The organism is Flavobacterium sp. ABG, assembly GCF_001027725.1.
In the GTDB taxonomy this organism is placed as follows: Bacteria; Bacteroidota; Bacteroidia; order Flavobacteriales; family Flavobacteriaceae; genus Flavobacterium; species Flavobacterium cupriresistens.
Window position 1 is genome coordinate 173,014 of record NZ_LEKS01000002.1, and the last position, 230,686, is coordinate 403,699.

The following is a 230,686-nucleotide window of genomic DNA, read 5'->3' on the forward strand; positions in this document are numbered from 1 at the left end:
CGGGTTGAACGTCGGACAATTGTTTTTCATTATAAAAAACATCCAAAAAAGCAGTGTCTATAACTACTTTGCCCGCAACATCATCTATAATATCTTTAATTCTGTTCTCGGGATAATTCTTGTCTATAGGCACATAAGCGGCCCCTGTTTTTAGTATGGCCAATAAGGAAACCACCAAATGTTCGTTTCTTTCTAATAAAACTGCCACCAGATCATGCGGAACAATTCGATAGTTCTCAATCAGGTAATTCGCCAATTTATTCGATCTTTTATCCAGTTCGGCATAACTCAAAGACTGATTTTCTGATCGGACAGCGATATGGTGTGGCGTTTTTTCTACTTGCTCTAAAAACAAATCGATTATGGTTTTCTCCGTATCAAAAGCGGCATCAGTATCGTTGAATACCTGTAGCAAAGTTTCTTTTTCATTTTCGGAAACCAAATCTATTTCTCCCACTACCATTTCGGGGCTCTTTATCACTTGAACAAACAAATTCTCCAAATGTTGGGACAATCCTTTGATGAAATTCTCTGTATAAAGGTCTGTATTGTATAGTATTTCTAAAGTAAGCTCCTCTTTTTCTGTAAAAGTAAATACGATATCAAAAGGGGCAATTGCTCTGTTAATTTTGAACTCTTCGATCGTTACTGTAGATGAATCGGAGTGTTTAAAGTTGGCTAATTGTTGTTGATTTTGCAGCACGACCATCACATCAAACAAAGGGGATCTTGTAGTGTCTCTTGCTATTTTTAATTCTTCTACCAAGGCATCAAATGGAAAATTCTGATGCTCATAAGCTTCCAAAAGTAGTTTTCCTTCTCTTTGAAGTAAAGTCGAAAATCCTTCGTTCTGATTTACTGAATTTCGTATGGCCAGCGTATTGGTAAACAACCCAATTTGATCTTCTAAATCAGGATGCTCCCGCCCTGCTATTGGCGTTCCGATGATAATGTCGTCTTGATTGCTATATCGGGATAATACTGCTTTTATACCCGTCATTAACACTGTAAATAGCGTTACCTGATAGTTCTTGGAAAGGTTTTTTAGCTCTGTAAGTACTTCTGCTGTTAAAACATGATACAACTGACTTCCTCCATACGTTTTTACTGCGGGACGGTTCGCATAAACAGGTAATTGAAGTACCGGAACGGTGTCTTCAAATTGTTTAAGCCAATACAATCGGGCGGTCTGATAGTTCTCTTTTTTCTGTTCCTCCAACAACCATACGGCATAATCTTTAAATTGAACAGCTTCCTGAGACCACTTGATTGCCTCTCCGGTATGCAAAGCATCATAACAGGCTAAAACCTGTGCGGTCAATACTTCCAATGACCAGCCATCGCTTATCAGGTGATGCATTGATAAATAAAACACAAAATTATCCGGTGTAGTTTTCAATAACGAAGCGCTGAATAAAGGAGTTTTCGTCAGATCATAGGAGTTTTTACTTTTTCCTTCAATATAATGCTTAACCTCATCGTAAGGCGATTGCTGATGAGAAAAATCTTTAGTGTCTATGGCAAAATGAAATTCTTCTTTGGGCAGAATGTATTGATTTACCGCTCCGTTTTGATCTTTCTTAAAAAAAGTCCTCAGAATTTCGTGATGTGCTACAACTTGATTAAAGGCTTCAATAAATTTAGCTTGGTTGACAGCTCCTTTTAACACCACCGCTCCTGAAATCTCATAGGCATCATTCCCACCGTCGAGTTGACTTAACAACCACAATCGGTTTTGTGAATGCGTCAATGGATAGGATTCTGAAAAAGCAGCCAAAGGAATTGGCAAATATTCTTTATTTTTTAATACTTTTTTTAACTCGGAGAGGGTTGGGTTGGTATAAAACATTTTATACGGAACACTCTTCTCCAGTTTTTTGTAGATGGCATTAATAATTTGCGAAATCATTAAACTATGGCCTCCCATTTCAAAAAAATGATCGTTCATACCGATAGGCGCTACTCCTAAGGCTTGTTCCCAAATCTCAACTAGTGTTTTTTCAAGAACATCAGCTGCAGCTACATATTCTCTTTTTACGATTGCCGTTTCCGTAATTTCTGAAAGCGCTTTTTTATCTACTTTACCATTTGGAGTCAACGGAATTGTCTCTAGTTTAATAAAATAAGCAGGAATCATATAACCTGGGAGGAGTTTTTCTAAATGTCCCCTTAAAACTGTTTTATCGATAAACTCGTTTTCTACATAATAGCCTACTAAAACATCTTCTCCTTTACGCTCTTTGACCGCCACAACGGCTTGCAGTATGTTTTCTGAAAACGAAGAAATGGCGTTCTCAATTTCTCCGAGTTCAATACGATACCCTCTGAGTTTTATTTGATGGTCTTTTCTTCCCAAGAAAATCAGATTCCCGTCAGGAGCCCATTTTGCCAAATCACCGGTATCGTACATTTTATTTCCTTCCTCAAAAGGATTTTCTATAAATTTGGCCGAAGTTAGTTCGGGCTGATTGAGATATCCTTTTGTCACACCGTCTCCCGAAAGATATAATTTTCCAACAATACCAGCCGGTACCAGTTGTAAAGCGTCATCTAGAATATAAGCCTGTGTATTGCTAATGGGTTTACCAATAGGAATGGTCGTATAGTTTTTTTCTGAAGATAATTTGTAACAAGTGCTATAAGTAGTATCTTCCGAAGGGCCGTACAAGTTTCTTATTTCGGCATTCGTCAGCAACAACTTTTTTGCAATATCTACCGGAAAAGGTTCTCCTGCAAGATTAATTACACTCACATTTTTAAGGCTAAAACCTTCCTCTAAAACCTTTCGAATACTTGAAGGTACTGTATTTAATAAAATCTTCTGATCTTTGGCCAATTCGGCGCCAATCTCTAAAGCATTATTTAGTATTTTGATTTTTTTTCCAACAGAAAGTGTGTAAAACATCTCATAAACGGAAAGATCAAAACAATGCGATGTGGCGGCATACACTACATCAAAACTATCTGTGTCAAACTCTCTTTGTGCCCAATCAATTAAGGCTACAGCATTTTGATGTGTGATCATCACGCCTTTAGGGTTTCCGGTAGTTCCCGAAGTGTATATAATGTACGCCAGCTCAGCTGATTTTCGGTTCGCAGACTGATTTTCTTTGGAGTAGTTGTTCTGTTTCTTCTCAAAATCATTATAAAGAACAGCATCAACAACGAGCTTGCAATTACTGTCTTTTTCAATGAAGGCAATTCTTTCCTCCGGATAATTGACATCTACGGGTACGTAGGTAGCCCCCGCCTTTAAAACCGCTAATAGAGTTATAAGCAGTTTTTCGCTTCTCTCCATTTTAACCCCGACAAAATCGCCTGCTGCAATAGCATACTCTTTAATCAGCCAATCCGAAACCTGATTGGCCTGCTCGTTAAGCGACTGATAGGTAAGTACTGTTTCTTTACAAACAACGGCAACATGCTGCGGTGTTTTCTGTACTTGCTTTTCTACTATTTCGGCTAATGAAAGAGTCGTATCATAGTTCGTTTTTGTCGCATTGAAAGTGTGTAACAGCAATTCTTTTTCTTCATTCAAAACTAAAGGCAGTTTAGAAATTGAAGTAGTAATATTGTCTTCTAATCCTGCTAATAGGTTTTTAAAATTTGCTGAAAAATGTCCGGCGAGAGCACTTTCCACAAATTTATCCGAATGATGTAATGCCATTCTAAAATCTTTATTTTCCAGTTTTTCGATTTGAAAGGACCAGCCGCAGCACAATACTTGCTGTTCTTTTTCTGCTCCGTAATTAAACTGAAAAGGAATAGCATTTACATTTGATGCTGTGGAAATACTATGCTCTTCGTAATAGTTTGTATGCTTATAAACGTCTTGAACTTCTTCTTTTGCTTCCTGTATAAATTCTTTTACCGTCTTTTGAGTTATAGCTTGAAATACATAAAATGACACTGCATTTTCAGCATTCAAAAACATGTTAGAGGACACAAAATTAGACTCTTCAAAATACCTTTGAAGCAACATATTATAAAGGGCGATCAACACCGTAAATTCTACAATAGTATTTTCAGCCGTTAATTTATAGAAGTAAGAAAGTTCAGAAGCCGAAACGGTACTAAAATCTGTTGAAGAGTTTTCCGAAAAATTTTCTTTAGAATAAGTAAGTTTACTGATTTTTTTATTCCAATAGTCTTTACCAATTTTGTGGTTAATGTGATCCATTTTAGTGTAATTCTTTTATACCATTAGTTTATTTAACAAGGAGTTAACTAGGCTTATCACTGTTGTCTTTTGTTACCAAGAAGCTATATAACAAATGATCTGAAGCCTGTAATCTACTTTTATGTTCTTGCAATTCAGGTCACAACGCAGATCGCATAATTGACCCTAAGCGAAAATAAAAGCAACACTCCACTAAAAATTACGGACTTTCGGTATAAAAATTACGGGCAGCTATTCGCAACAGAAAAACAACTAACAAAGGGATTCACAAACACCTAAACTTTGATCTGTTTTGCCAAGCGAAGCTTTCAAGTCTGCACACATTCTTTGCGGTCAAACGATTTTTAAGCTGAATATCCTTTTTCATAAACTCCAAAAATAAAAAAAGGTACAGTCAAATATTTTGCTGTACCTTTTACTTATCCTTACGATTATTCTTATTTTTTTTTATTTTCAGTACTCGTTCCTACTGAAAATCATATTGACAAAACACGGGAGATTTTTTAATAATCCCAATTGTATTCACTAACCATTAATTCCGGTTCTTTATTGGAATATTTTATGGCTATTGAATCTCCTTCTTCTTTATTTAATTTTTTTCCCATTCCATCAGATTCCTCATATACTTTTCCATTGACAACGTATTTAATCCTCACTGCTTTTCCTTTATATAAAGACATTTTAGTAATTATTCCTTTCGAAGTGGTATAATCCTCTTTAACATATTGAATTTCATCCGTTTTTTCATCAATAAGATAGATACAAAGCCATACAAAAAAAGCTATAATACCAAGCAATACACCTACTAATTTAAAGTACTCTTTGGTGGTTGGCTTGGTTGGTGTTTTTTTATCATTAGTATAAGTATTCATTTTATCTTTTATTTTCATCCTAATAATTTAATAAAACAAAGGATTCCCAATAAAGAAATACCCAAAGACCTTAATTAAAAAACTTTTTCTCTTATTCTTTTATTTGTTTGGGTCTGTTAATACTTGGAAAAGATTCCAAATACTCTACCTCAATTTTATTACCGATTTTATAGCCTCTCTTTTTGGAATCTCCGTTATATAATTTCCCATTCGCAGAAAACGCATATGAATAGGTAAACATCTGAGTTATGACTCCCTTACCTTGAATGTTTTTTTCATTAATAATTGTTGCCTCTTTTACGACAGCATACTTATCCAATAAAGAATTATAAACGGGCCATTTAAATATACTAAAGCACAAGTAAAGAATTGGACTTAATGCAAGTAGTAAATACATCCTCTTTTTTAGTTTTACTAAAAAACTGTTCTTTTTCTTATTATTCATTTGTTTTGTCTTTTGCATCATTAACAGTTTTTAATGTAGCGGCCTTTGCCGTATTTTCTAAAGTTTTTGCTGTTTGTTCTATTAGTTTTGTTGAAAACTTCTTAACCTTATTATTTACATCACGAGTTACTCGTCCGCCGCTTGCTCTAATAACTTTTTTAATTGTTTTAGCGATTGTACCTTTATTGATATCAGCTTTTGAAAGCAATTTAACTCCTTTCGTTCCTACCCCTTTAGCAAGACCATTTACAGTGGCATCAATAGCTATATTTTTAATAATATTTCTAGGGTTCTTATCCACTTTTGCTTCAAAGCCTCCTTTATCATTTGTTTTAATTTCGACAACATTATTAACCACTAAAACAGCACTTTTAACCGCTATTTTCTTTATTACACTTCCACCTGACGTAAGTCCACCCTCAACGGCAGAAAGCGCTATGGAGGATAAATTTATGTTTTTAGTAAATGCATCCATCCCTCTTTTACCCTGAGCATAATTTGAAGCAACTTGAATACCATAGTCAACAGCAGCTCCTAAAACGGCTCCTAATATAGGGTTTTCCCCATCAGGATCATTAAATTTTACTGGCGATTGATAACAATAAACATAAGAAGAAAGATTTTGAGGATTAAAAACGGTAGACGATTGATTCTCTTCATCTGCTTCAAAAAAGTCTTCTCTTAAAGTCAAGGGATCCACAGACAACCACATACTGGTTTTCATGTCCAGGTATCTGGCTCCGTAATAAGATAAGTTTGTTTCTCTGTCTAATTCCTTTCCATTAAATAAATAAGGAGAAGAAAATGACGAATTATGCTCCTCAAACAGTATTTCACCAAAAGCAACATATTCGACATGTTGACTTACACTACCGTTTTTAACAGTAATGTATGACGTACTTCCTAAATGATCGGGATGAAAATAAAAAATATCATTTTCAGGCAAACCAATTCCGGTAAAACCTTGACCTGCTTTAACTGTTGTTGGTTCAATTGGCGGACCAAACTGTACGGGTGGTCCCGGTACATCACCCGGTGCGTTGAAAATTGGATTTCTCGGCCAGCCTTCCGGTGGTTCCTGATTTTCCTCTACTGGTTTAAGAACTTCACTTGGATATGGGTCACCGGTAAATTCAGGTGTTCCATAAATCCCATGTTGTGTTGGTGGCCCGGGAGGCACGCCTAAACTTTTTACATAAGCATCCAAAGCTTTTTGCTGTTCAGCAGTTCGCTTCGTATAGTTTATACCTCCGGCTGTTATACCTAATGGTTGTGCAAACGCACCATTACCCAGCTTACTTACTATACGTCGCATACTCTCATAATAATGCTTCGTAAATTTCCCTTTGCTGATTACGAAATAAGGGCTTACATAACCCGTGTAATCATCCGAATGAACTATCGTTGCAGCAGTTTGACCATTAATGGCTATGTTTTGACTGTCACCACTACTCTTTATTACACGCTCTCCATTTGAATCATAAGTATATTGATGTATTCGTCCGTTATCATTAATTCCCATCAAATGATTTTCTTCATCCCATGTCATTTTTCTGAAACTCTGAGATTCAGAATAACTCGTTGGGTTTCCGTTACCATCATAAACATATTCTCTTGGTTCAGTCTTTCCTGCTTCTACAATTTTATTAGGAGCGTTAGGATGAAGTTCATTATCATAATTATAATCTAAAACATAACCTTTTTGCTCATTGTTCACGATATGTACCAAATCTTTTTTGGTAATATTATGCATTTTATTATAGCTCATATTCAGCTCATACTGTGCTTTAACAAATTCTCCCTGATAGGTTGCTTTCGCTGATTTTAGCCTGTAAAATCCATCATATTGATATTCGTGCAAAGCTGTACCTCCAAGAGTATTGTTTACAATAGGCGCAACATTTTTTATGCTTAATACATTACCCTCTAAATCATAACTATACGAATTGTCAAACACTTGTCGCGAACCACTTTTGACCTGTAACTGCTGTAATCTGCGCATGGACGAATCGTAAGTATAGTTCGTTTCTGTATTATTTCCATATTTTAAGTACTTACGCTGTTCAAATTCATCGTACGACAATTGTTTTATATAATCATATACATGACTTTCTTTTTTACCTTGCATACTTTGCAGGTTTCCAGCACGATTATAGGTGTAATCAACTACTTCTCCATCCGGGTAAGTCATTTTTTGCATACGATTCCAAGTATCATATTCAAACTGCGAAATATAGGTTTGTACATCTGTAGGAGTAATACGAAGTGTACGAATTTCTTTTTCGATTTCACCTAGTTTTCCGTAAAAAAACTCTTGTCCCCCACTTGCATCCTGAACAAACCATAACCTTCCTCTGCGGGATGCAGTTCCGTCAGCTTTACCGAAATTATACTGTACATTATTCTGTGGATTTTTAGGGTATTTTATACTTTCAAGTCGGTTAAAATTGTATTCATATTGTATCGCACCACCATTTGGAACTGTATTTTTAATATCCTGTGTAATTCGGGAAGTCATGTTTCCTGCCAAATCGTATTTTGTCGTTGTTGTTCCAGCGTCCGGATTTATATACTCAACGCGTCTCCCCAACCAATCATAGCTACTTTTAGTAACATGATCCATTGCATCAGTTACTTTTACAGTTTCACCCAACGCATTTGTCTCAAACTTAGTCAGCAAATCATTGTGCTGACTAGCAATATTTTCTCCCTTAGCATCGGTAAAGGTTTGAATAGTGTTATTTAAGGCATCCGTCTGTGTGGCACGTAAAACTGGCAAACCATCAATGTTATCTAAAGCAAAACTCGTTGTATTATAACTTCCATCCGGTAAGGTTTCTTTAACGGGACGTCCCATTTCATCATAGTCCGTTTTAGTCGGCATTATATTTGAAACCCCTGTACTAAAATTGTTATCTATTACACTCGTCGTTGTTGGATAAAAACTCGCTGTCGGACGTCCTAAACCATCGTAAATAATTTTACCTGATATAATTTGTGCTTCTTGATCAGGACTGCCGGATTGTGTAAATAAACTTGCTGTTTTTTTAACTTGCAAAGCCCGTCCTAACCCGTCTGTATAACTGTAAGTTTCAATATCTTTATCCAATTCAGGATCATAATTTCTTGTTTTAGAATATGGTACCTTTGCCTCCGGAAAATATTCGTAAAAAATCGTATACGGTTTTCCACTGGCAATTTCATAAGAGCCACGAACCAATTCCGTACGACCTTTGGCGTCAAGCTTATATTCTGTACTCTGATCATTACGATCAGTCGTTTTTAATAGATCTCCAAAACGATAATCATATTCCATTGTATTATGATATCCAAAAGCATCTTTTATTTCGGTTAGAAAACTATGATTTTCAGCATCATATGTATAATCGAGTGTCATACGTTGCCCTTTGTGGTTTTCTGGCCCCGTTATTTTCTGAAGATTCCCATATGCATCGTAGATAAAATCAGTAATTGCGATCTTATCCGCTGCGCTGTAATTTCTAATTTGGGTAACGTCAGCTGTTGTCGCTTTTATTTCTGTTACTCTTTTACGACGTAATCCTTCAATAGTATATACTTCTAATTGTTTTGCAATTCCACTGTAATAAGGTGTCGTACTCTCATGATAAGTAATTTTAGCGGTAACCTTATCATCTGCACTACCATTCCCTAAATCTTCATATTGCGTAATGTTTCCTTTAGCATCATAAGTATTAAAAAGGTTAGTTTCCAGATACTCACTTCCTCCTTCATACGATTTTTGATTGGTATGTATCAATCCAACAAAAATACGTTTGGCATCGCACACCGGTAAATTCAAGTCAGAAACCGAAACACTTGCCTGTGTAGCCACATCTATAAAACTATATTCGTTTTCTGATTCCTGACGTGTTTTATTATTTTTGTCAATCTTAGCACTATATCTTAGAAGATTCTTTCTGAAATAATCCTGATTGTAAAATTCTTCAATAAAAGTTGAAAAAACTGAATTATCGGCTGCATCAATTTGCTCCTGAATTATTTTTCCGAAACCATAAAATTCTCTTTCACGACGATCAAAATAACCATTTTCATATCTGAACTTAGTAATCGAATGATCAATACCATCACCAATATGTCCATCAAAAATATCAACGGATTGCAAAACCCATTTAGACGCAGGATTTTCATATGTTGGCTTTAATAACTCATATTCGACCACATAGCTGTTTCCGGCCGCGTTGGTAACGCTTTTTAATTTGTTGGTTCTTTTTATGTTTGAAAGACGTACAATTAAATTATTCTGATCTTTTGACACAATGTAATCTATGTTGCCATCCCCATCGACATCAGAAAATGAAGCTTCGGAACGAGATGTACTGGCTCCAAAACTACCACCGATACTTGGTGTTAATTTCATAACAATAATTGGTGGAACCAACGGAATGTCATAAGAAACACCAATACTGGCTCCGTAACTAACGGATTTATTTCTTGACATCGCCGAATATTTTGGATAAGTAATAGGGGCACCAAAATAATTACCCATATTCAATTCAACCAAAACATCATTGTCGCGATAGGTAATTTTGTCTGCTAATCCGTCTGAGTTTACATCCATAAAGGTATTTGTCCCGTCAGAAACAGAACTTCCGTAATTCAAACCACCGGAGAAAGAACCATTATAGATGCTATATCCTAAATTGGCACTAAAATCCTTTGACTTTCCTTTATTGATAAAATTAAGATTCGTCCAGTTTTCTTCGGGTAAAAAGCCATATCCGGTGTTTAAAGACACTCTTCCGTCAGCTATAATTTTATCTGCCAGTCCATCACCGTTTACGTCTGAAAATACCTGCTCGGAATGGTCTTCTCCTTTTCCTATGTTACCACCTAAGGAAACGGATTTTCCTCCTTTTTCGGCATCTCCGGAGGCTCCTGTTTGCATGTAATTTTTTGTAACAGCCGCTTTACTGACACTTAACTGTAGTGAATTTGCAGGTGAACCATGACTATAACTACCGGACAAACTGCCTCCCTGAGCTGTATTTTCGGAGTGGCTAAAATCACCTATCGCAGCTTTATTTCCTGTAAGTCCTCCTGTAGGCGAGGTAAACTGCACCTGACCGTCCCTGATATAATCGGGGAAACCATCACCGTTAAAATCACTCATAGTCTGCACCACATACGAGTCTCCTTTAGAAGTACTCAAACCTCCTCCAACAGGGCCTGCACTGGCACCGGCAGCAAAACTTTTACTTTTGCTTTCGGTAATCATATCAAATGCTGCGGTCGCCCCTCCTGCTAAATTGTTTGGAGGCAACGAAAAATCGACATACTCCGCTATATCGTCTTCTCCTAAACGGGAACTTCCAATAAATTCATTTTGAATAAAAGATGCTTTTTCTGCACCAAATACTATATTTTCGGAATAAATCTGGGTAGACTGCGTGAAATAATCTTTGAAACTTTCAAAGCCCGGAGGCATCGCATCTGGGTTCAGATTGTTTAAATCCGGAAAATTGTTTGGGTCTACACTATTGGTCTGCGGTTTTAATCTCGTCTGGTCAATTGTAGTACCGGCAAGATTTCCATTTACAATAAAACTTCCCCAATTTCGGTACAATAACCCTAAAGTAATGGCTTCCGATGGCAGGTTACTGTAAATTGAAAACTCAGTTGTAGTGTCATTCCAAACCACAGGTAGTAATGGATCTGTGACCGCATCAACCATATTATAAGCAATTTGTAGCGCATTATTTTTAGGATAAGCTCTGACAATATCTGTTAAAGTTGGATCGCTTACATAGAGTTCCAATTCAATTGGGAGGTCTTTTTTAGCCTCTGCATAGACGTACGTCCCATCAAAAACGGAAGTCGTTTCTACCAATGTTCCATTGACAACATTAAACGTTTTTCTAGCCACTAAATTAGTGCCCTGTTTGGCAGAAATTACTAGTCTACCATTGTATCTTGAAGCGGCAGGACCTGCAATTAACTGGTAAGCTGCCGGATTTACAGATAGATTTAATCTACCGTTAATAGTAGGTTTCTTTCCTGTTATAATATAGTTTCCATCAATTTTATTATAAAACGAATGCGAGATCTCTACCTTTTTAATATTGTCTTCGGGTCTTGTTCCTGCTACTCCGGGAATCGTAACGGTTGGATTAACCACCAATGCTTTCAAATCAATATTCGTAACCGTCTCAATCCTCATTCGCACAAAAGCATTGTCTTCAGCAATAGCAAAACTAAGTGTCGCTAAATCTAAAGTAACAATTTCTGAAGCTAAAAATCTCTTTTCGTACAACACCGTTTCGTTTACCGAACCCACTACCGTTTTAACCACTTTTAAAGTAACGTGATCTGATGTCAGCGGTTTTTTAAATTGCCCTGAAAAACGAATCAATCCGGCTTTTGGAACTATTATCGGATTGGATGAACTTACAAAAAAGTCTTTCGAAGCCTGATAGGTTTTTAAAGACAATAAATTTGCATCTGTAACAGTAGTAACATCAATCAATTTATTTCTTACAATCCCGCTCTCGTTATAATAATCGATTGCTTTGGTATATTCTATTTTTGGATCCCAAACCACTTTATCATAGTTACCATCCTTTATAGAACTTACTCTAAAATACAAACGTTCTCCTTTTTGAACGGACAAAGTTGTAGCCGGTTTTATTTTTAATGTATAATCATCAGCTCCAATAACCTGATCCCATATCAAATTGTTGTTTTTTTGAAAATACAAATGCACACCATCTGCTTTCCCCTGTCCGTCACGCGTTTTATACTGTTGACGTTCTACGGAAAGATCTTCTAGTAAGGCAAAACTTTGGGTCACAGTAATTTCTCCCGTTGCCGGAGCCTGCCATACTCTTACCACATCATGCAAAGGATTTTTATCTAATAATTCCTGTAATTCCTGAGTACGATCCGGAGTCGTTATAATTAGATTTCCATCACCCGAAACAGGCGAAGGAGTTCCTGAACTGTTGGGTAGAAAATGAGGTACACCATTGATAATACGGTTGTAATATACTTTCCCGCCATCTGCAAAATCTACCAGTCCATCCCCGTTAAAGTCCATAAAGTAACTTTGGGTTTTATTGGTCGAGCGCTGTTCGTCATAACCGACATTTACAGAAGCCGATCCAAAACCTACGGTCGCGTCAACTCCCCAACTGAATGTTTTTGATTTCGTAAAACCTAAATTCCCCAGGTTCTCAATACGAATCGCTTCTCCAAAGGCATTCTGCCCTGAACCGTATAAGTTTTTTCGATAATAAACATCATTACCAATCTTAAAAATTTTATCTGGAAATGAATCTCCGTCTAAGTCTTGTAAAACGACAGAAACGTCTGATGATCCCCAGCTATTTCCTCCGTGTGGTCCTATCGTGTTCGATTTAAAAGTCCCTAAAGTAGGAAGTCCTATACCTATTCTGTAATTGATTCCGGTTGAAGTTCCATTGGTACTTCCGGCTAAAGTATGATTGCTTTCAAAGTCTTTAATTCCTGTGAATCCCTGTTTGATATTATCACTTGGAACACTCCATACCTGCTCGGGTCCAAAAGGATTGTATTTACCTGAAGTCTCTCGTACATCATCAAAATAATCCAGCGTATTCGTGTAGAATAATTTCGATTCTGAATCGTATTCTGCAACCGATTTCAGTAAGGTTTTCTTAAAAGCCCCTTCTTTATAATTCAGTTCATATCTGCGAATCATTTGGTTTTTATAGCGAACTTCTATCTTTCGCAACAACTGATTGTTTGTTTGTTTAAAACCAAGTCTGGCCGAAACCTGAACATCGGGTCTGTTTACTTCTCCTAAATCGCTATTTTTAATGAAAGAGACACTGTAATTTCCTTTTTCTGATCCAAAACCGGTGTAATAGACATTTTTAAGATACAGCTCTCCGTCTTTTTTATCGTACTCATAGCTTACCGAGTTTCCTTTTAAATCGACTTGGAAACAAAGTGCCCAATGACCAATATTTCCCGAAGCGTCCTGCAATACTGCATTTGTTGCCAGACCGGATGCATTTCCACCGTAATAACTGGCGACACCGCTTTTGTCTCTTACCACCCAATAATAATCTTTAGTCGAAGATCCTTTTCTGATAATCTGCTGGAAAGCGCCTTCTCTTCTTGGATAAAACTGTTTGTCTGCTGTTCTGCCTACCCAGGTCGCTCTATGTGAATTAGGGATTAACTGTTCGCCCGCAATCGCATAACTTTCTGTTTCGTTTTGAGCATCATAACGTGGTGCCCCCCAACGAGTTTCTATACTTACTGCAGGAGCCGAAACATCCCAACCCGTTCCTGCCCAACTGTGCCCGCCATCACTATCATACTGCAAATTAAACGAAGGCTGCATACCCCCTCTTCCACTTGGTAAAACAATACTAAAACCAGTACTCATCGTTCCTCTTCCGTTTGCTGAAGGTGGTGCGATCGATTGAATTCCAACTAGCGGACTTGCTGCTTTTAAATCTTTTATACTTGTTGGTGTATACCCTGAAGTTTCAGGAGATTCGGGCATTTTTATAATTCCGGCAATAAAATCCGTGAAATGTGTTGTTTTCGCAGTGATAATTCCTCTTTTAATGTCTAACGAATCTTTGCTTACTTCTTGCCAAAGACGTTTGTTTTCATCAAAATAAAAGACATTGATATCTTTCTCCGTATAACCTTCCGGAATTGCTTTTTTATCAAATGGAAGTGATAAACGTACCGCTTTTTCGAAAAGAGTTCCGTGCGGCAATAATCTAAATCCGGCATTTGCTCCCGTAACGTTAACCATTGCGGAGTTTAAAGGTGCAATATCAATTTTACGCAAGCCTCTTACCGACACCTGAACATCTGATTTTAATGCTCCTAATGGGAAAACTGCAAAAAAATCTTTATACGAAAGGGTATTAGCCGTTTTAAAATCAATGGTCTTAGAAAAACTTTCTTTAGCATTTTCAAGCGGTCTGAAACTAGCTACTTTTAAGAAATCATTGATTTTTAATTTTTCAGTGCTACCAACTCCTGTTGTGGTTTCTTTATAAACCGTAACATATTGATCCGAATTTAAATCATTACGATCCAAAATCAATTCAAACTCCGGCTGATTGACATTAACAGCAATACCATCAATACTCAATTTGCTAATATGCGAAGGAAAATTAGTTCCTTTGATATACAATTTATCATCCGATTTCAATAAAGTATACGTACTCGAAAGTTTCAAAGGACGATATACAATTTGTACGTTTTTAACTTTATAATTATTCGAAGTTCCTTCGGGAGCGGTGAACAATATTACGTTATCTCCTTGTCTCAAAGACTTTTCTGAAAGCAATTCTGATTGTAAACTCCAACTCGTATTCTTAGACAAAAATTGTCCCCCGATACTTGCCTGATTATTTAAACTTCTCGAGATCGAAGCTGACTGATCGTAACCGTATAATTCATACTCCAAATAAGCATTTTCATAAACAGTAGGCATCTCGTTTATCGCAAGATGAAAAACATTATCGTAGGCATCATCCGTATCCGATTCGTCTTTTACCCCAATAAAACCTTCTTTGATATCGGCATCAAATACTTTTATTTTATTAGCTGCTTTTGGAGCTGTATCAATTGAATCTGTTACTGGAACTTTACTTTCGTTTTCATTTTCAAAAAGATCTTGTGCAAACGAAGAAACTACAGGATAGTTCTTAAAATTCACTGCAAACAAAAAGGAGCTTACTAAAAGGACAAGAATTATAATTTTATTTTTCATATAGTAATCGACTGGGAGCAATCGTTTATTTTATTTATTCGTATAAAATATTTAAATTTTAAGCGGTCAGATTATCGCACAATAACTTTAAAAGTCTTTGTTCCGAAATCTGAATTAACGGTAACGAGATACATTCCTGATGAAGCTTTAATCACATCATCGTAAATGTAATTTTCAATCTGAGAAAACTGCTTTTGTTGTACCAAAGTACCCGTTGGGCTATAAATACTAACCGTGGCATTTGTTTTTGTGGCAAACTGCATGGCAATAGTAAAATGACCGTCAACAGTAGGATTAGGATATAAAATCAATACACTTGAGTCTGTATTTTCCTTTCCATCTGTCGCAATTGCAATTTTACTTGACGTTTTACATTCCTGCTCATTAGATAATCTTAACTCATAATTACCCGGCTGATCTACGAGAATTTTAGGATTATTATCGATAAAATTACCCTCGTAATACCATTCATATTCATAATTCCCGGTTGGCAAACCAAGACTTGCGTCCAGCGTTAAAGCGTTTCCGTTTGTTAATTGATATTCTGGTTTTAAGTTGGGTACTGTACCTTGTTTGTCTGCCACAAAAACAGTTTCCGAATATAAATTTCCTTTGGCATCTCTTACGATATAATCATAATTCCCCGAAGAAAGTTTCACTCCGTTGCTGCTTTTTGCTGTTTGGCTCCATTGTTTTAAAATGGTTTCAGTTCCTTGTTTTTTAACGGTTACTGTGAAGGGGCCTTCTCCACCTTCAATCGTATAATTTAATTCTCCTGAAGCATTTACACCACAATTTGCCTGCGTAATCCAAACACGACTGAACATTTGAGGCGCTATTTTCAAAGTAAATTTAACACTGCCTGATTTTTGCTGATCCCAGTTAAAATCTTTTAGTACCAATTTTTCTTTACTCGATGTGCTTCCTAATTTAATGTACTCGGAATTATTCTCCTCATAAGTTCCTTTTCCCGAATGATCTACCAACAACCAGTAATAAGTGTCTTTAGGTAAAGTACCTTTGATAAATTTTGGATCAAAAGTCCAATCCAGGCTTAGATCTGAAGTACCTGTGAAATCCAGTTGCCATTGTCTGTCAACACCCACTGGCTCTCCTTGTTCTTGCTTTTTTACGAGAAGATTTTTTGCATTATCACTCCAAAAAACAAAATAATCATTTGGGATTTTGTTCGTTTTACTTTTAAGTTCCATGGTCAATAAACCTTCTTCGGCCATATTACTGCTTTTTAGCTGCAGCAATCCACTGACATCGTCTCGCCCTACTGCCGTAATCGAAGACTGAAATCCTTTGTGTTTATCATTGTCCCAAATAGTCATCCCCGAACTGTTGAGATAGTTTTTGATTTCAAACTGTGACAGTGAAATACCGTATTTAACCGCGAGATAACTCGCTACTTTCTGAGTTTCAACACCTGATAAAACACGGTTATAAACCAAAATTTCGCTTATGTTTCCGTTGAATTCTTCGGGTGGTAATTTTTCAAATTTAGATTTTAAACCAATAGTCAGCGAAGAAGGTTTCGCAACAGTGTCGGTTATGTTTTGCTGGAAAAAATGAATATTCGCCTTTTGAAGTTTGACTTTTTCATTGTACGACCTGTAACTGTATTTTTTCAAATCAACAAGGCGTTTATTTGTTGCAACAGAAACCGTTTTTTTAGTATCATTTATCGTCCATAAAAGTTGTTCTTTCAAACTGTCTTTTACTTTATAAACCATAAATACGGTTTGCTTTTTTTTGCTGTTAACGCCCAAAGGCAGGACTAAAGAATCCTGAGCGGTATCAAAAATAATACTGGGGTTAAAATTAAAAGCCGTTCCTTTCTGCGTATTTGTTGGAACTTTTGCTTCTGTTTTAGTAAGGCTTTCCCAATAATAAGCGTCGTTATTGGCTCTTGATTTTATCCAAAAAAAAGGTTCCTGAACATTGCCGGGTACGCTTTTTTGTTGTGCAAAAACCAAACTACCTGCTGTTGTGCACAGCAGCATTAGCAGTAAAAAAATCTTCTTATTCATATCTCCTGATTTTCAAGATGATCGTTTATTAAAAATTACCCAGGTCATCAAAATCAAATGAATATCCAATAATCAATGAAATACTGTTCATTTTATTTTTGTTTTCACTGTAACGATGGCCATTTTCTTCGGTAGTTAAAGCATCCGTAAGTCCTAAAGTATAACGGGCACCAACAGACAAATTCGAACTGAATTCGTATCCTGCAGACAACATTCCGTAAAAATAATTCTTACCGGTAAGGGACTCTTTCAGTACTTTCTGTACATTGGCGTCCGGCTCAAAATAAACACCTGAATTACCAAATACTTGCTGAGCGTTAGAAGTATATTTAATATTATTGCTGTCCAGATTAAAACCTATATAAGGCCCGACACCAACATAAAAACCTTCAATCGGATAATATTTAAAAGACGCTCCAACGTTTATATAACTGTATCCAAAAGTCATTTTGTATTGAAGTCCTTTATTATCTCTATAATTTAAATCTGTCCCCTGCATGGAATAAGAAACTTCGGTCTGAATAGCCACATTGGCATACGGGTATTTCCAATTAATTACAAATCCCGTTGTTGCACCAAACTTTCCTTCTTCCTCCAGCGAATATCCCTGATAAATTCCTTTGGGTACTATCACATCAGGAAGATTAGACATTTTAGAATAAATTCCACCTGCAAAAAAGCCATACGTAATCTCTCTGTCGCCTTGCGCAAACAAAGATTTTGTGCTTACTAAAAGAAGAAGCAAAATAAATTTTTTCATTTTTTTAATTGAAATTACCATTGATGAAAACTATAACCTAAAGAGAAACAAAAGACACTGCTCTTGTTTTGATTTTCGATAAACTGAAAAGAGGAAGCATTACTGTTTACTACATCTTTTACACCTAAATAATAGCGCATATCAAAATGTATACTTTTATGCAATTCATACCCAACCGCAAAACACAGCGAAAAGTCATCCGCTCCGTTAAGACCGTCCTGGTAAAACTGTCTTGTCGCAACATCGTACATTCCTCCGGCTTCATTCGAAGTATAAGTAACATTATTAGGAGATAAACTAATGCCATAAAAAGCACCAAAACCCAGATTTAATCCTTCGTAAGGATAAACTTTATACAAAGCACCAATTTCTAAATAAGAGTAATTGAGTCCTAATTCAAATTCTTTTCCTACTGCATCGCGATAAGAAACTTTCTCACCGGATTGTCTGAACAGAATCTCCGGTTGTATGGCAACGCGGGTATCATGAAGTTTGAAATTTAAGAAAAAGCCACCTTCTAAACCGTAAGTGCCTTTACTTTGCATAACGCTGTTGTCAAATGTATTGTCTCTGCCTTTTATGCTTTCCGGCAGATTACTGATTTTAGAATGTAGTGCGCCAAATTTTAAACCGTAGGTTATATTGGACTCATTTTGACTGTAAAGGGCTGTAGTAAAAAAACAAAAAAAAATTGATACGTATTGTATTACTTTCATGCAAAAAATTTTTGCGAATATATGTATTAATAATAGAATACCCGATCAAAATAATCGACAAACAACAAATTAATCTGTCAAAAGGAGTCTTTTTCCCGTCAAACAACCAAAAACTGGTACAATAGAGATCCGTAAATAAAAGGCTAGAAAAGATAACGTAATAAAAAACTTTCAAAAAAAATACCGTAGAAAATTTTTACATTTAACAGTATTATGAGCGTACAAATTTTCAATTCAGCAGACCCGTAAAATAGTTTCCTTAAATATACTCATTTTAGAAGATTGTACATTATTAGACGCATTCAATCAGAACACTTAGACCTGCAAAACATTATTAGCGTTGATGATCCAAAATAATCAGAATTAAATAAGTAACTTAGTTATTTAGTAACTTTTTAAAATCAAATAATAACTTAACTCAGAGCGATGGTATATGATGGAAAAAATGGAGAGTACTTTGAACTACAAAAAATCGATAGTCACAATAGCAATTTTTTAAAAAACACAAAAACACAAACCCTGCTTCTTATTTGGTTTACATCTGATCAAAACAAACTTACAATAGATGGAATACCTTATACTTTTGAAAAAAATGAAATCGTCTTTCTAACGGAATTTCACAGACTTGAGTATGACAATGTCAAGACCATTAATTTACTGAGATTCAACAAATCATTCTACTGCGTTTTAGATCATGACAGCGAAATTGGATGCAAAGGAATCTTATATTATGGAGCAGCGGCAAAATTACCCATCATAAAAATTAATGAAATACCATTAGATATAATGCAAACGGCGTGGAAAATGGCTACTTTGGAATTTGAAATGAAAGACAGTCTTCAGCTCGAGATGTTGCAAATGATGCTTAAACGAATATTGATTACCTGCACCAGAGTTTACAAAATGCAATCCCTGAGCAGCATTACGGGTACAGAACAAAATGATTTGATACGGAATTTCAATTTCCTGGTAGAGACTAATTTCAGAAGCAAACATACTGTTGCGGATTATGCTTCCCTTATTTACAAATCCCCGAAAACAATCTCCAATACGTTTAAGAAACTGGGAACAAAATCGCCCCTCAAATTCATTCAGGAACGCATCATGCTCGAAGCACGCCGTTTAATTTCTTATACCGATAAAGACATTTCTGAAATTGCTTATGAATTAGGTTTTAATGACATTCAGACCTTTAGTCGTTTTTTCAAAAAGAACGAAAAAATAGCCCCCATACAATATCGCAAAAAAAATACGCTTTGAATTTGTTTAAAAGTAATAAAACTATGATCGGACTAGGAATGGCAGCCATTGGCAGGCCTCACTATATCAATATTAAAAACAATTCCATTTCAGATAGGAATTTTGATTTGGCAGTTTTTAAAACGCAAGGAAAACATTTTTTAACCGAAGCTTACCAAGCCGGAATCAGACATTTTGATACCGCACCCAGTTATGGCGTTGCAGAAGAAATACTATCAGAATGGATTGCTGAATTCCAGCCAAAAGACATCATCATTTCAAGTAAATGGGGATACACTTATGTTGCCAATTTTGACAAAAATGCAATAGTACACGAAGTAAAAAATCATACACTTGAAACGCTGGAAAGACAATCGAAAACTACTTTCGGAAGATTAAAAAACATTCAAATTTACCAAATTCACTCAGCCACATTAGAAAGCGGTGTTTTGGAAAACCAAGAAGTATTAGAAAAATTACACCAAATTAAAAAAGAACGAAACATCGAAATTGGCCTTTCTACAAGTGGTGCAAATCAAAATGAAATCATTAAAAAAGCCCTTCAAATAAAATGCAATAACGAAGCACTATTTGATGTTTTTCAGGTTACTTACAACCTCTTAGAGCAAAATCTTTTAAAATTAAAAGAAGAACTAAAGTTCAAAAAGGTAATTATAAAAGAAGCAATGGCTAATGGCCGTATCTTTTTAGACAAAAATGACGGCCTCCAAATTTACCAAAACCTAGCAACTAAGTATAATGTAGGTATTGATGCGATCGCCCTTCAATTTGTAATCGCTACACTCAATCCATACTCTGTACTTAGCGGTGTAACACAACCGGATCAATTGAACGAAAATCTTAAAGCAAACTCTTTTTCTTTAGAAGATCATGAAATCGAACTTCTAAAAACCGTAAAACAAACGCCTGAAGACTATTGGGAAGATCGAAAAAAACTGAGTTGGCAATAAAGTTTGCTTTCCACAAAAACAAAGAGGGAAAAATTGCCAATTGATAAGGACAACCAGTCTACTAATTAGGTCTTGTTTTGAACGAACTTTGCACTCTAAAAAACAAATAGATATGAGCAATACAGAAAAAACAAGCCCAAAAGCAGCTGAATTACGAGTAAACTATTGGATTGACGGAGACGGAAATAAAACAGCTCCGATTCGGTTAAAGGATCACAAAGGAAAATTTAAAATAATCTACGGATTCCAAAACTGGTGTCCGGGTTGTCATTCTATTGGATTGCCTTCTTTAAAAAAAATGGTTGATGCTTTGCAAGAAGATAAAAATGTTGTCTTTTTTGCCGTCCAGACTGTTTTTGAAGGTTTTGATGAAAACACAGCCGACAAACTTCGTGAAAACCAACTAAAATACGATCTAAATATCCCGTTTGGACACGATGACGGCTCTGATTATGGGGAAAAAAGAGCGACAGTTATGACGGATTTTCAAACCGGAGGAACACCTTGGTTTTTATTGATTGATGAAGAAGATACAGTTGTTTTTTCAGATTTTCACATCAACGTAGAAGGCGCAATTGCTTTTCTAAAATCAAGAAAAAAATAGTAAAGTCAGAACAGCTAACTAAAAACGATATTAAAAGAAACGAATACCAACAGATTAAATTAACGCGTAATGAAACTTAAAATAGGATTTGGAGGCGGATGTCATTGGTGTACGGAAGCTGTTTTTCAAACTTTAATTGGTGTAGAATTGGTCGAGCAAGGCTGGATTGAATCTGTCGAGCCTCAGGATTATTGGTCAGAAGCCGTGATCGTTCATTTTGACACTGATTTAATTTCACTTAAAACATTAATCGAGATCCATCTTCTTACACATGCCAGCACTTCAAATCACAGTATGCGAAGCAAATACAGAAGTGCTATTTACCATTTTAATGAGCAACAAAAAGAGGAAAGTTTAAACTTCGTTTCTGAATTACAAATCGAAAACACAGAAAAGTACATTACACAAATTTTGCCTTTTGCACAATTTAAAATAAACAAAGACGAATTTTTGAACTACTATAAAACTCGAAAAGAAGCGCCATTTTGTGAAACTTACATTCGTCCGAAACTAAATTTATTGTTCCAAAAATACAGCAAATACACCCTTAAAGACTAAAAAGGAAAAATAAACAAATTTGCAGGAAATCGGGTCTACAAGTAACGCTTTCTTTCGTCCTAACTTTGTACTCTAAATCATAGATATGAGCCATTTAGTAAAAATAGACAAAGAACAATTCGTCAAGGACCAATCACGGTATTCTTTAGTAAAAGGTACCACTGAGGGAGCACCTATATGTCCGTACGGCAATCACTACAAATGGGTTGGTTACGATCACGAAACCAAAACTTTTGTTCGATTTACAAAATCAGTATTCTTGAATTTCGTAAATGAAGTTAAAAACGAATATTAAATTATACTACAAAAAACAGTAAAAAAGAACCATTAGAAAGGAGTAGTTCATTACAATTTTAATTTTTTAAATAAAACCTATAACAACTCAAAGTGTACAATTTATTAACACACCTTAAATAAAGCATCACTTTCAAAACTATGTTTCTATGTGTTAAAACGAATTACATCCAACAAGTTATAACTTTAAAAAAAACATCATGCTAAACTGGAACGATATTATAAAATACGCCAATCACGGAAATCCAACTCCTCCAAAAAGAGTAGAAAAAACGCCTGAGGAATGGAGTAAATTACTAACCGAAGAAGAATTCCGCATTACACGACTAAAAGGTACAGAAAGAGCCCACAGCTCTGACATGTGCAGTTTTTTTGAACCTGGGAAATACGCTTGCAAATGTTGCAACACTCCTCTTTTTGATTCGAGTGAAAAATTCGAAAGCGGAACAGGTTGGCCCTCTTTTACACAACCTGTTGCTATAGAAAACGTTGCTTATATCAAAGACGTAACATTTGGAATGGTACGTGTAGAAATTACCTGCAACATTTGCGATTCTCATTTGGGTCATGTTTTCCCCGATGGTCCAGCACCTAGTGGACTTAGATATTGCACGAATGCAGTTTCACTAGTAAAAACAGAAAACATTTAATACTACTCAGGAAAATCTTGAGTACTTATCAATTTAAAAAAAACAGCTATGAGTGATATAAAAAAATAGTATTTGGTGGAGGATGTTTTTGGTGTACAGAAGCCATTTTCTCTGAGGTTGAAGGAGTCATTGCCGTTAAAAGCGGCTATAGCGGAGGAGCAACAATAAATCCTACCTACCGTGAAGTATGCGATGGTAGAACTGGACACGCAGAAGTTGTTGAAATTACTTATGATGCCCAAAAAGTTCCATTAGCTCTATTATTGGTTATTCACCTAACAACACATAACCCAACCACGCTAAACAAACAAGGTGCTGATCACGGAACACAATACCGCAGTATTATTTTTTACAAAAATGATGCTGAAAAACAAATCGCCGAAAATGCCATAAAAGAAGTACAGGAAGCTTTTGATGACCTGATTGTTACAGAAGTAAAACCAATCGAAGAGTTTTATATTGCAGAAGTTTCACATCAGGAATATTACAAAAACAATCCCAATGCCGGTTATTGTCAGGCGGTAATTGCACCCAAACTTGCCAAGTTTAGAATGTTATACCAACAGATTAAAAAAGTTAATTAATCAAAAAAAGCGAATTTCCTTAAAAAGAAGTTCGCTTTTTTTATTCATTTCTATGAGTAAAGTTCTTATTTCACTTTTAATTGATTATAAAAAAATAAGACAAATATACAATTAAAGCAATTATATTGCTCATTATTACCAGCACGAGATCGGGAAACTTCACCTACACTCACGCATTTTTAAGAAACAGTTCAACGGACTAAAGCATAATATATATTCCCCTTACCTCTATTCAAGATAGCTAAATAATATAAAATTAAATGAGGAGCAATAATTTTCAAAATCTGCTATCTTACTACTCAAATTTAAACCTGAATTATAACAAATAAGTAATGCAAAATAAAGTTGGAAAACCAAATCCTAAGTTCTATTTTAATCTACCCAGCACTTTTATTTATTAGAACATTCTATATATCCTTCTCTTTGAATTGAATTTTGACACCAAGTATACATTGGGACAATATAGGAGTCAGGACGCCTTTTAATAGCCTTAACTCTTATATCATTGGCAATATCCCTATCCTCAGTAATCGCAATAGTTCGATAAACTCCTTGCCTGTAGTAAATAACCGTATTTTTAATAGAATAATTCCGCCCAAAAATCTTACATTCCTCTTGCGCCTGTGCAAGTGTAGTATCAGCCCCAAGTATTACTCCCCAAGAATTACTACTATTAACTGCTTTTTGGGCATTTTCCACAAGAATAGCATTAGCCGAAATAGTTTTTTTTAAAGATTTCTGAATCAAATTCGATTCTTTTTCAATCTCACCGTTTTTCATTTGAACTTTTTCAATCTTTTTCTTCAAATCAATATTGTCCGTTAATTTTTTTGCTTCGTTTAATACTTTCGATACACTGTCCAATTGTTTACGCATCACACCTATCGATCCTTGAGCTTCTTTCAATGCAATGTCGGACTTAGTAATACCTTTTTTCCATTTCATTCCAATAATACTTCCTTCTTCAAAGCCTGCTCTAATTATTATATCATTAACCGTTTCAGGGCATAATACTAAGGCAAGAAAAACTATTAGAAGAACAAAATCCCTTAATAATGCAGCTAAATCTTTTCCTATTATAACAAAACGCGAAAAGAATAATGACTTACTTTCAGTTTTTACATTTTCCATAATTATTGTTTTTTAGTTTAAAGTCTGAATTAGTATTCTAACAAACCTTAGTCAAGAGAAAAGAACATTTCTTATAAAATTAGTCATTAAATCACTTCTACCATCAAGTACAAATACCTGTTTACCAATTTATTACAAATAAAATAAAAACAGATCAAATCTAAAAATTACAAGAAAGTCAAAAATTAAATACCCAAAAAAACCAAAGCTGACAGGTTTCAAAAACCTGTCAGCTTTAATTCAATACGAAACTTTTTGTGTGATTTACTTCATCTATTCGCTTTCAATCAGATCTCCTCCGTTAAAAGAACAAACGGAGCAACTACCCTTTTTAATCTTTGCGGCTTCGCGACTTTGCGAGATTTTTGTTTTTCCACAACTTTTGATCCTTTAATTCAATACGGAAATTCCAGTTCTACCGAAACGTATAAAAACAAAAAAGCCACTCGATGGAGTGGCTTTTGGTGAACGCAGAAGGATTCGAACCTTCGACCGCCTGCTTAGAAGGCAGGTGCTCTATCCAGCTGAGCTATGCGTCCATAATTTCAATTTTCTAACCTTCTGTTTAGAAGGAAGTTGCTTGATCTGCAACGATATTAACAAAAAAACCACTCTGTCGAGTGGTTTTGAATGTGAACGCAGAAGGATTCGAACCTTCGACCGCCTGCTTAGAAGGCAGGTGCTCTATCCAGCTGAGCTATGCGTCCATTATCTAATTGTAGTCGGGGTGGCAGGATTCGAACCTGCGGCCTCCTGCTCCCAAAGCAGGCGCGATAACCGGGCTACGCTACACCCCGAGGCAAAATTTAAGCGGAGAGACAGGGACTCGAACCCTGGCGACGGTTACCCGTCGACAGATTAGCAATCTGCTCCATTACCGCTCTGGCACCTCTCCAAGCTCAAGGAAACGTGTCCTGTTTTGCGGTGGCAAAGGTATGACAACATTAGATATCTCACAAGTATTTTGACGCTTTTTTTTGTTTTTTTTTGATCTTTTTTTCAAAACACTTAACAATCAAATGAATAGAATTAACAAAAATTTCATCTTAAATTTAAAATTCAATCCAATTCACTCAAAATTTGAATTTGTATAAATAAAGATTAAATTTGCTTGATTAACTAATATCACACAGAAAATGAACAAAAGAGTTGTTATCGTTTCTGCCGTTAGAACACCTATCGGAAGTTTCATGGGAGGTTTATCGACCGTACCCGCACCAAAACTAGGGGCTGCCGCTATAAAAGGAGCTCTTCAAAAAATTAACCTGGACCCAAAATTAGTTGATGAAGTTTTCATGGGCAATGTAGTACAAGCCGGAGTTGGACAAGCGCCAGCACGTCAAGCTGCACTTTTTGCCGGTTTATCTGAAAACGTTGCTTGTACAACTATAAACAAAGTTTGTGCTTCGGGAATGAAGGCCGTTATGTTCGCTGCTCAGGCAATTGCTTGTGGTGATGCCGAAATCGTAGTTGCCGGAGGAATGGAAAACATGAGTTTGATTCCACATTACGTGCAAATGCGTAACGGAAACAAATTTGGTACTGCCACAATGCTGGACGGAATGCAAAAAGATGGTTTGACTGATGCTTACGATAACAACGCAATGGGAGTTTGCGCTGACTTATGTGCATCAGAATACAAAATCACACGTGAAGATCAGGACAATTATGCCATTCAATCTTACGAAAGAAGTGCAAAAGCCTGGGATGCCGGAAAATTTGATGCTGAAATTGTACCCGTAGAAGTACCACAAAGACGTGGAGAACCGGTTATCGTTTCTAAAGATGAAGAATATACCAATGTAAAATTGGACAAAATACCTTCTCTAAGCGCTGTTTTTACTAAAGACGGAACTGTTACTGCTGCCAATGCTTCAACGATCAATGACGGAGCTGCTGCATTAGTTTTAATGTCGGAAGAAAAAGCAATCGCACTTGGATTAAAACCACTTGCTTTCATCAAAGGGTATGCAGATGCGGCTCAGGAGCCAAAATGGTTTACTACAAGCCCTGCAAAAGCATTACCGAAAGCATTAGACAAAGCTGGAATTGCAATTGGCGATGTTGATTATTTCGAATTCAACGAGGCTTTTGCTGTTGTTGGTCTAGCCAACTCACAAATCCTTGGACTTGATAACGATAAAGTAAACGTAAATGGTGGTGCTGTTTCATTAGGACATCCACTAGGTTGTTCGGGAGCCCGAATTATTGTAACTTTATTGAATGTCTTAGAACAAAATAACGCTAAAACCGGAGCTGCAGCAATTTGCAACGGTGGTGGTGGTGCTTCGGCTATTGTTATCGAAAGAGCTTAAAAACATATTACATTAGGAGTTATTTGCAACCAAAATAACTCCTAATTTTCAACTTATAAAAGACCTTAAATGTTCGGAATTTGCAATCTAGCTATAGTACCCGTTCGATCTGAACCAAGTGACAGAAGTGAAATCGTCACACAACTTTTATTTGGTGAGCACCTCGAAATATTAGAACGTCAAAATCAATGGGCCCGAATAAGAATTCAATTTGATGACTACGAAGGCTGGGTCGATTCAAAACAGTATCAGGTTATTTCTGAAGCTAATTTCAATCAATTAAGTAATGAAGCCATTATTCTAAATGCCGATCTGATTGATTATATTACTACTCCTGATACCAATTTATTGCTACCAATTCCGCTTGGAGCTTCTTTGTCTTTTCTGAATAACAGTGAAATCAACACGAGTAATTTTGATTTTGAAGGCACCAAAACAAGTGGCATAAAACCCAAAAGCGCTTTAATAAGTACTGCTTTTATGTACCTCAACGCTCCTTATCTTTGGGGTGGAAAAACTCCGTTTGGCATTGATTGCTCGGGATTTACACAAATGGTATACAAACTTAATGGCTACAAAATACATCGCGATGCTTCACAACAGGCTCTTGATGGCGAACCTTTGAGTTTTATTGAAGAAAGTGAAGTCGGTGATCTGGCCTTTTTCGATAATGACGAAGGAAATATCACTCATGTAGGCATCATTATGGAGAACAATTACATAATTCACGCCAGTGGAAAAGTACGTATTGATCGCTTAGACCATTTAGGGATTTACAATCCGGAAACCAACAAACACACGCATAAACTTAGGGTTATTAAGAAGATTATATAATTTTTTCTTTTGCCACGAATTTCACCAATTACCACATTTTTTTTTGCCACTGATTAAAAGGATTTCCAGAGATTATTTAATTATTTTAATCCTTTTGTTTTTTACGCAGATTCACTTAGCCTGTTTGCTATACTCAAACTGCTTTTTTTATTGTCTTCCGCGAAAATCCGCAAAATCCGTAAAATCTGCGTGCTATTTTATTTTACTAACATCCCGCAAAAGTTAGCAACTCTTTGTCAAAGTCACAAACGTACTTTCTTGAAATCTGTGGTAAAAAGACCTCTGTTTTATTTAAAAATTAGCCCCATACTCCATCCTTTACACGAGTAAAAATTAAGAAATATTCAAGTAAACTATAGGCCTATCAAAAAATAATTTACTCTTTTCACTATTGACAAACAACATTTTACAACAATCATAATCGCAAGAACAACAAAATTGTTGTATATTTACAGCAAATTAGTTGCGTCATGAAAAATGTAAAGCAAAAAACAGAACCTTTCGATACTAAAAGAAGTATTCAAAATGCCTCGGGGAAAGTAATATCAATAAAAAGATCTACTTTAAACTCTGACGGTAAAGAATACAGCTGGAGCAATAAACTTGAGCGCGTTGCTGTTATAAGATCCGGCATTCCGTATGATTCAATTGAAGTCATCAGCAGAAGATTAAACAATCCTGTAAAATCGGTTTTGACGATTGTGGGAATTCCTCAAACTACTTACAATAAGAAGAAAAGCGAACACCTTCTTCTGGACAGCAGAGATAGCGAATTAGTCATTCTGATAAACGAATTAATAGATTACGGCCTGGAGGTTTTCAACAACGAAGAAGAGAAATTTCAACGTTGGCTAAAAAAACCCAACCTGTCCATTGGCGGAAATGTTCCTGAAAACATGCTCGATACCGTAACTGGAATTAACGAGGTGAAATTCAGCCTAAACCGATTAGAATTTGGAAATTTAGCCTGATGGTAGTATTCAGAATTGAACGGGAAAAATACCTGGACGCAACTTTAAAAGGAATCGGAGCCTCAATGTGCGAAGGGTATCGCTGGAACAGTCTAAATACAAAAATGGTTTATACTGCCGAAAGCAGGGCTTTAGCAACACTTGAAGTCTCTGTTCATTTGGATTTAAGCGAGGACTTACCTACTGATCGTTTTTATGTAGAAATCGAAATACCGGACGAAATTACAATTCAAGAAGTACACATAGAAGACTTACCTGTGAACTGGGACTCTAAACCACCAATTTCGGTAACTCAAATCATAGGGGATGATTTTATAAATTATGATGAGGCTGCAGTTTTAAAAGTACCTAGCAGCATTGTGCCTATGGAGTATAACTACTTAATAAACCCAAATCATAGCGACACACTAAAAATCAAAGTTTTAAGCACTACCAGAATGGCTTTTGATTCCCGATTTAAAAGCAAGTAGTTTTTTTTGCCACAGATTATGATTTAGTTTATTCAATAGCAATACAAAGAAAAGACAAACACGAATTACACTAATTTTCACGAATTAATCTTTAAAATTCTTGGTATCGATTTTTTGCCACTGATTAAAGGATTAAAATGATTTAGCTTAACTTATTCAACGGCAATACAAAGAAAAGATAAACACGAATTACACTAATTTTCACGAATTAATCTTTAAAATTCTTGTGGCGATTTTTTGCCGCTGATTAAAGGATTAAAATGATTTCTCTTAACTTACTCAACGACAATACAAAGAAAAGTTAGCCACGAATTACACGGATTCTTACGAATTAATCTTTAAAATTCTTGGTGCAATTTTTTGCCACTGATTAAAGGATTAAAATGATTTAGCCAATTTCAAGAACACACAAAAATTAGTGTAAATTCGTGTAATTCGTGTCAAAAAAAACTCCCTAATTCTTATGTTTCTAAGCTACCAACTCTTTCTTAAATCTGAGATCAAAAACTTTTTCAAGCACTGATACGAATCGTTTTTCTGTATTCTGAAGGGCTATTTCCTCTATGTTTTTTGAAGAATTTATTGAAATGGCTTTCATCTGTAAAACCAAATTCATAGGCGATTTCATTGATTCGTTTTTCACTGAACTGTAAACGGTGTTCAATCAATTTCGTTTTATAATTGCTGATGTATTGCTGCATCGTTTCGTTAGCATGTTTTTTGAAATAACGGCCTAAATAGGTATTTGAGATTCCGAAATGCGCACTGATTGACTCGGCTTTTATTTTCTCCGGATAATAAATGTTATTCTGAATATATTGCAGGATATCCATTGCCTTGGCTTCACAACCAATATTAACCTGCTCGGGAAGATATTTGGCAATATTTCTCGCTACAATAATAATCAGCGTATTTATCAATTGCTGAATCAACTCCTGATTGTAAACGTCTTTATCCTGATGTTCTCTGCAAATCGCTTCTATCATTACTTTTACCAAACACGCATCTGACTCGTTTTTTAAAATACAACCCGGTTGATGATTGGCGTTTTGAAGAATATATTCCAATCGCTGAATGTTCTCGCTCTGTAAACTCGAATTCTTTAAATAAATATCGTTGAATCTCAAAAAGAAAAACTTTGTTGTCGTCTTAATCGTAAAATTATGACAGTCCTCAGGTGTCAACAGAAACAAATGTCCACCATCATATTCAAAAATAGTTTTGTTAATGCATTGCGAGCCGGTTCCATCTAAAACATACACCAATTCAAAAAAATTATGACGGTCCCCAACATCCGGATATTCGTCCAGCGTTTCAAATGAAACGGTAAATGGTTCGTATAAATTTTCTTTTTTCATTGTACAGCAAATTTAATTCAGTTTGCAAATATACCTAAAAAACACAAATATGTACAAATTATAAGTCATAAAAACAGTATAATTTTGCTTAATAATTTTTAAAGCACAAAATACCACGATTATGGAATATAGAAAACTAGGCAATACTGAACTCGAATTATCAGCAATAACTTATGGTGCATTTGCCATTGGAGGCAACATGTGGGGCGGAAATGAAAAGAAAGATTCAATAGATTCTATCCATGCTTCCATCGACAATGGAGTGACCACAATAGACACTGCTCCTTTCTACGGATTTGGTTTAAGCGAAGAAATGATTGGTGAAGCACTACAATCCCAAAACCGATCAAAAGTGCAATTGTTAACCAAATTTGGACTGGTATGGGACGGAAGCAATAAAGGCAAAGGAGATTTTTTCTTTGATGCAGACGACAATGGAAAAAAACTACCGATTTACAAATTCGCCTCCAAAGAAAATATAATCAAAGAAGTCGAAGAAAGTCTAAAAAGACTAAAAACCGATTATATTGATTTACTGCAAATCCATTGGCCGGACTCCACTACTCCAATTCAGGAAACTATGGAAACCATGGACTTGTTAATCAAACAAGGAAAAATAAGAGCTGCCGGAGTTTGCAATTACGATGTTTCACAACTGAAAGAAGCTCAAAAAACAATTTCATTAGCTTCAAATCAGGTTTCGTACAGCATGCTAAATCGCAAAATAGAAACCGATTTAATTCCACTTACCGTTGCAGAAAATATCGGAATCATTGCCTACAGTCCAATGGAAAGAGGTTTATTGACCGGAAAATATTTTACCGACACCAAACTAAAAGAAAACGATCACAGAAATGGTTATTTTGGTCAGTTTGATCTTCAGCAGGTCAAAACCTTAATCGAAGAATTGAGTTCATTAGCACACGCAAAAGAAGTCAATTTAGCGCAATTGGTTTTACGCTGGACGACTTTACAAAAAGGAATTAGCATTGTGCTGGCCGGCGCAAGAAATGCAGAACAGGCGATTTCAAACGCAAAAGCAATGGATTTCGATCTTACTGCTTTGGAGTTGGATTTTATCAATCAGGCTATTTCAAAAATAAAATAACAACAAACAAAAAATTACACCATACGTAGAAACACAGGATTATTTTTACATAAAAAACAAGCCTGTATTAAAAACTACACCACAGATTCACTAAGAACATTCACACTATGAAAAAAATATTTATAATAAACGGCGGGCAAAAATTTGCACATTCAGGCGGAAAATTCAATCAAACTGTTCAGGATTGGACCATTGAATACCTTTCCCAAAACAATAATTACGAAATAAAAACAACTCATATAGAAGATGAAATTAACCTGCAGCATGAAGTAGAAAAATTCGTTTGGGCAGATTTAATTATCTATCACACCCCAATCTGGTGGTTTCAATTACCTAATCTTTTTAAAAAATACATTGACGATGTTTTTACTCAGGGTCATAACAACGGAATCTATAAAAGTGACGGAAGAAGTCGTGTAAATCCGGACATTAATTATGGAACGGGCGGGCTTTTGCACGGTCGCAAATACATGTTGACCACGAGCTGGAATGCTCCAAAAACAGCTTTTACTTTACCGGGAGAATTCTTCGAAGAAACTTCTGTTGATGATGGTGTAATGTTTGGTTTTCATAAAATGAATACGTTTGCCGGAATAGAAAAAGTAGACAGTTTTCATTTTCACGATGTTGAAAAAGGTGCCACACCGGAAAATATTACTATCTTTAAACAAGACTATACCAACCATTTAGAAGAAACTTTCAAAACTTTATAACCATGATCTCGATTACAGCTATCATAAAGAGTAAAAAAGAGCACCTAACAGAAATTCAAAGTAGAATTATCCATCTGGTCGCCGAAACCAGAAAAGAAGCGGCTTGTATTCGTTATGACCTGCATACCGCTGAAAATGTGTTTATCATTTGGGAAGAATGGAAGGACCAAGCCGGACTTGATTTACACAACAATCAATCTTATCTGTTGGATTTTATTGCCAAAAGCGAATCCTTATTAGCCGCTCCGGTTCAGGTTTACAAGACAACCCAACTTTTATAAAACCATAAAATTCAATACTCCTGCAAGGTTTTCAAAACCTTGTAGGTTTATCTTACAGATCAATAAGTAGCCATAAAATCAATAGTCCAACCTATTAGACAAACATAAAAAAGGCCGTCCTGAGACAGCCTTCTTCTATAAAATTCAAATCTATTGTTTAATGATCTTCTGTGTATATCCTTTTTTTGTTGAAGAAGTTACATTAAGAAAATATACCCCTTTTGTTTTTCCCGACAAATTAATGGCTTTATCAGTAGTATTCTCTCCGGAGAAGGTTTCTTTGTAAATCATTCTTCCGCCAATATCATGAACTGTCACCGTATAATTATCTGCTGAAACCGGTGTGATCACATGAAACACATTGCTGGATGGATTCGGATATACCTGAACTCCTGACAAATTGTTCGCTCCTTTTGGTTTTGTTACTGCTAAATTAGATCCGTTATTTATTTTTAAATTATCAAACCAAATTCTGGTTCCATAACCTGAAGTGTTTTTGATTTTTACCAACACACTCTTTTGATTTTTCACTATACTTAAATCAATTTTTTCTGTTCTCCAATCCGAATCTTTGGTTGGAATCCAATCGTTGGTTTCATTTGCAGCCGTTGTTGCAGGGTCGTCCTGAATTGGTGGTGAAACGGTTTGCAACTGCAATTGATTTTTAGCATATACATTTGTCCAGGTTACTCCACAATCCGAAGATACTTCGATATCTATTTTATCCGGTGCAGGTGTAGGATCAAAAGCATTTAAGTACTGTGTATAAGCCAGATCAAAGGATAAAAACGGAGTAGCAGAAGAGGAAAAATCCATTGCTTTAAGAATCAACTCGTCTATTAAACCCGTTGGATTATCAGCATTGTTGATCACCAGACAAGACAAATCTCCTTTACCGGCATCCGAACGTTTTTCCCATGTAATAACGTCTTTGTCGGGATTAATGATTTCCCAATCCTGAATCGGAAAACTTGCTTCGAAATTTTCTGAAAAAGGAAGACTGTTTTTGCCATTAATAACGACCACATCCGTTTTTGCCATAACCGATCCTGCTCCGTAAGAATTAGAAGCAGTCAAAGTTACCGTATAAGTTCCCGGACTATCATAAACTACAGCAGGCGTTTTACTTGTAGAAGTCGCCGGCGTACCACCCGGAAACGACCAGGACCATGAAGTAGGCTCTCCTGTTGAATTGTCTCTAAAGGCTATTGGTAAATCGCTACACTGTTTTTGACTCTCCACTACAAATTCCGAAAAGGGTGTTTCTTTACTATCAAAAGTGAATTTCACATTATCAATCCATATTCTTGAACCGTATCCCGAAGTATTTTTAAACTTGAACAAAACGTTCGCTACCCCTTTAAAATTTGACAATAATACTCTTTCTGTTCTCCAATCCGAATCTGAAACCGGAACCCAATTATTGGGATCTGCGCTGACAAAGGTTTCCAGTTCAGTATGTGTTTTTACATAAATACTTTCCCATGTAAGACCGCAATCTTTTGAAGCCAGAATTTCAAGAACATCGGGACTTGCTGCATCAAATTTAGCATAGGCAACATCAAAGGAGAAATCAGTTATGCCAACAGATAAATCAGCGGGTTTCAGGATAATCTCATCGATCTCACCTACTTTCGCATTGTCCGCATTGTTCATTACCATACAAGACGAAGAATTATGTCCAACATTGGCTCGTTTTTCCCAAGTCAATTTATGATCGGGATTACTAATTTCCCATTCTGCGGGTGGAAAAGAATTTTCAAAACCTTCGGTAAAAGAAATTCTGTCAGGATCTACAACTGTTATAAAATTATTTTTAGTTACTGTTGTCCCTGTACCGTTTCCATTTTTGGTTGAAAGTGTCACTCCATACGAACCCGGTGAATTGTAAGTCACAATCGGATTTTTTTCGATAGAAGTAGCAGGCGTACCCCCCGGAAAAGACCATTCCCATGACGTTGGATTTCCGGTTGAAACATCTAAAAAAGGAGCTGTAACACTAGTACAACGCGTCCCTCTGACATTGGAAGCAAAATCAGAAACTGGAGTAGCCGTCTGAATAATAGCAACATTTACATTGTCTATCCAAATCCTTGTGCCGTAACCCGACACATTTACAAAACGAATAGAAACATTACTATTCCCCTGATAGGCACTAAGATCTACAATTTCTTTTCGCCAATTAGCATCTGAAACCGGCACCCAATTATTAGCCAAAGCAGTAGGAACCTGCGTGGTTTCTAAAAGCGTATGTGTTTTCGAATACACCACATTCCAAGTAAGTCCGCAATCTGTTGAAACTTCTACTTTTAAAACGTCAGGACTCGCATCATCAAATTTGGTATAAGCCAAATCAAAAAACAACTGACTGTTTTGTCCGGCTGCAAAATTAAGATAAGGCAATCTGATATAGTCTAAAGCTCCTACTACTGCATTATCTGCATTGTTCATAATCATACACGAACTATCATTATGCCCTACATCTTTTCGTTTTTCCCAAGCTAAACCATTGTCCGGATTTGTAATTTCCCAACCTAAAGGAGGAAAAACACCAGTGAAATTTTCGACTAAATTCGCACCCGATTTTTGATCTACCTCAATATAATTCAGCACTTGTTTGGTATTCATTCCAAGAGCATTCGTTACCTGCAAGGTCACTTCGAATTTTCCTGCTGTATGGTATTGAACAACCGGATTTAAATCTGTAGAGGTTGCAGGGATACCGCCTTCAAAAGTCCATACTCTCGAAGTTGGTAATCCCAAAGAACGATCTTTAAACGCGATTGTTTTTCCTGAACAAATTGCCGTTGTATTGCTGTTAAAATTAGCGATTGGTGCCGTTTCAATAACCCCAACCGAGCTAAGATTACTTTCCTGCCACAACAAACCACGTGGATATTTAGCCACAGTCTTGTCATCTAACCAATACGTCATGGCATTGGTCTGGTCTCTGGTATACATATTCTGGCAATCTGTATTGTAATCCATATGGTTTTCGGCATTGGGGTAAACGCCACAGCTATTTAATACATTTCGGGCACAACCTTCGGCCACTTTTGTTGGCGGCGTGTCGGCCATTCCATCATTAACGGCATCACAATCATCCTGAAAAGTATGTTTTAAACCAAAATAATGACCAAACTCGTGCGTCATTACCTTTGCAAAAGTCGCACTCGCATTTGAGCCACATGTACTCCCAATATATCTGTGATTGTAAGCAACACGCGGGATCGCATCCTGAATAGGCAAAAAGGCGTGTCCCGAACCAACAGATCCCTGTCCGGTATTGGGCTCATCAACAACCAAAACATCCAAATAATACTTACTGTTTTTACCGTACCAGATGTAATCATAAATTTTAGCATCATAACCATCTACTACATGTGCTTCTGGATGCCAGTCCAGACCGGGAATTTCCAAAGGATTTCCTTCCGGATCAACGGTAGCCAGAACAAACTGAATATTTAATTTGCTTTTAATTGCATCAAAACGAGGATCGGTCGTGGCGTATTCCGGAAACTGACCATTAAAATCTTTGTTTACCGTAAGCAATGCATCATCAATTCTGCACTTCATTTGCTCTTTGGTAAAAGCATTATTGATGTTAGTTCCGTCTGCAAGAATATGAAACACCACTGGAATAATATAAGGTGTAGCAACGGTTTTCCGGGTGTTCGATTTTTTCCACGTTTTAATTTTTGATAAAGATTTTAGAAAAGCAGCTTCTTCCTGTTGGGATAATTTGGTTCCACAACCGATTGGATTCTGCCCAAAGGAAATAAGGAACTGACACAGAAAAACTGCAGCAAAAAAGTAGTTTTTTTTCAAAATAATAGTTTTTTTTTAGGTTAGTTGTACTTTCACATACAGTACTATCATAAAATCGATTAAAAAATTAAGCTTCAAAATGACTTCGTATTTTAATCTCTTTTACTTGATATTTTTTTTTCATAAAAATATTTAATTGAAATGCATTTAATAGATATTATGTTATTGCAAAACAATTGTATATTACCTAGTTTTAACTTATTTATTAAATTTTAAAAACTAAAAATCATAAAAAAAGCTACATTTTACAGTATCTTATCATAAAAAACCAACATATTACTTAATTCCTCCAAAAGCACCGAAACACATATTCTTGTGCAAAATTTCTACTTTGCTAAAGCCAACTTCTTTCATCAAATCCAATTGATAATTCATTGATCTTGGAGAATCTTCTTTTTCTACATAATCTAAGACCTTCTGACGGTATTCGGCTCCTCCGATTCCTTCCAGATAATCGCCGTAACGTTCCCAGGTATATTCGTTTAATAAAGCGGTATCTTGTGTAATCAGATCCGAGATCATCAAACAACCACCCGGTTTCAATAGTCTGAATAATTTCGAAAATGTTGTTTCCCAGTCCTGATCATCACGCAAATGATGCAAAACTGCTCCGGCCAGAATAATATCAAATTGCTCTTCCGGTAAAGCCACTTCACGGATATCTCCATGCAAAATTTCAACTTTACCGTTTGTTTCTTTTGATACTCTTTCTAAAGCTTTATCCAGCATCGGCTGACTTAAATCGACTAAAGTTGCATTCAGATTTGGGATTTTAGAGAGCATCATTAAGGTATAATTTCCTGCTCCGCAACCAATATCCAAAACATTTTTGGCGTTGGGAACAATTCGTTTTGAAGCTTCCGTAATTAATTCTAAAGAGATTGTAGCATCGATTGTAGCGACTTGTCCCGTGTCTAAATTAGAAAATCGTTCGACATCATTATCAAAACGTTCTCTAATTTCTGCTGTGGTTGATTTATTCATCATCGTTTTTTAGTATTCAGGTTTATATGGCTTTTTTTCTCGCAGATTAAGCGGATGTATTCTTTATTCTTTATTCTTTATTCTTTATTCTTTATTCTTTATTCTTTATTCTTTATTCTTTATTCTTTATTACTTCTCACATCTTACTTCTCACATCTTACTTCTCACTTAAAACAAAACTAACACTTTGGTACTTGCTTTAAAAGAAGATACTTTAGAAATTACGAAACCCAACAGTTGTTTTTTCTGAACTTTAAAAAAAAGTTGCCACGAATTTCTCGAATTTTCTCGAATTAAAATTTACGTCAGGCGGATCGTCAATTAAAATAAGATTTCACCCGAAACTCTATTTTTCTCTTTATAAAATTTGTGCAAATTCGATAAATTCGTGGCAAAAAAGCCTTAACTTTTAAATACCTTAGCAGAAAATTACATTACCTCAATAAAATCAATAAAAATGGCCGAGCAATCTTCAATTCAGTGTCCAAACTGCGGAACAACTATCGATGTCAATGACATTCTAAAACACCAGTTAGAAGACAGCATTCGCAAAGAATATCAGCAAAAAGCCACTGCTCAAACCAAAGAATTGGAGCTTAAAAACGAGCAATTCGAAAAAGCCAAACTAGAATTTGAGGCTAAAAAGAAGCAGGAAAATGAACTTTTCGCAGAACGTCTGGAACGCGAGAAAAAAACGGCCGAAAAAGAAATCACTGAAAAGCTGAAAACCAAACTCGACGAGGAAAACAAAGATCGTTTGCTTGCCATGGAAAAAGAGCTTTCCGAGAAATCAGAAAAACTCCGTGAACTTAATAAAATGGAAGGTGAAATTGCCAAACTTCAACGGGAAAAACTCGAAATGAAAGAAGCAATCGAAGCCGAAGCACAGAAACAGCTTAACGCCACTTTGATTTTAGAAAGAGATAAAATCAGAAAACAGGAAGAAGAAAAAAACGAATTAAAAATAAAAGAATATCAAAAACAATCCGACGATCAAAAAAAGCTGATCGAAGAAATGAAACGCAAGCAGGAACAAGGTTCTATGCAATTGCAAGGCGAGGTAATGGAACTGGCAATCGAAGAATGGCTGGCTAATAATTTCCCGTTAGACACTATCGACGAAGTAAAAAAAGGCGCTAACGGAGCCGATTGTTTGCAGATTGTAAACACACGCGAATTGCAAAATTGTGGCTCTATTTATTACGAAAGCAAAAGAACCAAAGCTTTTCAGCCCGCCTGGATTGAGAAGTTTAAAAACGACATTAGAACCAAAAAAGCCAATATCGGGGTTTTGGTTACAGAAGTTATGCCTTCAGGAATGGATAGAATGGGCATGCGTGATGGAATCTGGATTTGCACCTACGAGGAATTTAAAGGTTTAAGTGCCGTTTTACGCCAATCTTTAATACAAGTTAGTCAAGCTGTTCAGGCACAGGAAAACAAAGGAGACAAAATGTCGATGTTGTATGATTTTCTAACTAGCAATGAATTTCGCTTACAAGTAGAAGGAATTGTGGAAGGCTTTACCCAAATGCAAAGTGATCTGGATTCAGAGAAAAGAGCGATGCAACGTATTTGGAAACAACGCGAAAAGCAGATCGAAAAAGTGGTTCACAATACTTTAGGCATGTACGGTTCAATTCGTGGTATTGCCGGAAATGCGGTACAAACGGTACGAGCTTTAGAGCTTGATTTTATCGAAGACGATGAAGAAGAAAAAACAAAAGAACTAGAATAAGTAATTCAAATTACTAGTAAATAATTAGTTGCCCCTATTTGACGAAAGCACAAAAGGGTTGATTTGCCTCCTGCTTCAGCTGGAGGTATATGATTGAGAGCTGAATCATTGGCTTTAGCCGAAAGAACCAGGGCATAATTCGGCTAAAGCCATTAAATCTTGAACTACTTGTAATCCTCCAGCTGAAGCAGGAGGCTATTCAAAATGATACTTTTGAAAAAATTTTATTTTTTACTGGAAATTTACATTATTATAATTCAGAAATGAGGTATAGGCCGTCTAATTTCAAACCTAAAACAACTAGCAACTTAAATTAATTATGGGTCAAGAGATATTGTTGTGGAGGGACAAATATCTTGTAGTTCCGTAATTTCGGATCAAGTTAAAAAGTTGTGGAATAATTTTTAGAAATTTCTTTTGTTAGAAGTAGCACATCTTATACTTTTTCGCCACAGCTTTATAAGGACCTAATTTTCCAACTTCTCGCTTTGACGATCTCGCAAAGACGCCAAGCCGCAAAGTTTTTTTCTGTTTTTTCATTAAAACTTTGCGATTTTGCGACTCTGCTAGATTTTTACTTCCCTATAACTTTCGGACTTGATCCTTAATTATACAGTCTGCATACTATTTACCCACTTCCTTTTATATCCAAAACGAATTTTGCCATTCTAACCCGAAAATCAGAATGGCAAAATTTATATTTATTTAAAAAGACCGTATTTAATCTACTTTTCTGAAAACCAACAAGGTTCCGTCAGGATTAGAAAGTCTCAGTCTAAGATCTCCAATCGAATAGGTGTTAGTGCTTTGTAATGCTTTCACAAATTCAGCCTCTTTATTTCCCGGCGCGCAAGCCATCAAAGTCGAAGCGACGTTAGAAAATCTCAATAATCCTTTTTCAAAAAAGATAGTTCCTCCTATCGAATTACAACCTCCAAAACCCATAAATTTATTCTCAGTTGAATTAATCTCAATTCTTGGCAGTTCTTTTTGGAAGTCTGAAAGCGTCACTTTTTTACCGTTTAACTCTTCTAACACCCAGATATCGTACAAACGGTAATCGGTAATGTATTTACCACAACCGTTTAAGGTTTTACCGTTAATTTCAATCTTAACGGTGTAAGGTGAAACCTCTCCTGACATTGAATCCTGGCAATCAAATTGTTGTGTAGTAATTGTTGCCGTAATTTTTCCATTTTTTACTTTATACATCTTCACATTAGCATCCATAGCTCTAATTGGCTCTACAGCGTCAAAACTGATGGTTTCCATTCCTTCAATCAGCGACGTAAAGACAATTTTCTCCTTTCCTATTTTCAATCCCCAAAATGGTTCATTTCCAGTCGCTTTAAAATAAACAGAACCCTCTTCTTCTTCGGAACTTGTTGCAGAAGTTGTTTCTTTTGTGTTTGAATTTTTAACCGCCACCGACTTACAACTTAACATCACGGACATTAATACACATAGTAAAAGTACTTTTTTCATATCATTTAATTTTTATTATGACCTCACACTAGAAAAAATCGAGCCAAAAATCGGTCGCATCCTTTTTTTAAGATTTTTTTAGGTCTAATTTGGTTAAATTTAAGAAAAACGGGATAAATACAGAAGCAAAATTAAAATAAGAAAAAGAATAAAAACAACAATCCGTGCCATTAAAAAGCTTTTCCCAAGAACGACACTTGGAGTAATTTTAAGCTAAATTAATTCTTCCAAATAAGGTTTTGCAACTGCTTAGAATAAATCTTTACTATTTACGAATCGGATAATTTTAATTGACTTTATTCTACACATGTAACCGAACCGTTTCTTAAGTTTGTAGCTCAACAGCTAAGTTTTTGGTATGGGTAAGAATATTAAAATTATTTCATCAGAAGAATTCCCAAGACAATTTATGTCTGATGCTTCTCAGGACTTTGATTTCTTAAAAACTCCTTTGCAGATCTATGATTTAAATACTACAACAGAGTACCTCCAGATTCCAACCCCACTTTTCAGACCCGATTATAACTTTATTGTTCATGTTACCAAAGGCAATGCAAAACAGCAAGTAGATAATGAGGTGATAACAATAACTGAAAATGATGTTTTGTTTGTCAAACAAGGACATATTACCGCAATGAAAGAAATTGACCAGATTATAACGGGGCATTTTATTTTATTTGAAGAGAGTGTCCTCAATCATATTTTATCGAAACAGGAGTTGATACAGATTTTTGCCACTAATTCAGTTCTTAAATTACCTGAAGAAACAAGTGTATGGCTTAATTCTTTGTTCTGTTTGTTAAGTCAGGAATTTCGCAATGAAAATTCCAATATCGAAATTTGTTATTCACTCATGCAGGCAGCTTTCCAGAAAATTATTTTTTCAAATAAAGAACTCAATAAAACGGTGCATCGTGGTAATGAAATCACTTTTTCCTTTAAAGAGCTGGTTTATAAATATCATACGGAGAATAAATCGGTAACCTTTTATGCCGATAAATTAAAAATCTCTGTAAATTATCTCAATAGGTGCATTAAGCAAACCACCGGAATAGCTCCAAAGGAATGGATTAACAATGTTAGTATCCTGCAAAGCCAGATCCTCCTACAAGATTTGACTAAAGATATTTCAGAAATTGCTTTTGCGTTGAATTACGAGGATCCTTCTTACTTTGGACGACTTTTCAAAAAAATAACCGGTACAACTCCTTCTCAGTACCGAAATTCGCTTACGCACGATTTGTCCGAGTAACGGCAAACTAAATCCTAGTAACAATTATTGTTTTAACTGCACCTTTGCTTTAAGAAAATCTTAGAGAGCTGATACAGCTTGTGTGTTTAAATTTAATAAATGTTATTTTGAAAAAAGTACTGTCATTGGTTTTACTGACCTTGTTTATTTGCCTTCCAAATAAATTTTATTCTCAATTAATAACAGATGGAGCCGGGGTTGGCATCACTGTAAATGGAAAAAGTAGCTTTAAGAATTTGTCGGCTGTAGATCCGTACTATGGGAATAAATTCAACTATACTACTTATGATTTTTGGTTGCCCATCCCCTCTTTCAGACTTGGAAAAACGCGAATTCTTGGGATAATCAACTATCGTATTTTAGACTTTACATTTGATAGAGACATTGAAATTAGTCCGAATTACATCACGAAAATACAAGAAATCAAACCTACCCTAGTTGTACGACATCCTTTTGGAGAAAGATGGGCTGCTTTTGGCGTTTTTATCCCCACAATTGCTTCTGATTTTAAAAACTCGTTTTCGATGAATGATATGGTATTCGATGGCATTTTTGGAGTTTCAAGAAAGTTTGGAGAAAAATCAAATCTTGAAATCGGGATTGGCCCCCATGTCATGTATGCTTTTGGCAAGTTTTTAATAACGCCTGCTCTATCTCTGGATTATAAGAGCAATAATGGTAAGTGGTTTGCTCAAATATACTGGCCAAGAGTCAATATTTTCAGAAATCTGGGCGATAATACGCAAGTTGGTCTGGCAGGATCGATTGACTGGACACTTCACAATTTACAAAACTACAAGAATTATCAAGGAGAAGAGATCGATTATGCTCAGTTTTCGGCTATTCATGGCGGTCTGCAAATTAATCAGCGTCTTTTTGATGGTTTTTGGTTGCAATTGCAAGGAGGTTTAGGTTTTGCCAACAAATACACACTGTTTAATGCTCAGAATGACACCATTAGTAATTATAAAGCAAAAGAAATGCCCTATGTAAAAATGATGCTGAGCTATCGTTTTGGGAAATAATTACGCAAATAGAATCACACTAAAAACTATAAAATTAAAAGAGAAAATGAAAAAATCTATTCTAAGTATCCTGTTATTGGGAGTATCGTATTTTACAAATGCACAACAGGTAAAAACGAATGTTGATGTATACAATGTTCAAAAAGGAAAAGGGACTGTTGTACTGAATGTCTACGATAAAAAGGAAAATTTTCTTAAAAGAGCCTGCTTTACCAAAGTCCAAAAAGTGAATCAGGAGACTATGAAATTTCAAATCGATTTACCAAGAGGAACTTATGCTATTACTGTTTTTCAGGATTTGGATACTAATGGAAAACTAAACAGTAACTGGTTGGGAATGCCCAAAGAGCCTGTCGGAAACAGTACTAATTTTCTACCGGACGGTGGGGCACCAACATTTCGAGATTGCGCTGTTTATATTTTAAATAATGACGCTACAATTAAAATAAATCTTTATTAGGAATTTGAAATCTTAGCTTAAAAAAAGCCTGTCTTTTATGAAATGACAGACATTTCCAACAGTACAATTATCATAAGCAAACTTAAATCATGACATAAAATTATGGAAGAGATCACTTCTAAAAAAAAGGTTATTGCAGAGGTAAAGGGTGCTTGCAAGGAGTATCAAACCGGTGACACCTTGATTACAGCTTTAAAAGCAACAACGATTCAATTTAGAACCCGGGAACTTACCTTAATAATCGGTCCCTCCGGTTCAGGAAAAACTACACTATTATCGCTATTAGGCTGTGTTATTTACCCAACAAAAGGAGATGTTTTTATAGATGGTCAACACATAAATACACTTTCGGCTAAGGAATTATCGGCTTTGAGGTTGAATAAAATTGGATTCGTGTTTCAAAGTTTTAATCTCTTAGCGCCACTTAACTCTTTAGAAAACGTAATGATGCCGTTGCAACTTATGAATATGAGTGAGACTGAGGCCAGAAAAAAAGCAGAAAAAGCGCTTGAATTAGTAGGCATGAAAGATCGAATGAAAAACCTACCCAAAATGCTAAGCGGAGGCCAGCAACAAAGAGTTTCTATTGCACGAGCATTGGTAACCAATCCGCCAATTGTGCTTTGCGATGAACCAACGGCTGCATTAGATGTTAAAAGTGTCGGTCTGGTAATGAATGAATTAAAAGCACTTGCTCAAAACGGAAAAAGTGTAATTGTAGTTACACACGATATGCGACTTAGGGAGTTTGCAGACAGAATTATTTATGTAGATAACGGAATTGCAACTGAGACCGAAAATACAACATTTATAAAGAATCATTAATCAAATTATAAAGAATGAAATATACTTTAATTTATCTAATAGCCATACTATTTTGTAATTGCAATAAAAAAGAAGAAGCAAAACCCGATCAGAAAGCTTTTGCCCATGAAATTACTTCATCAGCTATTGTAGGACTCGGACGCATTGAACCGGATGAGAAATTATCTTCATTGGCAACAGAAGTTGGTGGTGTTGTTGTGGCTATCCATAAAAAAGAAAATGATGTCATTGTCAAAGATGATTTAATTATCGAATTAGAGCATTCTGTTCAGGATGCAAAAAAAGCGCAGATTAAAAGTCGTATGGAGACACAAAGAGTTGAGATAAACATGGCACAATTGAATTTAAAAGAGCACAAAATAAATGTTGCTAACAAACAAATTGAATTAGAACGTTTGAAAAACCTACAAGAAAAGGGTGCTGAAACAAGACAAAACGTCGATAATCTTGAAACAGAAACTAAAATTTTCCAAACCAATTTAGAACAACTGCAAAGCAAGATTCTAATTGCAAACTCAAGACTTCAAGAAATTAAACAAGAACTGGAAGTATCAAACAAGGAGTTGCAACGGTATTTGATAAAAGCATTGGACGATGGACAAATTATGACAATGAATGCAACGATAGGAGCTGCATTATCACCAAATCAGTCTTTTGCAGATTTTATTCCGAAAAGTAAATTGGTTGCTACGTGTGAAATTGATGAGTTGTTTGCTGACAAGGTTAAAAAAGGTCAAAAAGCCATTATTCGTCAAATCGGTTCCAATAAAATGATTGGCTCGGGTATTGTAATTTTTGCTTCTTCGGCACTTAAACGTAAATCTATTTTTTCTGAAAAAGCAGGAGATCAGGAAGACAGGAGAGTCCGGGAAATAAAAATCCTATTGAAAAACCAAACGAAGTACCTAATTAATTCCCGAATTGAATGTGTTATTCAAACATCCAATTAATTACGAATCACAAACAAGTATGGCAAGAGTACCACTTCTGTCTGGCCGTAAATGCCAATATAGATACACGAGTTCCATATTTCAATAGAAACAAATAATAAGCTAAGTATGAAATCTAGTATCAAAACAGCCTGGAAGTTTATCCGTTTCGATAAGACAAAAAGCATAGGAGTAGTAGTTGGAATAGTAATCAGTACTTTCCTCATCGGACAACAAATTGGAACATTTAATTTTTTGACAGGATTAATGAGCGTGTTGGTAAAAAATACAACCGCAGATATTTGGGTTGTTGATAATAAGACGACAGATGCCAATCAGCTTAGTTTGATTGATATCCGAAAAGAAAAAGAGATCAAGAGTTTGGCTGGTGTAAAAGAAGCATTTCCAATCGTTGTAACAAACGGTAAGGCAAAATTTCCTGATGGAACCAGTGCTGTTGTAAATATTATAGGGAGTGAATTCCCTTATTTTAAGGCAGGTCCGGACAGTACCAAGATCATACAAGGAAAACTTCCGGATTTATTGCAGGAAGCGGGTGTGTCTGCAGATTATTTTGACCGAAGTAATTTCGGGGGATCGTCAAATGTTGGAACCTATTTTGAAATCAATGGAAAAAGAGCCGTTATCACTTTACAAACAAAAGGAATAAGAGGTTGGGGCGGTTATTTGATGTACACCACAATAGACAGGGCAAGGTTTTATAGCGGTATTTCTTCGACTGATATAAGTGCTTTAATGGTCAATGTAAAAAAAGGGGAAGATGTAGATCAGATCGTAGATCAAATTAATCGTTCTATTTACGGAGTAAGAGCATGGCGCACGTCGTCCTTGAGTTCATCAACAATAAAGAGTGTTTTGGCTTCTACAGGTTTAGGTGCCAGTACAGGATCTTTGGTGGGATTTGCCATTATAGCAGGTTTTTTTATCATTGGCTTAACGATGTATTCATCGGCACTTGACAGAATTAAGGATTATGGAACTTTAAAAGCAATTGGTGCTACTGATTCATACATTAGAAAATTGATCCTTACACAAGCCACTTTATTTGCTGTTGTTGGATTTATGGTTGCCCTTGTTTTCTTACTGGGTTTTAAAAACGGAATGTACCAAACGGGAATATTGATAGATTTTAGTCCAATAATACTTTTCTCCATTCTCACCATCACTTTCTCTATTTCGCTCTTCGGGGCCGTGTTTGCTATTAGAAGAATAAAAAATGTAGAACCTGCCTCTGTATTTAGGGGTTAAAAAATTGTTATAATGAAAAATAATTCAATGCCTATCTGTTTTATAAGATGTCTTCTGTTCTTATGCTTTTTTAAAATGAATGCACAAAACCCGACATGGACCTTGGATAAAGCAATTGAAGCGGCACAAAAGAACAGAAAGTTATTGGCTTCGTTGGAAACAGAACATAAAATCAATCAATTAAAGACAAAAGAATTAAATGCAAAATATTTGCCCAGAGTAGCCTTGAATTATAATTATCAATACAATCCAATTATTGCTACAAGTGTTTTACCGGCCGAAGCTTTTAATTCCCGTGTATCATCAGATGCTATGATTCCAATAAAATTAGGGGCTAATTATTCTCAAAACGCAGGTGTTTTGCTACAACAACCACTGTTGGATATCTCAATTTCAAAATTAATAATTGAATCTAAACTGCAGGAGAAACTAGCCGCTTTAAATGAAAAAGAAGCAAAGCTGGAACTGACTTATGAAGTCTCAAAAGTATATTTAAACATATTGGTAGCTGAAGAACAAGAAAATGAAGCTGTTGGTGATACTGCCCGGACAGCATTGAGTTTGGAGACTATTAACCAAAAATACAAAAACAAAAGAGTTTTAAAAGTTGCCGTAAACGACGCTAAAGTAACGCACAATAATGCCGTTCAAAAATATCGCAATGCAGCAAATAACATATTGGTTTTAAAACAGTATTTCTTGTATGTTATCGGAAACGAATCTTCTATTGCTTCTTCTGTAACATTAGAAAAATACAGCATGGATGAAAGTAGTACTAATCTGGATGAAAGTCTAATTGAAGCATTACCTCCAATTGAAATTTTAAAAACGCAAAATCAAGTATTGGAGAATAAAAAAAAACTGGAAAGAACGAAATATAGTCCATTGATTACGATTAACGGTTATTTAGGAGCCGATCAATTTACAGAAAACATGAATCCTTTTCAGCAAAATAGCTGGTATGGAAATAGCTATATCGGCATGTCACTGAAGTTACCTGTTTTATTTGGAGAGAACACGGCAAAAAGAATAGATCAGCTAAAGTTTCAGCAAAAACAGAATAATGATAAAATTACAGAAAATCTGAATAAAAGTAAATACAATGCCTTAAATGCTGTTACTGTATACACTAATATCCTGGAACAGCTAAAAACAGTGCGCGAAAATAGTAAGCTCACTTCTGAGATTGTGATGATCTACCAAGAACGGTATAAGTTTGATCAAATATCGTTTTATGAACTAAATGACAAAGAGATTCAATTGCAAAATCTGGAACTGTTTCATAATCAACTTAAAAAGCAATTGATCGTATCCTGGCTTGATTGGAAAAAAGCAGCAGGAAAATTAGTCCTGTAAGATTGAAGAGAATTAATAACAAATTTCATAAAGAAAAACATTGTTTTTTAAGCACCTATCTATTTGACTGTTTCTATAATTCCGCCGTGAGTCCGGTTCTGTTTAATTGCAAAAAAACAGATATTCAGAAACAGATTAGAAAACTGCTATTTCTCTGTTTGTATTTCACCCGGGTTTGTTTTTTTATAGATATCAATTTCTGTAGCTGTATTTTTCAGCTTGATACTATTGATTTTAGAAAGTAGTGGCGAAGTAATGGTATTTTACCCGCCACAACTCTACAAGCAAAAAATAGCATTTTCGCCTTTTTTGACTTCCATATTTAGTTCCTCATTTTTGATGCTTCCTTTTATATTTTTCTAACCAGCAACTTGAATTAATTACTGTTTTATTAATTTAACTTTTCTCACATTCTTACCTTGACTTATTTCTGCAAGATATACGCCTGGAAGCAGATTAGCACCTATTACTATTGTTTGTATATTGTTAGACTTTATCGTGTTTAGCTTTCTTCCTAAAATATCATATACATTTACAAAAACGGGCTCTGTAGAATCTCCTGTTAGATGTACTTTAAATTCTGTTTTTGAAGGGTTGGGCGTAACAGTCACTTTAAATTCATTGGATGTTTCCTTATTTGGAGTATTAATTCCCAATGTGGTTTGTACTAATTCCGTTTGAATGGTTAATCCGTTGATTGTACTAAAGGTAACATTGGTATTAACGCCATTTTCCGCGATAGTAACCTTACTTGAAGGGGATGCTAAATCCCAGTTACCGACTAATGTGAGTGTAACCAAATCAGCTTGCGGAACGCTGTTAAGAATTGAATTCTGGCTGCTAATCTGGCTCAAATTATAGGTTTCATTTGCAGCTAATAAACCTAAATTTGGATTGGTAAGACTTACTTTTAACTTCTTTCCGTTGTCAATTGTTTGAGTCATTACAACTGCCGGCTTGTTTACACTAACTACTACATCATAATTCAATATACTGGCAGGATCAAAAATAACATAACCAAATATAGCATCCGGTTTGTATTCGGCAATATGTGCCTGATTGTTCTGCTGGTAAATCGTAAAATAAGACGAAAAATTATCCGCAAGTTGTTTTGTTTTAATTGGACCGCCCTGCATCACAATGGCATATTGAAATTTTCCATCGACAGGCGCAATACCATGATTGATAAATGCCGTGGTAAAATTTCCATTGGTATCCAAAGTGTTGCTATTATTTCGTGAATTTTGTGTGGTTCTGTTAATCGTTATCTCAGCAGTATTGTTTGAATTTTCAGGTAGTACGTATCCATTTCCCACAGCGTCAGTAGCCCATAGAGAACCGGCTGTTTGTGTATGTGTGAAATTTATACCTGTAGTTGCTATATTGTTTACATAAGTCGTAGTGTTGGTATCTGCAAGTGCTGTTTGAAATAAAGTGGTATGAATGGGATAAGTTCCATTTGTGTCTTTGATATCAGATCCCAGACAAAGTATTATGTCTTTAAAAAAGAAATTAGATTTTAAAGCTGTCATGCCTCCAGCAGAGTTTATATCTTTATAATCCATTCCAAAAACACCATTATCATCCAAAGAGGCATGCGTTAAAAACGACTTGCCGTTCATTTCTCTCGAAATCCCGTTTCCAAGTACACTTAATGGAAGATAAGCAACTGAAGTTCCCGGTACATGTGACCAGTCCCAACCGTTTTCTACATAACCATTTGAACTGCGACTTACCGGATTTCCCGAGGTTAATAACTCCAAAGCTCCGGCAGAAGTATACCTCCCGAAAACATTTTCGGTTGCTGAATTTTCGAAATGCCAAATGTGCTTACTTGTTCCTTTTACACTTGCCTGATAGCCGTTATATTTATGCACACTCAAACCTGCGTATGGAAAATTAAATTGTCCTTCCGTTATTTCTGAAGAAGGGGTAATTCCTGAATTTAAAGTTTGTAAAATATCCCCCACTCCGCCAAGCGTATTAACCAATGTGATCGACAATTCGCTTTGTCTGAGCAAGGCAGTATTGGCGGTAGCAGAAAGATTCCACAATCGAACAAACTCCTTTCCGGCATCCAAATTAGTTGTTGGATCTGTTACATATAAAAAGGCCATCGCCGCTCTCAAATCATTAACTGCAGTCGTGTTGGTTGGGAATCTTCCGGCAAGCCCCGAAGGAACTTCAAAATCCTTACTAAATTTACTATAGTTTAGAATGGCATTTTTTAAATTACTTTGCGCTTCTGTATTTAATTCATAGGCCGTATTCTTCAGCATCATATTCAGAATAGAAGACTGTTGTAAAGCATTTGATCCATAGGCATTAGAGTAGGCTCCTCTGTGATGGTAGGTGATAAAATCAGGTTTAATGCAATCGTTCCATCCATTGCTGATTTTTAGTGCATTGTCAATAAACCTTTTTAGAAAATCCATATTAGCAAGCTTTGTTATATCAGAATCGTCTTGTGCAAGTACATAACAAAGCCGCTGTTGAAAAGAAGAACGAATGACATCTGTATTGAATCCGGGATTGGTAAACTTAAAATCCAAATAGTCGGGAGCTATAAAAGCGGTAAGAGCGTTAAGTGCTCCCATGTGATGAGCAAACTCACCGGCGGCAACTAACTCTTCTTTCATCAGAAAAATGGCAGTAGCATATGCCGATGAGCGTAAACAGATACTACTATTAATAAGTACTTCTTCAGTTGCAGGAGCTTTCCGATAATTAAAATCAGTAGTACTGTTAATACCTTTTACTTTCATATAGCTAAAAAGAGATAAGATCTTATCTTTAAGTGCAGTACTGTGGTAATCCGGATTAGGAATATTTACTGCCCCTTTTAGCTGGTAAAGAAATACCAAACGGATTAGTTTTTGCTCAACCAATACCTGATAAGCACTTTGGTCTTTACTTTTGGTAAAATCCCATACCGGGCCGGGATTGGCAAAATCATAAGAGGATAAATTTTTGGCGGCGATTCCGTTTTTCAAAAACCGATTGTACCTTTCATTTACCTCTGTTTTGGTATAATCGACATTTTCGTCCGTCAGCCAATCCTGATATTTTTTTCTAATTTTATTTACCTCACTGGTTTGTGCATAAGACAAATTGAACACTAAGGCAACTAGCCATGCCACTACAGTAGATTTTTTACACATGTTTGATTATTATTTGAATGATTAAACATTACATTTTATTCTTTATTACGAACCGAAATCGAAACTCCGTTACTACCTGAGAATAAAAAAAACAAAAAAAAGACAAAACTTAGTTGCCTACATAAAGTGTTTAACCACTAAATAGGTAACTAAATTTTGTCTTTGGAATTATTTTGGAAAAATACAACTATTTTTTCTGTCAGTGATTCGTTATGCGATTTTTTTTACAAAAGAGCCGTTTTTTCTTTTTGAAGAACTTTACCGGCATGTTTCGATCGTATCAAAAGCGAAAGTGATTGGCATTTAGCTGCTTTTGTTTTTTTTGAATTGTTTTTAAATGCTATCAAGTTCACCAAAATCTCCTGGCGGTAACTTTCAAGCATTCCTTTACTTTAGAGATTAATTGCCTATATTTGAAGTCTATTTCTATGACTAAAATGAATACACCTTTCCAAAAAGCCAGCGAGTGGATCGATGCTGAAAACGCACAAGATCCCAATATTGAAACCGATCAGAACATCGAATATCCGAAAGAATTATTATACTCGGATCGCATGTACAAAAGGCTGATGCAGTTTTGTCCGGAAGCTTCAGAAGAGGTACAAATTGCCTCAAAAGCACAACATATCTGCCGATGGAAGGTTGCCCGTGAATCGTATCCTATGGATCGTGTTGGTTATTTAAGATGGAGAGAAGAACTGAAAAAATTCCATGCTGTAACTACGGCAGCAATCTTAGAAAAAGCAGGTTACGAAAGTACCTTTATTGACCGTGTGTCTTTTTTAATTGAAAAAAAACTACTTAAAAAAGATCTTGAAACACAATTATTGGAAGATGTCATTTGCCTTGTATTTTTAGAATTCTACCTTGATCCTTTTGTGCACAAACACGATGAGGAAAAACTCAAAAATATCATCAAAAAAACTTGGGATAAAATGTCTGACAAAGGACATCAGGAAGCTTTAAAAATAAACTATACCGCAGCTAATCTGGAACTTATAAAAGCTTCGCTCGGGTTGTAATCACAGCCTACTTTTTAGCATTTTTTTTCTTAATGAAGCCTTTAAACAACGCTTCCCAAAGGATGTACAATAAATTTAGTATTTACAGTCATAAGACTACCATGGATCAAGTTCAAAAGTTGTGGAGAAGTTAAATCTCGCAAAGTCGCAAAGCCGCAAAGTTTAAAAAGAAATCAAGAGCTCGTAAAAAGGGATCAAGTGCAAAAGTTGGGGAGTGGGCAAAAAGAAGTAATAAATAAAAGCACTCCGTCTTAATCGGTCCTATTGCTTTCTCAGTATAAAAAATCCGTTTTTGACAGCGTTTTTCTATTGCAAATCCGGATAATCCGTGTCCAATTCTACAGAATGGTTATACACACATATTACAATTTAAATTCAGACACGGATTGAACAGATTCGTTATCACGAAGACACGGATTAAAACGGATTCAAAATTCTTTCTAATGAAATTTAAACAGGGACTTAACGAAATTTTTGTTTTTCCCACAACTTTTTAATTTGCTCTTTTTTCGGCAAGTAGCGTAAAATGAACTTACATCACTTATATGGTTTAAGTACACTTTTACTTAATCCTCAACTTTTGCACCTGATCCGTAAAAGTTGGAATTTAAAAATATTGGAATTTTTCTTTTCTTTACAAAAGCACTTCTATCATTTCTATTACCGGCACTTTGAGTGTTAAAATAATCCTATTTTTCTTTCATTACAATAAAACTTAACATTAGCGTATATTTTTATTGCTTATATTTACTTAACTAAGAATTAACGATTTAGAAACATTGTTAATTTTTTATCGGTCGTAATTTCACAAGATTCAACTTTAAAGTAAATACCATATGGAAAAAGAAACAGACGAAACTATCGCACAAAGTACTGATTTACCTAAAACAGATAGTGCTCCAACAGTTACAGAGGTAAAGAAAGCAGAAACTCCTTCTGCGACAACAGCTGCAAAAAAACCGGTAGCTAAGAAACCCGCTACCACTACTCCACCACCGGCTAAAACTACTGTACCAAGAGCTCTGGCAAAAAAAACTGCTACTACATCACCGACTAAAACTACTACTCCAAGAGCTTTGGTAAAAAAAGCGGCAACGACATCACCGACCAAAACCACTACTCCAAGAGCATTGGCAAAAAAAGCGGCGACTACATCACCGACCAAAACTACTACACCAAGAGCTTTGGCAGAAAAAATTATCAATCCTAAAGTGGTTGTGAAGGCTACAGTTTTGGCAAGTGCAGAAGACGATAATAAATCCAAGAAGACTGTCGCTGTAAAGAATGAAGAAACAGTTAAAAAGGATAAATCAAAAGATAAAAAGAAAAAGATGAAAGACAAGGAAAAAGAGAAAGCCAAAAAGAAACTAGCCAAGAAAAAAGAAAAAGCTAAAAACGACAAAAAGAAAGAAAAGGCTAAAAAGGCAAAACAAAAAGCTAAAGCGAAAAAGAAAGAAAAAGCTAAAAAAGCGAAACTAAAAGCTAAAGCCAAAAAAATTGCTAAAAAGAAAGCAAAAAAATCAAAATCTAAAAAGAAATAATACTACGAATGGGTTTGACTTTTAATAGTTGAACCCTTTTTTATGATTTTTAAAATTAAGCTTAGTTTTCTTTGTGTTTACTTTTTTTAACCACAAGGACCGCAAAGTTTAATTATAACAGTATGGCTTATTTTTAATTTTATACCTTTTTTTTTCACCCAGATTTAGCAGATTTTTTTAAGAAGTAAATAGATCAGCCCAATCTGCTAAATCTGCGTGAAAAAGAAAATCTTTGTGAACCTATACTTTATTTTAATCGCAAAGTAAAGGCAAGCTTCACTAAGATTTGCACAAAGTAAATAGAGGGTTTATCGAATATGCACTAAACTTATTCTGAAGTAATTTTAAAGATTCAGATTGCCGAAAGCTTTTATCTCTTAGCAAACCTCGCGTAAATCTTAGCGAACCTTGCGGTTAAAAACCAAATTAACAAGATTCCCTACTCCAAATCCAAGTTCTGTAATATAAACTCATCATCAAAATGTTCTTTAAAATAAGAAATCAGTTTGGAGTTGTTTTTAACCACTTCTCCAATAACAATAATTGCCGGTGCTGCAATTTCGTGCGCAGCAACCAATTGTGTTATTGAACTTACGGTTCCTATTACTTTTCGTTCTGTAGCTTTCGTTCCGTTTTGGATAATGGCGATGGGTAAATCATCTGTTCTGTTTTCTTTATAAATAGCAATGATTTCTTCTAATTTATGCATTCCCATTAAAATCACTACTGTCGCTGCCGATTTTGATGCCAGATGAATGTCTTTAGAGAGTTCATGATTCGAAGTCGTTCCGGTAATCACCCAAAAACTATCTGCTATCCTACGTTGTGTCAAACTGATTCCAGCAGAAGCAGGAACTCCCAAAGCAGATGAAATTCCGGGAACAATATCGGTTTCTAAGCCCCATTTTTCTACATATTCAATTTCTTCACTTCCTCTTCCGAAAATGAAGGGATCACCCCCTTTTAGACGTACCACATGTCCATGACGGTTGGCCATTACAACAATCAATTCATTAATCTGATCTTGTGTATAGGCATGACAACCGGAGCGTTTGCCAACAAAAATAATTTCCGCATTTTTTGCATACTGCAACAATTCTTCGTTGACCAGAGCATCGTAGAGAACCACATCAGCACTTTCTAAAACTTTTATTGCTTTCAATGTAATCAATTCAACATCACCGGGACCTGCTCCTACAACCGTTAATTTTGGCGTTTTTACTTTTTGCATTTCAGTTAACTTATGTTGATATTAAAGTCGTTTAATTCGTCAGCCGAACTACTATTGGTGAGATGAAAGTTTTCACTTTCTTCAATCGTAATCACCTGATGCGGAATTTTTGCTAATAAATCCGTCACTTTCAATTGGTCTGAATCGATTGCTTCTTTTATAATTGGCAGCATTTTTTTAGAATAAATTCCGATTAGCGAATGAATTTTACTGGCAGATGCAAAAACAGTAACTCCAGCTTCATCGGTATGTTTTGAAATTAACTCCGATAATAATTCAGTAGAAATCAATGGAATGTCACAACTCAGGATCAGGTTAAATTCGGTTTTAGAATGCATCAATGCGGTGTAAATACCTCCTAATGGTCCTTTGTCGGTAATAATGTCCGGTATTTTTTTATAGGCTAAATAATCGTATTCGCTCGTAGTGGTAACCAATTTTATTTTTTGTGTAAGAGGTAAAACCGCCTGAATGATATGCTCAATAAAAGGTTTTCCCTGAAATAAAACCAATCCCTTATCAGATTGCAGGTCAGAGCTTTTTCCTCCACAAAGAATAAATACCGTTAACGCTTTCATAACAAAAAATTTATAGATTAGACGTTACTCAAAAACACTTATTTTTTACTTTTGATGAACATTGATCTCCGTAATTCCTAACGAAATCAAAAAACCAATTACCTCCTGTGTAATCAAAATCTCCGATTCAAAAACAAGATCCCCTTTGGCGATCGGTTGCAACTTAGAAGAAACACCTGCAAATTGTTCCGGCATTATGGTAATCAAAATCGATTTATCATTGACCATAACATACTCTTCCGTAACAATTGTATCTGCGTTGTTTGGTATAAAAGTGCCTAAAGCAACAAATACGGCTTCATTATTTTTTACATTTAAACTAAGACGATCCGCAATCGGCACATCGCAAATCAGATCGTATTGGTGTTTCTCACTGCGAATAAAAGCATAGCCTTCTACTGTTGACAATCTAAATGATGGTATTGCAATCGGTGCATATAGGGCTTCTCCCAAAACACAATCAAATGCTTTAGCTACAGAAATTTTTTGCAAGGGTGATTTTGAACTGGTCGCGTTCCCATCGGTTAAAGCTTTATTAACTTTTATCATTATTATAAATATATACTATGCTAAATACAGCTAAAAAAAGAGAGGTGCCTTTGCAATAGATCGTGTAAAAAAATCAGTCGTATTTTAATGTCTATAAAATTAGTCTAATTTATTCAAAATCACCATTTAAATTGAATGTAGTTTAGAAGTAAAGTTACTTTTTTAAGCTATACTTCCGTCCTGCCTCCCGTTTTTTGTCTTTTTTTAAGATCATTTAAAGAATTAAAAAATGAAAAACAAAGTACAAAATACTACATTTTAAGCTGTCATTAAAAAATAATATCACGCATTAAAAACATAAAAAAACAAACATCATTCCTATAAAAACCAACACTTTAAACACCTTCAACAAACTAAAAAACCACCCTCATTTTAACATTCAAAAAAAATAATTAAACTTTTTTTTGGATATTATTATATTAAAATTAACTTTGTCTATAGAATTAGTAGAGTTTAAAATCATATTTAAAACCAAAAGCACTATATTTTGAAAACAACTGAAAGCATTTCGTATTCCATTTTACTTAAAAAATATACATCTAACATTTTTTGTTATATGTGCTTCTGTTGCTAAACTTCGCCATTAATTCGTTCGCGCTGATTATTCTTTAATCACAAAAATCAATCTGATTTAAAAAACGAATCTTTTAAAAAATCATCACAAAAATATTTACTGAAATTACAAAAATCTGTTTGCTGCATTGCTTTGCACTAAACTGATTATTGAAACGATACCTACAATCCAAAAAAAAATTAATAACTAAAAAAACTAAAATGAAAAAAATGCAAGGCTGTTGCTGTAACTAAAAAAAAAGCCATTTCTGCGGCAACAGAAATGGCGAGGCTTAAGAACAACATTATCGTGAAATAAAGGAAACAAACAGAAAGTTGAAAAATCAACTTTCAAGGCTCCTTGTTAATTACTTAAAACCAATACAAAGAAATGAAAAAAATATTAAAGATATACTCATTGCTTTCTATCTTGCTGTTATCGGCAGGAATTAATGCCCAAAACACCACACCACTCATACAATCAAAGTTAGACGGAACTGTCGTAGATGACATTACTAATCAACCTATTATCGGCGCTTCTGTAACTATTAAGGGAACGACACACGGAGTTGTAACGGATACAGAAGGAAAATTCTTTTTTCAAACCGGTCAAAAATTTCCATATACTTTAATCGTAAGTTACATCGGATATAAAAAAACAGAAATAGTAGTCGAAGGAAATCCGGTAATTATAAATCTTAAAGAAGAGCGCCAGGAATTAGACGAATTAATAGTTGTCGGATATGGTTCTCAGAAAAGAAAAGACATTACAGGTGCAGTAGCCTCAATTCCAAAAGCCAATCTTGCTCAGGTCACCTCATCAGCAGACAATTTATTACGAGGAGCTGTTCCGGGTGTAGTGGTAACACAAAGCTCGGGGCGTCCGGGCGCTTCTTCCAGCGTACGCATCAGGGGTGGAAATTCTATCACTGCCGGTAACGAACCGCTATACGTCATCGATGGCATCCTGGTTTACAATGACAATAGCAACGGTACAGCCGGAGTCGCTCTGGCCGGAGCAGGAGTTAACGTATTATCGACAATCAATCCGGGTGATATCGAATCTATTGAAGTCCTAAAAGACGCTTCTGCAACCGCTATTTACGGCTCTAGAGGGGCTAACGGAGTAATACTTATTACAACAAAAAAGGGTACGAAAGGAGTGGATAGAATCTCTTATCAAGGTTATTTTGGAGTACAATCCGTATCTAAAAAACTGAATCTGATGAACGCTTCCCAATGGGCCAGTTTGCGTAATGATGTTCAGGCCAGTATCGGACAGGCACCTTCTTTTACAGCCGCTCAAATTGAAGATTTTAGAACTTCCGGAAATTACGACTGGCAATCTGCCGCTTTTAGAACCGCAGCTCCAATTCAAAACCATCAATTGACTTTTTCAGGGGGTGATGACCGCTCGAGATATGCTATTTCAGCAAGTTTTTTTGATCAGCAAGGTGTTGTAATCGGGACAGATTTTAAAAGAATTTCCTTAAGAGCCAATTACGAAAGAAACTATTCTCAAGTTTTTAAGTTTGGAGTAAACATCAATTATACCAACTCCTCCTCAAATGGAATTGGCTCCTCCAATTCAGGAAGAGAGCCAAGTCCGCTGGTTAGCGCATTGTTAATTGCTCCCGTAGTTCCGATCAAAAATCCTGACGGAAGTTACAATGTTACCAAAAACCCCTACGCAACCTCAACAAACGGATATATTTCCAATCCGATCAATGATTTGGAAAATACGGTTAATGAAACCAAAATCAATAGAATCCTGAGCAGTTTGTTTGGGGAATATAAAATTACCAAAGAATTAATTGCTAAAGTTTCGGTAAGTGGCGATGTTATCAATACCAAACAAAATTATTACGCTCCTTCTTACACCACAACCGGAGCTTCTACCAAAGGATTGGCTTCAGTTGGTAACCGACTGGTAAGTTCTGTATTAAATGAAAACACACTGAATTACAATACCCGTTTCGGAGAGAACCACAAATTTTCAGCTTTGGCCGGATACACACTGCAATATACCAAAGGTGAAGTGGTTACTGCCGGTGCCAACACTTTCGTGAATGATCATAATCTCTATAATGCCCTGCAAGATGGTGTTCCGACAAAACCGTATAGTGATGCTTTTGAAAGTGTTTTGAAATCATGGTTAACAAGGGTCAATTATTCTTATAAAGACCGTTATAATTTTACTTTGTCTGCTCGTGCCGACGGATCATCCAGATTTGGTTCGGAGTCACTTTGGGGGTATTTTCCGTCAGCAGGATTCTCGTGGAATATTACAGAAGAAGATTTCGCTAAAAACTTAAAAGGAGTTACAGAAGCAAAACTTAGACTTAGCGCCGGAACAACAGGAAATCAGGAAATTGGAAATTATCTTTCTCTGGCTTCTATGGGTTCTGTTAACTATTCTTTTGGAGGCACCATCAACACCGGACTAGCCCCTACCCGATTGGCCAATCCGGATTTGAAATGGGAAAAAACAAATCAGTATAACATTGGTTTAGACCTGTCCTTATTAGACCGAAAAATAAATTTTGTTTTTGATGTTTACTACAAAAAAACCAATGATTTACTGATCAATGTACCTGTGCCGCTTACTTCAGGATATGCCACTGTACTTCAAAACATTGGAGGGGTTGAAAATAAAGGTATCGAGATTGGTTTGATTACCGAGAACTTAAAAACCGAAAACTTTTCCTGGAACTCCAATTTTGTGTTTTCAGCCAATAAAAACAAAGTCGTTGCAATAGGAAACGGAGTTACTCAATTTTTCCCGATCGTTCCAAATGGCTCATTATTACAGCAACAACCTGTAATTGTGAAAGTCGGAAAACCTCTAGGGACTTTCTGGGGATACAGAACCAACGGTATTTTTCAGACTCAGGACGAAATCAATACACAACCTAAAATAAACAGTCTGGCCAATACCAAAGTTGGAGACCGCAAATATGTAGATACTAACGGAGACGGAATAATCTCAGCCGCCGATAAAGGAGATCTTGGAAGCTCACAACCCAAATTTGTGGGAAGTATCAGTAACACCCTATCGTATAAGGATTTTGATTTGCAAGTTAATTTTCAGGGTTCTTATGGCGGAAAAGTTTTTAATGCCCTAAACCAACAACTGGAAATCTCTACACTTGGAACGAATGCGTCAACAGTCCTAAATGATCGTTGGACACCAGCAAATCCGAGTAATGAGATCCCAAGAGCATCAAGTTCTCCTCTGGCAATAGTTTCAGAACGTTATGTTGAAGATGCTTCTTTTTTAAGATTAAAACTAATCACTTTAGGTTACACCTTACCTAAAAGCGTTGCTAAAAAATTAAGAGCCAACAGTGTGAAATTTTATGTTTCCGCAGAAAACCTGATAACCTGGACCAAATACAAAGGCTATGACCCTGAAGTAAGCTCCTACGAACAAAACAATTTATATCCCGGTATTGACTTTGGCGCCTATCCAAATTCCAAAACATTCATTTCCGGTCTGAACGTAACTTTCTAAGTAAAAAAATAAAACGATGAAAAAAATACTATTCACAATTCTATTAGGTGCAAGTCTGCTGGTATCGTGCACCGATCTCGAACTAACACCAATCTCATTTGTTACGGAAGATAAATACTTTGTAACACAAGATGATGCAGTGGCAAGCGTAACAGCCGTTTATGCTTCCTTAAATAATGATCCCGGTGAACAAAGTTTATTTGGCAGAAATCTATATTTTCTAACCGACATGGCTTCTGATTATGCTGCTGCAGGAGTTTCTGCAACGAATCCGCAAGTAAGAGCACTGAGCAGTTTGACACACGATGCTACTACAGATCGTGTTCAAGTGGCGTGGCGTCAGATTTATGCCGGAATCAACAGAGCCAATGTAGCGATTGACAATATTCCAAAAGTTTCTGGCTCGGAAGTAATCAAAACCCGATTGATTAATGAAGCAAAATTCATAAGAGCGTTATTGTATTTTCAAGCGGTTCGTCTTTGGGGAGGCGTTCCAATTGTTTTACATGAACCAACTTCTATTAATGTTGAAAGTTTAAAATCAAAAAGAGCAACAGTAGAGGAAGTTTACGCTCAAATTATCTCTGATTTAACAGCTGCTGAAAGTTTACCTGCAGTTTATCCCGCAAATGATGCCGGTCGCGCTACATCAGGAGCTGCAAAATCATTGTTAGTAAAAGTATACATCACCCGAAAAGACTGGGATAAAACCATTTCAAAATCTCAGGAAGTAATTAACGGGGGGTACGGATATGCTCTTTTTGAAAATTTTGCAGACGTATTCAACAAAGCCAAAAAGAATGGAAAAGAACATATTTTCTCTGTTCAATTCGAACCAAATCAAGCAGGAAACGGTTCTAGCGGCAGTACCTTTCAAGGAACTTCTTTTACCGGATTTACCGCAACAGAGCCTGCAGATATTATTTCAGATGTCGCCTTATTTTATGACATCTATGCTCCTCAGGATACCCGAAGAGATGTGAGTTATGCCAAACAATTGTTCAATCCGGCGACAGGATCGTTATATACTTTTCCGAAACCGATTTTCAAAAAGTATCTGGACCTTACCAATCTGGCTTCTCCCGGTAATGTTGCCATTAATTTCCCGCTGATTCGCTATGCTGACATCCTATTGTCTTATGCCGAAGCGATCAATGAAAAAAGTGGTCCCACAGCAGAAGCCTACGAATATTTAAATCAGGTAAAAAGAAGAGCTTACGGAAAACCAATATTCACTCCTGATGCTACGATCGATTATTCCGGATTAACACAAGCTACTTTCAGAGCGGCTCTTCAGGAAGAACGCAAAAAAGAATTCGTTCAGGAAGGCCAAAGATGGTACGATTTAGTACGCTGGGAAACTCTGGTTACCGAAGTAAAAAAAGTTACTGCCAAAAACTCGGTTTCTGAGAGAAACAATTTATACCCAATTCCACAAAGCGAAAGAAGTATCGACCCAGTTGGATTACCACAAAACACAGGATATTAATTAACCTAAATAAACAACACCAATGAAAAAAGTTAAAAACAACAGTACAATCAAAAGTCCGCAAAAAGGACTTTTGATTACGGCGTTACTAGCCGCACAATTCGGATTTGCACAATTAAATCCTGACACCGAATTTAAAGGAACTATCGGAAAAACTTTAGCCGACTCCAAAGAATACTGGCCGGAACCTGTAACGGCACCAAAAGGAGCACCAAACGTGGTATGGATCTTACTTGATGACGTTGGATTTGGAGCTGCAAGTGCTTTTGGAGGTCTAATACAAACGCCAACTTTTGATAATCTGGCCAACAATGGTCTGCGATACACCAATTTTCACACCACCGCAATTTGTGCTCCGACACGTGCCGCTTTATTAACCGGAAGAAATTCAGGAAGAGTACATGTTAGCGGATTTTCACACACCGTTTTGTCTGCCGGTTTCCCTGGTTGGGACGGAAGAATTCCTGCTGACAAAGGAACAATTGCCGAAATTTTACACGATAACGGCTACAATACTTTTGCCGTTGGTAAATATGGTGTTACTCCTGACGAAGAGGCTACAGATGCCGGTCCGTTTGACAGATGGCCAACCGGTAAAGGATTTGATCACTTTTTTGGTTTCTTAGGTTCCCAAACCGATCAATATAAACCGGATTTGGTAGAAGATCAGGCACACGTAACTCCGGACGGAAGACATTTAACAGATCAGATCACAGACAAAGCGATCAGCTATATTACCAAACAACAAAAAGCAGCTCCGGGAAAACCATTTTTCTTGTACTATGCGCCCGGAGCCGTTCACGCACCTCATCAGGTTGCAGAATCTTGGACCGATCAATACAAAGGTAAATTTGATGAAGGCTGGGATGCTTATCGCGAAAAAGTATTAGCCAATCAGAAGAAATTAGGAGTAGTTCCTGCCAATGCTGTACTTCCGGAACGCAATCCGCTTATTACAGATTGGAAAAAACTAAATCCAAACGAAAAGAAAGTATACGCCCGATTCATGGAAGTTTATGCCGGATATCTTACGTACACCGATCACGAAATCGGAAGAGTTGTAAATCACCTGAAAGAAACCAATCAATTGGACAACACGTTGATTATTGTTTCCATTGGAGATAACGGAGCCAGTAAAGAAGGGACTTTACAAGGAACCATCAATCAAAATCTATTTTCTCAGGGTGTTTCTGACGAAAAAAATCTTCAGGCCAACTTAGATCATATCGGGGAAATTGGTACGGCAAAAGGGCTCAATACCAACTATCCGTTAGGCTGGGCACAGGCAACAAACGTGCCTTTTAAAAACTGGAAACAAGATGCACAATCCGAAGGAGGAACCCGTAATCCGTTGATTATCTTCTATCCAAAAGGAATTAAAGACAAAGGCGGAATCAGAAATCAATACAGCCATGTAACCGATATACTTCCGACTACATTAGATATTGTTGGTATTAAAGCTCCGGAATATATCAAAGAAATCAAGCAGGATAAAATACAAGGTTCTTCTTTATACGCTTCTTTAAATGATCCGAAAGCAGAATCCTTACACAAAGTACAGTACTACTATATTTTTGGAAACAGAGCCATTTACAAAGACGGTTGGAAAGCTGCCGCTGCTCATCTTCCTGATTCTTTTGCCTTAAAAAATAGCTTAGGCAAAAATGAACCTCCTGTAAAAAGCAATTTTGATACCGATGTTTGGGAATTGTACAACTTAAACGAAGATTTTAATGAGCGTGTCAATCTTGCTAAAAAATACCCTGAAAAATTAGCCGAACTTAAAAAACTGTTTGATGAGCAGGCAAAAGAAAATAATGTCTATCCGCTAATTGACTGGCAGGATGTTTTCAGCAGAAGAATCCACAATTCAGGACCGGATAAAGACAAAAATATTCAAGAACTTATTAAGAAAGCCACCCAACCCGCAGGAGGATCACATTAATTCATTACAACTAAAATTCAGGTCTTTTTGGCAAACCTAAAAGACCTGATTCTATTTGAATCATTTAAAATTAAATCAGTATGAAAAGAGTAGACTATGAAATTATTGGAAAAAAGATTGTCGTTGGGGCGATTGTATTTTTAGTACCACTAGTCATTTTGGCTGGAGGTTTAGCATTAGTAAATCAACTTTTAAAATAAAAAATCATGGGAGTAATTCACAATCCACAAAAAAACTTAGCAAGAGACTTTGGAATCAGTCTTTTTATATACAGCTTGCCCGTATTGGCCATTTATTTATATTTCAAATTCAATAATGGGCTGATAGCGGAGTCACATCTTACGCTTCCCTCATTTTTAGAATTTGCAAAGCCGGTCTTTGCCAACATCCGCAGTTGGGGTTTAATCGTTTTCATGCTTATTCTGGGCGTTATCGAATTCGCTGCGGGTCTTTATGACGATCAATGGACAGGACAAGAACGCAAAGTAGACATCATTTGTTTTTTAGCTCCAAAACTGCTATTACCTCCTGTAATTGCGTTTTTCAGTTTAACCGCTTTGCCTTTTCTAATTCCCAATTTAGCAAACACGCTTTCCTGGGTTCCGTTTTGGGGTGGCTTTTTCCTGATTGCCGTAGCCGATGATTTAACGCAATACTGGTACCATCGTTTACATCATCAAGTACCGTTTTTATGGCGTTTTCACAGAACACACCATTCAGCTCCCTACATGGGAATGGCGATGGCATCAAGACAGAATTTTATTTATACCGTTTTCTTTTCACAGATCTATCTAACCGCGACCTTAACGTTTTTAGGTTTAGGATTGCCGGCTTTGTTTGTTACGGTTATAAAAAGTTTTATCACATTGGGTGCCCATTCCAGTATTGCCTGGGATAAACCTTTTTACAAATACAGAATATTGCATCCGATTGCCTGGGTTTTAGAACGTTTTATTTCGACTCCCGCCACACATCATGCGCATCATGCTGACACAAGTGGCGATGGTGTTGGTCATTTTAAAGGCAACTTTGGCAATATGTTTTTTCTTTGGGACATCATCTTCGGAACAGGTTTGATTACCCGAAAATTTCCGAAGTCTTACGGAATGAAATCGTACAAACAAGAAGAATGGTACGCCCAGTTTCTTTGGCCGATTTTCAAATCTAAAAAAGAAGGAAGTGCTTTGGCCGATGGCGTTTTTGCTGCTCCCCTTGCACAAAAAGTGAATAACTACAGTAATGTCAATATTCCTTCTAATGTCCCAGCACCAGCCGGTCCTGCTTATTATGAGCATGTTGAATCTTAAAAAAAGACCATGAAAAATAAAACAATAAAACGCCGTATAACAGCAATTGTATTTCTAATTACAATTGCTGGTTTTTCTCAGAATCGGAGTCAGACAATCGTTCCGTTAGCCTCTTTTTATTCTAAAATTAAAAGTCAAAAAAATCCACAGCTAATCGATGCGAGAGGCCCGGAAGAATTTGCTTTAAATCATATCGAAGGTGCCGTCAACTTGAACCTTCAATCCGAAAATTACGCCAAATATGTGGCCCACCTAGATCCATCAAAACCGGTATTCATTTATTCCATCGGAGCCGGAAGAAGTGTGGCTCTTGCAGACGAATTACTAAAAAATGGTTTTAAGGAAGTCTATAGTTTAGAAGGTGGAATTGCCAGTTGGATTGGTACCGGAAAACCTTTTTATACTAGTTCAAAAAGCAAATTATCTCTAGCCGAATACAAAAAAATCATCGCAGAAAACACGACCGTTTTAGTTGATATCGGATCCAAATATTGCGGTGCCTGCAAAAAAGTCAAACCGGTTCTGGAAACTCTGAAAGCCCAATATGGCGAAAATTTAAAAATTGTAGAAATTGAACTCGAAGACAGCCCGAAGGTAATTGCTGATTTAAAAACAATACAAGTTTTCCCTACTCTGATCTTATACAAAAACGGGAAAATAACCTTTAAAAAAGAAGGCTCTGCTGATTTAAAAAAGGAAGTTGATTTGGCTTTGGCAAACAATTTAAACTAACCCAATTTCAATTAGAACAGCCGTTTAAACCGTATTCAATGAAAACCATTATAGCGACCTCATCTCCTATTATTGGTTTTCATTTTTCAAATAAAATCTTTACATGTCAGTTAAAACAAAACAATTCACAATTCACGAAGACTGGACCGTCGTCATTTTAGGATTTTTAATAATTGGGATCTCTCTATTTATTTTCCTTCCTTCGGTGCCCGTTTTCAAATGGTCAAATCTAACCGATTTACAAAACGATGTTTTTGATTTCGGCAATCTTCAAATTCTTCTATTACAGTTTTTATATTTCATTTCTATAGGGACCATAGGTGTTTTTCTCGTTGGGAAATCGGTCAAAAACTTCTTAATTGTTTTTCCTTTAGTGTATTTACTGACCTTTATTGCTTTAATTATTGCCGGAAATTCTGTTTTGAAAGGATTCAATTTAGAAGCCGTTATTTTTAGTCTGATTCTCGGTTTGTCTATTGGTAATTTCTTCAAACTTCCGGACTGGTTTCGTGCCGCACTTTCGACAGAAGTCTTTGTGAAAATAGGTTTGGTTTTATTGGGTACCAGTGTTATTTTTTCCGATATTCTTAAAGCGGGATCATTAGGATTATTTCAGGCATTACTGGTGGTATTGTCGGTTTGGTACTTTGCTTTTTGGCTTTGCAAAAAACTAAAAATAGATGACGAACTTGCCCTGATGATTTCGAGTGCGGTTTCTATTTGTGGCGTTTCTGCTGCCATTGCGACTTCGGGTGCTATAAAAGGAGATGCCAAAAAACTGTCCTATGTCATCTCGATTGTACTGGTAACGGCCGTACCAATGATGATTTTTATGCCGATTATTGCCAAATATTTCGACTTTCCGGAAGAAGTAACCGGAGCTTGGTTAGGCGGAAGCATTGATACTTCGGGAGCTGTTGCCGCTTCCGGTACATTGGTTGGCGAAACCGCTTTAAAAATCAGTACTATTGTAAAGTTTTCGCAAAATGTATTGTTAGGATTAGCAGCTTTTGCCATTTCAGTTTATTGGACGTATAACGACAACACACTATCTGCAACCGAAGTTTCTAAACCAACTTTAGGCGTAATTTGGCAACGTTTCCCAAAATTCGTAATTGGTTTTATTGGTGCCTCCCTCCTTTTTTCCTTCCTGATTGCTCCGGAAATTCGAAACGAGGTAAAAGACAGTTTGAAAAACCTACAAGGGATTTGGTTTGCTTTGGCTTTTACCAGTATTGGTCTGGAAACCAATTTCAAAGATTTATTAAGCAATACCAGTAAAAAACCGCTGTACGCTTTTCTGATAGCACAGTTATTCAATATTATCATTACACTCCTAATTGCATTTTTGCTTTTCAATAAGTAAATTTAGATTCCAATTTTAAACAAAAACAGCATGAAAAAAATAGCAACCCTACTACCACTACTGTTTCTATCGGTAGTTTTAGTTCAGGCGCAAAGTAAAACAGCAGCTTCAAAACCCAATATAATCCTGATCATGGTCGATGATATGGGGTATTCTGACCTGGGAAATTATGGTTCGGAAATAAAAACGCCAAATCTTGATAAACTGGCAAAAGAAGGAACAAGACTGCGTGAATTTTACAACAACTCGATTTGTGCGCCAACCAGAGCTTCGTTATTAACAGGACAATACCAGCACAAAGCGGGGGTAGGTTTTTTTGATGTGAATTTAGGATTGCCCGCCTATCAAGGGTATTTAAACAAAGAATCTCTCACGCTTGGAGAGGTTTTTCGTTCCGGAGGTTACAGTACCCTCTTATCCGGAAAATGGCATGTCGGTTCTGAAGATCAGGCACAATGGCCCAACCAAAGAGGATTTGATAAATTTTACGGTATCTTAAAAGGTGCTGCCAGTTACTTTGACACCAAGCCGCTGCCTTTCGGAAAAAAACCTTATCCGGTGAAATTGCTTCGAAATAACGAAGAATTACATCCAAAAGATGATTCTTATTATTTTACGGATGAGATTGGGAATAATGCGGTTACTTTCTTGGACGAACAAAACAAAGAAAACAAACCTTTCTTTTTGTATCTGGCGTTTACGGCTCCACACTGGCCCTTGCAGGCAAAACCCGTTGATATTGCCAAATACAGAGGCAAATTTGATGAAGGCTGGGATGTATTAAGAGACCGAAGAATTCAAAAACTAAAAGAAAACGGTATTTTACCCGCAGATCAGACCGTAGCACCAAGAGATCCCGAAGTTCCGGAATGGAACAAACTAACTTACGACGAAAAACAATTCTGGAAAGCCAAAATGGAAGTATATGCTGCAATGGTAGACAATATGGATCAGAATGTGGGCAAAGTTCTGGAAAAGATTAAAGCGTTGAAAAAAGACAAAAACACTTTGATTATTTTCATTTCTGATAATGGAGCCCAAGGCGGTTTCAATACCTACAATCCTTTAGGACGAGGTTTAGTCCGAAACGATGGACCAATTGGAACTTCGGGTTCTTTTGATTATCAGGAACAAAACTGGGCCTATTTATCCAATACTCCATTACAACAATATAAAAACAACATGCACGAAGGTGGATTTAGTTCCCCTTTTATTGCCTGGTATCCTTCAAAAATAAAAGCCGGAAGAATCGATAAAGGAACAGGACACATTATTGACCTCGCTCCTACTTTTTATGAACTGGCCGAAATTGAATATCCCAAAGCATATAATGGTGTGACGACAAATCCTTTGGTTGGGAGTAGTTTGTTACCTGTTTTATTTAATAATGTTTCGCAGGTCGATAGAGGCACACCATTGTTCTGGGAAAGAGCAGGAAACAGAGCCGTAAGAGACGGCAAATGGAAACTGGTTTCTACCTATCCGTCTTACGAATGGGAACTTTACAATATAGAAACCGACAGAGGTGAGACGACCAATGTTGCCCAACAAAATGCGGGAATTGTAAACCAACTTTCGGCAGCTTATTTTGAATGGGCTGACCGGACAGGAGTTGTCGAATACAGCAAATTCAAACTAAAAACAGAGCTGATGCCCGGTGGTGCAGCACTAAAAAAATAATTGTTTTTTTTGATATTTTAAACAATTATAAACAAAAGGCGGTTGTGTTAAACAATCGCCTTTTAAATTTCAATTACAATCTATAATATTTTACATTTATTGATTAAAAACAAAACAAAAACTAATCTTTTAGTTAAAAAGAAAATAATTCAATTATCAATTGATAAAACTACTTTATTTTATCAAAAAACAACTATTTCAATTCAAATGTTATAAATGAAACAATAATTAGATTATTTGTTATTTTTATTGATAAAACATTGCTATTAATTAACATATATTTAAGATATTTGAGATAACTAATCTTAATAAAATACCACATGAGAATTGATTTAAGTTTTAAAAGGTTAGCGACACTGTTATTTGCATTATTCATTCAAGTAGCACTCGCTCAGGAAGTTAAGATAAATGGACACATTTTTGACAAAGCAGGATTACCGATTCCCGGAGCAAACGTAGTTTTAAAAGGAACCAAAGTGGTTACCCAAACTGGTTTTGATGGAGAATTTACAATCAATGCAAAAGAAGGACAAACTCTTATCATTTCTTATGTAGGAATGAAAACGTTGGAAATTGAAGCATCAAAATCAATGAAAATAACCCTTCAGGATGCCTCAAATGAACTTGAAGCAGTTGTAGTTGTAGGATACGGAACCCAATCTAAGAAGAATTTAACAGATAATATTGCCAGAGTTACCGCAAAAGATATCCAGCAGGTACCTGTCGCCAACGTACAAAATGCATTGGTAGGTAAATTAGCCGGTGTACAGATCACGCAAACAAACGGTAAAATCGATGGAGGAATTAACATCAGAGTTCGTGGAGCGGCCAGTATCAGTGCCGGAACACAACCTTTGTATGTATTAGACGGTATTCCGTTAATTACCGATGATGAGTCCAGCAATGGTGCACCAACGAACCCGTTGCTTACTTTGAGCACCAATGAAATCGAGTCTATAGATGTTTTAAAAGATGCTTCGTCTGCGGCTATCTATGGAGCTCGTGGCGCCAATGGAGTTGTAATTATTACCACCAAAAAGGGGAAAGAAGGAAAGGGAACTTTCAGTATCAACCTTTCGCAAGGGGTTAGTGAACCCACACATAAAAGAAAATGGCTGAATTCTAAACAATATGTAGAATTACTACAGGAAGCAGGACGAAATGCGCAAGATCTGGAATCTGTAGAAGAAGAATTAGAATTTTTATCTCAGGGTACAGACTGGAGAAATGGTGCAGTAAACACCGATTGGCAGGATATTGCTTTTCAGACCGGCTATACTACTGATGCAGATTTTTCACTTTCGGGAGGCGATCAGAAAACAAGATATTTCATTTCAGGGGCTTACAATAATACGGTGGGGATCATTGACAGTAATGATTTAGAAAGATTAACATCAAGAGTAAATCTATCCCATAAAGTTTTCGACAATTTTACCGTAGGTATGAACTTAAGCTTCTCAAGATCGTTAATCAACAGAGTTCAGGACGATAATTCCTTTTCAAGTCCATTACAATCAGTAGCACAGTCTCCTATCTCTCCTGCTCGACTCGAAGACGGTAGTGCCAATCCAAATACAGAGTATTCAAATTATCTTTTAGCCAAAGACAATACGTTTTGGAAAACCATTGTGAGAAGACTAACCGGAAAAGTTTTTGCAGAATATAAATTTTTACCGTCTTTAAAATTTAATTCTGATTTCTCTTATGATCTTTTATCTCAAACGGAAGATTACTGGCAAGGAAAAAATGCACCTTTCATGGCTACTGATGGAGCCGTTTTTGCCTCTTCTGTAAACACCGAAAATTACATTTCGAGTAACTACTTTACTTTTGATAAAACTTTCGCGGAAAAACACAGTTTTAATGCTGTTATCGGTATGGAGTATAATAATTACCACAGAAGATATCAGGATGTAAACAGTATTTATTTCCCAAATGATGATTTTAATACCATCGATGGAGGTGCCGAAGTAAATGAAGGCCATGGTAGTGAAACGGATTATGTTTTTGTTTCTCAATTCGGAAGATTAAATTATGCATTTGATAATAAATACCTTTTTAAAGCTAGTATTCGTCGTGACGGTTCTTCCCGATTTGGAAAAAACAACCGATTTGGCTATTTCCCGGCTCTTTCAGCGGGTTGGATTATTTCTAACGAAAGTTTCCTGAAAGACAATTCCGTTTTAACCTACTTAAAAGTAAAAGGAAGCTGGGGGAAATTAGGAAATGCTGAAATAGGCAATTTTGCTTCACGCCAATTGTACCGACCAAATCCTTATAACTTAAAATCAGGTTTAACTTTTGATCAGGCGGGTAATGATAATCTGACCTGGGAAAAATCTACCCAAATTGATTTTGGCTTTGAAGCAGGTTTCCTGGACAGGATTACAATTGAGGTAGACTACTATCAAAAAGATACTGATGGTTTATTATTTGAAGCGCCACTTCCGATAAGTTCGGGAGCAGCTTCTGTTAACAAAAATATTGGGCAGATCAGAAGTAATGGTTTTGAATTTACACTGAATACCAAAAACTTTGATAACGAAAAATTTAAATGGAATACCAGTTTTAATTTAACAACTAACCAGTCAAAAATAAGATCATTACCTAATAACAATGCCGATGTTATTGCTGTTGGCTCCTATACTATTAACAGAGTTGGAGAATATATTTCTTCTTTTTTCCTAGTGGAATATGCAGGTGTTAATTCAGAAAATGGAGATGCTCTTTTTTTCAAAAACACTCTAAATCCTGATGGTACGCTCAATAAAGATTTAACAAGCGACTATTCTCAAGCAAGGAGAGTTATTGTCGGGAATCCTTTCCCTACTTTAATGTCAGGTATGACCAATACGATTATCTATAAAGGTTTTGATTTTACCTTTACTTTTCAAGGAGAATGGGGAGCCAGTATTTATAACACTGCGGGTATTTATCAATCTACAGCTGCCGATTATTATGATAATCAGACAGCAGATCAGTTAAATCGTTGGCAAAACCCCGGAGATATTACGGATGTACCTCAGGCTAGATTTCAAAAACAAAATGGTACACAGGAATCAACCCGTTATTTAGACAAATCAGATTTTGTACGTTTAAGAAATCTTACATTAGGGTATACACTTCCTAAACAAGCCATCAAGGATACCGGAATGAGCAGTCTGAGATTGTATTTTACAGCTGTAAATTTGCTAACTTTTACGAACTACAAAGGATTTGATCCCGAAGCAAGAAGAGATGATGGGGGAATCGGAGAAGACTTTTATTCAGCACCTCCTGCAAGAACTATGGCTTTAGGAGTAAATATTAATTTTTAAAACTTACAAAATGAAATCAAATAAATTAATTATACTTATAGCTTTCACATTGTTTTTTGCAAGTTGTGAAAATGATCTTGAAATCGAGCCTAAACAAAGGGAAGATGCTACTCTTACCCTAAGCACTGAGGCCGGAGTAACAAATGTGCTGACTGGAACCTATGCACTAGCCGCAAACGGAAATGCTTATGGTGGAAGAGTTTTACTTTATGGTGACTTACTTGGTGTAACTGGTATCACAGCTACCACGGACTTCAGATGGAGAGGAACTTTTGGGGAATTAAGTCAGATGTATAACAAATTAATGTTAGCCAATAATGTAATTATTCAGGGAACCTATGCCCGATATTATCAAATCATAAATGCTTCCAATACGGTTATCGAAAACATCGACAAAGTAAAAGATCCCGACAGAAGAGCCACTATGATTGGTGAAGCTAATTTTTTAAGATCTTTGGCGTATTTTGACCTGGTTCGTTTCTTTGCAAAACCCTACGAAAGTGGCAAAGCCAATACACAATTAGGGGTGGTTATACGACCAAAAGCTATTTATGATTTCAATGTTGACCTCTCTAAGGAAAGAAGCACTGTTGATGAAGTCTATAAAGTTATCATTGATGGTTTAAATCTCGCCTATACTAATCTTCCCGAAGAAAACGATTTTTATGCCGACAAGTATTCCGCAAAAGCACTATTGGCCAGAGTGTACTTACAGCAAGGTAATTATCCGGCAGCTAGAGATGCCGCACATGATGTTATTGAGAATAGTGGTCATGGCCTATCTGTTAAATATGCAGACGCCTTTAATCATGACACCGATAAAACTGAAGACATATTTGCTATACAAATCACCAAACAAACTGGCGTAAATGATGTTGTTACCTTTTATGCCTCTGAAGATAAAGGAGGGCGCGGTGGTGATTTTTCTATTAGAGACCCATATTTAGATAAATTCACAGATCCTAATGATGATAGAGCACACTTTAATTACGAAAATCCGGCAAACGGAAGAATACTAACTTCAAAGTACACCGATCAATTTGCCGATGTTGGTATTATTCGTCTGGCTGAAATGTATTTAATAAGAGCCGAAGCCAATTTTCAGGCGGGAACAGCAATCGGAAATACACCTCTTGACGATATCAACATTATCCGAACAAGAGCCAATGCAGAAAATTTAACAACAGTAACTTTAGATGATATTCTACTCGAACGCCAACTAGAATTGGCAATGGAAGGATTTTTAATTCACGATATTAAAAGAACAAAACAATCAATTGCCAGCCAAAACAGTAAAGGAGAACCGAGATTATTAACTTATAATGCAAACGAGCTAGTATTCCCTATTCCAATAGCAGAAATGGATGCTAATAAGCTTATTACTCAGAATCCAGGTTATGGTCAGTAACTAAATTACTTTTAACTAAAGGAAACCATTCGTTGCGACGAATGGTTTTTTTTATTAAACTTACTTTCGAATTTAAGGTCACATCTTTGAAACCAAGCTACCTGTAAAAAACTTATACCCTTCATTTTAAAAAGAATTATTTTCTTCCTTACGAATGTATTTGTCTATATATTCCTACTTAATTATATATTCTATTCCTACTCTATACTTTTTTGTATTATCTATATTACAATACTGATTCACGCCTTGATTCAAATATTTGATGACAGGATTAAAAAGAGATTCTTAAGTATATAGACTTTCCAGATTTAACTCTAATAACACTTAGAGTAAGGAAGAATCATTCTTATATAAACTTTTATAAATCAAATACTCATCAACTACAAGTGTATCATTCTTCCTTTCAATCACTATTCTTTTTCTTTTGTCAAGAATATAATCATTGACCTTCCTATGATCAATTACTTCCTTTGATACCGGTTTTTTTTGCATTATTTTTATACAGATAAATTGAAAAATTATCAAAATTACCATCATACGACAATCTGTTTTGAGTATAAAACGAAGTATCGATCACGAAACAATAATTTAATCTACTATCATTTTTAATTTCAACATTAACAAATTGCCCATCCTCTAGTTTAGAATCTAAAATACTATTTTTTTACCATTATCACTTACTATATTTTGGCCTGATATATTCTGAAAAAACAAACTGAGCATAAATAAATATTTCATCTTTTTCATTTAAAATTGTTTACTAATTTAAATAAAAGCCTAGCCTGCATTCTATAACTATCATCGTTAATTGGATTATAAGTACCCCATTTCTCGCTTCCCAATCATAGAATTGAAATTCATCTACTACATTGAGATAGTCTTCTCCTCCTTTTCTAAACCAAGTATAATAATTTGCAATATGAACTAACTCATAACCCACCGTACTTGCTAATTTTTAGTAACTCGAAAAAGCCATTTTTGCTATTAATGCTTTACCTCCAAAAGCATGGTTCCCATTTGACTCAGAGCCTAAACTTAATCCAAGAGTTGTGATATCAACATCAATAATCTCTCTCTTCTAAAATCTAGGGTTATGAGCATCTGTCATCAAATCAGGGAAAACATTCGCTGCAAATTCATTCAAATTAAGCCCTTCATAATCTGCAGATACTTGAGGATTATCATAACCAGCAGCCTTAAGCCTATCGACAATCATACCTCGTTCAAGAATTCTGCACACAAAATGATTCAACCCACTGACAACTAATCCTGTAACAGCGCCCTGCTAGAAATTACCTCCTGTAAGGTCGCTCCACAGTCTTATTAATCGTTAATATCAATTCTTTTCCCACTATCATTTACAAAATAAGTAAACCTCTTATTTTCTGAATATTTAACAGATACTTTACAATTCTTATCGAATTTTTTAGAATAAAAACCTTTATTATAGTCAATAGATTCATTAGGCATTAAAACAATACAATCTCTAATTATATTTTCTAGTATAAAATCTTTAGAATCTTTGTAGATAGTATTTGTACTAAAATTTTTCTCATAAAGTTTGTTTGCGAATTTAAGTTTTAATTCTTCTATTGATTTTTCATATCTTTCTTTCTCCTCACATTTAAATTCTTTAATTTTTATTGGTCTAATAAATGGTAAATATGTTGGAAGATTATCTTCATTAATTTTTTTTTTGTTTTTAAAAATCTTTAAGTCAATATTCTTTTCAGATAAATAAATCGTATCATTTGTCAGATTTTCAATTTCAAATTGAAGCAAAACAAAATTATTTAAATATGTTTTACTTTCATATCCTAAATAATAGAAATTAATATTTTCAAAATTGTTGTTTTGTTTATGACTCATTATCAAAAAACAAATGCAAATTATATAAACTAACTTTTTCATACATGTTTTATTTAAGGTAAAAGACCGGGCACCCTATTATATCTATTTCCACCACTAACATAATTACGTTGAAGATTGGTATAAGCTTGCACATTTTGCTTTAAGCTAGTACTATCCTTCATGTAATTTATTGTGTACTTATATGCAGCATATTCGGAAGCATTATGGTTGTAATTACCATTAAAGATTTTATTGTGATAATCATGCACAAATTCGTGACCTATGGTTACTTCTAAAAATTCAGAACCATAACTAGCAACTCCATCTGAAATATATGTGGTTCCATTCAGACTAAAGCCTCCTACTTGATCATTCCCTACGGAGATCATTTGTAAATTTGGATCATATTTAGCAAGACCATCACTTGTAATTATACCTCGTCTATTCATTTCACTTCCCCATTTTAAATTTCTTACACCGTATTTAGATTTGTAGTCATCTCCAAATTTCTCTTTTGCAAAAGCGTCTAAATCTTGCCTTTCTTCAATCATATGTACATAATGATTCAATCCACTAACTACCAAACCAGTTACAGCCCCTTGCCAAAAATTACCGCCACTAAGTTTTGCTCCTACTCCTCCTGAAACCGTACCGAAAGCAATCATACCAAGATCACCTAGTCCTGAACCAATTCCAGTATGTTTAGTTAATGTCATAGTATAATTACCATTGTCGGAAATTGTATCTCCTCCTCCCCAAGCACTAGCCGCAATACTACTCAATGCTCCTGCTGCAAAACCACTCCAAAATTTACCTCCAGAGATAGCTGTCATACCTCCCTGAAAAGTACCATGGGCAGCGGCCTGAAATGCGGCCTGCGAGTAAAAATTGCTAAATAAATTACCTGCCGCACTACCAATCCCAAAAGTCACGGCAGAGCTTGCTGCTCCAATAAAGGTAGCTTTAGCTAATCCTCCTACATTAAAAGGAACGTCTGCCAATAATGCGGTCAAAGTATAGGTTACCGCTGCGATAGCTGCACCAATAGCAACAACAACTCCAAATCCAATTTCGGCATATTCACCACTCAGATCCGTGTATTTAAGCGGATTGTTTAACACATATCCATACTTGTTGTAATTTTGAGTATTATAAGGCTCTTGCACATAATTATCAGGTTGCAGAAAACGGTGCAATTTTGGATCGTACAAACGTCCATTCATGTGTATGATTCCTACACTTTGCAAATGTTCGTGTCCTGTATAGCCACGATCCAGAACGGTTAAACCTGCAAGAATATTGCCTGCACCATCTTGTACTTTTACAATATTACCCCAGGCATCAAACAGTCTTTTTTCAACTAACACTCCTGTCTGATTGGTTACCGCTACAATTGTACCTTGATAATCTCTGTGTAAATATAAATAATTTTGTGTTGTTCCATCGCTTTTCAAAACTATAGGTGCTGTATAGCCATCTCCTCCAATGTAAGTTACAAACTCAATGGCTCCTGTGACCATATTTTGTTTTACTTCCATAGTACCATCTGCTGAGTAATGTTTACGATACGTTCTTAACAGTTTATCTGCTTGCAAACCGCCGTAAAACATACTGCTACGGTCATTACCATCATTGTAGGTAAAACTTATTTTATCTACTCCTGTCTCCTCTATTTGTACCGGGCTTTTAAAAGTATTGTACGTAACATTTAAGGCTCTTGTTGCAGTCGCTGCATCACTGGTTTTACGAATCTGAACGTCATCGTACCAAACATTTCCTAATCCATTATTATCTAAACGTAGACGTAACTTCTTTACGTTTGCAGGAACTAAAAATGTTTTTACAACTTGTATCCAACTATTTTTTGTACTTGTTATTTCACTACTATAACTAAGAACATTTAAGCCGTCTTTCATCACTAAAACCAATTCTGGTTGTGGATTGTCGCTATAAACCCAAGCTGAATAGGTATATTGAGTAGCAACTGCATTATCAATATCAACCCACTTATCTGAAAAGACATATTGTTCTGTAGTTGCAGTATTTGCTAATTTTAAAGAATTCTTCCCGCTACGGGCTACTTTAGTATTGTCATAACTGTAGAATGCTGTATTAGGGAATCTTTCAACTCCCCAACCGGTTCTGTCTTCAAAACTATCATTAAAAATACCTTCTCTGTTGCCATAATGACCAAGAGCTTCCGGAGTTGGTCTTATGGCTTTGTTTTGATAGGTTTTAGCAGTATCATATTCATAAGTACCTACAGCATTTTGCGTAATTCTTCCCTTGTCATCATAAACCTGTGTCTCCTGAATACCTAATGCATTAGTATATTCCGTCAAACGATCTAAGGCATCATATTTAAAAGTTTCATTTCTGCTGAACAAGTTATTGCTACGACTGTTTAAATTTCCTCTTTTAATTTCAAAAGCGGTATTAAGTGTTACGTCATTTACAAGCGTAGGACTTGTTTTATCGTGTTTGATTTGAGTAGCGTAACCATATTGATCATAAGCATTTGTTATCACTATTCCGTTTCCTAAAGCAGCTGTTAAAAGCTGTCCTCTTTCATTCAATGTATTCGATTGCCACAATACTTGTTGCGTACTATCGTCTACAATTTGCCACGGAAATCCGTTTTGATAGGTATTTTTTACTGTTTTAGCACTGGTTTTTCCGGCTGCAGTAGCTGTGGAGGTTTCCTTTTCAACTCTTCCTAGAACATCAAATGACAATTGTTTTACAAAAATAGCATAAGGTGTCGTTTCTGTCGTCTTAAATAATCTTTTAAGAGTATCATACTCATAACTATTTGTAGTTGTTTTTACCTCTGCATTGTCTACGAAAGTATTACTTGTAATTTGATTTAAAGCATTATAAACATAAGTCGTCTTACTATTGGTATTGGTTCCTACAATTGTTTTTTCGGTTGGTCTACCTGCTGCATCATACACAAAGGCAGTTGTTCCGTTGGGCGTGGTCTCTGTTTTTAACTGACCAAAAGCATCATAACTATAGGTATAGATTCCTGCACTCGGATCAGACAACCAAATTTTATTACCCCAACCGTCAATATTCATCTGCACCTTATTACCAAGATAATCAGACTCTTTCATGTGTCCATTCGCAAAGTAAGCAAAATTTATAGTTCCTCCAGGATCTGTACTTTGTACTTTATTCCCTAATGCATCTACAGTAGCAGTGGTAATCTTACCATCATCGTTACTGGTAGTCGTTAAAACAGAATACGATAAAGTTTGTATTTTCCCTGTAGGCGCCGTTATTTTGGTGGGTCTCATTAAGTAATCATACTCATAAGTCGTCCAAAGAGTAGGTGCTGAAAAATAAGGTTCGCTTTCTTTTTGCTTGCGTCCCAATCCGTCGTAAACAATTTGCTTAGACACCATCGTATTTACAGTAAATCCTTTTGTAGAGCTTACTACAACTCTTCCTAAGACATCATATTGGGTAACTGTTTTGGCTTCCAGATTATTAGTGCTAGTGGACGTATATCCACCATTTGCTAATTTCGCATATACGATTGTTGTAGAAATTGGAGTTGTTGAAGAATTCGTTACCGTGGTATTGGTCAATTTCCCCCAGCTGTCATAGGTAAAATTACTAACTACTCCCATATAATCCGTAGATTGGGTAACCTGACCGAGTGTATTATAGGTAAAATTGGTTACGAATCCTTGGTGATCTGTTTTTTTAACCACAAATCGTTTGGTAGTGTCATATTCGTCCTTAATTGTTCTGGCAATTGGCATCGGGACAGCTGTAGGGGCTGAAACTGTTTTAGTCAATAAATTTCCTAATGCATCATAGGTCATATCCTCAACAATAGCATAGGTATTATGCCCTTTCTTTTCCGTTTTGGTCAAGTTAGCACCCGTATAAGTATAGACCTCTTCGGCGGTACGGGTATCTCCTGAAGCAACATTATTAGCAGATGTATTTACCTTTTTAGGTCGTCCAACATAATAAGCACTTTCCACACCTGTTGGATTATTATCATATTGAGAATCTGTTGTAACAGATCCTTGAAGTGTTGCGCCACTATATTGTTTAATCACACTTTTTGTTTCTAAACCATAATAGGTTGGTGATGTTACAACACCATCATACGTATAAGTATTTTCACTTTTAACTCCCGTCAAGGCATCAAGTGTTGTTTGTGTACTCAACAATACATTATACAACTTTGATGTTGGATTGATATACGTTGAAAAAACATTGGTTTTCGTGGTTAATAACCCACTCGGAGTGGCATCAAAAACCGTAGACGGATTGGTACTGGTCCACGTAACCGTATTTGCACCTCTAAGTGCTACGTCATTATACACTGTTGTCCAAATTTTGGTATCAGTAGCTGACAAGTACCAGCTGCTTCGTGTAGTTTTAGTAAAACCGACGGTTCCATAATTATAATTCGACACGTATCCTCGGTATCTAAAATCCTGAAATTTAGAAATACCGTTAATAGTGGCCGTTAATTTAGACACCAAAAAACTTCCAGAATTCCTGATAATTTCAATATTAGGATAGGTTACTACATTGGCGGAAGAATAAAAATCAGTGTAAATATCACCCTGACCCCCTCCAACTGCTTCCATTGGCAGATATTCAACTGTTTGTTTGATATTACCGCTGGATTCTGTCACCGATTTTAATCTGTTTTCTGTATCTACATTTTTATTGAATTGATAGTATTCAATTTTATTATAATGACCTCTCACTAAAACCAGATCCGTATTCGCTCCATCATATCTGTAATTTGATGTCACAGGAATTGGAATATCAGGAGAATTGGAGGTAAATACCGTAGAACTATAACCTAATGCAAAACCGGAAGCTCCAACTTTACCTATATTGTTTATAAAACTCGAAACCTCCCATTGCGTATCATGATTATTAATACTCCAATCATCTTTATAATATTTTCTCCACACACGTACCAAATCTGATTTGCCATCAGCATTAATGTCCATTGCATAATAAGTACTATAATGTCTTTGGGTATTGTAATAACTTCCTGTATCAGGCCAGTATTCCACAATATCAAGACTTTCTTTTACAAAAAATTCTCCTCCGGCAGGATTCGGATTGCTATAATAGATGTTCCATTGTGTTTGATTTGCGGCACCTTCACTGGTTGGAAGCATTATATCTGTTTTTCCATCCCCATTAAAATCTCCAAATAACATTTGTTTTGTTGTAGAGTATTGATCTAATGTTCCAGCTCCAAGTAACTCAACCTCAACCCACGGCGCAATCGTCAAGTTCTTAAAACTAACTACTTTATAAGTTTTATTACTCTTAACTAACAAAATATCAGATTTTCCATCTCCATTAAAATCCAATACATATCTTCTCTGATCTCTAGAAAAATGTGTCGAACTAAATTGTGCGTATCCTGGTGTATTGGGAGTTGTTGAACTATTTGGATTTAGATCTAACAAACGATAAACGTTTGGTGTAGTTCCAATTTCTTCATCCATCACACAATCTCTAGTAGTAGGGTCATCAGAATTATAGTTTCTAAATTCTTTGTAACCTAAAATCAAAACTTCAGAAATACCATCCCCATTGAAATCTCCTTCAACATATTCATTTTTAAATTTTTTAAATTCACCAGTAGCACATCTATCTGGCACACAATTAGAGTTGCATTCCCCTGCATTAGGAATAGAGATTACTTTCTCATAATCTAAACCAAAAGTGTTATTTACAGTACTATATATACCAAATATCAAACTATTTAACGATGTATCCTTTAAGTTTAGAATTGAATTATATTGATTCATCTTTCCATTCTTTAAAGTAGTAATTACCGACTTATATAGTGGTGACATTCCTGTAATATTCAAAGGGGAATTTCCGGTATTACCATTAAATAAATTTGTAAAAAGCTGATCATTAGCTACAAAATCTAATCTACCATCACCATCAAAATCACCAGCAAGGCTTATTTCATTAAACAATAAATTATTTGTGTACTCTTTCTCTATCCTTTGAGGTGTAGTAGGACTTAAACAATAGTCAAAAATAACCGGATTTGACAACTCATTCTGAGCATTTATCTCCTGTATTTCTTTTAGTCTCTGATAACCTAAACTGGTATCCTCTATGTGTGTAAGCTTATAAGTCCTAAAAACTACATTGTTTGCATAAACTTTTATGTTATCTAATATTTGTGTTGCGTAAACCGGGATTCCTTTTAAATAATCCCTTTCGATACGTGTTGCTGCTTTATAAAAAAAACTAATTTTATCCTGAGCAGCTATACCTGCTACAGTGTTTCCGCTGAAAACAATATTGTTAATATACAATTGGTTTGTACCATTGTAGGCAACAGTGCTATAATTATAATCGATAAAATTACCATTCACATCTTCATATCGTACAATATACCATGAATTTACAGAAACAGAATTTTGCAAACTTCCCGATCCTTTAGAACCGTACCAACTTCTGGAACCATCCGGAGCGGTTACAATAAAATAGGTTATTGTACCTTCTATCTTTAATTCAATTTTAGTATTGCTTTTATATTCCGTCTCGTATGTTGATCCTGCTGCCCAATAAGTCCCTGTTTTTATAAGCAATCGTTGTCCGTCTAATGACAATTTATCATCAACGTCAAAATCAACACCATCAACAAAACCATCAATATCGCGACGGCTTGCTATACGGCTAATAGTCGAAATACTATTGATACTCCAGCCCTGACCCGCTATACCTCCACGTACACCACTACTGTAGTTAAGATTTATTATTGGTGCTACCCCTTTTATACTGGGAGGAGTTGCAACAGGTAAAGTATAAGTTGCAGTACCTGAAGCCGAAATCTGTAGTTCACCTTTTGTATCCGTGAAATTTTGAGAAAAAACAAACGGAGTAAATAAAATAAAAAAGGATAAGTAAATCTGTTTCATAGAATTAGTCTTTTTGTTTAATAATTTTGACTGTTTTTTGGTCTCCGTCGGTATAGTTTAATACAACAAGATAAATACCTGTCAAATATTGCTGAAAAGAAATAGTAAGCGTATTTATGGTCTCTGTTCTCGAAAAAGTTTCTAATGTCTGTCCATTTAATCCATAGACGACTACCGAAGAAACTTTATTATTATCTATTAATTCCCATTTAAGATAAAGTTCTTCTTTGACAGGATTCGGATAATACGAAATCACATCTTCGGGAAAGAATTTTTGTAAATCCCCATCAACTATAGCATCAATCTCTTTAGTTTGATTCGCTGATTTAGCAGTACAGCCACTTAAGCATAGTACCCTGCTTATCTGATTTCCGGCTGTATCGTATCCGAATGTAATTTTTTGCTGCGCATTAGCTAAAGCGAAAGTAGCCAACAAAACTATCGTAATAACACTTCTCATAAGCACTTAATTTACTGATTATCAAACTTAAAACCATTACAAATAAATAAAATTAAAATCATTGTGCAACATTTTATTTATTCTATTCCTCTATAAAAAAAACTCCAAAAAGCAATATGCCGAAAATACCTGACTTGAGAACGTTTTTTGCAAATGTTAAAATTCATTATTAAACTCTAATTCGTTCAATTTTTACATGTGACTAGTTCTAAATAAACGATACATTTTTTTTAAGACTAGTCAATAAAACGAATTCTCGTTAAAAACAGCAAACTGTTTCTTTGCAAAAATTTTCATAAAATACTTCAGAAAGACTCCCTTGTTTTTTCCTCTTTTGGCTGTTTTTAAATTGCGTTTTGATCTGCATAAAACGCAATTAAGTCCATTAATAAAACGATGTAATTTCAACAAAAACCAATCATTTCTGTACAAATGTTGGTCTATTGCAACTAAAACAATAATAAATCAATTCAATACACTTATAAAGGCATTATCATTAATTAACATAAAATCAAGACGTTTACAAAACTAATCTTAGATAAAATAAACATGAAAAATGATCTAAATTTTAAAAGGTTTGCAACACTGCTATTGATTTTATTTATTCAAATAACAATCGCCCAGGAAGTAAAAATAACCGGGCAGATTTTTGACAAGGCAGGATTACCGATTCCCGGAGCTAACATAGTTTTAAAAGGAACCCAAGTGGTTGCCCAAACTAGTTTTGATGGAGAGTTTACAATCAGTGCAAAAGAAGGACAAACGCTTACTGTTTCATATGTAGGAATGAAAACATTGGAAATTCCGGCATCAAAATCAATGAAAATAACCCTTCAGGGGATCTCAAATGAACTTGATGCTGTTGTAGTTGTAGGGTACGGAACCCAATCTAAGAAAAATTCAACCGATAATATCGCCAGAGTTACCGCAAAAGATATTCAGCAAGTCCCCGTTGCCAACGTACAAAATGCATTGGTAGGTAAATTAGCCGGTGTACAAATCACGCAAACAAATGGTAAAGTAGATGGAGGAATTAACATCAGAGTTCGTGGAGCGGCGAGTATCAGTGCCGGAACACAACCTTTGTATGTATTAGACGGTATTCCGTTAATTACCGATGATGAGTCCAGCAATGGTGCGCCAACCAACCCACTGCTTACTTTAAGTACCAATGAGATTGAGTCTATTGATGTCCTAAAAGATGCTTCGTCTGCAGCAATATATGGTGCTCGTGGTGCTAATGGAGTTGTAATTATTACCACCAAAAAAGGGAAAGAAGGAAAAGGAACTTTCAGTATCAACCTTTCGCAAGGGGTTAGCGAACCCACACATAAAAAGAAATGGTTAAATGCTAAACAATATGTAGAATTATTACTGGAGGCAGGACGAAATGCAAACGATCTGCAATCTGTGGAGGAAGAATTAGAAAATTTATCTCAAGGTTCAGACTGGAGAAACGGACAAACATACACCGATTGGCAGGATATTGCTTTTCAGACCGGTCACACGACTGATGCAGATTTTTCACTTTCGGGAGGCGATCAGAAAACAAAGTATTTCATTTCAGGAGCTTACAACAATACGGTAGGTATCATCGACAGTAATGATTTAAAACGAATAACAGCAAGAACAAATTTATCGCATAAAGTTTTTGACAATTTTACGGTGGGTATGAACTTAAGCTTTTCCAGATCGTTAATCAACAGAGTTCAGGACGATAATTCCTTCACAACTCCGTTACAATCAGTAGCGCAAGCTCCAATCTCACCTGCCCGATTAGCAGACGGTAGTGCCAATCCTAATACCGAATATTCAAATTATCTTTTAGCCAAAGACAATACGTTCTGGAAAACCATCATGAGAAGATTAACAGGAAAAGTGTACGGAGAATATAAATTTTTACCCTCTCTAAAATTCAATTCTGATTTCTCTTATGATCTTTTATCTCAAACAGAAGATAATTGGGAAGGGAAAAATGCTCCTTTTATGGCTACTGACGGCGCCGTTTTTGCCTCTTCCGTAAACACCGAAAATTATATTTCGAGTAACTACTTTACTTTTGATAAAACTGTTGCAGAAAAACACAGTTTTAATGCTGTTGTCGGTATGGAGTATAATAAGTACCACAGAAGATATCAGGATGTAACCAGTATTTATTTTCCAAATGATAATTTTAATACCATAGATGGTGGTGCCGAAGTAAACGAAGGCCATGGTAGCGAAACGGATTATGTTTTTGTTTCTCAATTCGGAAGATTAAACTACGCGTTTAATAACAAATACCTCTTTAAAGCAAGTATTCGTCGTGACGGCTCTTCTCGATTTGGGAAAAACAACCGATTTGGCTATTTCCCTGCCCTTTCTGCTGGTTGGATTGTTTCTCAGGAAAGCTTTCTTAAAGACAATTCTGTTTTAACCTACTTAAAACTAAAAGGAAGCTGGGGGAAATTAGGAAATGCTGAAATAGGCAATTTTGCTTCACGCCAGTTATACCAAACAAATCCATATAACGCAAAATCAGGTTTAACTTTCGATCAGACGGGGAATGATAATCTGACCTGGGAGAAATCTACACAAATTGATTTTGGCTTTGAAACTCGTTTTTGGGACAGAATCACCCTTGAGGCCGACTACTATCAAAAAGATACTAATGGTTTATTGTTTGAAGTTCCTCTTCCAATAAGTTCGGGAGCAGCTTCTATCAATAAAAATATTGGAGCAATCAGAAGCAGTGGTTTTGAATTTACTTTAAATACCAAAAATATTGAAAAGGAAAACTTTACATGGAACACCAGTTTTAACCTGACCACCAACCAATCAAAAGTAAAATCTTTGCCGAATAACAATACTGACATTGTATCAGCCAATACAATCAACAGAGCCGGTGCCAATATCTCCTCTTTTTACTTAGTTGAATATGCCGGTGTTAATTCAGAAAATGGAGATGCACTTTTTTTCAAAAACACTGTAAATCCTGATGGTACGCTCAATAAAGAGCTGACAAGCGACTATTCTCAAGCATCAAGAGTGATTGTCGGAAATCCGTTCCCTACTTTAATGTCAGGTATGACCAATACGATTACCTACAAAGGTTTTGATTTTACCTTTACTTTTCAGGGAGAATGGGGTGCCAGTATTTACAACGATGCGGGTTCTTACCAATCTACCGCTGCTGCTGTTTATGACAATCAAACGGCAGATCAGTTAAATCGCTGGCAAAAACCCGGAGATGTTACGGATGTACCACAAGCAAGATTTGGAGGGAAAAATGGTACACAGAAATCAACTCGTTATTTAGACAAATCAGATTTTGTGCGTTTAAGAAACCTTACATTAGGATATACACTGCCTAAACAAGCCATAAAGGATACCGGACTGAGCAGTCTGAGACTCTATTTTACAGGTGTAAATTTACTTACGTTCACCAATTATAAAGGATTTGATCCCGAAGCAAGAAGAGACGATGGACCAATCGGAGAAGATTTTTATTCAGCACCTCCCGCAAGAACAATGGCTTTAGGAGTAAATATTAATTTTTAAAACTTACAAAATGAAATCAAATAAATTAATTCTACTGATCGTTTTCGCGTTGTTTTATGCAAGTTGCGAAAATGAACTCGATATCGAACCTAAACAAAAAGGAGATGCAAACGTTACCTTAAGCACCGAAGCCGGAGTAACAAATGTACTGATAGGAACCTACGCATTGGCTGCAAACAAAGAGGCCTATGGTGGAAGAATTTTACTTTATGCGGATTTGCTTGGCGTAACCGGTGTAACGGCTACAACTGACTTGAGATGGAGGGGAACTTATGGCGAATTAGGTCAAATGTACAACAAATCAATGTTAGCCGATAATATTATCATTGAAAGAACCTATGTCAAATGTTATCAAATTATTAATGCCACCAATACGGTTATCGACAACATCGATAAAGTAAAAGATCCTGAAAGAAAAGCCATTATGATTGGTGAAGCTAACTTTTTAAGATCTTTAGCTTATTTTGATCTGGTTCGTTTCTTTGCAAAACCTTATGAAAGTGGCAAAGGCAATACACAATTAGGGGTGGTCATACGACCAAAAGCAATTTATGATTTTAGTGTTGACCTTTCTAAAGAAAGAAGTACGGTAGATGAAGTCTATAAAGTTATTATTGACGGTTTAAATGTCGCTTATACCAATCTTCCCGCAGAAAATGATTTTTATGCCGACAAATACGCCGCAAAAGCACTATTGGCTAGAGTATATTTGCAACAAAGCAATTATACAGCAGCCAGAGATGCCGCAAATGATGTCATTGCCAACAGTGGCCATGGGTTATCTGTTAAATATGCCGATGCCTTTAATCACGATACGGATAAAACCGAAGATGTATTTGCGATTCAAATCACCAAACAAACCGGTGAAAATGACGTTGTTACCTTTTATGCCTCTGAAGACAGAGGAGGTCGCAACGGTGATTTTTATATTAGAGATCCCTACTTAGCTAAATTCACCGATCCCAATGATGGCAGAGGAAAATTTAATTATGAAAATCCCTCAAACGGAAAATTACTAACTTCAAAATACACCGATCAATTTGCCGATGTTGGCATTATTCGTCTGGCTGAAATGTATTTAATAAGAGCTGAGGCCAATTTTCAGGCCGGAACCGCCATCGGAAATACACCACTTGACGATATCAACATTCTCAGAACAAGAGCCAATGCCAAAAATTTAACTGCAGTGACATTAAATGATATTTTACTGGAACGCCAACTAGAACTGGCAATGGAAGGTTTTTCAATTCACGATATCAAAAGAACAAAAGGTTCTATTGATGTTAGTGATAAAGGTGATGGCTCGTCTTTGCTTCCGTTTGATGCTGATAAATTAGTATTCCCCATTCCGATAACAGAAATGGATGCTAATAAACTAATTACTCAAAATCCGGGTTATAGTCAGTAACTAAATTACATTTTAACTAAAAAACCATTCGTTGCGGCGAATGGTTTTTTTATGAACTAATAATAAAATGAAATTTTAACTTCTAAACTCATTCAAAGATTTCTCGATGATCTCAAGACATTTCTAAGCCAAATCTGAATCTACATTGCAATTCATTACGATGACGTTTAGCAAGCCTAAAATTACGCAGCACATCTATAAAAATCTAACCATCAGAATATTATATTTTAAAAAAATAAAAAACTTTATCTATTAAGTTGAGGTTTATTCACAATAATCTTAACTTTGAGTGAAACTAAATTATACTAGAAACTCATTTTAAATCTGAGTACGATTATGTTAAAACAATCTATGTTACTCCGTCTTGTACTTGTGTTGCTATTGATCGCGGGAGGATACTTCACCTTCCAGTTTTTCAATAAGAAAAGTCATTCATCCACTATTGCTCCGGCAAACATTGTCCTCCGTGGTGGTAAAATATTTACTGTAGAAGAGCGCCAGCAATGGGCAGAGGCCGTTGCCGTACGTGGCGACACCATTGTATATGTTGGTAACGCAGAAGGTGTCGAGCCCTTCGTTGGGCCAAATACAAAGGTTGTGGAACTCAACGGAAAAATGGTTTTGCCGGGTTTCGTAGAGTCACATATACACCCAATGTTATCTTGGACTACATTGGGTGCTGATCTTCAATTTGATGATCCGAAAGCAATGCTGGCTGCAGTGAAAAACTATGCAAATGCAAACCCAAAAGATGTGGTCGTTCGTGGATTTGGCTGGCGCTATACAGCCTTCCCTGCCACAGGACCAAAGAAAGAAGATATCGATAAAATTGTGTCCGACCGTCCGGTGATGTTGGTTGCCATTGATGGCCACTCGGCTTGGGTCAATTCTAAGGCTCTCGAAATAGCCAATATTACAGCTCAAACACCCGACCCGGTTCCCGGTGTCAGCCGTTTTGAGCGAGACCCTAAAACCGGAAAGCCTACCGGATATGTAATAGAAGTGGCTGCTATGTTCCAGCTTTTAGCGGCACTTGCACCTCCCAATCCTGAGGAGATGTTGACAACGTTGCAAAATAGTCTGAAAGCATTTTCCAAAGCGGGCATCACAGCTGTGTTCGATGCCGGTATCATCGGCATGAAGGAAGAAGACGGCTTTGCAATGTACCAATCGCTCGAAAAAGCTGGTACACTACCCGTACGTGTAGTAGGTGCTCACTATTACAACAACCCGAAAGAAGATCCGTTACCCATTATTAAAGAGCTTCGTCGTCGCTTTAACAGTGAACTTGTTTCTGCAACCACTTTAAAAATTAATGTCGATGGCGGCGATGCGCAATACACTGCTGCTATGCTAAAACCGTATGCTGATAAACCAAATACAAGCGGTGATCTGATTATTCCGGCAGCTATAATGACAGCTGTTGTTACCCGTGCTCATGCGGCAGGTATCAATACGTTTTCTCATGCTTTTGGCGACCGAGCAGCACGTGTTTATCTCGATGCCGTTGCAGCTGCGCGTGCCAGCTATCCAAAAAATAAGACCCGTCATACGGCCAGCCACATCATGTACCTGACAGATTCCGATATCAAACGCTTTAAATTACTGGATGTTAGCGCCCAATTTTCAGCACAGTGGGCTATGCCGGATGCCGCGAACCTGGGTGTTGCTATTGATCGTCTGGGAGAACAAGTAGTCAGTACAGAATTTATGCGCATAGGTTCTGTGGCCGCCGCCGGAGGACGTGTCGCTTTTGGCACCGACTGGCCAGCCGCAGGTTACTACAGTACTTTCAAGCCATTGGAAGCAATTCAGGTAGCGATAACTCGTGAGATGATCAGCGGACGCGGCACACCCAAGCGACCGATTATGCCTCCTGCATCCGAAAGAATTACACTTGAACAAGCATTGCGAGCCAGTACTATTAATTCTGCTTACATTTTAGGAATGGAAGACCGCATCGGATCGTTGCGTGTTGGCAAACGTGCAGATCTAATTGTTCTTAATAAAAACCTTTTCGATATACCACCGCAGGACATCAGTAAAACACAAATTTTGCTCACTCTGATGAATGGCAAAGAAACATTTCGAGATAATGCATTTAAATAGATCTCAAAAAAAAAACCATTCGTCGTAACGAATGGTTTCTATATGAACTAATAATAAAATGAAATTTTAACTTCTAAACTCATTCAAAGATTTCTCAATAATCTCAAGACATTCCTCAATTTGAGCCTCAGTCATAACCAATGGTGGTGCTAATCTGATTTTATTACCGTGAGTTGGTTTGGCCAATAATCCATTGTCTCTGAATTTCAGGCAGATTTCCCAAGCCAAATCTGAATCTTCTCCGCAGTTGATTACGATGGCATTCAATAATCCTTTTCCACGAACCAGGGTGATTAAATCGTTACGTTCTGCAATTTCATTTAATCCTTTTCTTAAAAGAATCCCTAAACGTTCTGCATTTTCAGCCAGTTTTTCGTCTTTAACAACTTCAAGTGCCGCAATGGCAACAGCCGCAGCAACAGGATTTCCACCAAAAGTAGATCCGTGTTGTCCCGGTTTGATTACATTCATGATTTCGTTATTCGCCAAAACCGCAGAAACCGGATAAACTCCACCTGAAATTGCTTTTCCTAAAATTAAAATATCAGGTTCCACATTTTCGTGGTGAACAGCCAATAATTTCCCTGTACGGGCAATTCCCGTCTGAACTTCATCAGCAATAAACAAAACATTATGTTTCTCACAAAGTTCTTTTGCTTTTGCTAAATAACCTTCAGAAGGAACATAAACTCCTGCTTCTCCTTGAATTGGTTCCACAAGAAAACCAGCAATATTTTTTGATGATTCCAGCGCTTTTTCAAGAGCTGCTAAATTATCGTATTCAATTTTTATAAATCCATCTGTAAAAGGACCGAAGTTTTTACGCGCTCCTTCATCATTCGAAAAAGAAATAATGGTAGTCGTTCTTCCGTGAAAATTGTTCTCACAAACAATAATCTGAGCCAGATTCTCATGAATTCCTTTTACCTCATAAGCCCATTTTCTACAAAGTTTAAGAGCAGTTTCTACTGCTTCCGCACCCGTATTCATTGGTAAAACTTTATCAAAACCAAAATAATTGGTTACATATTCTTCATAATTTCCTAATTGGTCGTTGTAAAAGGCACGGGACGTCAAAGTAAGCGTTTGCGCCTGATTTACCATGGCTCCAACAATTTTTGGATGACAGTGTCCTTGATTTACGGCAGAATAAGCAGATAAAAAGTCATAATACTTTTTACCGTCCACATCCCAAACGTATACGCCTTCTCCTTTTTCCAAAACTACCGGAAGCGGGTGGTAATTATGAGCTCCGTATTTGTTCTCTTTTTCGATCAAAACCTCAGATTTTGATGAAAGTGATTCTAGTTTATGTCCCATGATATTTTCTTTTATTAATGCAAAAATATAAAATTTATTGATTTATTGCGAATAAATAGCTATTTTTAACTTAAAAATAAGCTTAATAAAACCAATATAACTTATTTTAACATGTAATTAAGTCATTTTAAAATTTAATATTTACTCAGGTACATTAGACTTATTTTTATCTTTACATAAACTAAACGTAAAAAAGTTACATGGATATTTTAGATGAATTTGATGTGAAAATTATAAAGGAATTAGAAAAAGACGGAAGAATTGCCTATTCTACGATCGCTACTAATCTTAAAATTTCAAATACCATGGTGCACCAACGCATTAATCGTTTATTTGAACAAGGGATTATTACGGGCATCAAGCCAATCCTAAACGAAAAACTTATTGGTTACGATTGGGCTTCTTTTACCGGAATAACATTGAATAAAGATTCGGATTCTGAAAGAATTATCGAAGCTTTAAAAGAAATACCCGAAATTACAGAATGTTATTTTGTAACCGGTTCCTATACACTATACCTCAAAATTACAGCAAAAAACCACGAACATATGCGCAAAATATTATACGAGAAAGTCGATAATATTCCGGGAATTGCAAAAACAGATTCGATGGTAGAATTAGGTTGTGCTTTTAAACGAAATATAAGCTTATAATAAACTTAAAATAAAAAAGTATGCGATTACAAAAACTTTCTTTAGTTGTTCTATTCTTCTGTAAATCAATTTTGTTTTCGCAAAACAGTGTTCCAAATCCTGTAAAAAGTGATTTTTCAGGAACATTGTCTTTTTTAGCTTCTGACTGGATGGAAGGCCGTGAACCAACCAGTAAAGGCGGATTTAAAGCCGCAGACTATATTGCATCCATGATGGAATTGTACCAACTACTTCCCTACAACAATTCGTCTCCATCCAAAAACAATACTTTTTTTCAGGACTTTAATATCAAAAGACATACGGTCCAATCTGTTTCTTTAGCTATAGACAGTGGAAATAACAACACAATTTTACTTTCTCCAAAATCAGAATACAAAGTAACGCCTGTCGACAAATCTTCAAAAAAAGAAGCCGGAATTGTATTTGCCGGTTATGGATTAAGTGTTCCAAAAGAAAACTATGATGACTATACAAAAATATCGGCAAAAGATAAAGTTGTTTTAATTCTAGAAGGCTATCCTGGTTACAAAGACACTGCTTCAGTTGGCTTTAAAAAATTTAAAAAATGGTTTCCCGAAGAAAATAATTTAGAAGAAACCAAAATCCAAAACGCCATACAGCAAGGGGCTATAGCAGTCATTTTTTTGGATGTGACCGGGAATTTTAAACCCAAATCAACAGACAATTACACTTTCGATTCCTTAGAAAATCCCACCTCCCTTTCTATTCCCATCTTTAGACTATCTGCACCAGCGACCGAAAAAATTCTGGCCGGGACCTCCATTCAATTAGCCGAAACAGAAAAAAAAGCGGCGCAGCAATTAAAAACTTCTTCTTCCTTATTAAAAAATAAAAAATGTAATTTTTCAATTGACTTGAAGTCAGAAACTTTTCCGGTTCGCAATGTAATCGGGATGATTCCGGGAAAAGATACTTCTAAATCCATCATAATTGGAGCGCATTACGATCATTTAGGTATCAAAAATGATTCTATTTACAATGGTGCTGACGATAATGCTTCGGGTGTATCAGGAATGTTGGCTTTGGCAAAAAACTGGTCAGCATCTAAAATAAAACCACCATACAACATTGTTTTTGCCTCCTGGACTGCTGAAGAAACGGGACTTTTGGGAAGTGAATACTTTGTTCAACATTTAGATTTAAACCAACAGAAAATCCTTCTTTGTGTTAATATGGATATGATTTCAAGAAGTGCTCCCGAAGATACCAAACAACGCATTTTAAGTATTGGCACTCAAAAAGAAGACGAAAACTTAAGAAAAATCGCTGCTGCAGGCAATCAAAACCTTCAAAATCCGTTTGAACTTGATCTTTGGGAAACTAATGGACATACCGGGAGCGATTACGCTTCTTTTACAACAAAAGGAATTCCGATAATGACTTTTTTCAGCGGCTTCCATGCGGATTACCACAGTCCAAGAGATCAGTCTGCAAAAGTCGATTTAAACAAAGAAAAAGACATTCTTTCTATAGTCAATAGCAGCGTGTTACAATTCATAGAAACGCATTCAACAACCAAATAACCACCAAAAAATAACTGCCATGAAAAAACCACTTTATTTGCCTTATTCTTTTGTCCTTTTTATTTTCATCACAATCCTGGGCTTTTCCAGCACTGTTGCACAAGCCCAAAATCCAAAAGGGAAATTATTTATAATTGGTGGCGGAGACCGGTCTGATGAACTGATGAAACAAGTACTGGAAGTCGCAGATTTAAAAGCAACAGACTATATTGTCGTTTTACCCATGTCAAGCGAAGAGCCGGACGGTTCATTTCAGTTTTTTAAAGATCAAATGGTAAAGCTGACGAAAAATCCAATTGTGATGTTGAATTTCAATACCGAAACCGCGCAAAATAAAAAACTGGCAGATTCAGTACAAAAAGCAAAATTAATCTTTATAAGTGGTGGTGATCAGGTTCGCTTTATGAAAGTTGTACACAATACTCCTATAAAAACGGCCATACAAAAGGCTTACCAAAACGGAAGTACCATTTCGGGAACAAGCGCCGGAGCAGCAGTAATGTCTGAGAAAATGATAACCGGAAACCAAAAACTGGAAAAAGAATACTCCGGTACTTTTGACAACATCCGACACGACAATTTAGAAACGGCTGAAGGCTTAGGTTTATTGAAAACCGCCATTATTGACCAGCACTTTTTAAAAAGAAACCGCTACAACAGATTGCTTTCGGCAATGGTTGAATTTCCAAATTTAACCGGAATTGGAATCGATGAAGCTACCGCCATTATTGTTAGAAACAACCAAATTGAAGTGGCCGGAGACAGCGAAGTTATTGTAATTAAAAACCCAAAAGGGATTGTAAAATCCAAAAAGAACAATCTCATTTCAATTGAGAATTTACAAATGGGAATTTATACGGCAGGACAAAAATTTAACATCAAATAATCATGTTACAGTATTTAAAAAACATTAAACTTATCGTTTTGGTTTCTTGCACAACCTTAACTGCTTTTGCACAAAAAATCAATACAAAAGAAGCCAATCGATTGGAAAAATTGGCGCAGCAGGTGACCATTATCCGAGACAATTGGGGCATTCCGCATATTTACGGGAAGACGGATGCTGATGCTGTTTTTGGTTTACTTTATGCGCAATGTGAAGACGATTTCAAACGAATCGAAATGAATTATATTGAAAAACTAGGTCGTCTTGCAGAAATTAAAGGCGAATCGGTTTTATACAATGATTTAGAAATTCGTCTTTTAATTGATGCTGAAGATGCCAAATCTGACTACAAAAAAGCTCCCGTATGGCTTAAAAAACTTTTGAACAGCTATGCGGACGCGATTAATTTTTATTTATACAAACATCCCGAGGTCAAACCTGCCCTTTTAACGCATTTTGAACCTTGGTATCCGCTTTTATGGACAGACGGAAGCATTGGTGCCATTAGCACTGCGGATCTTTCGACCGCAGAACTTAAAGCCTTTTATTCCGGAAACAATGACAAGGTAGCTTACGTAGAAAGAGAAAAAAATGTACAAACCGGTTCAAATGGTTTTGCTTTTGCTCCGTCTAAAACAGCTGACGGAAATTCGATTTTGTATATTAATCCACACACTACCTTTTATTTCAGACCCGAAGTTCAAGTCACGAGTGAAGAAGGATTGAATGCATATGGTGCTGTAACCTGGGGGCAATTCTTTATCTATCAGGGTTTCAACGAAAATTGCGGGTGGATGCACACCTCATCCAATGTAGATGTTGCTGATATGTACGCGGAAAAAATCACCAACAAAAAAGGAAAACTTTTTTATGAATTTGATAAAAAGTTAGTTCCTGTTATCGAGAAAGAAATCACAATAAATTACACTGAAAAAGAGAAATTAATTGCTAAAAAAATCAAAACCTATTTTACCAATAACGGCCCGATCATGGCCAAACGTGATGGAAAATGGATTAGTTTGAAATCGATGAACCGTTCCATGAACAGCTTAATTCAAAGCTGGGTAAGAACTAAATCAAAGAATTTTGAGGAGTACAAAAAAGCCATGGATCTAAAAGCCAACACCTCAAACAACACCGTTTATGCTGATAACAAAGGAAATATTGCCTATTGGCACGGTAATTATATCCCGATTAGAGATAAAACACTTAATTGGTCTAAAGTGATAGACGGATCTGTTTCTGCTACACAATGGAAAGGTTTGCATGACGTTAACGAAACCGTTCATTTGTACAATCCTGTAAACGGTTGGATTCAGAATTGCAATTCAACACCTTATACTTCGGCAGCAGAAAATAGTCCAAAAAAAGAAAATTATTTGCCTTATATGGCTCCCGACGGGGAAAATTTCAGAGGTGTAAATGCGGTTCGAATTTTTAGCAAAGGAAACAACTATACGCTTGATAAAGTAATCGCTGATGGTTACGACACTAAGTTATCCATTTTTGAAGTGCTGATTCCAAGTTTGATCACGGTCTTCGAAAAAAACATAAAAACTACTGATCCTGAATACTCCGATTTAATTGAGCCCATCACTTTATTAAAAAATTGGGACTATTATGCCAAAGAAAACTCTATTGCTACTACCCTCGCCGTTGAATGGGCTTATAAATTAGACCCAATTATCCAAAAAGCTTATATTGATGAAGGCGAACCGGATCAGGTCGAAAACACCAAACGTTTTGCCCAAAATGCAACGACTTCACAACTAATTCCGCAATTACAATCGGTTTTAAAAGAATTAAAAACCAAATGGGGAACTTGGCAGGTTGCTTGGGGCGAAATCAACCGTTTTCAACGTACAAGCGGAGATCTGGTGCTACAATACGATGACTCCAAACCGAGTTTACCAATCGCATTTGGTCCTTCTTCCTGGGGAAGTTTGCCCGCTTTTAGAAGCAATTATCAAAACAATTCAAAAAAACGTTACGGTTACAATGGTAATAGTTTTGTTTGTGCCGTTGAATTTGGTCCTAAAATAAAAGCAAAATCATTATTAGCCGGAGGAAATAGCGGCGATGAAACTTCTAAACATTTTACCGATCAGGCAGAAATGTACCAAAAGGGAAAGTTTAAAGACGTTTTATTCTACAAAGAAGATATTATAAAAAATGCCGAACGTACTTATCATCCGGGAGAGTAATTTTTAACTTTTAGCATCTCAAAATCAAACCTTGGAGGAAATATCTTTCGAGGTTTTTTTGTATCGTAATATTTCTGATATTTGTTAAAAATTGTAAATTTATGAAAAACCACACTATGCTTCTTTTTGCTACCATTCTATTTTCTAGCACTATAAGCGCTCAATTGAAACCTGTAAAATATGCCGACGGAAATCAGACCTTAAACGGATTATTTATAAAATCAGCCAAAAAAAGCCCTAACAATCCGGGAATTTTACTTTTGCCGGCATGGCTCGGAATCGATAATGCTTCAAAAGGAATTGCAGAAAATTTATCGAAACTAGGGTATCATGTTTTTATTGCTGATATCTATGGCGAAGGAAACTATCCTAAAAATACTACTGAAGCATCAAAAATAGCCGGTCATTACAAAACCAACTTTACTGAATATCAAAACAGGATCAACCTTGCTTTACAACAATTAATAAAATCCGGTGCCGATACTGATAATATTGTCGCAATTGGATATTGTTTTGGTGGTAGCGGGGTCCTTGAAGCGGTGCGCGGACAACTAAATCTAAAAGGTATTGTTTCTTTTCACGGCGGACTGGGTAAGGAAGGTACAAGACCAGTAGCACCAATTTCATCAAAAATTTTGATTTGCCACGGTGCCGATGATCCTTATGTATCACAAGAGGAAATAACAGCTCTTCAACAAGAATTTCGCGATTCAAAAGCCGATTGGCAAATGATTTATTACGCCAATGCGGTTCACTCTTTTACAAATCCTGAAGCAGGAAACGACAATACAAAAGGTGCTGCTTACAATCCGGTTGCTGCAAAAAGAGCTTTTGAACATTTACAACTTTTCTTAAAAGAAGTCTTAAAAAAATAATACAAGCCAATCAAAACTAAATTAGTAAAACCAACCAATGTCAAAAAATACCATTAGAAAAGATAAAACCTGTCTGAATTGCAGACATGTCGTGGAGCAAAAATTTTGTCCAAATTGCGGCCAGGAAAACAGCGATACCAGAAAAACATTTCACCATTTATTTATTCATTTTTTTGAAGATTTAACCCATTACGAAAATGCTTTTTGGAAGACTATACGAAACTTACTTTTCAAACCTTCCACGTTAACCAAAGAGTATCTTTCAGGCAAAAGACTATCTTATTTGGCTCCTGTCCGATTGTATATCTTTATCAGTTTTATAACCTTTCTTTTAATTGCCCTATTTCCAAACAAAGTCAGCGAAGATTTCAATAAAAACGCAAAAGTATTATCAGCAGAAATAGCTAAAACGGATAAAAATAGTAAGGATGAGGAATTGAAAATCTCTAGCAACTATCTAGATATGAGACCTATGAAAGAAATCGATTCTATTCAGCAATACGGAAAAGAAAAAGAAAAACTTTCAGAATTTGAATATTGGGCTTACTCAAAAGTTTATAATATCACAAAGCATTATAGCAAAAAAGAGATTTTTGAAAAGTTTATTGAATCCTTTATTCATAATATTCCCAAAATTCTTTTTATTATTATGCCATTTTTTGCTTTTCTATTATGGCTTTTTCACAACAAAAAGAAATGGTACTATTTTGATCATGGAATCTTTACCTTACATTATTTTTCTTTTCTCCTTCTAATGTTTCTGATTTTATTTAGCATCACAAAAATAATTGGTCTGTTCGCAGAGAATAGTCCACTAAATTTCATCTCCAATATTACCAACTTCGTCGGGGTTATCTGGATGTGTTATTACTTCTATCCGGCACATCATCGCTTTTATGGAGAATCAAGAATAGTTTCATTTGTTAAAAGTGTAATGCTGTTTATTGTAAATTCCTTTTTTATTCTATTTTTACTTACCTTTTATGTTTTTTACATATTTATCAATTTACACTAAACCAAAAATGAAAAAGATTGTTCTCTTATTATTAATTGCTACTGCATTTTCCTGTAAAAATGCGCAGTCTGTTGCGTCGAAAGACAATTCAGATCCAACGAAATACATCAAGCTTATCACCGAAAAAGACTTAAAAACAATGTTATATACGGTTGCTTCAGATGAAATGGAAGGCCGTGAAACCGGTTCAAAAGGACAGAAAAAGGCCGGTCTTTATATGATTGAGCAATACAAAAAAAATGGTATTTCGTTTCCTAAAGGAGCAGCAGACTTCTATCAACCTGTTCCGGCAGCTTTCTTAAATGCCAGACGTAACGAAAACCTACCTGATTCTGAGAATATCTGGGCTTACATCGAAGGTTCAGAAAAACCGGATGAAGTATTGGTAATTTCGGCACATTACGACCATGTTGGTATCAAAAACGGAGAAGTTTATAACGGTGCTGATGATGACGGATCCGGAACTGTTGCTGTTATCGAAATCGCAAAAGCATTCGCAAAAGCAAAAAAAGACGGACACGGGCCAAAACGTTCTATTTTATTCTTACACGTTACCGGAGAAGAGCACGGTTTACACGGTTCTCGTTACTATTCTGAGAATCCATTGTTTCCAATTGCCAATACCATTACCGACATCAACATCGACATGATTGGTCGTCGCGATATAGAGCATGCTAAATCAAACAATTATGTTTACGTAATTGGAGCAGATCGTTTGTCTACAGATTTGCACAATGCTGTTGTAAGTCAAAACGAAAAATATACCAAAGTAGACTTAGATTTTAAATTTAACGACCCAAAAGATCCAAATCATTTTTACGAGCGTTCTGACCACTATAACTTTGCTAAATATGGTGTTCCTGCTGTATTCTTCTTTAACGGAGTACACGAAGATTACCACGGTAAAGGTGATGAACCTGAAAAAATCGAATACGATGCCTTAACCAAAAGAACACAATTAGCATTCGTTGTTGCCTGGGATCTAGCCAATAGAGCGAACAGACCTGTGGTTGATAAACCGATTAAGTAAGGTACTGAGGTGCTGAATGGCTAAGGTTCTGAGGTTTTAAAACGGAGGGGCAAAGGTTTAAAGCGGCTGAGGCTCTAAGATTTTTCAAATAATAAAACTAAAAAAGAGGAGCTAAAAACTCCTCTTTTTTTATATATTTTATTCTGTAAATATTAAATCAAATTTAAAAACCTCTGCCACTTTAAACCTTTCAGTAATCAAATCTAAAAATTGCGAAGAAATAAAAGAGAACTATTAGTGCCTCGAAATGAAAATGACAAATAAAAAAACTAATCCTAAGAGCTGGACGCACTCCATTTGTCATTTCGAAGAATGAAAAATCACACAAGCTGAGCACACACTGTATGGAATATTGGATGCGATTTCTCATTCTTCGAAATGACACTATCAGACAAAATCTATAAAGCTCAGCCACTCGGAACCTGAAACTTGAAACCTGAAACTTGAAACTTGAAATTACTCCCTCCTACTAAATAACACAGAACCAAGCAAAAATAATAAGTTTAAAAAACATGATACCTCCTAATTTAGCATTTCGCTTTCACGAGACTCAAAGAAACAATTGCACAAGATTTACTTGCCTCTTTTTTACTTCTCCATAACTTTAAGACTTCATCCCTTTACCCTTCCCTATAAACATAAACCAGAAAACAAAAAAAGAGGAGCTAAAAACTCCTCTTTTTTATATATTTTATTCAATAAATATCAAGTTAAAAAACTCAGAACCTTAGCAGCTCAGAACCTTCCTCCTTAGTCATTCATAGAAATCAAAAACTCTTCGTTATTTCTGGTTTTTTTGAAACGGTCGTTTACAAAATCCATAGACTCAACCGGGTTCATATCTGATAGATATTTACGCATGATCCACATTCTTTGCAGTGTTTTTTCGTCTAATAATAAATCATCACGACGTGTACTTGAAGACGTTAAATCGATAGCAGGGAAAATACGTTTGTTCGCAATTTTACGATCCAATTGTAACTCCATATTACCTGTTCCTTTAAATTCTTCAAAGATTACCTCATCCATTTTAGAACCTGTTTCTGTCAATGCAGTGGCGATGATACTTAATGAACCTCCGTTTTCTACATTTCTGGCCGCACCAAAGAAACGTTTTGGTTTTTGCAATGCATTCGCATCAACACCACCACTTAAAACTTTTCCTGAAGCAGGCTGAACCGTATTGTACGCTCTTGCCAAACGCGTAATAGAGTCTAATAAAATAACCACATCATGGCCACATTCTACCAAACGTTTTGCTTTTTCAAGTACAATATTGGCAATTTTTACGTGTTCTTGTGGCTCTCTGTCAAAAGTCGAAGCGATTACTTCTCCACGAACACTACGTTGCATGTCAGTAACCTCCTCAGGACGTTCGTCAATAAGAAGAACGATCAAATAAACTTCAGGGTGGTTGGCTGCAATTGCATTGGCAATGTCTTTTAGTAACATTGTTTTACCGGTTTTCGGCTGAGCTACGATCATACCACGTTGCCCTTTTCCAATTGGAGAAAACAAATCGATAATACGGGTTGAAACGGAACTGCCTTTTTCGGCTAATTTGAATTTTTCTGAAGGAAAAACCGGAGTTAAGTGTTCGAAAGAAACTCTGTCGCGAACTACTTGCGGATCGTGACCATTAATTTTTAGTACACGAACTAAAGGGAAAAATTTCTCGCCTTCTTTTGGTGGGCGAACCACCCCTTTTACGGTATCACCGGTTTTTAAACCGAATAATCTGATTTGTGAAGTTGATAAATAAATATCATCCGGAGACGCTAAATAATTATAATCTGATGAACGTAAGAAACCATATCCGTCTGGCATCATCTCAAGAACACCTTCACTTTCTATAATTCCGTCAAATTCAAAATCTGAATCTCTGAAATTATTCTTTTTATTTTTATGATTTGGATTCTGATTCGTACTGTTACCATTTCCGTTCCCGTTTTGATTTGGATTCTGATTCGGGTTTTGATTTTGATTCGGATTCTGGTTTTTAGTCTGATTCGGATTTATTTTTTTTGTCGGAGCAGCCGTTTCTGCTTTTTCAGTTGTCGGAGCGGGAGTTTCCGTTCTTTCTGCTATTGGAGCCGAAGCATCACTATTTTCATTAACTTCCTCGTTGACAAATTCTTTTGCTGCTTCTTTTTCTTTTTGCTGAGCGACCTTTTTTTCGTAAGCTGACTTATTAAATTTTACAATTTTAGGGCCTTTTTTCTCTACAACTTTATTCTCTGCAGCCTCTTCTTCTTTTGGAGTCTCAGTTGGAACCTCCGGAGTTGCTGCTATCACAGGGGCTTCCTCTACTTTATCAAATTCCAGAACCGGTGCATTTTTGCTCGCTGACGCGTTTTTACTAATCGGCGCTTTTTTGACCGGAACAATTCTTGCTCTTTTAGGTTTGTCATCCACTATTTCCGCATCGGCCACAGTGTTAGCTGGCGGCGCTACAGTCGCTTCTTGGTGCGCTAAAATCTGACTGATTAAAGTCTCTTTTTTAACGCCATTAAACTTTATAGTTTTAGCTAACTTAGCTATTTCTTGAAGCTCAGCAAGCTTCATTTCTTTTAATGCAGAAATATCAAACATGAATGTTCTATGAATTTAATTATTTTAACGGAAATACTGTAAAAAGAATAGGTAGATAATTGTTTTGAATTGACCGCAGTATGAAGTGCTTACGGTATTATAATGCAATAATACGAATAAAATTTTATCATACAATAGTATTTATAAAAAAGAAAATATATTTTTGTAAAACAATTTTAGACCATGATACAACGAATTCAAACTATATATTTAATTCTTACCTTTATCGTAACGGGGGTACTACTATTTTTTGTTCCGCTTTGGACATTAAACAACGGAAAAGCATTCTATTTTATGCAAGACCAGATTTACACCGTAGTATTAGGTCTAAGCACAATGCTTACGATTGTAAGTATTATTTCATACAAAAAAAGACAAAACCAGTTTGTAATGGGCAGACTGAATATAATATTAAACTTAATTTTATTAGGATTATTTGTATATCGATCACTAAATTTATCTGGAGAAACTTTACAAGTTTCTGAGAAAGGTATTGGGATGTTTCTACCGATTGTTGCTATCGTGTTATTAGTTTTAGCTAATAAGGCCATCAAAAAGGATGAAGATCTTGTAAAATCTGTAGATCGTTTGAGGTAAACCTATAAACTTAATTTATTTGTGTGAAAAAACCCGGATTTTATGATCCGGGTTTTTTTGTGTCTAAAAGTTTCAGGGATCAAGTCCAAAAGTTGTGGGGAAGTAAAAATCTCGCAGAGTCGCAAAATCGCAAAGTTTTAATGAAAAAACAGAAAAAAACTTTGAGACTCTATAACATTTTTAGAAATACAAAGCGAGAAAGTAGAGAACTGAAAGATGGAACTTAAAAATAGAAAAAAAAAAAAAACTTAGCGGCTTGGCGAGATCGTCAAAGCGAGAAGTTGGAAAATTAGGTACTTAAAAAGCTGTGGCGAAAAAGTATAAGATCTGCTACTTCTAACAAAAGAAATTTCTAAAAATTATTCCACAATTTTTTAACTTGATTCGAAATTACGGAACTACAAGATATTTGTCCCTCCACAACAATATGTCTTGATCCAGTTTCAGTCTGTCCCACCTGCCCTGCCAAAATACCCAAGAAAATGCTCATTGTAAGTTATTTTTCATAAATTTGAGTTTCCCTGATTCAAAAAGCACCAATGACACAAAAAATAAGAATACATCTTGCCGATGATCATCAGGTACTCATAGACGGTCTAAGCAATTTATTACATACTGTCCATGACTTTGAAGTGGTAGGCAGCTCACTGGACGGAACTACTATATATGAAGACGTTATAAAAAATAATGCTGCAATTTTATTACTGGATATCAGTATGCCAAATATGGATGGAATTGAAGTATTAAAGGAATTCAGCCGAAAAAGTTTCCCTTGTAAAGTCATTATTCTTTCCAGTTACGACGATTTAAAAATCGTAAAAGAAGTAATGAAACTGGGCGCAAAAGGTTATCTCACAAAAAAAAGCGCCGGAGAAAATATTATTGAAGCCATTAAAGTCGTCAACGCTGATCAGGAATATTTTGATGATCACGTAAGAGAAAAAATCTTTGCCAGCTTTACCCGGAACAATCCAAAATTGAACAAAAACTCTTTTGAAGAAAACCAAATACTAAGCCCGAGAGAACTGGAGATCATTACTCTGATCTCATTGGAATACAGTGGTAAAGAAATAAGCGAAGAACTTTTTATAAGTCTCAATACCGTTGAAACGCATCGAAAAAACATCATGAAAAAGTTAAAAATGAAAAACGTGATCGGCCTTGTAAAATATGCTTTAAAAAACAATTTAATAAAACCCTAAGTACATTCTTGTATGTCAGTTTTCAGGACGCTTCTACTCTTTTTTCTTCTTTGGACCTTTAGTTCAAACACTCCTACTAGTCAGCTTAATAAACCCTTGAAGGAGACTGGAATTACTGAAAAAATCACAAAGAGTTCCCCACTTCAATCACATCCCACCGTGAATAAAAACACAGTCAGTTTAGTATTTATTCTGGTGATCATGGTATTAATTTTATTCTATTTCTACTACCAAAACAACCAGCTAAAACGAAAAAACAAACAAAAAGACATCAAGCAAAAAATACAGCTTAACATAATCAACGCCGCTATTGACAGTCAGGAAATCGGACGAAAAAAAATAGCTTCCTTTCTGCACGATGACATCAATTCCTTGCTTTCTTCTGTTGGTTTGCATCTCAATACATTTACGGCTCAAAACAATATTCAATCAGACGAAATCACTAAAGCCAAAGCGATTCTGGAAGAAGTTCACGATCGTCTACGCGATATTTCTCATGAATTAATACCTGTGCTTTTAGTTCGTTTTGGTCTACTGTATGCTTTGGAAGATTTATGCGAGAAAAACTCGAATTCAAACCTTCATTTTCAGTTTTCAAGTTCAATTCCTACCAAAAAAAGGTATCTTGAAAAATTCGAAATGAACATTTATTTTATTGTATCAGAACTACTTAACAATATTATAAAACATAGCAACGCATCAAAAGCTGAAATCGTTCTGCACGAAAAAAACAATCGACTCATAATCACTATTCAGGATAACGGAAAAGGGTTTACCATTGGAAAGCTAAACGAAACAGAAGGTTTTGGCCTTAACCGAATCAGAGCGCGAATTAAAAAACTGAAAGGAAATTTCAATATTACTTCTAAAAAAAATGAAGTTACAGGCACGACGGTAAAAATAGAAGTTCCAATTTAGTAACCCTTTATTTTTTACCGATTTCTACAATCTCCAAATCTTTTATCTTATCACCATCAATTACAAATCGCAGCATCGTTCGCATTTGGTGAAAGCCACTTTTTCCCGCAGCACCGGGATTCATGTGCAGCAAATTGTTCTTTTTATCAAACATCACTTTCAGAATATGAGAGTGACCGCAAATAAACAACTTCGGCGGATTTAATGTCATTTCTTCTCTGATATTTGGATTGTATTTTCCCGGATATCCTCCAATATGCGTAATCCAGACGGAAACATTTTCACACATAAAACGATTGTGCAGCGGAAATTCCAATCTTGCCTTAGCATCGTCTATGTTTCCATAAACACAACGCAACGGTTTCAGCTTTTTTATTGTATCGGTAACATTCAGATCTCCAATATCTCCGGCATGCCAAACTTCATCAGCCTGTGCTACATATTTTAAAATAACGTCATCAATATGACTGTGCGTATCGGAAAGAAGGAGGATTTTTTTCAATTTTTATTAAGGTAAAAGAAGGTTCAGAGGCGCAAAGGTACAAAGGTTTTTCCGTAGAGACACACAGCAGTGCGTCTTTAATCGTTATCGCATAGCGTCTTTAATCACCATTGCATTGCGTCTTTGATTCGTTCTAATTTTTAATAATGGTTGAGACGCACTGCTGTGCGTCTCTACGTGCGTCTCTACTTATTCATCACCGCATTGTTGAGACGCACAGCAGTGCGTCTCTACGATTTATAAATGCGTACGAAACGAACCTGTACCACTTTTAAAAAAAACCTTTGTACCTTTGTACCTCAAAACCTATGAACCTTTACTTTGAGATATTTTATTCAATTCGCCTATAACGGAACACCTTATCACGGCTGGCAAATTCAGCCAAACGCCTCTTCTGTACAGGAGACTTTAAACAAAGCACTTTCTGTTTTGCTAAATTCGACCATAAATGTTATGGGAGCCGGACGCACGGATAGTGGTGTTCATGCTCAGGAAATGTATGCTCATTTTGATTTTGAAACTCCAATTGACATTCCGACTCTGGTTCATAAACTCAATTCGTATTTACCTAAAAGCATTGCCATTTTTAACCTGATTTTGGTTCACGATGAAGCGCACTGTCGTTTTGATGCCACCAAAAGAACGTACGAATATCGCATCAACACTGTTAAAAATCCATTTTTGGAAGAATTGAGCTGGTACTTTAATCAAAATTTAGATGTAGCTTTGATGAATGAAGCGGCAAAAATTTTACTGAACCATACAGATTTTCAATGTTTTTCGAAAGTGAATACTGATGTAAACACCTTTGATTGCACGATTTTTGAGGCGTATTGGAAAAAGGAAAACGACAAATTGGTTTTTACGATTTCTGCGAATCGCTTTTTAAGAAATATGGTTCGCTCCATTGTAGGTACTTTAATTAATATTGGTTTACATAAAATTTCGCTGCAGGATTTTGAAAACATTATCGCCAGCAAAAGCAGAGAAAAGGCCGGGTTTTCAGTTCCCGCACACGGATTGTACTTAACCGATATAACGTACGATTATATCAAAAAATAATCCTCAAGTTAAAAAACTGAAATAAGAACAGGAAACAAGCGAAGTAATTAGCTCCAAAATAAAATGAAAGCAAAAGCATTTGATACCCGTTTATTCAAACGAATTCTAAAATATACCAAACCTTACAAATGGCGCTACTATGGCGTTATTATATTTGCTGTTTCGTTGTCTGTTTTTGCAGCACTGCGTCCCTACTTATTAAAACAAACGGTCGACGGCTATATCAAGACTCATGACCAACATGGCTTATTAATGTATATCGTATTAATGGGAGTGGTTTTACTGATGGAAGTTTTCTCTCAGTTTTATTTTGTTTATTGGGCCAACTGGCTCGGACAGGATATTGTAAAAGACATTCGAACCAAACTCTTCAAACATATACTGAGTTTCAGAATGAAATATTTTGATTTGGTTCCGGTGGGACAATTGGTAACCAGATCTGTATCGGATATTGAATCTATCGCCCGTATTTTCAGTCAGGGATTGTTTATGATCATCAGTGATCTGATGAAAATGATTGTGGTATTGATTTTTATGTTTTATATGAACTGGAAATTAACTTGGATCGTAGTGGTTGCCATGCCAATTCTTGTGTACATCACCAGAATCTTCCAGCGCAAAATGCAGGTGGCTTTTGAAGAAGTTCGTACGCAGATTGCCAACATGAACTCATTTGTTCAGGAGCGCGTTACGGGAATGAAGATTGTACAGCTCTTTAACCGCGAGAGAATCGAAGCCGAAAATTTCAAAGAAATCAACAACAAACACAAAGTTGCCTGGATCAAAACCATATTATATAACTCGATCTTCTTTCCGATTGCCGATATTATCTCCTCGATTACTTTAGGATTGGTTGTGGTTTATGGTGGATTCCGAATTTTAAACGGAGATCATTTTACCACTTTTGGGGATTTATTTTCGTATACCATGTTTATCGGAATGTTGTTTAATCCGCTACGCCAGATTGCGGATAAATTTAACGAGATGCAATTGGGAATGATTGCTGCCAATCGTGTTTTTGACATTATAGATACACAAGACCATATTCAGGATACCGGAACGCTTGAGGCTCCTATTTTCAATGGAAGCATTGAATTTAAAGAAGTCCGTTTTAGTTATATCCCGGAAGAAGAAGTTATAAAAGGAATTGATTTATCGGTTGCCTCAGGGCAGACTGTTGCAATTGTAGGATCGACGGGAGCAGGAAAATCAACCATTATCAATCTTCTGAATCGTTTTTACGAAATTAACAGCGGAACGATTTGCATTGACGGACACAATATTGAAAACTACACTTTGGCTTCCTTGCGAAAACAAATTGCCGTGGTTTTACAAGATGTGTTTTTATTTGCCGATACGATTTACAACAACATCACCTTACATAATCCAGAAATTACGCGGGAGCAGGTTTTAGATGCGGCCAAAAAAATTGGCGTTCACGATTTTATTATGAGCCTGCCCGACAATTACGATTTTGATGTTAAAGAGCGTGGCGTTATGCTTTCGTCGGGGCAACGACAATTAATCGCTTTTCTACGTTCGTATGTCAGCAATCCGAGTATCTTGATTTTAGATGAAGCCACTTCATCGATTGATACGTATTCTGAAGAACTGATTCAGCGTGCCACAGAAACCATTACAAAAGGAAGAACCTCAATTATCATTGCGCACCGATTGGCGACTATCGTAAATGCGGACAAAATTGTAGTAATGGATAAAGGTCTCATTGTCGAAGAAGGAACACATCAGGAACTGCTTAGCAAAACAGATGGGTATTACAAAAACCTCTACGATTCGCAATTTGCCGTCGCAAATTAATTTTTTCATTAATACACCAATTATACATTTTCTTTGAAATTCAGTTTTAGCAATACCACCTCCAGACGAGCGTTTTTAATTTACGGCACGATCTCTATTTTAGTTACCGTCATTTCGGTGTACTTTATTAGTAACCTGATTACAGATCTTACCAACAAAACAAATGAATTAAGTGCCAGTCGGAATTTTGTTAAAAAACAGGAGATCATGACGATGGAATTTTCGAAGCTTCTGGAACATGAAATGCAGATTAAACATCTTCTAAAAATCAGCAGCTCTAAAAATCTGTTATCGAATCTTGAAGTATTGAGTTCAATTCAGGCAACAGATTCGTTGGTTACTAATAATTGGTTTCAGATTAATGACGGTCAAATTCACTTTGAGAATGATACGACCTCTGCAGCTTTAAAAAAGGATATTCGTGATTTTACGGCCACCAATAAATCTGCGCAACATATAAACACCATTGTTCCGCAGGGAAAAGACTGGGCCTGGAGAATTTATTTCAAATCAATTAGTCCTGACGGAACCATTGTTCGTTATGGTTACGACGTGAACTTAAGGTTATTGCATGATTATTTTTCGATCATAGATGTCACGACGTCTAATTACGCTTTTATATTTGACGAAAAAGGGAAATGTATTTATCATCCCGAAACTTCTTTCATAGGCAAAAATGTGTATGATATTGCTTCGATTCAGCCCTCTGATACCATTTTTACTAAAAAAAGCGATTATGTAAAACGTACTACTCTTTCCGAATACTTAAAACTGGATGTCATTCGTTTTACTAAAAAAATGGATATAAAAGGCGCTAAATGGTTTATTTGTGTGAGTTTTCCAAAAGATGTTATTGATGAAGATGTTACTTCTATAAAAAAATACGCAACTTCTATCTATTCGATTACTACGATAATGCTTCTTTTTATTTTCTATCTCTTTACTTATGCCAACAGAAGGGCTTATAAAGAAAAAGAAATCGTAATCAAGGAAAAGAATACCTTGTTGGTTGAAAATGAAAAAATAATAAAAGAGAAAGCCCTTATTCAACTCCAACAATTGAAGGAGCAGATAAATCCACATTTTTTATTCAATTCGCTCAACTCACTTTATATGTTAATTGGCAGTGATGTAAAAACGGCACAGAAATTCACCTTAAACCTGTCTCGTATTTATCGTTACTTAATTGACCCGCCTGAAAAAAATATTGTCCTATTAAAGGAGGAGCTATTATTTATCGAAAAATATATATTCCTGCAACAAACCCGTTTTAAGGAAGAGTTGTTATTTTCTATCGAAATAGAAGATGAAGCTGCTTTAACAAAAAGCCTTCCCTATTTAGCACTTCAGATTGTGGTTGAAAATGCCATCAAGCACAACATGGCTACGGACGAAATTCCGTTGCGCACCAAAATCGTTATTAAGGCAGATAAAGTTATTATTACCAACAATCTGCAGAAAAAACAACATGTAGAACCTAGTACTCAGTTTGGATTAAATTACCTCCAGAGTATTTACAATCACTATGCTAAAAGTGATTTTGAAGCCTCAGAAAAAGAGGATAATTTCGTATGTATTTTGCCTTTAATCGACATTCACTCCTAAAAACAAGCCATTCACTCCCTTTCCCTTTTTTTTTGTTAGAAAAACAAATATTTTCGAGCAAAAATTAACCTAAAATTAACACCAAAATGAGGGAAAAGGCACTCCTGTTTGATTTAAAAGTAATCTGTGTATTAGTTTTATTTTTATTAGGCCCGATTTCTGCTTATTCACAAAAGAATAAGAAAAAAGAAAACACTACCGAAACAGCAAAAGACACAACTTCTTCTAAAAAAGAAAAAAAATACAATGACCTTGTAAAAAAGGGAACTGTAAAAAAGGGACTATTCAATATCATTCAAGTTAAGACTGATGTTTATTTTGAAATCCAGGATAGTTTATTCGAAAGAGAATTTCTTGTCGTAAACAAATTATCTCAGGTTCCTTTTGAAGTAAATGACGCCGGATTAAACAAAGGAATGAATTATGAAAATAAAGTAATTCGCTTTTATAAAGATACAATTGCAAAGAAGGTATGGGTAAAGTCATACGTTCCTAAAGTCACTTCTCCAAAAGAAGATGTCATAACAGCTTCGGTAAAAGACAATTTTTCTGAATCAATTATCGAAGTTTTTGACATTGAAACCAAAAACAATGATTCGACTTCGGTTGTCATTAAAGTCAATAAAATCTTTGATGGTAAACAGAAAAGTTTTAACGATGTTCTGAGCAATATCAGCTTTGGAGGATCTGTAAAATCAGACTTGTCTTATATCGAAAACTTAAAATCATTTCCTAAAAATGTGGTGGTAAAATCGCAGCTAACTACTTCTGTTAGTGAAGGTGGCCCTGCATTATCTGTAACGCTTGGCGTAACCAGTAATATTGTTTTGTTGGATAAAGTACCAATGAAACCACGCTTTTCTGATGAGCGTATTGGATACTTCTCAGAAAAACACTGGTATTTTGCCGACGCTCAACAGGCATTGTTGGAAAAAGAACTAATTACCCGTTGGAAATTAGAGCCTAAAAAAGAAGACGAAGAGCGTTATTTAAAAGGCGAATTGGTTGAACCACAAAAGCCAATCGTTTATTATATCGATCCATCGACTCCAAAACAATGGAGAAAATATATTATTGACGGAGTGCATGACTGGCAAATTGCTTTTGAAAAAGCTGGATTTAAAAATGCCATCATCGCCAAAGAACCAACAGCTGACGATTTGGATTTTGATGCAGATGATGTACGCTATTCAGTTATTACGTATGCTGCTTCGCAAAAATCAAACGCGATGGGACCATCAGTTGTTGACCCAAGAAGTGGTGAAATAATTGAAGCTGATATTATCTGGTGGCACAATGTAATGACTTCTTTGCAAAGCTGGATGCGCATACAAACCGGACCAATTGATCCCAAAGCAAGAGGAAATACTTTTAGTGATGAGCATATGGGAGAAGCCATTCGATTTGTATCTTCTCACGAAGTAGGTCACACTTTTGGACTAAAACACAATATGGGTTCTTCTTTTGCGTATGATGTTGAGTCGTTACGCTCGAAAGAATTCACTGCAAAAATGGGTGGAACTGCTCCTTCTATTATGGACTATGCCCGTTACAATTACGTAGCACAGCCCGAAGATAATGTTACCGCTATCACTCCAAAAATCGGTGAATATGATAAATATGCTATCGAATGGGGATACAGATGGTATGCTGCCAACGAGAACGAAAAGTTAAAACAGAATGCTTTAATCGCTTTACACCAAAACGATCCGATCTATTTTTATGGTGAGCAACAAGATGGAGGAAATTTAATTGACCCACGTTCTCAATCTGAAGATTTAGGAAACGATGCTGTTAAAGCCAGCGAATATGGTATCAAGAACTTAAAACGTGTGGTTGATAATATTTTAAACTGGACTTACGATAAAGATCAGTCGTATTATGAAACTGCCAAATTATATATCGGAACTATTGGTCAATGGCAAATGTACAACCGTCATGTATTAAACAATATTGGTGGTGTTTATCTAAATGTAACGGTACATGGTGATAACAAACAAAGTTATATTCCAGTTCCTGCTTTGATGCAAAAAAGAGCAGCAGATTATTTGGTTAAAAATGTACTTACGATTCCACAATGGTTGTTTTTTAATCCAATATTAGATAAAACAAATCCATTGAAAGATTCTCCTTTGGGACCTTACGAATATACGCCGTATACCTTGTCAAGAGAGTTGCAATATGGCATTATGTACGATTTGTTTAGCGATGATCGTTTACTAAGAATTACTGAAAACGAATTGTATCAGCGTAACGAAGCCAAAGAAAAAGTTTTTACGGTAAATGAGTTATTCAGAAAAATACACCAACAGGTTTTTGCACCAACGATCTTAAACAAATCATTATCGATTCTGGAACGTATGACGCAAAAAAACTATGTAGATGTGCTGATTGTTTCAACAAACAAATTATTTGAAAAAACAGAACCTAAAAAAACAATAGAGGTACTACAAACCTTAAGCATGCCACATTTATGTACTTCTCTACAGGAGGAAAAAATGTCCCGTAACATTAACCAATCATCCTTAAAAAGAGTTACAGAAGTCACTTCTGATAAAAAAGGAGAGCTTGCAAAAGTACTTCAACTTATAAAAAGTAAAAAGAATACCGGAGATCAATCGACACAAAATCATTATAGCGATTTGATACAAAGAATTGAAAAAGCATTAAGTAACACAACCTTTTAATAAATAACCCCCGAAAACATGAAAAAAATTTTACATGCCTTACTGCTACTCCTGGCCATCGCAGGAAACTCGCAGGAAACCCGAACCATTACGGGAATTATACTCGATGAAAATGATAAATCTCCAATTCCAGGAGTTTCTATTTTCGTCGAAAACAACTCGATTTCCAACAAAACTTCTATGGCGGGAATCATTCAAACTTCAACAATTGGAACTACTTCTGATTTTGATGGTAAATTTCAATTAAGAATAGCCAAAAATGTTACTGCCTTGAGAGTTACTTTTATGGGATATACTTCTTATACTTTAGAATTATCACCATCTCAAAAAGATTACACAATCAGTTTAAAATCTGAGACTGCAAAACTTCAAGAAGTTGTGGTAACAGGATACCAAAAAATTGAGAAAAGAAAGCTTACTTCAGCCATTACAAAAATCGACATGTCTGCTATCCAGCAAACAGGGGTTTCGAGTATTGACCAGTTATTAGTTGGACAAATTGCCGGAGTTGCTGTTAGCACACCATCGGGAGCACCGGGAGCACCTGCAAAAATCAGAATCAGGGGTACTGCCTCTTTAAGTGGTGCACAAGATCCGTTATGGGTACTTGATGGCTTACCATTAGAAGGAAATGATATTCCTAAAAACTTTGACAAAGACAATATTGATGTTTTAAACAACTATTCTATTGCAGGCTTAAACCCTGACGATATTAAAGATATTACCATATTAAAAGATGCTGCTGCAACAGCTATTTATGGAGCACGTGCTGCAAATGGTGTAATTGTAGTAACTACTAAAAAAGGTAAAGCCGGTAAAATGGTGGTAAGTTTTAATACCAATACTTTTATTACACAAAGACCTGAATTTTCTAAATTGAATTTGATGAATTCTTCTGAGAAAGTAGATTTAGAACTTTATATGGCAGGACGTTCAGATTTAACGTATAGAGACACCGGTGGTGATATAGCTCGTATCCTTAACGGATCGAATGAATTAGATGCTTTCAGAGCCGGTGGATTCTCTTCTTTGAGTCCAAACACACAACAATCGATCAACAGTTTAAGAGGCAACAATACAAACTGGGGTAATTTATTATACCAAACTGCTATCAATACGCAGCACGGTTTAAGTTTATCCGGTGGTGGAGAAAAATCTGACTACTACTTCTCTCTAGGTTATTATGATGAAAAAGGAACTACTATTGGAACTGGTTTCAAGCGTTACAACGTTACCTTAAAAAACAATTACCAAATAACAGACAAATTCAAAGTGGGTGTTAGTATTTTTGGTTCTCAAAACATAACTACCTCTTACTTAACAGATTCTTACGCTTTTACAAGTCCGTCAACGTACTCCAGAAACGTAAACCCGTACTTAACTCCATACAATGCTGATGGAAGCTACAAATACGATCAGGATATTGCAGGATATTCAGATCGTCGAGTACCTTTTAATTTCATAGAAGAAAGAGAAAACACTTCTTACGAATTAAAAGCAAGAGCCTTAAAAGCCTTATTTGATGCTGAATACAAACTTACCAAAAATTTAAAAGTAACAAGTCAATTAGGTTTACAATTAGACAATACCGCTAGTGAGAAATTCGCCGGTAAAGACACTTATTATACAAGAAACTTAAAAGAAAAAACGAGCTACTTCAGTGGTGGTAATCAACTTTATTTTCTTCCGGTTGGTGGTGTTATCCAAAACACCAACTCAGACTTTTTTCAGTACAACCTGAAAACAATGGTGAGTTACGCTAAAACTTTAGGAGGAAAACATGAAGTTGAAGCAATGGTTGGTAATGAGTTAAGAAGAAATTACAACACAACGATCGCTACTAAAGGTTTTGGTTTTGATGAGAACAATTTAACTACACAGCAAATTGTTTTCCCAAATGCTGGTCTGGCTAAAGAATCAGATTACAGAACCTACGCTAAATCTAAAAACGAGAATGCTTTTGCATCATTCTTTGCAACGGCTGCTTATACCTACAATAGAAAATACAGCTTCTTTGGAAGTGTTAGATATGATGGTTCTGATTTGTTTGGTGTAGATCCAAAATACAAATATTTACCTCTTTGGTCAACTTCTGCTTCATGGGCAGTATCTGAAGAAGATTTCTTAAAAGACAATCTAACGATTTCTAACTTAAGACTTCGTGCTTCATATGGTTTACAAGGAAATATTGACAAAAACACTTCTCCTTATGTAGTAGGTACAAACAGTACGGCCATTATCCTTCCAGGACAAGCAGAGCCTACTATTAATGTTACCAGTCCTCCAAATGATAAATTGCGTTGGGAAAAAACAGAAAATACCAACTTCGGTATGGACCTTGGTTTATTTAACAACCGTATCAGCATTGTAACTGATGTCTATGGAAGAAAAAGTACAGACTTAATTGGTCTGAAAGCACTTCCGTTAGAAAATGGTTTTGAGTTCACTAACATGAACTGGGCACAAGTAAGTAATAAAGGTTTCGAGATTACTTTATCTACAAGAAATATCGACCGTCCAAACTTTTCTTGGAATACAAGTATTAACTTCTCTCACAACAAAAGTAACGTAGATCGTCTGGCTGTAAGAGACAATAGTTTCTTACCAAATCAGGAAGGTTACGCTGTAAATGCTGTATTTGGTTTTAAAACAAACGGTATTGACGAAAATGGTTATCCGTTATTTGTAAACAAAAAAGGAGAAACTGTAAATGCTCAAACTTTCTTTGGTTTATATGACGTTTGGGGAGATTTCTTTCCTGGAGAATTTGCTGACTCAAAGTTAACGCCGACTGAATTTAGAGACTTATTTGTTTATTTAGGAGACAGAGATCCTAAGTTTACAGGAGGTTTAACAAATACCTTTAGAGTAAATAATTTTGATCTTGCCATCGCTGCTTCTTTTAACATCAAACAGACTGTTACAAGAACTCCTCCATACAACGGAACACAAGTTGACAGAGGACAAAATTACAGCAGAGATATCTTAGATGCATGGTCACCGACAAATACCTCTTCTAACTTACCTGGAATTACGAGCAAGACATCAGGTACAGGAGATTCATGGATGGCTTACCAATATTTTTCGACAAGGAATCCAATACCTACAATGAACTACTTAGACACATGGACCAGTGAAATGAGTTATATGAGATTAAGCAGTGTTCGTTTAGGATATACATTCCCAAAGACATTTACAGATTACATAAACATTCAAAGTATCAGACTTAATGTTGAAGCAAGAAACTTATTCGTAATCAGTTCTGATTACAAAGGTTACTTTGACCCGGAAACCTTCGGAAATATTTATGCGCAACCTGTTCCTAAATCATTCACTTTAGGATGTAATGTAACTTTCTAATAAAATTTAAAGATGAAAAAATTCTCAAAATATATAGCCCTTTTTGTTGCAGTACTTGCAATAACAAGCTGTGATAATTATCTCGATGTTACCCCTATGGGCCGAGTTATTCCGGAAACATTAGATCAATATCGTGCCCTTCTGACCAGAGGATACAACACTTACCCACAGCACAAATCATTAACTGCAGTTCGTACTGACGAATTAATTATGGATGAATTTGGAGATGAAATCAATCTCTACAAAGACATTTATAACTGGAACGATGCTAACCCGGATCGTTTTACACAAACTTTTCATTATCAGGATTTATATACTACTATTTTTTACACCAATGTAGTCATTAATGATGCATCCTCTAAGCTAGATAATTCTCCCGAAAAAAATCAATTAATAGGAGAAGCTTATGCTTTAAGAGCAATGGCATATTTTGATTTGATTAACCTTTTCGGAAAACCTTACAATCCTGCAACTGCTGCATCAGACAAAGGAGTTCCATTGGCGCTTGAAATTGACTTAGAGCAGGTTTACATACCTCAAAGTGTTGAAGTAATTTACAATCAAATTATTTCTGATACTGATAAAGCAGGGCAATTAATTAACAAAGACACTCAGGCAAAAGGTATTAATTACCGTTTTTCTAAAGTTGCTTTATATGCTTTCGAAAGCCGTCTTTATTTGTACATGCAACAATGGCAAAGATCTTTGGATGCTGCTAATAAAGCCTTGGTAATTAATAACAATCTTGTTGACTTAAAAGCAACTCCGGTTCTTCCAAATAAATACGATTCAAAAGAATCTATATTAGCTTTAGAAGAAGGATATATGACCGGTCTTCAACGTGCTACTTATGCTTCGACAGACTTACTGACAGCCTACAACAGAACAGCAGATTTACGTTTCCCTCTTTTGTTTGTAGCAAGCGGAAGTAAATTCAAAATTCAAAAAGGAGCCAATATCGACCAAAAATGTACTTTCAGAACCTCTGAATTGTATTTGACAAAAGCAGAGACTTTATTAAAATTAGACAAACTTGCCGATGCCAGAACAATTGTATTAAGCTTTATCAAAAACAGATATACTGCGGCTGGATACACACAACTTGAAAGTGCAATCAATACAATGAATGCTACAGATTTAAACACTTTAATTTTACAAGAAAGACAACGTGAGTTTGCTGTAGAAGGACAACGTTGGTTTGATTTGAGAAGAACCTCTCAAAAACAAATCGTTCACACTTTGCATGGTGAAACTCACACTCTAATACAAAACGATCCACGTTATACCATTCTTTTTCCGGCAAACGCGAGATTAAACAATCCCAATCTATAATGCCTATTTGTTTTCTAAAAAGTCCAGTTTCAAAGCTGGACTTTTTTTTTGCTCAAAACGGAAGAAATAAAAATATCCTTATCAATTTTTATCTTCCTGACAATAAAACAGAATCACTTAAAAATTTCGATAAAAAAACAATCCAATTTTATTAATTATTAAGCGTAACTAATATATTTGCAGAGCCAAATACCAGCTTCTTTGATACAGAAGCATCATTAACCTTACATTCAAAAGAAGATGAAAATTGCCATTGTTGAAGATGAGTATCTTGCATCGAGTTTTCTGAAATCTATTTTAGAGCAGCAAAATATTTTACAGATAACGGAAATCACTATTCTAAAATCCGTAAAAGAAGCCGTTCTTTTTTTTACCGGAAATCCTGTCGACCTGGCCTTTATGGACATTCATCTCGGCGACGGAAAAAGTCTTGAGATTTTCGAAAAAACCACGATCGCCTGCCCTGTTATTTTTGTTACCGCCTACGATTCTTATGCGATAACGGTCTTCAAACATTTTACAATCGACTATCTTCTGAAACCTTTTGAAGAGCAGGATTTATTGGAAGCACTCGAGAAGTTCAAAAAAATAAAAAACACTTTCAATAGCGATGCTACGATACAATCCCTTGTTGCTATCGAAAATCCTGAAACCAGTAAAGTACAGCGCCACTTTTTGGTCAATCACGGTTATAAACTTATTTCGATCAACGAAAATGATGTTACCTATTTTGTAGCCTCCGGTAAACATCTTTTTATTTATGCAAATTCGGGGAATAGTTATTTGTACAACAATACGCTTACCGATATAATTCACAATCTGGATCCGGTGATTTTCTTTAAAGTTAACCGCAAATACATCGTGAACAGAAACATTATAAAAGAAGTCATCAAACATTCTAATCAAAAAATAGAATTGAAACTTACGACTTCTCCCTTAGAAACTGATCCTATAATTATCAGCAAAAAAGAAATCAATAACTTTAAAAACTGGCTTGATCAATAAAACACTGCAAACCGTTTTTCTTAGAAAAAAAATGTAATTCAAATTCCGGCACCTCTAAGGCAAGTTCCAAATCCCAAAAAACTTCTTAAAAAAGTTAAATTAGCGTTATAGGAATCATAAAACTGAGCCTCAGAACCAGCAAAGTAGCTTTTCACTTTTCTTTATTATTTATATTTGAGACACAAAATTCAAATGAAAAAGAAAATGCCACAAATAAGATTTTATCCAAACGAAGAATTCAAAGAAATAGAAATAAACGCCTCATTACAACTTAGATATGCCATTTCGAACAGAGGCCGATTAATCAGCTTTATAGACGAAATGGAAAATGGTCGTCTCTTAAAAGGAGGCCTGAGTGACGGCTACCCTACTTTTAGATTTAAAGTCAAAAAAGACGACAAAATTATCAACAAATACCTGTTTTTGTATAAACTGGTTGCGCATTATTTCATTCCAAAAGAATCAGAAGAGCAAACCTATGTTTTGCACTTAGATTACAACAGAAGCAACGACGACAGCAATAATTTATGTTGGGCGACAAAACCCGAAATGATGGCACACAGTCGTAAAAGCCCACGTGTAATTCAGGCCAAAAAGAATCTGATCGAGCACAACTTAAAAGCCGATGGAAGAAAATTGACCACTACGAAAGTCATGTTAATCAAAAAAATTCTGGCCAGACCCGAGCAAAAAACACGTCTGAAAATGATCGCCAAACAATTTGGTGTAAGCGAAATGCAAATCAGAAGAATCGCCAGCGGCGAGAACTGGGGACATATTAAGGTCTAACTTTTCTATCTGTTTAGTGTGAAATGTAAAATATAAAAATGTGATACCCCCAACTGTCAGGCTGAGCGAAGTCGAAGACCTTTTAACCACAAAAGAGCTTCGACTCCGCTCAGCTTGGCAAACGGTACCGTTCAACATCTGATACTATACTGTACACAACTCCCCTTCATTAAGATTCCCATTTCACGTCAACCATTTCACAAATCACAATTCACATTTTACCTTTATAGTCCATTTTTTAAAATAAATCCTTAAATTCGCAATCACAAATAACAAAGAAATTGAAAATGAGTTTCGGATCTATAAAACTTCATTTTCGGTAGTACTATTAAAAGCAAAAAAAATGAAATACGACGTTATTGTTTTAGGAAGTGGTCCTGGTGGATATGTAACAGCTATTAGAGCTTCACAATTAGGTTTTAAAGTAGCGGTAGTTGAAAAAGAAAACTTAGGTGGTGTATGTTTAAACTGGGGATGTATCCCAACAAAAGCATTATTAAAATCGGCTCAGGTTTTTGATTATTTGAAACATGCTTCAGACTACGGATTAAAAGTTACTGAATTCGACAAAGACTTCCCGGCAGTGGTACAACGTAGCCGTAATGTTGCAGACGGAATGAGCAAAGGAGTTCAGTTTCTAATGAAAAAGAACAAAATTGACGTTATCGAAGGTTTTGGAAAACTAAAACCAGGAAAAAAACTGGACGTTACAGACAAAGACAATAAAGTTACCGAATATAGTGCAGATCACATTATCATTGCTACAGGAGCACGTTCTCGTGAGTTACCAAACTTACCACAAGATGGTGTAAAAGTAATTGGATACCGTCAGGCAATGACCTTACCAACACAACCAAAATCTATGATCATTGTAGGTTCAGGAGCCATTGGTGTTGAATTTGCACATTTCTACAACTCAATGGGAACAGATGTTACTATTGTAGAATTTATGCCAAATGTAGTACCGGTAGAAGACGAAGATATCTCAAAACAATTTGAAAGATCTTTGAAAAAAGCAGGTATCAAAGTAATGACTAATTCTTCTGTAGAAAAATTAGATACTACAGGTGCTGGTGTAAAAGCAACTGTAAAAACAGCTAAAGGAGAAGAAATCCTTGAAGCAGACATCGTACTTTCTGCAGTTGGAATCAAAACAAACATCGAAAACATCGGATTAGAAGAAGTTGGTATTGCTGTAGACCGTGATAAAATTCTGGTAAACGCTTACAACCAAACTAATATCCCAGGTTACTACGCAATTGGAGACGTTACTCCGGGACAAGCTTTAGCTCACGTAGCTTCTGCTGAAGGAATCAACTGTGTAGAGAAAATTGCAGGTTTACACGTAGACCCAATTGACTACGGAAACGTTCCGGGTTGTACTTACGCAACTCCAGAAATCGCTTCAGTTGGTTTGACTGAAAAACAAGCAAAAGAAAAAGGATACGAATTAAAAATTGGTAAATTCCCATTCTCAGCTTCAGGTAAAGCAAAAGCTTCCGGTAATTCAGACGGATTTGTAAAAGTAATCTTCGATGCTAAATACGGAGAATGGTTAGGATGTCACATGATTGGTGCCGGAGTTACAGATATGATTGCTGAGGCAGTTGTAGCCCGTAAACTGGAAACTACAGGTCACGAAATCTTAAAATCTATTCACCCTCACCCAACAATGAGTGAGGCTGTTATGGAAGCTGTTGCAGATGCATACGGCGAAGTAATTCACTTGTAAAAATACCCGCGTCAGGACGACGACGGTTATATATAATTTTCAATTAAAAATCCGATTTGTGTAAAGCAGATCGGATTTTTTTTCTGTCGTTTGTTTTAAACCGCAAGGGTCGCAAAGATTTTTTTGATATGCGAGCCTTTATAAAAACGCAAAGTTCGCAAAGCTTTGTCTAAAAAACTTTGCGAACTTTGCGTAAACCCCTGCGCACTTAGCAGTTAAAAAGATTCCTGTTAAGAAGACTTTGTAATTTCAAAATTTGTGTTTAACGGGAAAATATCGCACCTTTAATTTCCAGCCGTAACTAGCCTTAAAACAGTAACGATTAAATTGTTCGAGAATAAAAAAAATAATCTCAATAAATGAAAATTAAATATTCTATTTTATCAGGATTAATCTTTGCAATTATTATGTTTACTTACCTTGCGTACACTGTCAAAATAGACATTGCAATTATTGTTAGTGTCTTTATTTTAGTACTCTCACCTATTCTTTTTTACTTCAAAATATTTTCAAAAATTGATTTCTCAATTAAATTTCAAGAAATTGACAAACAACTCGTAATTTATCACGGAATGACAAATCATTTTAAAGATGGTATAGCAGTTGGAGGAACACTTTACCTAATGAGTGACAGGCTAATTTTTCAAACCAATTTAATAAACTACATAAAACGACATGAACAAATTATACTTCTAAATCAAATCGAAGCAGTTGAATTTGTTAAGACAATGGGTTTGGTAAGTAATGGAATACTCATAAAAAATAAAAATAGTCAAGAAGAACAATTTGTCGTTAACAAAAGAGAAGTTTGGAAAGAGCACATTGAAAAATATTTACTTTCGGATAGTAGGCATTAAAAAAAAATAGAGCGCTAACAACCGTTAGTAATCATCAACCCAAACTTAAACACAAAACCTCCGTGAGAAAGAATATAAAAATAGGATTTTCGGAGATTGGCGGAATCTACATTGGAGAAAACATTCAAACTGAGCAGCACTTGCATCATGCTATTACCATAGCCGTTTCGTTTTCAGAAAAATTTCACTTTGAATCCGGACAACAGAGTGTTTTTTGTTCAGGAATAATTATTCAACCCAATGCCATTCGAAAATTCATCAATCCGTATAAGAGTTATGTTGCTTTTATTCATATTGATCCGTTTTGTATTCAGGGATTCAATCTGACAGACAAAAGCGAAACTTTCAAAGAACTATCTCCTGCTCAAACACAAAACATCCTTGAAATCTTAAGGAACTGGTTTTCCGTCAATGAAAATAATGAGAAACTAACCGAGGAATTAATTGTCCAAATTGCTGCGAAAATCGGAATAATATCCAACACAGTTAAAATGGATTCACGAATTGTACAAGCTATTGATTTAATTCGGAAATCAGAAAAAAGTACTCTCAAGCATGTTGCAGCATCAAACAATTTATCTACTTACCGACTCTCCCATCTTTTTAAAGAACAAACCGGAATGTCGTTTAGAGAATTTGTATTGTATTCCAAATTGATAAAATCTTTAAAAGCGATATGCGACAATCAGAATTTCACACAATCTTCCTACTCAGGCGGGTTTTCTGATCAGGCACATTTTACAAGAACTTATTTTAAAGCTTTTGGCATTTTACCTTCGCGAAGTGTAAAATAGCAACTCCGTTCAATTTTTTGGTCTAACTAATGTCAATCTTTGGCAAAACATAAAATATGAAAACATTAGTTGCTTATTTCACCATTAAAGGCAGAACAGAAGAAGCCTTAGAATTTTACGAAGAATGCTTTAACGGAAAAACAACGTTTGTACAACGGTTCTCTGAAACACCTTATCAAGTTTCGGATATATACAAAAACAAAATTGCTCACGCCGAATTTAAAGCCGAAAATATTCATTTTTATATCTCAGACGGATTTGAAAAAGAAGATGTAAATTATGGAAATGGTATCGGAATGACTATAAATTTTGACAATCCCGTTGAACATAAATCGGTATTCGAAAAACTAAAAGTTGACGGGAATATTACTTCTGACTTTTTTGAAACGACCATCGAAACCAATTTGGTTTGTGTACTGGATAAGTTTGGAATACATTGGTATCTGAACTATATAAAGGTATAAATAATCTGTCACCAACAGCCACAGGATGAGATTGGAATTGCAATGAAATTAGCATTTTTATTCCTATATTCGTTGTAGCGAAAATATTCGGCTTCGAGATCTCCAACCTCGCCTGGTACTGAAACGAAAGTCGTACGCACTTATAAGCAACGAATATTACAGCTAATTATATCATTATTTGAAAAAGAAAAACCATGAAATTTAATACATTACTTCCAAAAGAATTAGCCCCCTATTATAATGAGGAATTAAAAAAATATCAAACTGAATATACTGCCAATAATTTAAAAGCTGCCTGGAATCATCTGGAAAGAGCCCATATTATAGGGCAAAAGTTTCCGATTTCGCATACTTATGTACACTGGAAGATGTTACAATTCGGATTCAAAATAAAAAGTAAAAAAGAAATTCTTGGGCAAATTCCTCGTCTGATCTTTGGTGGTGTAAAATCATTTGTAGGCAAAATTCCCACAGGAAATCCAGGAGGTGCCAATGTCCCTCCTTTAAAATCTTTTCCAATTGAAGAAGAAATAAAAAACATATTCCATAAAGCAGGTGTAAGCTATAATTGAGATTATATGGAGAAAAGATCATACAAAACCGTAGGTAAGATTAGCATTTTAGACTTAATCTGAAGAGAATTTTGTATTTCAAAAACTTGTTTTTAAAGTAAAATATCGCATCTTTAATCCCCAAAAGCACTAATTACCAAAACAGTAGCAACGGGTACACCCCACAACACGTTAAAATTGAGCAACCAAAAACATAAAATGAATGAGACATTTATTTTTAATCTTTTTACTTACACTGACAAGTTTAACAACAGTTTTTGCGCAACAAACCAATCCTGCTGACACTATATACCGTATTCAGGACAGCGTTTTAATACCTACAAAGAGCGGAATCTCGATCTCGGCAATTATAGTTCGTAAAAAAGCAAATGTTCAACCATTACCTGCGGTACTTTTTTACACAACCTATTATCAGGGAGCCGGTGACGCCATTCTTGGCAAAAGATCTGCCGACAAAGATTATGTCGGAATTGTCGCTTACGCCCGTGGTATCAGAGGCGACCTCAAGAACTATGTGCCCTACGAACACGAAGGAACGGACATCTATGACATTATAGATTGGATTAGTAAACAATCATGGTGTGATGGAAAAGTTGGAATGTTAGGAGGCAGTTATACCGGTTTTTCGCAATGGGCAACCGCAAAAAACATTCATCCCGCACTTAAAACCATTGTGCCACAAGTAGCAATAATGCCCGGTTTTGATGTGCCAATGGAGAATAATGTTCAAAGTAATATCGCATTAAACTGGCCCTATCAAAATATATACAAATCGCAGGGCATAAGCAAAAATTTGCCTTTTGAATGGTTTGAAAAAGGAAGTTCTTACAGGAGTTTAGACAGTTTAGCCGGGATTCCAAATCCTATGTTTCAAAAATGGCTGCGACATCCTGCTTATGATGCCTATTGGAAATCAGTAGTACCAACACCACAGGAATACGCTAAAATAAATATCCCCGTTTTATCTACAACCGGATATTATGATGGTGCTCAGATTAGTTCTTTACAATACTTCAAACGGCACAACCAATACAACAAAAATGCCAACCATTATCTTGTAATTGGTCCCTATGACCATTGGAGTGGACAACGAAAAGCAACTCCAAATCTAATGGGCTACGAAATAGACAACGTTGCCAACATTAGCATGGGGGATCTTGCTTATGAATGGCTTGATTATATTCTAAAAAACAAACCCAAACCCGATCTGTTAAAAGACAAAGTCAACTTTCAGTTAATGGGGAAAAACGAATGGAAACATGTTCCCTCATTAAATAAAATAAATAACGACACCCTAAAATTCTATCTCAATACTAAAACTTTGACAGCCAAAAAACCAAAACAGAAAGGTTTTGAAATCCAAACTGTTGATTTTAAAGATCGTGAAAATCAAAACAACTACTACACACCCAAAATTATTATTGATACACTGGATGTAAGCGGTGCTTTGGTTTTTAAAACAGACCCTTTTGAGAAAGAATTTTCAATAAATGGCTCCTTTCTTGGCAATCTTTATGCAACTATCAATAAAAAAGACATGGATGTTTCGTTGGCTTTATACGAGATACTCCCAAACGGAAAATATTTTTACTTAACGCGATATGTCGGCAGAGCCAGTTATGCAAAAGACAACGCTAAGCGACAATTGTTAGAACCCGGCAAAAAAGAAAGCATTCCTGTCAACAACACCCGATTTATAAGCAAGCAAATTAGTAAAGGTAGTCAGCTTTTAATCTTGGTAAACATCAACAAACACCCATTTGATATTATAAATTACGGCTCAGGAAAAGAAGTCGTAGACGAAAGTATAAAGGATGCTGGCGAACCGTTACAGATAAAATGGCATAACGACAGTTTTATAAAAATTCCGATATGGAAGAACTAATTCGACTAATATAAACTGACCGCAGTAACTAATGATCATTTAAAGTATTTTTGTTTTAAGCTCAATCTAAAATTACATTCTACTAAAAAAAAAGATAAATTTAATCCCCCTTCTTTACTATTAAAAATCACCAAACGACTAGACGTTACAAGCTATTTCATGAAAAATCTACAAATTAAGATACTTCTTTTATTTCTCACTTTTTGTATCATAACTTGTCATTCACAAAAGAAAATAGAAAGAGAAAATCAATCAACAATTTATAAAGTCACAGAAGATGATATAGAAATGAACAAAGCTATTGAGAAAGCAAAACAAACTCTTGATAGTTTTGATTACGCTTTTAAAAACAATAACCGCATTTTTACTTTTTTTGGTTTAAAAAAGAGGTTTGAAGAAAATGGAAAAATAGAACATATTTGGATCGGGAATATTCAAAAATTTGAAAACGGAAAATATATTGGCGTAATTGACAATTTTCCGGAAATAATAAAAGGTATAAAACTTCTTGACACTGTAGAAATAGAAAAAAAAGATATTAGTGATTGGATGTATATACAAAACTCTGAATTACGCGGAGGGTATACGCTTAGGCTTTTAAGAGATCGTATGACAGTAGAAGAAAGGAAGAAATTTGATGCTCAAAGTAGAATAAAAATAAAATAAAAACCTTATTTTTAAATTCATAAAAAGGTAAGTCTAAAATGAGTGCAAACGAAAAAATATCCAACAAGAAAGGAAATTGGTATATCGCAGAAATTATTGAAAAACGAGAGCCTTTTAACAATAACAAAGAAAATGATTTGCGACGGGTTGTAACTTGGGGGAACTTCCACTTAATAAAAGCCGAAAGTCCAAAATTAGCTTATGAAAAAGCTGTTAAAATAGGAAAAGATGGTGAAATTAATTTTACCAATTCTGACAACGTTGAAATGGAATATACTTTTGTCGGAATTGCTGATTTGATTCCAATCTATGAGGACAATATTGAAGACGGAAGTGAACTAATGTGGACAAACTATGGATCAATAAGCAATCGAAAATCAGAAAAGTTTGTACGCACCGAGGAAGATATTTTACAAAATATAAAGTTAAAGAAAGATTAAAAATATCTCTTTAATCTGGTTGGGATTTTAAAGGATTAGTATTTTTTCATAAAATAAAAAGCCAAAAAAAACAGATTAACAATTACTAAAAAAATAACCCCTCCTGAAAAATGCCCCCAATAAAAAAAATAATTTACTCCTTCCTCTTTCTTTTCAGTTTATCATTGATCGGACAAAACAACGATTCCAAAAAAGACTACAGAATTGAAATAATGACCATTGAGAAAAAGACAAAAGACACTATAATAGGATCATTTTTCGAAATATACTCCGGTAATAAAAGAATCAAAGCAGAATGTTGCACCAATTTTGATGGCATTGACATTTTCACTCTTAATCCAAAAGACATCGTCAAGAATCGTATTGACATAAAAGTTTATGGTCTAAAGTGTAAACCTTATAAAAAGAAGTTTTCAATTAAAGACGATCTGAAAACCACAATTTACCTCAAATACGGAAAAACCGATTACAACAATCCCAAAGAAGACTTTGACAGGATGTACAAAAAGTTAAAGATACAACCCGAACCTATTGAATGTGGGACAGTTGAATAAAACAAAATCAAACTCCTCTCTTTTTTTATAGTTTTCAAAACCCTTTATAATGAAATACAGAAAGTACATCGCAACGACATTTTTATTTGTTTTTCTCTATCTGTTCTTCACTTCCACTTTCTTGGAAAATCTCTGGGGATGCCTAATTGATCCCAATTACTACATCCCAAAACAATCCAATGTGTTTGTTTTTAATAGTATAGTTATGGAAAACGGTTCTAGTGATGCATGGATTTATGGAGAAGACGACACTAATTATTACTATAATGCAGGAATTAAAAAAGAAGAAATAATTGCGATCTCTAAGGAACAATCCAAAAAATGCCTGGATTTTAATCTCCGAAATATCAATTCTTGGTGTTTATAACCCATTGTTGTTGTAGAGATGCACAGTAGAGATGCACAGCAGTGCATCTCTATTTAATTATATTTTTCTCATATAATTCATCAAATATCAACTGATCAACCAATGAGGAATTTGCCTTGTCTTTAAATTCTAACCAAGCAAAACTTTCAATTTCATTACTGGCTTTCAATTCACCAACATAGTCAGCGAAATAACAAATCATACGTACATTTACACCTTCCGGATGTCCGTGTGCAGGCGCTTCAAAAGTGCCAAAAAACTGAATAGTATCATCATTCAATGTAACATTAAGTTCTTCTTCAATCTCTCTTTTTAAACAATCGATATCTGATTCGTTAGGTTCTCTCTTTCCACCAGGGAAAAAAAATGCGTTTTTATTCTTTGAGAGGGTACTCAAAACTTTGTGATCATTTACGTGAATCAAAGCCACTTTATCAATAAAATCAGGCATACTATAAAATTAAATTTGACCTCAAATATACTATTAATTAAAAAAAATGCTAAAAGAGAGCCGGTATTTTAATACGATTTATTTTTCTTTTTTCGTTCGCTCGATTTCTATGATTCCATTTACTTCTATCACAATCTTCTTTGAAGTTTGTTGCTCCTTTTTTCTAATACCAGTCCTGCTCTGCGAAATCAACGAAGAAGAAATAATTGTTGCATCTCAAAAAAAAATACTCCGATTTTAGTGCCTCATAAAAAATCGAATATAAATTAATTTTTAACAGTTATTGACAGACCTAATTACAATAATAAAATGCTAATTTTGCGGCACCCAAATTAACTACACCTCATGAAAAAAATTTTAATTCTTGTAATTTTTTTAGTTTTCCCTTATGTTCTGTTTTCTCAGACGAAAACGCAAAATGTTTTTGCAAAATCATACAATTATGTAAACGACTTTGAAAAAATTTTGACTCCAAAACAAATAGAAAATCTCAATAACGTTCTAAAAAAAGGGGAAACAAAATCAACTCATAAAATTATAATTGTAACCACTTCTTCCCTAAACCCTTACTCAAACATCTCCGATTATACGTTGGATTTAGACAAATATCTAATCAATGACTTAAAGGTAAATGCTTCGATTTTAATTATCATGAGTGAAAAATTGAGACAAATGCGAATTCAGGGTGTTAACAAACTACACAGCAAAATTTCCGACAAAGAAATAGAAGAAATCGCAGCCAATTTTGTAGTTCCGGAATTAAAAAAGGGAAATTATTACAAAGGTCTGGAAGATGGCATAGCACAAATATTAAAAAAAATAGAATAAACTTACTTCAATTACAGAACTATACCTCTATAAATTGCATGTATTTTTCAATTCAAAAAATCCGGTCTGTCTTCACAAACCGGATTTTTTTTTGATTCTATTAAATCTTCCTAAAAAACAACAAATAGTAACGATTTGGTATCAAATTGCAACTTGATATCTAATAATAATATCCTACTTTTACGACTCCCAAAAACCAAATCTACCCATGAAAAAAATATTTTTCATCATTACACTTTCTGTAATTTTTTTCAACAATTCATTGGCTCAGTCAAAAACAGAAGCGCAAGATATCTTCGCAAAATCCTATGATTATGTAAATGACTTCGAAAAAATTCTGACTTCAAAACAAGTAGAAACTTTAAAAGAAGCCTTAAAATCCTGTGACACAAAAACAAACAATAAAATACTGATTATAACCACTCCTACATTAGGTTCTTACACAGAACTTGCCGATTATTCTTTAGAACTCGACAAATATTTGAATGCCGATTTAAAGATAGATGCTTCTATTTTGCTCGTAATAAGCAAACAATTGAGACAAATACAAATTCGCGGAGTAGAAAAGTTACGCAACAAACTTAGTGACAAAGAAGTAGAAATAATCCTCTCTACTTTTGTCATTCCTGAACTAAAAAAAGGAGACTATTTTAAAGGACTGCAAGAAGGAACAATTCAGATTATAAAAAAACTGGAATTATAACCCGTTAACGGTAAAACACTGAAATCAAAAACTGATTAGTTAAAATCCGATTTATCAATGCAAATTGAATCCTTATTATGAGCGTATTGTTTACATCATAAAAAATCGACATCAATAAAATACTCTTCCATAAAAAATGACATTAACGTACGAATTAAACTATTCAGACTTACTAGTAAATCAATTATACCTTGCTTCTGAATCAAAAAACATTAAGAGAAAAAGAAGAAACGAACGAATTAGAATTCCAATACTATATTTAATACTTGCATTGTATTTTATTCTGCATAAAGGCAATTTTTTCGCTGGAATTCTACTAATTCTTTTCGGAATTATCTGGTTTTCTTTCTACCCGTATTATTCAAAAAGAAGATATAAAAAACATTATGTAAATCACATAAATGAACATTATAAAAACAGTGTAAATCGTACTTCCGAAATTACGTTTACGGAAGATTATATTTACGGTAAAGATGAAACAAGCGAAACAAAAATAAATTCAAACGAAGTCGAAAAACTCATCGAACTTAAAGACCATTTTTTAATACGATTAAAAACAGATCTCTCCATAATAATACCTCGAAAAGCAATAAATCATACAGAAGAATTTAAAACCATACTAATAGAATACAAAGCAGTGTATGTAGACAAAGTAAATTGGGAATGGCAATAAATACTCTTATCCCTCTTTTTCTATATTCTTAAATCAAGTACGTTTTAAAACTCCTTCCCCAACCACATCCAAAATAAAACAATTTCCCTTTTAAATTGTTAAAATCCAAAATACCAATCATAGTTGACACAGCAAAAAATCGTGTCACAAATTGACAATTCCAACGATATAAAATCAGTCTTTTTTTAACTTTTTTAAGTAACAGTTATCAAATGTTAATTTTAAAAATATTTCATTTTAACAGGAAACATTTGCAGTACGTTTGTAGTATAAACTATAAATAATTATGACTGAAATTACTTCTTATTGGTGGATTTTACTACTTGTACTTTCCATCTTATTTTACAAATTTGTGCTTCGCGTTTTCTTCGGAATGGTGATTGTTCCGGAAGATAAAATTGGTCTTGTAACCAAGAAATTTGTTTTGTTTGGTGCCGACAAATCACTTCCCGATGGTAGAATTATTGCCACAAAAGGAGAAGCCGGTTACCAAGCGCAGGCCTTAGCTCCCGGATTGTATTGGGGAATGTGGATTTGGCAATACATAGTAGACATGACAAGCTTTACTTTGATTCCCGAAGGCAAAATCGGACTCGTTTTAAGTAAAGACGGAAAAGAAATCCCTACCGGACGAATTCTAGCCCGAAAAGTAGACAGCGACAACTTTCAGGATGCTACTGCTTTCTTAAACAACGGAGGACAAAAAGGACGTCAGACTGCCTTTATTACAACAGGATCTTATCGTATCAATACGTTCCTGTTTGAGATTGTTATTGCAGATCAAATTAAGATTTACGAAAACATGATCGGAATCGTAACGGCTCTTGATGGCGAACCAATTCCGCAAGGACAAATTGCAGGTAAATCTATCGAAGGGCACAATAACTTTCAGGATTTTGACCAGTTCCTTGACAAAGGCGGAAATCGTGGTTTGCAACCTCAGGTCATGCTTGCCGGTTCGTATTACATCAATACCTGGGGAGTTCTAATTGAACAAAACCCAATGACAGATGTGCCAATCGGTTATGTTGGTGTTATAATCTCCTATATAGGTGAAGACGGACAAGACGTAACAGGCGACACTTTCAAACACGGAAATATTGTTTCCAAAGGACAACGTGGTGTTTGGATGGAACCTCTTGGTCCCGGAAAATATGCACTTAATAAATACACCACAAAACTGGAAGCTGTTCCGACCACTAACCTGGTTTTAAACTGGGCAAATGCACGAAGCGAATCTCATAATTTAGATAAAAACTTATCTACAATTACAGTACGTTCAAAAGATGGTTTCCCGTTTAATTTGGATGTTGCACAAATTATTCACGTACCGGCCAATGAAGCACCAAAAGTTATTGCCCGTTTCGGAAGCATGAACAATCTGGTTTCTCAGGTATTAGAGCCAACGATTGGTAACTATTTTAGAAACTCTGCTCAGGATAGTGATGTAATTTCGTTTTTATCGACCAGAAAAGAGCGTCAGGAATCTGCTAAAAACCATATCAAACTGGTATTAGATGAATACAATGTAAACGCTGTTGACACTTTAATTGGAGACATCGTACCACCAGACTCTCTGATGAAAACGCTAACCGACAGAAAATTGGCCGAAGAAGAGCAAAAAACCTATCAAACCCAAAGAATGGCACAGGAACAACGTCAGGGAATGGAGAAAGAAACGGCAATTGCCGACATGCAAAAAGAAATTGTTCGCGCTTCACAAAGTGTTGAAATTGCACAACGTACAGCAGATGCAACTGTTAAGAAAGCGGAAGGTGATGCAACCAGTTTAAAATTAAATGTAAATGCAGAAGCAGAAGCTACAAAAATGCGTGCCAATGCAGAAGCAGAAGCAACCAAAGCCAGAGCCGGAGCGCAAGCCGAAGCTACAAAACTGACAGCAAGTGCTGAAGCTGAAAGAATCTCAAAAACCGGTTTGGCCGAAGCAGAGAAAATTATGGCCGTTGGTAAATCAACAGCCGAATCGTATCAATTACAAGTTGCCGCAATGGGTGGTGATAATTTTACCAAATACAAAGTAACCGAAGAGATTGGTAAAGGAAACATCAAAGTAATTCCGGATGTTTTAATTACAGGAAACGGTGGTTCCGATGGTTCTATAAGTGGCCTGCTTGGCTTAAAACTAATGGAAATGATGGACACCGAAAAAAATGTAAAAAGTCCTAAAAAATAATTGATTTCAATTTTATTATTAAATCCGATTTGTGAGAACAAGTCGGATTTTTTTTATAATACAATTAATCAAATCGAACTTTACTATTTTTTACTAAAATCAATATATTATATCTTCATATGTTTACTCTTACTTTGAATGAAAGCTACGAAAGACTTTCTAAATAAGTCATTTACTTTGTCAAATCATTGCGGGCACGAGCGGGACGCTCGCGCTAGCATCATAAATTAAATTAGTAAATCTTAAACTTCTACTAACTCATCGCTGGCGCGAGCGTCCCGCTCGTGAATCTACACCCAGTAAGTTCTAGTTATAAATACCTTTGTATACTCAAACTAGACAAAACATCTCATACCCAACAAGTTTTATACTCATTATTGCATTTCTAAGCAACAAAAAAGAACAAAAAATCTAAAATCTTCCCCCAACAGGATGCAACTTGTCCGATTCTCTCCTCAAAATTGTCTTTTCACACCCCTAACGTATTGATATTTAGAACGTACATTTGTTATACTAATTTCTAAATCATACCAAATGGACACGCAAGATTTTACCACAACCCTAATAACTAATCATTCTCCGGAAGACGTTTTTAATGCCATTACGAATGTTCGCGGCTGGTGGTCGGAAGAGATCGAAGGAAATACAGCAAAACTAAATGATGAATTTAACTACCATTACGAAGACGTGCATCACTGTAAAATAAAATTGACAGAAGTAATCCCGAATCAAAAAATTGTCTGGTTGATAGAAGAAAACTATTTCAAATTTACAGCAGACGAAAAAGAATGGACCGGTACAAAACCTACTTTTGAGATCACAGAGAACGATGGCCAAACAGCGTTGCGATTTACTCATATTGGTTTGGTTCCTGATTATGAATGTTTTGAAATTTGTAGAGACTCCTGGACAAATTACATTCAAAACAGTCTAAAAAAACTAATTACAACCGGAAAAGGCCAGCCAAACGGCAAGGACAAACCACAAACCGAAAACGAAAAGAGATTGTCGGAAAAGTGATTAAATACCAACAAACTGCACTTTTATAAATTCATGACTTCATCAGATTAGAAAGTTAATAAAGCGATAATTTTTTAAATTCATAAACAGTTATTTCATAACTTAGTTAGCTTTTTAATCTTTGAAATCATGACTAAGAAATATATTGCAAAAGACTTTTTAAAACTTGCTGCAAAAGGGCATTCGCATGAAGCATTTCGCCTGTATGTCAGTAAGGATTTTAAGCATCATAATGTTTATTTTAAAGGGGATGCCAATACACTGATGCTGGCAATGGAAGAATCCTCCAGACAGAATCCGAATAAAACTATTGAAATTCATCACGCAATAGCAGATAAAGATTTGGTTGCCGTACATTCACATGTCAAACAAAATGCCAATGATTCGGGTGTGGCCGTAGTTCATATCTTTAGATTTGAGTCCGGAAAAATAGTAGAACTTTGGGATCTGGGACAAAGTGTTCCCGCCAAAATGATCAATGAAAATGGAATGTTTTGAAAAAAATGTGAGTTGTAAAATGTAATCTGAGAATGAAAACTGAAACTGAAAACTGAGACTGAGACTAAAAACTAAAACCGCGACTAAAAAAACAAAAAAAGACCAAAAATACCAAATGACCACACTTCTACGAACTTCTATTTTAGTATCCGTTCTGTTACTACTTTCAAGCAGCCCTTCCTTTTCGCAAAAAAAAGACCACTTATACACCCAAATAGACAGTTTAATTAAAGTTAGCGATCCTAAATTTAATGGTGTACTTCTTATTTCAAAAAAAGGAAAAACAGTTTATACTAAAGCACTGGGTTCTGCTGATTTTGATAAAAAGATTCCATTGACAGTCAACAGCCAATTTGAAATCATGTCAAACAGCAAGCAAATCACGGCTGTTTTGATTTTAAAAGAAGTTGAAAAAGGACGTATTGATTTACAGGCACCTATTAAAAAATATCTTCCGCATCTCACACAAACCTGGGCCGATTCTGTTACAGTTCATCAGTTATTAAATCATACCCACGGAATTATCGATTTACAAAAACCACTACTTTTTAAACCCGGAACCGATTTTAAATATGGTGATTTAAGTTTTTCTTTACTGGGTCAAATTGTTGCCTTTAGTACCCAAAAAAAATATCCGGAAGTAGCAGCTGATTTGTTTAAAAAATTAAGTATGAAAAACACTTACTGTTATTCTAAAGACAAAACAGCACAATTGGTTTTGGGCTATATTAATGACAAAAATGTTTTTACAAAAAATGATAAGTCCGGAATAACCTCCGAAACCGTTTCTGCTAATGGGATTATATCAACGGTTACCGATTTAGCAATTTGGAACAATAATCTCCATAAAGGAAAAATCCTGAAACCCGCGACCTACCAATTGATGCTTCGCTATACTATCAAGGCGCAACACAATCTTTTTGGGAAAGAAAAAGAAGGCTATGGGTATGGACTACGAATCGTCGATCAGGGAAATCTAAAATATATGGGCCATTCCGGGCTGGGCGATGGCTTTTCTTCCGTAAATTTATACTTCCCGAAAAGTGATGTCAGTTTGATCGTTTTAGAAAATCAGATGAATACAAATTCTGAATTGTTTTACCAAACCGAAATCAAAATCAAGGGGCTTTTATTAAAAAGTGATTTATTAAATAAAAAATAATCTGTCATGGCTGTAAACAAAACAATAGAAACGGAAGGCAGTGTTAACGATTTCATTAACGCTGTTGAAGACAGTACGAAACGAAACGACTCGTTTGAACTTGTTAAATTAATGCAGGAACAAACCGGTTTTGAAGCCAAAATGTGGGGACCTGCCATTATTGGTTTTGGAAGCTACCATTACAAATATGCCAGCGGTCGTGAAGGCGATGCCCCACTTGTCGGATTTTCACCAAGAAAAGAAGCAATTTCTCTTTATTGTTATGTTACATCTGAAAACAGAGAAGAACTTCTTTCTAAATTTGGAAAACATAAATCCGGAAAAGGCTGCATTTACATCAAAAAACTAACCGATATTGATGTTGAAGTGCTCAAAAAAATGATTTCCCTTTCGGTTGAAAACTTAAATGAATTATACCCACCAAAATAAACCATGACAATAACTTTTATACTACTGCTTGTACTTTTAGCCGTTTATCTTTTTTTACAGGATGCCCGATTTGGTAAAGCTCCTACTGGCGAAAGACTTGCATTAATTGAAAAATCTCCGAATTATAAAAACGGAAAGTTTGAAAACGAACATTTTACGCCGGACCTTACGGAAGGATACACGATGACGGGAGTGTTGTTTGAGTTTTTATTCAAAAAAAAGCAACACCGAATTCCTGCTGATTTAATTCCTTCGATAAAAACAAATTTGTTAAACCTACCTACCGATAAAGACATTTTAGTCTGGTTTGGACATTCTTCTTATTTTATTCAGATTGAAGGAAAGCGAATTTTAGTCGATCCTGTTTTTAGCGGTAACGCCTCCCCTATTGCCGGCACTACGAAGGCATTTAAAGGAACCGATATCTATACCGTTGATGATCTTCCTGAAATTGACTACTTATTGATTACACACGATCACTATGACCACTTGGATTATAAAACAATTCTTAAACTAAAGCCCAAAACAAAGCAAATTGTCTGTGGTCTCGGTGTAGGTTCCCACTTTGAATTTTGGGGATTTTCATCCGATAGCATTATTGAAAAAGACTGGCATGAAAAAATAGAGCTTGACGCCAATATTACACTTTATACAGCACCAACAAGACATTTTTCCGGTCGTGCTTTCAAACGTTGCAATACACTATGGCTCTCTTTTATTTTACAAACCCCAACCTATAAAATGTACTTGGGAGGAGACAGCGGTTACGATACTCATTTTGCTGCTATTGGAGAGAAATATGGCCCCTTTGATCTTGCTTTGGTTGATAATGGTCAATACGACATCAAATGGAAATACATTCACAACCTGCCGGAAAATGTAATTCAAGCCGCAAAAGATCTAAAAACGAAACGATTATTTCCGGTTCATTCTTCAAAATTCCCTTTGGCCAATCATGCCTGGGATGAGCCTTTGAAAAGAGTAACCCAATTAAATCAAAACGAAACAAATCCGATTCCGCTAATTACGCCAATGATTGGTGAATTAGTTGAACTAAAAAATGAAGAACAGGAATTCCGTCAATGGTGGGAAAATGTGAAATAAAAAAGTACCGAATATGAATCCCTCAGCCTATACAATTCGAAATGCCGATCCTTCAGAATTCAACAAAATTGGAGAACTTCTTATTCTTGTTTATTCACAATTAGATGGCTTTCCAAAAGAAAATGAACAGCCCAATTATTATAAAATGTTAGCTAATATTGGCGATTTCACCAATCATCCCGGAACAGAACTTTTAGTTGCTGTAGATCATCAGGACACCATTATGGGTACTGTAGTTTATTTTAATGACATGAAATATTACGGCTCCGGTGGTATTGCAACTCAGGAACAAAATACGGCAGGTTTTAGATTATTGGCTGTAGATCACGCTGCCCGCGGAAAAGGAATTGGCAAATTACTGACTGAAGAATGTATTGGCAAAGCCAAAGCAAACCAACTGGATCAGCTTATTATTCACAGTACTTTGTCTATGAAAACAGCTTGGAAAATGTATGCAAATTTAGGTTTCAAACGATCTGAAGATTTGGATTTCATGCAGGGAGAACTCGCCGTTTTTGGATTTAGATATCCGTTAAAGTAAACACATTCTTCAAATAGTAAAAGCATATAAAAAGTAAAACAGCAATACATCAAAAAAATTGAAACAGACAATATCCATTTTCCTGATCACATTTTTATTAAGCATTTCTTTAAGCGCTCAAAATACCTACGTTTTTCTGGGTTCTTATAACAGAGACAAAACCGCAGCATCCATTCTCGTATACCAATTAGATACTGTAAAAGGAAAACTGACCCAAGTAGCGTCGGTCAAAAACCTCATTAACCCCTCGTTTTTAACGGTTTCTCCAAACGGAAAATATGTTTATGCCTGTACCGACAGTAAAACTCCAAATGCAGGAAGCGTAAGCAGTTTTGAATTCAATCCACAAAATAAGACACTTACTTTTTTAAATAAACAATCAAGTGGCGGCGAGAATCCGGTCTATGTTTCCGTTCATAAAAGTGGCAAATGGCTGGTAAACGGCAATTACACCGAAGGAAGCGTTTCCGTATATCCGTTATTGGAAAATGGAAAAATCGATTCGATAGCACAAAATTTTCAATATCAGGACGGAAGTGTAAACAAAGAAAGACAAACCCGCTCGCACATTCATTCGACAATATTTTCACCGCAGTACGACTATCTATTTCTGCCCGACTTAGGAGCCGATAAAATACGTTGTTATCAATTTGATGCCACACAAAAACAACCTTTAACAGCAACCGAAATTCCATTTATAAAAACAGATCCTGAAAGCGGACCACGTCATTTGACTTTTCATCCCAATCAAAAATTTGCGTATTGTATTGAAGAAATGTCAGGAACAATCAGTGCTTATGGTTATGAAAATGGGGTTCTGCAAAAAATACAGAAAGTAAATACACATTCCGACACCCTTACAGAAGGTTTCGAAAGTTCAGACATTCACATTTCACCTGACGGAAAATTTTTGTACGCTACAAACCGTGGAAAAGAAAACAATATTGCCATTTTTACTATTGATGAAAAAGGACTTTTAGCCAATATCGGTTATCAGTCGACCTTAGGAAAACATCCGAGAATTTTTGCGATAGATGAAACCGGAAAATTCTTAATCGCATCCAATGTGCTAACCGGAAATGTGGTCGTTTTTAAACGAAATCTAAAAACGGGATTGCTTAAAAAAACAGGAAAAGAAGTACAACTGGAAAATGTTTCCTGTGTTCAAATCAAAAAAATATAATTTAAAAACACCATTAAATATGAGTACATCACTTTTAAATTTACAGCCTGAAGTATTAGAAAACGAATTTGTAAAATTAGTTCCGTTACAGCAAACTGATTTTGAAGGTCTTTTTGAAGTAGCTTCTGATCCGTTAGTTTGGGAACAACATCCAAATAAAAACAGGTACGAGAGAGAAGTCTTTCAAAACTTTTTTGAAGGAGCAATGGAAAGCAAAGGCGCTTTTCTGATCCTTGATAAAAGTACAAACGAAATAGCCGGAAGCACCCGTTTTTATGAATATGAACCTGAAAATAAAAGTATTTTTATCGGTTATACTTTTTACGGAAGAAAATTTTGGGGAACAGGATTTAATTCCCATGTAAAAAAAATAATGCTCGACTATGCTTTTGATGCTGTTGATAAAGTTCAATTTCATGTTGGAGCAGAAAATTATCGTTCTCAAAAAGCAGTTGGAAAACTGGGAGCAACAAAAGTAGAAGAAATAGACGTTGCTTATTACAATGAACCATCTCGTCATAATTTTGTGTACGAGCTAAAAAAATAAACCAATACAAAATGAAAAGAATAAGCATTTTCTGCGGTTCCAGTTTTGGAACGGAAGCAATCTACCAAGAGCAAGCAACCTTGCTCGGGCAAACCTTAGCAAAACAAAATATAGAATTGGTTTACGGCGGTGCAGACGTAGGTTTAATGGGTGCTCTTGCTGACGGCGCTTTAAGTGAAGGCGGAAAAGTAATTGGAGTACTTCCCGGCTTTCTGCGTTCAAAAGAAATTGCACACAAAGGCCTAACCGAATTAATTTTGGTAGAAAGCATGCACGAAAGAAAAACCAAAATAAACGATTTATCAGACGGTGTCATAGCACTTCCGGGTGGTTTTGGAACACTTGACGAGCTTTTTGAAATGCTGACCTGGGCACAGTTAGGACTGCATAAAAAACCAATTGCAATCTTAAACATCAACGGCTATTATGATTCCTTGTTAGAACTTACACATACTATGGTTGAAAAAGGTTTTTTAAAAAATGTAAATCAGGAAATGCTTTTGGTAAGCGATTCTATTGATGATCTATTGGAAAAAATGAGGAATTACAGCCCGCCAACGGTTGGAAAATGGATTGATAAGGAAAAAGTGTAAATCTTTATTTGGTATAAAAGTAAGCAACTAATCTGGGGCTTACTTTGGTTACCCCACTGTAAAACATCAATTAAAATCAAGAATAACAGAAAGCTCTTGCGTAGCCTTCGACTTCGCTCAGGGTGACATTGAGCGACAAAATAATAGATTGGTAAGGTAACTGTGGTTTTAAGAAAGACAATCCATAATCTCACCTTTTACAAATATCATTTCACAATACCATTTTACAAACACCTTTTCACAAAAAAGTTCTTCTCAAACAAATCGTATTACTTTTCAAACAAGTCATGAATAATCAATATTTCTAATTTTACATTGTTAACCAAACGACATAAATATGGACACATTTATTATTGATACAAAAACCATTACACTTCTATTAGCCACTATATTTACGGGGCTTTTAGCGGGTATTTTCTTTACTTGGGCTAATGCCGTAACACCGGGAATCGGTAAACTTGATGATATAAATTATCTCAGAGCTTTTCAAAATATGAACCGTACGATTCAAAATCCGTTATTCTTTTTGATCTTTTTCGGTTCGATGTTGTTTTCTTTTATAGCAGCGTATTGCTATAAATCCAATAATGCTGTTTTTTGGATTGTTATTGCTGCAGCTCTTCTTTATTTTATTGGTGTTTTTCTTGTAACGATTCTGGGAAACATTCCGCTAAATGAAATGCTGGACAAAACCAACCTCGCCGCTATCACGCTCCAAGAAGCCACTATTTTGCGAGGTAAATTTGAAGCAAAATGGAATACCCTGCATCTTATCCGAGTTGTGACCTCCTTACTATCTTTTTTACTTTTAATTATTGGCTGTCTGTTAAAAAACAATACTGTTCATTAACTAAAAGCGAAACAATAATTTTTTATCTTAGAAGGTCTGAAAAAAAAGTTTCACGTTTCAAGTTTCAGGTTTCAGGTTACTGGCTATAAATTTCACGGCAGACATTTTACAATTCACATCTCACAACTATACGAAATGAAAACAGAAAACAACAAATTCGCAAAAGCCGAAATGCTAATAAGAAAACCTGTTTCAGAAGTTTTTCAGGCTTTTATAGATCCGGAAATCACAAGTAAATTTTGGTTTACCAAAGGCTCCGGAAAATTAGCAGAGTACCAGCCAATCGAATGGGTCTGGGAAATGTATGGTTTTTCGTTGACGGTTTTAACAAAGGTCATAGAAGAAAACAAAAAGATTGTCGTTGAATGGGGAAATACCGAAGAAACCACAACAGTAGAATGGATTTTTACCCCATTAAATAAAAATGAAACTTTTGTAAGCATTACAAATTCAGGTTTTGTTGGCGATACAGACAAAATAATAGATCAGGTTAGGAATTCAACAGAAGGCTTTACATTGGTGTTAGCCGGAGCCAAAGCATATCTAGAACATCAGATTCAATTGAATTTGGTTTTAGATCGTTTTCCTAAAGGGTTGGCTTGAGTGAGCTGTTTGTTGTGAAAATGTTTGTTGTGAAATGTATGTTGCGAAATGTAAAATATTTTACTTAGCATGTCATTTCGACTTTAGGAGAAATCACACCAGAAACTCCGTTTCTATTTTCCGCAATCTTGTCATACTGAGGAACGAAGTATCTCCGTTCGCTGAATCGATACCGTTGAGCTTCACTTTACGGATTATCACATGAAGATACTTCGTTCCTCAGTATGACAAACTGGGCGTAAGCTGCGTGTGGGATTTCTCGTACCTCGAAATGACAAAATTCAGACACCCTTGAAACCAGTAATCAGTAACCTGAAACTTGTAAAATGTAAAATGCAAAATATTTTACTTAGCATGTCATTTCGACTTTAGGAGAAATCACACCAGAAACTCCGTTTCTATTTTCCGCAATTTTGTCATACTGAGGAACGAAGTATCTCCGTTCGCTGAATCGATACCGTTGAGCTTCACTTTATGGATTATCTCATGAAGATACTTCGTTCCTCAGTATGACAAACTGGGCGTGAGCTGCGTGTGGGATTTCTCGTACCTCGAAATGACAAAATTCAGACACCCTTGTAACCAGTAACCAGTAACTTGAAACTTGTAAAATGCGAAACATAAAACATTTAAAAACGAAAAATGTAAAATGTGAAACGTGTAACCTGAAACATGAAACCTAAAACCCGAAACCTAAAACCAATGAACATCAAAAAACCCACCACCATAAACGAATACATCGGTTCTTTCCCAAACGACGTACAGGAAATTTTAGAAGAAATACGAATGACGATTCAGAAAGCGGCTCCTGATGCCAAGGAAAAAATCAGCTACTCCATGCCTGCTTTTGATCAAAATGGGATCGTTGTTTATTTTGCTGCTTTCAAAAACCATATTGGTTTATATGCTTTACCAAGTGGACATGAAACTTTTAAGGAAGAACTTTCAAAATACAAATCCGGAAAAGGATCTGTCCAATTTCCTTTAAACGAACCGATGCCTTTTGCTCTGATAACTAAAATTGTAAAATTCAGAGTAAAAGAAAATTTAGAGAAAAAAGTAAAAATATAAAGTATGGAAATACACTCCATATCACCAACTCTATTTTGTTAATAAAACTTATATTTTAAGAAATTTAAGCACTACATATTCTTTTATCTTTGAGTTTTAAAAACTAAAAAAACGGAAGCTGAAGTGCACAAAAAATTATACGGACTAGATCATTTAAGAACATTTGCAATCAGTTTTGTTTTTTTATTCCACTATCAAATTCCCATTTTTGGGCATCCGGAATGGTTGACCAATTTTGCTAAATTTGGCTGGACAGGAGTAGATTTATTTTTTGTATTAAGTGGTTTTTTAATCTCTTCTCAACTTTTTTTTCAAATTAAAAATGGAACCGAAATCTCGTTTAAAGATTTCTTTATAAAACGTTTTTTCAGAATACTTCCGGCTTTTTGGTTTGTTACAGCAATCTATTTTTTATTTCCTTTTTTCAGAGAGAAAGAAGCACTTGCTCCCATATGGAAATTTGTGACTTTTACACAGAATATAGGATTAAACATCCAAGATTTTGGAACTTTCTCTCATGCCTGGTCCCTTTGTGTGGAGGAACATTTTTATCTGATATTGCCCATTGTACTTCTCTTTTTACTTAGAAACAATCTGTTTTATAAGTCCTACTGGATTCTAATAGTCTTATTTGCTTTTGGTTTTGCGATTCGCTTTTTTAGTTGGCAGCATTTATACCTTCCTTTTATTGATGCAGAAAATTCATGGCTGTATTGGCACAAATACATCTATTATCCTACTTACAAGCGCTTAGATGGACTTTTGATTGGTGTTTCTATCGCCGGAGTTTATCAATTTATGCCCGATTTATGGGGAAGGCTTTCAAAATTCGGGAATTACTTTTTAGCCATTAGTCTATTTATACTAACCGCTGCCTACTTTTTATGTATGGAACAAAGATCTTTTTACGCTTCTATTTTCGGATTTCCACTTGTTGCTTTAGGGTACGGATTTATGGTTTTGGGTGCCATATCTCCCACCAGTATTTTGTACAAATGGAATTCTAAAACAACCTCTTTTATTGCAGCACTTTCCTATGGAATTTATTTAACCCACAAAGGAATTATTCATATTACCCAACAATTACTTCTAAAACTTACTATTGATATTGATAGTAATTTATCACTCATAATTAGTACTCTATCCTGTATAATTGCTGCATTCCTACTTCATCAGACAATTGAAAAGCCCTTTATGAGATTACGGGCTAAATTTTTAAAAGAGCAATAGGTTTTATTTCTTAAACTCCCCAAAGTGCCACAAAACACCGGACGGGTCATGTAAAAAACATTCCCTTCCCCAGTCGAGATTTCGAATTGGTGTTAATTTTACTCTGGCATATTTCTCCGGAAGATTTAAGGCTAAAAGTTCCTTGTAATAACGGTCAACATCATCGACTTCTAAGAAAATCATCGTGTTTTCTATCCATTCTTTAGCATAATAATCCTGAAGGTAAAATGCAGTTTCTCCAGATTTGAAAACAGAGAAGTTAGCTTCTAATACGCCTTCTTCAAAGCCCAAATCACTGTAAAAACGTCTTGATAATTCAAAATCTTTTGCTCCGATAAACGGTCGTATTGACTTGATTTTATGTTCCATGATATCTTTTTTTAAATTAATATCGTAACGCTAAAAATCCGGTTTTACTTATTTGAACCAAGCTGACTACGCAAATCAACATTCAGGCTATATTGCTCTTCCACCGGAATAATTTTTCGGGAGTTCTTATTAATATCTCCTCCTTCTTTTGACCAAAGAAACGGATAAAAGTTAAAAACCTCGTCTCCTTTTAATTTTGAAACCTCTTCTCTCCATCCTTTCCATCTGTTACCCTCATAAAATTTATCCAAATCATTATAAAAGCAAAATTGCAAAAATTCAGTATACGTAATATCAAGTGGTTCATATTCTAAATTATCAGGTGAAAAATAATATATCTTTCCTAAATCTGTTCCCAGTCCCCCTCCATTTAAGAGATAAAAACCGCCTATCGCATCATCTGCCACGATCAAAAAGGAAGGTGCTTCTCCAAATTCCTTAAATGCTTTTCCTTTGTTCCAATCGGGAAGTGTGCGATTAAATTTTGTATTTCCGGAACCTAAAATTCTAATCCATCCATCATCAATTAAAAGGCCTCCTGTCATAAAAACTATAGCCCCCATTGGTGATTGGGTCGTAACTTGTGTTTTGTACAATACTTCTTTTGCTTTTGCCGCATCAACCGGTAAAATTTCAACTTTATTCGTTGCTGTTTTAATCCAACCTTCAACAACTGTCCAGCCCGGATCTGTTTTGTTTATGAGTTTATCTACTGCTTGCATTTTCGTTTGAGCTGTTGTTACAAAAGTTATAGATAGTGCTATAACGGAAAAAAAATGTCGTGTCATTGTCAAGGGTACCAATTCTTATTCTATTTTTCTTAATTCTTCTTCAATATACTTCCCAGACCTCTACCAATTTGCTCAATCGCCTCGATACTTTTCTTAAGCGGTGTTGCGGTAAAATCTTCGTAGGCATCCATGGCACTTTCTTTACGATCGTCCTGAGGATATACCAATATTATATTATTATCATCAAATGATTTTTCGAATTTCTGCGGCAATTTGTCAAAGATCGACTGGTAGGATACCGAACCTTTACGGGATAAATTAAAAACAATTAAGTCGGTTGGTTTAATTTCATCCGAAATAGCATCAAAATCTTCCCAATCCAAAATACTTTTAAAACCCAGTTTTGCATTTAATCTCAAATTAGCCGCAATTTGCGTAATGGACTGATGCGTTTTATACTCGGCATAAATAACGATCGGGATGCTTAATTCCTGAGACAATCGACTTATTTTTTGCAGCAAAAGATGAAATCCGATTCCTCTTTCTGAAAAAGGCGGACAAATAAAAACCAGCCTTTTTTCTTCTATAAATGTTTTCTGAAATCTGCAGATAAACAAACTCTTATCTACATTATTGATTATTGAATCTACGTTTTCTCCAAAAATCTTATCCAGAAAACCTGTTTTTCTTGGCCAGCCGATAATCACAATATCGGACATAATTTCTTTTGAAGTACGCGCAATTCCACTTGCCGGATTGTGGTCAATTCTGGCGATTGTGGTGATTTTTACTTCAGAGGCAGAACCTTGAATTACAAATTTATCAACCGCTTTTTTATATTTTAAAATATTAATTTCGGCCTGATCGTTGTTCGGAACAATCGTTAACAGCGTCACCGGATTTTTAGATTTTTTATCCTTGATCAAAAGAGCAAAATCCAAAAGACTGGAGGTTGCCGAAGTTTTAGCCAGCGGAATCAAAATGTGTTCTTCTAAAGTCTGATCTTTATTAGCATCTTCCGTAGAAACTTCTTCTTCGCAAATCGCGATTTTTTTAGCCGCTTTTTCAGTGGCAAAAGAAGCCACAATACAGGTTATCAGAATTAAAATAATTGTTCCGTTTAAAATATTTTCGTCCAGAATTTTCGCTTTAAATCCAACCAGGATAACCGCCAGAGTTGCTGCTGCGTGCGCACTACTCAATCCGAAAATAAGCTGTCTCTCGGTTTTTGTATATTTAAAGACTACTTGTGTAAAAAACGCCGCAATCCATTTTCCAAAAATAGCTACAACACTCAAAGTACCGGCCACAATTAAAGCGGTCGGTCCACTTAGAATTACGCTAATATCAACCAGCATCCCAACAGAAATCAGGAAAAAAGGAATAAACAAAGAATTTCCGATAAACTCGATTCTGTTCATTAACGCAGAAGAATGCGGAATCAGAGGATTTAATGCCAAACCGGCAACGAAAGCACCAATTATAGGCTCCACTCCCGCTACTTCGGCTAAAAATGCCGCAAAGAAAACAACCGAAAGGACAAAGATATAGTGGGCGTGTTTTTCACTTTCCAATTTTTTAAAGAACCATTTGGCAATCCTCGGAATGACCAAAAACATGATAGCAGAAAAAATGGCCAATGAAACTCCCAGTTTTATCCAGAATGCCTGATTCAGATTTCCCTGACTGCTTCCCATAATTACCGCAAGAATAATCAAAACCGCGGTATCGGTCAAAATGGTTCCCCCGACTGTTATTGCAACGGCCTGATTCTTGGCAATTCCCAATTTACTAACAATTGGATAGGCCACCAATGTATGAGTTGCAAACATGCTCGCTGTTAAAAAACTGGCATTAAAATCGTACTGCAACAAATAAAAACAAACCGGAAATCCAATACAAAGCGGAAAAATAAAGGTAAATAAACCGAACAATAAACTTTTATTTCTGTTGGCTTTAAATTCATTCATATCGAGTTCCAAACCAGCAATAAACATAATATAAAGTAGTCCGATGGTCGAAAACAAATCGACTGCAGAGTTTTTTGCCAGGATATTAAGTCCGTGAGGTCCAATGATTACGCCCGAAATGATCAATCCGATTATACCCGGAATATTTATTTTCTTTAATAAAATTGGAGATAATAAAATAATGAAAAGTATCAACGAAAAGATCAATACTGGATTGCTTAGTGGTAATTCGAATTCTTGTAAAAAATGCTTGAAAAATTCTATCATAGTTAAATTTTATCTTCTTTATGCTATTCCGTTTTTCGTCAAAGGACACCTTATTTTAAATGAAATCTCAGAACTTCGTTTTACTGATTTCTATAAAAAAAATCAAATTCTCCGGCATTTATTTCCTCACAAAAATACCTAAAAAAAACACGAACTTTTTACGAAAGTTCGATATTAAGAATTTAAATTTACATCGTTGCCAAATTATTAAAATTTAATATCTTTTTTAACAAAACTGCAACATTAACAAATGAAAATTAAGCTTCTTTGCATTATTCAATTATCTTTGTCTTAATAAAAATTGTACAATGGAAGAATGTATCTCTGTTTTTGATATGCTTAAAATTGGTGTTGGGCCTTCAAGCTCACACACTCTTGGTCCTTGGCGTGCTGCCGAACGTTTTTTAGAAGAATTAAAAGACGAATCTATTTTAGACGAAACTGCCAGAGTTAAAGTCGATCTTTACGGATCTCTTTCTCTAACCGGTAAAGGTCACGCCACAGATTTGGCTGTGATGTTAGGTTTAAGCGGTCAGGATCCTGAATATATTCCGGTGGAAGATATCGCTGGAATTATCAAAAACATTGAGACCAAAAACGAAATCATTCTAGGAAATCACATTACGATTCCGTTTTATTTTCTTCAGGACATTGTTTTCAATAAAGACTTTCTTCCGTTTCATGCAAACGGATTAAAATTTACTGCATACAAAGCCGATAATTCAGAATACGAATCTACTTTTTATTCTATTGGTGGAGGTTTTGTTGTGAAAGAAGAACGCACCACTGCCAAAATAAAAGAGGAAATAAAATGTGCCTTTCCATTTCCTATTCAAAACGCCGTTGAACTATTAGACTATACCGTTACAGAAAACAAATTGATTTCTGAAATTGTATACGAGAATGAAAAATCAATGCGTTCCGAAGCAGAAATTCATTCCGAATTAATGCGTATTTGGAACACTATGCTCGAATGTATGTATATTGGTTGTCACTCTGAAGGAATTCTTCCGGGTGGACTAAACGTGCGTAGAAGAGCTTTTGACATGCACCAAAACCTAATCGGATTATCCAACTATAATTCTCCACAAACGTGGTTAGAAGAGATTAGAAAAACGGAAGTAAAATTTCGTCAGATCTTAAAATGGGTAAGTTGTTTTGCACTTGCCGTGAATGAAGTAAATGCCTCTTTAGGACGTGTGGTTACCGCACCAACTAACGGAAGCGCCGGAGTAATTCCAGCCGTTTTGATGTATTATTTGGTAATCGAAAATCACGATGCCGGAGAAAAAGAAATCAAACAATTTTTGATGGTTGCCGGAGAAATTGGAAGTATCTTCAAAAAAGGATCTACAATTTCTGCCGCAATGGGTGGTTGTCAGGCCGAAATTGGCGTTTCGTCTTCTATGGCTGCAGCTGCACTTTGCGAATTAATGGGCGGAACTCCTGCACAGGTTTTAATGGCTGCAGAAATCGCCATGGAACACCACTTAGGTTTAACTTGTGACCCGATTGGCGGTCTGGTTCAGATTCCATGTATTGAAAGAAATACCATGGGTGCCATAAAAGCCATAAATGCAGCAGAACTGGCTTTAGAAACCGATTCTAAAAATGCAAAAGTACCTTTAGACAAAGTAATCAATACGATGTGGCAAACCGCTAAAGACATGAACTCTAAATACAAAGAAACTTCTGAAGGAGGTTTGGCAATTGCAGTAAACATGGCAGATTGCTAAAATAAAATTATTGCCACAAATTTCACGAATTTACACTAATCTCAAATCAGAGAATAAAAACAATTCGTGAAAATTCGTGAAATTCGTGGCAAAAAAATCAAAAAGAACACTTCATGAAAAAATACCACTTTATATTATTTTTTCTATTTTCCACACTGGTCCATTCTCAAGATCGTTATCACTTAAAATCAGACACCAGATTATTCACTTCAAAAAATAATACAGGAGAATTTTTAGGCTATTTCAAGTACGGAGCTGAAATTCAGTTATTATCCGAAAATGAAAAGGGTTGGTATAAAGTACAATCAGATAATTTTTCTGAAGGATATGTAGAAGCAAAATTTGTTTCGAAAACCTTAAATGCTGCCGATATTAAAATAAAAGACAAAGAAAATCCAATTATAGAAGGCAATGACAGCTATTATGGAGGGAATCATCTTTTTGTTTTAGTTGCCGGTTTAAAAGCAAGAGCCTTACCTGACAGAAATTCAAAAGTAAAAGAAATTTTATTTACAGGAGATCCGGTTGCGGTAAACTATCTTCCTAAAAATCCGGAAGAATGGGTTAATATAAATGGTAGTTTTACCCCTGAGTATGCCCAATACACTATAGGAAAGTTTATTGGAGAAAGACCCGATTTTAATGCCTTGTTGAAGAATTTTGATGAACTTGATGTTGCTGCCATTCCCGAACGTAAAACGATTGGAGAACGAATTGTAGAATTGGCCTGGAACAGTGATGTTTCAAAATTAGCTCCTGCGTATCAAAGATATTATGAAGTTGTCAAGCAATTAAATGACCCCAAACTAATTGCTGAAACCGATCTTAATATTGCTATAGCCAAAGGGTTAGCAAAACCTAAAACACCTGAACAAATTATGGCTTTGTGCAAAAAAGCTGAATTTATTCTCAAAGGACAAAAAACAAAATCACTCTATCTTACGCAAAAAGAGTTAGAAAAAACTTTTGGAAAACCAATTAAAAAAGCAACTATCAGTGATGACTGCGGGATTTATTTAAGCAATCTCTTTTATTATTACCCTGATTTGGAAGTTTCAGTTGATGAAAAACAAAACCAAGCAGAAATCATAAAGGTTTTCATCAACGAAAACAACAAACTAGTGCTGAATGCCAATTCAATACTCGACCATTCGATATCAGAAAAAGCTTTTATAGCAAAATACGGCACCTATATTGGTGCTTCTATAAAAATGCCACATTATTACACTTTACTATTGGGAGATGGTCATTTTACAATCGAATTTAAAGACGGAAAACTCCTTTCCATTGAAATAATCTTTTATTGCTGATTCCAATCTATAATTATTCAATACTTTTACATTCTCAAAAAAAATAAAATGTCAGTAGCAAAAAAAGATTATAAAAGAATCACAACAAAGTCATTGATCGAAATGAAAAGCAATGGAGAAAAAATCTCTATGTTAACTGCTTATGATTTTACAATGGCGAAAATTGTTGATACCGCAGGAGTCGATGTGATTCTGGTGGGTGATTCAGCATCCAATGTGATGGCAGGTCACGAAACGACTTTGCCGATTACTTTAGACCAAATGATTTACCACGCTTCGTCTGTAGTTCGCGCTATCGAAAGAGCTTTGGTTGTAGTAGATTTACCTTTTGGAAGTTATCAGTCTGACCCTAAAGAAGCTTTACGCTCTGCGATCAGAATCATGAAAGAAAGCGGTGGTCATGCTGTAAAACTGGAAGGTGGAAAAGAAATTAAAGACTCTATCAAAAAAATATTAAACGCAGGAATTCCGGTTATGGGTCACTTGGGTTTAACACCACAATCGATCTACAAATTCGGAACATACAGCGTTCGCGCCAAAGAAGAAGATGAAGCCGAAAAACTAATTGAAGATGCTAAAATGCTCGAGAAAATTGGTTGTTTTGGTGTAGTTCTTGAAAAAATCCCGGCACATCTGGCCGAAAAAGTAGCCAAAAGTATCTCAATCCCAGTTATCGGAATAGGAGCCGGTGGCGGTGTAGACGGACAAGTATTGGTTATTCATGATATGCTAGGAATGAATAACGAGTTCAGTCCACGTTTTTTACGTCGTTATTTAGATTTATATCACGAAATGACTACTGCAATCGGTCAATACGTAACGGATGTAAAATCCAGTGATTTCCCGAATGAAAAGGAACAGTATTAAGAAAAGGTTCTAAGTTGCTGAGTCGCTAAGTTTCTAAGTTTTCAACTTGAAACCTGAAACTTGAAACCTGAAACTTGAAACTTGAAACTTGAAACTTGAAACTTGAAAAATCAGAAATCTAAAATCTCCCCCTCTAAGTCTTTCTAATGAAAATCGTTTCCGATAAAAATAACCTCCAGGTGCTGCATGAAGACAACCATATTATTGTGGTCAACAAACGTGTAGGCGATATTGTACAAGGTGACAAAACAGGTGATAAACCATTGTCAGATGTCGTTAAAGAATATATTAAAGACAAATACAACAAACCTGGTGATGTATTCCTCGGAGTGATTCACCGTTTAGACAGACCCACTACGGGAATTGTCGTTTTTGCACGAACAAGTAAAGCATTGTCGCGAATGAACGAAATGTTCTCTAATCGCGAAACACAGAAAACCTATTGGGCAGTTGTAAAAAATAAACCTCTTGAAACAACTGCCAAATTGGTTCATTTTTTAAAAAGAAATGAAAAGAATAATACTTCAAAAGCACATTTAAAAGAAGTTCCGGACAGTAAAATAGCCAGTTTGGACTATACTGTTTTTAAAGAACTCCAAAACTATGTTGCTTTGGAAATCAATCTTCATACCGGTCGCCATCATCAAATTCGTGCGCAGTTATCCGCCATTGGATCTCCGATAAAAGGAGATTTAAAATACGGTTTTGACCGAAGTAATCCTGACGGAGGTATCCATCTGCACGCCCGTAAGTTAGTTTTTGTGCATCCTGTTTCTAAAGAAGATATCATAATTATTGCTCCTACTCCAGATGAAACGATCTGGAATGCGCTGTGATTTTATGATTAAATTGTTAATTTTTTAAATTTTATCAATTAACTTGCATAGAGAAAAATCAAGTTAAACATAAAAATGGACTACAGAAACGACATCGGATACAGAAAAGAAACGCTAAAAAAGTTACTCTATAACATTCAGAAAAGCGAGGATTTGATTGTAAAAGCGTTATACGATGATTTTAAAAAACCCGAATTTGAAGCTGTTTTAACCGAAACCAACTATGTTATTTCGGAATTGAAGGATACGATTAGAAACATTCGCAATTGGGCAAAACCAAAACCTGTTTTCCCGTCCCTTCTTAATTTTCCTTCGACTGATTATATTTTCAAAGAACCTTACGGAAATGTTTTGGTTATCGCGCCTTGGAATTATCCTTTCCAACTCGCCCTATGCCCTTTAATTTCTGCTGTTGCAGCAGGAAACAGAGTGGTTCTAAAACCTTCCGAACTTACTCCGCATACATCCGCAATAATAGCCAAAATCATTCAGAAAACATTTCATGTCAACCATGTAGAAGTTTTTGAAGGTGGTGTGGAAGTTTCCAATAAACTACTGGCGCAACGCTGGGATTATATTTTCTTTACGGGAAGTGTCGCTGTAGGTAAAATTGTCGCCAAAGCGGCAGCCGAAAACCTGACACCTGTTACCCTTGAATTAGGCGGTAAAAACCCCTGTATCATTGATGAAACAGCCGATTTAAAATTAGCCGCCAAAAGAATTGTCTGGGGTAAATTTATCAATGCCGGTCAAACCTGTATTGCTCCGGATTACATCCTGATTCAGAAAAATATGAAAATCAATTTCATTTCTTTCCTTATGCAGGAAATCACAAAAGCTTATGGCAAAAAGATAGAAAAATCACCCGATTTTGCGCGCATTGTCAACACCAAAAACTGGCTGCGTTTGGCGAATATGATTGATCCGGAAAGAGTTTTATTTGGCGGAGAAACAGATGCCAATGCCTTATACATTTCACCAACGCTGATCGAAGAGCCAAGTTTGGACAGTGCCGTAATGAAAGAAGAAATTTTTGGACCAATTTTACCGATTCTTACCTATGAAACAGAAGAAGATATTAAAAATGTAATCAGCAGATATGAGAAACCTCTTGCTTTTTATGTTTTTAGTGACAACAAATCTTTTGCTAAAAAATTAATTACGACCTATTCTTTTGGAGGTGGCTGTATTAACGATACTGTTATACATTTTTCTAACAAAAGACTCCCTTTTGGTGGTGTTGGTCATAGCGGAATAGGAGCTTATCACGGACAATTGAGTTTCGATATTTTTTCCCATCATAAAGGAGTAGTCAAAAAAGCAAATTGGCTGGATTTACCGATGCGCTATGCTCCCTATAAAGAAAAATTAGTCGCCATTAAACGTATATTAGACTGGCTATAAGCACTAAAACATTTTAGTAATGTTTCACCGATTTTAATAAGGAATTGATTAAAAATATTATATTTACGTCAGAAAAACAGCTAAACAGACCAAATATAAAACAACTTTACTCAAAAAAATGAAATCAACACTTTACCAAATTGAAGAAATTAGGAAAAATGGCTATGCATTAGATTTTTCTAATGTGTTTAATCATGCCTTCGAAAATTACAAAAAAATAGCGCTGTATGCAGGATTAATCTTATTGGTTTTTTCAATTCTTGCTTTTTTTCTTGGTAGTGGAATTTTGATTTCGCTATACGGTGTTCAACATTTTAATGAAGAATTCTTCAAGAATTTACAAAACGAACAACCTGAAAATTCAGTATTCCTTATTTATTCGGTAGTGATCGCTTTTGTTGCTGCGATTTTTAGTCCATTTGCTGCAGGTTTTTTAAAAATGGCCGATTGCGCGGATAGAGATGAATCTTTCAGCGCTTCTACAATTTTTTCGTATTACACTTCACGTTATTTCCCGCCACTTTTTATTGCGACCCTAATAATCTCTCTACTTGGAGGCTTAATTTCAGTACTCTTTAATCTCATAGGCGTTCTGTATGTAGAGACTATCTTTACAGTTGCAATATCGTTTTTCACAACACTTACTATTCCTTTGATCATTTTCGGTAACCTGAATGCAATCGATGCGATAAAATCAAGTATTATGATTGTAAGCAAACAACCTTTAACAATTCTGCTTTTAATTATTGTTGGTTCGTTGGCCTCTATGGTTGGTTTTATTGGTTGTTGTATAGGAATCGTGTTTACAATTCCGATTACCTACTCTGTAAAATATGCTATTTATTGTGCAATATTTAATATGGAAGATGAGAATTCTATTGATTCAATCGGTAAGTCAGATTTAGAATAATAATCGATTTCTAAATAGAAAAAGAGCTTAACCTACTCTTAAAAAAACTCCCCAAAAGCTAATTACTCAACCAAACCTACCCAAAATACAATGGTACAAGGCTATAGTTCCTTTAATTCATTGCTTTCAGGAATCCCCATTTTTGGAGATCTCTTGAAATCAAATGTATTAAATTGGTTTGTATTTACTTCTGACATCATTTTCTATAACAGCCCTAAAATCATCATTTTAGCACTGTCCTTATTTGGTTTTCTTGGTTTACTGATTTATCAATTTTTTAGAATTAAAACTAAAATTGGGTACTTCATCGAAAAAAAGAAAGAAGACGAAGCCGCAGACCGTGAATACCAACTCTACATATTATTCTTTGGGATAGCGGTTATTGTAATCGAAATTATTAATGAAATTTTTAAGATCAGACCCAAAAGTTTATTGATCTTAAATGTATCTATTGGTTTTTTAGTACTGATGGTGTACTTAATAACAGATAAAGTAAAGTTTCTGAGGAATAAAATCCAGCCGATTTTTATCTTCTTTTTCTTTGTTTACATCTCTTATGTTGGACACAATATCATTTACCTCTCCAACGATGTAGTACCGATTATTGTTTTTCTGATCTCTTTTTTCTTTTCTTATAACATTCTGAAACCCATAAAAATCTATTGGTTTTTTGTTGGTTTGACTTTTACCTTTCAGATTATAACGGTAGTTTTTCATTTAATTCCGTTAAAATCGTCTATACTCTTAATTAATTTCTCGATACTGATCTTCATCATCAATCAGGTAAAATATGCCATTTTATTGAACAATCGTGATAATTTCAGATTTACAAATGAGATCGTCCACAAAGGAAACTCCTTGACAATTGCAACAAATAAAAAAGGAGAAATCTTATTTTGCAGCGAAACCATTACTTCAATTCTGGGTTATTCTCCGGACGATGTTATGGCAAAAAAATTCTGGAAACTCAATGAAGACCACGAGGTAAAACAAGAAAACTACATTAAAAAACAAATTGACGATAAGCTGTATATTCAGAAATTAAAAAATACAAATGGCGAGTACAAATACATCCAATGGAAAGACAAAAAGTTTTCCGACGATTTAATTATTAGTATTGGTCAGGATGTTACCGAACAAATCATTGTTCAGGATCAATATAAAAACCTGATTCAGACGGCCACCGATATTATATTTGAAATCAATGCAAATGGGTATTTTACTTTTGTAAATGAGTTCGGATTTTCGATCTTAGGATATGCTGAAAATGAAATAATTCTACAACATTATTCGAATTTTATTCATGATGATTACATCAAAAATGCAGTTGATTTTTATGAAAATTTAGAACAAAACGAAACCAATTACCCTACTATTGAAATTCCGGTATTAAAGAAAAACGGAGAGGAATTATGGATTTCGCAGAAAGTAATTATCCGCAAAAATGACCTGAATCAGACTATTGGTTTTGCCGGTATTGCTCGGGATATTACCGAAATAAAAAACATTGAAAACGAGAAAAGAAGACGTCACGAAAAAATTGAGGCGTATAACAATTCAACCAAAAAATTATCGACTACCGATTTCCGGAATTACAACACTTTTCAAACGGTAATTGATTCAATCATTGAGGAAGCGGCAACGGTATCAAAAACAAACAGGGTCAGTTTCTGGAGGTATTCAAATGATATTATTACCTGTGAAAATTTATTCAGCAGTGACAAACAAACCACAAATGATAAAAATATTCTGGACAAGGAGTCTTATCCCATTTATTTTGAAACCTTAAAAAACAAGGCAATCATAAATGCGCCTGATGTTTTTGACAAATTAGAAACATCTGAATTTAAGCGCATTTATTTCACAAAAAACAAAATCAAGTCGATGCTTGATGCGCCCATTTTCCTAAACGGACAGTTGGCCGGTGTGGCTTGTTTTGAAAGTACCGAAGAAAAAAGAGAATGGGACAATGAAGATATTAATTATGCCAAAACCATATCGGATGTAATCTCACTCGCCATTTCCTCCCAAATGCGACTCAGAGCAGAGAAAAAACTGGAACTTAAAAGTGAATTACTTTCGGCTTTAGCGCTGTGTACAGAAAAATTCTTAATGAGTAAAAGCACGGAGAAAATGTTTGAAGAAACCTATGAAATTATAGGAGAAGCTTCAAAAGTAGATCATATATTTTATTATCAAAAAGATTTCGACACCCAAACCATTAGTCAGCAGTACAAATGGTCAAGAGAAGGCGTAAAACACCAAATAAGTGATTTACAGAAATTTACAGAAGATAATTTAAAAGAAATTGTTCTTCATTCTCAAAGAAAAAAAGTCTTAAGCACGCTGACGAAAAACCTTGAAGAAACTTTCTTCAAAAAATTACTGATTGCCAACGAGATTAAATCGATTTTAATATTGCCTTTATATGCCAACAATAACTTTTCCGGTTTTATTGGTTTCGACGATTGCACCAGAGAAAGAAAATGGACAGATGACGAGATTTACATCTTTCAGACACTTGCCAATAACATTTCATCGGCTTTAGAACGAAACAGAAATCAGGCAAAAATTAAGGAAAGCGAAGCCGCGATAAAAGCCAAAGAATTAGCAGAAGCAGCAAATAAATCGAAATCTGATTTTTTGGCCAATATGTCACACGAAATCCGAACGCCTTTAAACGGCATCATTGGATTCACACATTTATTGATGAAAACTAATCTTGAAGAAATTCAGGAAAAGTACATGACCACTATTAATCAATCGGCTCATTCGTTATTGGAAATTATCAATGACATTCTGGATTTTTCTAAAATTGAAGCCGGAAAACTCGAGCTTTTCATCGACTTATACGACATTCAGAAAATATTAGGACAAATCTTTGATCTGATTGTTTACGAATCCAATCAGAAGAGTCTTCAACTTGAATTAAACGTTGACCCGAATGTACCGAAATACATCTGGACCGATATAGTGCGCTTAAAACAAATTCTGATCAATCTGTTGTCAAATGCCATTAAATTCACAAATGAAGGTTCCATCAAACTTGCAGTTTCTATCCTTGAAAAAAAATCGGAAGAAAATTATACCATCCGTTTCGCGGTAATAGATACCGGAATTGGAATATTGGAAAAAAATCAGAAAAAAATATTCAAAGCTTTTTCCCAAGAAGATAGTTCTACAACGAGAAAATTTGGAGGAACCGGTTTAGGACTTACCATTTCGAATCAGCTATTGGCTTTAATGGAAAGCCGACTGCAGCTTAAAAGTAAAATAAACAGCGGAAGCACTTTCTTTTTTGACCTGAATTTAAATACCAGTCATAAAAACAACAATGAGAAATATAAAATTATTTCTAAAACGGTTGATGAGGAATACGATTTAGACCATTATGTGAATCATAAAAAAGTAAGTATTTTGATTGTGGAAGACAATAAAGTAAACATGCTGCTTCTAAAAACGATCTTAAAGAATCTGAATATCAACACCATCATTTACGAATGCGAAAATGGCTATGAAGCGGTCAATCAAATCGAGAATATCAATCCTGATCTGGTTTTCATGGACATTCAAATGCCAATTATGAATGGTTATGAAGCGACAAGAGCCATTAGAAACACCATAAATGGCAAACACATTCCGATCATTGCGGTCACGGCAGGTGCCGAAAAAGACGAGCGAAATAAATGTTTGTCAGCCGGAATGAATGATTACATTTCAAAACCAATTATTCGTGGCACTGTTGAAGAAGCCCTGTCAAAATGGATAAGATAATTAGCTCTACTACCTTTAGATAAATAAAAAGTTAATCCTCCTGATTGGCTTTTGTTTCAAAAAAATATATAAATTCGTAAGACCATAACCACAATAACCACTAATACAACACGATATGAAATGGCAAGGCAGAAGACAAAGTGACAATGTTGAAGACAGAAGATCTATTTCCGGCGGAAAAGTAGCCGTAGGAGGCGGAATTATTGGTATTATTATACTATTAGTAAACATTTTTGGCGGTGAAAATGCGCAACTTATAACCCCGGTTTTAGAACAACTACAAGGTGGACAACAAACCCAGACTGAAGCTGCTGCTCCACTAAGCAAAGAAGATGAAGAAATGGGCAATTTTGTCCGAGTTATGTTGGCTTATAATGAAGACACCTGGAGCAAAATATTCGAAGAAAATGGTATGACGTACCAAAAACCAAAACTGGTACTTTTTAGAGGTTCTGTTCAAACGGCCTGCGGGGGCGCCTCATCATCTTCAGGTCCTTTCTATTGTCCGGGCGATAAAAAAGTATATATGGATTTAGGCTTCTTTGAGGAACTAAAATCCAAATTTGGTGCCAAGGGTGGCGACTTTGCCATTTCATACGTTATAGCGCATGAAATTGGCCATCACATCCAAACCTTACTGGGCACCTCAGCAAAAATGCGAGAAGCGCAACAAGGAAAAAGTGAAGCGGAAGCCAATAAACTCTCTGTTGCATTAGAACTACAAGCTGATTTTTATGCAGGAGTCTGGGCACATCATAACAAAGAAAACCTCGATGCCGGCGATATTGACGAAGCTTTGAGCGCTGCAAGTGCCGTGGGCGATGATGCCATACAAAGTAAAATGCAGGGGCATGTAGTTCCCGACTCTTTTACTCATGGTTCTTCTGAACAAAGAATGTATTGGTTCGAGAAAGGCTTTAATACAGGTGACATTAAACAAGGAAATACTTTTTCAGAAGTTAGATAATTCACAAAACTAAATTATAACAACCCGAAAGGCATGATTTTTACGATCGTGCTTTTTTTGTTTTTAAACCATTTAAGTGATGTAAGTTACTATAAGCCGGGATGCTTAATTTACGGGATTGTTCTGACTGTTTCAAATCTAATTTAATCCTCAAAAAATAGATCAATGCAAAAAACTGGGGCGTAGTAGAAATTATTTCTCGCAAAGACGCAAAGTCGCGAAGTTAAAAAATCAAAACAAAAACTTTGCGACTTCGCGTCTTTGCGAGATTTTTTTAGAAGTTTTTCCAGAACTTAAGCATCAAACTTACATCACTCATATGCTTCGAAAAAAAAGGCCACAAAAAAAGCCTTGAATTTCTTCAAGGCTTTCCAAAATCCTGGGTGGCTGACCGGGTTCGAACCGGCGACCCTCGGCACCACAAACCAATACTCTAACCAGCTGAGCTACAACCACCATTTTCTTTGCGGTTGCAAATATACAATAAAGGTTTACTTCTGCAAAGAAAAAAATGGCATATCAGTGATGTAAATTCATTTAAAATTGTATTTGCTTGTAAATCACTTAGAATGTACTTGATTTTTTTTTGAAAAAATTGCTGCGTCTGTTTGTTGATGAACAAACTGACGTTTCTATATCGTTAGTGGTTTTATAGTGTTGAAGATTGATCCGAGCTTAAAAGACGTGTAGTTCCTTACGAAGCCTTCGACTTCGCTCAGGGTGACATTTGGTTTTCCTTTGAGCACAGTCCAATTCGTTTCTTGGAGCCTTCGACTTCGCTCAGGGTGACATTTGGTTTTTAAAAAGAAATTCTTATGCACTTTAGAAATCGTTGCGCATTTGCACTTAAAATAAAAAAGGTTGCTTTTTTTAATCCGGAGGATGGGATTATAGTAAACAGATAAAGCGTTTTCAAGAATTAAGCATCAAACTTATATTAACTTACATCACTTATATGGTTTCAAAAAAAAAAAAAGACCACAAAAAAAGCCTTGAATTTCTTCAAGGCTTTCCAAAATCCTGGGTGGCTGACCGGGTTCGAACCGGCGACCCTCGGCACCACAAACCAATACTCTAACCAGCTGAGCTACAACCACCATTTTTCTTTGCGGTTGCAAATATACAACAAAGGTTTACTTCCACAAATAAAAAAATGAAAAATTTACAATAAATCTTCTAAACTATTGACTGCCAAACACCTTTCAACAGTGAATCCTTCGGCAAAATCCTTTCCAACGAGTCTTCCTAAGTCCTGTGCACGATAATTTAAACTTTCTAAGAAGTTTTTACTCGTAATTGGTGTTGCAGGTTCTTCTGAATTGGCATCATAAAATTGCGTTTTATAGGCCAGAATGGCTTCAATCTTTTTTTCTTCGAAACCAGTGATGTCGACAACAAAATCCGGTTCAATGTTTTTCCACTGAATATAATGATAGACCACTTTCGGTCTCCAGGCCTCCTGACTTACGCCGTCAATCAATGTTTTAATTTTTACTAATCCTGACAAAAAGCAAGCGTCTGAAACTAATTTACTTCCTTTTCCGTGATCAATATGACGGTCATCAATGGCATTACACAAAACGATCTCAGGTTTATATTTTCGGATCATTTTAATGACTTCTAATTGATGATTTTCATCATTGGTAAAAAAGCCATCGCGCATTGCTAAATTCTCGCGAACTACAACTCCTAATATCTTTGCAGCAGCAGCTGCTTCCTGATCTCTGATTTCTGCTGTACCGCGGGTTCCCAATTCACCACGGGTTAAATCTACAACACCCACTTTTTTCCCAAGTGATACTTCTTTTAAAATGGTTCCGGCACAACCTAATTCTACATCGTCAGGGTGTGCTCCGAAGGCTAATATGTCTAGTTTCATTTTTTTTTGTTTTTTGTTTCTTTTTGATTTTTTTTGTTTCAGGTTACAGGTTTCAAGTTGCAGTACAGACTGATACTGAGACTGAAAACTGAGACTATACAGCTTTAATAGACAAAGCCCTCTTCATGGTCATTGATTTATTCACGCTTTCCTCCCACTCTTTTTCGGGAATACTTTCTTTGGTAATACCGCAGCCCATATACAAAATGGCTTTATTTTCCTGAATCTGCATGCTTCGTAAATTTACAAATAAATCAGAACTTACGGCACTTGAAGCCAAACTGCTGTTTAATTCGCCTAGAAAACCCGTATAAAAAGTGCGGTCGTAATTTTCATTTTCAAGGATAAATGCTTTTGCTTTCTTTTTCGGTAAACCACAAACAGCCGGTGTTGGATGTAAGGTATCGATCACTTCTTCTAAAGTAGAATTTTCGTTTAAAACACCCGAAATGTCGGTTTTGATATGCCAGATTGATCCTGCTTTAATACTGTAAGGCTCTGTAACGTTTACAGACAAAGCCACTTCACGAAGTCTTTTAATAATAAAATCGGTCACATATTGCTGCTCCTCTTTTTCTTTTTGTTGCCACAAAATCTCCACTTCCGAATTGGCTTTTTGTGTTCCGGCCAATGCAGTGGTTTCAAATTCATTTCCGTTTGCTTTAAGCAGTTGTTCCGGCGTTGCTCCCATCCAAAATCCGACTTTGGGATGAAAAAAGCAATAACTGAAAGTCGTCGGATACAATTGAATCAATTGCTGGAAAACAACGGTAAAATCAAATTCGCCTAAGGCAACACTTTCGCTTCTTGACAAAACCACTTTTTTGAATTCATCGTTTTTAATTGCCTCAATTCCTTTGGCTACTAAATCTTCATATTGTTTTTTAGCAGCGACATCAAAACCGGAATCATTTATTTCAGTTAAATTGATCTCTACACTTTCCTGTTCAGAAGTAATTATTTCCGATTCATTTTCAGGAATCAGGATCAGTTGTTTTTCATCAAAAGAAGCAAAAACAAATCCTTTCTCCGTAAAATTTGAAACGGTGTGTAAATCATTATTTTGTTGTAAAAGCCCAATTATTCTGGTCGAATTGGGTTTGGAATAAAGCACAAAGGGTAAATTTTGTGCTTTATGATTTTTTATTTTAGAAAAGAAATTATTCATGATACTGTAAAAGTTGAGCTTTATACTCTAAAAGTTCTTTTTTGGTTTTAAAAAATGTTTTTGACAAAACATCCTGATAATCAATCATCGATTTAGATAGCAACTCCAAAACTTCATCTAAATATTGATTACCTTTAAAATAAACCCATTCTTCCGACAAATACTTATTAAAAGAGACTCTCATCTCAATTGTTATAGCTTCCCTATAAACATTACTTTCCAGCATTTTTTCAATTTGAATCTTAAATTGCCTTTCCTCTTCTTTTAGTAGCAACATATTCTTTTCAATAGCATCAAAAGTAGCCACATGATGCATAAAATCAGAGACTTTCAGCATCTTCATATAATACTCGAATTTTTCATCGTAGTTCTTATCTACATCAAAAAAACTATCATATCTGTTTTTTAACTCTCCCCCTTTTCCCTGACTATTTGCCAATTCTAAAAATAGAGAATAAATACGAATATCATTTTCAAGAATTTCCTCTTTAATTTCTTTCAAATCAACTGTTAATTTATCGATCAACTCATCGCAATTTTTTGAGGAAATTTTATGCCCATCATAATTGAATGATTTCACTTTATAACTTCCATTTGAAATTTGTTTTAAAACTTGAATGTCATTTTCTAATGAAATTGAACTGTATACCAAATCAATTGAAGCATTACTGAACAAATCACTCAATTCATATTTTTCGGCTGAAGAATTTAATTCCTGAGTTTTACAATCAGGGTTTTTGTTATCGTAATAATTATTGTAAACCTCATCAAAAGACCCGGACAAAAATTCACTTTCAAACTCTTCAAAAAATTGCTCGTTTTTGTTGTAAACGACCGCATCCGGATACGAAACCGCCAAAAACAACTTGTCTGTAAACTTATTCTGCAAATCAACACGATTGTTTAGCAAACAGGTTGCTAATTTGTCGCTTGCAATAGACTTTTCTATCCCTAATTTTTTTAGTTCCGAAATTCGGTCTTCAATACTAGGATGCGTATCCCATTTATTTTCGATTACAAGCTTTGATTTATTATACCGATTCAAAAAATCCGTAGTCAATTGTGGCAAATCATTCTGAACTTGCAATTTACTTTTAGCTGCAATAAAATTCATCACCAAAGTCTGTTGCTCATATATGTTTTTTGTACTAATAGATTTCGGGATTTTATCTCCATAATAATCTAAAACCTTATTAAACGAATGACTAGCAAGATCAAGACGGAGTAAAGAAGTGATTAAAGGTTCAGAACCCGTTACATTTGCAGCAACGGCATCAGCATGAAATTCCATTTGTCTGGATAAACTGTAATAGCTTAAATTTACAACCTCATAAACCTGCCTCAAAACCCATTGAATTCCTTGCACAATTTTTACTGCTAATCCGGCAAAAAAAGCAAAATATCCATTTACACTTCCCCAGCTTTGTGCTATAGAATTATACGAATCATTATCAAAGAGCATATTATGAATAATCTTGTTTACATTATAAACATAACTTCCTACTTTCATGCTTCTTTGCGAAAAATGACCAAATTCGTGAGCCAAAATAGCTTTAAGTTCTAATTCTGAAACTGAATTGATAAGTCCAACACCAATTTGAAGATTTTTCTTAATCGGTAAAAACATGCTCCAAAAATTGGAATCATAAAAAACGGCAGCATTAACATCTGATGATAAATACACTTTTTTTGGAAAATCTGTCTTTACAGCACCTACAATCTCTTCAATAAAATCAAATAATTTAGGTTCTTCTTCTCTTGTAATTTCGACTAAATGAGATCGGTCAACTACATTTTTCACAAAAATAAACTTGAACAAAAAGATCAAGATTAAAATTCCCATACACAATAATCCACCACCAATCATAAAGGTCAAAAAACTAGGTTTGGCAACAATAAGCATTAGTCCTCCATAACCTGCCAAAACAGTAAGACCAATACCTGAAATAATAAGTAAAAGATAGACAATAAAAAAGAAGATAACAGAAAGAATCGCTTTTACGGTCCTCTCTCTAAACGTAGCAGAAACTGCCGCTGAATTTGTTTGAGCCATTAATTTTTTTAAATATTATTTTTAACTTTTCTTTCTATCCAAAACCATATTCGTCAATTTGCAGAGCGAAATCAGATTCCCGGCTTCATCTGTGATTTTAATTTCCCAAAGATGAATACTTCTTCCCTTGTGAATAATTCGCGCTGTTCCGAAAACATAACCTTCGCGAATGCTTTTTAGATGATTGGCAGAAATTTCGATTCCGCGAACTTCTTGTTCATTCGGATCTATAAAGAAAAAAGAGGCTGCACTTCCTACACTTTCAGCCAAAGCGACTGAAGCTCCTCCGTGCAATAATCCCATTGGTTGGTAAACAGCAGGGTTTACTGGCATTTTTGCCGTCAAAAAATCTTCTCCGGCGTCAATATATTCTATTTTTAACGTTTCCATCAAAGTGTTTTTCGAAAACTCATTGCAGTGCGCTAAAATTTGTTCTTTTGTATACTTCATTAAAATAGGCTTTAAAATCGTAAAATTAAAGAAAAGATGAGATACAAATCCGAAAATCCAATTCTAATATTAAAATTCATTTATAAACCTGTCAGATTTTTGCTATTTTTACCAAAACATAAATCAAAGGCAAATACATTTTCAATAAAATTCAATGCCTTCGATTTCACAGATTATTAAGGAAGAAGGCATTAAGATTAAATAGACAAAAATCTTTTTTAAACCCTTTCAATCTGCAACAAAAAAACTAAACCAATTCAAATGCGTCACTTTTTTGTACTCTTCATTTTCGGAATACTTTTAGCTGCCAGCTCCTGTCGGACTGATTTTGATACCACAGCCAGTTCAGGAAATTTAAAATTTTCAAAAGACACTGTTTATTTGGATACCGTTTTTAAAAACATCGGCTCAAGCACCTATCAACTTAAAGTATACAACACAAGCAAAAAAGACATTTCTATTCCGGTCATTCAACTCAAAAAAGGGTTAAATTCTAAATATCGAATGACTGTAGACGGAATGAGCGGAAACAATGGTAAGATTTTTAACAATGTTACCCTTTTGGCTAAAGACAGTCTGTACATTTTTGTAGAAACTACAGCTGACATTACAGATGCTAACCCAACTGATTTTTTATACACGGATGAAATTCAATTCGACAGCGGAGCCAATCAGCAAAAAGTAGCTTTGGTAACCTTAATTCAGGACGCTGTTTTTTTATACCCACAGCAAAATCCGGACGGAACCAAAGAAAAAATCCAAATCGACGGAAAAGCTGTTGATGGTTTTTATTTGAATGAAACAGATGCAGTTAACGGAAACGAACTGATTTTCAACAATACTAAACCATACGTTATTTATGGTTATGCCGGAGTTCCTCAAAGCAAAACCGTCACTTTTGAAGCTGGAGCAAGAGTTTATTTCCATGCCAATTCCGGACTTTTTGTAGATAAAAATGCTTCTTTAAAAATAAACGGAGCTGCTTCAACCAGTTCAAAACTGGAAAACGAAGTTGTCTTTAGAGGAGATCGACTAGAATCCCTTTACGCTGATATTCCGGGGCAATGGGATGCTGTTATTCTGGCGGACGGAAGCACAAATCACACCATCAATCATTTGACATTAAAGAATGCTACAATAGGTTTATCCATCAGAAACCAAGATGCTACAACGGTACAAATCAAAAATACACAGATTTACAACTGTTCTCAATATGGAATTTTAGCTCAAAATGCACGAATCAACGGAGAGAATATTGTTATAAATTATTCGGGACTAGCGAGTTTATCTTGTATTTACGGTGGAGATTACAACTTTACACATGCTACTTTTTACAACAATTGGTCGAGTAGTCAACATTTCGCCGTTCACTTAAGCAATCGTCTGGCCGGTGCAACACCCGAAACCAAAGATTTAACCAAGGCAACTTTTAACAATTGCATTATCTATGGTACAAGCACAAACGAATTTAACTTAGACAAAAGCGCAAATGCACAATTTGTATACCAATTGAATAACTGTTTATTGAAATTCAGCAGCACAAACAACAGTCCGGATTACCAGTTTAAAAATGATCCTGTTCACTACAATCAAATTATTCTAAATGAAAATCCGAAGTTTTATAATGCCTCTAAAAACAAATTCAATATAGACAAAACGTCTGCCGCTTTCGCGAAAGGAAATCAGGCATATGCAATTCCATTGGATATTATTGGAAATGCCCGAACTTCTCCTCCCGATTTGGGTGCTTATCAGAGTAAAGATTTTCCTAAATAAGTTTTACTGCCCATATAGCTGCCGAATTTAAACCATATAAGTAATGTAAGTTCATTTAAACTTAGCTTAATAGCATGTTACTTATTTGGTTTCTAAGTTCATTAAAGTAAAATTTTCACAAAATAAGTTTTACTACCCACATAGCTACCGGATTTGAACCATATAAGTAATGTAAGTTCATTTAAACTTAGCTTAATAGCATGTTACTTAATTGGTTTCTAGTAAAATTTTTACAGAATAAGCTCTATTGCTTACATAGCTGCCGAATTTGAACCATATAAGTAATGTAAGTTCATTTAAAATTAGCTTAATAGCATGTTACTTATTTGGTTTCTTTATTCCATTTCGGGATTTACCAAAATAAAAAAAATCCAAAAAAATAAGTTTTACTACCCACATAGCTACCTAATTTGAACCATATAAGTCATGTCAGAAAATATAAGTTTCGTTTAAATGAACTTACATCACTTATATGGTTTAAAAAAACACAGCAATTTCTGCGTGTAAAACCAGCACTAAAACAACCGTAAGAAAATATATCCAAAATTTAAACATCTCTTAATACCGCATACTTATAAAAACAGTAGGTTTGGCGCGATCAATAAATTAAATAACTGATTACCAATTTTCTGAAAATTTAATTTATCTTGTTCACCTAACCAAACCTAAACTATTATTTATGAAAAAAAGCTACTCTTCGTTTCTATTACTGGTCTTTACTATTGCTGGTTTCGCACAGATTCCATCCGGTTATTACAACACCGCAACCGCAACCGGTTACACACTGAAAACACAATTGTATAACATTATAAAAGACCATACCAATAACGGATATGCAGGTTTATACACCACCTACCAAACTTCAGATGTAGACAATTTCTACGAAAATGACGGAACCGTTTTAGACATGTACTCCGAAAACCCGTCAGGGAAAGATCCTTATAATTACAGTACCGGAACTACACAAAGATGCGGTAACTATTCTGTAGAAGGCGATTGTTACAACAGAGAGCACATTATTCCACAATCAGTTTTTAATGAGCAATCACCAATGGTTGCCGATGCCCATTTTATTACACCAACAGATGGTAAAGTAAACGGAATGCGCTCGAACTATCCACACGGAGTGGTGAATGCTCCAACTTATACGTCTAAAAACGGAGGAAAACTGGGTCCGAATTCAACATCAGGGTATTCAGGAACTGTTTTTGAACCTATAAATGATTTCAAAGGAGATATTGCCCGAATGTATTTTTACTTTGCAACCCGTTATGAGAATACTGTTTCGGGTTATAGTTATGCGATGTTTGATGGTTCCAGTAACAAAGTATTTACAACCGTCTTTTTAAATATTCTTTTGCAATGGAATGCGCAAGATCCTGTAAGTGCAAGAGAAATTGCCCGAAACAATGCCATCTACGCCCGTCAAAACAATAGAAATCCCTATATTGATCATCCGGAATATGTAAACCAAATCTGGGGTGGTGGTACTTCTCCATCCGGAGACACTCAGGCTCCTACTACACCAACAAGTTTAGCTTCAACAAGTAAAACTTCGGTTTCAATTGCACTTAGCTGGACCGCTTCTACCGATAATGTGAATGTTACCGGTTATGATGTTTATGCCAACAATGTTTTAAAAACTACTGTTTCAGGGTCAACTGCAACCCTAACAGGTTTAACTGCTTCGACCAATTATTCGATCTACGTAAAAGCAAAAGATGCGGCAGGAAACACTTCTCCAGCCAGTACTACGATTGCCGTTACAACCGACAGTAGCGGTACAGGCGGAGCTGCCACCGAGTTACTTTTCTCTGAATATATTGAAGGTTCCGGAAACAATAAAGCTTTAGAAATCGCAAATAACACCGGAAGTGCCGTAAACCTGTCTATTTACACCCTAAAAAAACAAACAAATGGCGCAGGTGCCTGGAGTACAGGATTAGCCTTAACGGGAACATTGAGCAGCGGTGGTAAATATGTACTGGTAAACAGCTCCATTTCCTCGACTTGTTTCTCAACCAGTGCCGCCAATATTTCGACAACCGCAACCGAACTGGCTTTTAATGGCAATGATGCTGTCGGTTTATTTAAAAATGGTGTTCTGATTGACATCATCGGAACGTTTAGTGGCGGAACAGCCAACTTTGCCGCCGATGTTACACTAAGAAGAAAGGCAACCGTAACTTCTCCATCCACAACATTTAATTTAACCTCGCAGTGGGATTCGTACACTAGTGACACCTGTAACAATTTAGCAAGTAAAATAGCAAAAGCAAGTAAAGAGGAAACAGTTACTGCTACCGATGACATTCTGATTTACCCTAATCCTTCAAAAGGAAACTTCACTATTGGATTTCCTAATTCAACAGAGCACTATTCAGTTGAAATCCTTTCGTTTTCCGGACAAAAAGTTTTCGAAAAACGAAATAACACAGATTCCGAAATAGCAGTTCACCATCTTGCAGCAGGAATATACATAATCAAAATAGCCACCGACGCAAAAACGGTTTACAAAAAAATCATAATCAACTAATTAAAAACTAGAATATTCATAATTTAAAAGCGGCAGATTGCCGCTTTTTTTATTTCACAAGAATCAAGAAGACCATTTTTTAAATTATTTAAGATGTTTTTTTAATAGCCGTTGATTGAAACCAAAAGCAATTCAAAGCCTATCCAAATTCCACCTGCAAAGCCTAATCGCAACAAAGTTTAAACATCCTAACACACTAATAAAACTTTGCGACTCCGCGCCTTTGCGAGATTAAAAAAACAAAACACAACAACCGCCTCGTTCCCACTTTCAAAACGAACTTACATTACTTGCTTTCATAAAAAAACAGCCTTTAATTTTTTTTCAAAAGAGATGGTTTTCAAATTTGCGCTTACTATTTATTTACACTAAATTTGCACTTCAATACAACAAACTACACAAAATGATCCATTTCTTTGAAAACCAAAGCAAAACTGTTTTTGCCGTACAAACGCAAAACGAAATTTCAGCTCAAGACATTTCAAAATTAAACTGGCTTTTTGCCGACTCCAATAAGATCGAAAAATCCGCACTGACGGATTTTTTTGTTGGCCCACGTGCCACTATGATTACACCTTGGAGTACAAATGCAGTAGAAATCACTCAGAATATGGGTATTTCGGGCATTATCAGAATTGAAGAATTTCACCCCGCAACGGAGGATTTCACCGATTTTGACCCGATGCTTTTGCAAAAATTCAGCCAATTAGATCAGGAAATTTTCACGATCAACGTACAACCGGAACCGATTCTCGATATCGATGATATTGCGGCATACAATAAAACGGAAGGTTTGGCTTTAAGTGAAGAAGAGGTAGCTTATTTAGATAATTTAGCCGTAAAACTTGGAAGAAAACTAACCGATTCTGAAATTTTTGCTTTCTCACAAGCAAATTCAGAGCACTGTCGTCACAAGATTTTCAACGGAACTTTTATTATTGACGGTGAAGAAAAAGAGACTTCTCTATTCAAACTAATCAAAAAAACATCTCAGGAAAATCCTAACGATATTGTTTCTGCTTACAAAGACAACGTTGCTTTTGTAAAAGGACCAAAAGTGCAGCAGTTTGCACCAAAAACTGCCGATAAACCTGATTTTTATGAAGTAAAAGAATTTGATTCGGTTATTTCATTAAAAGCAGAAACACACAATTTCCCAACAACTGTAGAGCCTTTCAATGGAGCTGCAACCGGATCAGGAGGAGAAATTCGTGACCGTTTAGCGGGTGGTCAAGGTTCATTGCCATTGGCAGGAACTGCTGTTTATATGACTTCTTACTCTCGTTTAAACGCAGAACGTAAGTGGGAAAATGCTGTTGAAGAAAGAAAATGGTTGTACCAGACTCCAATGGATATTTTAATCAAAGCATCAAACGGAGCTTCTGATTTTGGAAATAAATTTGGTCAGCCTTTAATTACAGGTTCTGTTTTAACTTTCGAACACGAAGAAAACAACCGCAAAATTGGTTACGACAAAGTAATCATGCAAGCAGGTGGAATCGGATACGGAAAACTGGATCAATCCATCAAAAAGAAACCACAGGAAGGCGATAAAATCGTGATACTAGGTGGAGAAAATTATAGAATCGGAATGGGTGGTGCTGCAGTTTCTTCTGCAGATACAGGTGCTTTTGGTTCAGGAATCGAATTAAACGCGATTCAGCGTTCTAATCCGGAAATGCAAAAACGTGCCGCAAATGCAATTCGTGGTTTAGTTGAAAGTGACAATAATCCAATTGTTTCTATTCACGATCACGGTGCGGGTGGGCACTTAAACTGTCTTTCTGAATTAGTGGAAGAAACCGGAGGTTTAATCGATTTAGATAAATTACCTGTTGGAGACCCTACCCTTTCTGCAAAAGAAATTATCGGTAACGAATCTCAGGAAAGAATGGGATTGGTTATTGGCCAAAAAGACATTGACACCTTACAAAGAATTGCCGACAGAGAGCGTTCTCCAATGTATCAGGTGGGTGATGTTACGGGTGATCATCGTTTTACTTTCCAATCTAAATCAAATGGTTCAAAACCGATGGATTATGCTTTGGAAGATTTCTTCGGAAGTTCACCAAAAACGGTAATGACTGACAAAACAATCGACAGAAAATATGCTGATGTTTCTTACTCGGCAAATGATTTCGAAAGTTATTTACAAGACGTTTTACGTTTAGAAGCGGTTGCCTCAAAAGACTGGCTGACTAATAAAGTAGACCGTTGTGTAGGTGGAAAAGTGGCTAAACAGCAAAATGCAGGTCCGTTACATTTACCATTGAACAATGTGGGTGTAATGGCTTTAGATTATTTAGGTAAAGAAGGAATCGCAACTTCTATCGGTCACGCTCCTATTGCCGCTTTAATTGATCCGGTTGCAGGAAGTAGAAATGCTATCGCAGAGTCGTTATCAAACATCGTTTGGGCTCCGATTAAAGACGGAATGAAAGGAATTTCACTTTCAGCTAACTGGATGTGGGCTTGTAAAAATGAAGGAGAAGATGCTCGTTTGTACGCTGCTGTTGAAGGTTGTTCTGAATTTGCTATCGAATTAGGAATTAATATTCCAACAGGAAAAGATTCCCTTTCGATGAAACAAAAATACCCTAACGACGAAGTAATTGCACCGGGAACGGTTATTATTTCTGCCGGAGGAAATTGTATCGACATTAAAAAAGTAGTAGAACCGGTTTTACAGAAAAACGGAGATGCTATTTATTATATCAATTTGTCTCAGGATGCTTTCCAATTAGGAGGTTCTTCTTTTGCACAAACCAGAAACACAATCGGAAATAAAACATCTACTATAAAAGATGCTTCTTTCTTTAAAACTGCCTTTAACACAATTCAGGAATTAATTTTAGAAGATCAGATTCTTGCCGGACACGATATCGGAAGTGGTGGTTTGATTACTACTTTACTGGAAATGTGTTTTGCTGATGTAAATCTTGGAGCCAAAATTGATTTTAGCGCTTTCGCTGAAAAAGACTTGTTAAAAATCCTTTTCGCTGAAAACATCGGAATCGTTTTTCAAGCTAAAAATAATGCAACTGTTGAAGCAAAATTGAGTGCCAACAATGTTGAGTTCTTCAAAATAGGTTCCGTACAAAACACCGCAATTTTGGAATTTGGAGCTTACAAATTAGATATTGCGAAGTACAGAGATATCTGGTTTGAGACTTCTTATTTATTAGATCAAAAACAATCTAAAAACGGAAGAGCTCAGGCACGTTTCGAAAACTATAAAAATCAAGTATTAAACTATACTTTCCCGGCACACTTTACAGGTAAAAAACCTGTCATCTCGAGCGGAGTCGAGAGACCAAAAGCCGCTATTATTCGTGAAAAAGGAAGTAATTCTGAACGTGAAATGGCAAATGCTATGTACTTAGCCGGTTTTGATGTAAAAGACGTTCACATGACCGATTTGATTTCAGGTCGTGAAACATTAGAAGACATTCAGTTTATAGGTGCAGTTGGAGGATTCTCTAATTCAGACGTTTTAGGTTCTGCCAAAGGTTGGGCCGGCGCTTTCTTATACAACGAAAAAGCAAAAACAGCTTTAGCTAATTTCTTCAAAAGAGAAGATACTTTATCGGTTGGAATCTGTAACGGATGTCAGTTGTTTATGGAATTAGAAGTAATCAATCCGGAACATAAAGTACACGGAAAAATGCTTCATAACGAAAGTAACAAACACGAGAGTATCTTTACTTCGGTAACCGTTCAAGAAAACAATTCGGTTATGTTATCTACATTAGCGGGAAGTACTTTAGGAGTTTGGGTTTCACACGGAGAAGGAAAATTCAACTTACCGGAACCGGAAGAAAATTACAACATCGTTTCTAAATATGCTTACGAAGGTTATCCGGCAAACCCTAACGGTTCGGATTACAATACGGCAATGATGTGTGATAAAACTGGAAGACATTTGGTAATGATGCCACATATTGAGCGTTCAACGTTCCAATGGAACTGGGCACATTATCCAAAAGACAGAAATGACGAAGTTTCGCCTTGGCATGAAGCTTTTGTCAATGCCAGAAAATGGATTGAGAAAAACTAAATATAACAAAAACGCCTCAGTACTATCCCCAAATAGCTGAGGCATTTTTTTATTTTCTTGCTAACGAAGCAAGACCGGTAACTATACCCGAAGCGGCAAAGGCTGCTAATCCGGAAGCGACTGCATTTTGACCAGCAAAATACTGATTATCAATCGTTAGATTACTAAATACTGTTCCACCTACAACTCCGGCTATTATTCCCAAACCAAGAACGGTGTAAATCCACCAAGGTTCCGGATCTGGATGTGGCGGCACTTTCCATGGTCTCCAACCAGGATATTTAGTACCACACCAGCCCATCATTAAAAAAAAAGCAGTTTCCATGATCATATTTTTAAATTAAAGCCTACTCGTTTGCTTTTCGGCTTACGCATTTAATTATTTGATAAAATTACTGCAATCCAACTTTTTGCTTCTTCTGCTTTTTCCTGTTTTTTTTAGGGGAAAAACACCCTTTTTTATTCCTAACCTAAATTCGATTATTAAGTAACTGATTGATGTATTGCGATTTTCCTACTAAGCCTTTTTTAAACCCTGCTAAAGTCTAAAACATAAATAATGATCCCTACAAGGTTAAAAAAAGACCTTGCAGGAGATAGAAACAACACATTAAATACTGATAAACAACACTTTAAACCAAAGCTATTAATCGATTTAAGGTTTATAATCTAATCTTTAGCACGGACTAAGATTAATTTAATACTATCTTAAGCCAGTTTCTTCACACCTAATTCATCTGACAAATATCTTTGCCTTATGAAAAAATACATGCCTAAAATAACACTGCTCATCGCTTTACTTATCATAAGTCAATACACCTTTGCCCAAAATTCACCTTCCATAAAAGGAACTGTTTCTGACGGTAAAGTTCCAATTGAATTTGTTTCTGTAATCCTGAAAAAAAGTAATGACTCCACCAAAGTTGCTTCTTATGCTGTAACAGATGCGTTAGGAAATTTTTCTTTAGAAAAAATCGTTTCAGGCGATTATCAGTTGCAATTCGAATTAATTGGATTTAAAACTGCTTCTAAAAAAATAACATTTATAAACACCGGCATAAATCTCGGCACAACGGTTTTACAAAACGACACGAACGTATTAAACGCCGTTATTGTAAATTCTAATAAAAAACAAATTCAAAAAACCGATGAAGGATTTGTTTTTAATGCCGCATCAAATATTTCACAAACCGGCGGTACCGCTACAGACATGCTAAAAAGCATTCCAACCGTTGCCGTAGATGCTGACGGAGGCATTTCGCTACGCGGAAAAACACCAATGATACTAATTAACGGAAAAAACTCTGCCATCACCAATATGGATCAGATCGCGGCAAGTAGTATCGAAAGTATAGAAGTAATCAGTAATCCGACTGCCAAATACGACGCCAATGCCGAAAGCGGAATCATCAATATAAAACTCAAGAAAAACAATCAGGCGGGTCTTAACGGTGCTGTAGTTTTAGGTGGAGGATTTGGAGCGAAAGGCAGAATGAACAGCTCTGTACAATTAAATCAGAAAACCGAAAAATGGAATTTTGGCTTGGGTTACGACAACCGTTTTGCCGGACGAACAAAAAAAATAAAAGGCGAAAGAACCAATTATTTTATTGCTGACGAACATTATATCGATCAAAACAGAAGCGATCAGCGCACGGAAGGATTACAAAATCTAAAATTTAATATTGATTTTTCGCCAAGCGAAAGAAACACATTCTCTTTTGAAGCGCTCGGAAATTTAGAAAATCAGGACAATGACGAAACTTTGCATACCGCAGTTCATACCAACACGAACAACTTTTTTTCAAACAACATCAGACATTCTCTGGAACTGGAACGCTCAAAAGCAGCAGAACTGGCTTTTAATTATGATCGAAAATTTTCTGATAATAGAAAAAGTCTAAATGCAGGTATTACTTCGTCATTCAATTTTCATAGAGAAAATACCGATATTGATACAAATAATTATGATGAGAATGAAGTCATAATTGGAAATCCAGACCTTCAAAAAACACATAATTATGAAAAGGAAAATATCTCGAATGCCTTTTTAAACTATGTCGTTCCAATTTCAGAAAAAGCAATCGTTGAAACTGGATACAAAGGAACTTTCCGATTTTTTAATTCCGATTTTCAGAGTGCGGACCAAATCAATAGCGATTATGTGGTTAATCCTTTAGCCAGCAACATTTTTGATTTTAACGAACAAATCAATGCGGCCTATGGTTTGTTGAATTCCTTTATTGGCACTGCCGAAAATCCAAAATGGAAATACAATCTGGGCATTCGTGCCGAACAGGTCACTAACAATGGAAAAACGCAAAACAACAGCGACAATTTCTCGAACAATTATTTAAAACTCTTTCCGTCAGCATCCTTACAACTGAATCTGAAATCAGATGAGTTTCTGAAATTGGGCTACAGCAAACGTATCAATCGTCCTGATTTAGACAATCTGAATCCTTTTATCGACATTACAGATGCATTGAATCCGCATGGTGGAAATCCTTATCTGAAACCTGAAATTATACATATTGTAGAATTAGGATACAATAAAGAATGGGAGAACTATTCCATCTCAGCAAATGCTTTTTACAGAAATGCCAACAACACCATCAAACAATACGCGGAACTTCAAGACAACGGCGTTGTTTTACTGAAACCGCAGAATATCGGCACAACTACCACGTATGGTCTGGAAACCATCTTTAGTTTAAAACCATTTAAATTTTACAATGCAAACCTTAGCATAACCGCTTTTCAACAAAATATTGATGCCTCTAATCTGGCGCAGGATGTGGTCAATAATGCTTTTAACTGGTACGGAAAAATCATTAATAATTTTGCTCCGTGGCAAGGAGGAAAACTTCAGATAATTGGAAATTACAATTCTGCATTGGCTACTCCACAAGGAAAAAGGATTCCGATTTATAATGTAGACATGGGTTTCCAACAAAAATTAGGAAAAGGAAATGCCCGTCTGGGACTGGTCGTAACCGATATGTTTAATACACTCGAAAGCGGCTACAAAAACAACACGGCTCTTTTTAGTAACAACCGAACCTCAAAATCAGACACACGCGCCCTAATGCTTACTTTTGCTTACACATTCAAATCTGATTTCAAAGAAAAACTACTGGAAAATCAATTTTCAACAGAGTAACCCTTCTCCAAGATCACCGCAGTCTAAAAAAAAATCAAAAAAAAAAATCAGTTTCATCAGCGTTTTTGCGACAGCAAATCAGCGTAATCCGCGTCCTATCTATATACATTCTTTGCACACAGACAAAACAGATTCGCTATCGCGAAGATGCGGATTAAAACGGATAAAAAAGTTAATTTTCTTAGATAGCAATCTTTGGAAATGAAATGTTAAAAAAAAATATCATTCTTGTAATTTGGATTCATTTTTTTATTAAAATTTGAACTATATTCGCTTAAAAAACCTGCTAAAGGATTTTTTGAGGCCCCCAAAACACTAAAATCTACATAGAATGAAAATTTTAAAAGCATTTCTTTTTGTCTTATTTTTTATTGCCACGCAATCTTATTCTCAGGAAATCAACATTGATAAAATTGTTTACAAAGGTCGCGAACGTTACATCACCACTACTATTTCTTATCCGATGCAAGGAACTTATTTGCCTATTGGAAAAAAAGAACCTAGTACAGTTCTAAATCCAGATGGGACAGGTATCATTCAAGATGATGATTTAAGCAAAAAAAAGATAAATTGGGGTGTTGAATGCACAGAAGAAGGTGTTGCCGTTTTTAAAGAAGGTTTCAACAGTGCCTCTTATACCTTTTGGTACAGAACAAACGATAGCGATGAATGGAATTACACGCAACTTTCGATTCATTTTGTCAAAAAGAAAATGTTCTTAATGGGAGAGAGAGTAAAAACTTATGAAGATTTTCATGTGCAATAAGCAGCAGGTAAAAATTAAACATTTCTTGATTTTTTCTGAAATTTACTAGTGAAAAGAAAACGTTTTCGTTGATTTTTAATAGTACTTATAATTTTTGCCATAAAATTCTACAAAATTAAAAATTATACCCATTTTTTATTTAATTTGCAATAAAATTCAATATTTTAAACATGGTTTCAATCACACGCCTTTTTGATTTTCCTTATTATCAACAAGAGACTTATAATCTACAGGTTGCGCTTGCAACCAAAAAAAATGGAACCTGGGAAAAAACATCAAGCCAGGAATATATTGCTAAAGCAAATGCTGTTTCAAGAGCATTATTACGCATGGGCATTCAGAAAGATGATAAAATTGCATTAATCACTTCTAATAACCGCACCGAATGGAATATCATGGATATTGGTATTTTACAAACGGGAGCACAGAACGTTCCGATTTATCCAACTATATCTGAAGAGGATTACGAATATATTTTAAACCACAGCGGAAGCATTTACTGTTTCGTTTCAGACGACGAAGTATACCAAAAAGTAAAAGCAATCCAGGCCAATGTACCGACCTTAAAGGAAGTGTATTCTTTTAATGAAATTGCAGGCTGCAAACACTGGTCAGAATTACTGACTTTGGGTGCAGATGAAAGCAATCAGTCTGAAGTTGAGGCCAGAAAAGACAGCATTCAAGCCGATGATTTGGCTACTATTATTTATACATCAGGAACTACCGGAAGACCAAAAGGGGTTATGCTTTCACACAAAAACATTGTTTCCAATGTTTTAGACAGCTCACCGAGAATTCCTTTTGATCCGGGAAAAAGTACTGCTTTAAGTTTCCTACCAATTTGCCATATTTTTGAAAGAATGATTTTGTACATCTATCAATATTATGGTGTTTCGGTTTATTTCGGAGAATCTATTGATAAAATCAGTGATAACCTGAAAGAAGTTCGTCCAACAGTTATGACAGCTGTTCCGAGACTATTAGAAAAGGTATATGATAAAATCTATGCAAAAGGAGCTGAATTAACAGGAATCAAGAAAAAACTATTCTTCTGGGCTATTGATTTAGGTCTAAGATATGAGCCATACGGAGCAAACGGTGGCTGGTATGAATTTCAATTAAAAATTGCCCGTAAACTTATTTTCAGCAAATGGAAAGAAGGTTTAGGAGGTAATCTGGATTTAATGGTTTCAGGAAGTGCCGCTTTACAACCCCGATTAGCAAGAGTTTTTGCAGCTGCAGAAATTCCGGTTATGGAAGGATACGGTTTATCTGAAACATCTCCTGTAATTGCTGTTAACGACCAAAGAAACAGAGGTTTCAAAATTGGAACTGTTGGAAAAGTAATAAACAACGTTGAAGTAAAAATTGCCCAAGACGGTGAAATTCTTTGCAAAGGACCAAACGTAATGTTAGGTTACTTTAAAGATCCTGAAAAAACGGCTGAAGCTTTACAGGACGGTTATTTCCACACCGGAGATATTGGAGAAATTGACAGCGAAGGGTTCCTAAAAATTACCGATCGTAAAAAAGAAATGTTCAAAACTTCAGGCGGAAAATACATTGCTCCTCAATTAATTGAAAATGCGATGAAACAATCTCGTTTTATTGAGCAAATCATGGTAATTGGTGAGGGCGAAAAAATGCCGGCAGCTTTTATTCAGCCAAATTTTGAATTCGTAAAAGAATGGGCTAAAATCCATAAAATTACTTTAGGAGGTTCAAATAGTGAAATTGCTTCAAACGCTCAAGTAATCAAAAGAATTGATGAAGAAGTAGAAGGCATTAACGAAAAATTCGGTCACTGGGAAAAAATCAAACGTTTTGAACTAACTCCGGATGTATGGTCAATCGATGGTGGACAACTTACTCCTACCCTTAAATTGAAACGTAAAATTATAAAAGAAATCTACAAAGATCTTTACGTTAAAATCTACGGTAACAACTAAGAATCAAATTCTATATATTTTAAAGGACTGTCTCGCAAGGACGGTCCTTTTTTTATTTCGTTATTTTAAAAATTGTTTTTAAACGGATCGGGTTCAAAAGTTGTGGAGAAACAAAATCTCGCGAAGTCGCAGCGTCGCAAAGTTAAAAAATCAGGATAAAAACTTGGCGACGCTGTGTCTTTACGAGAAATAAAAAAAAACATTAAATACTATTAAACAATAATCTAAATTTTGAATATTAATGTAGCTCAGGTCTAAAAACGAAAGCAAAGTTCGCCACAACTTTTAGAATTATTCTTTCTAAACCTTGCATTTTCCTTTAATCCAAGCATTTTTTTCCAAATAATAGTCTTTAAAAAAAAAGCTATCCTATTGTAATTCAATATTTAAAAAAATCGTTCTAACCAAGCTAACAAAAAGACTCCTCTATTTTAAATTTTAGTAGTATTGAATTAAAACTTTTTTACTATGTTTGTTTTGAGTTTAAGAAATACCTTGCTTTTCTTGTATAAAGAAAATGATGATGTTTCGTCATCGATGTAAGATTATTTAACATTCAGCACTACTTCTATCTTATGGATGAGAAAGGGTACTATACGTACAGTTTCGGTTCCACCTCCTCGAGATTAACTGTACGTATAGTACCCTTTCTCGGGAGTTGATAGACATAGTCCTTAGAAAATACGAAGGTTTTAAACTTTAAGCCCTATTGTTGCAATAGGGCTTTTTAATGTAAAATAGCGATTGTAATATGTCTGAACAGCTTAGTAAACAAGAAATCTATGATAGAATAAGAGCTACCTCAAAGGATAGCTACATATTAGAAGAAATGCAACGTTTAGGGTTTTGGCAATCCGGGTCCGAACCTACATTGTCTGAAATTCTCATCCATCAGGAAACAAAGATTGAAAAAGAGCTCAATGAACTTTTAGCACAAGACAAAAAGTTTAGCAATAGAGAAGCCATGCTACTCGAAATGCGTAAAGCCCGAATGAAAATTGCTAAGCAAAAAAGAATTGAGACTATACTTAACCGCGAGAAAAAACAGCTGGAAAAGGCAAAAAACTGGAAATTAGTACAGCAACAGCAAATTCTTTATTTAGGTGAAGAAATATCCGGAGGTCTAAATACCAAAGAAACCAATACTACCCTTTTAGAACACTACAATTTACCTGTTTATCAAGATGCGCTGGCATTGGCCAAAGGCATGCAAATTGACCTCAAAGCTTTACAATACCTTGCTTATAACAGAAAGGTTTCTAAAATCAATCACTATCATACTTTTGAGCTTGAAAAAAAATCAGGCGGTAAACGCAAAATATCAGCTCCAAAAGCAAAACTAAAAGAGGTTCAAAGCTGGATTTTAGAAAACATACTTCATAAAATACCTTATACAGAGGAAGCGCATGGTTTTATAAAAGAACGTTCTATAGTAACCAATGCAAAACCACATCTGAACAAAGAGGTTGTGGTTAATATCGATTTAAAAGATTTTTTCCCTACTGTAACCCATAAAAGAGTAAAAGGCTTGTTTCATAAAATAGGCTATTCGGAAGAAATTGCTACTCTTTTGAGCTTACTGTGCACCTACTCTGAAATTAACGAAACCACACTAGACGGCGTTACGTATTACGTGCAATCCGGTGAACGTAAATTGCCACAGGGTTCACCTGCCAGCCCAGCCATAAGCAATATGATTGTTTATAAAATGGATAAAAAAATTAAAGGGTTGGCCAAAAAGTTAAATTTCGACTACAGCCGTTATGCAGACGACATGAGCTTTTCTACTACGAAAGAGAACAGCAAAAATGTATCCCGATTATTATATTTTACTAAAAAAATCATTGAATCCGAAGGTTTCATCATTCATCCTGACAAAATACATGTCATGCGAAAAGGCATGCAACAAAAGGTAACCGGAGTTGTGGTAAATGAGAAACTTAATATTGATCGCATTCAACTACGAAAATTCCGTGCCCTGCTTCACAATATCGAAAAAAATGGATGGAAGGAGCAACAATGGGGAAAAGCCATTCATTTAATTAATGCTATAGAAGGTTACATCAATTATGTGTTTATGGTTAACCCCGAAAAAGGAGTAGCATTCAAACAGACTTTAAAAAACATTATAAACAAACACGGTTTGCCTATTATAGAAAAAACAAGTATTCCCGAAGAACTGACTCCAATCGTTATTCCGGTTTTGCAGGAGACAGAAGAAACAGTAATGGAGCAAAAGCCGGAGAACTGGTGGAATATTTTTTAATTAATAGCCTTTTTCAATTATGAAATTAATTAAACAGATTAAACTTTTCTATAAAGAAGGGAATTCAGATAAAGTATACGAGATTGACTTATGTTCTATTGATGCCGATAATTATGTGGTCAATTTCAGATATGGAAAAAGAGGCAGCGTATTAAAAGAAGGAACAAAAACCCCTGAATACGTTTCGGCTGACAAAGCACAAGTAATTTTTGATAAACTTGAAAATGAAAAAAAGGGTAAAGGATACGCTTCAGAGATCGAAACACTAATTGAACTTCCATCTCTAGAAAGTGTAGAACCCGATTCTATAAACGGTGTAATCCTGCAACGTTTAGAAGACGCTGTAACAGGCAGAGCGTCTTTTAAAACAAAATGGAAAACCAGCCGTGTTATTTGGAAAGCAGGTTTATTAGACATTAAAGAAGCCATTCCTTATATCATAAAATTAGCCTCAAAAGGGGATGATTTACAAACGTATTCTGCTATTTGGTCTTTAATAAAATTTAAATCTACTGAAGCAGAAGCGGTTTTCAGCTCTAATGCTTTACAAGCCAAACAGAAAGAACACATACGAAATCTGGCTCATGAGGGATTATTAGGAATCCTGAAAGACGAAAAATTACAAAAACATATTGCCTCCATTCTCGAGACCATACCTCAGGAAGCACGCTATTATATTGATAAAAAGGATTATGACTCGCTGATCCTTTTTCTAAAAGAAGAACTGGAACAGAACTCTATCAATTATCTGACTGCTTTGTATTTAGTGGCGAAATTTGATAGTAAACTACACGAAATTGTTGTTTTTTTATTGGAAGCCGTACCATTCAGACCGCCTTATTTTAAACACATTAGAGCGATCTACAAATTAGCTCATATCAGAAATGATGCCGATGTAATAGCGGTTCTTGCTTATCGTTTTGAAAATGAAAATCCGATGTTTACCCGAACTGTTTCGTTAGAGGGGGACTATTACGATACACAATTTGTTGCTGCTGTCAATGAAAGAGTAAATATTGGAAAAGAGCTTCGTGCAAAAGACAGTAAAATTGCTTTCTCGAATTTCACCAAACTCTATTTTCAAAAAAACAGCCTTCGCTTTTTAAAGGAACTGGATGCAGAAACAGACTCCAAAAAATACCTTCGATTTGCGGTGTCTATTTTATCCAAATACACCGAAGACAATTACACCAAAGCCGAGAAATCGCCTTTAAATACCTATGGACAATACAATTACAATGATAGAAAATATTATTACACTGTTGTAGATTATCCGGAGTGTTCTAATTTATTATTGTTGTCTACTATTTTATTTGGGAATGATAAAAAACGAATTCTAACTCCTAAGATGAAATTCATTTTAAGTCAGGAAATTTTCTCAAGCAAAAATTATTATTATTCTGTAAATGAAGTCACTAAGGTAGAAGACAAAAAAACGGTCAAAGAAGAAAATACAACAGCTGTAGCTGTTCCGAATTCCGAATCTGTTCTTGATGTAGCAAAAAAAGCATTTTCAACTTTCTTTGGTAAAAAAGAAACGGAGAAAAAGTCTCCAAGTCTAATCGTTCCCGAAGAAGAAAAAACAGTCCAAAAAGACAACCAAAATCGTTTAGAGTTATTCCCGGAACATTGGGATGCTTTTCCGGAAGCTTACATTCAGCTTATTATGGAAGCTCAAATGAATATCATTCATGAGTTTGCTTATCATAATTTAAAGGCACGAAACGATTTTAATACTTTACTCGATCGTTTTGATGAGACAAGCATATTAAAATTATTGAATAGTGATTTTACCATTCCAAATACTTTAGGGTTCGAAACAATAGTTCTTAAAAATGTAGCGCTTTCTACACAGCTTGGTTTTATTGCAACGGTACTGAATTCTAAAACCGAGTCGGCTAGAAACTGGGCCAAAAACCACATTACAGCAAATCCGACACTATTTCTAAACGATATCGAATGTGTTGTAAAACTGATTTTCAATGAGGTTCCTGATGTAAAAAACTGGATCACTAACACCTTAGAAAATTTTGCTTTTACGGAAGATAAAGCCAAAATAATTACCGGAAAAGTAATCGTTGAGCTCCTTACATTCGAAGAATCTGAAGCCAATAATAAGGCAGCAACATTAGCTATAGAGAGACTTAAAAAAATAGCTGCCTCACAACTAGAACAACTAAGCTGGGATATTGTAGCGCGTTTAATCTCTTCTGATTTAAAAACAAATAACCTGCTGGCCAGTACTATTTTAATCTTAAAATCTGAAAAAGTAGCCTCAAAAGAAATCCCATTTTCACTAATTGCGCTTTTCTTAGCAGATGAAAGTTTTGAAATTAGAAAAAATGGTATTCAGCTCTTAAGTAACTATCAGGAAGATGATTTGCTGGCAAATAGTAGTTCTTTATTAGATTTACTACAGACTAACTATCAAGATGTTCTGGAAGCTGTTTTGGCGCGTATTACACAATTGAGTAAATCAAATTTCGACCTGCTTGACCTTGCACTCCGCAATACGGTCTATGCCATGATTCGAAAAGAAAAATTTGAACGTTCGCATCTGATCTTTAAAAAATTCATACTCGAAGAAACGAGTCAGCAGTGGAATACCGCATTAGAACCTCGTGATGTTATCAAATTAATTTACGCCAATTATAGAGAAAGTCAGTTAACCGGATACGAGATATTGAAAAAATATACCCGTAAAGACGCTTTTACAATCCGTCAGATTATCTCTTTAGGAAACCATGAAATCCTGGCCATCCGTCAATGGTGCTGGAATTATTTCATGGATAAAAAAGAACGTATACGCTCTGAAAGAAATAACGCTTTAGTCATACTGGATACGACTTGGGACGATACGAGAACATTTGCCTTTCATTTTTTCAAAACCGAATTTGACGAAACCGACTGGGATTTAGAATGTCTGATCAGTATCGTAGATTCTGTATTGCCTGCTGTTGAACAGTTTGGAAAAGAAATTATCACGCACTATTTTAATCCGGAAGACGGCGTAACGTATTTAACGAAGTTAAGCCAGCATCCTAGTGTAAATATTCAAATATTTGTTACGAATTACCTCAACACTTATGCTTCAGATAATCTGCCGAAGCTGAAAGAACTTGATTTTTATTTCCGTTCTGTCTTAACACGCGTGCATAAAGCCCGAATTGCAAAACAACGTATTTTTCAATTCTTGCATCTGGAAGGAAAGAAAAATGAAGAAGCTGCTGCTTTTGTAACGCAGATCATCGATGAAGTTTCTGCCACCGTAGCAATACAGGACAAAGCAACTTGTATCGAAATCCTGACCGATTTAAAAACGGTTTACCCGCAATTGCATACCCATTTAATCCTTAAAAACTAAGTTATGTTATTTGATTATAAATACAGCGGAAGCACCATTGTAAATAACACCTCAACAAGTACCGGCATGAGTTTTTCGCCGGATACCTTGCGGGAACCTACTTTTTTTGTTGGAAAACTAAACCAAAAAATAGCCTTCAGAGAAGCTATTTCGGCATTGCACGATGTGGTAATCTCCGATTTACGTTTTTTTCCAAAGGATAAAACAGCTTACAAATTATGGGCTGCAGAACAAGAGAAATTATGGTTAAGCGAGTACATGGCCGATTTTCAGATTGAAAATGTCCGAACCCGTATTCAAGAACTAAAAGAAGAATTAAGCATCGTTCAGAAAGAGAAAAGAACCATCATGGGGCCTTTTAACCAAGCCAAAACCGCTTATTTTGATTATCTGTATAAAAATGACAAAGACGCTTGGTTTGTTCTCGATCCTGTAATTACGGTACATCCCGATGAAGTTTTTTTTGAATGTTTCAGCAAAGATGAATCTTCATACGGAAAATTAAGCTGTAACTATAACATATTTACAGAGATCAGCGACTTTAAATGTGGCACTACCAATATCGATTATTCGGAAGGATTGTATAATGAATTCCAAAAAATAAGAAACTACAAGGAAACCGAATTTAAAATTGATCCTTCCGGTTTTGAAGCCAAAACAACAAACGAAGAAGTTTACAAGGAAGTAAAAATTGACCTCCCCGATTCCTGGGTCAGAGGTTTTCTACAGGTGAGTTCAGCGATGACTTTGCCGGCAACTGTACTGGATTTACACCCTATGGATATCTTTAGTTTGTGTCAATATTTGCGTCGTTTCAAAGAAAAGAAAGGACCAAGAGCATTACGTTTTGTACTGGAACCGGACAAACCTATCAAAGCAATATTTGAACCTTCGCATGACGAAATAACGTTTCATCGTTCTTTATTTCAAGGAAATGAGTCCAAAACAATTCGCATTTGGGGAAGACGTCGTTTACTAATTCTGGAAAGATTAATTCCTATTGCCCGCAATTTTAAGGTCGTTTTACTGGGATCCGGTTTGCCTTCCTTTTTCATCGCAGACTTGGGCGATATGTCGTATACTTTAGGTTTATCAGGATGGACTAAAAATGACTGGAGTACCGCCGGAAATTTTGATTTAATGGCACCCCGAACTAATGTCGATTTATTTACGCAGGAAAAAGTTTTCAATGCCTTGAAAGAAAATTGGCTGGATACCTCTGATCATTTGGCTAAAAAACTGAATCTTGACCCTTCAGTAGTTTCAGCCTCATTGGCAGCCTATACACAAGCCGGAAGAGTAATCTATGATTTGAACTTAGGCCTATATCGAGTGAGGGAACTGACTCAGGAGCCTTTGAATATGAAAACCTTGCGTTTTGCAAGTCCACAAGAAGAAATTGCAAATCAATATATAAGCGAAAATCGCATAAAAATTACTTCCAATGTAAAAGCAGATCATCTGCAAATCAAAGGAAAAGTAACCGATAAAAATTTCACTTATACTACCCTAGCCGTATTAGACAAAGACAACCGTCTGATTGAAGGCAATTGTGAATGTTCCTTTTACCAATCCAATCAATTGCGAAAAGGGCCTTGCGAACATATACTAGCGACTAGAATGGCGTTGCATAACCAAGTGGCCGTATAAATAAAAAGAAGCCGTTTCAGTACTGAAACGGCTTCTTTTTTCTTTTATGATTTTAATTTCTTTATTCAAAAAGCTTACTACTTTTTTTAAGTGTACTACACTCAAAGTGCCTTAGTTTATCTGCGAAACGCCAATTTTTTCAAGCGTTACTTTAGCATCACCACCTCCGGTTTTTTTAATAATGATTTCATAATTCGAATTCGTTTTCAATAAATTGTCCGAAATATAATAGGAGAAGCTCTTTTTTATCCCATCTTCACTTATTGCATGACTTTCATCAACTCCGTGATCATGTTCAAGTCCAAAGAACGTCATTGTTCCAACGTATACATCTTTTTTCTTCGGATAACGAAGATAAACCGTATAGTAATCTTTTGGTTCTTTGTACGCTACTACATCCAAATTTAGTACAATTTTGGCATTTGCTTTACTGGTAAAAACTTTATTGGTATTTTGAACAAGTTTACTGGTTACTTTATGACTATAATCAGTTCCCCCAAGTGGCTTACCTACTTTTTGTTCCCAGATCACAGCTTCTTTTGAATCTTGAAATGACACTAATTTTTTAGTTTTCGTTTCATTGGCCGCTACAACCGGAGTTTTAGAACCATAAAGTAAATTGTCGTATTTGTAATCTAAATCGAAAACGATCTTGTACACTTCTTCCATTGTATAAGTAAGGTGATCTCCATTAGGCGCTATAAACTGATAAGGCCACGGATTCTCTTTTAGCTGTTCTAAAGTAGGACGTTCTCCGTAAGCCGAAACATCCCAGGACTCCCAAATACGATCGACCATACTGTGGTGCAACCAAAAAACAGGGTCAAATCCTGCCGAATCAACATTTGCCATTAAACCCGATGTCACCTTTTGGTATATTTCATTATAATAACTTTCGCTTGGATCTGCATATCCTCCACCTATAAGATTATGCATAAAACCATGAGGCGAACCTTCAAGATTTTGACTAAATCCAGCTGATCCGGTAAAGGAAGGATTGGTTCTCAATTCTTCAAGCGCTAATTGTATCTGCGTAAGTTGCTTTTGAGGAATCGGTTTTCCGTTGTTCAGAACCGTATAACGGGCTGCTGTAAAGAGCGAACCTGATTTGTCTCTTATCGGTTCTGCCAAGATATTATCGACTGTATCTTTGCTTCCATAATTCCAATACGGTATAGCAAAATCGTCTTTTCCGGATAATTCGCGAACAATTTTTTCTAAAAACCAAATGTACATTCTGTGCCATAAAAGAAAATTTAAAGAAGCTGCATCTGACCCATTATGTGTGCAATCACCCCAAGCCCATAATTTATCTTTATCGGTCTGATACGCCGCACAAAGCGCATTAGGGCCGTTAATTGCATTCGGGATATTATGTATTGCTCCCTGATAGTACCAGGAAACACCCATCTCACAGCCCATTGCACGCATTTTCTCAAAAGCGATATTCATTGCTTTCAGATTTTCCTGTCCTTGTGGCGTATTGGCGTTCCATCTAATGTATTTCACATTACTTTTACTTTGACCATAGGAGAGCCCCGAAATCAAAATAATAAAGAATAAAATAGTAATTTTTTTCATTTTGTTTGTTTTTAGGTTTATAATCAGTTGTGTATTGCTGTTAAAGCACATCGACTTCAAAAGTCAAAATCTTCGCATAGCTGGGATTTGCTTTATCATAAATTTTAAATTTTACAATGCCATTACCCGATTTGTTTGCCGGAATCACATGTATGGCTATAAATCCCTGCTGATCGGCATTTAATTTATTAAAAGCCGAACCTTTCGGAATCCCGATCTGGCAAGCCCCATGCTGACACATCGAGCAATCCCATTCTTTTGGAAAAGTGTTTGATACCGTTTCCCAAACCAAATAGATGGGTTTGTTAGAGATATTTTCGACTTTGATTTTAGAAATATCCAGTCGCTTATTTTTCTGCAGGCTTTCCTTATTTGTTGCATTACCCACTACCGAAAAAGTAGCTTTGCCTTGCGCAAATGAGTTCAAAGAAGCAAAAAACAACATAAAATATAAGATTCTTTTTTTCATGAGTACTGATTTAAATTTTAATAAAAAACCGGAATTTCAGCCTTGTATGCTACCTTTTTTGAAATCGGTTCTATAAAATGATACCTAATCTTTTCCATCTCGTTTACCTGATCTAAAAAAACAAGCACTTCCAGACATTCCCCGGAATGAAGCTGTATTTTATATCCGTTAGGGCCTGCAATCAGATTGCGATCACTTCCCGAAATGAACTTCAGTTTCGCATCAGATGGAAACTGTATTTCATGAAGGTATAATCCCGAATTAACCAAACGAAGAAGCACCTTCTCTTTTTTATTCACAAACGATTGTAATCCTTTGTTTTCTATCGTTGTTTTTCCATTAATCAAGAAATAATTGGGCTTGTAGAGCGGAAGAAGTATGGGCTTGTTAGAAACATCATATGCTGTACCCATAATAGCATCTGTATGCCATTTGGTATCTATTTCGTTACTGCACCATAGTATTTCCTGCGATGGTTTGTGGTCTAAAGAATCTGTCTCTTTTGGGCGTATAATAAGCACTCCAAACATACCGGCCTGAAGATTGAAGGGGTAATTCTCGGGACTATAATACAAATAAGTTCCTGCTTTTTTAGCCTGAAAAGAATAAAACCCATGCACCATATGATGAATTGGCTCTTTGACCTTCACTACTTCGTTCTCTGCATTCCGCTGCTGAAACTCAATTTCTTTACAATATAAAGAGACCGGATTTCCTTGCGAGATATTCCAAAAATCAATACTTATGCTATCTCCTTCCCTAGCCTCAATCTCCGATCCCGGGAAAGTAACCTGACCGGAAAGCGAGTCCGTAAAACCGAAAGTACGTATGGTTACGTTTTTTGCAATCGCTAACTTCCCTGTTGTTCGGCCAATAATTAATCTTTCGTTCTGAGCAGACAAAAAGGGGCCGGTGCATACAAAAAGAAATACCAACATACACTTACACCGTCTTTTCATTTCTAAACTCAAATTATCATGTACCAACAATGGTTTGCTATTACAAGTCAAATTTAAAGTTATTTAAAATCAAAAGACTGCGTATAAACACCTGTTTTAGTAGTAAAAATCCGAATTCTATTTCAATTTACTTCTTTAGATAAAATTTAAACAAAATGGAAGGGAATTATTTTTAACAATGTCTTTTTAAGAACAAAATGCATACAACTTCAAAGGTAATCCTGTTATAATCAAAGAGCAAAGCATTCTTTAATTGGAAAACTTTCTGAAGATTCTTGTACTATTTTATTTCGACCTAAACGAGATAATTTAGGTACTTCTAATAATCTCTTTTCAACACTAATTTTTTTGCTCTTTATATTTTTCCAGACTAAAGTGATTTCTCCAAATATAAATAGAAATAGTTCATATATAAATCTAGCATTCCTTTATATCAAGTTTGTTTTTAATATTGTCCAAGCTCCAAGGACTTGCGAAGTAAAACTGGATTGGCTTCACTTCCCGTTTAAGTTTTTACCCGAATATATAATTATTGTGTGTTTATGTACCCAAAACCATTTGCAAATAGTGATTGTATTCAAACGTTAAAGCCTTAAAAACAAAAGCAACGATATAAAACAATTAAAAAACAACTTGAATAGAAGTTTTATGGATAGTATATACTTCACTTCTCTTTCTCCTTCAGAAGGTGCTACAGGAACTACAATTAGATTGTCTACAGATGATAATCCTTATAAAGAGAAGATACCACCGCGATCATTAAAACTTGTTGCTGTACATTTTATACCTTATCGATATCCTGCCGTTCATTCCCCTATTATTGCCGATTCTGGTAGAATATTAGACGAAATCGGTTACTCCCGCTTTTTGGTTAGAGTTCCTTCGGGTATTAGAGTGGGAGAAAATTATGGAGTCCTTTTTAAATTAAAGGAAATAAAATCAAAAAAAGAGTTTTATTTTAGTACTGGTGGTCGGCATCACTTCACCGTTAGATGACAATGTAAACGCAGACTTGAAGTCTTTTAGCTTGATGTGTGCTACACTTTTATAGACCAATCTCTCTACTATTTATTTTAACCGCAAAGAGCACAAGGGATCGCAAAGATTTTCTTTTGCACGCAGATTTAGCAGATTGCACAGATTTTTTTAAGAGGTAAGTAAGATCGGCCTAATCTGCTATCCGAGCGATAGCGAACTGTCGAAGCAAATCTGCGCACAAAAAAATTAGGTATAAATTAAAAAAGAGCCATACTGCAATAATTAAACTTAGCACGCCTTGCGGTTATTTTATAGATTAGAATACGACATCTTAGTAGCCCGTGTCATTTCGACGTAAGGAGAAATCACACTAGAAATTCCGCAAAGCAAATCGGCAATCGTTGTAGAAAAACTCTTGCGCTTTCTGCTTACTTCGAAAGGACAAAAAAACAAAAAGCTCCGCAATGACGGAGCTTTATTGATATTCTAAAAACTAGAACACTACATTTTAACTTGCTGCACTACTACAGACTTTTTGAATTTCTTCATCTGTAAATGCTGCCAACGTTTGGGCCAAATTTCTACTCGTTCGTAAACAACTGAGCATTTTTAGCCTTAAATCGAGATCGCCGCCGTACTCCGTTTCGAGCAGTAACTCGAAAATTTCCTGCAAATACAATGGTTGTTCTTTAAATTCTCCTTCAAACCATTCGTTCGAAAGGAATTTGACCACGGATGGCACCACGTCATTGTTTGATGTTTTTTGATTTTCTTGTGTCATAATTAAAAATATTAGACCTCGAAGTGTTTTTGACAATTGCAAAGATATTAATTTTTATAACAAACTAAGTTTTTACCTATTAAAACTACTTAACTAAAATATTTTTATCTGACATATTGAAAATTGATATCAAAATATAATTATTCTATATTAAAAACCATACTTCTCTTTCCTTTTAATAAATGCAGGCTCAGTCCCTTCTAAAATATCGACAATTGCATTATTAATTCTTTTATTCTCAATTGCACCAACATTAAATGAAAAAGTATTTTTATTTTCCTTATCTATATTAACGTGAAGAACCAATTCTGCATCTGACACAATTGCAAGATTAGGATTATGAGTTACAATTATAATTTGCCTTCTTTTCTTTGCATCTTTAATGAATGGAACTAAAATTTTATAAACACTATGATTATCTAAATTATCCTCTGGTTGATCAATAATTAACGGAATATCATTATTATCTAACAATAAATAAAATACAATTAAAGCTGCTCCTCTTTCACCAGGAGAAAGTTGTTCTATACTTTTACCATCAAGTTTTAATTCATATTTTTCTTTTAGAAAATCTAATGCAAAAATGAAATTATAAAAATCTAAAGGTTCTTTATTTTGCTTCAATTGGATAAACGGAGATTCATTTTTTCCTCCATTGTTCTCAAATTTAGATTGGATATCTTCTAAAAATTCTTGGAAAGATTCTTTATTATTAATGTCTGTAGAGTTAATTAACTCTTTAATAATTCGTTCGGCTTCATTATTACCATAAAATGTTCCCGCAATATTCTTATTGATATACTCTAAAAAATTGATAATGAATATATTTATTTCGAACGTGGCATCAATATTAATATTATACTCTTTAATCTTATCACTGTTATTGTCTATTATCTTTTCAATATTACTTTTTAAAGACAAATAAATATCGATGATTTCTTTTTTCTTATTATAGATATCAATAGATAAAGAAATTCTATCTGCTTTTAATTCCATGAGATCGGCAACATAATCTTTTTCACATCTTTCAATTTCCTTTTTAAAATAGTTTATTGTATTTAATTTTTTACCCGTTTCATCTCCAAGTAAAATTTCTTGTTTTTCTTTCCATTCATTTTCAAGCTTCACAAATTCCTGAAACGCTTTTATATTACCCTTCAAACCATTCAATAGAACATCCTGTTCGGAAGCAAGTTTAGTTATTCTATCATTAATAAAATTATTAGTATCAATATTCAAATACGAATGAAATACTTCATCATAAATCACTTTACCTAGGTTAATCTCTATAGTCAATTTTTCATTTTCAAGTAATACAATTTTACTAGCAATTTCACTTATATTAAATACAATTTTTTGAGAAAAGACTTTTTGTGGGCTAATACCAAATTCTATTAAGTTTAATGTTTCGTCCTTAATAAAATCATTAATAGATATTTCTTGTCTTTTAATTCTTTCTTCTAATTGATTTAATTTTAAAATATCAGAATTAATAATTGTTAATCTCTCAAAATTTACTTTTTCTTGTTCTTTAAGCGAAGAAATCGATAACGAAATTTCCTTTGCATTTATAAAAATAGGATTATTATCTAAATCACTTACGAGGCTTTCATCATAAGTTTTAACAGGTGCATTTTTTTTTAAATTTTCTAATTCTGTTTCTTTTTCTTTAAGGTTACTTTTTAAACTCTCGATATTATTTTTTCCCGTTTTAATCTGTTTTTCAATGATATCAATATTTAATTCAGAAATTTTATCCTTAATAGACTTTATTTGATCGTAAATTATTGTTTGCTTTTCACGAACAAAATCATCAAAAGAATTTTTATTAAGTCTTTCCGTTTCATCAATATGCCTAAAAACAACATCATTTATTTCTCTTCGAAAAGCTTTATCATCATCAATATTATTACACAACTCTTCAAAAAAGTTTTGTGGGATATATTTCACTTTTTCAATAGAATTTTCGTCTACTAAATCATTTAGATTTTTTTCAATTTTATTTCCATCAAACCATAATAATATTGAATTAAAACTTTTAGCTAAATCTTTCTTTTTAAACTTTTTAACATTCAAAAAAGAAAAATCTTTTTGCCTTTGTGAATTTCCACACAATCCAATAACATCTGTTATGGCACTTTTACCCTTTCCTTTATTCCCAATTATTACCGTTAGTTCTGGATTAATATATGTTTTTTGATTCTTAAACCAGATACCATCCTTTTCATCATATCGATCAATCTGATTGATCTCTATTGAGTCAACATACTTATTTGGAAATTCTTTAATTCTTCCGAGAACTATAGGATAATCACCGATAAAAACTCTGTTTTCCGGTTCATTTAAAACCTGCTGTAAACCTTCGAAGGTCTTTTCTGCCTTAATCCATGTTATTTCAGAATAATCGCAAATTTGCCCCTTTTCATCAATTTTAGTAAAGTTCTTTCCAAGTTTATCCGTTAAATTTTGAAAAGAGTGGGCATCAGATCCATTGAAAACTGGTTTCAATTTTAGATTATACGCTTTTCTTCCATCTTTTTTATTAAGATAAAAATCAACATCCTTAGATGACCCAAAGAAAGCTTTACATTTTTTGTCAATCTCTTTTGCATATTCTGCACCTCTTGTATCAGATTTACCAGGTCTTAAAGAGCCGTAACCGCTCGCAAGACTAATAACAATGTATTCTCCTGAACTAAAATTTTCTTTTAATTTCTCAATCGTAACATCTAAACTGACCATAGCTTTCTTAAATGTAACTTCTGATAGATCTTTTTCACTACAAAACTTAGATGTTAAATTAAAATCATCTGTCGAAATCAAAGGAAGTCTTGACAAAAAAAGCACTATTTTTTCAGTCGTTTCTTTATTATTAGAAAAAATAATGTGAAATTGGATATGTTCAGCATCCTTATTTTTATCGCTCAATCTAAATTCAACATTTGGAAAAAATACTTTTTTTGAAAGAGGAAACTTAGATTTAAATTTTCCGATGAACTTAAAATAACTATCAACTGTAAAATAGTCTGTAATACCAAAAACTTCCACATCAGACTTTTCAATTAGCTCACAATATTTATCCCATAAGTTTTCTGATTCACTTATTTTAAAATTATTTGCAAGCTTTGTTTCCGGTGTATGAATATGCAAATCCCATTTTCTCCATTCTGAACCTCTATTAATTGTACTCATCCTAATTTAAATTACATTGTTTTAAATAACTAAAATTTCTAATTATATATTTTCACTTCTACTAACAAATTTAATTTCAAATTCGTCAACAACTTTACGGATTTCCATAAATCTTAAAATTGAAGCATTCTCAAATATACCTAAAACAAACAACCATAAAATCAAGTATAAACACCTAATTTTAAAACATAAAAAAAGCGTTTTAAAACTAAAACGCTTTCTTGTTATTGATACAATTTTCTCCGGATCTTAATCAAAGTCTTTATAATCTTCTCTTCATCCGGAGCTTCTTGCATAGCCGAAGTTTTATAATAACTTTCAATAGAAACAATCAAATCATCAGCCATTTGCAGTAAGTCATCGTATGCTCTGTTTCCGGCTTTTATGTCTAATAATTCCTCCCGATTGTTAACTTTTATATTCAGTTTTCCGGTAGAACCAATTTGCTCAGCGGTTTGCAAAAGTCGGATGGTGTGCATCATGTTTTTACTGTCGTAATTTTTACCGTGTTGCTGATTGGTGTTGTAGCGGTCTTCGTTTCGTTTCTCGATCCAGCTCCAATAATCGGTATATTCTTTACAGTATTTCGAATAACCGTCTTGGTTGCAGGATAAATAAGCAATGCTATTTTGACCTTTAGGAACAGACGAAAGCGAAACATCATTTGAGGTTTCTTTTTGTATAATTCCTTTGTAACCCAATGTGCTATCGGCATCGTAAAACAAAGCAAACATTCCTTTGGAGTTCGGTAGATTCACCAATCCGCATTGCTCCTGATTTAGGTTATTTTCTGTCAGATAGGCAGCCAAAGAAATTGTTTCGTAACCTTTTAGGATATAACAAAAATCTAAAAGGCTTTTCTTTTCCTTCGGCATTGGATTGACGATTTTCTTGTTTAAACCTCTCGCTTTTTTAATCTGTGATACGGCATATCCACCAAAAGAATCTTTGCAGAGTTTAGACAGAAAGTCTTCTATCTTTAAACAATCCATCAACGGGTGTTTGTACCGTATACAATCTTCGGGAGTAGCAAGAATCTCTAGGATATTGGGGTTATTCTTTAGGAGCAATTCCACAAAACGACCGATTTCGTAATAGACCTCATCGTTGGTTTCGTTTGCTATTTGCGGAATATACTCTAAACCAAAGAATTTCTCTTTCGGGAGATAATAAACTCCTTTTATATCGGTATCGGAAGCGGGTGTATTTAACCCAAAAGATTTACTTCCTGAAATAACTTCAAAAAGAATCAGGTTTTGGGATTTTAGGTCTTGTATGGTCATTTTAATTTTTTTCTTTTGATGTGTTACTTTCGCTAAGCCATTTTGCTTGTGCTCTGGCTTGCTCTAACGTAACAGGTTTTTGCTTTGCTAGTATTTCCATACCAATTTTTGCTCTTTCTTTAAATGATATGTTGCAGTTCATTTTTATGAAGTTAAAGACCGAAGGTAAGCATTATCCTCCTGCGATAAACTAAACAGATTATTGCTGAAATTTGCATTCGTTTTGCTGTTGAAATTATTTCTCGAAAAGTCGCAAAAGCGCAAAGTTTTTTTTCTAAGAAACTTTGCAACTTTACCTCTCTGCATCTAAATTCCAAAAAAGCTCTTCGCATTCTTTGTCGTTTCTTCCGCTACTTTATCTAAAGGAATGCCTTTAAACTGTGCAATCGTTCCTGCCACATAAGGCAGAAATGCAGGTTCGCAACGGCGTTCGTGGTATTTCTTTAAGAGGCTGTTTGGAACATTTTTCGGGAGCATAAAGGGCGCATCGGTTTCGATCATTATTTTGTCGAGTGGTACGTATTGAATGACTTCTTTTAAGTGTTCAAAACGTTTACTGTCTGATATTGCTCCTGTAAAACCAAGATAAAATCCGTTATCGAGATAGGTCTTAGCTTCTTGCAGAGTTCCCGTAAAACAATGTACAACGGCTTTGGGCAATTTCGGTAAATACTCGCTTGTAATACTCATAAAACGTGTGAAAGCAGCTCTTTCGTGAAGAAACAAAGGCTTCTGAATCTCGACCGCTAATTCTAAATGGGCTTTATAACAGTCTTCCTGCACGTTTCTGGGCGAAAAATCACGATCAAAATCGAGTCCGCACTCTCCTACTGAAACAACATGTTTCTGCTGTAGTAAGTCCTTTAGTTTCGAAATACTCTGATGGTCAAAACTCTTCGCATCATGCGGATGTATTCCCGCAGTAGAGTATAAAACCCCCGTATATTGTTTGGCAATCTTTGATGATTCTTCGCTGTTTCTTATGCTTGTTCCCGTAAGGATCATTTTTGTTACATCGGCATCTATTGCGTCTTGTACGATATCGTCTATATCGTTTTGGAATTGTTTATTGGTTAGGTTGATACCTATGTCTATATATGTTTTCATTTTTTTTTCTTGTGAAATGTTTAATGTTAGAAGTGAAATGCTTGCTAACATGTATTTTTTTATTTTTTTTAAGCAAAGACGCAAAGTTTCTCTATCTCAGAACCTCAGCATCTTTCTCTCTCCCCATCTGTCAGGCTGAGCGAAGTCGAAGCCCCTTTTATCTTAACCAGCCTTCGACTTCGCTCAGGGTGACAATCGTGCAAATAAGAAATTTTCTCAGAACCTCAGTAACTCAACACCTTTGTTCCTCTGTACCTTTGAACCTTTCCCAAAAATTTCTCGCAAAGCCGCAAAAGCGCAAAGTTTTTTTCTCTCAGAACCTCAGCACCTTTCTCCCTCCATTTGTCAGGCTGAGCGAAGTCGAAGCCCTTTCCCCTAAAAATCCCCGTAATAGACCTGAAAACACGGCAACTTCAAATCATTTCTCCAGGTATCTACTACTTGATTTCTGTCGTCTAATACAAATTCAACAAAATAATTATCCTTGATAAATTCATTGTAAATCTCAGTTTTAATGATTGAATCTTTTCTATAGTCTTTTGTTTTTCTCATGATTAGAGCATCGTAACCGATTTCGTGTTTTGCCAGGAAACGTAAAGTCGGTTCTCTGTATTGGTCTTCTCTTCCTGAAACTAAGAGTATTTTGTAACCCAATTTCTTGTAGTTTCTTAATACATTAGCTACCGGATTATTCAATTCGTCTTCATCACATTTGCTGGCATCAAAGGGGTTTCTTCCATTCATTAAGGCCAGAGTTCCGTCGAGGTCACAGATAATGGCTTTTGGCAGCTCCGAATTTTGAACACAGTATTCAGGAGAATCTTTGAAAAACTGACGGTGCATTTTTCGGATTACTTTTTCTCCAACCGGTTTTGCTCTCGAGGCATCTCTTTCTATACAAACTTCAACATCAGTGTTTACTTCTATTACTTCAACCAGCACTTTTTCATTAAATTTTGCGTTGTATTCTTCTACCAATTGTGAAACACGTCTAAGATTTGTTTCAGACAAATTAGTATCATCAATCACAAGACTTTTTCCCTCTTCAAGAGATTTTGTGATTAAGATATCACGAATTTTTTTGACAAACTTCTCGTTTTTCTGACTTGTAAATCCGTTATCAAACATAGCACGCAAATCATCTCTATTAATACGTTTGTATGTTTCAGGATTTTCTGAAATTATCTTTTTTGCCAAAGTCGATTTGCCGCTTCCAGGCAATCCTTTCATTAAAATTACTTTTCTCATTTTATTCTTCTCCTTTATTAAACGGTTTTTCAAATGTTGGCCGAATCATTTTCCAGATTATGGGCGAATAGTCTCTATTTTTAAGCATCGAAAATAGTATACTTGGATGTTTACAAGTCAAAAAATAGAGCGCTGTTTCTTTTACCGATTCCAGAACTTTAAAATCTTTTTGGCATTGCTTTTCGATTACGGCATACTTGTTTTCTAAATCGGTTTTGGTTTGTTTAACCCAGCCGAAAAATTCATCGGGTACCCGTTCTAAAACTTCTTCCATCGATTGATTGGTTCTCAGATATTCCCAAATATTCAGATTAGAAACCTGCGTGATAATTCGATGCAAACGAAGGTATTCTTCGAACTTAATTTTCACCCTGAAGTTATTGGAATATTTAATCACAAACCCCTCTTTATTTTCTTTATTCATTGCAGACAACATATGGATATCGCTGATTCCATCGTACTTTTCAACTATTGGAAAACCAATATCTTCAAGCGGAAATTCTTCTCCGGATTGTGTATCAATAACCGCCAGTAAAACCAACTCTTCCGAAGTTCCGTAATCTAAAACAATACGGTTCTGGGGATAAATAATCTCAAACAAATAGGTTTTATTTTTATCTAAAAGCGGCCAGGAATCCTTATATTTTCCATGTAGCATTTCATTTGCTTTATCGGATTGGTCGCTGGCAAATGAACCCCGGCTTGCCATAAACGGGACCTCTTCGATCCAATATAAAATTCCCATCGAGCCGTCCATTTTATCATAGACTTCAAAAGAAGATTTAGGAAGTATTTGATTTTCACATTCACCCAAATTAAAAAATTTTGCAAAAGGTCTCCCCACGATATTAAAATCTTCATCTAAAATCAGCCCTCTGCAACTTAATGTAATTTCATTCCATATTCTCTCAAATTGTGCATTTTGAGTATAATTGTAGATATATAAATTATGCTTAGGGTGTTTGTTTACCTTGACATAGTTTTTGGAAATCATTTCTTGTAAAAGTGTTGTATTCATGTGTTCTAATCTTTCAAACAAAGATTCAAAATTAAGTACGCAATTATTTTGCGTAGTTTAAATTATTCTAACTGTTAAACATATTATATGTGCCGTTCCTACGGAACTAAATTTTGATGCACGTTATTTTTCAACGGATTAAAATCCGTTGCTAAAAATGAAATCGTTCCGATGGAACTTACTTTAACTATTATAATAAATAATATTCCTTAAATTTTACCAGATTATAAATGGCATTTTTTATATTTAATAATCTTCAAAAAAGAAATATGGGATAACATGAATTTTAATTTGCTATAGTTACAAAGTAAAAAACAAAAAAAAGTTCGATAGAAACGATAAATATTATAGCAACAGATTTCAATCCGTTGAAAAAATAACACGTAACAAAATTCAATTCCATAGGAATGAAAAATATCATAGCAACAGATTTCAATCCGTTGAAAAAATAACGCGTATCAAAATTCAATTCCATAGGAATGAAAAAAATTATAGCAACGGATTTCAATCCATTGAAAAATGACGTGTATCAAAATTCAATTCCATAGCAACGACAAATATTCTACCAACAGATTTCAATACGTTGAAAAAATAACACGCATCAAAATTCAATTCCATAGGAACGACAAATATTCTAGCAACGGATTTCAATACGTTGAAAAATGACGTGTATCAAAATTCAGTTCCATAGGAACGACAAATATTCTAGCAACGGATTTCAATACGTTGAAAAATGACGTGTATCAAAATTAAGTTCCATAGGAACGACAAATATTATAGCAACGGATTTCAATCCGTTGAAAAATGACGTGCATCAAAATTCAATTCCATAGGAATGAAAAATATTATAGCAACGGATTTCAATCCGTTGAAAAATGACGTGTATCAAAATTCAATTCCACAGGAACGACAAATATTCTAGCAACGGATTTCAATACGTTGAAAAAATAACACGCATCAAAATTCAATCCCTTGGGAACGTCCTATTTATAATAGCAAAAACCACGAACTCTTAAGAATTCGTGGTTTCCTTCCTAATCTATAAATAATTGTGTAACCGCAGCAGCGTTCATTGCCCATTGTGCGTTATACACCTCATCAGCATTTTCATCATCGGTGATTGTCAAATTTTGAGCTTCCGCTTTTAATTGTAACAGACTACCGATATTTAATTTACTGTTCAATTTTGCTAACAATGCCTGAACTCCTTTAAAATCCAAACCTTGTACCACCTGACCTCCGAAAGTCATCTCTAACCAAACGATTTCTCTTTTGGCTACATCCAAGACTCCAAAAACCAAACCTTTCGCAGCACTTTGTGTCACACGAACCTGATGATCTACGCAAGACGGATCGTAAGCAACTCCGGTTCTCTCCGAAATTTTCATCGGATATTTACTGTTCATCCAGCCTACAACGAGGTTTGGCGAAATACTTCCGTTGCTATATGCATTGCAGGTAAAGGTCACAAATTTTGCGTTGGCTTTTGCCAATTCGTCTATATTGATGTTGATGTATTCAGCTGTTCCAATTTTATTCGGAATACTTCTGATATCACCACTATGCTGACAACCTTTTGTTGATAATCTGCTAAAAGAACAGATATCGGCATTGTTTTCATAAGCGATATGACAGCTTAAATCCATATCCAAATGTTGCGCCAGTAAATCTACCCCCCATTGCATAAACAATCGCACTTCGTTGCCTTCAATCGGAAAACGGGTTCCCATTAAAGCTACCGGTAAATCCTGAACAGAATCGCTTCGGTCACCAATCGAAACGGGCATGTTGTACAATTGCGAATCGATATAAATCGTTTTATTGGTATTTTTAATCGCTGCGAATCTTTTTTTCATAGCCAAAATACACAAATCCTCAATCTGATTTTTCATCTCTTCTAATTGCAATTCGTCATACAATCCTAACAACGCATTTGGATTTACTCGTTTATTAGTTCCGCCCAAAGGTTTCACACTTCTCTGCATGTTTTTATCAAAATAATTTTGTGCATACATATTCAATGTAAAAATCAATCTTGCCGGAACTTTATCGATAATTTCAGAAAAATGTGCAATCGTTTCGTCTGCACCAAACCAAAGCATATTCGAAAATAACGAACGTGCAAACAAACCCGGACGTTGTTTCAATAAGTCAAATGTTTTAGCTGCGTCAAATTTTAATCGGGCTGTAGTAATTTTACTTTGCCAAACTTCATAGGTTTGGTTGTAAAATACATCTAATAAATCGGCTAATTTTTCAAAACCTTTTCTTTTACTGTATTCAGCCAAACGCAACGCTCTTATAAAACGCACCCACATTCCTCTTTTTGGATGCATGATTTCGCACATCGTCTCAACATCCATATCTAAATGATTTAACCAGGAAGCGACCATCAAACATTCTTTTCTCGAATATTTAAGTTTCAAATCTTTTTTAGCCAAAACTTTAGACTGTGCGCTTTGATCTGCACCAAAATTGAAATGTTGTCCGTTTTTAGATGCTCTTTTTACGATTGTTTTTGGCTCGATAATTTGCAATAAACCAGTATTTTTAAACCATAAATATCGTAAGATATCAGTTGGTGTTTTAAAATAGGGAGTCACATTTTCAGCCTGACCGTTTTCAATTAAAACATCGATCACCAACATCAAAGTTTCTTTAATTGCAATCTCTTCCTTTGGCAAAGGCAAGTATTTCATAGCTGTTTTTAAGCTTTCGACCTGCGTTGCGTCTAAAGCGGTTTTAGATTGCAATAACGATTTATAAAAGTCTTCCAGCGCTGTTTCATCCCACAATTCAAGCACTTTTAATTTACTTCCCTGACCGAACTTTTCGATTTTACCAAATTCAAATGGAGTGCCACAAAACGGGCAACCGTTATATCTTTCTAAAGGGAAAGTATGATCGGGAATGATATGTCCACATGGCAAATTCGTACCATTGGTTCTATTAAAAACATTAGCAAAAAAAGTGGCTACGTGATCAAAAACAGATTCTCCTGTTGGAATATTCCATTCTTTAACCAAAGGTGTCCAGTTTTTCCCTGTTCCTAAAACCTCTTTTAATACCTCTAAAACATCTACTTTGTAATTCGGGCTTACATTGTTTAAAGCATGCAATAAGGATTCCGAAAAGGTAAATCCGAGTTTAGAAACATTGGCTGCTAAAACCGATGTAGTTGCCGATAATTTTTTGATATCATTGGCTATGTATTCACTTGGAATAAAAATAGCATTTTGACGTAAACTGATTTTTACTACTTCTTTTGTTTTCATTTTTTTTTAATTTTAAAAATTTAGATAATGGTGTTTCTGATTCTACCCTAAAGATTTTGAAGTAAGAAACACTTGACCTTAAATTTGAGGGTAATGGATTAACTGAACTAATGGGAGCGGGTTACCGCGAAGAAGTAAGTTAATCTTGACCCTCTGTTTTATTAATGATAATTCTAAAACTTGTTCGGATTCGAACCGAAATTAGCCGTGTTCTGAAGTAAGTTTTATTTGACCATTAATTGTGGAGCAGGTGGGGTTCGAACCCACGACCGATGGCGTGACAGGCGGAAGTAAGTTTTAATTGGCCTTTTAAAGGTAATTTCAAAACTAACATTGCTCTAACCGCTGAGCTACTGCCCCAATTGTATGTTTGAGTTTAAAAGATAATTGTATAAGTAAATTTGGAAAGTTTTCGAAGTAACTTACACTTGACCTGATCAACTCAATTTCTATTTCTATGAACTTGTTTTATTTCTTGAACAAAGATTTCAAAACCACTGCGCAATTATTCTGCGTAGTGAAATAAAAATTGTATTTTTGATTAAATCTCTTATATGAATTTACAAGAAAAGTATACCGATTTGTTTAGCCGAATTGGCTTTAGCGCTAATGAAATTGAGGCTTTGTGGCTTGATTTAGAAAAAGCGTATTCCGGCAAATCAAGGCATTATCATAATTTAAATCATTTGAAAGAAATGATTGAATTGTTTGATGAATATCAAAATCGTCTCAAAAATCCGGATGAAATTTTGTTTAGCATTTTCTACCACGACTACATTTATAAAGCCACACGAAAGGATAATGAGCTCAAAAGTGCCGAATATGCGTTGAAATTAGAGACGCACAGCAGTGCGTCTCTACTGGATAAAAAATTAATATTTGATGCTATTTGTGCAACACAATCCCACCAGCAAAATGACATTGAAGATATCAATTGGTTTATTGATTTTGATTTAAAAATACTTGCTAAAGATTGGAATGATTATCAAATCTACTTTAACCAGATTAGAAAGGAGTATCGTATCTATCCTGATTTTCTATACAATCCCGGCAGGAAAAAGGCACTGGAACATTTTTTAGAAAATGAATATATATTTCAGACAGAGGAATTTAGACATCAATTTGAAAAAGAGGCCCGAGAGAATATTAAACGAGAAATTTTATTGTTGTGAATATATTGTTATAATCACGCCATCGTTGTAAATACGCATTGTAGAGACGCACAGCAGTGCGTCTCTACGGTAATGTTTTTATTTAATTCCCGGCATAATTTGGACAACCAAAACATTTTTTGTCCAAATTAAATTGATACGTTAAAAGGAGTTCGTAAACGCCTCCTGTTTTTCCGATACCAGAAGTATTTATATCATACGAAAAACCTAGTTTCAAATGCTCGTATTGCAATCCTGTAAAAAGATTTACAGAGGTAAGCAAATCTCTTTTGGCACCATTCTTAGAAGGATTTGTAACGGCAGTAGCTCCAAAAAACATTCGCTCAAAAAGTACCGAAGCTCCAACATCCAATCTATTGTAACGCCCTTGTTGCATATAGTTGGAGGTTACAAACATTTTGGTTTCATACGGAAAAAACTGCACATCTATATAATCAGCTACGCGAAATTCATATCCCGAACTTAGAGAGAAAAAAGTCTCAAGAGGCACATTTTCATCACCGCTGAATGCGATATTAGGTCTGTTTAAATGTTTCATCGATAATCCGATCCAAAGGGCATCGGTATTAAAAACCATTCCGGCCGAAACATCAAAAAAGTTAACTTTATCATTACGCAACAATGGATCTGCAGAACTGCTGTTTACGGCTCCTGTACGAATGTTAATCTGATCTTCGAGTAATAAATTTTGAAACGCAAATGATTTCAATCCAAAACCGGCTTCAATTCCGGGTCTGAAATACCAATCATCATTTATTCGAACTCTGTAAGCATAGTTGGCATTAACTTGTGTGTAATTGTATTTGCTTAAATTTTCTCTTTGATTTAGAACGCTTAGTCCAAGACCACTATTTAGACTTTCACTCCAGGTATTCACAAAGGCGTAATCGGTATCTACTCTCAGGTCAAGATCCGGCCATTGTTCGCGATGTATAATTCCGGCATAAGTAGTTTCCATAAAACCTGAAAAACCTGGATTTAAAGTTTCCGGAACTAAGAAATATTGGGTAAAAATGGGATCCTGCGCTGTCACTTTAGAATAAAAACAACATGTAATAATTGTAATAAGTAATTTTAATTTCATTTTGTTAATCTGTTGCTTTTATTTAATTAAAGTGAATGCGCCCTTTTCTGTAACCGTATGTTTATAGAATGTTTTAGCAGTAATTTTAAAATAGTAGTTCCCGTTTTCGGCCACTAAATCTTTTACTCTTCCATTCCATCCGCTGATGTTTGTACCCGTTTCGGAATATACCATTCCACCCCAGGTATCAAAAACTTCCAGTGTTATGTTATCTAAACCAAGAAATAAAGGTGCAAAACTGTCATTTAATCCGTCATTATTAGGTGTAAAGGCATTAGGTATCATTAGACTGTATCCTTTTTCTACCTTAATTGTCATGGTGTAAACATACTGACAACCGAAAGGATAGGTTACAGTTTGTTTTATAGTATAGTTCCCTACTCTGGTATAACTGTGTTTTGGACTTATCTCATCTGAAAAATTACCATCTCCAAAATCCCATGAAACTGCTGTAAAATCTCCGGTTGCTAAATTGGTAAACAAAATAGGGTCGTAAATTGAATACAAATCATAAATGTCTTTACCATAAGAACTCACAGAAAAATCAGCAGTACCTAAAACCGGCGTATTCACATTGTATGGGAAATCTGCTATACAACCGAAACTATCTTTCACACTGAATATAATTAATCCATTATTTTCAGTATTCATTATTTCGTTATTAACGCCGCTAATTACACCGTCAGACCAACTTAATGTATAAGGCGGAATACCTCCTTTTACATGTCCGACAAAGGTTTGTTTAACATATTTGGTATCACAATTAAAATCAGTTAATACTTCTATGCTGGGAGTAAGTTGCTCGAATCTGGTTATCTTCCAGGATCCAGACTTTTGACAACCGTTTTTGTCGGTAACTTTAACGGTATAATTTCCCGGTATAAGATTTTCCAGATCTTCAGTTGCTGCACCGTTAGACCAAGAGTATATAAATGGAGGGGTACCTCCGGTTACTACTAAATTTACTCCTCCCGTATTGGCTTCTGTACAGCTTAGCGGATTTGTAACATCTGCATTTAATTCTAATAATAAAGGTTCTACAATAATGAACTCTTCTTCAAATTTACATCCTTTAGCATCGATAACCTTTACGGTATATTTTCCCTGTCCAAGATTATTTCGTTCAATACCGGCTGTAGCATCGTCAGCCCAAACCAAAGTCACGGGAGCCTTACCTCCAACAAGATTTAATCGAATGTGGGCATCTTTTTCTCCAAAACAAGAGATTTGTTTTACATCAGGATTCATAGAAAAAACAGGCGCATTATCAATGACTATAGGAAATTCCTTTGTACAAGTCAGAGCGTCTGTTATGGTAATTAAGTAACTTCCGGCTGACAAATTATTTTGTTCGTATCCGGTCCCTAAATTGCTCCATTTTATAAGGTACGGTTCTCCTGTTGTAAACGGAACTCCCCCGGTAATACTCTTTATCTTTATGAAAGCATCTGAATAATTATAACAGGCAATTTCGCCTTTGGTGTAATCTATTTTTATTTCATCGTTTTGCAGTAATTTAACCTCTAATACATCTGTACAACCTGAATTATCTGTAACCGTTAAATTATAAGTTCCTGCGGCAACATTCGTTAAATTTTTAGAATAACTATTAAATCCATTCGGACCGGTCCATCTGTAGTAATATTCAAAAACACCTGGAGCAGTCTCATTCCCTCTTCCGCCAACAACATCTACCGTGATTTCTCCTGTGTAGTCTCCATAACATAAAATATCAACCTGTTTTACCAGACTTGCTTTTAATAATGGCGGCTCTATAATGGTATACGTATCTTCTAATACATTACAATTATTAACTTCGGTAATGGTAACTTTATAAACTCCTTTGGTTAAATTTTTTAAATTACCGGAATTATTACTATAAGGGTTTCCATCCTTTGTCCAAACAAAAGTATAAGGTTTTGTTCCTCCTGTTGGACTTACATTAATTATTCCGTTATCAGCTCCAAAACAAGTTATATCATTTTTGTATCCCGATGATTGAAACAAACCAGGTTCTTCAACATAATACGTTTTAGAAAATGGACAATTCCCATTATCACTAATTGTTAAATAATAATATCCTGATTTCAGATTAGAAATGTCTTCATCTGTACTTGTAAATCCGTTTGGACCTGCCCAACTAAATGTATAAGGTTTTCCTGTTGTAAAAGGAATACCTCCAACCACATTTAAACTGATGGCACCATCACTCAATCCGTTACAAGTAATTTTCTGTATGATCTCACCTGCATTTATCAATGGGTCTACAATAACTGTAATGGTAAAATCTGGTCCCGGACAAACTTTTGATATTGGCGATATGGTATAGGTAACCGTTGCGCGATTGGGAGTATTATTTGTTAAGGTCTGACTAATACTTGCTACCGGAGAAGTTTGTCCGAAAGCGCCACTCACAGCACCCGCCGGTGAAACAACCGGATTGGACCATACATAAGTAGTCCCTGCAGGAACATTATCTGTCCCGTCTGTAACCGGAGCAATCCTAAAACTGTTTCCACTACAAATTTTTGCAGTTTTTGGTTGTATAATTGGCGAAAGAACTGTGTTAACCGAGAAATTAGCCGTTTTTGTCGTTGTTCCGCAGCTATTGGTAACACTAAAAGTAGCTTGGTAATTTCCGCTCGTCGTATAGTTTATCGATCCCGGATTTAATGATGTCGATGAGGCTGGACTTCCTCCCGGAAAACTCCAGAGATACGTAATCTCAGTACTTGGAGAACAAGTTTCCAATACTTTTCCAACAGGCTTGATCGTTGCTGACTTACAAAAATCTGAAATAGGGTCTAAAGTGGTAACAGGTGGTTTTTTGACCTCTATTGCTTTACTTATAGAACGCTTAATTCCACAAGAATTTACTGTGGTTAATCGCACAGAATAAGTCCCTGGCAACGTAAAATTAAAAACCGGATCTTTTGAATACGGATACGTTCCATTTGTAAAACTCCATCGCCCTCTTCCTAACCCTGGCGGTGTTTCTTTTCCACAATAACCTTCATAATAATTGGTAACTTCCCAATAATAACTCTCTGTACCACAACTTAAACTCGTATCCGTTGTATTGGTAATTGCAACATCACTGGAAGCACAAGCATTACCATAAGTAAAATTGGGTTCTAAAATTGGCTCAACACATATAGTTCTTGTCGTTGAAGATCCAATTCCACAAGGAGTCTGAGCTGATAGTTTAATCGTATACTTTCCCGGTTTTGTATAAATATGATAAGGGTTAACCTCACGAGAAGGCGCGCTTCCGTCTCCAAAATCCCAAGTATAAACATTGTAAGTACTACAATCATTCGTATATCCGGCAAAAGTGGTATTATTAAAACTAGTATAAGAATCCACGCAAGCAATAGAGTTTACATTAAAGCTTATTACCGGCACATCTAAAATAATAATTGGACCTGCTGTAAGGTAAGTACTTCCGCAAGAAGTCGATATAGTCAAACTCACCGTATTTCCAGTTGGACAATTCGCTCTTGTAAATTTATGCGGTACAGGAAAATTTTGTGAAGCCTGAGGATTTAAACTGTTATAATACGGAGAAGCTTCTAATTGCGCCTGAGTAAAATTTAATGCTATACCATCTCCGTAATCAACTCTATATTGCGTATCTGAAGGATTAAGCCCCCAAGCCCCAATTGCAAAATCCATCGGATCAACAGGAGCGCATAAGTTGGTGGTATTACCCGGAGCAATAAGAGCCCCGATCGGGTTATTCGAATTCTTAACAACATAAGTGATAGCATTACTACAACTGTTGGTACCAATTGCGGTTATGACCATATTATAAGATCCCAATTTCAAATAATCGTGTGTTTTAGGAAAAACAACATTATTTTCTAATTTTCCATCCCCCCAATCTACATTATATGAGGTAATACAGGATACCGAATTTGAATTGTTACCAACCTTAATTGTATATTTAGGATTCGAATTATTATCACCGCATCGCTCAAAAGGATTCTTGGATCCAGGCGAATTTACATCTACAAATTTCAAATCCGGTTTTTGTTTAACCGAAACATTTTTTGTTAGAGAACTCACTCCTCCACTTGCATCTGTAACAGTTAGTTTCACAGAGAAATTTTGAAATCCGCATCCACGGGCCTCAAAATTATGGTTAGGATTACGATCTGTAGAAGTCGTTCCATCTCCAAAATCCCATAAATATTTAAAAGGACCGCTGCCCGTTATCACCGGAGTAAAAGTAACCGGAGTTCCCGAACAGACACCATCATTGGTAAAAGTAAAGTTAACTGTTGGAGGCAGAACTAAATCCCTCCCGTTTTCGCTAAAATAATTATTGTTTTTGTTGTTACCGGATCCGTGTGCTAAAGAAGTGATAAGTAAAAGAAAATAAAGGGGTAAGAAGTAAAGTTTCCTCATTTAATATTGTTTGTTTTTGGTCCTCAAAAGTATATGTTTTTTTTAATCAAAAAAAGATTATAAATAATCATTTTCAAATTAAGACAACTTATCATGAGACCTATTCCAAAACGGTATTAAATCACTAAATATAAACCAATTACAAAACCCTACGCTTTCCTTCTTTTGGTCCAACTATTTTATAAAGTAAAAAAAGCTGTCGATTAGAATCAATTGTTATTGCCATTATCTGCTAAATGGCCGACTCACTTGCCCTATTACTACTCTTTTTTATGATACCTGCTGCAAACATAAGACCATTCCAGATTCCCTCTTAGCCAAAATATAAAAACACCGTAAAATTCAGGAAAGAGTAATTTCAGACTGTCAATATTGTAGGTAATTTCAACTAACATCTTTTTTAGAATCTGATCCAGAGAAAGGTTCGTACCGGCAAGCAGTATCATCAACTGATTTGCCAATTCTTCTTCTGTAATTTCCTTATTAAAAGAAAAAACATCATTTACATACATAAAAGGTTTCATGAGCAGATTCAGTGTGTATTCCTGAGCCACAATATGCAGCAAATCACGGTCGTCATAAACGGAAATAAGTGCAATTAAATAAGCAGCTATTCCCCCATCCGAAAGTCTGAAAAAATGAAACATTTCCTCCGAACTGTTACATACTTTTTCCTTAATCTCAAACCTTCTGTTTATAAAATAGCAATAGGCACAATTAACCCAGGAACTGTATACCTGATGTTGGAACTTTTCGGGAAAAAAATCGAGTACAATATCGTTGATTTCATCGATTAGCTCATCCATTGTCTCCAAGGAACACAAATCGTCTTCCCAATCAAACAGCAGATTATTAAGGATACAAAAACCTAACAAAGCCCGTCGGTTTACAATTTCACGCGCCAACACCATATGCCCCACCAAATCGATATAAGTAAGCCAGGCTAGCTTCCTCTTATCAGGATTTGAACCGTTGTAAAACTTCAGCGATCTCGTGAGTATACTATCAAGCTCATCAGGAGAGAAAACATACCTGCTCCAGTTACATGGAAACAATGCACCACAATCTTCATGAAAATCTTTCATTACTTGATGCTCTAAGAACTTTACGCGCAATTTTTCGTGTACAACTACCATAATAATAATTTTAACTATTTGACAATCTTTTAATTACATCAAAATTCAGCATTATTTTCCTACACAACAAACAATTTAACTAATCGTTATCTTTTTTACTTTAAAGACCAGAAAAGTCGAAATGCGTTTAACCTAAACGGAATATCCATAACATCCCGAATATTACGCCAACATTTCTTTTTCATCTGTATTGCGCAACAATTTTGCGTAGTAAAATTTAATCTCTATTTTTGATCGTAAGATTCGTCGTATAAATGTGTCGTACTAACACATCACAGCTTGCTACTACTAAAAAATTCAAAATAATATATGGCTCAAAACAAAAATGCTCTCATCAGATACAAAACGATAGACAAATGCCTGCAAAATTCTTATAGAACCTGGACTTTAGAAGATCTAATGAATGCCTGTTCTGATGCTCTGTATGAATATGAAGGAAAAGAAAATCCGGTAAGCAAACGAACCGTGCAGCTCGACATTCAGATGATGCGCAGTGAAAAACTGGGATACAACGCACCAATCGTTGTTTACGAAAAGAAATATTATAAGTATGAAGAGGATAGCTTTTCTATAACTGATATTCCGCTTACGGAAACTGATATCAATGTGCTCACCGAAACCGTTTCGATGCTGAAACAATTTAAAGACTTTTCTTTGTTTAGCGATGTATCGGATATACTGCAACGTTTGGAAGATAAAATCTACGCCGAAAAATCACATACAAAACCTGTAATTTATCTGGATAAAAATGAAGGACTAAAAGGACTCCATTATCTCGATGAAATTTATCAGGCCATTATTAAAAAAACGGTTTTGGTCCTTACCTATAAATCATTCAAATCTACAGAAGAAAGCACCTTCAATTTCCATCCTTTTTTATTGAAAGAATTTAACAATAGATGGTTTTTAATTGGAAAACGAAAAGGCTCTGCTCCTATCACTAATTTAGCATTGGACAGAATCGTTTCTATTGATTATGATTTTAATCTCCCTTATATCGAAGAAGATTTTGATGCCGAATTATTTTATAAAAATGTAATCGGCGTTACCGTAAATACAGGTTCAAGACCCCGAAAAATTGAACTCTGGATAGATGCCATAAATGCGCCTTATGTACTGACAAAACCTTTACACCAAACACAACGGCTTATTAGAGAGAATGAGGACAAAAGTATTATTATACATTTATTCCTTTCTCCAAATTATGAAATGGAACGTATACTATTGGGCTTTGGTGACGGAATTGAAATCATTAGCCCCGAAAATCTAAGAGACCGTATGAAAAGAATACTCGCGAAAGCGTTGCAAAGATACGAGTAGATGAAATTCCAAATTTTTAAATTCCAAATTCCAATTGTTGTAGAGACGCACTGCTGTGCGTCTCTACGGGGTGCGTCTCTACGGGGTGCGCCTGTTCGTCGTGCGTCTGTTCGTGGTGCGTCTGTTCGTGGTGTGCCTGTTCGTGGTGTGCCTGTTCATGGTATGTCTCTAAATGGTTCATTTGTACGAAACATTTTGCATTTCACAAACAAACATTTTTCATTTTACCGAAAACATTTCACCATACAAATTCAATATTTCATAAAAATTACCTTAAATAAAAGAATCATTATTATTTTGAATGCCAAAAACAAATTACAAACCAATTAAATTTATTAAAATTCAAAAAAAGAATAGTATATTTCAAATAAAAAACAACCCTAAACCACTCTAATTCAGAGACATTTTTTTATTAACAAAAAATTTATCTTAAAATTATATGCATGCATAGTATTTTTTGATTATATTTGAAATCGATATAGTTACATATGAAAGACAAAACAATAGATTATATTTTGAGAGCTACATGGCAAGCCGTATCAAGAATGTACAACGAAGAAGCTGCTAAATACGATGCCACCATGGCCACCGGGTTTGCGCTTTTGAGTATCGACAAAGAAGAAGGTACGCCTTCAACAGCTCTTGGACCAAGAATGGGAATGGAAGCGACCAGCTTAACCAGGACGCTTAAATCAATGGAAGAGAAAGGTCTTATTGTTCGCAAAAAAAACCCAACAGACGGTCGCGGTGTCTTAATTTATCTCACCGAATTTGGAAAAGAAAAAAGGGACTTATCTAAAAATACCGTTCTGAAGTTTAATGAAACGGTAAGAAAACATGTTTCTGACGAAAAGATGCAACATTTTATCGAAGTATCAGAAATCATCAATGAATTAATTCAGGATAAAAATATATTTAATCAAACGGAAAAACCAGAAAATGAGTAATCTTAATTCAAATAAGTAAACTCAAATTCAAATAAAAAAACAAAATATTAACTACGTATGAAACGCACAATTAAAAAAGTCGCTGTAATCGGATCCGGAATTATGGGTTCAGGAATAGCTTGCCATTTTGCTAATATTGGTGTTGAAGTTTTACTGCTTGACATCGTACCGCGCGAGTTGACAGAAGCTGAAGCTAAAAAAGGATTAACACTTGAAAGCAAAGCAGTTCGTAACCGATTGGTAAACGATCATTTAGCAAACTCCTTAAAATCTAAACCCTCTCCTATTTACAGTCAGAAATTCGCAAACCGAATTACGACCGGAAATACGACAGACGATATGGCAAAAATTGCCAACGTAGATTGGATTATTGAGGTTGTTGTCGAGCGTCTGGATATTAAGAAATTAGTATTCGAACAAATCGAAAAATTCCGTAAACCGGGAACTTTAGTTACTTCTAATACTTCCGGTATTCCAATTCACTTTATGAGTGAAGGAAGAAGTGAAGATTTTCAACAACACTTCTGTGGGACACACTTTTTTAACCCTGCGCGTTACTTAAAATTGTTCGAAATCATTCCTGGCCCAAAAACTTCAACTGAAGTATTGGATTTCTTAAATGAGTACGGATCTAAATTCTTAGGAAAAACTTCGGTTGTTGCTAAAGATACTCCGGCATTTATTGGAAACAGAATTGGTATTTTCGGAATTCAGAGTTTATTCCATTTAGTAAAAGAAATGGGATTAACAATCGAAGAAGTTGATAAATTGACCGGCCCGGTAATTGGTCGTCCAAAATCAGCTACTTTCCGTACTGTTGACGTTGTTGGTTTAGATACTTTGGTACACGTTGCCAACGGTATTTACGAAAACTGTCCGAACGACGAACAACACGAATTGTTCAAACTTCCTGATTTCATCAACAAAATGATGGAAAATAATTGGTTGGGAAGTAAAACAGGACAAGGTTTCTACAAAAAAGTAGACAGAGACATTCTTTCTTTAGACTTAGATACATTAGAATACCGTCCGGCTAAAAAAGCTTCTTTCGCTACTTTAGAATTAACTAAAACTATCGATAAACCAATCAATCGTTTTAAAGTTCTGGTAAAAGGAAAAGACAAAGCAGGAGAATTCTACCGTAAGAGTTTCGCCGGAATGTTTGCTTATGTGTCAAACAGAATTCCTGAAATCTCAGACGAATTATATAAAATAGATGACGCCATGAAAGCTGGTTTTGGATGGGAAAATGGTCCATTCGAAATTTGGGATGCCATTGGTGTTGCCAACGGAATCGAAATCATGAAAGCAGAAGGTTTAGCACCTGCTGCATGGGTTACTGAAATGTTAGCTTCAGGAAGTGAAAGTTTCTACTCTGTAAAAGAAGGAGCAACTTATTTCTACAACATTCCAACAAAATCTCAAGTAAAAGTTCCGGGACAAGATTCATTCATTATTCTTAACAACATTCGCGAAAGCAAAAAAGTTTGGAGTAACAGTGGTGCAATTATCCAAGATTTAGGAGATGGAATTTTGAACTTAGAATTCCAATCTAAAATGAATACCATTGGTGGTGACGTACTTGCTGCTATCAATAAAGCAATCGACTTATCTGAAAAAGAATACCAAGGTTTAGTAATTGGTAACCAAGCAGCGAATTTCTCTGTTGGTGCTAATATCGGTATGATTTTCATGATGGCGGTTGAACAAGAATACGACGAATTAAACATGGCAATCAAATTATTCCAAGATACAATGATGCGTGTACGTTACTCTTCAATTCCCGTAATTGTGGCACCTCACGGTATGACTTTTGGAGGTGGATGCGAAATGAGCTTACATGCTGATAAAGTCGTAGCTGCTGCTGAAACTTACATGGGATTAGTTGAATTCGGAGTTGGTGTACTTCCTGGTGGTGGTGGATCTAAAGAAATGGCTTTAAGAGCTTCTGATTTATTCCGTAAAAACGATGTGGAATTAAATGTTCTTCAAGAATATTTCTTAACGATCGCTATGGCTAAAGTTTCAACTTCAGGTTATGAAGCTTTTGACACGGGACTTTTACAACACGGTAAAGATATCATTGTAGTAAACAAAGACCGTCAAATTGCTGAAGCTAAAAAACACGCCTTATTAATGGCAGAAGCGGGTTATACACAACCGATCAGAAGAACTGATGTGAAAGTATTAGGAAAACAAGCTCTTGGAATGTTCTTAGTTGGAACAGATCAAATGGAAGCCGGTAAATATATTTCTGAGCACGATAAAAAAATCGCAAACAAACTGGCTTACGTTATGGCTGGTGGTGATTTATCTGAAGCAACATTAGTATCTGAACAATATTTGTTAGATATCGAACGTGAAGCTTTCTTATCTCTTTGTACAGAGAGAAAAACATTGGAAAGAATTCAGTATATGTTAACTAAAGGGAAACCACTTCGTAATTAGAAAATAGAACAAGGAGAAAAGAATATAGATTTCAGACAACAGTCTATTCTCTATACTCTATTTTCTATACTCTTAAAAAACAAAACAAATGAAAACAGCATATATCGTTAAAGCTTACCGTACTGCGGTAGGAAAAGCACCAAAAGGGGTTTTTAGATTTAAAAGACCTGATGAATTAGCTGCAGAAACCATTCAGTTTATGATGGACGAACTGCCTGATTTTGACAAAAAACGTATCGATGACGTTATGGTAGGAAATGCCATGCCGGAAGCAGAACAAGGACTAAACGTTGGACGTTTGATCTCTTTAATGGGATTAAAAGTAGAAGATGTTCCTGGTGTAACTGTAAACCGTTATTGCGCATCCGGATTAGAAACTATCGGAATGGCTACCGCTAAAATTCAATCAGGAATGGCTGATTGTATTATTGCTGGTGGTGCAGAAAGCATGAGTTTTATTCCAATGGGAGGTTACAAACCAACTCCGGATTATAAAGTAGCGGCTGCAGGTCACGAAGATTATTACTGGGGAATGGGTTTAACTGCTGAAGCGGTTGCCAACCAATATAAAATCTCAAGAGAAGATCAGGATGAGTTTGCTTACAATTCTCATATGAAAGCTTTGAAAGCACAGGCAGAAGGAAAATTTGACAAACAAATCGTTCCAATTACTGTTGAGCAGACTTTCATTAACGAAAATGGTAAAAAAGAAACGAAATCATACGTAGTAAAACAAGACGAAGGTCCAAGAGCCGGAACATCTGTTGCTGCATTATCAGGACTAAGACCTGTTTTTGCTGCTGACGGAAGTGTAACCGCAGGTAACTCTTCTCAAATGAGTGACGGAGCTGCTTTTGTTTTAATCATGAGTGAGGATATGGTGAAAGAATTAAATCTTGAGCCAATCGCCAGATTAGTAAACTTCGCTTCTTCAGGTGTTGAGCCTAGAATTATGGGTATTGGTCCGGTAAAAGCAATTCCAAAAGCATTAAAACAAGCTGGATTGACTTTGAACGATATCGAATTAATTGAATTAAACGAAGCATTTGCTTCTCAAGCTTTAGCAGTTACTCGTGAATTAAATATTAATCCGGAGATCATAAACGTAAACGGTGGAGCAATTTCATTAGGACACCCACTGGGTTGTACCGGTGCGAAACTTTCTGTTCAGTTATTTGACGAAATGAAACGCAGAGGTAACAAATACGGAATCGTTTCGATGTGTGTAGGAACTGGACAAGGTTCTGCGGGGATTTACGAGGTTTTATAAGATAGTATTCGCAAAGTTTGTCATTCTGAGGAACGAAGAATCTTCGTAAGTAACTCCATAAAGATTGATAATCGGTACGGATAATTGTCGCGGAGATTCCTCCTTCGTCGGAATGACAATATTGAGAATAATCAGAAACAAAAAACATACAAAAAAACATAAGCAATGGCAGATACTATCGAAAAAAACGTAACCCGTGGTGGTCAGTTTTTAGTTAAAGAAACAAAATGCGAGGATGTCTTCACACCGGAAGATTTCTCGGAAGAGCAGTTAATGATGCGTGACTCTGTAAAAGAGTTCGTAGACAAAGAATTATGGGCACATAAAGATCGTTTCGAAAAGAAAGATTATGCATACACTGAATCTTCTATGCGTAAAGCGGGTGAACTTGGACTTCTTGGAGTTGCAGTTCCGGAAGAATACGGTGGATTAGGAATGGGATTTGTTTCTACTATGTTAGTTTGTGACTACATTTCGGGAGCTACAGGTTCTTTCTCAACTGCATTTGGAGCTCATACAGGAATTGGAACTATGCCAATTACGCTTTATGGAACTGAAGAACAAAAGAAAAAATACGTTCCTAAATTAGCCTCTGGAGAATGGTTTGGAGCTTATTGTTTAACTGAGCCGGGTGCAGGATCTGATGCTAACTCAGGAAAAACAAAAGCTGTTTTATCTGAAGACGGAAAATACTACTCGATTACAGGACAAAAAATGTGGATTTCGAATGCAGGTTTCTGCAGCGTATTTATTGTTTTTGCTCGTATTGGAGATGATAAAAATATTACAGGTTTCATCGTTGAAAATGATCCGGCTAACGGAATTTCAATGAATGAAGAAGAGCATAAATTAGGAATCCGTGCTTCTTCTACACGTCAGGTTTTCTTCAACGACACAAAAGTTCCTGTTGAAAACATGTTATCTGAAAGAGGAAATGGTTTCAAAATTGCAATGAATGCTTTGAATGTTGGTCGTATTAAATTGGCTGCTGCTTGTTTAGATGCACAACGTAGAGTTACGGCAAATGCTGTAAAATATTCAAACGAAAGAATTCAGTTTAATACTGCAATTTCAAGCTTTGGAGCAATTCGTGCTAAATTAGCTGAAATGGCTACTAACGCTTATGCAGGTGAAAGTGCTTCTTACAGAGCTGCAAAAGATATCGAAGACAGAATTGCTGCCCGTGAAGCGGAAGGAACTTCTCACCAGGAAGCTGAATTAAAAGGTGTTGAAGAATATGCTATCGAATGCTCAATCCTGAAAGTAGCAGTTTCTGAAGACGTACAAGCTTGTGCTGACGAAGGAATTCAGATTTTTGGTGGAATGGGATTCTCTGAAGACACTCCGATGGAAAGTGCCTGGAGAGATGCCCGTATTGCTAGAATCTATGAAGGAACAAATGAAATTAACAGAATGCTTTCTGTTGGTATGTTGATCAAAAAGGCTATGAAAGGTCATGTTGATTTATTAGGACCGGCTATGAAAGTTTCTGAAGAATTAATGGGAATCCCATCTTTTGATACTCCTGATTTTTCTGAATTATTTGCTGAAGAAAAATTAATCATCGCCAACCTGAAAAAAGTTTTCTTAATGGTTGCCGGAAGTGCTGTTCAAAAATACGGTCCGGATTTAGATTCACACCAACAATTATTGATGGCAGCTTCTAATATCTTAATCGAAGTTTACATGGCTGAAAGTACTATTCTAAGAACTGAAAAATTAGCCAAAAAAGAAGGTGAAGCTAAAGTTCAAGAGCAAATTGCAATGGCAAAATTATACTTGTACAAAGCAGTAGACATCGTAAACTTAAACGGAAAAGAAGGAATCATTTCTTTTGCTGAAGGTGACGAACAACGTATGATGTTAATGGGACTTAAACGTTTCACAAAATATACAAACAATCCAAATGTAGTAGCTTTGAGAGAGGTTATTACTTCTAAATTAGTTGCAGAGAACGATTACTGCTTCTAATATAAAAATAGTTTTTAGCTTTTAATTTGTTTAAACCCGCACTTGTCCGAAACAGTGCGGGTTTATTTTTTTTGATCTTTTGCCACGAATTACACCAATTTACTCGAATTATTTCTTTGCTAAAGATTCCTTATAAAAGACGTTTAGTACTTTCCCAAGGAGCCTCTAGCTTCACAGGCTTATGAGCAAAAAAAAAAAGCCACAGATTAAAAAGATTTACAATGATTAAATAATCTGTGTAAATCTTTTTAATCTGTGGCAAAAAAAAATTGGTGCCAATTGGTGAAATTCCCAACAAAAACATAGCTAAGTACCTGTGTAAATTTTAATACAAAGAATTTTAAATCCGTTTAAATCCGCGTCTTCGTGATAACGAATCTGTTCAATCCGTGTGCAAAGATTATGCAGAATTGGACGCGGATTATACGGATTTCCAATAGCACAAACGCTGATAAAAACGGGTTTCTCTTTTTCTTATTAAACTCAATACTATTTGAGTTTCATTTTTACTGCTCTCCAACTATTAAACTTGATCCTTTATTTTTATTAATTGGTTGGTTTCATAATCAAATCATTATCCCGATCAGAACTTAGATTTAAAAACCGCTCGTATTCCCTTAAAACATCTGAAATGATGCCATCTTTACTTAAATATTGAACATCATATCCCATCCTGTGATCTCCAAAATAAGTAATCGGATGAAATGTAATTTCTGAATCACTGTCGGGGCTGTTTTTTTCGTTTATTAAAGTTTCCGAAATAGTGAGTGCCTGAGCCATTACACCGTATTTAAAATTCCGCAACTGATCAAATTTGATTTCCAATTCAATCGCGTGTTGAGGCGATGAAAATGAATTGATATTCGCATCGACATTATTGTTGGCTAACTCTGCTTTTAATTCTATAAATGCTTTTTTCACAGTTGTGTCAATAAATCTGTGCACATCTTTCTTTTCAGAAAACGTCAGGATTTTTTCGAGATGCTCTTTCCAGTTACTGTTGTTCCAATTTAAACTTCCGTGGGAATATTTTTTAATACTGTATTCATTATCCGCTACAAGTGCTTTCCATAAGTTATAACATAACAAAATCATTATAATTCCAAACGGCAAGGCCGATATAAGGGTCATTGTCTGCAATGAGGCCAATCCGCCTGTTCTTAACAAACTTAAAGACAAAAGCGATAATAGAACTCCCCAAAAAACACTTTGCCATTTAGGCGAGTTAATAGCCCCTTTTGAAGCAATACCATTCATTATAAAAATACCCGAATCTGCAGAAGTGATAAAAAACACACAGATAATTAGTATCGACAAAACATTCAAAAGCGTCGTAAAAGGGAAATAACTAAAAAAGTTAAACAATAAAGTATCGGGGTTATTGGCTAATTGACTTAAAGCGCCATGTGCTACATGTTCGTCTATCCATACGGCACTGCTTCCAAAAACAGTCATCCACAAAAAATTAAAAAAAGCAGGAATAAACAAAACGGCCAAAATAAACTCTCTGATTGTTCTTCCTTTAGAAATTTTCGCAATAAACAATCCTACGTAAGGCGCCCAAGAAATCCACCAAGCCCAGTATAAAATCGTCCATTTAGAAAACCACTCCTGACTGCCTTTTTCATAGGCATAAGTATTAAAAGTAAGCGATATAAAATGACTGATGTAATACCCCAACCCTTCTGTAAAAGTGCTTAAAATATAAATTGTTGGTCCAAATACCAATATAAACAACATCAACAGTACAGCCAGCAGAATATTCATTTCACTTAATTTCTTCACCCCTTTTCCTAAGCCAGAGATTGCCGAAAAAACTGCGATTACCATTACAACTAAAACAATAGCAACTTGATATTTAAAATCCGTATCCGGAATAATTTTAAGACTTACCAATCCGGCACATAACTGTACAACTCCAAAACCTAAGGTGGTTGTGATGCCGAAAAAAGTACTGCACAAACCAAAAACGTCAATTATGTCACCAAATCTTCCATGTATCTTATCCTTAAGCATCGGATAAAAACCACTTCTAATCGCAAGTGGTAAATTATGTCTGTACGTAAAATAGGCTAACGACAATCCTACAACGCCATAAATAGACCAGGCATGAAAACCCCAGTGAAAGAAAGTGTACAATTGTGCTTCTTTGGCCCGAAGATCAACGGCTAAATTAGCATTAGCGGGAGTTGCATAATGCGACATGGTTTCACTAACACCAAAATACATTAATCCAATTCCCATTCCGGCTGCAAAGAGCATTGCTACCCAGGAGAAAAAAGAATAATCCGGTACCGAATCGTCATGACCCAGTTTAATTTTTCCCAATTTACTGGTAGCCAATCCTATTAGAAACAACACAAAAACGGTCACTAATAACACATACAACCAGCTCAGATTTTTAAAAACCAACTCTTTTATAAAATTGAAGACCTCTTCCGTTTCAGTGGAGAAAAAACCACAGCATAGAGAAATTGCGATAATTATTGTCAAACTTGGAAATGCAACAGATTTGCTGAAATTTGTTTTAAACACAACTGAAGTATTTAATTTATTCATAATTGAAAATATTTAAAAACCGATTAATTACTAGGTAAAAGCCCAAACAAAAAGCAACACTAACCATTGATTTACAAATGATTGCAAGAAGAAAATCTAACTATAGTAAATTTACTTAAAAAGAAACTGTAATCCACAAAAAAACAAACAGTGGAAAATCAATGTTTTAAACGAAGCTAAAAAATAAGGAGGAAAATAAAATTTAACCTAAATGTTCTATATTTAACATTCTAAAAACTTCAAAAAACAAAAAATGAAACAACTCAATCTAATTGCTTTCTTTTTATTGTGTAGCTGTACGATATCTACTTTTGCTCAAAAAAATAAAAAGATGGACATCATCGCTTATTATACAGGCGATGACAAATTAATCAACGAATATGAAATAAGCAAGCTAAATCAAATTATTTTTAGTTTTTGCCATTTAAAAGAAGGAAAATTAAGCGTTGACACTCCAAAAGATTCTGTCACAATCAAACATTTGGTTTCCTTAAAAGCTTCCAATCCACAACTAAAAGTGCTTTTATCTCTTGGTGGCTGGTCTGGTTGCGAGCCTTGTTCAGCAGCATTTTCAACTGCAGAAGGAAGACTACTTTTTGCTAAATCTGTAAAAGAACTCAGTGATTATTTCAAAGTAGACGGTTTAGATTTAGATTGGGAATATCCAGCCATAGAAGGACTTCCGGGTCATTTATACCAACCCGCTGACAAAACTAATTTTACAGAACTAATCAAAATTTTACGCAGTACTTTAGGTAAAAAATACGATTTGAGTTTTGCTGCAGGGGGCTTCCAAAAATACCTGGACGAATCTGTTGAATGGAAAAAAGTGATGCCATTGGTAAATCGTGTAAACATCATGAGTTACGATTTGGTAAACGGATATGCAACTGTTACGGGTCATCATACGCCTTTATACAGCACTAACCCGAAAGAGGAATCTACAGACCGAGCGGTTGAGTATCTACTAAAACTAGGCATTCCGGCAGAAAAACTAGTGATTGGTGGTGCTTTTTATACGAGAACATGGAAAGAGGTTGCAAATGTAAACAATGGTCTATATCAACCGGGTGTGCATATTCAAGGAGTTTCTTTCAAAAATTATGCTACAACTTATACAGAAGCTAACGGATGGAAATACTTTTGGGATGACAAAGCAAAAGCGGCTTATTGGTACAACGAAAAAGAAAAAACATTTGCAACCGGAGACAATGTTACTTCCATAAAAGCTAAAGCGGAATACGCAAAAGCTAAAAAATTAGGTGGAGTTATGTTCTGGGAACTTCCTTTAGACACTCCTCGTGATGGATTGGTTAATACCATTTATGAAGTTAAAACTGCTAAATAAAAATAGTTGTAAGGCAAAAAAAGGGGCGTTATTTTCAAAATAACACCCCTTTTTATTTGTAGCCAAGCGTTAACCTGCATAAATACTACTTAACACATAGAGACATAGATTTGGAATTAAATCTTTAAAACGTTTCCAGAAAACCATAATTTTTCCACATAGTTCATATGTTGCTTCTTTTTAAGTAAAACCGTTTCTACCATCCATGCGGACTATACTTTTAAGCGTTAAACAAAATACACTCGATATATTATTACTTAATTTTGCTCTTATCTAATTCCCCAATAAAAGGAATTGCCTCCAAAATCTCGGCTTTAATAATCGTTTGCAAATAGACTTCTAACTGAATAAATTTTGCCGCATTAATTGCTCCAACGGCTTTTTTAGCTTGCCCGTACGTTTTACAATACAACTTCTCATAGTTCATATGATTTTTCAAAGTTCCTTTGGCTAATTCATCCGCTTTTTCATCTGTAAGCGTTTCGTAATTTGCAGCATAATCATTTATTAATTTAAATTTCGCCTGACCAAGCGCATTTCGCTGCTCCTCGTATTTATCATAAATTTTAGTAAAAGCAACATTTTGTGCATCAGATAAATTCATGTATTGCTTTACCAAATCAGCTTTAGATTTACCGTAAATACTTTGCAAAACCTCAACATCTTCTTTAAACGAAGATTGAGAATAACCCCAAGAGGCCGAAACACACATAACGAAAACAAGAATTAATTTTTTCATAATTTAAATGTTTAATGGTGAAATGTCAATTGTGAATTGTAAATTTTAATTTTTGATATTATAAAATTTAATAGTGCTTAAAAAAAGGAATATTGATAGGAAAGCGTTAAGGCATAATAATTTAATCCATTATTGGTATAGGCGCCGACATGATATTGCAATTTTACGGACTGGCCTTTTGCAACGGGTGCGGCAAAAGTCCCTCCTACTCTCCAATTGTCAATTTCGCTATCATCTGAAACTCCGTCTGTGATTGTTTTTCCTCCAAAAAACCAGTTGGTGTTAAAGCCAATCCACATATTATTTTTAAAGTAATAACTTGCGTGCCCCTGCAGGCTGTACGTATGCTTTTGTTCTAATTTTTTACCCAAAAAATCATTGTTATTGGTATAAAACCAAATTCCACCATAAGCTTCTGCATAGAAATGAGAAAACCGTCTGGAAACTCCAATTTCTGGCTTAAAAGCCCAACGATTTGTTCCTATATTAATCTTTTTATCATCGTAATATTTCCCGGTTGGAATCGAAGTTACTAAACTGACTCCCAAAATGGTTTTTTGCTCAAAATCTTTGAAATCTTTTTTATCGAGTGCCGGAGAACCCAATAAATTGATTCCCAATCGTACTTTCATGTCTGCTAAGCCTGATCTGGTTCCGGTCAAAACTGCACCATTGGTAGCCGTCAGCGATCCGTCCATAAAAGTATACGGAAGGGAGACCTGTACACGCGCCAGTTTGTTCGCAAGTCCAAAAGTTCTGATATAACTTCCGACCAAATTATGACTCTGAATGGTAAAATCCTTAACAGGCAACGATGGATCTGTTAATACGTTTCCGTCCATAAAACCATAACCAACGGCAACCACATTAAGATCTTTGGCCACGTTGGCGTAAACTCTGGGTTCTAAATCCTGACTGTAAATTGAAAATGAAATTAAAGATAGTACTACTACAAAACGATGTCTTTTAGACAAAATAGGAAAAACTTTTCTTGGCATAAACGAATAGATTCAAGGCATAATAATCAAACTAAAACTCTATTTTTTATTCTCTTCTGTTTTGGGAGCCCTGATCTTTCCGTCATACGAAATCACGCCTCTGTTATTGCTGTTAATAGACACACTTGCTCCTCCATCATAAAACACAGAAAACAAAAGAACATAAACATCACGTTCCCCTTTTACCGTCATTTTGATGTTGTATCCTTTTTTCTTATTCTCAATTGTAATATTTTCAGGTTTTCCTTCAAATTTCATTCCCCCGTCTGATGAGCCATAGGCCACATTATAGCCACGTCCGAAATAAGGCAAATCACAGGTTACTTTTTCTTCACTGACCTTCATCGTATAGGTATTGAAATCTAAAATGATCGTTCTATATCCCATCGGATTCGCTCTCTCTGCGTCAAAAACAAAATTTTTAGAATTAATCAGGGCTTCAGTTTCTTTTTGTTTTTGAAGTTCCCTTTCTGCTTTTAACTGTTTTTTCGTTTTTTCCTGAGCGAAACCATTGCTCGTTATAAAGGTTAATAACACCAATAAAAATGATAATTTCGTTTTCATAAAATGAATTTAATAGTATTTAAACAAAAAGGCTTTTTATTTTTTGGTAAATCGCATCATAGCAATGTCACCCGAAATGAAGTGCAGTGTTTTCCCTTCATCCGTAATATCAAACGAAGTTATTTTAGGAAGGGCGCTCATAAAAGTCTGTTCCCCCTGATTATTCGTACACATCTTTTTTGTAACGGCCATGGGTTGCGTAAAATCAATTTTGTTTCCGTCAATACTCAATTTACCGTTAAAATTATTGCAGCTGTTGCTTCCTGAAACCCGTTTTTCCTTTAAATCAAAATTGATTGTTGGTTTTCCATTGGGGTACAAACCCTCAAAAGTTATTTTGGGCCCGGATATATAATTGAGTTCCCAGGTTCCTTCTAATTTAGAAGCAATATCTCCTTTTTTACATTTAAAAACATTGCATGAACTTAGCATAAGTCCAAAAAGAACTAAAACAGAAATATATTTTTTCATAACGTTAAGTATTAAAAGTTAACCAATTACAAAAACAGTATTCGCGAATTTTTCTTTAAAGTGTACACGAATTTAAACAATATTTTCGGTATATCTTTAAAACTTGTCTTTAATTACAACCCTTAATTTTAGATTTTTTTAACTTTTATAGTCCCCTAATTCAGTCCTTTTGTGTTAATTTTACTTACTATTAAACTTAAAAGCCTCTTTAATGAAAAAAATAATTGTCTCTTTCGCTATAATTACAGCCTTAATCATTGGTTGTAAAACAAGTACAAAATCAAATGATGCCAAAACGCTGACCATCGCATTGGAACCAAAAAGTAACAGTACGGTAACCGGAACTGCCACTTTCACAGAAAAAAAGGGTAAAGTAACTTTTGTTGCAAAAATGTCGGGTTTAAAACCGGGAGTGCATGCGATACACATTCATGAAAAATCAGATTGTACGGCTGCCGACGGAAGTTCTGCAGGAGGACACTGGAACCCCACTTTTAAGAAACATGGTAAATGGGGTGTTGGTGAATATCACAAAGGCGATATCGGAAACTTCACCGCAGATGAAAAAGGAAACGGAACGATTACAATGACTACTGATGAATGGTGTATTGGTTGTGAAGATGAAACCAAAAACATCTTAGGAAAAGGCTTAATCGTACATCAGGGAGTTGATGATTTCACCTCTCAGCCAGCAGGAAATGCAGGAGCCAGAGTCGCCTGTTCCGGAATCATAAAGTAAAAAACACAATAACCACTAGATTTAACAAAATCTAGTGGTTATTTCATTTAAAATTAATCTTAACATCAGAAAAAAATATAGCTTTGTAGCCTCAAACTAAAGTTAATGATTAACCCATCGGCATCAGGCTGGATAGATAAATTTTTTAGCGAACAGAAGTTCTCAGAAGCAATCCCTTTTGAGACGGTGGATTCGTTCTATAATAAAGTCAGAGAAACGGGCTTTATTTATGGCCATATCATCTCTATTAATTCTCAAATTCCCGTTGCGATACAAGGCTGGTTTAAAACGGAAATTTCTAAAGTTGCGCTTTTAAACACCTTATACAATATGTATTGTTTAGAAAAGAGAAGTTCTGAACCTAACAATTTTATAGCAGAAGTTTTAAAATTCTACAAAGAAATGAATCCCGAAGGATTTAGTTTGTTTAAAATTTTACTTCCAAAAGACACCCCTTCTTTAGCCTTAGAAAACATAATCGATCAGCGCGTTCAGACTAATGACAGCATTATTAGTAAAAACTTTTCGCATCTGGTAACCAATGCGTTATTGTTTATTGATGTATTGGCTTTCAGACAGTATTTAGCACATGGTGAAATTCCTGAAAAATATTTAAAGCGAATTGAAGAAACCGTTCTGGGTATTGTGGCTTTAGCCTTAAAAACCAAAACCGTTAAATCACAGCATGACGATTTATTGATTAAATTGTTTGAAGCTTCGATCCGTTATTCCAAATTTTCAAAAGTTACAGTAGACACGTTAGAAACGCTGCAATTGGATTATTTTAATAACAAACTGGAGCAGTACTATCTAATTGACATGGCCGGAATGGCACTTTGGAGCGATGGTGTCGTAGAAAACGAAGAAGCTTATTTTCTACATTCCTTAGGATCAATGATGGGTGTTGCTGATGCATTTGTAACGACAAGCATCACGACAACCAACACCTTTATTACGACTCATAAAAAGAAAATCCCATACTTTAATTACTCTAATCCTGTAAAACATTTTTACGATCAGATGACACATACTGTTGTAAAACTGATTGTAAGGAACAAAAACAGATTGGTTAAGGAAATCGTTCAAAGCAAAGAATTAATGATTCTGTTGGCGTATTCTACAACAAGAGATCTGGATGCCAAAGAAAAGAAAAAGGTAAAAAAACAACTGCTGGATATTTGTAAAACGATTCCATCATTAACCATCTTTTTACTTCCGGGAGGAAGTTTGTTACTACCGATTTTAATCAAGTTTATTCCAACTTTATTGCCTTCGGCTTTTAATGAGAATTTAGACGAGAATGAATAAAAAAAATCGCCCTTTTGAGGCGATTTTCTATTTCTTAAAGATTGTTTAACTGATAAACATCATCTAATTCTTCATTCGAACTAATATTTACATTCAAATCCGTTACGAAACCGGAATTTAAACCGTAAACCCATCCGTGAAGTGTTAGGTCCTGACCATTTTTCCAGGCTCCTTGAACGATTGACGTTTTAGCTAAGTTGTAAACCTGCTCTTTAGCATTGATTTCTACAAAAGCATTAAAACGCTCTGTTTCATCTACAATCGAATTTAAATATTTGTCATGTAAACGGTATTCGTCTTTAATATGACGAATCCAGTTGTCGATAATTCCAACAGATTGATTCCCCATAGCCGCTTTTACACCACCACAACCGTAATGTCCGCAAACAATAACGTGTTTCACTTTTAGCACGTTTACCGCATAATCCAGAACGCTCAACATATTCATATCAGAGTGAACGACCATATTGGCAATGTTTCTGTGTACAAAAACTTCTCCCGGTTTAGCACCGATAATTTCATTAGCAGGAACACGGCTATCAGAACATCCGATCCATAATAATGGCGGAGTTTGTCCTTTGGCTAAATCTGCAAAAAAATTAGGGTCTAATGCTAATGATTTCTCAACCCACTCTTTATTGTTTTCTAATATTTGCTTATAAAAATCTTTCATTTTTTGTTTCGTTTTTAGTTAGTATTTCTAACTTGATTAAAGGTATCAAAAATAATTTTACCGGACGGCAGCTTAATTTCGATACTTCTTTCATTTCAGAAATACCTCAATTAATTTATTTTTATTTTTTAGAATCTTCGTTTGCAACCTCTTTTTTCACCATGGTTCTCTTAGCAACATCATAATAATGTTCGATAGATACATGATTATTGATATCCGGTGAATTTTCTAACTCGTAAGCTTCTTTAAAGCCTTTAAGTTTTACTTTGATATTTTGATCAACAGCACGTGTCCCTTTAAATTCGCGAATTAAATCTAAAACGTCATGTGCAATATACTCTGTATCGTGTGCATTAATAATTACTTTAGAATTTTCAGGAATTTCATTCAATGTTGATTTGATTGCTGCCTTATTTAAGAAGGAAACCTCCTGAGCCAAATCTATATGAATAACATCTCCGTCTTCGTATTCTTCTTTTTTGAAACTGTAAGCTCTTTTTAAATTTCCTCTCAATACAAAAATAATACTGATTACAATTCCCAGAGCAACTCCTTTAAGTAAATCTGTTGCTACGACAAACACTAATGTCGCAATAAAAGGAACAAACTGGTATTTACCTTTTTCCCAGAAATGTTTAAATGTTGCCGGTTTCGCTAATTTATATCCAACCAAAATCAAAACGGTTGCTAAAGTCGCTAACGGAATTTTATTTAAAATTGTTGGAATAGACAAAACACTAAGTAACAAAAGCACACCATGAATGATGGCTGACATTTTAGATTTTGCTCCTGCGTTATTATTTGCAGAAGATCTCACCACAACTGATGTCATTGGCAAACCACCTAAAAGTGAACTTAATATATTACCAATTCCCTGTGCTCTAAGCTCTACATTGGTATTGGTATAACGCTTCTGAACATCCATTCGGTCAGCGGCTTCAATACATAACAATGTTTCAATAGACGCTACAATAGCAATTGTTAACGCCACAACCCAAACCTGAGGATTCGATACCGCAGCAAAGTTTGGCAAAATTAAAATAGATTTGAATTCATCAAAAGACTTTGGAACCGGTAAAGAAACCAAGTGTTCTTTTGTAATGGCTAATGAACTTCCTGAAGAAACAAAAATTTCGTTTAAGACAACTCCCGCAACAACAGCAACAAGTGCCCCCGGAATCAATTTAAGGTTCTTTAAAAACGAAATCTTATCCCATGAAATTAAGATCACCAGAGAAACCAAAGAAACCACTACCGCTCCTAACTGAATATGATTTAATATATCGAATAAAAACGAGAAGGTATTGCTCCCGTCGTTTTGAATAAAAGCCTGGTCTCCTTCGAAATCAGCATCGTAACCAAAAGCGTGTGGCACTTGTTTTAAGATGATAATGATTCCGATACCGGCTAACATTCCTTCGATAACATTTGTTGGAAAATAATTTGAAATACTTCCGGCTTTTAAAAATCCTAATGCCAATTGAATTAATCCGGCAATAAAAACAGACAGTAAAAACACATCGAAAGCGCCAAAATCGGTAATAGCTGTTAAAATAATAGCTGTTAAACCAGCTGCCGGTCCCGAAACACTAATATGAGATTGGCTTAAATAACCAACCACGATACCACCGATAACACCCGAGATAATTCCGGAAAACAAAGGAGCTCCAGATGCCATTGCGATACCTAAACACAATGGAAGAGCCACTAAAAAGACCACTAAACCTGACGCAAAATCAGATTTAAGATTGGCAAAAAGATTGATTTTTTTTGTCATAATACAATACTAAGAATTGATACATTAAAGAGCAACTGCATTTATCTATAAATACAGTTCGTTTAAAATAATCGGAAGTATTATGCCAAGTTGGGTGGTGGCGCAAATATACTCGGAGAAATATTATCTAATTCGACAATATTACCGGATACTATATTTTTTGATTCATTAAAAACCGGCATAACCAATTCATGCTGAAATATAGCCGCGTAAACAGCTGCTTTAAGTTCTTTGTGTGATTGCTCTTCTTCAGAGCAACTGAAAGTTACGCACGTATCGCTACCTTTCTTTAGCACACAAACAATTGTTGGTGTTGCCAAAAAAGCAATAAATAGAAATAGCAATATGCGAGCGATTAATTTCATTGTGGCAAAAATAGCGTTAAACGAATAAAATCAAAGCGAGAAGGCAAAAATTTTATAGAAATTTAACATTATTAAAAAATCAGAATGACAGCAATCCGTCATTCTGATTTTAATCCATTTATAATTAACTATTTATAATGATTCTTCCAACCAGGCATTCATCATCCAGATTGTTTTTTCTTGCTCTGCAATGAAATCACTCATCATAGAATTGGTCCCTTCGTCATTGATTTCACCCGACTGACTAAGGATTTCTCTTTCAATTTTTAATAAATCTGATAACGAATGTACAATCAAATGAACTGCCTTTTCATCATTCGAGATGTTTTTTCCAACTGTTAATTTGTTGTTTTTGATATAATCTTCAAAAGTATGCAAAGGAGTCCCTCCTATTGTCAAAACTCTTTCTGCAATCATATCTATTTTTAATTGAGCATCTGTATACAATTCTTCAAATTTCACATGCAAATCAAAAAAACGTTTCCCACGAATATTCCAATGAATTCCGCGTAAATTTTGATAATACACCTGAAAATTGGCTAACAACACATTTAATTCTTTTACTAATAATTCCGACTCTTTTACAGGTAATCCTAAAATATTTGTTTTCATAATCCTTATTTTTACACTAATTTACTACAAATTTATTGTAAGTTCTTTAAATTTTATATCAATAAAAATTATATTTTATTATTTTTGTATCAAAAAATACTATCAAAATGACGATCACTCAATTACAATATGTGTTAGCTGTTGCCGAGCATAAAAATTTCACTCTTGCTGCCGAGAAGTGTTTTGTAACGCAGCCTACATTAAGTATGCAGATTCAAAAAATCGAAGAAGAACTTAACATTTTAATTTTCGACAGAAGTAAAAAACCAATCCAACTTACCGATATTGGTCATAAAATTGTAAATCAGGCTAAGAATATTGTAAATGAAGCCGACAGAATAAAGGATATTGTAGAACAACAAAAGGGTTTTATTGGCGGTGAATTTCGTTTGGGAATTATCCCAACCATTATGCCAACGCTGTTACCCATGTTTTTAAACAATTTCATCAAAAAATATCCAAAAGTAAAACTTCTTATTGAAGAGTTAAACACAGATGAAATTATTCTAAAACTAAAGAATGGTCATCTGGATGCTGCGATTGCCGCGACACCACTTGAAGACGAAAAAATCAAAGAAATCGTTTTGTATTTCGAACCCTTTGTAGCATACATACCGGAACATCACGCCAGCTTTGAAAAAACCGAAATTGAGGTAGCCGACTTAAATCTAAATGAAATTTTACTTTTACAAGACGGGCATTGCTTTAGAGACGGGATTTTGAATTTATGCAAAAATGGATCTGACATCGATCAGACCAATTTTCAGATTCAAAGTGGGAGTTTTGAAACCCTGATAAAATTGGCAGACGAAGGCCTTGGTACAACGTTACTTCCGTACTTGCACACCTTAGACTTAAAAGATTCCGATAAACTGAAACTTCGTAACTTTAAGGAACCAAAACCAGCTCGTGAGGTAAGTTTAATTTACCCGAAAAGCGAATTAAAAATGCAAATCATTGACGCCCTCAGATCTACAATCGCCGGTGTTGTAAAAGGAGCAATTGTTTTTCAGAATGTTCAAATCATCAGTCCGCTACAAAAAAAATAAGCGCATAAAAAAGGAGCCAATTGGCTCCTTTTCTTTTATACTTTAATTAGTAGTAGACTTTGTTTTAATTCTGGTTTCTCAATAATGAAATTTAATAACCATTCTTGTAATTGTTCCATTTCGTACGGTAACAGTGTTTTGATAGCTTTCTCTAATTCCTTACAGAAAAGTATCGGATCGAAACTTACTCTCTCAAGTATTGATTTCGTGTAATCAAACATCATTTTAGACATAATAAAATAAGATTTTTGGGGGTTATCTCTATTTTTAAACTCGCAACAAATTTAAACAAATATCAGGTCGAATGGTATATTTTAACTTATTTTTTTAAAAACTTTATCAACTAATACGTTTTCTTATTACATATAAATCAATATAGAATCATTCTAAACAACTCATTTAAACCTTTTTAAAAGCCCTGAACATTTCTCTTTTTCCCGGTGGCCCCGCTAACTTCTCCACCGTAAATCCAACAGAAATCATACTTCTTTTAACAACTCCGCGAGCAGCGTATGTTACTAAAACGCCATTTGGCTTTAAACTATTGTACATTTTCTGAAAAATTTCGGTACTCCAAAGCTCCGGTTGCACCCGATATCCGAAGGCATCAAAGTAAATCAAATCAAAAATTTCAAAATCGTTTATTTCATCAAAAAATTGTTTTCTTTTGGTTAACGTAAAATCAGCACTAATTTCAACTTCTGCATTCCATTCGCATTCATGCATTTTTTCAAAAACGGCAACATACTGATCTGCTTCCAATTCGGAAACATAATTCATTTCTAAAACTTCTTTTGCTTCAACCGGGTAAGCCTCTACTCCAACATAGTTTATTTTCTGTTGCTTTTGAGCCGATTCCAAAAAAGTAATAAAGGCATTCAATCCTGTACCAAAACCAATTTCAAGAA

The 230,686-nt window shown here is 35.4% G+C and carries 166 protein-coding genes and 7 tRNA genes (2 of these 173 running past the window's edge); 110 read left to right on the top strand and 63 right to left on the bottom strand.

Annotated features, from left to right (window positions below):
- The 7 genes from AB674_RS02110 to AB674_RS02140 form a co-directional block, all read right to left on the bottom strand.
- Positions 1–4,180, bottom strand: partial view of a non-ribosomal peptide synthetase gene (locus AB674_RS02110; RefSeq protein WP_047773455.1) — the 5' end (the start) only. It extends 4,520 nt beyond the left edge of the window; 4,180 of the gene's 8,700 nt are visible here — the first part of the coding sequence; it begins with the start codon at positions 4,178–4,180; its stop codon lies beyond the left edge, outside the window.
- Positions 4,181–4,683: 503 nt separating this feature from the next.
- Positions 4,684–5,070: a hypothetical protein gene (locus tag AB674_RS02115; RefSeq protein ID WP_047773456.1), complete on the bottom strand. Its 387-nt coding sequence runs from the start codon at positions 5,068–5,070 to the stop codon at positions 4,684–4,686.
- Positions 5,071–5,143: 73 nt separating this feature from the next.
- Positions 5,144–5,449: a hypothetical protein gene (locus tag AB674_RS02120; RefSeq protein ID WP_131701506.1), complete on the bottom strand. Its 306-nt coding sequence runs from the start codon at positions 5,447–5,449 to the stop codon at positions 5,144–5,146.
- Between the two features lie 40 nt (positions 5,450–5,489).
- On the bottom strand, positions 5,490–15,260 hold the full coding sequence (locus AB674_RS02125; protein WP_053004178.1) for a SpvB/TcaC N-terminal domain-containing protein: 9,771 nt from the start codon (positions 15,258–15,260) through the stop codon (positions 5,490–5,492).
- A 71-nt stretch (positions 15,261–15,331) separates the two neighbouring features.
- Complete coding sequence (locus AB674_RS02130; protein ID WP_047773458.1) at positions 15,332–17,296, bottom strand: T9SS type A sorting domain-containing protein; 1,965 nt, start codon at positions 17,294–17,296, stop codon at positions 15,332–15,334.
- Between the two features lie 28 nt (positions 17,297–17,324).
- Entirely contained in the window at positions 17,325–18,056 is a 732-nt protein-coding gene (locus AB674_RS02135; protein WP_047773767.1) for an outer membrane beta-barrel protein, read from the bottom strand.
- A 14-nt stretch (positions 18,057–18,070) separates the two neighbouring features.
- On the bottom strand, positions 18,071–18,772 hold the full coding sequence (locus AB674_RS02140; RefSeq protein WP_047773459.1) for an outer membrane beta-barrel protein: 702 nt from the start codon (positions 18,770–18,772) through the stop codon (positions 18,071–18,073).
- Positions 18,773–19,198: 426 nt separating this feature from the next.
- Between AB674_RS02140 and AB674_RS02145 the strand changes: the two genes are divergently transcribed.
- The 7 genes from AB674_RS02145 (at position 19,199) to msrA (ending at position 23,672) form a co-directional block, all read left to right on the top strand.
- Positions 19,199–20,032 carry an AraC family transcriptional regulator gene (locus AB674_RS02145; protein ID WP_047773461.1) on the top strand — a complete coding sequence of 278 codons (834 nt, stop codon included), beginning with the start codon at positions 19,199–19,201 and terminating at the stop codon, positions 20,030–20,032.
- Between the two features lie 23 nt (positions 20,033–20,055).
- On the top strand, positions 20,056–20,982 hold the full coding sequence (locus tag AB674_RS02150) for an aldo/keto reductase (RefSeq protein ID WP_047773463.1): 927 nt from the start codon (positions 20,056–20,058) through the stop codon (positions 20,980–20,982).
- A 112-nt stretch (positions 20,983–21,094) separates the two neighbouring features.
- Positions 21,095–21,586: a peroxiredoxin family protein gene (locus AB674_RS02155; RefSeq protein WP_047773464.1), complete on the top strand. Its 492-nt coding sequence runs from the start codon at positions 21,095–21,097 to the stop codon at positions 21,584–21,586.
- A gap of 69 nt (positions 21,587–21,655) precedes the next feature.
- Complete coding sequence (locus AB674_RS02160; protein WP_047773466.1) at positions 21,656–22,144, top strand: peptide-methionine (S)-S-oxide reductase; 489 nt, start codon at positions 21,656–21,658, stop codon at positions 22,142–22,144.
- An 85-nt stretch (positions 22,145–22,229) separates the two neighbouring features.
- Positions 22,230–22,439 (top strand): hypothetical protein, encoded by a 210-nt coding sequence (locus AB674_RS02165; protein WP_047773468.1) that lies wholly within the window; start codon positions 22,230–22,232, stop codon positions 22,437–22,439.
- Between the two features lie 199 nt (positions 22,440–22,638).
- Complete coding sequence (gene msrB / locus AB674_RS02170; RefSeq protein ID WP_047773469.1) at positions 22,639–23,088, top strand: peptide-methionine (R)-S-oxide reductase MsrB; 450 nt, start codon at positions 22,639–22,641, stop codon at positions 23,086–23,088.
- 104 nt (positions 23,089–23,192) lie between these two features.
- The gene (gene msrA, locus AB674_RS02175; RefSeq protein ID WP_316931875.1) at positions 23,193–23,672 is read left to right on the top strand and encodes a peptide-methionine (S)-S-oxide reductase MsrA; all 480 of its coding nucleotides are present in this window, start codon (positions 23,193–23,195) and stop codon (positions 23,670–23,672) included.
- Between the two features lie 390 nt (positions 23,673–24,062).
- Here the strand turns inward: msrA and AB674_RS02180 are convergent, their stop codons facing one another.
- From AB674_RS02180 to AB674_RS02200, 5 genes are all read right to left on the bottom strand, one after another.
- Complete coding sequence (locus AB674_RS02180; RefSeq protein WP_047773472.1) at positions 24,063–24,803, bottom strand: hypothetical protein; 741 nt, start codon at positions 24,801–24,803, stop codon at positions 24,063–24,065.
- A 462-nt stretch (positions 24,804–25,265) separates the two neighbouring features.
- Positions 25,266–25,342 (bottom strand) — tRNA-Arg (locus AB674_RS02185).
- 94 nt (positions 25,343–25,436) lie between these two features.
- A tRNA-Arg gene (locus tag AB674_RS02190) sits at positions 25,437–25,510 on the bottom strand.
- 15 nt (positions 25,511–25,525) lie between these two features.
- A tRNA-Pro gene (locus AB674_RS02195) sits at positions 25,526–25,600 on the bottom strand.
- Between the two features lie 14 nt (positions 25,601–25,614).
- Positions 25,615–25,698 (bottom strand) — tRNA-Ser (locus tag AB674_RS02200).
- A gap of 241 nt (positions 25,699–25,939) precedes the next feature.
- Between AB674_RS02200 and AB674_RS02205 the strand changes: the two genes are divergently transcribed.
- From AB674_RS02205 to AB674_RS02220, 4 genes are all read left to right on the top strand, one after another.
- Entirely contained in the window at positions 25,940–27,118 is a 1,179-nt protein-coding gene (locus AB674_RS02205) for an acetyl-CoA C-acyltransferase (RefSeq protein WP_047773473.1), read from the top strand.
- Positions 27,119–27,187: 69 nt separating this feature from the next.
- A complete protein-coding gene (locus AB674_RS02210; RefSeq protein WP_047773475.1) occupies positions 27,188–27,952 on the top strand; it encodes a C40 family peptidase in 765 nt (254 codons plus the stop codon).
- A 470-nt stretch (positions 27,953–28,422) separates the two neighbouring features.
- Positions 28,423–28,923 (top strand): antitoxin Xre/MbcA/ParS toxin-binding domain-containing protein, encoded by a 501-nt coding sequence (locus AB674_RS02215; RefSeq protein ID WP_047773476.1) that lies wholly within the window; start codon positions 28,423–28,425, stop codon positions 28,921–28,923.
- Positions 28,923–29,393, top strand: coding sequence for an RES family NAD+ phosphorylase (locus AB674_RS02220; RefSeq protein ID WP_047773477.1), 471 nt, complete (start codon positions 28,923–28,925; stop codon positions 29,391–29,393). Before AB674_RS02215 ends, AB674_RS02220 begins: the two co-directional genes overlap by 1 nt.
- Positions 29,394–29,905: 512 nt before the next feature.
- Here the strand turns inward: AB674_RS02220 and AB674_RS02225 are convergent.
- Complete coding sequence (locus AB674_RS02225) at positions 29,906–30,751, bottom strand: AraC family transcriptional regulator (protein ID WP_047773479.1); 846 nt, start codon at positions 30,749–30,751, stop codon at positions 29,906–29,908.
- Positions 30,752–30,872: 121 nt separating this feature from the next.
- Here AB674_RS02225 and AB674_RS02230 point away from each other — a divergent pair, with 121 nt between their 5' ends.
- From AB674_RS02230 to AB674_RS02240, 3 genes are all read left to right on the top strand, one after another.
- Positions 30,873–31,859, top strand: a complete 987-nt coding sequence (locus tag AB674_RS02230; protein WP_047773481.1) for an aldo/keto reductase — start codon at positions 30,873–30,875, stop codon at positions 31,857–31,859.
- Positions 31,860–31,966: 107 nt separating this feature from the next.
- Positions 31,967–32,572, top strand: a complete 606-nt coding sequence (locus tag AB674_RS02235) for an NAD(P)H-dependent oxidoreductase (protein WP_047773483.1) — start codon at positions 31,967–31,969, stop codon at positions 32,570–32,572.
- A gap of 2 nt (positions 32,573–32,574) precedes the next feature.
- Complete coding sequence (locus AB674_RS02240) at positions 32,575–32,853, top strand: putative quinol monooxygenase (RefSeq protein WP_047773484.1); 279 nt, start codon at positions 32,575–32,577, stop codon at positions 32,851–32,853.
- 150 nt (positions 32,854–33,003) lie between these two features.
- On the opposite strand, the gene AB674_RS02245 is transcribed toward AB674_RS02240, so the two are convergent.
- Both AB674_RS02245 and AB674_RS02250 read right to left on the bottom strand, forming a co-directional pair.
- Positions 33,004–36,681, bottom strand: a complete 3,678-nt coding sequence (locus tag AB674_RS02245) for a PKD domain-containing protein (RefSeq protein WP_047773485.1) — start codon at positions 36,679–36,681, stop codon at positions 33,004–33,006.
- A 276-nt stretch (positions 36,682–36,957) separates the two neighbouring features.
- On the bottom strand, positions 36,958–37,668 hold the full coding sequence (locus AB674_RS02250) for a class I SAM-dependent methyltransferase (RefSeq protein ID WP_240478058.1): 711 nt from the start codon (positions 37,666–37,668) through the stop codon (positions 36,958–36,960).
- Between the two features lie 454 nt (positions 37,669–38,122).
- Here AB674_RS02250 and AB674_RS02255 point away from each other — a divergent pair, with 454 nt between their 5' ends.
- On the top strand, positions 38,123–39,403 hold the full coding sequence (locus AB674_RS02255; protein ID WP_047773487.1) for a DUF2130 domain-containing protein: 1,281 nt from the start codon (positions 38,123–38,125) through the stop codon (positions 39,401–39,403).
- A 720-nt stretch (positions 39,404–40,123) separates the two neighbouring features.
- On the opposite strand, the gene AB674_RS02260 is transcribed toward AB674_RS02255, so the two are convergent.
- Positions 40,124–40,888: an META domain-containing protein gene (locus AB674_RS02260; RefSeq protein WP_047773488.1), complete on the bottom strand. Its 765-nt coding sequence runs from the start codon at positions 40,886–40,888 to the stop codon at positions 40,124–40,126.
- A 358-nt stretch (positions 40,889–41,246) separates the two neighbouring features.
- Between AB674_RS02260 and AB674_RS02265 the strand changes: the two genes are divergently transcribed.
- From AB674_RS02265 to AB674_RS02295, 7 genes are all read left to right on the top strand, one after another.
- Positions 41,247–42,140, top strand: a complete 894-nt coding sequence (locus tag AB674_RS02265) for a helix-turn-helix domain-containing protein (RefSeq protein ID WP_047773489.1) — start codon at positions 41,247–41,249, stop codon at positions 42,138–42,140.
- Between the two features lie 107 nt (positions 42,141–42,247).
- Positions 42,248–43,165 carry a DUF6268 family outer membrane beta-barrel protein gene (locus AB674_RS02270; protein WP_240478059.1) on the top strand — a complete coding sequence of 306 codons (918 nt, stop codon included), beginning with the start codon at positions 42,248–42,250 and terminating at the stop codon, positions 43,163–43,165.
- Between the two features lie 46 nt (positions 43,166–43,211).
- Positions 43,212–43,625, top strand: a complete 414-nt coding sequence (locus AB674_RS02275; RefSeq protein ID WP_047773769.1) for a DUF2141 domain-containing protein — start codon at positions 43,212–43,214, stop codon at positions 43,623–43,625.
- A 102-nt stretch (positions 43,626–43,727) separates the two neighbouring features.
- A complete protein-coding gene (locus AB674_RS02280) occupies positions 43,728–44,450 on the top strand; it encodes an ABC transporter ATP-binding protein (protein WP_047773493.1) in 723 nt (240 codons plus the stop codon).
- Positions 44,451–44,464: 14 nt separating this feature from the next.
- Positions 44,465–45,400, top strand: coding sequence for an HlyD family secretion protein (locus AB674_RS02285; protein WP_047773495.1), 936 nt, complete (start codon positions 44,465–44,467; stop codon positions 45,398–45,400).
- A gap of 108 nt (positions 45,401–45,508) precedes the next feature.
- Positions 45,509–46,648: an ABC transporter permease gene (locus AB674_RS02290; protein WP_047773497.1), complete on the top strand. Its 1,140-nt coding sequence runs from the start codon at positions 45,509–45,511 to the stop codon at positions 46,646–46,648.
- A gap of 75 nt (positions 46,649–46,723) precedes the next feature.
- Complete coding sequence (locus AB674_RS02295; RefSeq protein ID WP_047773499.1) at positions 46,724–48,004, top strand: TolC family protein; 1,281 nt, start codon at positions 46,724–46,726, stop codon at positions 48,002–48,004.
- A 380-nt stretch (positions 48,005–48,384) separates the two neighbouring features.
- Here AB674_RS02295 and AB674_RS02300 read toward each other — a convergent pair whose 3' ends face one another.
- Complete coding sequence (locus AB674_RS02300; protein ID WP_047773500.1) at positions 48,385–51,165, bottom strand: chondroitinase family polysaccharide lyase; 2,781 nt, start codon at positions 51,163–51,165, stop codon at positions 48,385–48,387.
- Between the two features lie 437 nt (positions 51,166–51,602).
- Between AB674_RS02300 and AB674_RS02305 the strand changes: the two genes are divergently transcribed.
- Positions 51,603–52,187: a DUF4202 domain-containing protein gene (locus tag AB674_RS02305; protein ID WP_047773502.1), complete on the top strand. Its 585-nt coding sequence runs from the start codon at positions 51,603–51,605 to the stop codon at positions 52,185–52,187.
- An 836-nt stretch (positions 52,188–53,023) separates the two neighbouring features.
- Complete coding sequence (locus AB674_RS02310; protein ID WP_047773504.1) at positions 53,024–53,728, top strand: hypothetical protein; 705 nt, start codon at positions 53,024–53,026, stop codon at positions 53,726–53,728.
- 439 nt (positions 53,729–54,167) lie between these two features.
- Here AB674_RS02310 and cobA read toward each other — a convergent pair whose 3' ends face one another.
- Genes cobA through AB674_RS02325 form a run of 3 tightly spaced genes read right to left on the bottom strand, consistent with a single transcriptional unit; the run spans position 54,168 to position 56,086 of the window.
- Entirely contained in the window at positions 54,168–54,959 is a 792-nt protein-coding gene (gene cobA / locus AB674_RS02315; RefSeq protein ID WP_047773506.1) for a uroporphyrinogen-III C-methyltransferase, read from the bottom strand.
- Between the two features lie 5 nt (positions 54,960–54,964).
- The gene (locus AB674_RS02320; RefSeq protein WP_047773508.1) at positions 54,965–55,537 is read right to left on the bottom strand and encodes a molybdenum cofactor guanylyltransferase; all 573 of its coding nucleotides are present in this window, start codon (positions 55,535–55,537) and stop codon (positions 54,965–54,967) included.
- A 45-nt stretch (positions 55,538–55,582) separates the two neighbouring features.
- Positions 55,583–56,086, bottom strand: coding sequence for a hypothetical protein (locus tag AB674_RS02325; protein WP_047773770.1), 504 nt, complete (start codon positions 56,084–56,086; stop codon positions 55,583–55,585).
- A gap of 943 nt (positions 56,087–57,029) precedes the next feature.
- Between AB674_RS02325 and AB674_RS02330 the strand changes: the two genes are divergently transcribed.
- From AB674_RS02330 to AB674_RS02370, 9 genes are all read left to right on the top strand, one after another.
- Complete coding sequence (locus AB674_RS02330; RefSeq protein WP_047773514.1) at positions 57,030–60,152, top strand: SusC/RagA family TonB-linked outer membrane protein; 3,123 nt, start codon at positions 57,030–57,032, stop codon at positions 60,150–60,152.
- 16 nt (positions 60,153–60,168) lie between these two features.
- Entirely contained in the window at positions 60,169–61,641 is a 1,473-nt protein-coding gene (locus tag AB674_RS02335) for a RagB/SusD family nutrient uptake outer membrane protein (RefSeq protein WP_047773516.1), read from the top strand.
- Positions 61,642–61,663: 22 nt separating this feature from the next.
- Positions 61,664–63,586, top strand: a complete 1,923-nt coding sequence (locus AB674_RS02340; RefSeq protein WP_047773518.1) for an arylsulfatase — start codon at positions 61,664–61,666, stop codon at positions 63,584–63,586.
- Between the two features lie 206 nt (positions 63,587–63,792).
- Positions 63,793–64,893 carry a sterol desaturase family protein gene (locus AB674_RS02345; RefSeq protein WP_082210579.1) on the top strand — a complete coding sequence of 367 codons (1,101 nt, stop codon included), beginning with the start codon at positions 63,793–63,795 and terminating at the stop codon, positions 64,891–64,893.
- 9 nt (positions 64,894–64,902) lie between these two features.
- Entirely contained in the window at positions 64,903–65,625 is a 723-nt protein-coding gene (locus AB674_RS02350; protein ID WP_047773519.1) for a thioredoxin domain-containing protein, read from the top strand.
- A 103-nt stretch (positions 65,626–65,728) separates the two neighbouring features.
- Positions 65,729–66,991, top strand: coding sequence for a YeiH family protein (locus AB674_RS02355; protein ID WP_047773520.1), 1,263 nt, complete (start codon positions 65,729–65,731; stop codon positions 66,989–66,991).
- Between the two features lie 30 nt (positions 66,992–67,021).
- The gene (locus tag AB674_RS02360; protein WP_047773522.1) at positions 67,022–68,671 is read left to right on the top strand and encodes an arylsulfatase; all 1,650 of its coding nucleotides are present in this window, start codon (positions 67,022–67,024) and stop codon (positions 68,669–68,671) included.
- Between the two features lie 320 nt (positions 68,672–68,991).
- Entirely contained in the window at positions 68,992–71,988 is a 2,997-nt protein-coding gene (locus AB674_RS02365; RefSeq protein WP_240478060.1) for a SusC/RagA family TonB-linked outer membrane protein, read from the top strand.
- A 10-nt stretch (positions 71,989–71,998) separates the two neighbouring features.
- On the top strand, positions 71,999–73,396 hold the full coding sequence (locus AB674_RS02370; protein ID WP_047773525.1) for a RagB/SusD family nutrient uptake outer membrane protein: 1,398 nt from the start codon (positions 71,999–72,001) through the stop codon (positions 73,394–73,396).
- A gap of 1,323 nt (positions 73,397–74,719) precedes the next feature.
- On the opposite strand, the gene AB674_RS02385 is transcribed toward AB674_RS02370, so the two are convergent.
- The 3 genes from AB674_RS02385 to AB674_RS02395 are packed head-to-tail and all read right to left on the bottom strand — an operon-like array spanning position 74,720 to position 82,645.
- Positions 74,720–75,307 (bottom strand): hypothetical protein, encoded by a 588-nt coding sequence (locus tag AB674_RS02385; RefSeq protein ID WP_131701507.1) that lies wholly within the window; start codon positions 75,305–75,307, stop codon positions 74,720–74,722.
- Positions 75,308–75,318: 11 nt separating this feature from the next.
- A complete protein-coding gene (locus AB674_RS02390) occupies positions 75,319–82,185 on the bottom strand; it encodes an RHS repeat-associated core domain-containing protein (RefSeq protein ID WP_047773532.1) in 6,867 nt (2,288 codons plus the stop codon).
- A gap of 4 nt (positions 82,186–82,189) precedes the next feature.
- Entirely contained in the window at positions 82,190–82,645 is a 456-nt protein-coding gene (locus AB674_RS02395) for a T9SS type A sorting domain-containing protein (RefSeq protein WP_047773533.1), read from the bottom strand.
- Between the two features lie 549 nt (positions 82,646–83,194).
- Between AB674_RS02395 and AB674_RS02400 the strand changes: the two genes are divergently transcribed.
- The 3 genes from AB674_RS02400 (at position 83,195) to AB674_RS02410 (ending at position 89,702) form a co-directional block, all read left to right on the top strand.
- Entirely contained in the window at positions 83,195–86,185 is a 2,991-nt protein-coding gene (locus AB674_RS02400; protein ID WP_053004180.1) for a SusC/RagA family TonB-linked outer membrane protein, read from the top strand.
- 10 nt (positions 86,186–86,195) lie between these two features.
- Positions 86,196–87,593 carry a RagB/SusD family nutrient uptake outer membrane protein gene (locus AB674_RS02405; RefSeq protein WP_047773534.1) on the top strand — a complete coding sequence of 466 codons (1,398 nt, stop codon included), beginning with the start codon at positions 86,196–86,198 and terminating at the stop codon, positions 87,591–87,593.
- A gap of 336 nt (positions 87,594–87,929) precedes the next feature.
- Positions 87,930–89,702 carry an amidohydrolase gene (locus tag AB674_RS02410; protein ID WP_082210580.1) on the top strand — a complete coding sequence of 591 codons (1,773 nt, stop codon included), beginning with the start codon at positions 87,930–87,932 and terminating at the stop codon, positions 89,700–89,702.
- A 66-nt stretch (positions 89,703–89,768) separates the two neighbouring features.
- On the opposite strand, the gene rocD is transcribed toward AB674_RS02410, so the two are convergent.
- Complete coding sequence (rocD, locus tag AB674_RS02415) at positions 89,769–91,022, bottom strand: ornithine--oxo-acid transaminase (protein ID WP_047773535.1); 1,254 nt, start codon at positions 91,020–91,022, stop codon at positions 89,769–89,771.
- Between the two features lie 200 nt (positions 91,023–91,222).
- On the opposite strand from rocD, the gene AB674_RS02420 reads away from it, so the two are divergent.
- The 7 genes from AB674_RS02420 (at position 91,223) to AB674_RS02450 (ending at position 99,229) form a co-directional block, all read left to right on the top strand.
- Entirely contained in the window at positions 91,223–91,675 is a 453-nt protein-coding gene (locus tag AB674_RS02420; protein WP_047773536.1) for an Lrp/AsnC family transcriptional regulator, read from the top strand.
- A gap of 20 nt (positions 91,676–91,695) precedes the next feature.
- A complete protein-coding gene (locus tag AB674_RS02425) occupies positions 91,696–93,219 on the top strand; it encodes a M20/M25/M40 family metallo-hydrolase (protein WP_047773537.1) in 1,524 nt (507 codons plus the stop codon).
- A gap of 19 nt (positions 93,220–93,238) precedes the next feature.
- Positions 93,239–94,105: a cyanophycinase gene (locus AB674_RS02430; RefSeq protein WP_047773539.1), complete on the top strand. Its 867-nt coding sequence runs from the start codon at positions 93,239–93,241 to the stop codon at positions 94,103–94,105.
- Between the two features lie 2 nt (positions 94,106–94,107).
- Positions 94,108–96,309: a penicillin acylase family protein gene (locus AB674_RS02435; RefSeq protein ID WP_047773540.1), complete on the top strand. Its 2,202-nt coding sequence runs from the start codon at positions 94,108–94,110 to the stop codon at positions 96,307–96,309.
- Between the two features lie 101 nt (positions 96,310–96,410).
- Positions 96,411–97,184: a dienelactone hydrolase family protein gene (locus tag AB674_RS02440; protein ID WP_047773541.1), complete on the top strand. Its 774-nt coding sequence runs from the start codon at positions 96,411–96,413 to the stop codon at positions 97,182–97,184.
- 37 nt (positions 97,185–97,221) lie between these two features.
- Entirely contained in the window at positions 97,222–98,199 is a 978-nt protein-coding gene (locus AB674_RS02445) for a DUF3667 domain-containing protein (protein ID WP_047773543.1), read from the top strand.
- A 7-nt stretch (positions 98,200–98,206) separates the two neighbouring features.
- Positions 98,207–99,229: a M28 family peptidase gene (locus tag AB674_RS02450; RefSeq protein ID WP_047773778.1), complete on the top strand. Its 1,023-nt coding sequence runs from the start codon at positions 98,207–98,209 to the stop codon at positions 99,227–99,229.
- A gap of 750 nt (positions 99,230–99,979) precedes the next feature.
- Here the strand turns inward: AB674_RS02450 and rho are convergent.
- Positions 99,980–101,821 (bottom strand): transcription termination factor Rho, encoded by a 1,842-nt coding sequence (rho, locus tag AB674_RS02455; protein ID WP_047773544.1) that lies wholly within the window; start codon positions 101,819–101,821, stop codon positions 99,980–99,982.
- Between the two features lie 183 nt (positions 101,822–102,004).
- Between rho and AB674_RS02460 the strand changes: the two genes are divergently transcribed.
- From AB674_RS02460 to AB674_RS02475, 3 genes are all read left to right on the top strand, one after another.
- Positions 102,005–102,418 carry a DUF4293 domain-containing protein gene (locus AB674_RS02460; protein WP_047773546.1) on the top strand — a complete coding sequence of 138 codons (414 nt, stop codon included), beginning with the start codon at positions 102,005–102,007 and terminating at the stop codon, positions 102,416–102,418.
- A gap of 539 nt (positions 102,419–102,957) precedes the next feature.
- Entirely contained in the window at positions 102,958–103,620 is a 663-nt protein-coding gene (locus AB674_RS02470; RefSeq protein ID WP_047773550.1) for a response regulator, read from the top strand.
- 159 nt (positions 103,621–103,779) lie between these two features.
- The gene (locus tag AB674_RS02475; protein WP_240478061.1) at positions 103,780–104,538 is read left to right on the top strand and encodes a sensor histidine kinase; all 759 of its coding nucleotides are present in this window, start codon (positions 103,780–103,782) and stop codon (positions 104,536–104,538) included.
- A 7-nt stretch (positions 104,539–104,545) separates the two neighbouring features.
- On the opposite strand, the gene AB674_RS02480 is transcribed toward AB674_RS02475, so the two are convergent.
- Entirely contained in the window at positions 104,546–105,040 is a 495-nt protein-coding gene (locus tag AB674_RS02480) for a metallophosphoesterase family protein (RefSeq protein WP_047773553.1), read from the bottom strand.
- A gap of 321 nt (positions 105,041–105,361) precedes the next feature.
- On the opposite strand from AB674_RS02480, the gene truA reads away from it, so the two are divergent.
- The 18 genes from truA to AB674_RS02570 all read left to right on the top strand — a co-directional run bounded on the left by truA (position 105,362) and on the right by AB674_RS02570 (position 127,029).
- Complete coding sequence (gene truA, locus AB674_RS02485; RefSeq protein ID WP_047773555.1) at positions 105,362–106,102, top strand: tRNA pseudouridine(38-40) synthase TruA; 741 nt, start codon at positions 105,362–105,364, stop codon at positions 106,100–106,102.
- Positions 106,103–106,165: 63 nt separating this feature from the next.
- A complete protein-coding gene (locus tag AB674_RS02490) occupies positions 106,166–107,920 on the top strand; it encodes an ABC transporter ATP-binding protein (RefSeq protein ID WP_047773556.1) in 1,755 nt (584 codons plus the stop codon).
- Positions 107,921–107,953: 33 nt separating this feature from the next.
- Positions 107,954–109,525, top strand: a complete 1,572-nt coding sequence (locus tag AB674_RS02495) for a histidine kinase (protein ID WP_053004181.1) — start codon at positions 107,954–107,956, stop codon at positions 109,523–109,525.
- Between the two features lie 86 nt (positions 109,526–109,611).
- Positions 109,612–112,212: a zinc-dependent metalloprotease gene (locus AB674_RS02500; protein ID WP_053004182.1), complete on the top strand. Its 2,601-nt coding sequence runs from the start codon at positions 109,612–109,614 to the stop codon at positions 112,210–112,212.
- Positions 112,213–112,230: 18 nt separating this feature from the next.
- Positions 112,231–115,572: a SusC/RagA family TonB-linked outer membrane protein gene (locus AB674_RS02505; RefSeq protein ID WP_047773558.1), complete on the top strand. Its 3,342-nt coding sequence runs from the start codon at positions 112,231–112,233 to the stop codon at positions 115,570–115,572.
- 12 nt (positions 115,573–115,584) lie between these two features.
- On the top strand, positions 115,585–116,904 hold the full coding sequence (locus tag AB674_RS02510) for a RagB/SusD family nutrient uptake outer membrane protein (RefSeq protein ID WP_047773560.1): 1,320 nt from the start codon (positions 115,585–115,587) through the stop codon (positions 116,902–116,904).
- Between the two features lie 240 nt (positions 116,905–117,144).
- Positions 117,145–117,909 carry a LytR/AlgR family response regulator transcription factor gene (locus tag AB674_RS02515; RefSeq protein WP_047773561.1) on the top strand — a complete coding sequence of 255 codons (765 nt, stop codon included), beginning with the start codon at positions 117,145–117,147 and terminating at the stop codon, positions 117,907–117,909.
- 204 nt (positions 117,910–118,113) lie between these two features.
- Positions 118,114–118,698, top strand: a complete 585-nt coding sequence (locus tag AB674_RS02520) for an NUMOD4 domain-containing protein (RefSeq protein ID WP_047773783.1) — start codon at positions 118,114–118,116, stop codon at positions 118,696–118,698.
- A 343-nt stretch (positions 118,699–119,041) separates the two neighbouring features.
- Entirely contained in the window at positions 119,042–120,430 is a 1,389-nt protein-coding gene (gene lpdA / locus AB674_RS02525) for a dihydrolipoyl dehydrogenase (protein WP_047773563.1), read from the top strand.
- Positions 120,431–120,789: 359 nt separating this feature from the next.
- Positions 120,790–121,287, top strand: a complete 498-nt coding sequence (locus AB674_RS02530) for a hypothetical protein (RefSeq protein WP_131701508.1) — start codon at positions 120,790–120,792, stop codon at positions 121,285–121,287.
- A 62-nt stretch (positions 121,288–121,349) separates the two neighbouring features.
- Positions 121,350–122,081, top strand: coding sequence for a helix-turn-helix domain-containing protein (locus tag AB674_RS02535; protein WP_047773567.1), 732 nt, complete (start codon positions 121,350–121,352; stop codon positions 122,079–122,081).
- A 56-nt stretch (positions 122,082–122,137) separates the two neighbouring features.
- Entirely contained in the window at positions 122,138–122,545 is a 408-nt protein-coding gene (locus AB674_RS02540; protein WP_047773569.1) for a VOC family protein, read from the top strand.
- 194 nt (positions 122,546–122,739) lie between these two features.
- Positions 122,740–123,117, top strand: coding sequence for a DUF3703 domain-containing protein (locus tag AB674_RS02545; RefSeq protein ID WP_047773570.1), 378 nt, complete (start codon positions 122,740–122,742; stop codon positions 123,115–123,117).
- 202 nt (positions 123,118–123,319) lie between these two features.
- On the top strand, positions 123,320–125,002 hold the full coding sequence (locus AB674_RS02550) for a CocE/NonD family hydrolase (protein WP_047773572.1): 1,683 nt from the start codon (positions 123,320–123,322) through the stop codon (positions 125,000–125,002).
- A gap of 159 nt (positions 125,003–125,161) precedes the next feature.
- Complete coding sequence (locus AB674_RS02555; protein WP_047773573.1) at positions 125,162–125,668, top strand: YegJ family protein; 507 nt, start codon at positions 125,162–125,164, stop codon at positions 125,666–125,668.
- 38 nt (positions 125,669–125,706) lie between these two features.
- On the top strand, positions 125,707–126,108 hold the full coding sequence (locus AB674_RS02560; RefSeq protein ID WP_047773575.1) for a DUF4288 domain-containing protein: 402 nt from the start codon (positions 125,707–125,709) through the stop codon (positions 126,106–126,108).
- A gap of 110 nt (positions 126,109–126,218) precedes the next feature.
- Positions 126,219–126,662 carry a hypothetical protein gene (locus tag AB674_RS02565; protein WP_131701509.1) on the top strand — a complete coding sequence of 148 codons (444 nt, stop codon included), beginning with the start codon at positions 126,219–126,221 and terminating at the stop codon, positions 126,660–126,662.
- 49 nt (positions 126,663–126,711) lie between these two features.
- Positions 126,712–127,029: a hypothetical protein gene (locus tag AB674_RS02570; protein ID WP_047773579.1), complete on the top strand. Its 318-nt coding sequence runs from the start codon at positions 126,712–126,714 to the stop codon at positions 127,027–127,029.
- Positions 127,030–127,078: 49 nt separating this feature from the next.
- On the opposite strand, the gene AB674_RS02575 is transcribed toward AB674_RS02570, so the two are convergent.
- Positions 127,079–127,480, bottom strand: coding sequence for an NUDIX hydrolase (locus AB674_RS02575; RefSeq protein WP_047773580.1), 402 nt, complete (start codon positions 127,478–127,480; stop codon positions 127,079–127,081).
- A 345-nt stretch (positions 127,481–127,825) separates the two neighbouring features.
- On the opposite strand from AB674_RS02575, the gene AB674_RS02580 reads away from it, so the two are divergent.
- The 17 genes from AB674_RS02580 to AB674_RS02660 all read left to right on the top strand — a co-directional run bounded on the left by AB674_RS02580 (position 127,826) and on the right by AB674_RS02660 (position 142,709).
- The gene (locus tag AB674_RS02580) at positions 127,826–128,308 is read left to right on the top strand and encodes a TPM domain-containing protein (RefSeq protein ID WP_047773581.1); all 483 of its coding nucleotides are present in this window, start codon (positions 127,826–127,828) and stop codon (positions 128,306–128,308) included.
- Between the two features lie 208 nt (positions 128,309–128,516).
- A complete protein-coding gene (locus AB674_RS02585; protein WP_047773583.1) occupies positions 128,517–129,011 on the top strand; it encodes a TPM domain-containing protein in 495 nt (164 codons plus the stop codon).
- A gap of 136 nt (positions 129,012–129,147) precedes the next feature.
- Entirely contained in the window at positions 129,148–129,684 is a 537-nt protein-coding gene (locus AB674_RS02590) for a YcxB family protein (protein ID WP_047773584.1), read from the top strand.
- A gap of 286 nt (positions 129,685–129,970) precedes the next feature.
- A complete protein-coding gene (locus AB674_RS02595; RefSeq protein WP_047773586.1) occupies positions 129,971–131,878 on the top strand; it encodes an SPFH domain-containing protein in 1,908 nt (635 codons plus the stop codon).
- A 534-nt stretch (positions 131,879–132,412) separates the two neighbouring features.
- Entirely contained in the window at positions 132,413–132,898 is a 486-nt protein-coding gene (locus tag AB674_RS02600) for an SRPBCC family protein (protein ID WP_047773587.1), read from the top strand.
- 129 nt (positions 132,899–133,027) lie between these two features.
- The gene (locus AB674_RS02605) at positions 133,028–133,396 is read left to right on the top strand and encodes a nuclear transport factor 2 family protein (RefSeq protein WP_047773589.1); all 369 of its coding nucleotides are present in this window, start codon (positions 133,028–133,030) and stop codon (positions 133,394–133,396) included.
- A gap of 115 nt (positions 133,397–133,511) precedes the next feature.
- A complete protein-coding gene (locus tag AB674_RS02610; protein WP_047773591.1) occupies positions 133,512–134,558 on the top strand; it encodes a serine hydrolase domain-containing protein in 1,047 nt (348 codons plus the stop codon).
- 6 nt (positions 134,559–134,564) lie between these two features.
- Positions 134,565–134,987 carry a DUF1801 domain-containing protein gene (locus tag AB674_RS02615; RefSeq protein ID WP_047773592.1) on the top strand — a complete coding sequence of 141 codons (423 nt, stop codon included), beginning with the start codon at positions 134,565–134,567 and terminating at the stop codon, positions 134,985–134,987.
- Between the two features lie 3 nt (positions 134,988–134,990).
- Positions 134,991–136,091 (top strand): MBL fold metallo-hydrolase, encoded by a 1,101-nt coding sequence (locus AB674_RS02620; RefSeq protein WP_047773594.1) that lies wholly within the window; start codon positions 134,991–134,993, stop codon positions 136,089–136,091.
- A gap of 13 nt (positions 136,092–136,104) precedes the next feature.
- Positions 136,105–136,632 (top strand): GNAT family N-acetyltransferase, encoded by a 528-nt coding sequence (locus tag AB674_RS02625; RefSeq protein WP_047773596.1) that lies wholly within the window; start codon positions 136,105–136,107, stop codon positions 136,630–136,632.
- Between the two features lie 58 nt (positions 136,633–136,690).
- Entirely contained in the window at positions 136,691–137,815 is a 1,125-nt protein-coding gene (locus AB674_RS02630) for a lactonase family protein (RefSeq protein ID WP_047773598.1), read from the top strand.
- Between the two features lie 19 nt (positions 137,816–137,834).
- Entirely contained in the window at positions 137,835–138,362 is a 528-nt protein-coding gene (locus tag AB674_RS02635) for a GNAT family N-acetyltransferase (RefSeq protein WP_047773784.1), read from the top strand.
- Positions 138,363–138,373: 11 nt separating this feature from the next.
- Positions 138,374–138,955 (top strand): TIGR00730 family Rossman fold protein, encoded by a 582-nt coding sequence (locus AB674_RS02640; RefSeq protein ID WP_047773599.1) that lies wholly within the window; start codon positions 138,374–138,376, stop codon positions 138,953–138,955.
- Between the two features lie 337 nt (positions 138,956–139,292).
- The gene (locus AB674_RS02645) at positions 139,293–139,805 is read left to right on the top strand and encodes a DUF1772 domain-containing protein (protein WP_047773601.1); all 513 of its coding nucleotides are present in this window, start codon (positions 139,293–139,295) and stop codon (positions 139,803–139,805) included.
- A 135-nt stretch (positions 139,806–139,940) separates the two neighbouring features.
- On the top strand, positions 139,941–140,408 hold the full coding sequence (locus AB674_RS02650; RefSeq protein ID WP_047773602.1) for an SRPBCC family protein: 468 nt from the start codon (positions 139,941–139,943) through the stop codon (positions 140,406–140,408).
- Positions 140,409–141,110: 702 nt separating this feature from the next.
- Positions 141,111–141,479: an iron chaperone gene (locus AB674_RS02655; protein WP_047773786.1), complete on the top strand. Its 369-nt coding sequence runs from the start codon at positions 141,111–141,113 to the stop codon at positions 141,477–141,479.
- Between the two features lie 123 nt (positions 141,480–141,602).
- Positions 141,603–142,709: an acyltransferase family protein gene (locus tag AB674_RS02660; protein WP_047773604.1), complete on the top strand. Its 1,107-nt coding sequence runs from the start codon at positions 141,603–141,605 to the stop codon at positions 142,707–142,709.
- Positions 142,710–142,712: 3 nt separating this feature from the next.
- Here AB674_RS02660 and AB674_RS02665 read toward each other — a convergent pair whose 3' ends face one another.
- From AB674_RS02665 to AB674_RS02675, 3 genes are all read right to left on the bottom strand, one after another.
- Complete coding sequence (locus AB674_RS02665; protein ID WP_047773606.1) at positions 142,713–143,078, bottom strand: VOC family protein; 366 nt, start codon at positions 143,076–143,078, stop codon at positions 142,713–142,715.
- Between the two features lie 44 nt (positions 143,079–143,122).
- Positions 143,123–143,800 (bottom strand): DUF2625 domain-containing protein, encoded by a 678-nt coding sequence (locus AB674_RS02670; RefSeq protein WP_047773607.1) that lies wholly within the window; start codon positions 143,798–143,800, stop codon positions 143,123–143,125.
- 98 nt (positions 143,801–143,898) lie between these two features.
- A complete protein-coding gene (locus AB674_RS02675) occupies positions 143,899–146,046 on the bottom strand; it encodes a cation:proton antiporter (RefSeq protein ID WP_047773608.1) in 2,148 nt (715 codons plus the stop codon).
- A gap of 308 nt (positions 146,047–146,354) precedes the next feature.
- Here AB674_RS02675 and AB674_RS02680 point away from each other — a divergent pair, with 308 nt between their 5' ends.
- From AB674_RS02680 to AB674_RS02715, 8 genes are all read left to right on the top strand, one after another.
- Entirely contained in the window at positions 146,355–147,782 is a 1,428-nt protein-coding gene (locus AB674_RS02680) for an L-serine ammonia-lyase (RefSeq protein ID WP_047773610.1), read from the top strand.
- Between the two features lie 113 nt (positions 147,783–147,895).
- Positions 147,896–149,092: an SH3 domain-containing protein gene (locus tag AB674_RS02685; RefSeq protein ID WP_047773612.1), complete on the top strand. Its 1,197-nt coding sequence runs from the start codon at positions 147,896–147,898 to the stop codon at positions 149,090–149,092.
- A gap of 48 nt (positions 149,093–149,140) precedes the next feature.
- A complete protein-coding gene (gene panB, locus AB674_RS02690; protein ID WP_047773614.1) occupies positions 149,141–149,959 on the top strand; it encodes a 3-methyl-2-oxobutanoate hydroxymethyltransferase in 819 nt (272 codons plus the stop codon).
- Positions 149,960–150,105: 146 nt separating this feature from the next.
- Positions 150,106–150,795 carry an RluA family pseudouridine synthase gene (locus AB674_RS02695; protein ID WP_047773616.1) on the top strand — a complete coding sequence of 230 codons (690 nt, stop codon included), beginning with the start codon at positions 150,106–150,108 and terminating at the stop codon, positions 150,793–150,795.
- Positions 150,796–150,870: 75 nt separating this feature from the next.
- Positions 150,871–152,199 carry an aldehyde dehydrogenase gene (locus AB674_RS02700; protein WP_047773617.1) on the top strand — a complete coding sequence of 443 codons (1,329 nt, stop codon included), beginning with the start codon at positions 150,871–150,873 and terminating at the stop codon, positions 152,197–152,199.
- A gap of 118 nt (positions 152,200–152,317) precedes the next feature.
- Positions 152,318–153,109, top strand: a complete 792-nt coding sequence (locus tag AB674_RS02705; protein ID WP_047773620.1) for a hypothetical protein — start codon at positions 152,318–152,320, stop codon at positions 153,107–153,109.
- 90 nt (positions 153,110–153,199) lie between these two features.
- Positions 153,200–156,883, top strand: coding sequence for a response regulator (locus AB674_RS02710; protein ID WP_047773625.1), 3,684 nt, complete (start codon positions 153,200–153,202; stop codon positions 156,881–156,883).
- 115 nt (positions 156,884–156,998) lie between these two features.
- The gene (locus AB674_RS02715; protein ID WP_047773627.1) at positions 156,999–157,850 is read left to right on the top strand and encodes a neutral zinc metallopeptidase; all 852 of its coding nucleotides are present in this window, start codon (positions 156,999–157,001) and stop codon (positions 157,848–157,850) included.
- 382 nt (positions 157,851–158,232) lie between these two features.
- Here the strand turns inward: AB674_RS02715 and AB674_RS02720 are convergent.
- The 6 genes from AB674_RS02720 to AB674_RS02745 form a co-directional block, all read right to left on the bottom strand.
- A tRNA-His gene (locus AB674_RS02720) sits at positions 158,233–158,306 on the bottom strand.
- A gap of 567 nt (positions 158,307–158,873) precedes the next feature.
- Positions 158,874–158,947 (bottom strand) — tRNA-His (locus tag AB674_RS02725).
- Between the two features lie 65 nt (positions 158,948–159,012).
- A complete protein-coding gene (gene bshB1 / locus AB674_RS02730) occupies positions 159,013–159,729 on the bottom strand; it encodes a bacillithiol biosynthesis deacetylase BshB1 (RefSeq protein ID WP_047773629.1) in 717 nt (238 codons plus the stop codon).
- Between the two features lie 94 nt (positions 159,730–159,823).
- Positions 159,824–160,897, bottom strand: coding sequence for a chorismate-binding protein (locus AB674_RS02735; protein WP_047773630.1), 1,074 nt, complete (start codon positions 160,895–160,897; stop codon positions 159,824–159,826).
- Entirely contained in the window at positions 160,890–162,950 is a 2,061-nt protein-coding gene (locus AB674_RS02740; protein ID WP_047773632.1) for a M48 family metallopeptidase, read from the bottom strand. The genes AB674_RS02735 and AB674_RS02740 overlap by 8 nt, the downstream gene beginning before the upstream one ends.
- 21 nt (positions 162,951–162,971) lie before the next feature.
- Complete coding sequence (locus AB674_RS02745; protein WP_047773634.1) at positions 162,972–163,400, bottom strand: PaaI family thioesterase; 429 nt, start codon at positions 163,398–163,400, stop codon at positions 162,972–162,974.
- A 261-nt stretch (positions 163,401–163,661) separates the two neighbouring features.
- Between AB674_RS02745 and AB674_RS02750 the strand changes: the two genes are divergently transcribed.
- From AB674_RS02750 to purL, 3 genes are all read left to right on the top strand, one after another.
- The gene (locus AB674_RS02750) at positions 163,662–165,176 is read left to right on the top strand and encodes a hypothetical protein (RefSeq protein ID WP_047773636.1); all 1,515 of its coding nucleotides are present in this window, start codon (positions 163,662–163,664) and stop codon (positions 165,174–165,176) included.
- A gap of 679 nt (positions 165,177–165,855) precedes the next feature.
- Entirely contained in the window at positions 165,856–167,712 is a 1,857-nt protein-coding gene (locus tag AB674_RS02755) for an endonuclease (RefSeq protein WP_047773638.1), read from the top strand.
- Between the two features lie 403 nt (positions 167,713–168,115).
- Positions 168,116–171,769, top strand: coding sequence for a phosphoribosylformylglycinamidine synthase (purL, locus tag AB674_RS02760; protein ID WP_047773640.1), 3,654 nt, complete (start codon positions 168,116–168,118; stop codon positions 171,767–171,769).
- Between the two features lie 49 nt (positions 171,770–171,818).
- Here purL and AB674_RS02765 read toward each other — a convergent pair whose 3' ends face one another.
- Positions 171,819–172,094, bottom strand: coding sequence for a hypothetical protein (locus AB674_RS02765; RefSeq protein WP_131701510.1), 276 nt, complete (start codon positions 172,092–172,094; stop codon positions 171,819–171,821).
- Positions 172,095–172,526: 432 nt separating this feature from the next.
- On the opposite strand from AB674_RS02765, the gene AB674_RS02770 reads away from it, so the two are divergent.
- The 6 genes from AB674_RS02770 (at position 172,527) to AB674_RS02795 (ending at position 184,927) form a co-directional block, all read left to right on the top strand.
- Positions 172,527–174,932, top strand: coding sequence for a TonB-dependent receptor domain-containing protein (locus AB674_RS02770; RefSeq protein ID WP_047773644.1), 2,406 nt, complete (start codon positions 172,527–172,529; stop codon positions 174,930–174,932).
- Positions 174,933–175,263: 331 nt separating this feature from the next.
- Positions 175,264–175,698 (top strand): hypothetical protein, encoded by a 435-nt coding sequence (locus AB674_RS02775; RefSeq protein WP_047773645.1) that lies wholly within the window; start codon positions 175,264–175,266, stop codon positions 175,696–175,698.
- A gap of 170 nt (positions 175,699–175,868) precedes the next feature.
- Positions 175,869–177,647, top strand: a complete 1,779-nt coding sequence (locus AB674_RS02780; protein ID WP_047773647.1) for an AMP-dependent synthetase/ligase — start codon at positions 175,869–175,871, stop codon at positions 177,645–177,647.
- 751 nt (positions 177,648–178,398) lie between these two features.
- Positions 178,399–179,913, top strand: coding sequence for a reverse transcriptase family protein (locus AB674_RS02785; RefSeq protein WP_053004183.1), 1,515 nt, complete (start codon positions 178,399–178,401; stop codon positions 179,911–179,913).
- 19 nt (positions 179,914–179,932) lie between these two features.
- Positions 179,933–183,277, top strand: coding sequence for a WGR domain-containing protein (locus tag AB674_RS02790; protein WP_047773649.1), 3,345 nt, complete (start codon positions 179,933–179,935; stop codon positions 183,275–183,277).
- A 3-nt stretch (positions 183,278–183,280) separates the two neighbouring features.
- Positions 183,281–184,927: a hypothetical protein gene (locus AB674_RS02795; protein WP_047773650.1), complete on the top strand. Its 1,647-nt coding sequence runs from the start codon at positions 183,281–183,283 to the stop codon at positions 184,925–184,927.
- A 111-nt stretch (positions 184,928–185,038) separates the two neighbouring features.
- On the opposite strand, the gene AB674_RS02800 is transcribed toward AB674_RS02795, so the two are convergent.
- From AB674_RS02800 to AB674_RS02810, 3 genes are read right to left on the bottom strand one after another with little or no spacing between them, the layout of a single operon-like run.
- Positions 185,039–186,508: a tyrosinase family protein gene (locus AB674_RS02800; protein WP_047773789.1), complete on the bottom strand. Its 1,470-nt coding sequence runs from the start codon at positions 186,506–186,508 to the stop codon at positions 185,039–185,041.
- Between the two features lie 40 nt (positions 186,509–186,548).
- The gene (locus AB674_RS02805) at positions 186,549–186,977 is read right to left on the bottom strand and encodes a hypothetical protein (protein WP_047773652.1); all 429 of its coding nucleotides are present in this window, start codon (positions 186,975–186,977) and stop codon (positions 186,549–186,551) included.
- A 17-nt stretch (positions 186,978–186,994) separates the two neighbouring features.
- Positions 186,995–187,915: a multicopper oxidase domain-containing protein gene (locus AB674_RS02810; protein WP_047773654.1), complete on the bottom strand. Its 921-nt coding sequence runs from the start codon at positions 187,913–187,915 to the stop codon at positions 186,995–186,997.
- Positions 187,916–188,584: 669 nt separating this feature from the next.
- Here AB674_RS02810 and AB674_RS02815 point away from each other — a divergent pair.
- Positions 188,585–188,932 (top strand): hypothetical protein, encoded by a 348-nt coding sequence (locus AB674_RS02815; protein WP_047773655.1) that lies wholly within the window; start codon positions 188,585–188,587, stop codon positions 188,930–188,932.
- A gap of 490 nt (positions 188,933–189,422) precedes the next feature.
- On the opposite strand, the gene AB674_RS02820 is transcribed toward AB674_RS02815, so the two are convergent.
- The 9 genes from AB674_RS02820 to AB674_RS22745 all read right to left on the bottom strand — a co-directional run bounded on the left by AB674_RS02820 (position 189,423) and on the right by AB674_RS22745 (position 201,178).
- The gene (locus tag AB674_RS02820) at positions 189,423–189,695 is read right to left on the bottom strand and encodes a hypothetical protein (RefSeq protein ID WP_047773657.1); all 273 of its coding nucleotides are present in this window, start codon (positions 189,693–189,695) and stop codon (positions 189,423–189,425) included.
- Between the two features lie 150 nt (positions 189,696–189,845).
- The gene (locus tag AB674_RS02825) at positions 189,846–192,887 is read right to left on the bottom strand and encodes a TrlF family AAA-like ATPase (RefSeq protein WP_047773659.1); all 3,042 of its coding nucleotides are present in this window, start codon (positions 192,885–192,887) and stop codon (positions 189,846–189,848) included.
- Positions 192,888–193,111: 224 nt separating this feature from the next.
- Positions 193,112–194,170, bottom strand: coding sequence for a DNA polymerase beta superfamily protein (locus AB674_RS02830; RefSeq protein WP_047773661.1), 1,059 nt, complete (start codon positions 194,168–194,170; stop codon positions 193,112–193,114).
- Position 194,171: 1 nt separating this feature from the next.
- The gene (locus AB674_RS22740) at positions 194,172–194,312 is read right to left on the bottom strand and encodes a hypothetical protein (RefSeq protein ID WP_165579344.1); all 141 of its coding nucleotides are present in this window, start codon (positions 194,310–194,312) and stop codon (positions 194,172–194,174) included.
- A 164-nt stretch (positions 194,313–194,476) separates the two neighbouring features.
- On the bottom strand, positions 194,477–195,277 hold the full coding sequence (locus tag AB674_RS02835) for a TatD family hydrolase (RefSeq protein ID WP_047773791.1): 801 nt from the start codon (positions 195,275–195,277) through the stop codon (positions 194,477–194,479).
- A gap of 375 nt (positions 195,278–195,652) precedes the next feature.
- Positions 195,653–196,525 carry an AAA family ATPase gene (locus tag AB674_RS02840; protein ID WP_047773663.1) on the bottom strand — a complete coding sequence of 291 codons (873 nt, stop codon included), beginning with the start codon at positions 196,523–196,525 and terminating at the stop codon, positions 195,653–195,655.
- A 1-nt stretch (position 196,526) separates the two neighbouring features.
- The gene (locus AB674_RS02845) at positions 196,527–197,543 is read right to left on the bottom strand and encodes an RNA ligase (protein WP_053004184.1); all 1,017 of its coding nucleotides are present in this window, start codon (positions 197,541–197,543) and stop codon (positions 196,527–196,529) included.
- Positions 197,544–198,577: 1,034 nt separating this feature from the next.
- Complete coding sequence (locus tag AB674_RS02855; RefSeq protein WP_047773668.1) at positions 198,578–200,818, bottom strand: prokaryotic RING finger family 4; 2,241 nt, start codon at positions 200,816–200,818, stop codon at positions 198,578–198,580.
- A gap of 242 nt (positions 200,819–201,060) precedes the next feature.
- Positions 201,061–201,178 (bottom strand) — tRNA-OTHER (locus AB674_RS22745).
- Positions 201,179–201,372: 194 nt separating this feature from the next.
- On the opposite strand from AB674_RS22745, the gene AB674_RS02860 reads away from it, so the two are divergent.
- Positions 201,373–201,990, top strand: coding sequence for a hypothetical protein (locus tag AB674_RS02860; RefSeq protein WP_047773670.1), 618 nt, complete (start codon positions 201,373–201,375; stop codon positions 201,988–201,990).
- A gap of 82 nt (positions 201,991–202,072) precedes the next feature.
- Here AB674_RS02860 and AB674_RS02865 read toward each other — a convergent pair whose 3' ends face one another.
- From AB674_RS02865 to AB674_RS02875, 3 genes are all read right to left on the bottom strand, one after another.
- Positions 202,073–203,074 (bottom strand): type IX secretion system membrane protein PorP/SprF, encoded by a 1,002-nt coding sequence (locus AB674_RS02865; RefSeq protein WP_047773673.1) that lies wholly within the window; start codon positions 203,072–203,074, stop codon positions 202,073–202,075.
- An 18-nt stretch (positions 203,075–203,092) separates the two neighbouring features.
- Positions 203,093–207,484, bottom strand: a complete 4,392-nt coding sequence (locus AB674_RS02870) for a T9SS C-terminal target domain-containing protein (protein WP_047773675.1) — start codon at positions 207,482–207,484, stop codon at positions 203,093–203,095.
- A 260-nt stretch (positions 207,485–207,744) separates the two neighbouring features.
- The gene (locus AB674_RS02875) at positions 207,745–208,620 is read right to left on the bottom strand and encodes a hypothetical protein (RefSeq protein WP_047773677.1); all 876 of its coding nucleotides are present in this window, start codon (positions 208,618–208,620) and stop codon (positions 207,745–207,747) included.
- Between the two features lie 309 nt (positions 208,621–208,929).
- Between AB674_RS02875 and AB674_RS02880 the strand changes: the two genes are divergently transcribed.
- The 6 genes from AB674_RS02880 to AB674_RS02905 all read left to right on the top strand — a co-directional run bounded on the left by AB674_RS02880 (position 208,930) and on the right by AB674_RS02905 (position 216,576).
- A complete protein-coding gene (locus tag AB674_RS02880; RefSeq protein ID WP_047773679.1) occupies positions 208,930–209,940 on the top strand; it encodes a helix-turn-helix transcriptional regulator in 1,011 nt (336 codons plus the stop codon).
- The gene (locus AB674_RS02885; RefSeq protein ID WP_047773681.1) at positions 209,941–210,270 is read left to right on the top strand and encodes a hypothetical protein; all 330 of its coding nucleotides are present in this window, start codon (positions 209,941–209,943) and stop codon (positions 210,268–210,270) included.
- Positions 210,271–210,428: 158 nt separating this feature from the next.
- Positions 210,429–210,887 (top strand): MarR family winged helix-turn-helix transcriptional regulator, encoded by a 459-nt coding sequence (locus tag AB674_RS02890; RefSeq protein WP_047773682.1) that lies wholly within the window; start codon positions 210,429–210,431, stop codon positions 210,885–210,887.
- Positions 210,888–210,944: 57 nt separating this feature from the next.
- Positions 210,945–213,335, top strand: a complete 2,391-nt coding sequence (locus AB674_RS02895) for a 3-hydroxyacyl-CoA dehydrogenase/enoyl-CoA hydratase family protein (RefSeq protein ID WP_047773684.1) — start codon at positions 210,945–210,947, stop codon at positions 213,333–213,335.
- Between the two features lie 88 nt (positions 213,336–213,423).
- The gene (locus AB674_RS02900; protein WP_047773686.1) at positions 213,424–214,605 is read left to right on the top strand and encodes a thiolase family protein; all 1,182 of its coding nucleotides are present in this window, start codon (positions 213,424–213,426) and stop codon (positions 214,603–214,605) included.
- A gap of 165 nt (positions 214,606–214,770) precedes the next feature.
- Positions 214,771–216,576: an acyl-CoA dehydrogenase family protein gene (locus AB674_RS02905; RefSeq protein ID WP_047773689.1), complete on the top strand. Its 1,806-nt coding sequence runs from the start codon at positions 214,771–214,773 to the stop codon at positions 216,574–216,576.
- A gap of 546 nt (positions 216,577–217,122) precedes the next feature.
- On the opposite strand, the gene AB674_RS02910 is transcribed toward AB674_RS02905, so the two are convergent.
- Positions 217,123–219,135 (bottom strand): BCCT family transporter, encoded by a 2,013-nt coding sequence (locus AB674_RS02910; RefSeq protein WP_047773691.1) that lies wholly within the window; start codon positions 219,133–219,135, stop codon positions 217,123–217,125.
- Between the two features lie 253 nt (positions 219,136–219,388).
- On the opposite strand from AB674_RS02910, the gene AB674_RS02915 reads away from it, so the two are divergent.
- The gene (locus AB674_RS02915; RefSeq protein ID WP_047773693.1) at positions 219,389–220,483 is read left to right on the top strand and encodes a glycoside hydrolase family 18 protein; all 1,095 of its coding nucleotides are present in this window, start codon (positions 219,389–219,391) and stop codon (positions 220,481–220,483) included.
- 253 nt (positions 220,484–220,736) lie between these two features.
- Here the strand turns inward: AB674_RS02915 and AB674_RS02920 are convergent, their stop codons facing one another.
- From AB674_RS02920 to AB674_RS02935, 4 genes are all read right to left on the bottom strand, one after another.
- Positions 220,737–221,222, bottom strand: a complete 486-nt coding sequence (locus AB674_RS02920; RefSeq protein WP_047773695.1) for a hypothetical protein — start codon at positions 221,220–221,222, stop codon at positions 220,737–220,739.
- Positions 221,223–221,299: 77 nt separating this feature from the next.
- Positions 221,300–222,220 carry a transporter gene (locus tag AB674_RS02925; protein WP_082210581.1) on the bottom strand — a complete coding sequence of 307 codons (921 nt, stop codon included), beginning with the start codon at positions 222,218–222,220 and terminating at the stop codon, positions 221,300–221,302.
- Positions 222,221–222,259: 39 nt separating this feature from the next.
- Entirely contained in the window at positions 222,260–222,784 is a 525-nt protein-coding gene (locus tag AB674_RS02930; RefSeq protein ID WP_047773697.1) for a DUF4251 domain-containing protein, read from the bottom strand.
- A 36-nt stretch (positions 222,785–222,820) separates the two neighbouring features.
- Positions 222,821–223,255 (bottom strand): META domain-containing protein, encoded by a 435-nt coding sequence (locus AB674_RS02935; RefSeq protein WP_047773699.1) that lies wholly within the window; start codon positions 223,253–223,255, stop codon positions 222,821–222,823.
- A gap of 211 nt (positions 223,256–223,466) precedes the next feature.
- On the opposite strand from AB674_RS02935, the gene AB674_RS02940 reads away from it, so the two are divergent.
- Both AB674_RS02940 and AB674_RS02945 read left to right on the top strand, forming a co-directional pair.
- On the top strand, positions 223,467–223,994 hold the full coding sequence (locus AB674_RS02940) for a superoxide dismutase family protein (RefSeq protein ID WP_047773702.1): 528 nt from the start codon (positions 223,467–223,469) through the stop codon (positions 223,992–223,994).
- A 105-nt stretch (positions 223,995–224,099) separates the two neighbouring features.
- A complete protein-coding gene (locus AB674_RS02945; protein ID WP_047773704.1) occupies positions 224,100–225,302 on the top strand; it encodes an LETM1-related biofilm-associated protein in 1,203 nt (400 codons plus the stop codon).
- 34 nt (positions 225,303–225,336) lie between these two features.
- Here AB674_RS02945 and can read toward each other — a convergent pair whose 3' ends face one another.
- From can to AB674_RS02965, 4 genes are all read right to left on the bottom strand, one after another.
- Positions 225,337–225,975, bottom strand: a complete 639-nt coding sequence (gene can / locus AB674_RS02950) for a carbonate dehydratase (protein WP_047773706.1) — start codon at positions 225,973–225,975, stop codon at positions 225,337–225,339.
- Between the two features lie 121 nt (positions 225,976–226,096).
- On the bottom strand, positions 226,097–227,752 hold the full coding sequence (locus tag AB674_RS02955; protein ID WP_047773708.1) for a SulP family inorganic anion transporter: 1,656 nt from the start codon (positions 227,750–227,752) through the stop codon (positions 226,097–226,099).
- An 80-nt stretch (positions 227,753–227,832) separates the two neighbouring features.
- Positions 227,833–228,117, bottom strand: coding sequence for a hypothetical protein (locus AB674_RS02960; protein WP_047773710.1), 285 nt, complete (start codon positions 228,115–228,117; stop codon positions 227,833–227,835).
- A gap of 132 nt (positions 228,118–228,249) precedes the next feature.
- Entirely contained in the window at positions 228,250–228,729 is a 480-nt protein-coding gene (locus AB674_RS02965) for a Dps family protein (RefSeq protein WP_047773712.1), read from the bottom strand.
- 107 nt (positions 228,730–228,836) lie between these two features.
- Here AB674_RS02965 and AB674_RS02970 point away from each other — a divergent pair, with 107 nt between their 5' ends.
- Positions 228,837–229,778 carry a LysR substrate-binding domain-containing protein gene (locus AB674_RS02970; RefSeq protein ID WP_047773714.1) on the top strand — a complete coding sequence of 314 codons (942 nt, stop codon included), beginning with the start codon at positions 228,837–228,839 and terminating at the stop codon, positions 229,776–229,778.
- 35 nt (positions 229,779–229,813) lie between these two features.
- On the opposite strand, the gene AB674_RS23020 is transcribed toward AB674_RS02970, so the two are convergent.
- Together AB674_RS23020 and mnmD are read right to left on the bottom strand one after the other, a co-directional pair.
- Complete coding sequence (locus tag AB674_RS23020; RefSeq protein WP_017496117.1) at positions 229,814–230,011, bottom strand: hypothetical protein; 198 nt, start codon at positions 230,009–230,011, stop codon at positions 229,814–229,816.
- Between the two features lie 166 nt (positions 230,012–230,177).
- Positions 230,178–230,686, bottom strand: partial view of a tRNA (5-methylaminomethyl-2-thiouridine)(34)-methyltransferase MnmD gene (mnmD, locus tag AB674_RS02980; protein ID WP_047773716.1) — the 3' portion only. Its footprint extends 157 nt past the window's final position; the window shows 509 of its 666 coding nt (coding positions 158–666); its start codon lies beyond the right edge, outside the window; its stop codon occupies positions 230,178–230,180.

Bases quoted from the DNA above. Each gene is read 5' to 3' on its own strand.
- AB674_RS02835 (WP_047773791.1), bottom strand. From the start codon at position 195,277: ATGAAAACATATATAGACATAGGTATCAACCTAACCAATAAACAATTC.
- AB674_RS22740 (WP_165579344.1), bottom strand. From the start codon at position 194,312: ATGAACTGCAACATATCATTTAAAGAAAGAGCAAAAATTGGTATGGAA.
- AB674_RS02145 (WP_047773461.1), top strand. From the start codon at position 19,199: ATGGTATATGATGGAAAAAATGGAGAGTACTTTGAACTACAAAAAATC.
- AB674_RS02695 (WP_047773616.1), top strand. From the start codon at position 150,106: ATGAAAATCGTTTCCGATAAAAATAACCTCCAGGTGCTGCATGAAGAC.
- AB674_RS02650 (WP_047773602.1), top strand. From the start codon at position 139,941: ATGAAAACAGAAAACAACAAATTCGCAAAAGCCGAAATGCTAATAAGA.
- rho (WP_047773544.1), bottom strand. From the start codon at position 101,821: ATGTTTGATATTTCTGCATTAAAAGAAATGAAGCTTGCTGAGCTTCAA.
- AB674_RS02670 (WP_047773607.1), bottom strand. From the start codon at position 143,800: ATGCAAGCAGTAGATAAACTCATAAACAAAACAGATCCGGGCTGGACA.
- AB674_RS02280 (WP_047773493.1), top strand. From the start codon at position 43,728: ATGGAAGAGATCACTTCTAAAAAAAAGGTTATTGCAGAGGTAAAGGGT.
- AB674_RS02825 (WP_047773659.1), bottom strand. From the start codon at position 192,887: ATGAGTACAATTAATAGAGGTTCAGAATGGAGAAAATGGGATTTGCAT.
- AB674_RS02210 (WP_047773475.1), top strand. From the start codon at position 27,188: ATGTTCGGAATTTGCAATCTAGCTATAGTACCCGTTCGATCTGAACCA.
- AB674_RS02830 (WP_047773661.1), bottom strand. From the start codon at position 194,170: ATGACCATACAAGACCTAAAATCCCAAAACCTGATTCTTTTTGAAGTT.
- AB674_RS02330 (WP_047773514.1), top strand. From the start codon at position 57,030: ATGAAAAAAATATTAAAGATATACTCATTGCTTTCTATCTTGCTGTTA.
- AB674_RS02765 (WP_131701510.1), bottom strand. From the start codon at position 172,094: ATGGAAACTGCTTTTTTTTTAATGATGGGCTGGTGTGGTACTAAATAT.
- AB674_RS02265 (WP_047773489.1), top strand. From the start codon at position 41,247: ATGGGTAAGAATATTAAAATTATTTCATCAGAAGAATTCCCAAGACAA.
- AB674_RS02240 (WP_047773484.1), top strand. From the start codon at position 32,575: ATGATCTCGATTACAGCTATCATAAAGAGTAAAAAAGAGCACCTAACA.
- AB674_RS02715 (WP_047773627.1), top strand. From the start codon at position 156,999: ATGAAATGGCAAGGCAGAAGACAAAGTGACAATGTTGAAGACAGAAGA.
- AB674_RS02845 (WP_053004184.1), bottom strand. From the start codon at position 197,543: ATGAATACAACACTTTTACAAGAAATGATTTCCAAAAACTATGTCAAG.
- AB674_RS02905 (WP_047773689.1), top strand. From the start codon at position 214,771: ATGGCAGATACTATCGAAAAAAACGTAACCCGTGGTGGTCAGTTTTTA.
- AB674_RS02820 (WP_047773657.1), bottom strand. From the start codon at position 189,695: ATGACACAAGAAAATCAAAAAACATCAAACAATGACGTGGTGCCATCC.
- AB674_RS02490 (WP_047773556.1), top strand. From the start codon at position 106,166: ATGAAAGCAAAAGCATTTGATACCCGTTTATTCAAACGAATTCTAAAA.
- AB674_RS02960 (WP_047773710.1), bottom strand. From the start codon at position 228,117: ATGAAATTAATCGCTCGCATATTGCTATTTCTATTTATTGCTTTTTTG.
- bshB1 (WP_047773629.1), bottom strand. From the start codon at position 159,729: ATGAAACTAGACATATTAGCCTTCGGAGCACACCCTGACGATGTAGAA.
- AB674_RS02885 (WP_047773681.1), top strand. From the start codon at position 209,941: ATGAAATTCCAAATTTTTAAATTCCAAATTCCAATTGTTGTAGAGACG.
- AB674_RS02550 (WP_047773572.1), top strand. From the start codon at position 123,320: ATGAGACATTTATTTTTAATCTTTTTACTTACACTGACAAGTTTAACA.
- AB674_RS02470 (WP_047773550.1), top strand. From the start codon at position 102,958: ATGACACAAAAAATAAGAATACATCTTGCCGATGATCATCAGGTACTC.
- AB674_RS02155 (WP_047773464.1), top strand. From the start codon at position 21,095: ATGAGCAATACAGAAAAAACAAGCCCAAAAGCAGCTGAATTACGAGTA.
- AB674_RS02275 (WP_047773769.1), top strand. From the start codon at position 43,212: ATGAAAAAATCTATTCTAAGTATCCTGTTATTGGGAGTATCGTATTTT.
- AB674_RS02965 (WP_047773712.1), bottom strand. From the start codon at position 228,729: ATGAAAACAAATATTTTAGGATTACCTGTAAAAGAGTCGGAATTATTA.
- AB674_RS02230 (WP_047773481.1), top strand. From the start codon at position 30,873: ATGGAATATAGAAAACTAGGCAATACTGAACTCGAATTATCAGCAATA.
- AB674_RS02530 (WP_131701508.1), top strand. From the start codon at position 120,790: ATGAAAATTAAATATTCTATTTTATCAGGATTAATCTTTGCAATTATT.
- AB674_RS02520 (WP_047773783.1), top strand. From the start codon at position 118,114: ATGCCACAAATAAGATTTTATCCAAACGAAGAATTCAAAGAAATAGAA.
- AB674_RS02205 (WP_047773473.1), top strand. From the start codon at position 25,940: ATGAACAAAAGAGTTGTTATCGTTTCTGCCGTTAGAACACCTATCGGA.
- AB674_RS02395 (WP_047773533.1), bottom strand. From the start codon at position 82,645: ATGAGAAGTGTTATTACGATAGTTTTGTTGGCTACTTTCGCTTTAGCT.
- AB674_RS02385 (WP_131701507.1), bottom strand. From the start codon at position 75,307: ATGAAAAAGTTAGTTTATATAATTTGCATTTGTTTTTTGATAATGAGT.
- AB674_RS02900 (WP_047773686.1), top strand. From the start codon at position 213,424: ATGAAAACAGCATATATCGTTAAAGCTTACCGTACTGCGGTAGGAAAA.
- AB674_RS02580 (WP_047773581.1), top strand. From the start codon at position 127,826: ATGAAAAAAATTTTAATTCTTGTAATTTTTTTAGTTTTCCCTTATGTT.
- AB674_RS02345 (WP_082210579.1), top strand. From the start codon at position 63,793: ATGGGAGTAATTCACAATCCACAAAAAAACTTAGCAAGAGACTTTGGA.
- AB674_RS02120 (WP_131701506.1), bottom strand. From the start codon at position 5,449: ATGTATTTACTACTTGCATTAAGTCCAATTCTTTACTTGTGCTTTAGT.
- AB674_RS02440 (WP_047773541.1), top strand. From the start codon at position 96,411: ATGAAAAACCACACTATGCTTCTTTTTGCTACCATTCTATTTTCTAGC.
- AB674_RS02360 (WP_047773522.1), top strand. From the start codon at position 67,022: ATGAAAAAAATAGCAACCCTACTACCACTACTGTTTCTATCGGTAGTT.
- AB674_RS02875 (WP_047773677.1), bottom strand. From the start codon at position 208,620: ATGGTAGTTGTACACGAAAAATTGCGCGTAAAGTTCTTAGAGCATCAA.
- AB674_RS02615 (WP_047773592.1), top strand. From the start codon at position 134,565: ATGGCTGTAAACAAAACAATAGAAACGGAAGGCAGTGTTAACGATTTC.
- AB674_RS02340 (WP_047773518.1), top strand. From the start codon at position 61,664: ATGAAAAAAGTTAAAAACAACAGTACAATCAAAAGTCCGCAAAAAGGA.
- AB674_RS02285 (WP_047773495.1), top strand. From the start codon at position 44,465: ATGAAATATACTTTAATTTATCTAATAGCCATACTATTTTGTAATTGC.
- AB674_RS02305 (WP_047773502.1), top strand. From the start codon at position 51,603: ATGAATACACCTTTCCAAAAAGCCAGCGAGTGGATCGATGCTGAAAAC.
- AB674_RS02745 (WP_047773634.1), bottom strand. From the start codon at position 163,400: ATGAAGTATACAAAAGAACAAATTTTAGCGCACTGCAATGAGTTTTCG.
- AB674_RS02225 (WP_047773479.1), bottom strand. From the start codon at position 30,751: ATGAAAAAAGAAAATTTATACGAACCATTTACCGTTTCATTTGAAACG.
- AB674_RS02805 (WP_047773652.1), bottom strand. From the start codon at position 186,977: ATGAAAAAAAGAATCTTATATTTTATGTTGTTTTTTGCTTCTTTGAAC.
- AB674_RS02180 (WP_047773472.1), bottom strand. From the start codon at position 24,803: ATGGAAAATGTAAAAACTGAAAGTAAGTCATTATTCTTTTCGCGTTTT.
- rocD (WP_047773535.1), bottom strand. From the start codon at position 91,022: ATGGGACATAAACTAGAATCACTTTCATCAAAATCTGAGGTTTTGATC.
- AB674_RS02590 (WP_047773584.1), top strand. From the start codon at position 129,148: ATGACATTAACGTACGAATTAAACTATTCAGACTTACTAGTAAATCAA.
- AB674_RS02160 (WP_047773466.1), top strand. From the start codon at position 21,656: ATGAAACTTAAAATAGGATTTGGAGGCGGATGTCATTGGTGTACGGAA.
- cobA (WP_047773506.1), bottom strand. From the start codon at position 54,959: ATGCAAAAAGTAAAAACGCCAAAATTAACGGTTGTAGGAGCAGGTCCC.
- can (WP_047773706.1), bottom strand. From the start codon at position 225,975: ATGAAAGATTTTTATAAGCAAATATTAGAAAACAATAAAGAGTGGGTT.
- AB674_RS02790 (WP_047773649.1), top strand. From the start codon at position 179,933: ATGAAATTAATTAAACAGATTAAACTTTTCTATAAAGAAGGGAATTCA.
- AB674_RS02920 (WP_047773695.1), bottom strand. From the start codon at position 221,222: ATGAAAAAATTAATTCTTGTTTTCGTTATGTGTGTTTCGGCCTCTTGG.
- AB674_RS02430 (WP_047773539.1), top strand. From the start codon at position 93,239: ATGAAAAAACCACTTTATTTGCCTTATTCTTTTGTCCTTTTTATTTTC.
- AB674_RS02940 (WP_047773702.1), top strand. From the start codon at position 223,467: ATGAAAAAAATAATTGTCTCTTTCGCTATAATTACAGCCTTAATCATT.
- AB674_RS02290 (WP_047773497.1), top strand. From the start codon at position 45,509: ATGAAATCTAGTATCAAAACAGCCTGGAAGTTTATCCGTTTCGATAAG.
- AB674_RS02605 (WP_047773589.1), top strand. From the start codon at position 133,028: ATGACTAAGAAATATATTGCAAAAGACTTTTTAAAACTTGCTGCAAAA.
- AB674_RS02260 (WP_047773488.1), bottom strand. From the start codon at position 40,888: ATGAAAAAAGTACTTTTACTATGTGTATTAATGTCCGTGATGTTAAGT.
- AB674_RS02700 (WP_047773617.1), top strand. From the start codon at position 150,871: ATGGACTACAGAAACGACATCGGATACAGAAAAGAAACGCTAAAAAAG.
- AB674_RS02640 (WP_047773599.1), top strand. From the start codon at position 138,374: ATGAAAAGAATAAGCATTTTCTGCGGTTCCAGTTTTGGAACGGAAGCA.
- AB674_RS02135 (WP_047773767.1), bottom strand. From the start codon at position 18,056: ATGAAAAAATTTATTTTGCTTCTTCTTTTAGTAAGCACAAAATCTTTG.
- AB674_RS02390 (WP_047773532.1), bottom strand. From the start codon at position 82,185: ATGAAACAGATTTACTTATCCTTTTTTATTTTATTTACTCCGTTTGTT.
- AB674_RS02500 (WP_053004182.1), top strand. From the start codon at position 109,612: ATGAGGGAAAAGGCACTCCTGTTTGATTTAAAAGTAATCTGTGTATTA.
- AB674_RS02595 (WP_047773586.1), top strand. From the start codon at position 129,971: ATGACTGAAATTACTTCTTATTGGTGGATTTTACTACTTGTACTTTCC.
- AB674_RS02365 (WP_240478060.1), top strand. From the start codon at position 68,992: ATGAGAATTGATTTAAGTTTTAAAAGGTTAGCGACACTGTTATTTGCA.
- AB674_RS02355 (WP_047773520.1), top strand. From the start codon at position 65,729: ATGTCAGTTAAAACAAAACAATTCACAATTCACGAAGACTGGACCGTC.
- AB674_RS02560 (WP_047773575.1), top strand. From the start codon at position 125,707: ATGAGTGCAAACGAAAAAATATCCAACAAGAAAGGAAATTGGTATATC.
- AB674_RS02515 (WP_047773561.1), top strand. From the start codon at position 117,145: ATGAAAATTGCCATTGTTGAAGATGAGTATCTTGCATCGAGTTTTCTG.
- AB674_RS02540 (WP_047773569.1), top strand. From the start codon at position 122,138: ATGAAAACATTAGTTGCTTATTTCACCATTAAAGGCAGAACAGAAGAA.
- AB674_RS02675 (WP_047773608.1), bottom strand. From the start codon at position 146,046: ATGATAGAATTTTTCAAGCATTTTTTACAAGAATTCGAATTACCACTA.
- AB674_RS02450 (WP_047773778.1), top strand. From the start codon at position 98,207: ATGAAAAAGATTGTTCTCTTATTATTAATTGCTACTGCATTTTCCTGT.
- AB674_RS02645 (WP_047773601.1), top strand. From the start codon at position 139,293: ATGGACACATTTATTATTGATACAAAAACCATTACACTTCTATTAGCC.
- AB674_RS02125 (WP_053004178.1), bottom strand. From the start codon at position 15,260: ATGAAAAATAAAATTATAATTCTTGTCCTTTTAGTAAGCTCCTTTTTG.
- AB674_RS02685 (WP_047773612.1), top strand. From the start codon at position 147,896: ATGAAAAAATACCACTTTATATTATTTTTTCTATTTTCCACACTGGTC.
- AB674_RS02370 (WP_047773525.1), top strand. From the start codon at position 71,999: ATGAAATCAAATAAATTAATTATACTTATAGCTTTCACATTGTTTTTT.
- AB674_RS02810 (WP_047773654.1), bottom strand. From the start codon at position 187,915: ATGTTGGTATTTCTTTTTGTATGCACCGGCCCCTTTTTGTCTGCTCAG.
- AB674_RS02400 (WP_053004180.1), top strand. From the start codon at position 83,195: ATGAAAAATGATCTAAATTTTAAAAGGTTTGCAACACTGCTATTGATT.
- AB674_RS02680 (WP_047773610.1), top strand. From the start codon at position 146,355: ATGGAAGAATGTATCTCTGTTTTTGATATGCTTAAAATTGGTGTTGGG.
- AB674_RS02800 (WP_047773789.1), bottom strand. From the start codon at position 186,508: ATGAAAAAAATTACTATTTTATTCTTTATTATTTTGATTTCGGGGCTC.
- AB674_RS02935 (WP_047773699.1), bottom strand. From the start codon at position 223,255: ATGAAAAAATATATTTCTGTTTTAGTTCTTTTTGGACTTATGCTAAGT.
- AB674_RS02910 (WP_047773691.1), bottom strand. From the start codon at position 219,135: ATGAATAAATTAAATACTTCAGTTGTGTTTAAAACAAATTTCAGCAAA.
- AB674_RS02505 (WP_047773558.1), top strand. From the start codon at position 112,231: ATGAAAAAAATTTTACATGCCTTACTGCTACTCCTGGCCATCGCAGGA.
- AB674_RS02955 (WP_047773708.1), bottom strand. From the start codon at position 227,752: ATGACAAAAAAAATCAATCTTTTTGCCAATCTTAAATCTGATTTTGCG.
- AB674_RS02570 (WP_047773579.1), top strand. From the start codon at position 126,712: ATGAAATACAGAAAGTACATCGCAACGACATTTTTATTTGTTTTTCTC.
- AB674_RS02865 (WP_047773673.1), bottom strand. From the start codon at position 203,074: ATGAAATTAAAATTACTTATTACAATTATTACATGTTGTTTTTATTCT.
- AB674_RS02880 (WP_047773679.1), top strand. From the start codon at position 208,930: ATGGCTCAAAACAAAAATGCTCTCATCAGATACAAAACGATAGACAAA.
- purL (WP_047773640.1), top strand. From the start codon at position 168,116: ATGATCCATTTCTTTGAAAACCAAAGCAAAACTGTTTTTGCCGTACAA.
- AB674_RS02420 (WP_047773536.1), top strand. From the start codon at position 91,223: ATGGATATTTTAGATGAATTTGATGTGAAAATTATAAAGGAATTAGAA.
- AB674_RS02855 (WP_047773668.1), bottom strand. From the start codon at position 200,818: ATGAAAACAAAAGAAGTAGTAAAAATCAGTTTACGTCAAAATGCTATT.
- msrB (WP_047773469.1), top strand. From the start codon at position 22,639: ATGCTAAACTGGAACGATATTATAAAATACGCCAATCACGGAAATCCA.
- AB674_RS02785 (WP_053004183.1), top strand. From the start codon at position 178,399: ATGTCTGAACAGCTTAGTAAACAAGAAATCTATGATAGAATAAGAGCT.
- AB674_RS02460 (WP_047773546.1), top strand. From the start codon at position 102,005: ATGATACAACGAATTCAAACTATATATTTAATTCTTACCTTTATCGTA.
- AB674_RS02410 (WP_082210580.1), top strand. From the start codon at position 87,930: ATGTTAAAACAATCTATGTTACTCCGTCTTGTACTTGTGTTGCTATTG.
- AB674_RS02300 (WP_047773500.1), bottom strand. From the start codon at position 51,165: ATGTGTAAAAAATCTACTGTAGTGGCATGGCTAGTTGCCTTAGTGTTC.
- AB674_RS02860 (WP_047773670.1), top strand. From the start codon at position 201,373: ATGAATTTACAAGAAAAGTATACCGATTTGTTTAGCCGAATTGGCTTT.
- AB674_RS02895 (WP_047773684.1), top strand. From the start codon at position 210,945: ATGAAACGCACAATTAAAAAAGTCGCTGTAATCGGATCCGGAATTATG.
- AB674_RS02770 (WP_047773644.1), top strand. From the start codon at position 172,527: ATGAAAAAATACATGCCTAAAATAACACTGCTCATCGCTTTACTTATC.
- AB674_RS02610 (WP_047773591.1), top strand. From the start codon at position 133,512: ATGACCACACTTCTACGAACTTCTATTTTAGTATCCGTTCTGTTACTA.
- AB674_RS02130 (WP_047773458.1), bottom strand. From the start codon at position 17,296: ATGAATAAGAAGATTTTTTTACTGCTAATGCTGCTGTGCACAACAGCA.
- AB674_RS02585 (WP_047773583.1), top strand. From the start codon at position 128,517: ATGAAAAAAATATTTTTCATCATTACACTTTCTGTAATTTTTTTCAAC.
- AB674_RS02915 (WP_047773693.1), top strand. From the start codon at position 219,389: ATGAAACAACTCAATCTAATTGCTTTCTTTTTATTGTGTAGCTGTACG.
- AB674_RS02815 (WP_047773655.1), top strand. From the start codon at position 188,585: ATGGATAGTATATACTTCACTTCTCTTTCTCCTTCAGAAGGTGCTACA.
- AB674_RS02140 (WP_047773459.1), bottom strand. From the start codon at position 18,772: ATGAAAGTAATACAATACGTATCAATTTTTTTTTGTTTTTTTACTACA.
- AB674_RS02545 (WP_047773570.1), top strand. From the start codon at position 122,740: ATGAAATTTAATACATTACTTCCAAAAGAATTAGCCCCCTATTATAAT.
- AB674_RS02235 (WP_047773483.1), top strand. From the start codon at position 31,967: ATGAAAAAAATATTTATAATAAACGGCGGGCAAAAATTTGCACATTCA.
- AB674_RS02565 (WP_131701509.1), top strand. From the start codon at position 126,219: ATGCCCCCAATAAAAAAAATAATTTACTCCTTCCTCTTTCTTTTCAGT.
- AB674_RS02710 (WP_047773625.1), top strand. From the start codon at position 153,200: ATGGTACAAGGCTATAGTTCCTTTAATTCATTGCTTTCAGGAATCCCC.
- AB674_RS02870 (WP_047773675.1), bottom strand. From the start codon at position 207,484: ATGAGGAAACTTTACTTCTTACCCCTTTATTTTCTTTTACTTATCACT.
- AB674_RS02740 (WP_047773632.1), bottom strand. From the start codon at position 162,950: ATGGCTCAAACAAATTCAGCGGCAGTTTCTGCTACGTTTAGAGAGAGG.
- AB674_RS02215 (WP_047773476.1), top strand. From the start codon at position 28,423: ATGAAAAATGTAAAGCAAAAAACAGAACCTTTCGATACTAAAAGAAGT.
- AB674_RS02775 (WP_047773645.1), top strand. From the start codon at position 175,264: ATGAAAATTTTAAAAGCATTTCTTTTTGTCTTATTTTTTATTGCCACG.
- AB674_RS02755 (WP_047773638.1), top strand. From the start codon at position 165,856: ATGAAAAAAAGCTACTCTTCGTTTCTATTACTGGTCTTTACTATTGCT.
- AB674_RS02335 (WP_047773516.1), top strand. From the start codon at position 60,169: ATGAAAAAAATACTATTCACAATTCTATTAGGTGCAAGTCTGCTGGTA.
- AB674_RS23020 (WP_017496117.1), bottom strand. From the start codon at position 230,011: ATGTCTAAAATGATGTTTGATTACACGAAATCAATACTTGAGAGAGTA.
- AB674_RS02150 (WP_047773463.1), top strand. From the start codon at position 20,056: ATGATCGGACTAGGAATGGCAGCCATTGGCAGGCCTCACTATATCAAT.
- AB674_RS02510 (WP_047773560.1), top strand. From the start codon at position 115,585: ATGAAAAAATTCTCAAAATATATAGCCCTTTTTGTTGCAGTACTTGCA.
- AB674_RS02325 (WP_047773770.1), bottom strand. From the start codon at position 56,086: ATGATAAAAGTTAATAAAGCTTTAACCGATGGGAACGCGACCAGTTCA.
- AB674_RS02405 (WP_047773534.1), top strand. From the start codon at position 86,196: ATGAAATCAAATAAATTAATTCTACTGATCGTTTTCGCGTTGTTTTAT.
- AB674_RS02435 (WP_047773540.1), top strand. From the start codon at position 94,108: ATGTTACAGTATTTAAAAAACATTAAACTTATCGTTTTGGTTTCTTGC.
- AB674_RS02890 (WP_047773682.1), top strand. From the start codon at position 210,429: ATGAAAGACAAAACAATAGATTATATTTTGAGAGCTACATGGCAAGCC.
- AB674_RS02600 (WP_047773587.1), top strand. From the start codon at position 132,413: ATGGACACGCAAGATTTTACCACAACCCTAATAACTAATCATTCTCCG.
- AB674_RS02625 (WP_047773596.1), top strand. From the start codon at position 136,105: ATGAATCCCTCAGCCTATACAATTCGAAATGCCGATCCTTCAGAATTC.
- AB674_RS02780 (WP_047773647.1), top strand. From the start codon at position 175,869: ATGGTTTCAATCACACGCCTTTTTGATTTTCCTTATTATCAACAAGAG.
- AB674_RS02220 (WP_047773477.1), top strand. From the start codon at position 28,923: ATGGTAGTATTCAGAATTGAACGGGAAAAATACCTGGACGCAACTTTA.
- AB674_RS02555 (WP_047773573.1), top strand. From the start codon at position 125,162: ATGAAAAATCTACAAATTAAGATACTTCTTTTATTTCTCACTTTTTGT.
- AB674_RS02655 (WP_047773786.1), top strand. From the start codon at position 141,111: ATGAACATCAAAAAACCCACCACCATAAACGAATACATCGGTTCTTTC.
- AB674_RS02840 (WP_047773663.1), bottom strand. From the start codon at position 196,525: ATGAGAAAAGTAATTTTAATGAAAGGATTGCCTGGAAGCGGCAAATCG.
- AB674_RS02320 (WP_047773508.1), bottom strand. From the start codon at position 55,537: ATGAAAGCGTTAACGGTATTTATTCTTTGTGGAGGAAAAAGCTCTGAC.
- AB674_RS02350 (WP_047773519.1), top strand. From the start codon at position 64,903: ATGAAAAATAAAACAATAAAACGCCGTATAACAGCAATTGTATTTCTA.
- AB674_RS02665 (WP_047773606.1), bottom strand. From the start codon at position 143,078: ATGGAACATAAAATCAAGTCAATACGACCGTTTATCGGAGCAAAAGAT.
- lpdA (WP_047773563.1), top strand. From the start codon at position 119,042: ATGAAATACGACGTTATTGTTTTAGGAAGTGGTCCTGGTGGATATGTA.
- AB674_RS02945 (WP_047773704.1), top strand. From the start codon at position 224,100: ATGATTAACCCATCGGCATCAGGCTGGATAGATAAATTTTTTAGCGAA.
- AB674_RS02925 (WP_082210581.1), bottom strand. From the start codon at position 222,220: ATGCCAAGAAAAGTTTTTCCTATTTTGTCTAAAAGACATCGTTTTGTA.
- AB674_RS02705 (WP_047773620.1), top strand. From the start codon at position 152,318: ATGAAATCAACACTTTACCAAATTGAAGAAATTAGGAAAAATGGCTAT.
- AB674_RS02750 (WP_047773636.1), top strand. From the start codon at position 163,662: ATGCGTCACTTTTTTGTACTCTTCATTTTCGGAATACTTTTAGCTGCC.
- AB674_RS02310 (WP_047773504.1), top strand. From the start codon at position 53,024: ATGGAAAAAGAAACAGACGAAACTATCGCACAAAGTACTGATTTACCT.
- panB (WP_047773614.1), top strand. From the start codon at position 149,141: ATGTCAGTAGCAAAAAAAGATTATAAAAGAATCACAACAAAGTCATTG.
- AB674_RS02295 (WP_047773499.1), top strand. From the start codon at position 46,724: ATGAATGCACAAAACCCGACATGGACCTTGGATAAAGCAATTGAAGCG.
- AB674_RS02425 (WP_047773537.1), top strand. From the start codon at position 91,696: ATGCGATTACAAAAACTTTCTTTAGTTGTTCTATTCTTCTGTAAATCA.
- AB674_RS02795 (WP_047773650.1), top strand. From the start codon at position 183,281: ATGTTATTTGATTATAAATACAGCGGAAGCACCATTGTAAATAACACC.
- AB674_RS02970 (WP_047773714.1), top strand. From the start codon at position 228,837: ATGACGATCACTCAATTACAATATGTGTTAGCTGTTGCCGAGCATAAA.
- AB674_RS02250 (WP_240478058.1), bottom strand. From the start codon at position 37,668: ATGATGAATAAATCAACCACAGCAGAAATTAGAGAACGTTTTGATAAT.
- AB674_RS02445 (WP_047773543.1), top strand. From the start codon at position 97,222: ATGTCAAAAAATACCATTAGAAAAGATAAAACCTGTCTGAATTGCAGA.
- AB674_RS02575 (WP_047773580.1), bottom strand. From the start codon at position 127,480: ATGCCTGATTTTATTGATAAAGTGGCTTTGATTCACGTAAATGATCAC.
- AB674_RS02115 (WP_047773456.1), bottom strand. From the start codon at position 5,070: ATGAAAATAAAAGATAAAATGAATACTTATACTAATGATAAAAAAACA.
- AB674_RS02620 (WP_047773594.1), top strand. From the start codon at position 134,991: ATGACAATAACTTTTATACTACTGCTTGTACTTTTAGCCGTTTATCTT.
- AB674_RS02165 (WP_047773468.1), top strand. From the start codon at position 22,230: ATGAGCCATTTAGTAAAAATAGACAAAGAACAATTCGTCAAGGACCAA.
- AB674_RS02635 (WP_047773784.1), top strand. From the start codon at position 137,835: ATGAGTACATCACTTTTAAATTTACAGCCTGAAGTATTAGAAAACGAA.
- AB674_RS02930 (WP_047773697.1), bottom strand. From the start codon at position 222,784: ATGAAAACGAAATTATCATTTTTATTGGTGTTATTAACCTTTATAACG.
- AB674_RS02255 (WP_047773487.1), top strand. From the start codon at position 38,123: ATGGCCGAGCAATCTTCAATTCAGTGTCCAAACTGCGGAACAACTATC.
- AB674_RS02735 (WP_047773630.1), bottom strand. From the start codon at position 160,897: ATGAATAATTTCTTTTCTAAAATAAAAAATCATAAAGCACAAAATTTA.